Raw genomic sequence first — 229,624 nt, 5'->3', positions numbered from 1 at the left:
AGGTATCTCCGCAGGCTCTTCCGTAACGGTAGTCTCCGTTGATTGGATAGGCGATCAAGCCATCAACGTAATTTACCGAGACGCGAGCGGAGCCATCTCTGAGACGACCCTCTATAGAGACGATCAAAATCGGATTGATGTGGAGGCAAGGGGGCGCGCTTGGTCATTTGACGCTGACGGGGCTCTTCTTCGACTGGTGACAGAGGCCACCCGGATCAAGCTGGCTCACTACTTCGATCCATATCTTGCCATCCACACCAGCCTCGTTGATCCGCTGCCACATCAGCTTTCAGCTGTCTACGAAGAGATGCTTCCACGCCAACCGCTGAGGTTTCTTCTGGCTGACGATCCTGGCGCCGGTAAGACCATAATGGCCGGGCTCTTCATCAAAGAGCTGGTGGCGCGCAGTGATCTCGATCGTTGCCTCGTCGTCGCGCCGGGCAGTCTCGTGGAACAATGGCAGGACGAGCTCGGGGAGAAATTTGGCCTGGAGTTCGACATCCTCACTCGCGACATGATCGAGTCGTCCCGGTCGGGTAACGCGTTCAACGATCGAAATCTGTTGATCGCTCGCCTTGATGTCCTCGCACGGAACGAGGACCTGCAGCAAAAGCTGGCGAGCTCCGATGAGTGGGATCTCATCATCTGCGACGAGGCACACCGTATGTCCGCCACATACTTCGGCGGCGAGGTGAAGTTCACAAAGCGCTATCAGCTCGGGCAGCAACTCGGACAGATATGTCGCCACCTCCTCTTGATGTCGGCGACACCACACAACGGCAAAGAGGAAGACTTTCAGCTCTTCATGGCCTTGCTGGACGGCGATCGTTTCGAAGGTCGCTTTCGGGATGGTGTCCACTACGCGGATACCGCAGATATGATGCGGCGATTGACGAAAGAGGAGCTGCTGCGATTCGACGGCCGCCCGCTGTTTCCGGAGCGACGTGCCTATACCGTCAAGTATGACTTGTCGGCTGATGAGGCAGGCCTCTACAGCGCTGTCACCGAGTATGTCCGAAATGAGATGAACCGCGTTCAGCGCTTTGCTGAACAAGATGGCCGAAAGCGAAACACGGTCGGCTTCGCGCTCCAAATCCTTCAGCGGCGTTTGGCGTCCTCACCTGCGGCCATCTATCAGTCCCTCAAACGACGACGGGAGCGCCTAGAAAGCGAACTCGGGGAAGCCCGCCTCGGGAGCCGAGGTGGTGGGATGAGACTTTCCCGAGAGGAGGTCGCCGATGAGGTGCTCCGCAACATCGATGAGTACGGCCAGGAAGAGGTCGACGAACTCGAGGAAATCATTTCCACGGGCGCAACCACTGCGGAGACGATCGAACAGCTCGAGCTCGAAGTGCACACTCTGAGATCTCTCGAATCGATGGCTCTGGGTGTCCTCCGCTCAGGTCAGGACACTAAGTGGACGCAGCTCGATCGCATTCTCGATGACGAGCTGATGACCGACGCTGAAGGCAACCGCCGGAAACTTATCATTTTCACGGAGCCGAAGGACACACTTCAATACCTGGCAGGGAAGGTGCGGGCGCGGCTCGGTCGGCCAGATGCGGTCGAAGTGATCCACGGTGGCGTCACCCGCGAGGAGCGCCGGAAGGTGGTCGAGCGGTTCATGCAAGACCGCGAACTGCTGGTGCTGATCGCGAACGATGCCGCCGGCGAGGGCGTAAACCTTCAGCGCGGACACCTGATGGTCAATTACGATCTCCCTTGGAACCCGAATAAAATCGAGCAACGCTTCGGACGTATACATCGGATCGGGCAGACCGAAGTATGTCATCTTTGGAACCTCGTTGCCGCGGACACTCGTGAGGGCGAGGTTTACGCACGCCTCTTGGAGAAGCTGGAGGCTGCTCGAGAGGCGCTCGGAGGGCGCGTCTACGACGTCCTAGGTGAGCTTTTCGAAGGCACGGCCCTTAAGGATCTCCTCTTCCAAGCCATCCAGTACGGCGAACAGGATGACGTAAAGGCTAGGCTGTTTCAGGCCGTCGACGGGGCGGTCGATCAGGAGCATCTCCTGCGTCTTCTGCAACGCCGCGCCCTTACCAACGACTCCATGCCGCAGGCAAAGGTGCATGAGCTCCGCCTGGAGATGGAACGCGCCGAAGCGCAGCGCCTACAGCCACATCACATCCAGAGCTTCTTCATCGAGGCCTTCCAGCATCTCGGCGGTCAGATCAAGCAGCGTGAGGATGGTCGCTGGGAGATTACGCATGTGCCCTTAAGCCTGCGAGAGCGCGATCGGCAGATTGGCTCTGGAGCTGCCATCCAGAAGCGCTACGAGCGCATCTGCTTTGAGAAGGGCCATATCAATCAGCAGCCAGTAGCGACCTTCGTGTGCCCCGGCCATCCGCTTCTCGAGGCTGTGATCAGTGTCGTGCGGGAGCAGTACGACCATCTCATGCGGCGCGGCGCCGTGTTGGTGGATGAGACGGATGACGGAGAGGATATCGCTGCGCTGTTCCTGCTTGAACACAGTGTGCAAGACGGCCGCTCGACCGCAGCCGGCAAACCACACATCATCTCCGAAAAGCTTCAGTTTGCCGCCATCGACCAGCATGGTCAGGTCACTAACGCGGGCATCGCTCCGCATCTGAACCTGAGGCCCGCGCGGGCCGACGAAGTAGAATTGGTCGAGGACGCGCTCAATGCCGAATGGCTGCGTGAGGATCTTGAGAGATCGGTTATTCGCTTCGCCACCGTCGAACTGGCTCAAGCGCATGTGGCAGAGGTGAAGGCTCGTCGCCTTCCAGAGATCGACAAGGTCGAACAGGAGGTCCGCGCGCGGCTGAAGAAGGAGATCAACTACTGGGACTCGCGGGCGTTCGAACTCAAGGAAGAGGAACGCGCAGGAAAGAAGACGCGGCTCAACTGGCAGAATGCTCAGCGAAGGGCGGAGGATCTTGCCGACCGCTTGAAGCGTCGGCTCGCTATCCTCGACCAGGAACGGCTCATCTCCTCACAACCGCCGCGCATCCGCGGCGGCATGGTCGTGGTGCCGCGCGGATTGCTGGAAGCATGCAAGGAGGCTGCGGGCATCGCCTCGGCGCCATCAGGCTTTGCCGAGGATCCTGTGGCGCGGCGGGAGATCGAACTTGCCGCTATGGCGGCGGTGCTTGACGCGGAGCGTGCCCTCGGCAATGCCCCGAAAGATGTCTCGGCTCAGAAGGTCGGATATGACATCGTCTCTTATGACCCACGCATCGATCACCTCCGTTTTATCGAGGTAAAGGGCCGCGTCGACGGTGCGGATTCCGTCATGATAACCCGCCAAGAAGTCATCACGTCCCTCCACGAACCGCAGAAATTTATTCTGGCCATCGTAGAGGTCGACAATGGCTTTGCCCGCGAACCCCGCTACGTGCGCGGCGCCCTCGACAGCCGAGAACCGCCTTTCGAGCAAAGCGCCATCCAGTTCAAGATCAAGAACCTGCTGGAACGGGCAGAAGCGCCTCAATGAAGCTCAATTTCACCGAGTTTTCATATGGTTACGCATTCACTGAGAACCTGATCCGGTGGAGCTCTACTCGCCCAACGGCCGCTCCCGTTTTTCCCAATCTCGTTCAGGAGGCACAGCTCGGATACGACATTAAAATCAATTTTCCGGGGCTACCTCTATTCTTCCAGTTCAAGCTGCCGGAGCGGATGACGCGCCATACGGCGCGGGAAATTGCGGTTCTCGGAATTCCTGGTCTCTCAGTTCCCTTCTTTCGGATGCCGCTGATGCGGCGCGACCTGTCCGATCAGCATGCTCACCTGATCCGGCTGGAAAGCCGCTTTCCGGGTACTGTCTTCTATACGTCGCCTGGCGTTGACAAGGTTGAAAGCTTCAACCAAGCCTATCGCCGGGCTGAGGTCCACGTCCGATCCGTCTTTTTTCCCCCGCAGGATATTGGGCCGCTGCCGGATAGTGCAGCCCATTCTGTGGCCTATTCTCAAGATTTAAGCGTAGCGTGGTTTTGTTCAGAACCGAAGAGAGCCAAGCCGCTTCGCTTCGAGGATGTGACGCTTATCGCCAATCGCGCCTTGGCCCGAAGGTCGCGCTCCTCCCTTGATGATACAGTCGGCGAAATTCGAGAAGGTGTCTGGTCTCTCCTCCCGCCCGCAATTCGAAGCGCCGAAGGTGAGCTCCGTCAGCGGATCGAAGCACGTCGTCCGCCTGCGGATGGCGTGCCCAGTGATGACCGCGTGCGACGTATTTCCACTGAGCTGTTAGTCCTTCGGGAGCTCACCCGAGTGGGGCTAGGTGTCGATCTCTTGATCGCTCAGCCCTGAAGACAAAGCAGATAGAAGACGCAATCATGGCCGCCCAATACAAAAAGAAACTCATCGAAGTCGCCATCCCGCTCGAGGCGATCAACGCCGCCTCGGCGCGGGAGAAGTCGATCCGGCATGGGCATCCCTCGACCCTGCACCTGTGGTGGGCGCGGCGGCCGTTGGCGGCGTGTCGGGCGGTGCTGTTCGCGCAGCTGGTGGACGATCCCTCGTCGCGGGTGGACGAGCTAATGGCCGGCCCCAAGCTGCGGGCGCAGGCTGAGGCAGAGCTGCCTGCGCGGTTGGCGGCGTGGGAGAACAGCAAGGCCTCGGCTCAGGGAGCGGCGGCGAATGCGCCGGAGCCAACGCTGGAGGATGTGGTGGTCGAGATCGAGCGCAAGCGGCTCTTCGCCATCATCGAGGACCTAGTGAAGTGGGAGAACTCGACCAACGAAGAGGTGCTGGAGCGTGCGCGGGCCGAGATCCGGCGCAGCTGCGGCGGCGAGTTGCCCCCGGTCTACGACCCGTTCTCGGGCGGCGGCTCGATCCCGCTCGAGGCGCAGCGGCTGGGCCTGCCCGCCTATGGGTCCGACCTGAACCCGGTGGCGGTGATGATCGGCAAGGCGATGATCGAGATCCCGTCGAAGTTCAAGGACATGCCCCCCATCCACCCCGGCATCAAGGAGCGGTCCTTCTACCGCAACGCCGAAGGGCTGGCCGAGGATGTGAAATACTACGGCGAATGGATGCGCGAGAAGGCGTGGGAGCGCATCGGACATCTCTATCCGCAGGTGGACCTGCCGAAGGAGTACGGCGGCGGCAAGGCGACGGTGATCGCCTGGATCTGGGCGCGGACGGTGCCCAGCCCGGACCCGGCCTTTGCAAATGTGCAAGTTCCTCTGATCTCCAGCTTCATGCTGAGCTCGAAGAAGGGAAAAGAAACGTGGATCGAGCCCATCGCAGACCGGGGCACAAAAACCATTACCTACAGGGTGCGTAGAGGCGGCACGAAATCGGAGCTTGAGGCAGCGGCCCTCGGTACTACAGCAGGAAAGCGTCAGGCGTTTCGCTGCATCATGTCAGATGCTGCAATACCCTACGACCACATCCGAAGTGCTGGAAAGACTGGCAAAATGGGCCAAGAACTCATCGCGATTGTAGCTGAGAGAAAGGGCGGCCGCGCCTACTTGGCACCATCGGCAGATCACAAGAAAGCCGCGTTATCAGCGGTCCCCGACTGGAAGCCTGAGACTGAGCTTCCAGAGAACCCTCGGGACTTCAAGACGCCGAACTACGGCTTGAATACGTTCGGCGATCTATTCACGTCTCGCCAGTTAGTAGCGTTGAACACGTTCTGCGACCTGATCTCCGAAACCCGGGATCAAATAAAGGCCGATGCAGTAACAGCAAGAAGGATAGGAATTGGTGAGCCTCTGGCAGCGGGAGGGTCGGAGGCTCTCGCCTATGCAGAAGCTGTCAGCGTCTTCTTCGCTTTCGGCATCTCGAAAATGACAGACTATCACTCAACCATTACATCTTGGCATCATGGACGCGAAATCATTCGGAATGCCTTTGGCCGTCAAGCACTTCCAATGACATGGGATTTTACCGAAGCTAACCCGTTCTCACATTCCACAGGAAACTGGGGGAACTGTGTTGAATGGGGCTTCAAGACACTCGACCAGCTGCAATTGGCTGCGCCTGGGCGCATCGTGCAACAGGACGCTCAGTCAGCCAGTTATCCGGCGGGAACAGTGATCTCGACCGATCCGCCATACTACGACAACATCGGATATGCCGATCTCTCAGATTACTTCTACGCGTGGATGCGGAGGTCCCTGCGAAACACCTATCCGGAGCTATTCGGCGTACTGGCCACACCAAAATTCGAAGAACTGGTAGCGACACCATATCGTCACGGCACGAAAGAACGAGCCGAGGCGTTTTTCTTGGAAGGTATGGGGAAAGCCATTCAAGGGATGTCTGAGCAGTCATCTGCTGAGTTTCCCACAGCGATCTACTATGCTTTCAAGCAGAGCGAGATCGATCAGGAAGGCATCAGTTCGACGGGCTGGGCGACCTTCCTGCAAGCGGTGGTCGAAGCTGGGTATGCCGTCGTCGGCACTTGGCCAATGCGCACCGAAATGGCGAACCGCATGATCGCCTCGGGCACCAATGCCCTCGCCAACTCGGTCGTCCTCGTCTGCCGCAAGAAGGAGGCGTTTGCCGACACGATCACCCGCGCCGAGTTCATCCGCGCCCTGAAACGCGAACTGCCCCCGGCCATCGCCGAGCTTCAGGCCGCCAACATCGCCCCTGCCGACATGCCGCAATCGGCCATCGGCCCCGGCATGGGCGTCTTCTCGCGCTACAACGCGGTCCTCGAAGCCGACGACAGTCCGATGACGGTCAAGACCGCGCTGCAGCTCATAAACGCGGAGCTCGACGAATTTCTCGGCGGCATCCAGGGCGAGTTCGACGCCGACACGCGCTTCGCCATCACCTGGTTCGAGCAGAACGGCATGGGCAAGGGCGACTATGGCGTGGCCGACAACCTCGCTCGAGCCCGCGGCATCGCAGTCGAGAGCGTGAAGCACGCCGGGATCGTCGAAAGCGCGGCGGGCAAGGTGCGGCTCTTGAAACGCGACGAGCTCGACCCCGACTGGGCGCCCGAGGAGGACGGGCATCTGACCGTCTGGGAATGCCTGCAGCACCTCGTGCGCCTGCACGAGAAGGACGGCATCACCCACGATACGGCACTGCTGATGAGAAGAATCGACGACAAGGCCGACGCGGTGAAGGACCTCGCCTACTGCCTCTACGACATCTGCTCGAACAAGCGAAAGGATGCCAAAGAGGCCACACCCTACAATGCCTTGATCGCCGATTGGACGGAGCTGACACGGGAAGCCGCGACGATCGAGGACATCCGGGGCGACGGCCAAACGAGTATGAGTTTCTGAGGGGGCATAAATGGCCAAAACCACGCGCCAGTACGTCTTCGAGGGGATGGAGCTTCTGCCAGAGGCACTCATCCCGTTCGTGGAGAAGAGGCTGGAGAGCGCACTCACTGGACACTGGCAGGTGCAGGTCCTGGAACGTGTCCAGGGGCTGCGTCCGAACTCGGATGGCGCCGTTACCTGGGATCAGCAGGGCCTTCTGAGGGCAATGATGGCTTTCTGGAAGGAAGCCTTCGGCACGGTGCTGGGGCACTCCGAGCGTTCCTTCGTGTCGGAGCTGCTCGAGGTCCGCAACAGGCTCTCCCACAACGAGAACTTCACTTACGACGACGCCGAGCGCGCCCTCGACACGATGCGGCGTCTGATGGAAGCGGTGAGCGCCGGAGAGACTGCCGAGAAGCTCGAGAAGATGCGGGACACGATCCTGCGCACCAAGTTCACCGAGCTGCAGCGCAACGAAGAGCGTCGCAAGACGCAGCGCCTCGACATCTCGGTGGAGACGATCGGCGGACTGTTGCCCTGGCGCGAGGTGGTTGAGCCGCACCAGGACGTCGCCACCGGTGATTTTCAGCAGGCCGAGTTCGCCGCCGACCTCGCCAAGGTGCATCACGGCAGCGCTCCGTCCGAATATCGCAACGCGACCGAGTTCTTCGCCCGCACCTATCTCACAGAAGGGCTGAGCAGCCTGCTGACCACGGCGGCCAAGCGCCTTTGCGGAGCGGGTGGCGATCCCGTGGTCGAGCTGCAGACGAATTTCGGCGGCGGCAAGACGCACTCCATGCTGGCGCTCTACCACATGGCGGGCGAAACTCCTTCGCGTGACCTGACCGGGCTCGACCAGCTGCTGTCGCAGAAGGGGCTGGAGGTTCCGAAAGACATCAAGCGGGCCGTCTTGGTCGGCACGTCGCGCGGACCGCAGGACGTGATCAGCCTCCCGGGTGGTCGGCAGATCCGCACGAGCTGGGGTGAGCTCGCATGGCAGCTCGGAGGCGAGAGAGCCTTCGAAATGATTTCCGAGAACGACGCTCGCGGCATCGCGCCGGGCTCGAACGTCCTCGAGGAAATCTTCAAACTGTGTTCGCCTTGCCTGATCCTGATCGACGAGTGGGTGGCCTATCTTCGCCAGATCTACAAGGTCGACGGGCTGCCCTCCGGCTCCTTCGATGCGAACCTCACCTTCGTCCAATCGCTAACTGAGGCAGTGAAGGCGAGCCCGCAGACATTGCTTGTTGCCTCGTTGCCCGCTTCGCAGATCGAAGTGGGCGGCGAAGGTGGGCAGGAGGCGCTGACCCGCCTCAAGCAGACGTTCAGCCGCGTGGAATCCTCGTGGCGACCGGCGAGTCAGGAGGAGAGCTATGAGATTGTCCGGCGCCGTCTGTTCAAGGAAATCCCGGGCGACAAGTTTCACCACCGCGACAACACGCTGAAGCAATTCGCCAAGCTCTATCGCGATAATACCAACGATTTTCCGCAGGGCTGCGCCGACGAGGATTACCGGCGCAAGCTGGCGAAGGCCTATCCGATCCATCCCGACCTGTTCGACCAGCTCTATACAGCCTGGGGATCGCTCGAGAAGTTTCAGCGCACCCGAGGTGTGCTGCGTCTGATGGCGCAGGTCATCCATGAATTGTGGATGGGCAACGACCCCTCGGTGATGATCATGCCCGGTAGCGTGGCGATCAGCTCTGCGCGCGTGGAGCCGGAGCTCCTGCACTATCTCGACGACACGTGGCAGTCGATCATCGCAGGCGACGTCGATGGGGTGAACTCAACGCCTTACAAGATCGACCAATCCGCACCGAACCTGAACCGCTACTCCGCCACCAGACGCGTTGCGCGCGCCGTCTTCATGGGGACGGCGCCGACTTCCGGGCAGGAGAACAAGGGGCTCGACGACAAGCAGATCAATCTTGGCGTCGTGCAGCCCGGCGAGCGTCCTTCGATCTTCAGCGACGCGCTGCGGCGGCTGACGAACCAGGCCAAGTTCATGCACAGCGATCTCGGTCGCTACTGGTACTCCATGTCGGCGAGCCTCAACCGGATTGCCGCCGACCGGGCTGGACAGATCGAGGAAGCGCTGGTGCTTCTGGAAATCGACAAGGCGCTCGGCACCTATATTAACGGTCTGGCCGATCGCGGCCACTTCGATGCGGTCCAGGTCGCGCCCGGAGGCTCGGCCGACGTTCCGGATGAGCCAGGCGGCGTCCGCGCAGTCGTGCTCGGCGTCGCCCACCCGCATACAGGCCGCGATGGATCCGAAGCCTACGCCGAGGCCAAGGACATCCTGATGCAGCGGGGCAGCACGCCTCGCGTCTATCGCAACATGCTGGTGTTCCTGGCCGCGGAGCAGCGTCAGCTCGACAGCCTGAAGCAGGCGATGCGCTCGGCACTCGCTTGGACGCAGATCGTCAAGGATCGGGAACGGCTCAACCTTACGCAGAGCGATGCCAAGCATGCGGAGTCGAAGGTCACCGAGGCGAACGACACCCTAAAGACGCGCATGAAGGAGGTCTGGTGCTACCTGCTCTATCCGGTTCAGGAGAGCGCCCAGAGCGGGGTCGAGTGGACAACGAGCAAGGTTCCCGCGCAGGACGGACTGCTCGCCCGCGCCAGCAAGAAGCTGGTGAGCGAGGAAGGACTGCTGCCTGAGCTCGGCCCGGCGCGGCTTGACCGCGAATTGCAGAAGTACATCTGGAACGGCAAGGATCACCTCTTTCTGAAGGACCTCTGGGAGTATCTCAACCGATACACCTACCTTCCCAGGCTCAAGGACCGAAACGTGCTGGTGCGATCCGTCCAATCGGCAGTTTCAGGCATGTTGCCCGGGCCCTTCGCCTACGCCGAACGGTGGGATGAAGGACGTCAATCCTATGCCGGACTTGCCATCTCCGGCTGCGGCAATATCGCTGTGGTGGTGGACAGCGACTCGATCATCGTCAAGCCTGACGTGGCGGAGGCCTATCGGGCCAAGATCGAGGCAGCTGTCTCCGAGTCTCAGGGCGAAAGCGCCACAGGACCTTCGGGAGGCTTCGAGGAGCCGCTGTCCGGCTCTGGTGGCGGTGGACATGGGACTGCCTCGAAACCCGAGGAGGAGAGAAATCCAACCCGGTTCATCGGGACTATCATGATTTCGCCCGACCGCCCGGCGCGGGAGATTCACCAGATTGTCGAGGGTATCGTTGAACAGCTCACGACTCTTCCGGGCAGCGAAGTGACGTTGAAGCTTGAGATCGACGCAGAGGTTCCTTCCGGCCTCGACCGCGGGAAAGTGCGCACCCTGACTGAAAACGCGACGACGCTCGGCTTCCTGGAGAAGATCATCCGGTGAGCTGCGTGACGTTGCCACCATTACTCCCTGAAACGGCGTTACGGGTCTTGTGCATCGGCATGCGGCGCAATTCTCTCGGCGATCTCAATGCAGGAGGCGGAGATGTTAGACGGAGCGTTCGAGAGCAGGCGCCATTGTTGAACAGATTGGAAGGCGATCAACCATCAGTCTGCATTATGTGGGCACTCCCACATGCCCGCTTCGGACACATGCGAGGAGCTGCCGGAACTCCTCATCATCACTGTCGCCCTTCCAGAAATTGACGAACTGACAGACGACTTGGAGGTTGCCGAGTTCGTAATGTCCGTTGCTGTCGATCCGGTCGAGCGATGGAAGAAAATTCTTGTCACCATCGGGCTCATGCAGATTGAGCCTGATGCCTGTCAATGCGCATCGGTTTTGCTGACGGGCCAGAAGAACCCGGATATGAGCCTCCAGTTCATTGGCGCTCATCCGGAGCTCCTTGTTCTTCAACGTTCTCAGCACCTTCTGCCCATTGGCGTTCCGGACGGTGCTTTCGACATTAATGCGCATCGTGAGGACGGCCTTCTCGACGCCGCCGACGACCCGTCCCTCGTGCTTTCTTGGGCTTGTGGAAGCTCCGCCCGTTTCCATCTCCTCCTTCAGTAGTGTCGAGAATATCCAGCAGAACGAGTGTGCATCGATGAGCCGGACGTTTTTGATGTCCGCAGCTTTGGCGATCATTGGGCGCAGTATGTTCAGGACTGAATTGAATGTCGTGTAATTCTCCCAGCTGCAGTGGCGGAGCGTCGTGAAGTCGATGTTCAGTGCCGCGAAGGCGCGATCAAACCCTGTTGGCTGAATCGGCATGAAGCGATCGTCATCCTTCAGAAAGAAGAGATAAGCGAGGAGAGGATACCGGCCGTGGACGAGATGATTGAGAGCTTCGAAAAGTGTGCCTTCGTCCTCGTTGCCACGGTAGAGGCCGAAAAGAAGCCGCTCAACCTTTTGGCGGAGACCGGCGTCCTGTTGCGCCTCAAGCAGAACTCGATGTTCCCGATTGGCGTGTCCGAAGCGGTTCTGCCAGAAGACGAGATTGTTGGTGAGGTTGAGGTGGCTGTCCTGAATCTCGATTGCCTCTATCGTTCTCGAGACGATCGTGCCGGACCCGATTTCCGATTCTTCCCATGTTTCCAGTTCCAGCTTGCCGCGCGCATGGTCTCGCAGGCGAGGTTTGTAGTTCTCCCAGACGGCGGCCAGCCCCTCATGAAAACCGTGGAAGGGATGTCCAGACCGGCTCTCGATCAGCTCCTGAAAACGAGCAAAACCTGCCCGGAAACTCTCGTTGTCGATCTGTGGCGCCACCGCTCTTCTCCTGCCGCGTTTGAACAAGCCGCCGGGAATTGTCGGGAAGACCTGCGGCAGTCGCTGCTCCTGCAACGCGGCAGCATCAGACACAAGAGGACATGCGCACGCAGGCCGATTAGTTTCAGGGGTTGAATAAGTCTCTGCCCGGGAGGTTCAGAGGCTGTCATATTCAGAGGTAAGATAAGAAAAACCTCCGAGAAAATCGTGCGATCTGGCGAAGTCAGGCACAATCATCAGTGGCGATGACATATCGCTTTCGTGCGCGAACTGGCATGCGACTGCGACTTTTGGGGAGATGTCCTTCTGGCGACTTCATGGCACAGAAAGAATCAAGCCAATCCGGAGGGCGGCATGGGGCAGGAAACGGAAGAGTCGTCGCTTGTGGTCGTCTCGGTTGGTGATCTCGATACGCTCCAATGCGCATGGTGGCTCAAAGCGTTAAAGGAGAGAGGCGTCGATTTCGCGTGGTTTGTTATCCAGCAGGGGGAGAGCCCTGCAACGGAGATGCGAAAGGATATCCGTTCCAAGCTGGCGAATTCGCTTGGACGATCGTCGAGAGAAACGAAGCCCGCGTCGCTTCTGTCTTCCATGTCTGTTTATTTAGTTGGCGATTTTGCTCCTGCGGTGCCTCAGTATCTCGAAGCCCTCGGGGGGCGCTGCGAGAGGCTCTGCTGGACGGATCACCCATCGCGCCTTGAGGCTCTGGCCGAATGGCTGAAGGCGCATGGGCTTGCAGGGAAGGGCTTCTGTCCCAGCGAGAACGCGCTGCTCATGGCTCGCGCCGCCCATTGTGACCGCGACGGCTGGCTGACTGCGAAAAGAGATTTTCGTAAATACCGGTCCGCTCGCGAGCTTGATGCGGCGATCCGTCAAACTGTCGCGGGTCTCCCCGAACTACTCCACCGTCTCGCGGAGAAGATCTGCACGCCGGTGAACGGGAAGGAGGATGCAAAACATGAGGACTTCTGCAACAGTCTCCGCGTCCTTCTCCATGAGGCATCCGCTAAGGGACAAAATCGCCTGGGTGATGCTCTCAAGTATGCCAAGTTGACGGTCGTCAGTCCGCTCCCTGTCCGTCTGACGACGCGGCGCAGCGCCGCTGCGGGAACTTTCGGTCCGGTGCTTGATCTCGGCATCGTTAAGGTCGGCCACCTGCCATGGGTGCTTGACGCCTGGGAAATTGAAAAAGCGGACAGCGGACCCTCTGCGGCCATGGCTCCTTTCGACCCGAAGCTCAAGATCGAGCGTTCGGTGTTGATCCTTGGCATCGAGGCCGAGCGGTATCCTCGCCTGATCAACAATGGGTCTCTCAGGGCCGTTCGAAAGCTCGCCTTCTACGGCCCGCGGACGCTGGTCGAAGAGGTCCGGGTTCTCGCGGAGGGGGCTGGCCTCGTCGTGGAGGAAGACGCGCGCAGGCAGCGTGCTGCCATGCCCGGCATCTTCATTTCGGCGGAAGCCGATCGGCCCTTTGCGTCCGCCTTTTCGGCGTCTGCCGGTGAGACCGACAGGCTCAGCGCATTTGCGGACCAGATCATCGACAGCGTGCTTTCCGGCAACAGGCCCGTGGAGCGCTTGCGGACGCATTTCTTCGCCGCCTTCGACGATCCGGAGAGAGACTGTATTCGTCTTACGAGGCGACACTGGTATTTCCCGGGCTGGCCGCGGGTCTCGCCGGATCGAAGAGAGCAGACGCTCGCCAATTCCACCAACGAAGAGCGCGCGTATTTTCTGCCGGAACTTCGAGGCAGGCTCTTCGGAGATGCTGATCCTTCCCCGCTCGCGGTGCGCTCGTTTGAGATTCCTCTGGGAGCGGATCTCCGGCTCGTTCTCGACCACGGCAATTATGATGTGCCGATTGATTTTTCGCTCGCAGGCGCATGGCTGCATTTCTGCGGTGGGGTCGTCCTTCTCGAATGGGTTGTCGAGCACGAGGCTGAAAGGTCTTGTGAGCAGGAGCGGCAGGCGGATGTCACGGCGCAGTTCGAGGCGATAACGAAGCAGCCTGAAGAATGGCATGAAGGCGATCCTGTCTCCACCATGGAGCGCTCATCCCGCAGCCTCTGGACCCAGCTTCTCAACCGGGAAACCCCTTCACTCACGCTCGCCCAGGCAATCGACTTCAACGCCGAAAGTCGGTTCACGCACCATACTTATCCGCGCCTTGCGACCGACCGGGGCGGCAGGATGAAGAGCGCCGTCCTCTCGCTCGCCGCAAAGGGTGAGGAGAAGGCCAGGCTCGTTTTCTCAGCACCTGCGAGCGGCCCTGGCGGGACGATGACCGTTGAGAAAAGAAAGCCTGTTGTCGCCTGGCTCCTCTCCCGGGCCCTCGGTGCTGGTGGACGGCGACTTCTCTCCAGCCAGCTCAGCGACGACCGTGCCCGTGTGCTCACGTCGCTCGTTCTTTTCGGCAATCCCGGCAAGGCCCCCTCGGCCAGGGACGCACAAGAGATCGCGCTGTCTCTCGTCAGTGTGGTCGACCCCTACGGGACAGGCTTTCCTTATGACGAGGGGGTGAGCCGGGAGGAGCTGCGGGCGAGCCTTTATCGCCGCTTTGCCAGTCTTGGCTCCAACATCCTCGTGACCGAGCATTCGATGAGCTTCATCTCCTGGCGGGGCGGAAACCGGCCTCCTTCCGACTGGCCGGGCCACGCGGAGGCCGCTCCGGCGCGGTTTGGTTTTGCCGAGCATTTTATCCATCCCGATCACATGAACGGGGTGTACCGGCGCATGTTCATGCACTTCCTTTTTCTGGAGGCGGAACTCCGGTCCATCAGCCGCCAGCTGGTCGAGCTGGAGAACGCCCGTGGCGATGAACGGCGTGCCATCGGGCATGCCACCCGCAGCGCCGTTGCCGACCTTCGTCAGCGCATGACCCTCGCCGCCTCGAGTCTGCGCCAGACCATGCTTTCGACGCAGCTTCAGGGGCGCGAGCTGACAGAGAAGCTGGCAGAGCGCTTTCGCCTCGATCGTGAATGGGATGCGCTCGATCGAAAGGTGGGCGCGCTGGAGAGGATGGTGGAAGACGAATATGCCCGCACGGACACGATGCGGCTCGGCGTGCTCTACTATCTCGGAATTCCGTTCATCATCGCCGGTTTTATTGCGACGGCGCACCCAGGAAAGCCTGCGGACACAGAAAGCGCGCTTGCGGCCCTTTACTGGCCTGTCGCCTGGATCGCTTCCGTGCTTCCTGCAGGCATGGGCAGCGAAGTCAGAGAAGCGATCGCCTTTTTTGCCGTTGTCGCGGGAGTGTCGGCCGCCGTGTTCGTCTTTGCCAATCGGATTTCATGTCATCTGCGTGGCCTCACGAGATCTTCCGGGCGCTTCTGGGATTGGCTGTTGCGTCGTTTCGAATGAATTTCGGTGCGAGGCAGCTTGTATCCCCGCGGACGAAGGCTAAATATATGTAAATGCATAGTGATTTGGATTTCAGCCGTCAATTTTTACAGTCTCTTATGCCAAATTTTCCGACCCCCGCGGAGTTGCGGCAATATTCCTGGTTTTTCGGAGATGCTTGCGTGGGGTAGGCTCACAGCTGAGCTGCGGAGACGCCGCTCACGCGACCGAGGGTAGAGACTTTTTAAGTCGGTTGGAGCGGCAGAGCTCACAGCCGAGCTGCGGAGACGCCGCTCACGCGACATTTTGGTAACCGAAGGTTACCCATGAGCTTTAGCTCGCAGCTGAGCTGCGGGGGCGCTGCTCACAGGAGGGGTCACGTGCGCTGACCTTGTTCGTATGTCTCGGGCCCGTCGGCCGTGCCGACTCCGGTCGCGAATGTCTTCGTCTGCCGCATGGGTCAGGTCGCCCGCGCCGTCGTGGTCGCTTCCATGGGTGTCTCTGATGCCGTTTGCTGCGCTGCCTCGATCGAGCGGCCGCAGAAGCTTGTACCCCCCCCGCGGAGGTGATTTAACTCATTTGACTGTAAGACAAATTCGGAGTTTGAGGCTTCAATTTATTGAAGCTTGCTGGTTTAATGCGCATCCCCCGCGGAAATGTCTCCAGATCTTCGATTTGTCAGAGGTCTTTGGAAGGTATAGGTCAGCCGAGAGCTGCGGAGACGCCGCTCACGCGACTCGGTTCATAAAACGGCATGGGGTTCTCCGAGATAGGGTCAGCCGAGAGCTGCGGAGACGCTGCTCACGTAGGTCGCTCCTTGATGTTTATGGATGCGGTCGTGAAGGCTGATGGGGCAGTGGCTTGTCTGCCAGCATTCCAGCCGTGGTCGCCGCTGGCGCGCGGGTGTTTCGGAGATCGTGCCGTCGGGTGGTTCCGGCGGCGGTGAGGGGCTGATTTCTTCGCGCGGTCTTGTCGCGATCATCCTTGGACGCAATTACCTCGGCGACGGAGTTTCACGCCATTTTGCTCAATGACGGTTTCCTGACGCCTGCGGCACCGACATCGGCGTTGCTGTGGGGGAGACGACGATGCCAGCCGAACCTTCGAACATTATGCCTGGCCGTTGACCCCCGCGGAAATGCATTAAACAGCTCAACTTGCTGGTATAACTGGCGTGTCTGTTTCCAAAGTATGCCTATGGGTCGATGTCGGATCCTATCCCCGCGGAGTTGCGGCAATATTCCTGGTTTTGCAGAGATGCTTGCGTGGGGTAGGCTCACAGCCGAGCTGCGGAGACGCCGCTCACGCGACACCTCTTCTCCGGCGCGGCCGGGGGATGGGGGCGAAATCCTCACAGCTGAGCTGCGGAGACGCCGCTCACGCGACTCAGGCATCAGTTTCTCCCTGTTTGCCTAGGTTTTAAGTCAGCAGAGAGCTGCGGAGATGCTGCTCGCGTAGTCGCTCCTTGATGTTTATGGGTGCGATCGTGAAGGCTGATGGGGCAGTGGCATGTCTGCCAGCATTCCAGCCGTGGTCGCCGCTGGCGCGCGGGTGTTTCGGAGATCGTGCCGTCGGGTGGTTCCGGTGGCGGTGAGGGACTGATTTCGTCGCGCGGTCTTGTCGCGATCGTCCTTGGACGCAATTACCTCGGCGACGGAGTTCCACGCCATTTTGCCCAATGACGGTTTCCGGATGCCTGTGGCACCGACATCGGCGTTGCTGTGGGGGAGACGACGAAGCCAGCCGGATCTTCGAACGTGAAGCATGGCCTTTGACTCCCGCGGAAATGCATTAAACAGCTCAACTTGCTGGTATAACTGGCGTGTCTGTTTCCAAAGTATGTCTTCGGGCCGATGTCAGACCCTGTCCCCGCGGAGTTGCGGCAATATTCCTGGTTTTGCAGAGGTGTTTGCGTGGGGTAGGCTCACAGCCGAGCTGCGGAGACGCCGCTCACGCGACCTCTCTCGGCTCAGGCGATCCATTTCGAGCCAGACTCACAGCCGAGCTGCGGAGACGCCGCTCACGCGACCTTGCTTCCGCCGATACCGGCGGATTTCCATCTTGGCTCACAGCCGAGCTGCGGAGACGCCGCTCACGCGGCTTCTGCCTGTCACGCCCCGGTGATATCTCCGGTTGGCTCACAGCTGAGCTGCGGGGGCGCTGCTCGCAGGAGGGGTCACGTGCGCTGACCTTGTTCGTATGTCTCGGGCTCGTCGGCTGTGCCGACCCCGATCGCGAATGTCTTCGTCTGCCGCATGGGTCAGGTCGCCCGCGCCGTCGTGGTCGTTTCCATGGCTGTCTCGGATGCCGTTTGCTGCGCCGCCTTGATCGAGCGGCCGCAGAAGCTTGTACCCCCGCGGAGATGATTTAACTCATTTGACTGTAAGACAAATTTGGAGTTCCAGGCTTCGATTTGTTGAAGCTTACTGGTTGGTGCGCTTACCCCCGCGGAAATATCTCCAGATCTTCGATTTGTCAGAGATCTTTGGAAGGTATAGAGTCAGCAGCGAGCTGCGGAGACGCCGCTCACGCGACTATACTGTGGCGGGCCGCAGGTTTTTCCATGCCGTCAGCAGCGAGCTGCGGAGACGCCGCTCACGCGACATAAGGGTACGCATGACACTTCTCCCTAATCGTCAGCAGCGAGCTGCGGAGACGCCGCTCACGCGCCTCCATCGTCACCTCCTGGGTTGGCCGCGAAACTCACAGCTGAGCTGCGGAGACGCCGCTCACGGCGACTGCCGGGTTGTTCCTTCTAGAAGGACTTTTCTAGTGGACTCACAGCCGAGCTGCGGAGATGTCCTCCGTCCGTGACGTCACGAAGCCGTCGATATCTCTTCGCTCGAGGGCGAGAAGGTGTCCGGACCTCCTGTCCTTCAGAAAGAAGTCCGTGACATCTGGCCCAGGCGGTCTCGAGATCTGCCGCCATCACCTGCGGCTTTCTGCGCTTTGCGTGTTCGCGGACGCTCGTTATTGTTTTGTCGAATAAAGAGACTGCCATCGGGGGAGGCGGTTCAGTATGACGCGACTGGTCCTCAGAATCGCGGGCGTCAATCTCGAGAATACGGCATTTGATACGGATGATCTGGCGACGGTCCGCGGTTCAAGCTGGGCGCTTCTGTCGGCTGCGACCTGTTTTGGCTCTGTCTTCCGCGAGTATTTCGCTGCGACCGGGTCGGATGACGTGGACGTTGATGAGATTTATGCTGGAGCATCTGCCGCTCTCTTTCGCATCCGCGCGCCGCTCTCCTGTGAGGACGTCGTCGAGGCCGCGTCGCAGCTCCTGCGAGCTCAGGGCGACGCAAAGGAGCGGTGGCCCAAAGAGCTGCAGCCTGTCCTGCGGCATCTGACCTTCACGGTCGTTGCCGAGGAGGACGATGGCAGGGACTTTGCCGATCTCGTGCGCGGCCTGGAGAACAGCGCGGCGCGTGAACAATACCGTCAGCTCGACGTCGATCTGCCGGAGCTGCTTTCCACCTCCGAGAGAGTGGATCGATTGGCGCATGGGAAGACCGACGATGCCTGGCGACTGGACCCGTCCTTCCCCTGCGCCATCGACAATGTGCGGCCGCGGGCGGAATTCGGCTGGCGCTCCGTGCTGCGGCCGGAAGACGGAGAGAGGAGGGCTGTGCAGGACGTGCCGGTCTCCGCCTCGGTTGCGGCGCGCAAGCATTTCGGACGGACGGGAAGACGGAACATCTTCTACGAGGAACATGCAGGGCTCGACAGGGCGCCGGGTTTTGGCTTCTCCGACGATTTCGAAGAGATTGCAGCGGAAGACGTGCCCTCAAGTATTCCGGGACGCCTCGCGCGGCGCATGGCCGTTCTTTACATGGACGGAAACAGGTTCGGGCGCTTGCGGAAAGCCTTCGTGGGGCAGGATCCTGTCGGTGCCGAGAAACGGACTGGAGAGTTCTCCTCCTGCATCATCGCGCCGCATCGCAGAGCGCTTCTGAAGGGGCTGGTCGAGGCGTGCAAAGCCGACGATGCCCTCCTTCTGCAAGAGCCGAGAAAGAGGAGGCTGGATGGGGAGAAGGAAGAGCGCCAGATGCCGGTGCTCCGTTTCGAGACGCTGCTATGGGGTGGAGACGAGGCCTGTTTCGTCTTCCCAGCCTGGGGGCTGCTGACGGTCCTGCGTTTTCTGGCGAGGTTCCTGAGGGATGCCGCGCCGGTGCCTTTGCCTGACGGGCGGAGCGTGCCTCTCACCTATGCGATCGGCGTTGCGATCTGTCGTCACAAGACGCCGATCCGTCTGGTGCGGAAGCTGGCGATGGATCTCTCCGACAACGCCAAGGAGCGTGCGATCAGAGATGATGAACGTGAGCTCGATCTCGCCCGCCTCGCCTCCTTTGTCGATATCACCACGCTGGCAGGCTACGAAGTGCCGCTTAATGGTATTGGCCTCGACCGCGAGCATACGGAAAACATCGCGAAGGAGGACCAGCCGAAATTCTATCCGCTTCCGCTATCAGATCTGGAAACAATTCTGGATGTGCTTGGCGATATCCGGGGGATCTCCGGCGAGGAGGCCAGGGGCATCCCACGCGCCCGCCTCGTCGATCTGTTCGAAGACATCAGAGAGTGTGGCGACCTCGCGGGGAGCTATCTGGCGAGTGCGAAAGAGGTGCAGCCGGTCCGTGAATTGTTCGCCAAGGCGAAATATCTGCGCCGCAATGACGAGCCGTTTGGGAGCGAGTATTTCGAAGAAGAGATTGTGCAACGGCTTCCAGCCGCGCCGCTCTCATTCCTGCACCATGTCCTGGCTCTTTGGGATCACCTTGGTGCGGACGAGGGGGAAGAGGCGGCATGAAAATGAAGCGGCACAGCTGGTCCCTGAAGATTGCGGTTACGGCGCCCTTTCTGACCGGCGGTAACGAGAGCCTCCTGGCCGGTGTCGACAACACGCTCTACCGCGACGAGGAAGGGCGGATCGCACTGTCTGGCGCCCAGATTGCGGGCCATTTCCGTCATTTCCTTTTCCAGGTTGCCGCGGCGGAGAAAGCGGCGAATGAACAGCGAAGGCAGGACGGCAAGCCTGATGTCGAGCCGCTGGTACCATCCGCCCTCCGCTTCAAATGGCTCGGCAGGCCGGGCAGGCAGCTTCGCAACCCTGAGGAAATGGAGGATCTTGGAGTTTATGAGGGCGAAGCCGAGATCGCGGCTCCTGACTGGAGCGCCGACAGCGAGCGGGCGCGCCTGACATTTCGCGATTTGCCGCTCAAAAAAGAGGATAAAACCCCGGGCAAACATACTCGCACGCGTATTCGGCTCGGGGAGATGACGGGCGCCGTCGCTCCAGGCGCCTGGCAGATTCTAGAGCTGTCCCATCTTCCTGGTGCGGCGGCCGTCTTCGAACACGACGAGCCCACCGTAGAGCTCTATGGCACGGACGAGGAAGCGAAGGCTTTCAAGATAGCTTTCGAGCCTTTCCGGCATGCGCTCGTCGCAATTGGCGCAAACAAGGGCCAGGGGTTCGGTCGGGTTGAGGCGGATGGCATTTGCCTGGAAAAGCGCGAGACAAAGGACCTCTCAATTCCGGCTTGTGCACATGCAGGCCCGGATGACTGGTCGGTGAGCTTCGAGCTCTCTCACCCGCTTCTCGTCTCGCCAAAGCTCTATTCCGGCAATCTCTATCATGGCAGTGCCACCATCCCCGGTTCTGTGATCAAGGCTGCGATCGCCGAGTTCGGTGCGCTTGCCTGTCCGGGCTTTCAGAAGGAGTTCGGTGCGGCGCTCGCCAGAATGCATGTCAGCCACTTCCGGCCCGCGGAGGCCTATGGTGACCTGCCGGGAAGAGAACGAGGTTTTGATATCGTCAAAGTCCCTAAAGTTGGTGAAGCAGATCGCCCGTGTCACATCCACGAGGCAGAAAAAAAGGGCGGCCGGAACATATTCGAGGTGGACTGGAAAGATCCGCCGAAGGGCAGGTGGGAGCCGAAATGGGTGACGCGCACGCGCACAGCTGTCACTCTCGGCGAATTCACTGCCGATGAGCATCGCCTCTTCAACTACCAGTGCGTCAGCCAAATCCACACCCGCTGGTACGGCCGTATTGTGCTGCCGCAGAAAGGTGAGCAGGAAGAAACGGCAGAGCATGAGGCGCTGAAAGAAAAAGCGCGCCAGCTCCTCGCTTTCCTGAAGAGTGATGTGATCCAGATCGGAAAGCTGCGGTCAGGCGTCATCAGCGTCGATCTGAAAGAGAGTAATCCGCCTGGCGCCGTGCCAATGAATGATGGGAGCTGGCGCATCGTCCTGCAGACGCCCGCCCATCTGCTGGACATCCCGCAAATCCGTCGATTGCAGAACGGGGAGAGGCTTCAAGACGTCTACGCCGACCTGCTTCGCGATGTGCTCGAGCCGACAGCCGCGACCGCTGTCGACTGGGAAAAGCTTGAAATCTTCGCGCGGCACGAATGGGCCGGAGGACGCCAGGCGGTGCGCTACGATCGCGAGATCGGCGGAGAGCCCTCCTACTATCCCTATCTGCTGACGAAGCCCGGGACGGTATTCATCCTGCCTGTGGCCGAGGCCGATGCGAAGGCCCAAGACGCTCTGTCGGGTTCGATCGCGGAGATTGCACGCCTGGGGCTGCCTTCGACAGATCGCATTCGCGGTTGGGAAAGGGCGCCGTTCCTGCGCGAGTGCGGTTTCGGTGATGTTGTCGTCGGCCCGCCAGAGCCTCTGTCATAGGCACTGAAGATGCTGGAATACTGCACATTTTCCTTCCGTATTCTCCTCCTCTCGGACACCCATGTTGGTGACGGATCCGAGGCACCACTCAAAGATCTCTGCGATGGCGATCGGAAGGCGGCGTACGAGCGCTTCGAGGCCGCCACGAAAGGTGAAGGTGTCGACGGGACGACCGCTCTTTTCGCTCGGGGAGACCGCGGTCTCCCGGTGATCGCGTCGACGGGGTTGCGTGGTGCGTTGCGCAGGCTCCTGGCCGAACAGGACAAAAAGCTCGCGGAAGAGCTTTTTGGTCCCGCACTCCTGGCGGACGGTGCGACGGTCGAGTCCGGTCACGCTGCGCTTCTGTGGCTCTGCGGTGGGCTGGCCGACCCCGCAGTCATACCCAGCGGCTGTGAGGAGCTGCCATTCTGGGACCCGGCGAAACTCACGTACATTCTGCCAGGCAATGCGCGGGACCGCGACACTGGTGCTGTGGAGCGCTACAAGCTCTACAACACGGAATACGTCCCGGCTGGTGCTGAATTCTGTTTTGACGCTGTGTTTCGCGGAAGCGAAGATACCGTTGGATCGAAGGTCGAGCCGCTTCTAACGCTGATGGCGTGCCCAGACGGCTTCAAACTGGGGGCGGCACGAGGTTATGAGTACGGCTTGGCGCGTCTCGCCGGTGCGCTGCGCAAGCCTCGCCATCACAAGTATTCCGTCGTCGGCCGCAGTTTCGCCGCTCCGACCCCTTTCGAACTCGGGCCGGGACGATCGAATGGCCGCAACTACAGAGAGTTTCGGATTTCCTGTCCAAAGCCGTTCTTCATCCAGGATCCGATCCGACACCGCACAGACGAGAACCTCGACTGGCAGGCCCTGCAACGGGAGCCCAATTACTCCGTCATCACAGGCAAGGCTTTTCTTCAGTGTCTGCGCATGGTGGCCGCCAGGCTGGAGCTTGAGGAGGCGCTGTCTGAGGATGGTAGTCATCCATTTGCGTATGAGGCCAATGATCTCCCGGTCGACGATCCCGGAGGACATCTCCGATCCCTTGATCGTCTTGCAAATCTGACCAGGACGCAGCGCCTGTTCGGTGTTCCTGGCTGGGCAAAAATCGTCAATGTTCACCGTGTGTTGGTCGATCCGGAGCCCCCGGGCGTCTACCGCGCCCAGACGATCAAGCTCGACACATTCACGCAGGGTCCGATCGACAATGCCCTTGTCGAAATGAAGGTGCCGGTCGGGGTCGGGGCAACGATCTGGCTCGACGTGCAGCAGAGGCGTTACCCGCAGAACTTTGCCGAGGAAGAGCAGGACCTTGCATTTCTGGAACGCGTTCTTGAGCGGGCGCGAATGGAGGATGCAATTATACTGGGCCACGCCTCGGGTGCAGGCTTCGGCTGGTTCCGGCTGGAGGAGGCTGCGGCATGACCGATGACGGTCCCTACTACGAGATTGAGTATCTGCAGCGAGATAAGAAGAAGAATATCACGGGCCGAGCTCGGATGGGCTCCGAGTATCAGTTTGTGCCGACAGCGCCGCTCGTCGAAGCTGCTCCTCTCGCCAGGTCGGGGCGGGGCGACGAGACGACACCCGAGCTTAGTCATTTGCGGCCAGTGCCCGGCGGCCTTTCTGGGGTCATCTGTGTAGATTTCATCGCCGAAACACCAGTGCTTTTTGGCATGGCGCAGGAGGAAATGCATCGCGTCAAACCTGACCCAGAGAAACCTCATGTCGTAGAGAAGAGCGTTGCCGTCACCCGCCCGACCTCACTTCCGCTCAACGGCAGAAATGTCTTCTGCATGCCGGGCCGCGCGGCGCGAGGCATGATCAAATCCGTTTACCGCATTGCTACTGCCTCCGCTCTGGAGCCGGTCAACAAGCATCATCATTTCGGCAGTCGTTTTTTCGAGTATCGGCAGTTGCGAGGCTTTTCCGGGGGGAAAGGTAAGCCGCCGATTCCTTCGCTTGGGCGCGGCTGGCTCGTGCCCCGTCAGATCAAGGCAGGGATGTCAGATGAGACGACGTGGGAGTGGACGCTGTTTCCGGCCGGAGCACAAGGCGCGTCTTCCGATATGTCGTTTGCGGATCTGGCGGGTTTTCTTTCTCAAGAGAAGCAAAAGCGGTTTCAAGAGGACTGGAGAAACTACGACCTGGGACGACGGCGACAGCAGGCACGTCAAGAACTGTTTCAGAAGAATTTGAGGGATCGCCTTAGTGACGGCGAATACCTGGTGATCACCGGATCGTTCGGGACGAAACGAAAGGAGGCGGTATTCGCGGCCAAGAGCAAAGGCGCTGAGCCGATCCTTACCGAAACACCCGGCTTTCATTCCCGCCCCGGACCCATCGAACTCTTTCTGAAGATCAATTCGGACTACCACAAGCAAGGTGGGGTTTTCCCCGATGGAAGCACGCGCAGCGTCACCGGAAACCTCCAGTTCTTTCTTGCCGACTATGCGCAGTATTTGCGTTCTCAGGGCCGCGGAGGTGCAGAAGAGCTCCTTCGTGATATGGGCCTGCCCAGTTACTGGGGGAATCCGGACAGCAACGGAGAGAGCGACCGGCCGAACCAGCATGCTGTTGCGGAGCAGGGCTTTCCGGGCATCCCGGTCTATTACATTGACTTTTCGATTCGGAGTCAGGCGTCCGGCGCTTCGGAAAAGACGGGTCCGAACAGTGACCAGATCTTTCTTGGCACGGCGCAGGTTTTCAAAATTCCGCATCGCTTCGGCGTGGGGGATGTGCATAGCCGACAGCCGAAAATCTGCTTTGACCGGAAGCGTTTCACCGACTGGACCGATGCCCTTTTCGGCTCCGAGGATGCCTGGGGCGAGAGTTCCGAACCGTCGACGCTGCGAGGGAGAGATCGTGAGCAGACCCCGCTCGCTTCGCGTCTCCGGTTTTCTTTTGCGCCCGCGGACGACGCGCAGCCAATGGAAAGCATCTACAAGGTTACACAGGGCGCGCCAAAGGCGTCGTTCGATCCCTATTATCTATGGGAAACTGATCCTGACCGGGTGGGCCCCCCGCCGCGGAGCCTGAAGGGCACCTGGGACAGCGAGACCGTGGTGCTCGCCGGGCACAAACGCTATCCTGCGTGCCGCCCTTTTGATGAGAGCTTCGGTGACCCCTGGGCGGAGGAGATGGCGCTCGGCAAGGTCGAAAGCCTCGTACAACCGCTCAAAGCAGGTGCCAAGTTCCGGTTGGAAATCCGCTTTGAAAATCTGCATCCGCTGGAGCTCGGGGGGCTCTTGTGGAGCCTTTCGTTTGGCGACCGCAGGGTGTTTTTCGAGGACGGTGTGAGCGACTACCGCCATGTGGGGGGACGGCTTCGCAACAAGGGGCTCGGACGGCTGCGGCCCGCTCATGCCCGTTTGAAGTCTTTGCGGCAGAACCCCATGCCGTCAGGTCTGTGCCTGAGTGATCTCGGTGACCGGAACATTCAGATCGACGCGCTTTTGCTTGCGTTTGAGAGCCAGATGGGGCGTCGCTTTCGCGCCCAGTATTCGAAGGAGAACGATTCCGTCGCAGCCGGCTATTCGGACATGAAAGCGTTTTATATGGCGCCGCCGATTCGAACACTGATCAATCTAAGTAAAAGTGATTGGGTGGACGAAGAGCGAAGAGCGGGTGGCGACTCGCCGATTCACGATCTTCCTGTCGGTCCGGCTGGAAATAAATTGAAGAATACGAAATATTTCCTGCCATTTGTTGAATTGCGCAAGGCGCTCTACCTGAAAACCGCTTACCCAGATCCGTCGCCTTACGTGAAGAGGCCGATCGAGGCGCTGCTGGACGCCTTCTTCGAGCCGGAAGCTAAGATTCCGGATGAGGCGCTACTTAGGGAAAGGCGCGAGCTTGCAATCCTGGAAGCGCTGCGCGATCCGCTCGCTGCCCTGCGGAAATGGCGACAGACGGACTGATCCACGCGCGCGAGCTCTTCAGCCGCTCTGAGAGGCTGTGCCAGGACCTGGCCGTGGTGTGGTGCTCAAGACAGATGTTCAGCAGATGCGGCTGCTGCGCAATCTGATCCGTCTTCGACCATTTCGTTGATTCTTGCTTGTTGCCGATGACCCGCCATGCTTCGGGCCGTCCGGTCTCGGAAGCGCGGCGATATCCGCGCGGCGGCCGTTTCGGATCTCGCGAGCTCTTCACTCAGTCTGGTCCCCCCGCGGAAACCCGTCCTTCGACGGAACGGGCAGTTTCGATTGAACTCAGGGGACCCGCTCCAAAAAAAGCAGATCGAGACTGAGGGCCGCTGCGTCCCCAGGCGCTACCGCGCTCGCCGCGATCGCGTGAGCGCTCCGAAAGCAGCTCAAGGCTGACCCCCGAGGTCCTCGGCCTGCCCCCACCTTCTTACGATTGGTAGATGGGCAACCCAGTCGCGTGAGCGCTCCGAAAGCAGCTCAAGGCTGACGCGACCTTGTCGATAGCATGCCCCCCTGGTGGGGCCTGTCGCGTGAGCGCTCCGAAAGCAGCTCAAGGCTGACCCCGGCCCTGTAACCAACAGGGCCCGAGAGCAAAAGTCGCGTGAGCGCTCCGAAAGCAGCTCAAGGCTGACTTCCGGTACAGCAGCGCTGGGTGGCCAAGGCCGTCGCGTGAGCGCTCCGAAAGCAGCTCAAGGCTGACCCTAGCTCGGGCAAGAGATTGTTGCAAATCGGAAATTTCTGCCATTCTCCGCGGGGGGTTGGTAATTTGATCCTTATCGTAGGACGAATGCTCCCGGTCAGGTCTAGAATCTCTTTTCTATCCGGAATTTAAGATTAATCCGCGGGGGTGCCAGCCTTTGAATGTTGCGGACAGCAGGGAGACTGTCCTGGGTGTGGGTGCGACTGGCGTCAAAAAAAGGCCCTTCTGCCGTCATGTGAAGCCTTTCGGGAAAGAGTCCATTTTCTCGTGCCGCTTTTGGTGCGGGGCTGACCCCGCAGGTCCGCAAAGAGCAGCGGCTGCGTCATTCGCAGAGAGGCGTGACCTCCTTACACGCGAACCTCTCCTTACTCTCCAACGGTATCTTCCCGCTGATGATGGAGCTCTGCGTTCAGGGAGGCCCTTGATGCTGCGCGACCGCCAGGGGGACGAAATGGGCTCAGGTGTCCACCGAGAGCGCCTTCCCGAGAGCGCGCACGATCATCGTCAAGTCGATGGCAAAAAGCGCTGTGGAAGCAGCTCAATGCTGAGCATAGGCCGGCGCCTGGCCGGCCTACGTGGTGAGGCGTCTCGAGTTCGAGGTCGCGTGAGCGCTGTGGAAGCAGCTCAATGCTGAGGTGCCCGGTGTGCCGAGCTGCTGGGTGCCGCAGGCATGGTCGCGTGAGCGCTGTGGAAGCAGCTCAATGCTGAGTCTGCTTTCACCTTTCTTTGTTCTACCCCCAAAGTCGCGTGAGCGCTGTGGAAGCAGCTCAATGCTGAGCCTATGCCTGGCAAGCCTTTGATGCAAGTTGAGAAATTTTACGTATTTCCGCGGGGATTTTGCCGCAGAGCAATGGAATTTCTAAGTTGCCTGGCTTCTGATAGAAATTAGCTTTGATATACATATAGATAGGCAGAATCCGCGGGGGTTCAGTGTCTGTTCGACTTGCGCGTCGCCAGAAAGGCGGTCATCGCGACTTCTCGGTGTTCGAGGAATCAAGCTCTCTTGCCATGCTGCACCGGGCCTTCCACCGCGTGGCGGCGAACAGGGGGGCTGCCGGGGGGGACCGCGTCACCATCGGTGCCTTTGAGAGGGGGCTCGATTTCCGCCTGAAGAGCCTCGCCCATCGATTGCGCACGGGTGCGTACGAGCCAGGTCCGGTGGCGACTGTTGATATTGCCAAACGCAGCGGGGGTGTCCGGACCCTGCGCATCCCATGTGTTGCCGACCGGGTGGCTCAGACAGCCGCCCATCTCGTGCTGCAGCCTCTTCTGGAGCCGGAATTCGAGGAGCACTCCTATGGCTACCGGCCCGGCCGTTCTGTGCCACAGGCGCTTGAGGCGGTGCGGGCCTTCCACGCGGCCGGATTCACGCATGTCGTCGATGCCGATATCTCAGCCTATTTCGACAATGTCCCGCATGTGCCGCTCGTGTCTGTCCTTGCCGATTATGTTCCTGAGCCCGCTTTCGTCAGTCTTGTTCTGAAGTGGCTGGGGCTTTCGGCAGAGCCAGGGCGAGGGTTGCCGCAGGGGGCGCCGATCTCACCCATTCTGGCGAATCTTTATCTCGACCACGTGGATGAGGAGGTGGCGAAGGCGGGGTTTCGCATGGTGCGCTACGCCGACGATTTCGTCGTTCTGTGCCGAAGCCGCCAGCGCGCCGAGAAGGCTTTGCAGTTCGTGGCGAGGCGGCTCGAAGAGCTGCATCTTTCGCTGCATCCGGAGAAAACGAGAATCCGTTCCCTCGACGAGGGATATGTCTTTCTCGGCGCACGACTGACGGGAACAGGTCTTGCCGCGCAGGTCGAGGCTCTTGCGGATCTGCCGGACGAGCCGGAGAACGACGGGTCTCCGGCTTCAGGCGCGCTGCGGGGTCAGCTTGCGACAGCGCCTGCGCGTCGGGTGGCAGGGCGTGAACTTAAACCACGGAAGGTTGGCTCATCGCGCCTGCCGAGCCCTGCGTCCTCTGAGACGGTTGCTGAGGATCTTGCGGTCTATCTTGCCGAAGGTGACGAGCCTGCGTGTCCGGGCGCAGCGCACGAGGCCGCGGACCCCTCGCGCTACGCTCCTTTTGTGCGGCCCGCCTACCTTCTGCAGAAGGGGCGGGAGCTCAAACCCTATGATGCTGGCTTCGGGGTTTACGACGAGGGTGACCTTCTCGCGGTGATCGCGCCGAGAACCATCGACAGGATCGATGTCTTTCCGGGAGCGGCGATCGATAGCGATGCCATCCGCCGGGCCGCCGAGCTGCGGATCTGCGTCTTCTTCGTCGATGGCCGCGGACGTGTCGTCAGTTCACTCGCCGATGAGCGGCCGTGGCGGTCTCGTCTCCACCTTGCCCAGGCAAGGCATGCTTTCGATGAGAGCCTGGCCCTTGATCTCGCCCGCCGTTACGTGGCTGGACGAATCTTCAATGCGCGGCGGCTGATCCAGCAACTTCGCCAGCGTCTGGACGAGAAAGAACGGGCAGAACGTTCCGACCTTGAACGTGTGATCGGGCGGCTCGACCAGCATCGCAGACGTGCGGAGGCATTTCCCGGGTATACAAATGTCGACGCGGTACGTGGAGAGGAGGGGGCTGCAGCAAGGCTCTACTGGCCTGCTCTTTCGAGTCTCGTCAAACGCGGCTTTGGGGAGGAGCGTTTCCTCCGTTCGCGCCTGCCGCCGGAAACGGCTTTCAACACCGTTCTCAACTTCACTGCCCATCTGCTGCGGCGCGACGTGGAGACGCTCATCATGCGGCGCGGCATCCACGCCGGTTTCGGTGTGCTGCATCGGCCGGACCGGGCGCGGCATGGATGCGTCTTTGATCTCATGGAGGAGTTCCGCGCACCGATTGCCGAAGCCCTTTCCGTCCAGCTTCTTTCTTCCGGAGAGCTTGGGCCAAAGCATTTCTCCGAGATGATGCTCGACGGAAAAAAGGCTGTTCACATCGTCGAGGAGGGGCCGGGGAAGCTCATCCGCGCCTATGAGCGGCATGTCGATCACGTAATCAACCATCCGGAGGGGGGCAAGACGACCTGGAGGGGCGTTATCGATCATCAGGTGACGCGCTATGTCCGACACGTCCTCGGCGAGGAGCCTTACGAGCCATTCAGGAAGGATCTTTAGGATGAGCGGGCGGCGCCTCTACGTCTTTGCTTATGACATTGCGGACGATCGGCGGCGCGGCCGGGTGGCGAGCCTTCTCGAAAGCCGCGGACTGCGTGTCCAGGAAAGTGTTTTTGAGCTCCGAGAGACGCAGCGCGGTGCCGTGGCGCTGGCTGCCCAGCTGAAGAAGCGGATGCGGCCGCCGGACAATCTGCGGGTCTATCCGGTGCCCGGCTCGGTGCTTGCAGATTGTATCGCGATCGGTGGTGCGCCTGTCGCGGAAGATGGCGACTTCCTGATTTTTTGAGAAACGCGATGGCAGCCGACCGGAAGCCCGAGCCTCATCCACGGATCGATGATTTTCTTGATACGCCGATCGTGGAGCTCTCGCTTGAGGAGCTTCCCTTCTTCTGGCGCACCACGCGTGTCACTATCGATTTCGACAGGCCTGCTGATCTCGAAGGCGGCATGCGCCTCCCCGCCGCAATCCGTGGGGCGCTGGGCGAACCATTGCGGGCGATAGCCGAAAGGGACACGGGCCACCCTCTTGGCTCGCTTTTTCATGTGATGTTCGCCGACCATTGCATGTTTGCGGAAAGACGGCATGTGCCCAAACCCTTCGTCATATGGGTGAGGGAGGGGGCAGAGCAGATACGTGTCGAGATTTCGCTTTTTGGCGAAGCGGGCTGCTTTCGAGAACAGCTGATCGAGGCCGTTCTGCGCGTGATGACGCCTGTTGCGAAGGGTGGTGAAGGCGGGATCTCGCTTATGAACGGGCGGCGAACAAGGCGCATCTGGCCGCTGCGTGATCTCTTCTGGCAGGAAAGCGGACAATACCTTCCTCCGCCGCTCAGGCGGCGCTTTATGCTCTCTTCGCTAACGCCGTTCGGGCTGAGTAACCAGCAAACTGTCCGCCATAGTCAGACGCAGCTGATTGCATCGATTTTCAAGCGCATTGCGGGGCTTGCGCGCTGGCATCGGGTTCAGATGGAACGTGATCTCTCGTTCTCACGGATTGACGAGCTCGTGTGCGAAATTGAGGTCTATCCTGTGCTGGAACCCAACCTGTCTTTGGTGTCGAGACGCTCGCGTTCCTTCCAGACCAAAGAGCGCGTGCAGACGGGTTTTTCCACGAGCCTTAAAGTGGATGCCTTCCCGCCTGAGCTCTGGCCGGGCTTCGTACTCGGTACACTAACGCATGCGGGCTACGACGTTCCTCAGGGATATGGGCGTTACGAGATCAGCGCTTTCTAGGGACATTCGGCGTGCGAACATCGACCCATACCGGGTCGAGAGCTTCTACGTTTAGAAAAGCACACCGTCGGCGCAAGGTGGGAGGGCGGTAGGAGGCAGTTGGATGATGCCAGCTGCAGCCTCGTTCGTGCCTCAGCTCCGCGAGTGATGAATCCGACAGTGCGAGTCCTAGAGGCGGCAGAAGGCGCATGCACTCTCTGACGAGATAGGCCAACCGGCAGAAATCACCTCTGCGCCGCCCAGATCTTGCCGACGCTGCCGAAATTTCGTATCCATTTGCGATCGCAGGCGGCCTAAAAATACGAAAAATCGAGCTGTTTATTAGTGGCTTAAGGGTGTTATGGGTTCGAGTCCCCTAGGGAGTACCAGCGCCTAAGTTTTTGATGCGAGCATTCGGTTGGTTTCCCTCCGGACATCAGGCGTTGACCGTAAGCTCCGGTATGCGGGCTTCTGGGATTCTCTCTCTCTCTCGGCATCCACACCTCTTCGGACCGGACCTTTTGCTGGGGTACGGCGCGGGCGGTGCTTCGAGTGGTGTTTGAGAGCGGCATCGTCTTTCTGGGACGGTCTCCTGTGCCTTCGGACAAGGCTCCTTGCTCCGGAAAGCTCCTTGCTCCGTAAATCTCACCGCCCCGTCACGACGAGTTTCGGGCAGGCGCTGGCTCGAAAATGCGGCCTGAGCTTGTGCGCGCCGGCGTCTTTGAGGCGGATTGGCTGATTTTGCGGCTGGGCGGCGGCAATCCGTTCAACAATCGAGCGACGACTGTTTGAAAGAGTGACGTGGAAACGTCTTCCGAGGCTCCGCCTTCACAAATCTTGCGGCTCGGAATCCCGGGGTTTCTACGGGGTTTTGCCCCTATCGGCGGCCCGCTCTGTTGGAAAGTTTCGTAAAATCCGGCTTCAAAAAGTCATTAGGGTCTCAGGAGTGAAACGAACTCCATGAAGGGTGAGACCTCGGATGAACGAGCAAGTCCCGATTGAAGGCCGCGCCTCGGCTACAGCGTCGACGGCGGCCGCAGAAAAAGGTGGCATCCCCGGCTGGTGGATCACCATTTTCCTCTTCTGGCTCGGTTGGGTGTTCATGTACGCCGACCGAACCGTCCTCAGCCCAGTGATGCAGGACATACAAACCGAATTCGGCCTGAATGGGACCGAATTGGGGCTGATCAGCTCTCTGTTCTTTTTGGCTTATGCCGCGCTGCAAATCCCGGCCGGCATCCTCGGCGACCGCATCGGCCGCAAGAAGGTTCTCGTACCGGGCTTCCTGCTTTTCGGCGTCTTCACCGCCGTCAGCGGTATGGTCAAGACGTTCCCGCAGCTCATCGCTGCGCGCATCGTCACCGGGGTGGGCGAGGGCACCTATTACGGCCCGCAATACGGCATCTCGTCTGAACAGATCCCGCAGAAATATCGCTCCCTCGGCAGCGCCATCATCAATTCCGGCATGGCCTTCGGCATTGCGCTCGGACTGATGATGTCGAGCTGGGTGGCCTACACGCTCGATCTCGGCTGGCGCATGCCGTTCTATGTGCTCGCCGTTTTGACCATGATCACGGGTCTGTTGATCTGGGTTCTGGTCAAGGAGCATCCGCGCGCCAAAAGCGCCGAGGGCACGTCGCAAGGCTCGTCCTTCAAGTCGCTCATCAAGAACCGCAACCTGCTCCTTACCTATCTGATGGTGTTCTGCTCGCTGTTCGGGTTCTTCATGATCCTGACCTGGCTGCCTTACTATCTGCAGACAGAGCGCGGCATTCCGGCTGAAAACATCGGCAACATCGCCTCGCTCGTGGCCTGGGTCTCGATTCCCGGCGGGCTGCTCTTCGCCCACATTTCCGACCGGCTCGGCAAGCGCCGTCCGCTGGTTCTGGTCCTCGTCCCGATCGCGGCCATCAGCCTCGTCTCGATCGCCTTCCTCGACGACGTGAACCAGATGATCGCGGCGATCTGCGTCTACGGCTTCTTCGGCAAGCTGGCACTCGATCCGGTGCTGATCGCCAACGTCGCCGACAACGCCTCGAAGGAATCCTACGGCACCGCCTTCGGCATCTTCAACTTCGTCGGAATGTCGTCCTCGATCCTCGCTCCGACGATCGCCGGCATGATCGCCGACGCCACCGGCAGCCTCGCCGCCAACTTCTATCTCTCCGCCGTCATCCTGATCGTGGGCATGCTCGGCATGATGTTCATGAAAGACGTCCGCAAGTCTGCGGTCGAAAAGGAAAGTTGAGATGCTCAGTGCTCGACTGATCAAAGGAAACTTCCAGGATTCCGTGACCTTGATGGTTCTCTCCAGGGATCTCTCGTCCCTTCCCGAGGTGAACCGGGTCTCAGTGATGATGGGAACCTCCGCCAACAAGGACGTCTTCCGCGAAACCGGCATGTGGCACGACGATCTGGATGACGCCACGCCGAACGATCTGTGCATCGTCATCGATGCGGAAGGCGAGGATGCGGGCGTCGCCGACAAGGTCGCCGCCCAGGTGGAAGAGCGGCTTGCCGCCATGGCCAAGGGCGGGTCGAAGGCCCGCTATCCGGTGGCACGAAGCTTCCGGCGCGCCTGCGACCAGCTTCCGAAAGCCGATCTCGCGCTCATCTCCGTGGCGGGGCAGTACGCCCACGGTCTGGCGAAAGAGGCGCTCGATGCCGGCCTCAACGTGATGATCTTCTCCGACAATGTCAGCGTCGAAGAAGAGCGTGACCTCAAGGAGCAGGCGCGGGAGCGCGGGCTTCTGGTCATGGGGCCGGATTGCGGCACGGCGATCGTCGGCAAGGCGCCTCTCGCCTTCGCCAACCGCATCCCGCAGGGCCCGATCGCCGTGGTCGGTGCTTCCGGCACCGGCCTCCAGGAAGTCACGTGCCAAATCGCCCGTGGCGGCATGGGCATCAGCCATGCCCTCGGCCTTGGTGGTCGCGACCTGTCGGAGAAAATCGGCGGGACCTCCGCCGAAACCGCGCTTGATTTCGTGGCGGCCGACGAGGCGTCGAAGGTCGTGGTCTTTGTTTCCAAACCCCCCGCGGCGGCCGTGCGGGCCAAGCTCCTCGACAAGCTGAAGCAGCTTGGCAAGCCGGCCGTCGCCCTCTTCCTGGGCGATCATCCCGACCGTCGGGATTACGGCGATCTGCACCTGACACGCACGCTCGACGAGGCGGCAGCCTTGGCCGTCGATCTCGCAAGGGTCGAGGAGCAGGCGGCGAGCGTGCCGGCCGTCACGGCGAAGGGTATTCGCGGTCTTTATACCGGCGGCACGCTCGCCGGAGAGGCCGCACAGCTTCTCGCCGAGGCTCTCGATCTGTCGCCGGATGCCGCCCATGACGAAGGCTTCATGCTGCGCACGGCGGAGCATCGCATCATCGATCTCGGCGATGATCTCTACACCAGAGGTCGGCCGCATCCGATGATCGACCCCTTCGGGCGCAACGAGATGATCCACGCGCTCGCCGAGGATGCCGATGCGGGCATCCTGCTGGTCGACGTCGTGCTCGGCTTCGGCAGCCATGCCGATCCTGCCGGTGAACTTGCCCGGGCGGTGGAAGAGATGCGGGCGGCGCGCGGCGACAAGGCGCCGATCACCGTCATCGCCAATCTTACCGGCGTGAGCGAGGACCCACAGGATTACGCCGCGCAGGCGAAGACGCTCGAGGATGCCGGCATCCTCATCGCAGACAGCGTGCGCATGGCCGTCCTCCTGGCGCTTCGGCTGATCACGCCGGCGAGGGCCGAAACGGCGAAAGCGTCTCCGCTTCTGAGCGAGCCGCCTGCCGTCATCAACATCGGACTTCGCGGCTTTGCCGACGATCTCGCCAGCAACGACGTCGATGTCGTCCACCTCAAATGGGAACCGGTCTCCGACAAGACCGAGAAGCTGCGCCGCATGGCCGCGTCCCTGATCTGAATCTGGAGTTTTCAAAAATGTACGCAACGATCAACGAAGCCAATGCGGCCGTTCTCGACGAAATGCGCAGCGCGCGGCCTTATCTCGTCGATGTCCGCCCGGCGCATGAATGCATTCCGGCGCTCGCCGAAGGGCATGTCCTGATGCACGCCGGCCCGCCCATCGAATGGGCGGCGATGACCGGTCCGATGAAGGGGGCCGTCCTTGGTGCCTGTCTCTATGAGGGCTGGGCGAAGACGACCGAAGAGGCCGAAGCGTTTGCGCAAAAGAGCGTCCGTTTCGTGCCCTGCCACGATCAGTCGGCGGTCGGGCCGATGGGCGGCATCACGTCCGCCAATATGCCGGTCCTCGTCGTTCGCAACGCCAATCAGGGGAACTTTGCCTATTGCAACCTCAACGAGGGCATCGGCAAGGTGATGCGCTTCGGTGCGTTCGAGGGTGAAGTGCAGACGCGTCTTGCGTGGATGCGCGACGTGCTGGCCCCGGTCCTGTCTGAGGCTCTGAAGCGCAATTCCGACGGGCTCGAGCTCTCCGCGATCATGTCGCAGGCCATCACGATGGGCGACGAGTTCCACCAGCGCAACATCGCCGCCTCGGCCCTTCTGTTGAAGGCGCTCGCCGCCGACATCGCCATCGGCAGTGCGTCGGCCGCCGACAAGGAAGAGGTTCTGCGCTTCCTGGAGCGGACCGACCAGTTCTTCCTCAACGTGGCCATGGCCTATTGCAAATGCGTCATGGATGCCGGGCACGCCGTGGGCGAGGGCAGCATCGTCACGGCGATGACCCGCAACGGCCGAGATTTCGGCATCCGCGTCTCCGGGCTCGGCAAGCAATGGTTCACGGCGCCGGTCAATACGCCGGTCGGCCTGTTCTTCACCGGCTATTCGCAGGATGACGCCAATCCCGATATCGGCGACAGCGCGATCACCGAGACGTTCGGTGTCGGCGGGGCGGCGATGGTTGCGGCACCCGGTGTCACCCGCTTCGTCGGCTCGGGCGGCTTCAACGATGCGTTGGAGACGTCTGAAGAGATGCGCGAGATCTATGTGGAAGCCAACACGACGCTGCAGATCCCAACCTGGGATTTCCAGGGCGCCTGCATGGGCCTCGATGTGCGGCGTGTGGTGGAAAGCGGCATCACGCCGGTGATCAACACCGGTATCGCGCACCGCGAGCCGGGCATCGGCCAGGTCGGCGCCGGTGTCGTGCGCCCGCCGCTCGAATGCTTCGAACAGGCGTTCGAGGCCCTCGTGGAAGCGCGTTCCAAGACCGCCTAAGCCGGATCGGCTGAGACGGGGCGGGCGCTATAAAGCCCCGCCCCCTTTCTTTTTCGAACCGCTTTTTGATCGGGTTTTCCCCTCGACCGCTGTCGCGGCCGGGAACGGGCCCCGATTGTCTCAAGTCCAAGCAAATCTTCACACAACCAGGAGGTCGAGATGACCGAGGGTATCCCTCCGCGCCTGCTGATTGCCATTGGTGGAAACGCCACCCATCCCGAAGGTATTCGCGGCACTCCGGCGGAACAGTTCGAGGTGGGGGCGCGTCTGGCGACAACGCTCCTGCCTTTGATGGAGCTCAACACCGAACTCGTCCTCACCCATGGCAACGGCCCGGTGGCGGGAAAAATCCTGATGCGCAACGCGATCGCGCGCGACCGCGTCACGCCGATGTCGCTCGACGTCTGCGGCGGCCACAGCCAGGGCGGTATCGGTTATGTCCTGATGCAGTCATTCGAGAATGCGCTCAGGCGCGCCGGTGTTGCGCGCGAAGTCGTCTATATGCTGACGCAGGTGGTGGTCGATGCCGATGATCCCGCCTTCGACAACCCGACAAAGCCGATCGGCTATTTCTACGATGAGGAAGAAGCGCGGGCTCTGACCCAGGAAATGGGTTGGGAGATGCGCGAGGATTCCGGGCGTGGCTGGCGCCATGTCGTGCCGTCGCCCGAGCCTCGCCATATCGTGGAGACGGCGATGATCGGCACGGCGGCGGCGGCCGGTGCCGTCGTGATCGCCGGCGGCGGCGGTGGCATCCCCGTGGTGCGGGACGCGGAAGGCGATCTCCACGGCGTGGAGGCGGTGATCGACAAGGATCGGACGTCCGTCCTCATGGCGAACCTCCTGGGCATCGACGATTTGATGATCCTGACGCCGGTGCCGCGGGTCGCGGTCGATTTCGGCAAGCCGACACAGCGGCCTCTCGAGCAGGTCACTCTCTCGGAGATCCGCCGCCACCGCGCGGATGGGCAGTTTCCCCCGGGCAGCATGGGGCCGAAGATCGATGCGGCCATCACGTTCCTGGAAAATGGCGGCAAGCGTGTCCTTATCGGACGCATTGAAGACGCGGTCGCGATGCTGAAGGGTGAGGCTGGAACGTCCGTCACGGCGGACGATCTCGCCTAGGAAAGGAGCCGGCGGTGATACGTCTCTTTCCGGTCACGATGGCGGGTGCCGGGGCTGCTCGTGTTCTCCCAGCGGGCGGCGAGGGACGGATCATCGCCGTGTTCCGTCGCAGCTTCTATGCGTCTTTCGAGAAGGGCCTCATCTGCGTCGGCCCGCCGGTCTTTGGGCCGGGACCTTTGCATCTGCTCGCTCCGATGGCCGGCATCGCGTCGTGGCAGTCATGGCTTGATGTTGGAGAGAGGGCGGTGGCCGAGGCGGGGAGGCTCTTCGTCGACGATCTCTGCTTCGATGCGCGGAGCGTCCGGCCGTGGCGGGCTTCTCCGCCTTTGCTCACCTGCGCGGACAGTCTTGCCCGCGGTCTCGGCCGGCTGGCAGCCGAGGCGGAGGACGCTCGTCCGGCAGGCCTCGGCAAACTGATTATCTCTTTGGATGGTCATGTCCCGGCAGACCACCTCGCTTCAGAGGATCCCGTCCTTGCCAAGGCTCTGCCGATCATCGACGCTTTGATGGGGTGGGCAGGCCGTGCAGAGGTCGCCAGAGACGCGCCTCTGCCTTCCGTGAAAGGGATGCTCGGCCTCGGGCCGGGCCTGACGCCCTCCGGCGACGATTTCCTCGCGGGCTTTCTGGTTGCCTTGCAGCGCCTCGGTGCGCCACACCTCGCCGATCGGCTGGCCTCCTCGGTTCTGCCGCTCGCCGCGACGGAAACCAACGCGATCAGCGCCGCCTATCTTGCCTGGGCCGCAAAGGGTGAGGCTGCGGCCAGTCTGATCGACGCTTTTACCGAAATCTCTGACGGCGGCGCAGACCTCAGACCGCATTTTGAACGCATCGCAGAGATCGGTCACAGTTCTGGATGGGATTGTCTGGCGGGAATGGCGTTCGCCGCCCGGGCAATGCTGCCGGCATTGGTTTGCCGCGACCAAAGCGTTGCGGAGGCATTTGGTCGCTACGCGGGTGCCCTTTAAGCATTCCCGAGCTATTCTTTTTGCCGCTTGCGTTATGGATCGCTACAGTCTTCTGAGATTGTTCTTTCCTCCGCGCTTTGTGCAAAGAGATGCTGCCACCATGAACTCTGGTCTGCCCAATCTCGATCTCGAGGCGATTCGCACATTCGTGGCGGTGGCCCGGCTGAAGAGCTTTTCGGCCGCGGCTCAGCATCTTCATCGCACGACGTCTGCGATCAGCTACCGGATCAAGGCGCTGGAAGACCGCGTCGGCACGCCGCTTTTCGTGCGCACCACCCGTCAGGTGACGTTGACGTCGGCCGGGATGGTTCTCCTGGAGAAAGCCACCCAGATTTTCGAGTGGCTCGAGGAATTGCCGGACGAGCTGCGCCAGGTCGGCGACAATGTCGAGCCGCATTTTAAGCTCGTCATCAACAACCTTCTTTACGATGCCGGTGCGGCTGCGGAGCTGCTCGACAATTTGAGCCGGGCCTTCCCCTATACGGAATTCGAGCTGCGGCTCGCCGTCTATATGGGGGTGTGGGACGAGCTGTTGCACAATGGCGGGCATATGGCTCTGGGTGCGCCTGGCTTTCACACGATCAACGACGATTTCCGCACGCATGCGCTGGGCACGATTCATTGGGTTTTCGTGGTCTCGCCAGAGCACCCGCTCACCCAGGTTCCCGAGCCGCTGAGCGATGACGATTTGCGGCGTTTTCCCGCGATCAATGTCCAGGACACGGCGATCCGGCTGGTGAAGCGGGTCGCCTGGAAATTGTCGGGTCAGAAGGAACTGCTCGTGCCCGATCTCCAGACCAAGCTTCTTGGCCACCTGACCGGCGCCGGCATCGGCTTTCTGCCCGAGGTGATGGTGCGTGAGCATCTGCGGGCCGGGCGGCTGGTGGCGCGCCGCGTGGTCCATCCGCGGTCATCCTCGCCCCTGTCGCTGGTGTGGCGGCAGGGAACCACCGGCCGCGTGTGTTCGCACCTGCAGGAGCTTTTCGTGCGCAAGGCCGATGTCGTCGCCCCCATGCTGAGAAACGTGGATGCCGAAGACACCGTCGAAGCCGGGCAGCCGTCTGCCCAGAGCTTTCGCCGCGCCACCGATTTCAATTGAGGCGTGAGAGCGCTCCCGCGCGCTTCATTCGGGTCGTGAACCCTGGTGCAGTCGTGGAACCTGGGGCAGATGCCCCGGAGGTTTTGAGTAAACCTCCGGGGCTGATCCTCATGGGAAGAAGTTGATGTGGACGATGCCGGGTTGGACGCCTGTGGTCATCGGTGCGGCGATGATCTGGCCGCCTTTATGGGGAACCGCGTAGCCGCCTTCTCCGTAATCGGCGAAGGGCTCGACGGAGGAGGCGTTCGCGCCTGTCTTGCCGGCAAAATGGTCCGCCAACGCCTTGCTCAGGGCCATGCCGTCTCCCGAGCCCATTACGATGATGCTGCAATGGTCGGCGATGCTCGAGAAGCCGATTTTGACCGAGGCATTGATGCCGTCGGGGCCGGTGAAGCTCGCATATGTGATCGATCCGGCGTTCGTTCCGGATTGATTGCCGAAGGTTTTGGAGCCCGCAAGAGCGGCGATCGCTTTCGTGAGGTTTCCGCCGTTGGCGAGGCAGTATTGCTCGAAATAGGAGGCGGCTTGAGCGGGGCGGCCGTTCAACTCGGCGGGACCTGCATTCGCGGAAGAGATCGTTCCAGCCAGGAAGAGGCCCGCCAGTCCCAAGGCGATCTTTTGCATCATAACGTCATTTCCAATCGGGCTGAGTGTGGTGATTTGAGCGCTGCCGTTCGGGGGACCGGCAGGCTGTTGGGAGGTGGCGGTGAAGGGCGTCATTGACCCGCCTTCGCCGCGAGAGGTGTCGCGCCGTCCGGCGTGGGCGGCCGAACATTTGGCGCAAACGGTGGCTCTCGGGTGAGGGCTCACCTTGGAGCGGGACTAAACTGCGCGCCCGCCTCCGGGCAAGGGAGAGACGTCGTCGGAACATATTTTGCCGGCAAATCCTTGTGGAAATCCCGGCCTCTCGCGCCGGTTTTTCCGTGTGGCGTTGGCGGCTATGCAGGTCACGCGGCTTGACGTCAGGGAAATGTTCGGCAAACCCTTCGGCCCACATCCGAAATCGGCTTCGGCCGCTTGCCCAGCGTTTCCTCCCCTCAAGGCTCCCGGTGCCTTTCATGCGTTCCTCTCTGACCCGCTCCCTGATCATCGTCGCCGTCTTCTCGCTTTTGTCCTTTCTTCTCGGTTTCGTGAAATTCGGCGGTGCGAGCTCCATCGCCCTCGACGCGTTTCCCTCGTATTTCGTCGCCGGCTTCTATGGCCCGCTTCTCGGCGCGCCGGTCGCCGCCGTCGCGCATCTTCTCTCAGCCGTTTCGGGCGGCTTTCCGTTTTCGGTTCCGGTGCATCTCTTCATTGCGGCGGAACAGGCGCTCTGGGCATCTCTCTTCGGCGCCATCCTGCGGTATTCGAACGATGTGTGGTTCCTGGTCGTTGCCATTCCGGCCGGTATCGTGTGCAACGGCTATCTCGGGCCGAAGCTGATCGGCTGGGTCTTTCCAGCCCTCGAGGCGCCGGTGAGCGGGCTCATTCCGGTCCTGCTCGTGGCGAGTGCGGTCAATGTGGCGCTCGCGGCCGCCGCGATCCTGGCGCTGCGCAAGACGCCGCTCGGTCATACCTGACCCATATGTGATGTCGTCGGGGATGCATCTTCGTGTCGAAGCCGGCACGGCCGAGATTGCCGGTCATGCCTTCACGGTGCCGCAACGCGTCGACTGGGAGGCGGGCGATATCGTCTATCTCGATGCCGCTTCGAGTGAGCGTCCCTCTTTGTTTCTCGAGCTCGTGTCGGGGCTCGCGCGTTTTTCCAGGTATTTGCAGCCCGTCGAGGGGCGCGCGATGGTGCGGCGGCCTTTCCCGGTGCGCGGGCTCGACCTCTTTTCTTTCCGGCTCCCTGACGGTTCGTCGTTCAAGCTCACCCTGCCGGATGAAGAGTGTCCGGCAGGTCTCGATTTCCGTCTTCACCGCGCACAGACGATCGGCTTCGTATTCGGCGAGCCGAAGCAGTATAGCGTCGGGCGCAACGTCGCCGAGGAGATCCGCTATTCCTTCGCCGCCCTCGGACGGGAGGTGCCTTCGGATCTTTCCGCTTTCGAGAAATACGGTCTGACGAAGATCCTGGCGCATCCGACGCAGTCCCTCTCCGGGGGAGAGAGCCACCGCCTCAATATCGCCTGCGTGGTGGAAACCGGATCGCCCTTCCTGATCCTGGATTTGAGCGCCGCCAATCTCGACCGCGATTTCAAGACGTTCCTGAAGGAGCTGTTGAACGAGATCCGGGAGACCCGCATCGTTCTCATCTATGACGGGGGACGGGGAGATTTCGCCGATCTGTGTCGTCGCGCGGTGACGATTTCGGCCGGGCGTGTCGCAACGGTCGAGGTGGCGAGCGTGCGGGAGGCATGCGCCTCGCGAGCGCCGCTTCTCCTCACCGACCCGGCGCGTGAGGACGCCGAGCCCATCCTCGTTGCCGAGGGGTTTGGTCATGCAGGCCTGGCGCGGCCTTTTTCTGCCGTTTTGCGGGAGGGAGAGCATGCGCTCTTCCTGGCCCCGAACGGAACGGGCAAGACGTCACTCGCCCGCGGTCTCGTCGGCATCGATGCGCGCCATGATGGCCGGCTGTGGCGGCGGGATGGGAGCCGGATCGCCGCCATCTTCCAGTATCCCGATCGTCTGCCGGTGCATTTGACGGTGGGTGAACTCGATCGGGGCGGCGCCTTTCGCGACCATTTTCCCGAGGTGGGGCGCGACGTGCGGGTCGCGGAACTCTCGCTGTCTCGCAAAAAGCTCCTCTATGTCCTCGCCTTCCTGGCGATGCCGCTCGACATTCTCGTTCTCGATGAGCCCTTCGCCGGGCTCGACCGGCCGGAGATGGAAATCCTGCTTGCGCAGATCAACGCGGCAACCGGGCTGTCGGCGATGATCTTCAGCCATGAGGCAGAGATCGACGCCGAGACGGTGCGCCATCTCATATGATCTTCTTCCTTGCACTTGCCTTCGCCTGCGGGGCGGCCGGCAGCCTTGGCGACTTCGTCGTGCCGGCGCTCGGCGTGGTCGCGCGAAGCCTCTATCTGCGCAAGAGTTTCAGACTGCCGGTCTATGCGCTTCTGCTCCCGGCGATCTCGGCCTGCGTCCTCGTTGTCTCCGCCTTCGGCGTGGCGATTGTGCGCGGCGCCACGCCCGAGGCCGCCTTCGAGATGCTCGCCGGCGACTTCCTCTTTCTCCGCATCCCCTGCGCGATGTTTCTTCTCCTCGTCTTCGTGCACAACAACCGCGCCGAACTCGTCGATTTTCTCGGCCGCGTGCCGGTCGTCAATTACGTCGTGCATTTCATGGAGCGGGCGCAGGACGTGCTGGCGGAAGCCATGCGAGAAACGCGCTACACCGCCGATGCGCTCGAGGCGGCCACACCTGCGGCAAGCGGGCGGGGGCCAGTCTCGGCGTTGCGGCGCCTGTCACGGCGGGTCGATACGCTCATGGTGTTCCTCGTGATCTACGTGGAGCGGGTGACGACGGTGATCGAGGCGCGGGGCGTGCTGCCGCCGATGCGCCGCTGGCGCGACTATCGAGGCAGTGCCGAAATCGTTGCCGACGTCCTCGTCTGCGGGGCCTATCTCATCTGGATCTGGGGGCCAGCTGTGGTCCGGCACATGGCCGGAGCGGGCGGCGTCGCCGGCTGAAGGCGCGCTGTCCCGATCCTTTGCACCGCAATCTCAGAAGATGGAGCGTCCGCGATGCGAAGCTGAGGTCCGTGAGGTGTCGGCGATCCAGGCATTTGGCTTGCGATCGAGCGCGGAGAGGGGCGAGCGGTCTATGTCCAGCCATCCTCGATCAATCGCGAAGCGGACGATATCGGCCCGGCTTTGCAGAGAGAGCTTCTGAGCGGCGCGACGCTTGTAGGTCTCGACGGATTTCGGGCTGACACAGAGCTTTCCGGCGATCTCCTTGATGCTGAAGCCGAAAGCGGTGAGCTTCAAAGTCTCTTCTTCCCGCCGGGTGATCTCCGTCTCCTCGCTGTCATTCTCGCCTTCATTGACACAGGGCAGCAGTTGCGTGGCGAGGCAGGGGTCGATGTAGCGCCTGCCGGAGAGAACGAGACGCAACGCGTCGATGAGGTGGCGTGCCTCGGAGCTCTTGAGCACGTATCCGGTGACGCCCAGCGCAAACACACGCTGAAGAATGCGTGTGTCCGCATGCATCGTGTAGGCGAGGATCGGAAGAGACGGCGCTCTTGCGATCGCCTCCGGCAGCCAGGCGCCTTCCGCTGCACCAGGGAGGCTCAGGTCGGCGACGAGCGCATCGAGGGTGCCGCTTTCCGCGAGCGCCAAAGCCTGTTCGGCGGTGCGCGCCTCGCCGGAAAATTCGAACCCCTCTTCATATTCCAACGCAGCACGGATGCCTGCGATTACGCAGGGATGATCATCCACGACGCCTATGCGATACGCTTTCGAAGCTGCTTGCATCGTCTTTTGCCTCCAGGGAGATGGAGAACCGAGCATTCTGCCCATTCGAGGGTCGGATCTCGACTCTGAGTGGTGAGAATTCTTCTCTTGTCTTCTGTATGGCGGTCGAAAAAACGAAGTCTTCTAACGAACCTTCAGGATTTCCCCATCCATCTTTAAAATTTGCTTCAATATGCGCTACAACTGTAAATCGGTCCACAGCCGAAAGGCTGACTGCGACAAAAGCATCATCGTGCCGGAGACAGCGTGCGGCGGCGATGATTCGTTCGATTGCGCAGGCGACCACGAGGCAGAAACGCAGGCTGAAAAAGCCGGCGTTTTCTTTCGAAGAAAGAAGGTAGATCTGCAAATGATGGCGGGCTGCAACGACCGGAGCCATCGCGCGCACGAATTCGTCGAGAGAAATTGAGCAGGTGTGGGAAAGCTGTGTGGCCGAATAGATGCGATGGATGAGAGGAGAGATCTGGTCGACGTCGCGACCAATATCTCTGATGAGCTCGTCGTCGGCATATTTTCGTGTCAGCTGAAGAAGCTTGAGATTAAGCGAACTCAGAGACGCGCCGACGATGTCGTGTAGCAGCGATATCTCCTTGCACAGCGCGCATTCCTGTTCCGCTTGCATGCTTCCCCCTGAGCAGAGGCACGTTCTGCGTGTGCCTTGGGTGCTCCGTAAGCAGAGGTTATTCTAATTAAAAATTAGAATCTATATGTTTTTTCGAGTTTATTTGTGTCTTCGGGCGTTTTGTATTGTCATCGGTCAGGGGAGGGAAGGGGCCCGCCGGAGTTTTTCTCTGTGTTTGCCCGCAGATGGCGTTCGAGCTCAGGGAGGAATTGCCAGAGGTCGCGGTTGAGTTCGGTCATCTCGTGCGCCGCTTCGTTCATCTCGTCGAGGCGCTGGTCATCGAGCGGACGCTCACGTCCGAAATAGATACGGCCCCGCTTCTCCTCGATCCGCATCAGGTTTGTGTGCGTGATCTCGCCGAGCTGGTCGACCGCAAACATGGAATGGTTGAGCTCGTTGCGCAGCTTCGTCGCCGCCTCGAAACGTTTCACGAGAAGCTTCAATTTCTTGGCAATGACGTCATCGCGGAGCTTTGCCTTCGCCAGCCTGTTGACGAGATCGAGCCGCGCCCGCGTGGTGTTGAGCGTTCCGAAGACGATGACCGAGGTCGGGTGGTCGGTTTCCATCAGCAGCATGAGGACGTGGACGAACAGGCTCTCGTTGTTCGACCAGTTGAGCACCAGGTTGCCGATGGTGGCGAAGATGCGCATCCGCCGCTCCTGCAAACCGCGCGGCGGAGCGGAGAACGTCTGGAAGGTGGGTGGCTCCGGAAGGCGCGAATCGGCTGCGGCGTCGTCTGCCGGATAGGTCTCGTCCACCGATGAACCTCTTTGAGTTTATCTCGCGGAGGCTAAGGTCGCGGGCATCCAGATTCAAAGTCAATGCAGCAAAAGTAGCGCCGTGTCAGTTTATTCCTGACACGATTTAGGGTAATACCTGTTATATTTATAGGATTAACTCTGTCGTGTCAGGATTTTTTACGCGGAAACGGGGAATTTCCTGAGAGACAATTTGCCTCTACGTCGCTCACCATTGGTGCAGTTGCTGGATGTTCTGGCAACCGGGCCCAGCAGGGCTCCGACCAATGCGAGAGGCTGTTGAAGCCGTTCAATCCGCGTAGATGACGGGTTGCGGTCCCCGGCGGTCTCTCGACCAGAGGGAAGTGAAAATGGCTACTGACCGTAACAATCTGGCATTCGCCAATGCCGGCGTCGCCGGCGCATTCCAGGACAGCTGGGGGAACGGCGTCGATGCGTCTGTGACGAACCAGGATTTCGACGTTCTCAGCAACAACGACGCGAGCGACGACGACAATCTTGATCTCGACGATCAGGACCTGGTCGACATCGACGACAACGACGGTGGCGACGACATCGACGTCGCGGTTCTCGGTTCCGGCAATTCGAGCACGACCGATATCGATACCGACGAATCCTACTTCAGCGGGAATGAATCGACCTATACGTCGGACACGTCCGTCGACGTCTCCAATGTCGGCAACGAGACGTTCTCCTCCGACTTCAGTTCGGACGTCTCCTCGACCAACACGTTCAACTACTCCGACGATGACGTGAACACGACCGGCAGCAACAACACTGCCAGCGTCGGCGTCACCGACAGCTTCAACGAGAAGATCGACAACGTCGGCAATTGGTCGGACACCGATATCCATACCAAGATGGAGTCTATCGGCGACGGCGACCTCGTCGACGTCGATGGCCTTTGCGGCGATATCGACGACCTTTTGTCGCTCGGTGGGGACGGCAACGTCTTCTCGCTCGATCAGGTCCAGACGATGATGGACAGCGATTTCATCGCCAATCCGACCGTCACCAACAACGGCTATCTGGGCCAGTCCGCCTATAACATCGATGGCGGTTACGCAGATGCGACCTCCGGCGTCGGGAACGTCGACGGTGCCAGCGATGTCGGCGGCAACGCCAATGCCGGCGCGGACGCTCTCGCGGACCTCAGCGGCTTCGACCAGAGCATCAGCATGGGCGGCAACATCCAGTACGCCAGCATGAATCTCGATGTGGTCGGCGGCAGCGCGGACTCCGACATCATGGGCGACGACACCTGATCGCATGCGCACGGCTTCGGCCGGATACGCATTCTTTCAACACCCGCTTGCGGGCATCGCCCTAAACGCTCCGGCTGTGCCTGCGCGAGCGACGACTTTCAAAGGAAAACGCTATGTTTAACTTCAATCCGGCTCCTCCGGCGCCCGAAGAAAACAACACCGGCAGCACCAGCGCCGGCGTTGTGGGCGCATTCCAGGACAGCAGCCACAACTTCGTCGACGGCTCCGAGAGCAATCTGAACTCGTCCTTCATGAGCGGCAACGATCTTTCGGATGACGACAACCAGGACATCGACGATCAGGACGGCCTCGATATCGACGACAACGATGCCGGTGACGATATCGACATGGCGGTGGTCGATTCCCTCAACACGTCCTCGTTCTCGGTCGACAAGGACGTTTCTGTCGGCAGCGACAACACCAACACGGTGTCGAAGACGGTCGACATCGATGTGGAGGATTCCGGCAATTCCTCGGTCACTATCGAGAAGTCTTTGGACTTCACCGAGGAAAACACGACCAATTGGTCGGATGACGATGTGAACACGACGAACAGCGGCAACACGCTCGGCGTCAACGTGGACAATGTCGGCAATCACACGCTGACCGATTCCTTCAATGCCAGCTCCTACACCGATATCACCAACGATTACTGCCTCGAAGACAATGATCTCGTCGATCTCGACGGGCTCCAGGGCCGTATCGACGATATCTTGAGCGTCGGCGGAGACGGTAACGTCCTCAGTGGCCTGCAGGATCAGCTCCTCACCGACAATGATCTGGTGATGAGCCCGTCTGTGTCGAACAGCGGTTGGGCTTCCGTCAGCCAGGATGCCGGGTGCATCGATGGTGGTTGGGCCGATTCTGACGCGAATGTCGGAAATGTCGGCGGTGACAGCGACGTCGGTGCCAATGCGACGGCCTCTGCGGATGCCGCGGCCAATCTCTCTGCGTTCGGCCAGACGATCGAGACCGGCCTCAACACGCAGTATGCCCGCATCGACACGAGCGTCGTGGGTGGTTCCGACGACGGCGATATCGCCGGCGACGACGCCTGATCAGCCGAGCCAGCTGAACGGTGTTCGAAGGCTGAGGAGACTCGAACTTCGAGCGACACTGACACTGAGAGCCGCGCCATGTCGCGGCTCTCTCTGCCTCAACTCGGTCAGAATCTCGGAGCCGCGCCGTGCGTGCCAATGCCGTCGCAGAAGCCATATCCAGATTCATGGGGTTCTTCGAACCGGTCGATGAGACCGCGAAGTTCCGCATCGAGCATCCCGATTTCGATTTCGGGCGTCGCCCGGTTGAGCTGAACCCGGATGCGCCGGGAACGCTTGTCAATGTGTCCCCGGATAATGGACCTGCGGGCGGGGACGGCGTTTCGCTGCGGCTTGGCGGATATCCGTCCGTGTTTGTGGATCCGGCGGGACATCATCCGGCGCCCGTGCCATCGGGCCATGGGTATGAGCCGGTTTTTCTGAGCGATCGCGGCCCGGTTTTCATGCGCCCTGGCGAACCGGCCAGCGTCAGCGCCCCCGGCGCCTTTGTCGAGCCAGATGTGCGGGCGGTCTACAACGAGACCGTCGATTCAAGCTTCGGCGTGGTCCGTCAGCACGCTGTACTCGACGACAGCGATCAGCTCTCGCTGGTCGATGGGGTGGACCCTGTCTCTCTCGTCCCCGATGCGGGCGAGGACCTCCAGACGATGATCGATGCCGCGCAGATCTGGCGGGAAGAGATCTGGCGCGCCGAAACATCGGGCGGAGACGTCTCTGAGGAGAACTGGAACGGCGAGACCGGCGGGCTACACAATCCTGCAGAGATCCGCGAAGCGCTTCTCCCCTCGGCCTATCACAATCCGGAAAGTGCCGGGCCAGTGACTGGCCATGACGGCGCTTATGTGAACGGGCAGCCGTCCCCCGATTACCCGACGGTCGACGAGATTTTCGACCGGCTCGGTCTCGGCGAAGACGAGGCCGATGAAGCTCCGAAAGACCCCCTCGATGTGGCGGTGACGGCCGAGATCGACCTCGGCCACAACACCGTCGTCAACGAGGCGACGGTCCTGCAGGCCGATACTTTTGCCCGCACGACGATCGTCACGGGCGACTATTACGAAACGAATGCGATCAATCAGCTGACCGTGCATCTCGATGTCGACGAGCGTCCGGCCGGGGCTGGTTTCGATGGCGCCGGCAGCTCTTACACAGATGCCTACAACGTCGCCGTTTTCGAGCGCAGCGAAGGTGTGACACCCGGGCCCGCCGATCCCGCCGGCTACTTCGTGCCTTACGACTACGAGGTCGATGTCATCGACGGCGATCTCGTCACCTCCCGTTTCATCGAACAGATCCGTGTCGTCCTGGATAACGATCAGGTCGTTCTCACCTCGGTCAGCGAGGATACTGTGATCGAGATGGGAGGGAATGTCTCATATGGCTCCGTCGATTTTGCGGCTCTCCAGGATTTCTACGACGTCATCATCTTCGGCGGCAGCGTTTATGAAGGAAACTACATCGACCAGGTGAGCATCCTTCTCGACAATGATTACATCGCGCCCGGGGCGGCGGCCGGCGGCAGCATCGCGAGCTCCGGAAATCTTCTCTACAACTTTGCTTCCATCCAGAATATCGGCGGAACCGATTTCCGGCCTGTGTCTGAGACGATGTCGGATCTCGTCTCCGCGTTCGGTCGTGGGGAGGAGACCTTCGACCGCTCCCTCGGCGAGCCGCTCGATTTTCTCGGCAGCTCGCATCTGCGCATCCTCTACGTGACCGGCGACCGGGTCGAGCTCACGCATCTCAAACAGACGACCATCCTCTCGGACGCGGACACCGTCGATTATGCGCGGCAGACGGCGGCCGAGCTCGTCAATAAATCCGGGACGGACGTGCCCTGGCATATCGAGACCGGCGGCAACGCGGTCGTCAATGCAGGCCAGATCATCGACTACGACACGGCCGGTTCCGTGCGCTTCCTCGGCGGCGACTACTATTCCGATTCCATTCTCGCGCAGGCGGACCTCGTTCCGAGAGGAAACATGTCCGTTTTCGATACGGCGAAGCTTGCGCCGGAAGTGATCGCCTTCACGAGCCCTGACATCGACGTGCCTGACGAGGAGGGCGGTTTTGCAATCCACTCATACGACATGCCTGGCGATGGCCTGGCGAGCTTTTTCGGGTGAACCATGAAGTTGATGTCCACGGAAATGTCAGGTGGGGGCGGCACCGGCGATGTCGTCGAGGATGTTACGAGCGCACGCAAGCGCGCTTCTGTGCAACGGGCGCCGGCTGCAGCGCCTGCCTCGTCTGACGCCTCAAAATCCCGCAGCCTCCAGATGACGCCTGCGGCCCAAGCGGCGATCGCCCGCATGGAGGAGGACATTCTTCGCGTGGTCGCGGTGGCCGCACGGACGCCCCGGCTGCATGGGAAGACGAAAGAGGCGAGAGCTTCGTGGCAGGGTCTTCCGAGGGCGGTGCAGCTCGACGATCTCGCTTTGGTGTCCACCGCGAAAGCCGCCCCACAGCGTCCTCGTGGAGAGGCCGCTCAGGCAATGCCTTCGTCGGCGCCGCCAATGCAGGCGCGGGAGGGCCGCGGCACCGGAAAGCTCGACGATGTCAATCCGGCGAAGTTCCGGGAGCCGGAACCTGCAAAGGCGAAATCTCCCCCCTTTGCGCCTGTGATCGAGATCGAGAAGAACGAGCGCACCGAGCTGCCCGTGCAAAAAGGGGGCGGCGGCAAGCCGCCGCCGTCTTCCGGCGGCAGCGGCGGGGGAGGCGGCGGTTCCGATGGCCGGCCGAAGATGCAGGAGCGCGTCTCGCAGCCGAATTTTCGCCAGGCGCTCGCGCTGACGGTCGCGAAAGTGAAGACGAACATGCTGGTCGTTTTCGTCTTTACGATCGCGATGAACGTTCTCGTGCTCGCCGTGCCGATCTATCTTTTCCAGATCGCCGACCGGGTTCTCACCAGCCGCTCGGTCGATACGCTCGTCATGCTGACGCTGATCACGGCGGGTGCGATCGTGGGGCAGGTGCTTCTCGACGTTTTCCGCCGGCGCATTTTGATGCGCACCGCCTCGGAGATCGAGACGCGGCTGAGTTCGCCCATTTTGAGTGCGGCGGCGCGCTCGGCGCTTGGGGGAAGCGGTCGCGATTATCAGGTGCTGGGGGATCTCCAGCATATCCGCAACTTCGTCACCGGCGGCACGCTTCTGGCGATGCTCGATGCGCCGCTTGCGCCGATTTTCATCCTGGCGGTTTTCCTCGTCCACCCGCATCTCGGTTTCATCGTCTGCACGTCGATCCTGCTCTTGATGATCGTTGCGTTCATCAACCGTCAGATCACGGCGAAACCCTTCGCGGAAGCCAATGCGCATCTGACGATGGCCAACCTCAACCTGGAATCCCTGTCGCGCAATTCGCAGATCATCAATGCGCTCGGCATGATCCCGGAGGCCGTGCGCATGTGGGGGCGTGCGAATGCCAACTCGCTCCGCCACCAGGTGACGGCGCAGGATCGCAACGTCTTCTTCACCGGCGTGTCCAAGGGGGTGCGCCTCTTTGCCCAGATCGCCATGCTCGGCTGGGGCGCGCATCTGGCACTCGACGGGCGGCTGACGGGCGGCATGGTGATCGCCTCCTCAATCATTGCGAGCCGCGCGCTCGCACCGGTCGAAGGCACGATCGAGGGATGGCGCACCTATATCCAGTCCCGCGCGGCCTATGACCGGATCGCCACCTTGCTGCGGACCTCGCCGCTCAATGTGGAACGCCTCAGGCTGCCGCAACCGACGGGCCGTCTCGACGTGGAGCGCGTGCTCTTCGTGCCGCCGCCCAACAAGCGGGTCATTCTGAACGGCGTCACCTTCAGCCTGGAACCCGGTGAGACCCTGGCGATCATCGGGGATTCCGGCGCCGGCAAGTCGACTTTGGGCAAAATGCTGGTCGGATCGATCGTGCCGACGGCCGGAAGCGTGCGGCTCGATCTCATGGAACTGAAGAACTGGGACCCGCGGCAGCTCGGTGAGAACATCGGCTATCTTCCGCAGGACATTCAGCTCTTTCCCGCCTCCATCAAGGCGAACATCGCCCGTATGCGCGAGGACGTGACGGACGAGATGATCTTCGAGGCCGCCTCTCTCGCCGGGGTGCACAAGCTGATCGCATCGCTGCCGCAGGGCTATGAGACCATGATCGCGGGCGATGGTGCGCCGCTCTCCGGCGGCCAGAAGCAGCGGATCGGCCTGGCCCGCGCCTTCTTCGGCAATCCGCGTCTCGTCATCCTCGACGAGCCGAACTCCAATCTCGACACGGCCGGCGAGCAGGCGCTCGCCCAGGCGATCGAAAAGGCGAAGACGGTCGGCACGACGGTTATCGCCATCACCCAGCGCACGGCACTTCTGAGGTGCGTCGACAAGATCATGGTCATGAAGGACGGCACCGTTCAGGCGATCGGTGAGCGGCAGGCGATGCTGCAAGCTCTTGCCGGTCCGAAAAAGCCCGGGCCCGGGGGTGCGCCCGGCGGAGAGGCGAGGGGAGATCAGGCATGAGCAAGAAAGCTGGCGGAGACTACCCGCTGGAGGAATGGTATGCGCCCGTTCCCCGCTCCATCGCCTCGGCCTCTCTTGCCGGCGCCCTTGTGATCGGGCTCGCGTTTGCAGGCTTCGGGGGCTGGGCGGCGACGGCACCGCTTGCCGCGGCGGTCGTGGCGAGCGGCACCTTCGTGTCTACCGGCCAGAACAAGCTGGTGCAGCATCTCGAAGGCGGGATCATCCGCGAAATCCGGGCGCGGGAGGGCGACCGGGTCGATGCCGGCCAGACCCTGCTCGTTCTCGATTCCGTTGCTCCGCGGGCCAATGCGCGGCGCCTGTCGATCCGGCTGGCGCGTCTGCAGGCGGCGAGCGACCGGCTCTCGGCACAGGCGGCCGGGCGCGAGGCGCTGGTTTTCCGCGATGTCCGTTTGAACGACGCGGATGGCGAAGAGATCGAGCAGATCCAGGATATGCAGAGACGCCTATTCGATGCCGCTTTGGCGCAGCTGAAGGGCAATGAGCACATCGTCGAAGGCAGCATTCAGGCGCTGCGCGAAAGGCTGAAGGGTGTGGAAGCCCAGAAGGCCGCCGTTTCCGAGCAGCTCCGTCTCATCCTCAAAGAGCGCGAAGGCAAGGCCACGCTTCAGGAGAAAGGCCTGTTGCCGCTGAGCCGTCTGTTCGAAATGGACCGGGTGATCGCCGAAGCGCGGGGCATGGTCGGCAAACTCGAGGGGGACGAAGGCGATCTCAAGAGCCAGATTGCCCGCCATGAGGCGGAAATCGCCCAGCTTCGCCAGGAAACGCGGCAGCGGGCCGGCGACGAATTGCAGACCGTCAACAGCGACCTCGACGATATCCGCGAACAGCTGGCCGCAGCCTCGGACGTGCTCGGGCGCGTCGAGATCCGCTCGCCGGTCGCCGGCATCATCGTCAAGTTCAACTACAATACCATCGGCGGCGTCATCGAAAGCGGCAAAGACATTCTGGAGATCCTGCCGGAGAACGAGGATCTCATCATCGAAGCGCCGGTGAAGCCGTCGGACATCGACGATGTGGCGCTCGGGCAAGCCGCGACCGTCAACCTGACGAGCTTCAACCGCAGGACGACGCCGGCGTTCACCGGCACGGTGATCTATGTCTCCGCCGATACGATCCGCGGCAAAGATCGCGACAATCCCAAGGACGTTTATCTTGTCCGCGTTCTGCTCGACGACAAGCATCTGGCACAGGCGCAGGAGTTGCATATCACGCCGGGCATGCCAGCCGAGATTTTCATCGAGACGGCGTCGCGCACCTTCCTCGATTACATCACGAAGCCGGTGAGAGACAGTATGGGCCGCGCCTTCCGGGAAAGCTGAGCCCGGGAAAGCCGAGCCGCCGCCGGGCGGGCTGAGCCGGCGGTTCCTTTCGCAAGCGTCGTCTCAAGGGGGGATCGGGCGCGAGCGTTTCGGGATGATGGCTGGCAGGCGCGAGTGTCCTCCCGGCGGTTTGCCGCCGGGAGGACACGCTTTCAGGCTTGGGTCGGTCGCTCGGCGGCCGGTTTTTGGGGCGAATGCGCCTCGTGGCGCTCATCCTCTTCCATAAGTTCGAACCACATGGCGTTGAGGACGGCGAAGGCGGCTGCCAGCGGCAGGCCGAGAAGCCAGGCGAAATACCACATCTCAATCTCCTCCTGTCGCTTAGTAGGCGTGGCTCTTGCCACCGCTGATCTCGTCCTCGTCGACCTTGCCCCACAGCACCCGGTAGACCCAGGCGGTATAGACAAGGATGATCGGCACGAAGATCGCTGTGACGACGAGCATGATGAAGAGCGTGAGGTGGCTCGACGAGGCATCCCAGACGGTGAGGCTCGCCTTCGGCATGAGCGACGACGGCAGGATGAAGGGAAACATCGACGCGCCCACGGTCGAAATGATGCCGACGATCGAAAGGCCGCTGACGATCACGGTGAGACCTTCCAGGCGGATCCTGAGCAGGATGAACGCCAGGAACGCTGCGACGATGCCGAGGATCGGCGCCGCCATCATCCAGGGATAGGTCTCGTAATTGCCGAGCCAGATCCCTTCTCCCATCTCGACCGATTTCACGAGCGGGTTTGAAGGCCCGACCGGGTCGATCGAGCCGACGATCCGGTAGCCGTCGACGAAAGCCCAGATATAGGCGCCCGCAAGGACGAAGAGGGCGATCGTCGCGATGGCGGCGATGCTTCCATAGTTGCGGGCGCGCTCACGCACGTCACCTTGCGTCTTCAAGACGAGCCAGGCGCCGCCATGCATGATGAGCATCGAGACGGAGACGAGACCGCACAAAAGCGCGAAGGGATTGAGCAGCCCGAAAAACGTGCCGTCGTAGAAGATGCGCAGATCGCTGTTGAAGCGGAAGGGAACGCCCTGGAGGACGTTGCCGACGGCGACGCCGAAGATGAGCGCCGGCACGAACGAGCCGATGAAGAGAGCCCAATCCCAGTTCCGACGCCATGTGGGGCTCTCGCGTTTGGAGCGGTATTTGAAGCCGACCGGCCGCAAGATGAGCGCGAACAGGATCGCGAACATGGCGAGATAGAAGCCGGAGAAGGACACCGCATAAAGCGGCGGCCAGGCGGCGAAGATCGCGCCGCCTCCGAGGATCAGCCAGACCTGGTTGCCTTCCCAGACCGGGCCGACGGAGTTGATGACGACACGTCGTTCCAGATCGTTCCTGGCGACGAAAGGCAGCAACGTGCCCGTGCCGAGATCGAAGCCGTCGGTGACGGCAAAGCCGATCAACAGAATGCCGAGGAGCCCCCACCAGATCAGGCGAAGGACATCGTAGGAGATAAGGTCGTGAAGGATCATAGCTGTCACTCCGCCGGTACGACGTGGGAGGAGATGGCCGGGCTTCCAGGCTCTTCCTCGGGATCGGGCCCTTTGCGGATCGCCGCCACCATCAGGCCCATCTCGATGATGAAGAGGGTCGTGTAGATGAGGACGAAGCCGATGATGGTCATTAAGACCGTGCCGGCACCGAGGTCCGAGACGGCTGCGGCGGTCGGCAATACGCCTTCGATGATCCAAGGCTGACGTCCGAATTCGGCGACGAACCAGCCGCTTTCGGCCGCAATCCATGGCAGGGGGATGGAAAAGACCGCCACCCAGAGGAGCCAGCGGCGCTTCTCCAGCGTGTGCTGGGCCGACAAGACGAAGAAGACGCCCATCAACAGGATGAAGAAGAAGCCGAGGCCTACCATGATGCGGAAGGTCCAGAAGAGCGGCAAGACGCCTGGGACCGTGTCCCATGCCGCCTTGGTGATCTCCTCTTCGCTGGCATTGCGCGGGTCGTCGACGTAGCGCTTCAGAAGAAGCGCATAGCCGAGCTCGTGACCGTTGTCTTCGAAGGTCTTGCGGAGGTTGCCCGGAACCGTGTCACCCGGTGGGAGACTGCGGATCTGCTGCAAGGCGTCGAAGGCCGTAATGCCTTGCCGGATGCGCACTTTTGCGAGTTCGACGAGCTCCTCGATGCCGGGAATCTCGGTGTTGATCGAGCGCGTGCCGATGAGGCCCATCACCCATGGAATATGCACCGCGTAGTGTGTTTCGCGGTCTTCCTGGTCGGGGATGCCGACGACGGTGAAGGCCGCGGGAGCGGGCTCGGTGTGCCACATGGCCTCGATCGCGGCGAGCTTCATCTTTTGATGCTCGGTCGAGAGGTAGCCGCTCTCGTCACCCAGAACGACGACAGAGAGGGCGGAAGCGAGGCCGAAGGAGGCCGCGACCGCCATGGAGCGCTTGGCCAGCGCGATGTGGCGCCCCTTCAAGAGATACCAGGCGGAAACACCGAGTACGAAGACGGCGGCCGTCACATAGCCAGCGGAGACCGTGTGTACGAATTTCGCCTGCGCCACAGGGTTGAAGAGAACCGCGGCGAAATCCGTCACCTCCATGCGCATCGTGTCGAAGTTGAAGGCCGAACCGACGGGGTTCTGCATCCAGCCGTTGGCGATCAGGATCCACAAGGCGGAGAGGTTGGAGCCGATGGCCACCGCCCAGGTTGCGGTGAGGTGGCCGCGCTTCGACATCTTGTCCCAGCCGAAGAAGAAAAGGCCGACGAAGGTCGCTTCCAGGAAGAAGGCCATCAGACCTTCAATGGCGAGAGGCGCGCCAAAAATGTCGCCGACATAGTGGCTGTAATAGCTCCAGTTCATGCCGAACTGGAATTCCATGACGATGCCGGTCGCGACCCCGACGACGAAGTTGATGCCGAAGAGCACGCCCCAGAACTTCGTCATCTGTCGCCAGATCGGGCGGTCGGTCATGACGTAGACCGTCTCCATGATGGCAAGCATGATGGAGAGGCCGAGGGTCAGAGGCACGAAAAGGAAGTGGTAAAGCGCCGTCAACGCAAATTGCAGGCGCGATAGATCTACAATGTCGAGTTCCATCGGCGGTAACCGGTTTGCCCGGTCTCCTTTCTCTGCCGGCCCCCATCGGGTGCGAGGCCGGCGGTTGATCCCGCGTCGCTCCTAATCGGGACGGAGGGCTTCGAGCGCCTGCTCGAAACCCGGTTCGTTGCGCCGCGGGGCCGCAACGATCTGCCCCTGTTCCAGGATGACGAGACGGTCGGCGATCTCCGCCTCCCGCCGCAAATGTGTGCTGATGACGAGGCTGCGGCCGCGTCTCTGGCCCTTAAGGCGTCGCATGATTTCGCGCGCGGTCGGGCCATCGAGGCCTTCGGTCGGCTCGTCGAGAAGCCAAAGAGGCGTGTCGCGCAGGAAAAGACGCGCCAGCGAGAGGCGTCGTGCCTGGCCGCCGGAAAGGCCGAGCCCGCCTTCACCGAGCCGGGTTTCGAGACCAGCAGAGAGAGCTTCGACATCCGCTCGAAGGCCGGCGGCCTCAAGCGCGCGCCAGAGCCTCGCCTCGTTCGCGTCAGGATCGGCGATCTGAAGATTGCCGGCGAGTGTGTCCTGAAAAAGCTCGGTGCGCTGGGTCAAAAGCGTGGCGGGAAGATGCGCGATGTCGCCCGCCTCGGGTGTGGCTTCGTCGGCCAGGAGCGCGAGCAACGTCGATTTGCCGGCGCCGCTCGGCCCCACGATCGCCAGGGTCTCGCCTTCCGCGAGGGTGAGCGAGATGTCGCTCAGGCAAAGCCTTTTCGCACCAGGGTAACGGAAACCGACGGACTTCAGGCGCGCCGCTTCCCCGTTTGGCGGCATAGAAGGCGATCGTGCCGGAGCCACAGGATCTGTCTCGAGGCGCGGAGCGAGACGGCGTGCCCCAAGCCTTGTGCGGCCGAGCTCGACGGCGCCGCGTTTGAGGGCGGCAAAAGGTTCGACGGCTGCAAAGACGACGAGGATCGCAAGCGCTGCCGCTGGCGCGCCGATCTCGTTCGCCTCGGCAAGGCGCGCCGCGACATAGAGCGTGCCGGCAAGAAGCAGGGCGCCGGCAATGCCGAACGCGGCGGAGGCCTTCGTCTCGATGCGGTTCAGACGCTCATCGGTGGCGACGAGGCGCGCATCTGTCCGTTCGATCACACGGCGCTCTGCCGTGAGACGGGCGGCCATTGCAAGTTCCGTCTGGCCGGCGATGAGATCGATGGTGCGCGCTCGCAGAGCTTCCGTGAGATGCGCACGTTGCAGCCCAGGAGGGAGCGCGGCTGCGGCCGTTTTGAGGGGAATGGCAAGGCCGAGGACGGCAAGCCAGAGAAAGGCGGCGAGGCCGAGCCAGGGGTTGAGCGCGGCGAGAACGAGGCCGGAGGCAGCCGCCGCGGCGAATGCCGCCAGGAACGGTACCAGAATTCGCAGATAAACGGAATCGAGCGCATCGATGTCGACCGTCAGGCGGAAAAGAAGTCGTGCCGGGCGCTCCAAAAGATGCCGCGCCGCGCCGGCCGGGGCCCAGCCGCGGAACAGCCTTTCGCGCAAGGCGGCGAGCGCGCTCAGGGTCGCTTCATGTGTCGTCAGCCGCTCACCGTAGCGGCCGGCCGTGCGGGCGATCGCCAGGAAGCGGATGGCGGCGGCGGGGGCGAAGACATCGAAAGCGAGGGCTGTGGCCGTCGAGAGGCCGGCGATCGCCGTTGCCGTGATGAACCAGCCGGAAAGGCCGAGAAGGCCGACGCCGGCGAGAACCGTCACCGCGGCAAGGGCAGCGCCCGCCGCCAGCATGGGCCGGCGCTCGGCGAGGAGCACCGCGAGAACGGGACGAAGATCGGTCCAGGCCGCTCTCATGCCACGACCTTCATGCCACGGCCCTCATGGCCTGTTTCGGCAGATAGACGATGCGGTCCATGCGGTGCGCCAGAAGCGGGTCGTGGGTCGCCACGATCAGGGTGCGGCCTTTGGCGAAGGCGAGGAGATGGTCGGCGATGTCTTCGGCGGTTTCGTTGTCGAGATGGGCGGTCGGCTCATCGGCGAGAACGAGCGAGATGCCGGGATCGGCCGTCAGCCTTGCCAGCGCCACACGCAGGGCTTCTCCGCCGGAGAGGCCTGAGCCGCCTTCGCCAAGATGGCCATCGCGGCCGTCAAGGATGTGGGAGAGGCCGGCCGCCGCGAGGGCCTGTCGCGCCTCGTTGCCACCGATCCAGGGACGGTGAAGCGTGACATTGGAGACGAGGTTGCCGCCGAAAATGTGCGGTGTCTGGCCGATCCAGGCGATCTGACGGCGCAGCGATCCGGCGTTGGTCTTGTCCAGAGGTCGCTCTGCGATGCGGACGCAGCCGCCATCCGCGGGTGCAAGCCCGGCGATCAGAGCAAGAAGTGTCGACTTGCCGGAGCCGCTCGGCCCGAAGAGGGCGATCTTTTCGCCCGCCGCAACAGAGAGAGAGAAGTCCTCGATCGCCGCCTGCTCCGCTCCGGCATGGGCGAAGGAGAGATTTTCAAGCCGCACGGCCGGTGCGGGTGTGCGCGCGCCGTCTCGCTGGTCGCCGTCTGCGTCATCGGTGCCCGCATCCAGGAGGGCTAAGTCCATTGCGGAGAGATCGTCGAGCGCCTTCAGGGCGGCTTCGCCCGCAGCCCGGTCGTGCCAGATGCTGGACAGATCCCGCAAAGGCTCAAAGAAGGCGGGAGCCAGAAGGAGGACGAAGAGCCCCTCGCCGAGGCTGAGCCGGCCGCCCCAGGCGCCGAAGGGGAGCTGGCCGAGCAGATGGAAGCCGATATAGACCGCCACCATGGCGACGCCGAGCGCGGCGAAGAGCTCCAGAACGGCGGAGGAAAGAAAAGCGATCCTGAGAACCGCCATGGTGCGCGCCCGCAGGGTTTCCGCTTCCTGGCGCAGGCGTCTGGCCGTGGCATCGACTGCGCCCATCGCGCGGATGGTTGCAAGGCCGCGCAGACGGTCGAGGAGAAAGCCGTTCATGTCGCCGAGCCCGGCAAGCTGCGCTTCGCTCGCGGCCTGGGCGCGCCAGCCGATCAACGCCATGAAGACCGGGATGAGAGGGGCTGCGATCAGAAGAACGATCGCAGCCGCCCATGAGACCGGGAAGACGGCGAGAACGATCGCGAGCGGCACGATCACGGCTTTGAGGCGTGCGGGACGATAGCGGGAGAGGTAAGGCACGATCGCCTCGCCCTGTTCGCCGAGAATGCTGGCTGCCACGCCTGAGGCGGGACGCCCGGAATCGAGTGGCGAGCGTGCGGCGAGGGCTTTTGCGGCCTTGGCCCGCCGCTCGGAGAGGATCTGGCGGGCGCGCCGGAAGCAGAGGCGGCCGGCATAGCCGTCGAGAAGTGCCCGGACGATACCGAGTGTGGCGACGGCCAAAGCGGCCGTTGCGACGTTGAGCCCGAAATCCTCAGGCGCGGGGCCCTGACCGGCCAGATCGCCGATAACGAGGGCGATCAACGCGGCCTGCGGGAGCCAAAGAAGAGCAGCGAGCACTTGCAAGCCCGCACCCAGGCGCATGGGCGGCAGAGGTTCGGTCCGCGCCTTGCGGCGGCGGGAACGTGGGCTTCTTGCGACCGAGCTCTCTCGCATCTGCGGGCTTTCGTATGTCGCCTGGCGGATCACGTCTTCCGGCCATTCCTTTTAGAGGAGCCGAGGGCGACAATCTTGTCCTTGGTCTCCAACAATTTCGTGACCCGGGCGCCGAGCGCGAGCAACGTTGCGAGACGCTCCGTTTCGAGCGTCTTCACGTCGTCGTACCAGCCGGTGAGCTGCTCGATGAGGGCATGCATGTCGCGCATTTTCGCCTGGGCATGCGCTTCCGCCTCGTTGGCGGGCGGCTCCATCAATGCCTCGCGCAGAAAGGTCAGGGTGGGATCGATTTCCCGCCGCTTGCGGCCTTCGGCTAGGGTTCTGAGGATCTCCCAGACATCGTCGGGCGTCGTGAAGAAATCGCGCCGGTCGTCCGGCAGATGGCGCAGCAGGACGAGGTTCCAGCTCTGCAATTCGCGCAGGCTCATGGAGACGTTGGAGCGTGAAACGCCGAGAGCATCGACGATGTCGTCGGCGCAGAGCGGTCGTGGCGAGATGTAGAGAAGCGCGTAGATCTGCCCGACCGTCCGGTTGATACCCCACCGGCTGCCCATCTCGCCAAAATGCAGGATGAAGGACTGGACCGGGGGCGGAAGATCTGGGCGCAAGAGTGATTTCTCCAGTTAGTTCAGAAATCTTTGAAATTCATAAAGACGAATTCGTTCGGGGGCAACGCGGGCAGAACGAAGGGGATATGGGGATCATTGGGCGCGTGCCCGGCCGATCAAGCCCCGGGCAGACGGAAAGCTGCAAATATTAGAACGGCTTCAGCTTATCGCGCGGGCTGCGCGAGAGCCGTCCTGGAAGAGCTATGCGAAAAGCTATGGGCTGATATGAGGCGGCAAACGAAATGCGGTGGCTTCTGCCGGCGTCTCAAGTCCTGGTGGACGATGCGGGATGCGGGCGCGCCTGACCTGCCCGCCAGGCGGCCAGGCGGTTTTCCTGCGGTGAGGCGACCGCATCGGCGAGCCGCCGAACGAGATTCGACACCGGCCGATCACGCGGCAGGCAGATAACGAGATCGCGCTGCGACCAGTCGTCGGAGATGGCGATGACTTTGGCACCCTTTTCCAAGGTTTCCGCCGGGATGACGCTCGCCGGCACGATCGACACGCCGGCGCCGGCGGCCACCATGCGGCAGACGCTGCCGAAGCTTCTGACCCGGATGCGGATGGTCAATTCGCGGCCGAGCCGGTGCGCGTGCTTTTTCAGATGTGCGGAAATCGCCGAGCGGGTGTCGAGCGTGATGAAGCTCTCGTCGAGGAGATCCGTGAAGGTGACGGCGCTGCGCTGCGCCAGCGGATGCCCGGCCGGGGCGATGAAGACAAGGCGGTCGGAGAGGATCGGAATGGTCTCGATGCCGTCGAGCTGGGCATTTTCCGCCGCAATGCCGATGTCGGCCTCGCCGGAGCGCACGGCGGTGGCGATCTCATCGGAGGTGTCTTCCTCCAGATCGACGATCACGTCCGGGTGGCGGGCGAGAAAGCTCGCCAGCACGTCGGGAAGAAAGCTGGTGATGGCATTGGAATTGGCGCGCAGCTTGATGAGACCGCTTTCGCGCTGCTTCCAGGCCTCCACCGCACCATCGAGGCGCTCCGCCTGCAAGAGGACGGCTCGGGCATGGCCCGCGACCATGAGGCCCGCGCGCGTCGGCTTGGAGCCTCGGGCGGTGCGCTCCAGCAAAGGCACGCCGGCGCGGCTTTCCAGGATCTTCATGCGCTCGTGCAAGGCGGAGACGGAGATGTGATGGAGACGTGCCGCCTCCGCCATGCTGCCGAGCTCGCTCACCGCCACGAAGAGCCTGAGATCGGTCAGGTCGAAATGCATCCGGCTTTCTCCATTGCCGAAAGCAGCATCCAGAGAATACGACTGGTCCGCAAGCTCTTTCCTGTCGTAGGCGGCATGGATCGTCTTCGAAGCCCGCCGCAGAATGCGGGCCCGTAGCGAACCCGCGAGGAGAGAGGAAAGCGAACCATGAGAGGCTGCGTATGAGAGGCGAGGCGACGCCGTGACGAGGCCTCTCGATGGAATTCTCGTCGTCAGCATCGAGCAGGCGATCGCCGCCCCCTATGCGACGCGGCTTCTGGCCGATCTCGGCGCGCGCGTCATCAAGGTGGAGCGGCCGGATGGTGGCGATTTCGCGCGCGAATACGACAAGCGGGCGCGCGACATGGCGAGCCATTTCGTCTGGACGAACCGTTCCAAGGAAAGCCTCACGCTCGATCTGAAGCGCGAGGAGGGCGTCGCGATCCTGAAGCGGCTTTTGAAGAAGGCCGACGTCTTCGTGCAGAATCTCGCGCCGGGTGCCGCCGAGAGGCTCGGACTCGGAGAGAAGACGCTGCGGGCGGAGAACGAAAAGCTGATCACGTGCGCGATTTCGGGCTACGGCGAGGGCGGGCCTTACGGCACAAAGAAGGCCTATGATCTTCTGATCCAGGCCGAAGCCGGCTTCGTTTCGGTGACGGGTTCGCCCGGCCAGCCGGCCAAGGCCGGGATCTCGATCGCCGACATCGCCGCCGGCGTCTCCGCCTACAACACCATCCTCGCCGCGCTTCTCAACCGCCACAAAACGGCGAGGGGCGACCATATCGAGATCTCCATGCTGGAGGCGATGGCCGAATGGATGGGCTATCCGATGTATTTCGCGACCGATGGGGCGCCGCCGCCGCCGCTTGCCGGCGCGGGACACGCCACGATCTTCCCTTATGGGCCCTATCGCACGGCCGACGGCACGGTGATTTTCGGCCTGCAGAACGATCGCGAATGGGCGGCCTTCTGCCGAACGGTTCTGGAACGGGAAGATCTCGCGACCGACGCCCGCTTCAAAGGCAATGCCGGGCGCGCGGCGCATATGGATGAGATCAATGAGGCCATCAACCGCGTCCTTTCAACGCTGACCACTGCCGAGGCGATGGCGCGGCTCGAGAAAGCCAATATCGGCACGGCGAGCCTGAACGACATGGCGGCGCTCTGGGCGCATCCGCAGCTTGCTGCCCGCAATCGCTGGCAGGAAATCGCCATTCCGACGGGGACGATTCCGGCCCTTCGTCCGATCTCCGGTGCCGCCTGGCAGCCACGGCTCGATCCCGTGCCGGCGCTCGGCGAGCACACACGCGCCATCCTGGACGAACTTGAGATCACGCAAGAGGAGGCTGCGGCGCTCGCAGCTTCCGGAAAAGACGAGTGACATGATTGCAGACGAGGAAGACCACCGCGATCTCCGCGACGCGCTTCGCGCGCTGTGCGCCGAATTCCCGGCCGAATACCACCGCAAGCACGGGGCTGCGGAAACCTACCCGGAAGAGTTCATCACGGCTCTGACGGAGGCGGGCTGGCTCGCCGCCATGATCCCTGAGGAATATGGCGGATCAGGACTTGGCCTGACGGAGGCCTCCATCATCATGGAGGAGATCAACCGCTCGGGCGGCAATGCCGGCCATTGCCACGGCCAGATGTACAATATGGGCACGCTGTTGCGGCACGGTTCGGAGGCGCAGAAGAAAGAGTTTCTGCCGAAGATCGCGTCGGGCGAGCTCCGCCTGCAGTCGATGGGCGTGACGGAGCCGACGACGGGCACCGACACGACGAAACTGAAGACGACGGCGGTCAAGAAAGGCGACCGTTATGTCGTCAACGGCCAGAAGGTCTGGATCTCGCGCATCCAGCATTCCGACCTGATGATCCTGCTCGCCCGCACCACGCCGCTTGCCGACGTGCAGCGGAAATCGCAGGGGTTGTCGATCTTCCTGGTCGATCTCAAGGAGGCGATCGGCAACGGCCTCTCGGTGACGCCCATCCGCAACATGGTGGGCCACGAGACCAACGAGCTCTTCTTCGACGATCTGGAAATTCCGGCTGAAAGCCTCATCGGCGAAGAGGGCCGGGGTTTCAAATATATCCTCGACGGGCTCAACGCCGAGCGCACGCTGATCGCCGCCGAATGCATCGGCGACGGCTATTGGTTCGTCGACAAGATGGTCGCCTATGCCAATGAGCGCACCGTCTTCGAACGCCCGATCGGTCAGAACCAGGGGGTGCAGTTTCCGATCGCGCGCGCCTATGTCGATATCGAGGCGGCCAATCTCATGCGCTTCAAGGCGGCGCGGAAGTTCGATGCACATGCAGATTGCGGCGCAGAGGCGAATATGGCGAAACTCCTCGCCGCCGACGCCTCCTGGAAGGCTGCGAATGTCTGCCTGCAGACGTTTGGTGGCTTCGGCTTCGCCGAGGAATACGACGTGGAGCGCAAGTTCCGGGAGACGCGGCTTTACCAGGTGGCGCCGATCTCCACCAATTTCATCCTCTCCTATGTCGCCGAGCATGTTCTCGGCCTGCCGCGCTCATTCTGAGGTTCCGTATGGCTGATGCCGGACAGCGCAACCCGCTTTTGATGCAGGCGACAGGCCGGGAAAGCGCCGAGCTCGCGGCCTTCGCTGCCGGCCTCGATCTCGACGCCGTGCCCGAAGAGGTGGTGGCGCGGGCCGTCGACTTCTTCGTCGACTGGGCGGGCTCGGTTCTCTCCGGGCGCGGGCATCGCGCCATCGGCGTTCTGGAGCGCTATGCCGAGACGATGGGCCCCGCCGATGGGGGGGCTGAAATCCTCACCAATCGACGCGCCACCTCGCCGCTCTTCGCCGCGATCGTGAATGCGGCGGCGAGCCATATCTCCGAGCAGGACGACGTTCACAACGGCTCCGTCTTCCACCCCGCGACCGTCGTCTTTTCGCCGGCGCTGGCCGTGGCGCAGATGATCGGCGCCTCAGGCCGCGATTTCCTGGCGGCTTCGATCGCCGGCTATGAGGTCGGTATCCGGGTCGGTGAATTTCTCGGCCGCTCGCATTACACGGTCTTTCACACGACCGGCACGGCGGGGACGTTTGCGGCGGCAGCGGCCGTCGGTCGTCTTCTCGGGCTTTCCGCCGGAGAGATGGGCGAGGCCTTCGGTTCCGCCGGCACGCAATCGGCCGGGCTTTGGGAATTCCTGCGCGATGCCGCCGATTCCAAGCAACTGCATACGGCCAAAGCGGCGGAGAACGGTCTGATGGCTGCCTATCTGGCGCGCGATGGCTTCACCGGGGCAAAACGGATCCTGGAAGGAAAGCAGGGGCTAGCTGCCGGGACATCATCAGATGCCGATCCGGCAAAGCTTGTCGACCGGCTTGGTGAGCGCTGGGCGCTCGCCGAGACGTCGTTCAAGTTTCACGCCTCGTGCCGGCACACGCATCCGGCGGCCGACGCGCTCCTGAAGGTGGTGATGGAGCACGATCTTGCCGCAAGCGATATCGCCGCCGTCACAACCCATGTGCATCAGGGCGCGATCGATGTTCTGGGCGCCGTCACACAGCCGCAGAGCGTGCATCAGGCAAAGTTTTCCATGGGCGCCACGCTCGGCCTCGTCGCCGCACATCGCAAAGCGGGTCTTTCGGAGTTTGCCGGCGTGCTCGACGATCGCGTCGCGCTGTCCTTCATCGACAAGGTGGACATGGCGCTCGATGCGGAAGTCGATCAGGCCTATCCGGCACGCTGGATCGGCAAGGTCACGGTGATGACCGGCGATGGGCGGCGGCTCGAAGGGCGTGTCGACGTGCCGAAAGGCGACCCCGGCAACACGCTGAGCCGGGCTGAGATTATCGAGAAGGCGCGGGCGCTGGCATTGTCGTCCGGTGCGGTTGAGCCAACCGAGCTAGATGCGCTGATGGACCGGCTTTGGTCCATCTCTGAGGCCGAGAAGATCGGTTTTCTTCTGCCTCGAAGGGGAAGCGATGATGGGTGACACGCGTTTTCCGTTCCTGCCGCTCTTCGTGCCGGCCGACCGGCCGGAGCGTTTCGGCAAGGCTGCCGCGTCCGGCGCCGACGCCGCCATCATCGATCTCGAAGATGCCGTCGCACCCCCCGCCAAGGAGACGGCGCGAGAGGGGCTCGGGCAGGGCCTTGAGGGACTCAAGCCGGGCGAGACGGAGATCTATGTTCGCCTCAATGGCGCCGATACGGGATATTTCGCCGACGACCTGGAAGCTGTCGCGACTTTGCCTCTGACGGGCATCGTTCTGCCAAAAGCGGAAGATCCCGCCATTCTGCGGATTGCCCGAGAAACGCTCGGGGCGAACGGCCGCGTCATTGCCCTTGTCGAAACGCCCCTCGGCATCGTGCGCGCCCGTGAGCTTGCGCAGGTTGCCGACCGTCTCGCCTTTGGCTCGCTCGACTATGCCGTCGCCATAGGGGCGCGTCATGTCCGGCACGCGCTCGATGCGGCCCGTCAGGAACTCGTCCTCGCCTCCGCCTGCGCGGAGCTGCCTGGCCCGATCGACGGGGTGACCACGACCTACCGCGACGAGCAGGCGGTCGTTGATGACGCCGCCTATGCGGCCGATCTCGGCTTCGGCGGCAAGCTTCTCATCCATCCGGCACAGATCGCCCCCGCCATTCGCGGCTTTTCGCCGACGGGTGAAGAAGTTGCCCGCGCGGAGAAGATCCTGTCGGCTCTCACGGAGAGGGAGGGGGGCGCTGTGTCTCTCGATGGAGCGATGGTGGATGCTCCCGTCGTGAAATGGGCGCAGACCGTCAAATCGCGGACGCTCCGGCTTCAGGTTTTGCAGACGGACGGCGAAGCGGGCGCTGCGGCACGGGCTCGAGCGTGAAATCGCCCTGATGCCGAAAAGGGCGGAGCCTTCGCCCCGCCCTTCGTTCTCTGATGCAGACTGGCGTCAGGTCAGGCCTGAACCGGCTGGCCATTCGAGGCCGACACACCGCCATCGACCGGCACATTGGCGCCGGTCATGAAGCTCGCGTCGTCGCTTGCGAGGAAGGCGATGACGGCAGCCACCTCCTCCGGTTCGCAGGGGCGGCCGAGGGGAATGCGGCGGCGAAAGGCGTCGACGAGTTCCTTATCGTCCAGCATGTCCTCGGTCAGGCCGGTCTTGGTGAAGCTCGGGCAGACGGAATTGACGCGGATGCCGCGCTTGCCGAGATCGAGTGCAAGCGCTCGTGTGTAGTTCACGATCGCGCCCTTCGCGGCGTTGTAGGGGCTCATGCCCCAATCGCCCCCGGTTCCGGAGACGGATGCCGTGTTGATGATCGACCCCTTGGTCTTCTCCAGCTCCGGAATGGCGGCGCGGCTACCATAAAAGACCCCGTCCACATCCGTCTTCATGACCTTGTGCCACTGCTCGTCCGTGATGTCTTCGGGGTTGCCGTTTTCCAGGACGCCCGCATTGTTGACGAGGATGTCGAGCCGGCCGAACTGATCGATCGTCTTGCGGACGGCGGCGTCGACCTCCTCGCGCTTCGAAACGTCGGCGCGGATCGACAGGGTCCGTTCGGTCGGCAGGCTGCCGGCCACTTCTTCGAGCCTGTCGGAGAGGTCGACCAGCGCCACATTGGCGCCCTCGCTGGAAAAGCGCCGGGCTGTCGCCTCACCCATGCCGGAGGCGGCGCCGGTTACGAGAACGACCTTGTTGTTAAAGCGGTGCATGGAACAACTCCTTCCGGGCAGACGCGAGGCGCCTGCCAATCTTCATTGTGTGCGGATTGTATGAAGGAGCAACGCGGCAACCGCCCGGACGATCCTCGGTTTTTGCCGAAGGGGGCTTTTGGAACGTGTCGGGACTTGGGCGTCGCCGCAAGTGCCGGGTCTGGCTTGCTCCGAAACCCTGTGGATGAGGAGAGTCGTTTTCCGCAGGACGCCCGGAGAGAACGTCAGCTCTTCAGGCGCCAACCGGTTTTGAAGATCCACCAGATCGCCGCAAGGCAAATGATGAGGAAGAGCGCGGTCATGATCAGGCTGACGGTGACCGAGACGTCGGCCAGACCGTAAAAACTCCAGCGGAAGCCTGAGATCAGATAGACGACGGGGTTGAACAGCGTCACCTTCTGCCAGAAGGGCGGCAGCATATCGATCGAATAGAAGCTGCCGCCGAGGAAGGTCAGAGGCGTGATGATGAGAAGCGGCACGATCTGCAGCTTCTCGAAACCATCGGCCCAGATGCCGATGATGAAGCCGAACATCGAGAAGGTGACGGCGGTCAGCACCAGGAACGTCACCATCCACAGCGGATGTTCGATCCTGAGCGGCACGAAAAGCGTGGCGGTCGCGAGAATGATGACCCCCAGGATGACCGATTTCGTGGCCGCAGCACCGACATAGGCAATGACGATCTCGAGGAAGGAGACCGGCGCGGACAGGTGCTCGAAGATCGTTCCGGTGAACTTCGGAAAATAGATGCCGAAGGCGGCGTTCGTCACGCTCTGCGTCAGAAGCGAGAGCATGACGAGGCCGGGGACGATGAAAGCGCCGTAGCTGACGCCCCCCACTTCGTCGATGCGCGAGCCGATGGCGGAGCCGAAGACGACGAAATAGAGCGTCGTCGACAAGACTGGCGCCAGAATGCTCTGCATCAGCGTGCGGGCGGTGCGGGCCATCTCGAATTTGTAGATGGCGCGAATGGCGTAAATGTTCATGCCGCCTCGTGAACCAGACTGACGAAGATTTCTTCGAGCGTGCTCTCGCGTGTCTCAATATCGCTGAAACGGATGCCTGCCTCGGTCAGATCGTGCAGAAGGGAGGTGATCCCCTTGCGGTTCTGCGCCGTTTCGTAGGTGTAGGTGAGATAGGTGCCGTCTTCGGAAAGCTCCAGCTCGTACGATGCGAGCGATTCCGGCACAGCGTGGAGAGGTTGCTGGAGGCACAGGCGGAGCTGCTTGCGGCCAAGTTTGCGCATCAGCTCTTTCTTTTCCTCCACGAGAACGATCTCGCCGTGATTGATGACGCCCACCCGATCGGCCATCTCCTCGGCCTCTTCAATGTAGTGCGTCGTCAAGATGACGGTGACGCCCGTCTCCCTCAAGGAGCTGATCAGCCGCCACATATCGCGCCGCAGCTCCACGTCGACGCCAGCCGTCGGCTCGTCGAGAAAGAGGATTTCAGGCTCATGTGAGAGCGCCTTGGCGATCAGAACCCGCCGCTTCATACCGCCCGAGAGCGTGATGATCTTGGAATCGCGCTTCTCCCAGAGAGACAGATCGCGCAGCACGCTCTCCAGATGGGCCGGGTTCGGCTTCTTTCCGAAAAGGCCGCGCGAGAACGAGACAGTTGCCCAGACAGTTTCGAAGGCGTCCGTCGAAAGCTCCTGCGGCACGAGCCCGATCTTGGAGCGGGCGGCGCGGTAATCGGAGATGATGTCGTGACCGTCCACGGTCACGGTGCCCGTGGTTGGATTGACGATGCCGCAAATGATACCGATGAGCGTCGTCTTGCCAGCGCCGTTGGGACCGAGGAGCGCGAACAGCTCTCCCTTTTCGATCTCAAGATCGATGTTTTTCAGCGCCTGAAAGCCGCTCTCATAGGTTTTGGACAGGCCGGAAACTGAAAGGACGTTCGACATGGGGTGCGGGCGACATCCGGAAAGGAAGGAATGGTAAGCCGGCATTTAGGCCGCCGGCAAAAAAGGGCCAGAGCAGAAAGTGGCGGTGCGTGACAATCCACCCCGCGCCATGGGGCGTCCGAGACGAAACGCTGCCTCAGGCGACGGCCTTGCGCAGTTCGTCCGGTCGTTGCTGAAATTCGACCGCATGCCCGTCCATGGCGAGTTCCTCCAGCATGCTGAGCAGCATTTCCATCCTCTCTTCGCCGAAGATTGTCTCGATGCGCTTGTAAACGTCTTCGATGGCAGGCGAGGCGAGGCGGATGAGACTGCGGCCATTCTCCGTAATGTCGATCTTCAGGCGACGGCTGTCCTGGCCGTCCTGACCGCGTGTGATGAGGCCCCGCTCTTCCAGGGCTTTCAGGATGCGCGTCATGGAGGGGGTGAGAAGACACGCCCGGGCCGACAGCGCCGTGGCATCGGAAGGACCGGCTTCGTCCAAGATGCGGAGAACGCGCCATTGCTGTTCGGTGCAGCCATATTCGGCGATGATCGGCCGCAGATGCATCATGAAGGCTTCGCGGGCGCGCAGAAGCGCCACCGGTACTGAACGACCTGTCTGGCGTAGGGTCATGATGGCGACGTCTCCCGGCGATCCTGTCAGGCATTGTAGCGGGAAGTCGTCCTCGACCAAAGACGCGGCCTTCCCAGGCTTCTGCCGGTGGCAAGGCGCCCGGGCACCGGACGGTTCCGCCGAGATACTATCAGATTGTTCGCTTCTGCGGCTGCGACGCGTCAGCGTTCGCCCGAGCCCGCTTTGAGGGCTTGCCCGGGCTGGATCGCTGCACCGCGTGATCTGCCGCCGGCGACCCTCCAGAATCGTCCCCTGAAGGGTCGGTGCAGATCCGCAGAGGCGTCGCTGGAGGCGCTCTCAGGCCTGCGCGGTCGCCTTGCGATGAGCCTGGGTGAACGCACGAAGATCGAAATCGGGATCTTCGACCTGATGGGCGCGGATTTCGACACCGAGTTTCATCAAGGTCCGCACCGCCATGTGGTCGGCCGGCCGGTTGACGGATTCCACCGCGATCAGGCGTCCTTCCTTGAAACAGAAGACAGAAAAAGTCTCCGCTTCCGGATCTCCGCGCAGGATCGTCTGATCCGTGCCAAAGGGAAGTCCGACCATCTGCAGCTTCAGGTTCGACTGATCGCTCCAGAACCAGGGAACGTCGCAATAGGCGGTCGGTTTGCCCACGAGGCGCGCGGCGAGGCAGCGGGCCTGGTCGACGGCGTTTTGCACCGATTCAAGCCGCATCGACTTGCCTGCCTGGACGTTCGGGTGATTGGCCACGTCGCCGATCGCCGAGATGGCCGGATCGGACGTGGCGAGAAACTCGTCGACCACGATGCCGTCCTTGACCTCCAGGCCAGCGGCTTCGGCGAGCTCGGAATTGGCGAGAACGCCAATGCCATAGAGAACGAGATCGGCGGCGACGTTGCGCCCATCGGCGAGCACCACGCCCGTGACGTGATCGTTTTCCCCTTCGAGCCGCTGCACGCGTGCATCTGTGATGATGTGGACGCCGCGGCGACGATGGGCATTTTCGAAGAATTCCGACATCTTCGGCGTCACGACGCGCGCCATGACACGCGGCGCCAGTTCCACAACGGTCACGGTCTTGCCGAGCTTGGCGGCAACTGCGGCAAGCTCCAGGCCGATGAACCCGCCACCGACGACGACGAGGCTGGACGCCGCCTCGATGCGTTCACGCAGCCGGTTGGAATCGGCGAGCCCACGGACGGCGAAGACGCCGTCGAGCTCGGCGCCCGGCACCGGCAGCGGACGATTGCGGACGCCGAGCGCCAACGTCAGATGATCGTAGCGCAGGCGACGTCCCGACTGCAGCTCGACCTCGCGGGCCGCCCGGTCGATGGTCGTGACCGCTTCGCCGAGAATGAGCTCGATGTTGCGGTCCTCATAGAATTTCTCGCCGCGGAGAAGCAGCCCTTCGGCGCTGACGGTGCCGATCAGATAGCCTTTCGACAGGGGGGGGCGCTGATAGGGCAGATCAGTTTCTTCGCCGATCAGAACGATGCGCCCGGTGAAGCCAAGCTCGCGCAGCGATGCGGCGAGCTGCACGCCCGCATGGCCGGTACCAACGATGATCTGGGTTTCTTCGGACATTTCGAACATTCCTTTCGGCGCTGCTTTTGGCGCACCGTCTGGCGAAGCGCAACGATGCCGTTCTCGTCTCGTCTCAGTTAGAGAGGGCTGAGAGGCAATCGCCGGCCATAAGGCCGATCGGCGGCAGGGGGAACCGATACGGTGTCGCGGGCGATGGCGCGCATCGCTTCCTCAAGGCACACTCTGATGCGCTTTTGCAGAAAGGCGATGCGGAAGAAGGGGGCGAAACTGCCGGTTCTGTTGCAAGAAGCTGCCGACATGATCGGCCGTGAAGGGCCCCGCTTTCGCCATCTTCGCTCGGCTTTCCTACAAATAGTCTGGAATTTCGCAGCCGAAGCCTCCGGTGGCGCAAGGCGAGAGCTTGCTGGTCCGGTTGTGTTTGTGCCATCTCCCTTGCGGGATCGGCTCCGGATCGCATGATGGATTTGGGAGCCCGCGGATCTTGCCGCGGCAGCCTGGCGGCCGAAGGGGGCCTTGATTGCAAAGAAAACGTGTCCTCGCCGCGAACCTCCCTTCGATCGCTTCCTTTATCGGTCTTGCTCTCGCTTTCGTCTTCGTGCCGTTCATCACCTTTCTGTCGACGCGGTCAGCGCCGGCGGTGTTGAGCTTTGCGACGCTGTTTCTGCTCCTTGGCGCCTATTGGCGAGCGGAGACGTGGCGGGATTTCGCAGCACGCTTCACCGAAGTGGCCCGGCAGCCCTTGGCGATCGCGATCGCCTCGTTCGTGCTTGCAGCCTTTGCGAGCGTCTCATGGTCGGTCGAGCCTTTGATGAGCCTGCAATATTCGTTTCGCCTGTTGGGGAACTGCCTGCTCGGCTTCGCCTTCGTCGTCGTCATCGCTGGGGAGCACCGACGACACATCATGAAATTCCTGGTGGTCGGGCTCGTGATCACCCTGCCGCTTCTGGCAAACGAGCTGCACGGGCCGTTCCAGCTCAGACAACCCTTCTCCGATACGCTCGGCTCAGAATCTCTCAACCGGGCGGTTCTCGTGACGAGCATCCTGGCTGCACTCTTTCTGGCCCTCGCTTGTGCCGAGAAATGGCTGTCCTGGCTGGCGCTTTTTCTCTCGGTTGTCGCTGCCGTCGTTGCGGTCCTCTCCTCCTCGCAGTCCTCCGTCCTCTTTTGGGGTGTGGTGGTGATCGCCTGGCCGCTTGCCGTCTACGCTCCGAGGGCGACGGCCCGCGCCGTGACCGCGACAGCCTTTGCGTGCCTCGTCCTCTTTCCATTCTTCGCCATGCTCTACACGCCCTGGATGCGCCAGCTGCTCGGTGGCGTTCCGGAGGATGTCGTGCACGCGACGAGCGCGCAGATTCGCCTTTCCATCTGGGAGAATTTTGCCGAGCTCATCCCGCACGAGCCTCTCCTCGGCTGGGGCTATTATGCCGAACGCGCCATGAGCAAGGGGCTCGCCGGCCCCGCCGCATCCGCGGTGATCGGCAGCGCCCATCCGCATGATGTCGCGATCCAATTGTGGGTCGATTTCGGTCTTCTGGGCGTCTTCGTGGCGGGTCTCATCGGCTTTGCCTGGCTGCGGCGTCTCTTGCAGGCGGAGACGGCCGTTCTGACGGCCGCAAGCGCGATCACCGCAGGTGTCTTTGCGGTCTGGATGGTGAGCCACGGTGCCTGGCAGGAATGGTGGCTGGCGATGATGTCGCTGGTCTTCGCGACGCTTCTGCGTAGCACGCCGGGCGGCCAGGCTATTTCCTTCTGGCGGAAAGCCGAAACGCGAGCGCATCCACCATTCCATGGCGCAACGCCACCCAAAACGTGAGCGAACTCACATAGGCCGCCACGACAGCCGCGTAGGGGGCTCGCGTCGAGATCACGGCAAGCGCGATGCAGAAGATGCTGTTGAGGGTGAGCGCGCGCACCACCTGATCGTGCTTCCAGCCCCGCCGCACGGCTTTCTGGTAAGCATGTTCGCTATGGGCGAGCCAGATGCGCTCGCCACGGCGCGCACGAATGAGAAGGGTGAGGCCGGTGTCGGTGAGATAATAGGCCGGCAGAATGAGCGCGGCAGCAATCTCTCCCTTAAGAGCGAGCGCGACCAGAAGAGAACCGACACAAAAGCCCACGAAAACGCTGCCGGCATCGCCCAGAAAAATCCGCGCCGGGTGCCAGTTGTGGAGGAGAAAGCCGAGGCTCGCCGCGATGAGAAGGCAGGGCAGGAGCGGCAGGTCGCCCAAGGGAGTGGCGACAAGCAGAACGCCGATCGCGATGGCAATCGTCGTCACGCCGGTGATGCCGTCGATGCCGTCCATGAAGTTGTAGGCATTGACGAAGCCGAGCAGGAAGAACCACAGGACGAAGCGTTCAACAAGGAAGGGCAGTGCGAGGCTGAAGCTCAGCGAGAGTGGCAGGGACGCGACAGCCACCGCCACAAGGCCCGCCTGGGCAGCGAAGCGGGTGGCGGCCCTCAGGCCGAGGAGATCGTCGAAGGCGGAGACGAGTGCAAGCGCCACGGCGATCGCGAGGAATGAAATCTCGCTTGCTGCCGGCAGGCCGGTCGGGACCCCAAGCACGAGGCCGATCACGAGGCAGAGCGTGATGACCGGCACGAGCGCAAACCCGGCGCCGCGGGGTACGGGTGTTTCATGATTGCGACGTGCGTCCGGCAGGTCGAGAAGCGCGCGGCGGGTGAGTACGGGGATGAGGCTGCGAATGCCAACCCACGTGACAGCGAAGGCTGCAACCGACAGCCACAAGGCATTGACCTGATCCATCACGCGGCTCAGCCGGGGGCTCTGTCCATCAAAGAGCGCACATTGTTGGTCGGTCGCGCGCAGAGCTCGGTGATGCCGCTGCGCAAGAGGCCGACGCAGGCGGCGTTGTCGCCGTGCATCGCGGCGGTGTGGAGATCAGTCAAATAGACGTCGAGGCGCTCGGGCAGGATCGCGGGCGCGCTGGCGAGAAGGACCCCCGCGACGGGCGTATGCGTGACCGTCTCGTTCTCGCTGACGAGATCTTCATGCAGCTTCTCTCCCGGGCGCAGGCCGGTGAACACCACCGGCACGTCAACGTCCGGCTTCCGTCCGGCAAGACGAATGAGATTTCGGGCCAGATCGGCGATGCGTACAGGTTCGCCCATGTCGAGGAGGTAGATCTTGCCGCCGCCTTCGGGATGGGCGACGCCATAGGCCGACGCCTGCAGAACGAGCTGTGCCGCTTCGCTCGGCGTCATGAAATAGCGCGTGACATCGGCATGGGTGACCGTCAAAGGCCCGCCGTTCTTGAGCTGCTCTTCGAAGAGCGGCAGGACGGAGCCCCGCGAGCCCAGAACGTTGCCGAAGCGCACGATCATGAAGCGGGTGCCTTTCTGCTCGCGGTCGAGCTTCTGGCAGTAGCGTTCGGCAAGTCCCTTGGTCAGACCGAGGACGTTCTTGGCGTTGGCGGCCTTGTCGGTCGAGATCATGATGAAGGCGCTGGCGCCGGATGCGCAGGCGGCGTCGGCGACGTTCTTGGTGCCGAAGACGTTGGAAAGAACCGCCTCGACGGGGTTTCTCTCCACGATCGGCACGTGCTTCAGCGCCGCGGCGTGGAAGACGAGTTCCGGCCGTTCGCGCATGAACAGCGCCTTCAGTGCTTCGCGGTCGCGGATGTCGCAGAGGATCGGCACCACCTGCGCCTGGATGCTCGGATTTTTCCGGATACGGCGATCGATCTCATAGAGATTGTGCTCGCTGTTCTCCAGCAGGATGAGGCGTGAAGCACCGAAGCGCACGACCTGCTTGACGATTTCGGAGCCGACCGAACCACCGGCACCCGTGATGAGGACGCTGCGCCCGGCGATCAGGCGGTTGATGCCTTCCTCGTCGAGCACCACGGGCTGGCGGCCGAGCAGGTCTTCGATCTTGACCGCTTCGGGCTCCACGTTCTGCTGCGAGGCCTGCAGATCCTGAATGTTCGGCAGCCGGTTCACGGTCAGCCCAACCTGCGAGGCGGCATCGACCAGCTCGTTCAGGACATCGCGCGGCGTGTTCACACGCGCGACAATGATCTGGGTCGGCGGCGTCGACGTGCGCCTCAGCTGCGTCACCTGCCGCGCCATGCCCTCGATCGTGCTCAAGACCGGAACGCCGTGAAGCTGGCGCCCGACGTGTCTCGGGTTCGTTTCGATGATGCCGACGATGAGAAAGCGCGATTTGCGGTCGCGTTTGACGGCGCGGATGAAGACATCGGCCTCGTCATTGAAGCCGAAAAGCAGCACCGGCTCGAGCGGGTTGCGCGGATCGTGGCTGGAGCGGCCGATGAGGCTGTCGCGATAAAGCCGGTAGGCCATACGCGGCGCGCCCAGCATGACGGTCAGAACGAACCATTCGATAACAAGAACCGAACGGGGCAGGGCGCCGCCGCGCTGGATGAGGAAAATGACGAGCAGAAAGATGAAGATGGAGGCGGTGACCGCCTTCGAGATCGCGTAGATATCGCGCACCGACGCGTAGCGCCAGGAGCCGCTGTGCAGCCGGAAGATCGGAAAGACGAGCACGCAGACGAGCGTGAAAATGCCAATGAGGCTCACGACCTCGCCGGGGGCGAAGGTCGGTTCCGTCCCCGTGCGCAGGTAATAGGAAAGGCCGAGGGAGATCGCTGCGGCCGAAAAATCGTAGCCGTAGATAATCCAGCTGCGCATGCGCCGGGAGATGCGTCTGACCACCTGATCGATCACGTCCGGCTCCCGATTTGATGCTGAGGTGCAAAAAGCGATCGCAGGCTAAAGCCGCTGCCCTGTCGCGCGTTCCCATGCCAGGTCTCGCTCAGGCGATCCAACCTCGCAGCTATGTCAAAGCTATGGCAGAAGCGCATACGGTTTCTTGCCGCCCCCTCTCGGAAAGCTACTCGGCCGGGGTCTTGGTCGAGTGCTGTTTCAACTGGCGGATATCGGCAAGGGCTTGAAAGAAACGGTCTTCGGCCCCCCTCGGCTTGTCCTGTGCGGGCCCGTTCGAGGCATCTGAAGAAGCCTCTTCGCCGGCCGAGGCGTGACCGTTCTTCGCCTCGGTGTTGCCGTCCGTCTGTGTACCGTTCTTGTTTGTGAAGCCGTTGGCGCCGGCGGGCTGCATCGGCCGGTCGGCCGACATGCGGCGGATGTCTTCGCTGATGCGCGCGATTTCCTCCGGACCGATCGGCTCTGCGTCTTTGGCCGTGTCTCTGGCAGTGTGATTGCGGGAAAGATGGCGGGCGGCCTGCGTGCGGTGGCCGGGCGCGCGCCGCGCCTCGCTGCGCCGCGGGGCGCCTTTCGCGTCTTTCCGGCTGGACCTTTTGCCTTCTTCCGAAGCCCCGGCCTTCTCCGGCGCCGGGTCGTGTTTGACGGCCTCCGGATCCTCCTCGGAGGCGGCGCTCCCCATGACGGAGCGGAGGTAGTCGATTTCCGCGCGCATGCCGATCAGGTCGACGCGGCGGTCCTCCGCCAGGCTCTTCAGGTCCTGGATCTCATCTTGCAGGGCAAGCCGGCGTTCCATCTCCGCTTCGAGCGCGTTGCGGCCGGCGCGCAATGCCGTGCCGGTTTCAGCCAGACGCTTCTTGGTTTCGATGAGTTCGGCGTTGGTTTGTTCGAGGCGGGTGCCGAGCTCGCCGATCTCTTCGTCTCGGGACGCGAGATCGCTGCGCAATGCGGCAATCTCCTGCGTCTTGAGATCGGAATCGAGGCGATAGGCGGTGACGCGGTCGCGAAAAGTGCTCGCATCACGCTCCAGCCGGCGTATGGCCATCGCATTGCGGGCGCGCATCTCGTCGCGCTCCGTATCGAAATCGGCTCTCGTTATCGCCAGGCTCGCCTTCAGACGCTGTTCCGTCACGCGCCGGATGCGGCGAGCAAGGACCGTGAAAAACGCAAGACAGAACAATCCGCTCGCAAATGCGCCAAGGGCGAACAGCATAGCCGCTTGTATCATCACCGGCTCCGTCCGCGGCAGGCCTTTAGAAATAGAGGCAGGTTGCGCAGACGGCAACAAGAGCTTGGCCGGAGCGTGCGCGTGTCCGCGACACTATCGCAAAAATGTCACGGCTTGTTCAAGCTTTGCGTGGGCTTGCTCAGAACGGATTCCAGGTCGGTCTGGAAGTGAACTTGAGATAGCCGAGATTGACGCCCAGCCGGGCACCGACGCCGGTGCGGATCGGCACGACATAGATCGGGTCGTGCACGCCGGTGTGCGAGAGCACGGTCATGCCGAGGCCGCCGACCATATAAGCGGAGCCGTTCACGCCGGCGAAGCGCTGGTAGATGGAATTGTAGCTCGGCAGGTTATAGACGAGCATCATCGTGCGATTGCCATCGCCGCCGAAATCCCACCCGACCGAAGGGCCCTGCCAGAAGATGTGGCTGGGCGGTGCGAGCTTGGTATAGATCGTGCCTTCGCCGTAGCGCAGGCCGCCGATGAGGGCGCCGGAGCCCTCCTGGCCGATGATGTAGCCGTTGGGAAGGCCGTAACGCTGGATGGCCTTTTCCACGAGCGTGGCCAAGCCCCCGGATGCGGCTCCAAAGACGTGATGGCCCGCTTCGACGACCTCCGCCGCCGTGTAGTTGAGGCTACCGGGTTCACCGGCCTGGGCCGAAGCCGGCTGGACCGCACCCGCCTGAGTGGCGAAGGCGGCCGGAGCGACCGCGATCTGGACTGCCAGCGCGCCGGCAGCAAGAAGTCTGGCTATGGGCATGGGCCCTCCTGCGACGGCTTTTTAATGACCTCGATTGGTCCACAGGAAACGGCAGAATGGTAAATGTCGGGTAAACCCCCGAGAAATGGGGCGCTCCGGCTGGTCCGCGGCAGGCGCGCTCGATACGATGGGTCAACCATGAGCGACGAATCGCTTTCTGTCCCAATTTCGGATTTCAGCCGATGACCAGCCTTAAAATCGCGCCAGTCGACCTTGCCGCCTTGATCGCGAGCCGGGTCTGTCATGACGTCATCAGCCCTGTCGGCGCCATTGCCAACGGACTCGAAGTCCTCGATGAGGAAACCGATCCGAGCATGCGCGACTTCGCGATGGATCTCATTCGCAAGAGCGCCCGTCAGGCCTCCGTGAAATTGCAGTTTTCGCGTTTGGCCTTCGGCGCGTCCGGCGGGGCGGGCGCGCAAATCGATATGGCCGATGCAGGCCGGTGCGCGGGCGAGTTCCTGGAGCGCGAGAAGGCCAATCTCGACTGGCAGGTCGACGCGCAGATGCTGCCGAAAGCAGAGGCGAAGATCCTGCTCAACCTCCTGCTTCTCGGTGCCAACACGATCGCCCGGGGCGGCACTCTGACGGTCGGCGCCACGCAGGGCGAGAACGGGGTGACGATCAGCGTGGTGGCGGTCGGCGACCGCGCCCGCCTTTCCGACAGCGTCCGCACGGTGCTTCTTTCGGGCGAAGTCCCCGAACAGCTCGATGCGCATTCGGTCCAGCCGCTTTATGCGGTCATGCTCGCCGAAGAGGTCGGCCTCGGCTTCGAGATCGCCGAAGAGGAGGGGAAGGTCTCTTTCCTCGCCCGCCCGAAAGCCTGAGCCGCGCCCAGCCCCACGCTCCGAGACGGGCGCGCGTTGCGCCCAAAACGAAAAGCCCCGCGACCTTGCGGTGCGGGGCTATCGAAGGGGATTGAAGAGAGGCTTCAGGCGCTTTCGCGGAACTCTTCCTGATCGGGCTCGCGCAGCACGTAGCCGCGACCCCAGACCGTCTCGATATAATTCTCGCCGTCGGTCGCAGCCGCGAGCTTCTTTCTGAGCTTGCAGATGAACACGTCGATGATTTTGAGCTCAGGCTCGTCCATGCCGCCGTAGAGATGGTTGAGGAACATCTCCTTCGTCAGCGTCGTGCCCTTTCTGAGGGAGAGGAGCTCCAGCATCTGGTACTCCTTGCCGGTCAGATGTACGCGCTGGCCGGCCACTTCGACGGTTTTGGTGTCGAGATTGACCCGGAGATTGCCGGTCTGGATGACCGATTCCGCGTGTCCCTTGGACCGACGGACGACCGCGTTGATGCGCGCGACCAGCTCATCCTTGTGGAAGGGCTTGGTCATATAATCGTCGGCGCCGAAGCCCAGGCCGCGGACCTTGTCTTCGATGCCGCCCAAGCCTGAAAGGATCAGGATCGGCGTCTTCACCTTGGCGACACGCAGCTGCTTCAAGACATCGTAGCCGGTCATATCCGGCAAGTTGAGGTCGAGAAGGATAATGTCGTAGTCGTAGAGCTTGCCGAGGTCGACACCTTCCTCACCGAGGTCGGTCGTATAGACGTTGAAGCTTTCCGACTTCAGCATCAATTCGATCGACTGTGCGGTGGCGCTGTCGTCCTCGATCAGAAGAACACGCATGCCAATCCCCTCCTAGCCCTTTTCGTGCCGCTCGAGTGATGTGTGGCTCGAGCCGACTGAACAGGCAAAACCGCAGCCACATTTACGTCGGAATGGTTAACAGACTCTAACTCCCGGCAGCAAGCCCATAACGTCAGCTGCTTAAAATAGAGTCTTGATTCCATTCCGATTCCGCTGGGTCACCTGCGTCGAGAAACGTTGTGGTACCGATGCGGCTGGACGCCTTCGCGCCGGCGCCGGACCGGCCAACTCAAAGCAAACGGCATCAAGCGATTTACCGTGCCTTAAGTCCTCGTCCCTATCATTAACGCCAGTCGTAAACGAACGGTTACCGCCGCCCGTTGCCGGTGTCATGTGGAGCGGGTGGACCCTCGGGGCTGGGGAGTATTGAGTATGAAGTCGCGAGACGCATCCCTCCGGCAAAAACGCTTTAAAGTTGAAGATTGCGAGCGGCGGCTCGGCCAGATCGACGCCATGATCGAAGAATTCAGCCGGATGGCGGCCGATCTAGAACACGAGATAGCGGCTGAAAAGCGGCGGACGGGGATCGAAGACGAAAAGCATTTCGCCTATTCGACCTTCGCACGTGCAGCCGGCCAGAGGCGCGAGAACCTGCTCGCTTCGGTTGATGATTTAAATCGGCAGCGCGAAGCCGCCCAGGCGGCGCTTGAAACCGCGCGCGCCGAGCTTCAGCGCGAAGAAGGGCGGCTCGGCCGGGAAAACCCCGGGACAGCTCCGTCCGGCCACGGTCGTCTGGCAAGCTGAGATATCGTTCCGCGCCCTCGGTCAGGCCGGGGGCGCCGATCAAAAGTGCGATCAGGGCGTGAGCTTGTGTCGGGCGAGTTGCTCGTAGAGCGGCAATGCCTCGGCCGCCACTTCCTTGAGCCCGTCATCTTCCAACTCCGGCAGCGGCGCCGGCGGCTGAAAGCCCGTCGAGCGATGCACTGCATCGTACCAATGCGCGGCCCAAACGCCGTCGCTGTCGCGGGGACCGGCCGGCCAGGCGAGCATTGCCGGAGAAAAATCGATCTCGAGAGCCCCGCAAAGGGCACGCAGCATCGCTTCCGGATTTGCGAGAAGATCGTCGGCGTCGACGACCGGAGGGATCCTTCTGCCCAATTCCGCCGCCAGGCGAAAGAGCTCATCCTGCTCGACGAATCCGATATCTGAAAGGCTCGGGCCGGCGCGCTTGCGGGCATAGGAAGCGAGCACGCGCGCCGGATGACGGATCAGGAACGCGTGGCGACAGCTGCGCATCCAATCGCGGCCGATCTCCGCGATCATGTGGTGCGTCATGTGCTTCTGGTAGAAGATACGGCTGCCGAAGGGCGGCGCGCCCGCGAGGCGCTCCGCCACCTTTTGCCAATCGGCTTCATGGGCGGCACAGATTTCCTCGCGCATCGGATGGTCGATGCCGGTCACCTTCAGCCATGCCGCATAGAACGGCTCGTCCCATACTTCGGTGTCGGGACGGTTTTCGAAGGCACGCATCATCGCGGTCGAGATGTTGCGCGGGCCGGACCACATGGCGATGCGGATCGTCTCGTCGCTCTTCGCGGGCGAGGGTCTCTCAAACGCCATCACGGCACCTGGAATGCTGGGAAGATGGAGACCTGACCGCGGACTCGAACCGCAGATATTTGACGCTGCACCGCCAACGGGTACCCGTTCCCCCATCAGGTCGATGAGAGATTAGGCGAACACGAATGCGTGAGAAAACCATCACGTGCCAATGTGGTTAAAATCTTAGTCTTTGCCTTAGAGAGGGCTCAAGACAAGGGTGTGGCGAAGGCGTGGATGCGCTCGCGGTAGAGCTGCGTCAGCCGCGGCAAGAGCTTCGGCCTGTCGGGATGAAGCGTGCCGATCATCCGTCCGTCGACGGAGCGGACCGGGACCAGCCCGGCGAACGTGCCTGTGATAAAGGCCTCGTCGGCCCCATAGACGTCGGTCAGCGAAAAGCGCCTTTCATGTGCCGGGATGCCGGCCTCTCGGGCGGCTTTCAGCACCTGTCCGCGGGTGACTCCGCCGAGGCAGTAATCGCCCGTCGAGGTCCAGACCTCGCCGTTGCGGACGATGAAGAAATGCGTGGAATTGCAGGTGGCGACAAAGCCTGCCGGGTCGAGCATCAGCCCTTCATCCGCGCCGGCCTTGGCGGCTTGAATGCATGCAAGGATGCAGTTGAGCTTGGAATGGGAATTGATCTTCTGGTCCTGCTCGGCAGGCCCCGTGCGCCGCACATGAACGGTGAAAAGCGTGACGCCTTCGCCTGCGATTTCAGGCTTCGGGTTTTTGTATTCGGGAATGACGACGATCGTGGGCGCGCCGATCGTCATGCGCGGATCCTGATAAGGGGTGCGCTTCACGCCGCGCGTGATCATCAGGCGAACATGCACGCCGTCGCGCATGTCGTTGGCGGCGAGGCATTCCATCACCCGGGCGATGAGGCCGGCGCGATCGAGCCCGATATCCATGTCGAGCGCCGCAGCGCCCTCAAACAGGCGGTCGAGATGCTCGTCGAGGAAGGCGATGCCCCCGTCGGTGACGCGCAGGCCTTCCCAGACGCCGTCGCCCAGGATGAAACCGGAATCGAAGACGGAGACGACCGCCTTGTCTCGCGGCAAGAGTTCGCCGTTGACCGAGATCAGGATCTCGGCGTTGCGCGGATCGTCTTCGTATTCGTGGGTGCCTGTCGCCATTTCGCCGCCCGATCACTGGAGATTTCAATGAAACCATTCCGGCAAAGCCGGGGTGCGGGCGGCTGTCAAGGGCAAGTGGGGGCGAAGCCCCGCTAGAGGCGGGACATCAATTGCGGTATTGCTGAATTCGGGTCGTGCGCAGCCCAGCAAGGCCGTGAGACTCGATCGACATCTGCCAGGAGAGAAACTCCTCGACTGTCAGCGTATAGCGCGAGCAAGCTTCATCGAGGCTCAATAAGCCGCCGCGGACGGCGGCAACAACCTCAGCCTTGCGGCGGATCACCCAGCGCTTGGTATTGGGGGGTGGAAGATCAGCAATCGTGAGCGGGCTTCCATCCGGTCCGATAACGTATTTCACTCTCGGTCGGACATGCTCGGCCATGGCAGACTCTTATACAAACTCACCAACTGAGCTCGTTATAAGGTGGCACGGCTTAACAAGCGTCTAACCATCCGTAACGGAAATCTTAAGCGCAACCGGGGCATTTTTTTAGAAACCGCGGGCGCTTGACAGAACGTCGCAAGCACTGCAACCAAAGCCCATGCTGGACATCGATCTTGAGCTGCCAGGTCCGCGCAGCAAAGCCCGCGTCCTCGTCGCTATGTCCGGCGGGGTCGATTCCTCCGTTGCTGCCGCGCTCGTCAATGCGGCGGGCTACGAAACCATTGGCGTGACCCTGCAACTCTATGATCATGGGGCGGCGATCCATCGCTCCGGAGCCTGCTGTGCGGGGCAGGACATTCACGACGCCAAACGTGTCGCCCAGGCGCTCGGCATCGCTCATTATGTTCTCGATTATGAAAGCCGTTTCCGCGAGGCGGTGATCGAGCCTTTTGCGGCGAGCTATCTGTCGGGCGAGACGCCGGTGCCCTGCGTCGCCTGTAATCAGTCGGTGAAATTCTCCGATCTCCTCGATACGGCCCGCCAACTTGGGGCGGCTGCCATGGTGACCGGCCATTATGTGCGCACGCGCTCCGTTGGAGGCCGGCGTGCGCTTTTCCGGCCTGTCGATGCGGACCGCGACCAGAGCTACTTCCTTTATGCGACGACGGCCGAGCAGCTCGACTTCCTGCGCTTCCCCCTCGGCGATTTCACCAAGCCGGAGGTGCGGGCGCTGGCGGCCGAGATCGGTTTGAGCGTCGCGGAGAAGAGCGACAGCCAGGATATCTGCTTCGTGCCGCAGGGACGCTATAGCGACGTCATCGAAAAGCTGAAGCCCAACGCGGCCGACGAGGGCGATATCGTGCATCTCGACGGGCGGGTGCTCGGTCGCCATCGGGGCATCATGCATTACACCGTCGGCCAGCGGCGCGGGCTCGGGATTTCGGCGGCCGAGCCGCTCTTCGTCGTGCGGTTGGATGCCGCGGCAAAGCGCGTGATTGTCGGTCCGCGCGAGGCTTTGGCGACCCGCCGTTTCCGGCTGCGCGATCTGAACTGGCTCGGGGATGGCGATCCCTCCGCCTGGACGGAAGGGCAGGAGGTCTATGCTCGCGTGCGCTCGACGCGCCCCCCGGTCAAAGCATCCGTTTCCGTGCAAGCCGGTGAAGCGTCTGTCATTCTCGAGGATAGCGAGATGGGCGTGGCGCCGGGGCAGGCCTGCGTCTTCTACGATCGAGATGCGTCCGATGCGCGTGTTCTGGGCGGTGGCGTGATCGCTCAGGAGACCACGAGCGAACAAGCCTGCGCCGCCTGAGCAGTCGCACGGCGGCTCAAAGCTGGTCGAACAGGTTTGCCACACCGGCAAAACCCCCGTCTTTGCTTGGAACTCCGCTCGCAGCGCCACGTTACCTGAGCGACCCAGCCAATCGATAGAAGGAGGCATCCCATGGCAGAGACGAATGTGCCCGGCGGCAAGAGCGAGACGGAACGCAAGGCCGATGAGACCAAGCGCAAGGCCGAAGACGTTCGCCACGACCTCAACGCCGAGTTCGAGATTCTGAAGGCGGATGTCGCCGAACTCAGCACCCGGATCTCAGACCTTTTGCGCACCGGCGCCCGCGAAGGAAAAGACATGCTGAACGAACGTGCCGATTATTACCGCCGCGAAGGCCGCAGGCGCGCCGACGCAGCCATGTCCGAAGCCGAGGCTCTGTCCGATGATCTGAGCCAGTCGATCAGTCGCAATCCCTTCACTGCCGTTCTCGTGGCGTTGGGGCTGGGCTTCCTCGTCGGCGCCATTTCCCGGCGCTAGTCTTCATGCTCAGGCTGCTTTCTTCGATCAGCTTTGCCTACGGCGCCGCAAATCTGCGGCGCCGTATCCGCGTCATGGCGCGGCAGGCCATTCTCATGGCGATCGGCGCCGTCATTCTGCTTTACGCGCTCGGTTTCGGGCTCGTGACGCTTCATATCTGGCTCTCCAGCCTGTGGGGATCGCTGGCATCTGCGGGCGTGATCGGTGCCGTGCTTTTCGTCATTGGGCTTATCGTCCTGCTTCTGGCTCTGAGGCCTCACCGCGAGCAGGCACGTTCCGTCGAGCAGCCTCTCAGCGAGATGAGTTCCACCGCGCACGACACCTATGACCGGATGCAGCGCTCGCTTCGCCAAAGCGGTTCGCCTCTTGCCAATCCGGTCGTGCAGGCGGCGGGCATCGCTCTCATCATCGGCGTCCTTCTCGGTCGCCGCTGATCGTCCCGGGATCGCCTCGGCATGTGCCGAGCCGCGGAGACATGTTCCGGCCGCTCGTCTCTTTTCGAGGCGGGCGGTCTTTTTGTTCGTGCGTCGGCGCCAGGGCTTCGGGAGCGGTGTGGCCTCGCGACAAGATCGCCGAGGTCTGAAAGCTCATCCGCCAAGGCTAGGGGCCTCAGGCCGCCCAGAAAAATGCTTTCCGATCTCTTGCCAGCTCCGAGATAGCCGGGGTCGGTGCGGTAACGTTCCTCTCATTTTCTCCGACTATAGTTCTCTGGCAGGCCGTGCTCAGTCCGGCCCGGAGGGGATACGATGCTTCACTCGAAGGCGCTGCCTGGCAGCGCGTCCGATGTGCCAATCGCAGACAATCCAGCCGATGCCCGGCCGGAAGGATCCCGCTTTGGGCGGCACACCCAATTGCAGCGGGAGGATGGTGCGCCGCGCGACACGGAGGCCCGTGCCGCGGAGACGCCCAATGCCGTTGCCGACAAGGTGACAGATCTTCTCGACTTTCGCCGTCGTGGCGCGGTGCGGCTGCAGACGGCGATCGACGCCCATCTGGTGGTTACGGAAAACAGCATCTCACGCTGCATCATCCGCGACCTGTCCACCGCCGGCGCGCAGCTCGAGGTCGAGGAGGGCATCACGCCGGAGCGCGAGATGATCCTCGCCGTGCCTCAGGTGAATATCGCGATCGTTTGCGAGCTCGCGTGGCGGCGCGGCAAACGCATGGGCGTTCAGTTCTGCCGTGGGCGGATTCCAGCCGATAAGATCGCTGAGATGATGAAGCTCTGACGAGGACGCGTGCGGAGCACGCGTTCGCCCGTCAGGCAAGAGAGCCGCCGGTTGCGTCCCCACCGTCCACAGAGCGGCGGCCGCGGCCGGGAACCGTCCATCATTTCCCCATCAGGCTTGCGCGCGTTCGGCTTCGCTAAAGTGGCGCACAGCGGCGTCTGATCTCTCTCCGTCATGCTTTCGGTGAGGTGATCGTCCCTCCAGACGATCGCATGCTCACGCTCATGCGGCGGTGCGGGGAAGCGCGCTGCGCCGCCGAAGGCCTTTGAAATCGGAGTCTTATTGTCTACTTTATGTCCGTTCAAAAGTGCGATCCTATTGTCAGGCGCTTGCGCAGAGAGGTTTCATGGCACTGAGGCATGGACAGGGTAGCGAAGCCGCGGAGGTGATTTCCTCCGACCAGGGGGCGAATGTTGTCGCCTTTCCCGCCTGCGAAGCCTTCGGCCCGAGGGCCTCGGATGCACGCGGTTTGACGCAAGCGGAAGAGATCGAGCTCAACCGTCTGCGCTGGTTTGTCCTCAAAAGTCTTTTGTCCTCTCAAACCGATCTCGAACGCGCCTGTTTCGTGCTGGCCGCCGATCCGGACGCGTCGCTCGAACGCTTCGCGATCGCTTTTTTTCGGGCCATGTCGTCCAAGGCACGACGACAGCTCGTTTTCTACCGGCCGGGTACGCGCAATTTTTCCACGGACGAGGCCTGGCTTCTGCGACTAATGGAGGCATGGCGCTCAGGCGACGAAATGAGCGTTCGCGCGTTAATCGCCTGGAGGGTCAAGCCCGAGGGGCACCGCTGGCTGCGTTTCTTGTCGCGCGGGCTGGCATTTGCTCTCGTTGCGGAAACCCCTTGAAGCCGGAACGTGTCTGGCATAGTTTAGAGATATTCTAATTTAGGCAGATGCCGAATCGCACCGATGGAGGGCACAATGGGTCTGGTGGCAGCAAAAATTGAACCGAGCGCGAAACAGGACATCGTCGCGGGTCTCACGCAGAGTCTCGCGGAGACGGCTGTGGAAATGACGAAGGCGCAGAATTTCCACTGGAACGTCACAGGCATGGCTTTCGGCCCGCTGCACGAGCTGTTCCAGAAAATGTACGAAGATCACTTCGAGGCGATGGACGTGCTCGCCGAGCGGGTCAAGGCGCTCGATGAGCATGCGGAAGGCCGCTATTCGAAGTATCTGGAGCGCAGCGCCGTGGAAGAGCATGACGGGCATGCGACCGATCGCGAGATGGTTGCCGCGCTCCTGGCCGACCAGGAGACGCTGTCGTCCACGCTCTCGGCTCTGTGCAGCGTGTCGGAAAAGCACGGCGATTGGGCAACCAATGATCTCGCCACCGAGCGGGTGGCCGCGCACGACAAGTTCGCGTGGATGCTGCGGGCTCATCTCGGCGAAAACGCCTGATCGGTTTCGAAGAGGGAGCCTTTACGGCTCCTCATACGCCGATTTTCGTCAGGGGCTGGTGCGAACGCGCCGGCCCCTGATGCGTTGTAGTCCCGTGATGTATGCGAAGGAGTGTTCGCATGAGCAGTCAAGGGATTCATGGACATGCCGGCCGGCCAACATCCGAAGCGGGCAAGACGACGCGAGAGAGCGATGCGGACCGGCTCGCCGCGGAAAGGCTCGCCGCGGAAAGGCTCGCCGCGGAAAGGCTCGCGGCGGAAAAGCTTGATCGCGAGCTCGACGAAGGGCTTGAGGAATCATTCCCCGCAAGTGACCCGCCGGCTCCGACGCAGCCGCACAAAGAGGTCGACGAGGATTGATTTCGACGACGCGGACGAGGGTTTAGGACGAGGCGATCGAACGCCGCGCCCTTCCTTCATGCGTCTACTGTGAGCTTGTCGAGCGGGCAGGGAACGCCCTGCTTTTCGCATTTCCGACGGTAGGCGGTCGCCCAAAAGGGAAGGCCGCCCTGTTCCCTCAGTCTCTCCACCAAGGCTTTCAGGAAGGCCTTCTTGTCTTCCTTGCTGTCGAGCCGCTTGAACGAGGCTTTGTCCTCTCGCGACATGCTGCAGCCGATGCAGCGGCCTTTGCGCTTGAATTTGCACACGTCAATGCACGGCGAGGGTGCATTCTTCCAAGTCTTGGTCATGCGGTTCTGGCGGTCTCGGTCAGTCAATGAGGGACGTCTCGCAATCCTGCGAGCAATCTGAAACATTTGTCGAACGACCGACGACGTCAAGTGGGGAAAGTTGTCCCGCACAACCCGTTTCATCCGGCTGGCATGGCGCCTGCCGATCATTTCTGCCTCCGGCCGTTCCTCCTCTGAGCTGGAGGAGGCCTATCGTCACGACCAAATGATCGGGGGTCGTCTCGAAGCCTTATGAAGGTCATGCCCTGGCCGCAAAGCTCTCCGAGCCAGGTGTCGCAGTGCGCCCGGCGCACCCGTCTGACAGAAATTTAAGTCGCTCTTCCTGTGTGCGGCGCGGTAACATGCCATCTCTTGATGTGCCCGGTCGGCCCCCGCGTCGGCTGCTGAAAGGTCGCGACAGCGGAGCGCCTCTTTGTCCCTTGTGAAGCAGGTCATTTTCGTCGCTTTGATCGGAGCGGCTGCGTTGGCGGGCTATGCCGCCTTCGACACGTGGTTCAACGGGAGCCGCGGCAGCGAGGAGGCGCGGGCCGCGCGCGGCCCTGCGGCGATCGCCGTCGAGGTGGCACGTGCCAAGGCTGAGACGATCGAGCGTAGCTTCGATGCGGTGGGCTCCACGCGTGCCCGCCGTTCCGTCGAGATCGTTCCCCTCGCGTCAGGACGGATCACCGAGCTTTTCTTCGAAGCCGGCCAGAAGATCGAGTCTGGCGCGCCGCTGTTGACGCTCGACGACGATATCGAGGCGGCGGACGTCAAAGAGGCGGAAGCGAAACTGCGTGAGGCCGAGCTCGCATTGGAGCGGGCTCGCTCTCTGCATCAGTCGAACACGGTCACGGCCGCCACCGTCGAAACTCTGACGGCGGCGCGGGTCACCGCGGAGGCCGAGCTGGAGCGGGCCCGCCGCCGGTTTGCGGATCGCACCGTGCGGGCTCCGTTCTCCGGCATTGCCGGATTGCGCCGGATCGACCTTGGTGCGCGTGCCGACGACCAGACGGTGATCACCACGCTCGATGATCTCTCGTCCGTCGAAGTGGAATTCGCCCTGCCGGAAACTGCGTTCGGCGAGATCGAGGCCGGGATGCCGATCTTTGCGCGCAGCGCGGCTTTCCCCGACAAGACCTTCTCCGGGAAGATCATCGCCATCGACAGCCGTATCGATCCGGCTTCGCGCGCCTTCAAGGTCCGGGCGTCCATCCCCAATGAAGATTTCGTTCTGCCGGCCGGCATGTTCATGACGCTCTCGGTGGTCCTCGATCGTCGCACCGGGGTGATGGTGCCCGAAGAAGCGGTGATGGTGGAGGGGGACGGCGCCTATCTGTTCGTGGCGGATGGCGAGACGGCGCGGCGCCGCGCCGTCGAATTGGGCCAGCGGCAAAGAGGGGCGGTCGAAATCTCCAAGGGGCTTGAGGACGGTGAAGCCGTCATCGTGCGCGGCGTGCAACGCCTGCGCGACCGATCACAAATCCGCATCGTCGAAGATGCGGAGAACGGCAAGGCGGCGGCGGACGCTGACGGCATCGGATGATTCTCTCCGATATCAGCATCAAGCGGCCGGTTCTCGCCGCAGTCGCCTCGATCCTGATCGTGGTCTTCGGGCTGGCGGCGATTTTGAGCATTCCGATCCGGGAACTGCCCGACGTCGATACCGCTGTCGTCACCGTCACTACGTCCTACGCTGGGGCGGCGCCCGAAATCGTCGATACGGATATCACCGAGACGATCGAAGGGGCCGTCGCCGGCATCAGCGGCGTCAAGTCGATCAGCTCCGAAAGCCGGCGCGGCCGCAGCCGCACCACCATCGAATTCGTCATCGGCCGCGACATCGACGAGGCAGCGAACGATGTCCGGAGCGCGGTGGGGCGCGTGCGGGGCGATCTGCCGGATGATGTCGACGAACCGCAGGTGGTCAAGAACGACGCCGATGCCGATCCCGTCATCCGCCTTGCGGTGACCGACCCCCATATGTCTTCGGCGCAGATCACCGACTATCTGCAACGCTATCTCGTGGACAGGCTGGCGACGCTCGACGGGGTCGCCAATGTCGAGATTTTCGGCGAGCGCAGCTATGCGATCCGCATCTGGCTCAACCGCGAAGCGATGGCGGCGCGCAATCTCACCGTTGCCGACGTGGAAGATGCGATCCGCCGCAACAACGTCGAATTGCCGGCCGGAGATCTGGAATCCTCGCGTCGCCAGCTCGCCGTGCGGGTCGACAGTCGCGTCGCCGGCGTGGACGCCTTCTCGAACATCGTCGTCGATCGCATTGCCGGTTTCCCGGTTCGGCTGAAGGACATCGCGAAAGTCGAGCTCGGCGTGGAAGATGACACGACGCTCGTGCGCCTCAACGGCGTGGAGGCGGTCGGTCTCGGCATTTCGCGTCAATCCCAGGCCAATACGATCGCCATCTCGCGGGCCGTGGCCGCCGAGCTGGAGCGCATCCGCCCGACGCTGCCGGAGGGGATGGAGATCACCGTCGGGTCCGACGATGCCGTCTTCATTCAGGCGTCGATCCGCGAGGTTCTGATCGCGCTCGTGATCTCTCTCGTCCTCGTCGTGCTGGTCATTCTGGCATTCCTCTTGTCGGTACGCGCGACGCTGGTGCCGGCCGTCACCATCCCGGTGTCGTTGATCGGCTGCTTCATTCTCATTTCGGCGCTCGGCTTTTCCATCAACGTCTTGACGCTGCTCGCCCTCATTCTCGCGATCGGGCTCGTCGTCGACGACGCGATCGTGGTTTTGGAAAATATCCAGCGGCGTATCGACGAGGGCGAGACGCCGATGGTGGCGGCGTTTCTGGGCTCAAGGCAGGTGACGTTTGCCGTTCTCGCGACGTCGCTCACGTTGATCGCCGTTTTCATCCCCATCTCCTTTCTGCAGGGGCAGGCGGGACGGCTCTTCACCGAATTCGGCTTCGTCATGGCGAGTGCCGTGGCAATCTCCACCTTTGTTGCTTTGACACTGTGTCCCGTCCTTGCCTCGCGGCTCCTGAAGCGACATCGGCATCCGGCGGGCCAGGATGACAGCGGTCGGCCTTCGAGGTTCAGGCGTGGCTATGAAGGTCTGCTGCGGCGGGCGCTCGGCATGCCGCTCGTCGTGATCTCCGTCGCTCTCGTCGTCGCGGGAGGAGGCATCTTTCTCTATCAGGAGCTGCCGCGAGAGCTGACACCCAAAGAGGATCGCGGCGTCATCTTCGTTCCGCTGACCACGCCGCAGGGGTCCACCACCGCCTATACCGACGGCGAAGTGCGCGTTTTGGAGCGGAAGCTCGAGCCGCTTCTTCAAGGCGCAGACGTGCGCTCGGTCTATTCGATCGTCGGGTCCTGGGGCCGTCCGTATCGTGCGTTCGTGCTGGTGCGTCTGGCGCCCTGGGAGGAGCGTGAGCGCGGCCAGGCGGAGGTGCAGCGCGACATCATTCCGGCCGTCGGCAAGGTGATCGGAGCGACCGGATTTCCGGTGACGCCCGCGGGCCTCGGTCTTCGCGGCAGCAGCACGCCGCTGCGCGTGGTCGTGGGTGGCCCCGACTTCGAGAGCGTGAAGGAATGGGCCAATACGCTTCTGGACAAGGCGCGGCAGAACGAGGGGCTGCGCAATCCCGAGCTCGATTTCGAAGAAAATCAGCCCCAGGCCGACATTCGCATCGACCGCGAGCGCCTGGATGATCTCGGCGTCAGCGTTCAGACGGTCGCGCAGACGCTGCAGACCATGTTCGCCTCGCGCGAAATCTCCGACTGGGTCGACCGTGGCCGCGAATATCCCGTGATCCTGCAGGCGCGCGAGGAAGATCGACGCGTGCCTTCCGATATCGGCAACATCTTCATGCGCGCCGGGGACGGAGAGAATCTCTTCCCCTTGTCATCGGTCGTGACCGTCAAGGAAGCCGCGGCGGCGCCGGAGCTGCGCCGATACAATCGCCTGCCATCCATCACATTGGAGGCGGCGCTTGCAGAAAACTACGACCTCGGCTCCGCCATCGATTTCATCCGCGAGGCGGCCGCGGAAAGCCTGCCGCCGGAAGCCCAGATCGCGTTTGCCGGCCAGTCGCAGCAATATCTCGAAACATCGAGCGGCGTGGCCGTCACCTTCGGTCTCGCGATCCTCATCGTGTTTCTGGTTTTGGCGGCGCAGTTCGAGAGCTTCGTCCACCCGCTCGTGATCATGCTCTCGGTGCCGCTCGCCTTCGCCGGGGCGATCTACGCGCTCTATTTCGCTGGGCTCTCGCTCAATATCTACAGCCAGATCGGCATCATTCTGCTGGTCGGCTTGATGGCGAAGAACGGGATTCTGATCGTCGAGTTCGCCAATCAGCTGCGCGACGAGGGAATGGAGGTGCGCGAGGCGGTGATCGAAGCGTCGATCCTGCGCTTTCGCCCGATCATCATGACCGTGATTTCAACCGTGCTGGGGGCCGTACCGCTGGTGCTGGCATCCGGCGCCGGAGCCGAAAGCCGCAGCGCGATCGGCGTCGTCATCGTCGGGGGGCTGATGCTCGCGTCGCTTCTGACGCTCGTCGTGACGCCCGTGCTCTACGATCTTCTGGCGCGGTTCACCGAGCCGAGGGGCGCGGTCGAGAAGCGGCTCGCGGCGGAGTTACCGTCAGGCGGGCGCCGCACGTAACGCCCGCTCGCAGTCGTTCATCCAGAGAGGTGAAGGGTCTAGGTCGACAGCATCCCGGGGATATCGACACCCATCGTCAAACGATCGATCTCGTCACCTGCGTCGCCGCTGTGCCCTGGATTGCGCACCATCAGGTCTTCGAGCGTGTGCTGGTCGAGAACTTCCGTAAAGGCTCCGAGCGCCTGGCTGAAGATCCGGTTGACCGGCGACAGCGGTCGGATCGAGCAGTCAATCGTTTCGCCGAAGCAATCGGCCTCGACACTCGTCGCCTCCGTGAGGCGCACGACATCGCCGAGATGGATCTCAGCGGGCGTGCAGGCGAGACGCACGCCGCCTGTGCGGCCGCGCATGGTCTTCAAGAACCCGCCCTGCACCAGGAGCGCGACGAGCTTGGCGACATTGTGCTCCGTGATGAGCGTCGCGCGCGCGATCTCTCCGGCATTCGTCTGGCGTCCGAGACGCGCGCAGTGCAGCAGAATCCGCAGCGCCTGACTGGTCTGTTTCGTGAGCCGCATGGAATTGCGCTCCTAGATGTTTGGCACGTCCGGATTCGGTACGGACATGCTCCTGCCTGCAATATGCCTTCGGCCCGAAGAGCGTCAACGGGTGCGTCAAAATACCGTGCCGATAAGTTGTGAAAACAGCGTGCTTTAACGCAGACGGTGCAGCGCCGTGGCGAGGTTCTCTTCCATCTGTCCCAGAACGGCGGCGGCGCTGTTGAGAGCTTCCGGCGAGAAGTCGCGCGTGGCGATCTCCGCGAGCCGTTTCCAGACGGCATCGATGGTGCTGAGCGTCGCTTCGCCGTCGCGGCTCAGGCGCACAACGCTTCTCCGGTGATCGGAACGGTGGTTGTCGCGCTCGATGAGGCCGCCCGCTTCGAGCCGCTCGAGCATCTTGCTGACCGTCGGCGGACGAACACGTAAATCCCTGGACAGGGAGGAGGGGGAGTGTTCGCCATTCCCATACAAAGCGCGCAGAAGCTGGTCCTGGCCGGGATGAATGCCGATCTCAGCCAGTTCGATGCCGAGAAGAGCGCGGCAGAGTTTGGCGGCTTCGACGAGCCTCAAGACCGCTTCAAGGCGAAGGTTGTCGGGGCCAGGGGCGGCGCTGGAATTCGATGCCGTCTCTGGAGGACGGTCGTCATGATCGGATGCTTGCATTCACGCTTGGAATTGTCGGGTGCCGCGTCATCCTCGGTGATGTCGTGGCGGTCCGCAGCGTGCATTAAAGTGCTTTAATTCCCATCTACGGTCACGCGGCTAACGGCTCGGGAACCAGCTCGTGTCGATCTCGTAATAGTGGTCCGCGAAATCGGTCAGCTCCGTCGCACGCTCTTCGTTGGGAAACGAGATGCGATGTCCGTCGCGGGCGACGAGCCCATCCTCATTGAGTTGCTTCAGCGCGTTGCTGACGGAAATGTTGCTGAGGCCAACCATGTCGCCGATGACCTCCTGCTGCAGAGGCAACTCGAAGCCACCGGCGGAGGAGGGCTCCATGATCCGCAGGCGCGCCCGGCATTGCAGAAGAACGAGAAGCACCCGCGAGGCCGCTGGCATGCGACCGGTGGCTCGCAGGCGGTCGAGAACTGCCGCATGGTCGATCATGGCGAACGTGTAGAAGAGCGCCGTGAGCTTCGGAGAATTCGAGAAGACCCCATGGAGGCCTGATTTCGGGAACGGGCAGATGGTGGCATCCGTCGCGGCTGCGATGCCGTAGGTGCTCTCAGCGAACGCGACTTGGTTGGTGCCGACGACGTCGCCCGGAAAATGCAGGTCGAGGATCTGACGGCGGCCGTCTGGCGTGTGGACGAAGGTGTAGACCCAGCCAGAGTCCAGAACGAAAAGACGGTTCGTCTCGCCTTCGTCCACCAGTGTCTCGTGCCGCCGGACCGTGCGGCTTTCTCGCTCCAATTCACTGAGCAGACGTCTCTCGGCATCGCTCAGGGGGATGTAATGCGATATCTTGCGGACCAGACAGCTTTCGTCCCCGTGCACGATCCTTATTCCCTTCTACCGGCCAGGCTGTTGAGGCGAGGCAGCGCCCGTTAGGCTTGCCGTTCACATGAACTTGGTCATGTTGCCCTTGTCTGCGGAGCTGTGCGTGCTTCAAAGACGCGAACAAACAACCTAGATCTATTCGATGGTCGATTCTTCTAGCACGGTTTGATGTTCGCCACTCAGTCGTACAATTCTCGGCGGATCTCCTTCTTCATGCCCCGCCCGTTCGATAGGTGACGCCAGCGTGCCGCTTTCCAGGCTTCTTTATGAATCTCCGGCTTCCCAGGAACCGTCCCCATCCCCGCCGAGCCCTTCTCTGGCTCGCACCGCCGCGCTCGTCGGTGTGCTTGGCGCCTTCATCGTGCTCGCTGCGGTCGCGTCGATCTCCTACCTGCAGTGGCGCGATTTAACGGAGAACACGCGCAGTGCCACGGCGAGCTCCGCGTTTTTTCTGGCCGATCACGCCGCCAGGCTTTTTGAGGTTTCCGATCTTGCGCTGAGGAAGGCCGTCGATGCCATCGGCGAGCGCAATTGGGACGAGATCGAAGCCTCGCGGCCGCTTTTCGAAGAGCTGACCGAGCTGCGTGCCGATCTGCCCTATGTCGATGAATTGTGGGTCAATGACAGCACGGGCGACCTGCGCCTCACCACCTTTGGTTTTCCGGCTCCGCAGGCCAATCTCTCTGACCGTGATGTGTTTCAGGCCCACCAGGCGGAGGACGCCGGTCTCTTCGTCGGCCAGCCGATCATCGGACGCGTAACGGACAGGCCGACCTTCCTCGTCAGTCGCCGGCTCGGCGGGGATGAATTCAAAGGCATCGTGTCGGCGAGCCTCGCGCTCGACTATTTCAACACCTTCTGGAAACGCATCCCGCTGCCGCCCGATGCCCGCGTCGCGCTCTTCCGTAAGAGCGATCAGGCGGTCCTGGCACGTTTTCCGCAAGCTCCGGCTGAGACCGCGCCGCTCCCCTTCAACGCGGCACTCGAAGAGATGCTTGCGGAAAACCCGGAGGAGGGGAGCTACACCAACCTGGCGCAGGAAAAGGACGTCAGGTTCGGCTCCTATCACCAGGTCGGCAATCTGCCGATTTACGTTCGTGTCAGCGTGCCGCGGGAGGCACTCTCCTCATTGTGGTTGGAGCAGGCTCAGCCGAACGCGTTCTTCGCGCTTGCGGCAATTCTGTCGCTAATCGCTCTGACCGCCTTCGCCCGCCATCAGGCCCGGCGCGAGGACGCAAGCAGAGCCTTCCTGAAAGACGAGGTGGCGCGGCAAACGGTGGCGCTGCGGGAAGAAACCCAGGCGCTCGAGGCGCTCAACGGCGCGAGCCGGATCCTTTCCGCTGAGCTCGATCCTGGCCGCGCAATCCGCACCATCGTGCAGGCGAGCGTCGTGATGAGCGGGGCGCGTGCGGGCGCCTTTCTGCCGGCTGATCAGAGGCGGGTGGACAGAAACGAGAGCGATCGTATCGTTGTCCGTAGCGAGGACTTTCGCCCCGGTTTTCTGAGCTTTGTCTCCGAACATCGGGGCGAGCTTCTGCGTTCCGGTCACAATATCCTGCGGGTCGACGAAACCGCTGAGTGGACGCAGGAGCGTGAAGTATCCGGCGTCGGCAGCTTCCTTGCCGTGCCGATCATCTCCCGCTCGGGCGAAGTGCATGGCGAGCTGTTTTTGGCCCATTCGAACCCGCATGCGTTCGGGACGCGGGCGGAACGGTTGTCTGTGGGGCTCGCCGCCCAGGCCGCAATTGCGATCGACAACGCCAATCTCTTCGAGGCCGCGCAGAAGGAAATCGCGGCCCGCAAGGAAACCCAGGTCAAGCAGGAGCTCTTGATCCGCGAGCTCCATCACCGGGTGAAGAACACTCTGGCGGTCGTCCAGGCAATCGCCGGTATGACGGCACGTTCGGCCGAGGATATGAGTGCCTTCAACGATGCCTTCGCGGGGCGCTTGTCGTCTCTCGCCTCCACACATACCCTTTTGACAGAATTTGCCTGGCAGAAAGTGCCTCTCGGGGATCTCATCCGCGGGCAGCTCGAGCCATATCCGGAGCGCGTTCACCTCGAAGGGCCGAATCTTGAGCTGGCGGCAGCACAAGCCGTCCCGATCGGCATGGCTATCCACGAGCTCGCCACCAACGCGGTCAAATATGGCGCGCTTTCAAAGGCCGAGGGTCATCTGTCCGTCGTCTGGCGGGTCGAGGAGGACAAAAGCGGAGACACGCGCGGAACTTTGTTCCTGGAATGGCGCGAAAGCGGGGGGCCTCCCGCCGTCTCTCCGGCGCGGCGCGGCTTCGGCTCGCGGCTGTTGAGCGATGTCTTAAGGGTGCAGCTTCGTGCCCGCACGGAGACCCGCTTCGAACCGGAAGGTCTCGTGTTCGACCTTGAAGTTCCCATTGCGCCGCTCGTCGTGTCCGACTACCCTGGCTCAGCCGTCGAGGAGAGCGCTCAGGCGTGACCCGTCCCGTTGCGACAGGAATAAAGGACGGTTTTCCAAAAAATGTCTTCTCGCCGGAACCACTTTCGTTCCGTCGCGTTAAATCCGAGCTGCGTATTGCCGTTTGCCAGCAGAAGACGTTTTTGCAGGAGAAATAGCTCGTATGCCCGCCACTTGTGCAGGAGAGAAAGCGGCACCTCTCCGCGATTGTCAGATCCTACTGGTAGAAGACGAAGCTTTGGTTGCGATGGACCTTGCCTACGAGCTCGAGAAGGCCGGGGCCGCGGTGACCTTTGCTTCCACGCTCGCGGAGGCGCTTGCCATTGCCAATAGCAACGATCCTCCCCACTCCGCGGCGGTTCTCGATATCAATCTGCGCGGTGAAGAGGTTTATCCGGCGGCCGAACGGCTCGCCCAAACTGGCGTGCCCTTCCTGTTTTGCACGGGGCACGGCAAGCTCGAGGACGTGGCGCCTCGCTTTCCGGATGCGCCGGTGCTGAACAAGCCGATCATCGGGCGCCAGCTCGTTTGCGCACTCGCTGCACTTCTTCCTTGAGGCATCCTTCGCTGAGGCGCCATTGAGGGGCAGACCTGCTAGCGCTTCTTCGCGGTTCCCCCACTCTCTTCACCTGGCCTTGCCTGCGTGTACCCGCCAAATGGCTCCGTTCGCTTCGTCCGTCAGGAGGTAGAGCGCGCCATCCGGCCCTTCGGCGACATCGCGGATGCGTTGGGAACGTTCGTGCAGGAGACGTTCCTCGTGGGCCACTTTCTCGCCGTCCAGCTCCAGGCGAACGAGGGCTTGTGAGGCGAGGCCCCCGACGAAAATGTCCCCTTGCCATTCGGGAAACATGTCTCCCTCGTAAAAGATCATGCCGGAGGGGGCTATCACCGGTGTCCATTGATAAAGCGGATCGACCATGCCTTCCGCCTGCGCCTTGCCGGAGCCGACGGGTGTGCCGTTGTAATTGACGCCATAGGAGATGACGGGCCAGCCGTAATTCTCGCCTGGGCGGGCAATGTTGAGCTCGTCGCCGCCCTTCGGGCCGTGCTCGATCTCCCAAAGCTCGCCCGTCTCCTGATTGAGCGCGGCCGCCTGGACGTTGCGATGCCCGTAGGACCAGATCTCCGGGCGCGCATCATCGCGGCCGACATAAGGGTTGTCGTCCGGAATCGAGCCGTCCGGGTTGAGGCGCACGATCTTGCCGAGATCGGAATCGAGCTCCTGCGCCTGGCCGCGGAACGCCCTCGAAAAGCGCTCTCCAAGTGTCACGAAGAGATGGCCTTCGCGGTCGAAGACGAGGCGCGAGCCATAATGGGCGGAGCTTGCGACTTTGGGCTCTTGCGAGAAGATCACCTCGACATTCTGCATCTCCGTCCTGTCGTCGGAGAGTTCGCCGCGGGCAACGGCCGTCGAGGTCGTGCCGCCGTCACCGGGTTCCGCATAGCTCCAATAGACGAGGCGGTTCTCTTCAAATTCGGGATCGAGGGTGACGTCGAGAAGTCCGCCCTGGCTGCGATTGTCGACCTCGGGCAGGCCAGAAATCGGCTCCGATACGTCTCCGGCGGGCGTGACATGACGCAGGTTTCCGGAGCGTTCTGTCACCAGCATCGAACCATCGGGCAGGAAAGCGAGCCCCCAGGGATGGGACAGGCTCTCCGTCACGGTTTCTACGGCAATGTTCGGTCCCTCCGTCGAAAGCGCCTCCTGGGCAAGGCTGGTGCTGGCGAGGAGCGTCGCTGCGAGAATTCCGCCTGTCCCCAAGAACATGCCTCTGGTCATGATGATCCTCCGAAAGCTGCGCCGGCGGGCTTAGACCCGGCTCTGCGAACCAATCGGCAGTGGGAAACTCAGTTCCCGTTGCGGGGCGAGGACGGGATAACGTTCGCTTGAAAATTCAGAGAGAAGCGCTGCGCTTTGCGATGAAGCGCTGAGCTTCGCGATTTTGCGGGCGCCTGTCTCTCGAAAAACTGCCGCGATGCGCAAAGACGTCGCGGATTGGTCGGCGTCTCTCACTCTCTCGCATCATCCCGGCGCCCGCAGCGCCCGCGTTCGCCGCGGAGGGCTTTGGAGCCCGGCGTATCCCCCGTGGAACACAAAAGAATTTCCGACCGGCTCGGGTGAATTTCGAGCGCTCCTGCGACATGATCGGAAGGCATTCTGGGCGGACGATCCGACAAGAGGATCGACGCCTGAAGGAAGACGGTCGGGCGAGGCTTCCTCGCTGGGTTTTTGACCTTTGCGCCAGGTTCTCTAAAACCAGAGGCAACGTTTCATTCTTATTCCTCAACCAGCAGAGAAAATTTCATGTGCGGCATTTGCGGCGAAGTGAGCTTCACCGGCTCGCAGGCCGATCCTTCAGCGATCGGACGTATGCTCGACGTCCTCTCCGCCCGCGGTCCCGATTCCTCCGGGGCCGTCATTCGAGGCCGTGTCGGCCTCGGGCATCGCCGGCTCCAAATCATCGATCTGTCGGCACGCTCCGAACAGCCACTCGTCGATTCCGATCTCGGTCTGTCGATCGTCTTCAACGGCTGCATCTACAATTACCAGGAGCTGCGCACCGAGCTTCAGGCGAAGGGCTATCGGTTCTTCTCCTCCGGTGACACGGAAGTGATCCTCAAGGCCTGGCATGCCTGGGGCGAGGGCTGCGTCAACCGCTTCCACGGCATGTTCGCCTTCGCCATTCATGAGCGCGAAAGCGGCCGGGTGGTGCTGGCGCGCGACCGTTTCGGCATCAAGCCGCTCTATCTTTCGGAGACGAACGGCACGCTGCGTTTCGCCTCGTCGCTGCCGGCGCTCGTCAAGGCGGGTGGTGTCGACACCACGATCGATCCCGTGGCGCTGCAATTCTACATGTCGTTCCATGCGGTCGTGCCCGCCCCCTACACCATCCTCAAGGGCGTGCGGAAACTCGCGCCCGCCACGATCCGCGTGATCGAGGCTGACGGGACGAGCCGTGAGAAGGTCTATTGGGATCCGCGCTACGAACGCTCCAGCGAAGAGGTGACCCGCTCCTTCGGCGAATGGCAGGAGATGGTGCTCGATGCGCTGCGGACGGCCGTCGACCGCCGCATGGTCGCCGACGTGCCTGTCGGCGTGCTGCTTTCGGGTGGCGTCGATTCCTCGCTGATCGTCGGGCTTCTCGCCGAGGCCGGGCAGAAGGATCTGATGACCTTCTCGATCGGCTTTGAGGAGGCGCACGGCGAGAAGGGCGACGAATTCGTCTATTCCGACATCATCGCCAAGCATTTCAACACCGACCATCACAAGCTCTTCGTGCCGTCTTCCGACCTGTTGAAAGAGCTGCCGGGCGCGATTTCGGCGATGTCGGAACCGATGGTCTCCTACGACAACATCGGCTTCTATCTCCTGTCGCGGGAGGTCGCGAAGCACATCAAGGTCGTGCAATCCGGACAGGGCGCCGACGAGATCTTTGGCGGCTATCACTGGTACCCGCCGCTCGCGCATTCGAACAATCCGGCCGCCGATTACGCCAAGGTCTTCTTCGACCGCGACCACGACAAGCTCGGCCAGCATCTTTCGCCGGATTGGATGGCTGCCAAGGACGAGGCGCGTGCCTTTGTTGAGGCGCATTTCAACAAGGCCGGGGCGGAAGATCCCGTCGACAAGGCGCTTCGGCTCGATTCCACCATCATGCTCGTCGACGATCCGGTGAAGCGGGTCGACAACATGACGATGGCTTGGGGGCTGGAGGCTCGCGTCCCCTTCCTCGATCATGAGCTTGCCGAGCTCGCCGCGCGGATTCCGCCGGAGCACAAGCTTGCCGATGGCGGCAAAGGCATCCTCAAGGCGGTGGCACGCGAGGTCGTGCCGAAAGAGGTGGTGGATCGCGAAAAGGGCTATTTCCCGGTTCCGGCGCTCAAATATATCGCCGGCGATACGCTCGACATGGTGCGCGACACGCTGACGAGCCAAGCCGCCCGTGAGCGTGGTCTTTTCCGCAGCGATTATCTCAACGCGCTCTTCGATGATCCGAGTGCCCATATCACGCCGCTCCGTGGGTCGGAGCTCTGGCAGGTGGGGCTCCTGGAGCTCTGGCTGCAGAACCACGAGCTTTAACAGGGGGCTGTCATGTCACGCCGACCGGACAAGAAGGGCCAGGGCAAACGCGCCAATGTCGTTGGCCACAGGCTGTTGCGCATGCGCGAGCAGGGCACGCGGCCGCATCTCGAGCAGGATAGCGAGCGGCCGCATCCCAATGCGGTGATCGATTGTGGCTGGGGACGCATCCTCTTTACGCAGACATTCGAGACGAGTGAGGCGATGATCGACCAGCTCGGGGCGGAAGGCCCCGACCGGCGCGATATCGCCTTTTATGTGCGCGACCCGCATGTCGTGCTCGCGGCGGCTCCGAACGAGCTCTTCCTCGATCCCTCGCACACGTACCGGCTCGATCTCACCACCTACCGGGCGAAATGGCGCAAGCTGCCCGGTTTTTTCGTGCGGCGGCTGACTTCTCTGGCCGATGCGGAGACGGTCAACCGCATCTATGCGAGCCGCAACATGGTGCAGGTGAATCCGGAGTTTTTCTGGTCGAACCGAGACAGCCGCGCGCTCACCTATTTCGTCGCGGAGGACGAGGCGACGGGCGAGGTGATCGCCACCGTCACCGGCGTCGATCACCAGCGGGCCTTCAACGATCCCGAGCGTGGCTCCTCGCTTTGGTGTCTCGCCGTAGATCCGCAGGCGCCTTACCCGGGCATCGGCGAGGCGATGGTGCGCCGGCTCGCGGAGCATTATCAGGCACGCGGGGCGGCCTTCATGGATCTCTCCGTCCTGCACGACAACGACAAGGCGATCAATCTCTACGACAAGCTCGGCTTCCGGCGCATCCCGATCTTTGCGGTGAAGCGCAAAAACCCGATCAACGAGAAGCTCTTTTCCGGCCCCGACCCGGCCGAGAACCTCAACCCCTATGCCCGGATCATCGTCGATGAAGCGCGGCGGAGGGGCATCGATGTCGAGGTGATCGACGATCAGGCGGGCTTCTTCCGGCTCTCGTCCGGCGGACGGTCCGTGCGTTGCCGCGAGAGCCTGTCAGAGCTCACGAGCGCGGTCGCCATGTCGCTTTGCGATGACAAGTCGGCGACTCGTCGTATCGTGGAAAAAGCCGGGGTGAAGGTGCCCGCCCAGATGGAAGCCGGTGAGGAGAAGGAGCTCGAAGCCTTCCTCGCCGAGCACAAGAGCGTCGTCGTCAAGCCGGCGCGCGGTGAACAGGGGCGGGGCGTCGCCGTCGATCTCGACACGCTCGATGACGTCAAGGCCGCGATCGAAGAGGCAAAGAAATCCGCCGACCGGGTGGTGCTGGAATCTTACTTCTCCGGCACCGATCTCCGGCTGATCGTCATCAATTTCCGGCTCGTCGCCGCAGCAATCCGCGTTCCTGCGCAGGTGGTGGGCGACGGCAAGAGCAGCGTGCGCGACCTGATCGTCAAGCAGAGCCGACGGCGTGAAGCGGCGACCGGCGGAGAATCGAAGATCCCGCTCGACGGAGAGACGGAACGCTGCATCGCCCGCAATGGCTTTTCTCTCGATTCCGTCCTGCCGGAGGGCGAGACGCTGCAGGTGCGGAAATCCGCCAATCTGCACACCGGAGGTACCATTCACGACGTGACGGCGGCCGTGCATCCGACGCTCGTCGAGGCCGCGATTTCGGCCGCCCGTGCCATCGACATTCCTGTGGTCGGCATCGATCTGATGGTGACGGCGCCGCATCTGCCGGAATATGTCTTCATCGAGGCGAATGAGCGACCGGGCCTTGCCAATCACGAACCGCAGCCGACCGCGCAGCGCTTCGTCGATCTTCTGTTTCCGCTCTCGATGCCCGCCTCCGTCAGAATGGCGCAGGAAAGGAAGGGATGATGACGCGGCTCGCGATCGATACGGACTACCTGGCCGATTGGCTGGCGCGGCTTTTAGCGACGCCGAGCCCGACCGGATACACCGACACGATCGTGCGCGATTGCTGTGCGGAGCTGGAGAGGCTCGGCGTCGGCTACGAGATCACGCGCCGGGGCGCCATTCGTGCCATCTATCAGGGCTCCCGCCGCAAGGCGGCCCGCGCCATCGTCGCCCATCTCGATACGCTCGGCGCCCAGGTGAAGGGGCTCAAGGAGAACGGTCGTCTGGAACTCGTGCCCGTTGGCCATTGGTCGGCGCGGTTTGCGGAAGGGGCGCGGGCGACGATTTTTACCGATCACGGTTCCTATCGCGGCACGATTTTGCCGCTGAAAGCCTCGGGGCATACCTTCGCCGATGAGGTCGACACCCTGCCGGTCGGTTGGGATTACGTGGAGCTTCGCATCGACGCGCCGGCGACCGACAAGCCGTCGCTTGAAAAACTCGGTGTGGAGGTCGGCGATATGGTGGCGATCGATCCGCAACCCGAATTCGTCGAAAACGGCTTCATCGTTTCGCGCCATCTCGACAACAAGGCGGGCGTTGCAGTCATGTTTGCGGCACTCGAAGCGATGGTGAAGGAAGATGCGATCACGCCGGTCGACATCCACTTCCTCTTGACCATCGCCGAAGAGGTAGGCGTGGGCGCCTCTGCCATCCTCTCCCACGACGTCGCCTCGATGGTGGCGGTCGACAACGGCACGACGGCTCCCGGCCAGAACTCTTCGGAATTCGGCGTCACTGTCGCCATGGCCGACCAGACCGGCCCGTTCGACTACCATCTGACGCGCAAGCTCGCGCGTCTCTGCCTGGAAAACGACATCCGCTACCAGAAGGACGTTTTCCGCCATTACCGCTCCGATTCGGCCTCTGCGATCGAATCCGGCGCCGATGTGCGTACGGCGCTCATCACCTTCGGCGTCGATGCGAGCCACGGCTACGAGCGCATCCACATGCATGCGTTGCGGTCTCTCGCAGAACTCATCACAGCCTATGTGACGAGCCCCGTCGAGATCCAGCGCGACAGCAAAGAGCTCGGCAGCCTCCAGGGCTTCACGACCCAGCCGACCGAAGACGAGGCCGCCGAGGAGGCGAAGGACGAACCTGTCGTGCTGTGACACTTTGCGCCGGCAGGCGGCTTCGTCGATCGTCCCGTGGCGCTTGACCCGCTTCCCTGTGAAGGCGCGATATCGCGTTCTTTAGGAAGGGATGCGACATGACAGAGAAATCTCATCAAGCGGAGGCTGCAGCGGATCGCTGCTGCCAGGACCAGGCCGCCGGTGAGCATGAAGGCTGCGGCTGTGGTGGCAAAGGCCACGGCAAGCACAAGCACGGGGAGCACGGGGAGCACGGGGAGCACGGGGAGCACAAGCACGGCTCGTGCGGCTGTGGCGGCCACGGCCATAAGCACGCGCATGGGGCGGGCGAGGGCGGTTGCGGCTGCGATCATTAAGACCGGCTTTTATCGCTTGGCGCGGAGCTTGGCCGGGGTGAGGACGCTGCATTTTGAAGCGGCGTCCTAAAGGCGATTGAAAAGGCGGGCGCCGGTTCTTGTGCCGGCTGCCCGCTCCTCAGACGCCCCGCACAAGCGGGGCGCGCCCTCAACCTCGTAGATTCAGTGCGACATCAAAATCGGAACCGTCATCTGGTCGATGATCGATTGCGTGGCGCCGCCGAAAACGGTCTCGCGCAGGCGCGAATGGCCGTAGCAGCCCATGACGATCAGATCCGCGCCGAGGTCGGTCGCGCGGTTCAGGATTTCTCCGCCGACCGAGGTGCGGTCCGGCCGTGCCGTCATGTTCTCGACGTCGAGACCGTGGCGCGACAGCGTGCGTGCAAGCGCATCGCCCGGCACCAATCCCTTGCCCGGCTCATTGTGGCCGGCCTCGACACAGAGGATGTAGACCTTGGCACCCTTCTGGATGAGCGGAAGGGCGTCGAAAGCCGCACGGGCCGCCTCGCGGCTGCCGTTCCAGGCGATGAGGACCGTATGGCCGACATCGGTGTACTCGCCCGATGTTGGAACCACCAGGACGGGCCGCCCAGCACCGAGCACGAGATCCTCCGGACGATAGTAGGAGGGGAGCTCTTCGGCCGCCTGCGCCGTCACCACGAGATCTGCATTGCGGCAGGTGCGGCAGGCGAGCTGGGTCGCGTTGACGTCGCGCGCATCGAGCTGAAGCCATGAATTCGCGATCGTTTCCGCCGCGGCTGCGCGATTGAAGGCCGCTCCGATCTCTTCCGCCAGCTGATTGTCGCGCTCCATCTGCATGGACAACCATTCTCCGCCGAGCGGGTCGACGACGTCCGGCGGAATGCGCGGGATTAAATGCAGGCCGACGATGTGAGCAGAATGATCGCGCGCAATCGGCACCGCGACATTCATGAGGCGCGGGATAACATCCACCGTCGGAAGGTGGATCATAATCGTTCCGAGAGGATAACGGCTGCTCACGGCTCTTTCCTTTCAAACGCGTGGAGGAAGGCAGGGGCAGGGTTTAACCAACAGTCTATTATAGAACCTAGCGCCGAATTGCCGCGTTGATCAGGATCAAGCCCCCCTGGAATTGAGGCGTTTTCATCGCTAAGACTGCGGTATGATGAAGCTGGTGCCAATCGCCCCCCTTGAGACGGATCCCGTGCCCGATCTTTGCCGGGCATGCAAGGCTCGAAACAGGGGTATCTGCGGAGCGCTCAACGCATCGCAGCTGTCGGAGCTGACCCGCCGGGCCCACAGGCAGGTGGTCGAGCCGGGAAAGACCCTACTCGATGCCGAGCAGCCGACATCCAACTATTCCAATGTGCTCGCGGGTGTCGTGAAGCTGTCAAAAATGCTGCCGGATGGACGACAGCAGATCGTCGGTCTTCAGTTTGCGCCAGATTTCGTCGGCCGCCCGTTCTCGCCGGAGAGTTCGCTCAAGGCCGAAGCGGTGACCAGCACGGTTCTGTGCACTTTCCCGCGGCAGCTTCTGGAGCGGATGATCCGCGAATCACCGGAGCTGGAGCATAAGCTCTACCTTCAGGCGCTCGATGAACTCGATGATGCGCGCGATCTTCTCCTCACGCTCGGCCGCAAGACGGCGCGTGAGCGGGTTGCGACGTTCCTTCTGATGATTGCGCGCCATTCTCCGCATGCCGATGACAGCGAGGAAGGTGGTACCGGCTTCGAACTGCCGTTGACGCGCGCCGAAATCGCCGACTTTCTCGGGCTCACCATCGAAACCGTGAGCCGGCAATTGACCAAGTTGAAGGGCTCCGACGTGATCCGCGTGGAGCAGAACCGGCGCATCCGTGTCCCGGATATGGAGCTCCTGACAGCTGAAACGGGCGACTGAGCTCAGGCTTTCGTCAGTCTCGCTGCGTCCCCATAAACCGCATAAACCGCACTGGCCCGCTTCAAAGAGTGCCTTTGAGTGAGTCCCTGTGAGTGCTTTTTGGGGAGTGCCCTTTCTGGGCTCTTTCAGGACGCGCGCGGCCTTCTTCCGGGCAGGAGGAACCGTCCGTCAGCCGGCCTGCGCCTGACGCCCGTCCTTGCGAAGAGAATGTCTTCCGACGATCCGAACTTCGCTTGCCAATAGGATGGCGAGAGGCTGGCTGTCGCAGCGCATGCGGTGGCGCAGGAGCGCTGCTCCGAGATCCGCCCGTGCCGATGGCGAGAAGCAGGTGCGGGCCATGGGGAAAACCACCGTCTCCTCCCAGGCGATATGCCGGCGCTGCGATTCGAAGAACGCACGCAGGAGATAGCCGAGAGCCTCGGCTTCGCGGTAACCGCCTTCCTCGTCATGGGCATCCAAAGCGTCGGCCAGTTCCAGCGCTGCCTGTTCGTCGGCGTCATGTTCGGAGCGGGCGAGGGCAACCGCCTCCCGGATGCCGCGGTCGGCGCGGCAGGGCGCGGCGAGAGCCGGAAACAGGATGTCGTTTTCCAGCCGGATATGGGCGGGGAAGTAGAAGCGCAGCGTCAAAGCCGCAGCGCGCGCCGTCTCCTGGATGACGTCTCGGGGGAGGGCATCGGCGATCGCTTCCAGAAGATCGCACAGACGCTCCTGGAGGGCATGCTCGTAAGCGATCAGCTGGAAGGGGTCTTCCCGAATTATTTCTGCCGTGGGCGCGTCCGCCGCGCAGGCGAGCAGCGCCTCAAGATGGCGTCTCTGCGGCCGCATCTTGGGAAATCCTTCCCAATCGTTCCCCTTGATTTACTAAGTGTGCCGGAACTCCCCCCTTTCCAACTTGATCTGAATCAAGGATCAGTTTCCCCTAAAGTCGATAGCTACTTTGGAAGCCTTCTAGCGCGTCGCTTGGGCGCACTTGGCAAGTTTATAGGAGATGGCCATGGGGATGGCACAAGCCGGCATCTTGTTCCTGATCGCGCTGGTTGCCGTCATAGCCTCTGTGAAGGCTCATGACATGCAGTTCGCGGTCCATATGGGACTGGTTGCCTTGATCGCTCTTGGCGCTGCCATCTGGCGGCTGCGCACCATGGATGTTTCTGGGAAGAACATCCCGCTGCGCGAGCGTCCGGACGGCTACATGGACGACGTGATTCGCTATGGCGCCGTGGCGACAGTGGGTTGGGGCGTCGTCGGCTTCATGGTCGGCGTGTTGATCGCGTTCCAGCTCGCCTTTCCCCATCTTAATCTTGAGCCTTATTTCAACTTCGCGCGTTTGCGGCCGCTGCACACATCGGCAGTGATTTTCGCCTTCGGCGGCAATGCGCTCATCTGCACCTCTTTCTACGTCGTGCAGAGGACGACCGGTGCCCGCCTCTTCGGCGGAGGTCTGCCGTGGTTCGTCTTCTGGGGCTATCAGCTTTTCATCGTGCTTGCCGCCACCGGCTATCTCCTCGGTGTCACGCAGTCGAAGGAATATGCCGAGCCGGAATGGTACATCGACCTGTGGCTGACGATCGTCTGGGTCGCCTATCTCGTCGTCTTCGTCGGCACCATCGCCAAGCGCAAAGAACCCCACATCTACGTGGCGAACTGGTTCTATCTGGCGTTCATCGTGACGATCGCGATGCTGCACGTCATCAACAACCTCGCCGTGCCGGTCTCCTTCCTCGGCTCCAAGAGCTACTCGGCCTTCTCCGGCGTCCAGGATGCCCTGACGCAGTGGTGGTACGGCCATAACGCGGTCGGCTTCTTCCTGACCGCCGGCTTCCTCGGCATGATGTATTATTTCATTCCGAAGCAGGCCGAACGTCCGGTCTATTCCTACCGGCTTTCGATCGTCCATTTCTGGTCGCTGATCTTCCTCTACATCTGGGCCGGTCCGCACCACCTGCACTACACCGCGCTGCCCGACTGGGCGCAGACGCTCGGCATGGTCTTCTCGGTGATGCTGTGGATGCCGTCCTGGGGCGGCATGATCAACGGCCTGATGACGCTGTCGGGCGCCTGGGACAAGCTTCGGACCGATCCGATCATCCGCATGATGGTGATCGCGGTCGCCTTCTACGGCATGTCCACCTTCGAAGGACCGATGATGTCGGTGAAGGCGGTGAACTCGCTCAGCCACTACACGGACTGGACCATCGGTCACGTGCATTCCGGTGCGCTCGGCTGGGTCGGGATGATCTCCTTCGGCGCGATCTACTACCTGGTGCCGAAGCTGTGGTTCCGGCCGCGGCTCTACTCGGTGCGGCTCGTGTCCTGGCACTTCTGGCTCGCCACGATCGGCATCGTTCTCTACGCCGCCTCCATGTGGGTGTCGGGCATCATGCAGGGCCTGATGTGGCGTGAGTACAACCAGGAAGGCTTCCTCGTTTACTCCTTCGTGGAAACCGTTGCGGCCATGCATCCCTACTACATCATCCGCGCTCTCGGCGGCACGCTTTACCTCGCCGGCGGGCTGATCATGGCGTTCAACATCTACAAGACGATCCGTGGTGATCTCCGTCAGGAGACCCCGATCGGCGCTGCCGTCGAACCGGCCGAGTGATAGGAGGCACAACGTGCTCGACCCGTTTACGAAATTCATCCTGCGCAACCATGACAGGGTGGAACGGAACATCACCGTTCTCTTCGTGCTCTCCTTCATCGTCGTCGCGATCGGCGGCCTCGTCGAAATCGTGCCTCTGTTTTACGTACAGAACACGATCGAGAAGGTCGAAGGTATGCGGCCCTACACGCCGCTGGAGCTTGCTGGTCGCAACATCTACATCCGCGAGGGGTGCTATCTGTGCCACTCGCAGATGATCCGTCCGATGCGCGACGAAGTCGAGCGTTACGGCCATTACTCGCTTGCCGCGGAATCCATGTACGACCACCCCTTCCAATGGGGGTCGAAGCGGACGGGGCCCGATCTGGCGCGCGTCGGCGGGCGTTATTCCGATGCGTGGCACGTGGAGCATTTGACCGATCCGCGTTCCGTCGTCCCGGAATCGATCATGCCCACCTACAGCTTCCTCGCGAAAACGCCGCTCAAGGCCGACGACATCGCCGAGCATCTCAAAGTGAATGCTGTTGTCGGCGTGCCCTATTCTGAGGACATGATCACCAATGCGCAGGCGGATCTGCGGGCGCAGGTCGATCCCAACGGCGATCCGAGCGGGCTGGAAGAGCGCTACCCGAAGGTGAATGTGCGCGACTTCGACGGCAATCCGTCAGAGATCACGGAGATGGACGCTCTGGTGGCCTATCTTCAAATGCTCGGCACGCTGGTGGACTTCACCACCTACGAGCCGCTCGCCGAAGACAATCTCAGGTGAGGCGATGAGCACCTACGATACCCTGCGCCACTTCGCGGACAAATGGGGGCTTCTCTTCATGCTCCTGGTCTTCGCTGCGGCGGTTCTGTGGGTCTATCGTCCGGGCGCCCGTGCATCTTACCGCGCCCAAGGCGATATTCCCTTCAAACATGACGAGCGGCCGGCTCAAGAGCAGCCACCGCGTGACCAGACTCCTGGACGTGGAGAGTAATGATGGCCACCAAGAAAGATGGCGCTTCGAACGAGCCGCGAGGCCATGGCGTCGAGATCGACAAGGTCACCGGGACGGAAACGACCGGTCATGAATGGGACGGGATCAAGGAGCTCAACAATCCCCTGCCGCAGTGGTGGCTGTACATTTTCTACGGCTGCACGATCTTCGCTCTCGTCTATGTCGTGCTCTATCCGGCGATTCCGCTGATCAAAAGCGGCACCGACGGAATTCTCGGCTGGCATTCGCGCTCAGCGATTGCTCGTGAGTTGACCGCCGTGGAGGAAAGCCGCCAGGCGGTGATGAACCAGATCCGCGACACGCCGCTGGAAGAAATCCGCACCAACGACGAGTTGATGCAGGTTGCCTTCCGGGGCGGTGAATCGGCGTTCAAGGTCAATTGCGTGCAGTGCCACGGCTCCGGTGCCGAGGGCGGCTATGGCTATCCGAACCTCAATGACGATGCCTGGATATGGGGCGGAACGCTCGAAGATATCCACACCACGCTCCAGCACGGTGTCCGCTACGAACAGGACGATGAGACGCGGATCTCCGAGATGCCGGCCTTCGGTCGCGATGGTCTCCTGGATTCGAGCCAGATCGAGCAGGTGGCGAATTACGTTCGCTCGCTGTCCGGCCTCGAACATGACGGGGCTCTCGCCGAAGAGGGCGCACAGGTCTTCACCGACAATTGCGCGGTGTGCCATGGTGAGAACGGGCAGGGCCAGCACATGCTGGGAGCGCCCGCGCTCAACGACCAAGTGTGGCTCTACAGCCCGGATCTCGAGCAGATCGAATCGCAGGTGGACAACCCCAAGCACGGCGTTATGCCAGCCTGGTCGGGGCGCCTCAGTGAAGTGACCATCAAGCAGCTGGCGCTTTATGTCTGGTCGCTGGGTGGTGGTCAGAACGCGGATGCGACCGCTTCGAACTGAGATTTTCACACGACGGTATGGTTTAAGCGGGCGGCCACGGCTGCCCGTTTTTTTATATGCGAGGTCGCCGATGTCATTGCCGCTCGCCCACGGATTTCCTATCTGTTCGCTATCGGTAAAGATGCCGCTTTCTGGCACCGGGCGCCTGTCGTAATCACAACTTGTAATGCTGAGTGGGCGGATGTGGTGAGCGTTGATCCACAAGGCCGCGTTCGGATCTCTCGGCTTTATTGTCGCATGCGGCGAATGCGCTCAGTCTGCTCGGGCTGCCTGGATTGACCTGGGTCAAACGGATTAGACCGTTTCCAAGCTATCCACGGCGCATGCTGTCGCGGCAGCAATGGAATCTAAATGGCCAAGATGAATCAGGACACCTACGCGGGGGGCGGGGTTGTCGACCAGGTCGAGGCCGATCCGGTCAATAGCCGCAACGAACGGTCGCTTTATGCGGCGCGTCTCAAGATTTTTCCTCAGAAAGTCTCCGGTGCTTTCCGGCGGCTGAAATGGCTGATCATGTTCGTCACCCTGGGCATTTACTGGGTGACGCCTTGGATTCGCTGGGACCGGGGGCCGAATGCACCTGACCAGGCGGTGCTCGTCGACCTTGCCAGTCGCCGCTTCTATTTCTTCTCGATCGAAATCTGGCCGCAGGAATTCTACTATGTCGCCGGCCTCCTCATCATGGCGGGCCTCGGCCTCTTCCTGATCACGTCGGTCGTTGGCCGGGCCTGGTGCGGCTACACCTGTCCGCAGACGGTGTGGACCGACCTCTACATGGCGGTCGAACGACGGATCATCGGCGACCGAAACGCCCAGATGCGTCTCGACAAGGCGCCCTGGGGCTTCGCCAAGATCCGCAAGATCGCCACCGTGCATGCGATCTGGCTCCTCATCGCGATCGCGACCGGCGGTGCGTGGGTTTTCTATTTCGCGGACGCTCCGGGGCTCTCCGTCGATCTCGTGACGCTGAAGGCGCCTCCGGCCGCCTATGTGACGATCGCGGTCCTGACTTTTACCACCTATGTCTTCGCCGGCTTCATGCGCGAGCAGGTGTGCACCTATATGTGCCCGTGGCCGCGCATTCAGGGCGCCATGCTCGATGAAGATTCGCTCATCGTCACCTACAACGACTGGCGGGGCGAGCCGCGCTCGCGCCATCGCAAGAAGAGCGAGCAGCAGGGGCTGGACATCGGCGATTGCGTCGATTGCAACGCCTGCGTCGCGGTCTGCCCCATGGGCATCGACATTCGCGACGGTCAGCAGCTCGAATGCATCACCTGCGCTTTGTGCATCGATGCCTGCAACAACATCATGGACAAGGTGAACAAGCCGCGCGGGCTGATTTCCTATTCCACGTTGCAGGATTATCAGGTCCATGCCGCTGCCGCGGCGAGCAAAGGCCGCGAAGTGGCGAAGGAGGAGCAGCGCCGCTTTTCCGTGTCCCACATCGTGCGTCCGCGCACGGTCATCTACTTCACGCTATGGTCGCTCATCGGCGTTGCCATGCTCGTTACGCTCGCCATGCGCGATCGTCTCGACATCAACGTCCTGCATGAGCGCAATCCGCTTTTCGTGACGCTCTCCGACGGGGCGGTGCGCAACACCTATACGGTGAAGCTCCTCAACATGCTGCCGGAACTCAAGACGTTCTCGGTGACGCTCGACGGGCTGCCTGGGGCGGAGATGTGGTACGCTGGTGCGGAAGAGGAAAAGAGCCGGAACCTGATCGTCGAGGTGCAGCCGGATCGCGTACGCGATCTCAGGGTGTTCGTGGTGATGCCGGAAGGGGCCCGAGGGTCTCAGGATTTCGATTTTGTTGTTACCGATCCCGAGACGGGTCAGACTTCTTCGGCTGATGCGCAATTCCACGGGCCGACGCGATGAGACGGGTGATGAGTGCTTTCTGGCCAAGCGAGGAAAATCCCCTCAACGGCTGGCATTTCTTCGGCATCATCTCGCTGTTTTTCGGCACCATCATCATCGTGAATTTCACGATGGCCTTCTTCGCGACGTCGACCTTCCCGGGGCTCATCGTCGAGAACTCCTACGTCGCCAGCCAGAATTACAACAAATGGCTCGCGGCGAGCCGGGCGCAGGATGCGCGTGGCTGGGACGCGAAGTTCGACACGACCGACGGTATTCTGACCGTCGATCTGCGCGACAAGAGCGGGTCAGCGATCACGGGTCTCGATGTCTCCGCCATCATCGGGCGTGCGTCGGACTGGAACGAGGATCGTCTGGTGACGTTGCAGCAGGTCGCCGACGGCTACCGCGCCGATGAGCCGTTGGGGCCGGGACGCTGGATGGTGGAGCTCAAGGTCCGCTCCGGCGAGAATCTGGTCTTTCGCACGACCGAGCCGGTGATGGTCAACAGCGGACCAGCCTCATGAGTTGCTGCGGGGAAGGCGCCTCGCTTGCCGCGATCGAGCTTGCCCGATCGCAACCTGACCCTGTTGATGATCACGTCGATCCGGCCTTCCTGCGCGAAGCGAAGGACGGTGCGACCGAACTGACGCTGATCGTGCCGGGCATGCATTGTGCCGGCTGCCTCGCGAAGGTGGAGCGAGCCCTTCTCTCTGTGGCGGGCGTGTCGCGGGCGCGCGCCAATCTGACGGCCCACAAGGCGGTCGTCGGTTTCGATCCGCAGACGGCAGAAGCTGAAGAGCTGATCGCGGCCGTCCGCGGCGTTGGCTACGCGGCAAGGCCCGTTGATCCGGCCGTCTTCAGCAATGCCGCCGACGAAGAGGCGGGAGCGGAGCTGTTGCGCTCGCTCGCCGTGGCTGGATTTGCCGCCGGCAATGTCATGCTCTTGTCGGTTTCCGTCTGGTCTGGAGCCGACGAAGCGACGCGAAACCTCTTCCACTGGATTTCGGCGATGATCGCGCTGCCGGCGATCGCCTATGCCGGGCGGCCTTTCTTCCGCTCCGCGGCGCGTGCGCTTTCCGCCCGCAGCCTCAATATGGATGTGCCGATCTCACTTGCCGTCGTGCTGGCCGCCTTGATGAGCCTGCACGAGACCATCATCGGCGCGCGGCATGCCTGGTTCGATGCCTCGATCACGCTGCTCTTCTTTCTGCTGATCGGGCGGGTGCTCGATTTCCGCATGCGTGGGGTGGCGCGTGCCGCCGCGACGCGGCTCTTGTCGCTGTCGGCCGACAGCGCGCGGCTCGTTACCGAGGATGGCCGTGTCAGCCTCGTGCGCGCGGGCACGGTGAAACCTGGAGATGTCGTCGACGTGGCGGCCGGGGAGCGTGTGCCGCTCGACGGGACTGTCATTTCGGGCTGGAGCGACATCGACAAATCGCCGTTGACGGGCGAACCCTTGCCCGAGGCGGTTCGGGACGGCAGCGCCGTCTTCGCCGGCACGCTCAATGTCACAGGGCCGATCCGTCTCAAGGTGGAGAAGGGGGCGGGGGACAGTCTCCTCGCCGACATCATCCGTCTGATGGAAGGCGCGGAAGCGGGACGCGGCCGTTTTGTCGGGCTCGCCGACCGTGCTGCACGCATCTATGCGCCCGCCGTCCATATCCTGGCGGCTCTCGCCTTCGTCGGCTGGCTTCTCGCCGGCATCGGCTGGCACGATTCCTTGATGATCGCCGTTGCCGTTCTCATCATCACCTGCCCTTGTGCGCTCGGCCTTGCGGTGCCTGCGACACAGATCGTGGCGAGCGGGCGGCTCTTGAAGGAAGGCATCATCGTCAAGGACGGCGCGGCCCTCGAACGCCTTGCCGGCGTCGATACGGTCGTCTTCGACAAGACCGGGACCTTGACCGGCGGGGATCCCCGTCTTGCCGAGGAGCCGGAGGTGGACGACAGGAGCTGGGCTCTGGCCGCGGCGCTGGCCAATAAGAGCCGCCATCCGCTCGCCAGGGCTCTTGCCGCGGCGGCTCAAGACCGTGGGGTTTCGCCTCTCTCCGTGGAGGATGTGCGCGAAGAGCCTGGCGCGGGCATGGAAGCGCGCTTCGAAGGCCGTCGCGTGCGTCTTGGACGGCGGGAATGGGTTGCCGAGACAGAGCACGCCGAGAGCGGCGGGGCATTTTCGGAAATCTGGCTTGAGATCCCGGGGGCGGCGCCCAAGGCTTTCCGTTTCGTCGATCGGTTGCGGCCCGATGCGGCGCCGCTCGTCGCGCGTCTCAAGGAGATGGGGTTCGGCGTGCATCTTCTGTCGGGCGATCGGCCGGAGGCGGTCGCAGCAGCCGCTCGCGGCCTCGGCATTGCCGAATGGAAGGGCGGGGTGACGCCCGCCGACAAGGTCGCCGAAGTGGAGCGCTTGCAGAGAGAGGGCCGGCATGTCCTGATGGTCGGCGACGGCATCAACGATGCGCCGGCACTCGCGGCTGCGGCGGCTTCGATTTCGCCCGCGACCGGTTCCGACATTTCGCAGGTCGCGGCCGATTTCGTCCTCTCGTCCGGTGCGCTCGCACCGGTCGCGGAAGGCATCGTCGTCGCGCGCCGGGCAAGGCGCGTCATCCTGGAGAATTTCGCGATCGCGCTCGCCTACAATGCGATCGCCGTGCCGGTGGCGCTCGCCGGTTTTGCGACCCCGCTCATCGCCGCGGTCGCCATGTCGAGCTCCTCAATCCTGGTGACGGCGAATGCGCTTCGCCTGTCTCTCGGTGCCGGCAAGCGGACGACCGCAAAGCCGCAGCCGCGCAATGCGCTCGCCGATACCGGCCGGGAAGCAGCGGCGTGACCATCCTCGTCATTCTCATTCCGGCGGCGTTGTTTTTGGGCGCGCTTGGCCTTGCCGCGTTTCTATGGTCTCTAAAGAGCGGACAATACGACGACCTCGACGGTGCCGCCGCCCGCATTCTCCTCGACGATGAGCCTGCGGACGGGGGGCGCCGGAAAGAGGTGCGCGAGGAAGAGGACGCAGCCCAACATGTATGAAATTCTGCGCATGGCGCATCTGATCATGATCGCGATGGTCACCGGCATGGCCGTCTCGCATTACGTTATGCTGCGCGCCAGCGCCGGCCGTGAGGGCGAAGGCGGGCGGGCTCTGGCGCTCGCCCGGCGCACGCTCGGCAATTTCACCACCATGGTTCTCGCCTTCGTCTGGCTGACCGGCGTCCTGCTTCTGTGGAGCCATTACGGCATGACGGAGAGGGAGGTGAGCGCCTGGTTCTATGTGAAGATCCTCTTCGTCATCGTTTTGACCGGTGCCCATATCGCCCAGCGGGTCACCGCCGGCGGCATGCGCGGCATCACGGTAGAAGGTCGGCGGATCATCGAGCGCTATGTCTCGATCGTCTGGCTGGCCGCTCTTCTCTCCATATGCTTTGCGGTGATCTCCTTCACGCCGTCGCAATAACGCCTTCGAAGTAACGCCTCGAAGTTACCCGTCGCGTCTCGCGGCCTCCTCGCGGCGTTGCGTCCGGCTTCCTAGAAAATCGGAACGACGTTAACCTTCGCCGGCTTCCCAACGCGCCGGTTTTCGAGGGGGAACAATGACGCGAAGGCTTTTCGATTTGTGCGGGCGAGACCGCAATCTGCGCTTCAGCCCGTATTGCTGGCGCGCCAAAATGGCACTTGCCCATAAGGGTCTCGAATTCGAGACCGTGCCGACGCCGTTTCTCGGCGTCGCGGCGATCGAGCCCGACGTGGTGCGCACGGTGCCTGTGCTCGACGACCATGGTGTCAGGGTGCGCGATTCCTTCGACATCGCAGTGCATCTGGAACATGCCTATCCGGACCGGGCGCCGCTCTTTGCCGCCGCGGACGGGATCGCGGCCGCGCGTTTCATGGAGAGCGCCACGTTCGCGACGCTGCATCCGCCGATCCTGCGCATGATCGTGAAGGATATCCACGATCAGCTCGACGATGCCGATCAAGAGTATTTCCGCGAGAGCCGGGAGAGCCGTCTCGGCCTGCCTCTCGAAGAAGCGCAGCAGGATGTCGGGCTCGTCAGCCCCGAACTCGACAAGGCACTGGCGCCGCTCCGCCGGACGCTGGAATTCCATCCCTGGCTCGCCGGTGAGCAGCCGGGATTTGTCGATTACATTCCCTTTGGAACCCTGATGTGGCTTGCCGTCATCCATGGCGGGCTGCCGATCGACCCCGACGATGCCGTCGCCGACTGGTTCGGACGCTGCCTCGATCTCCATGATGGTCTGGCGCGCGGCGCACGCTTCGCCGCCTGAGGCAACGCGCGGACTTGCAGGGTGTCGCCCAAGGGAGTTGCATCGTCCCGGAAGAGGTCGAGCCCCTGCCGCGCGGGGGCGGGGAGGATGAGATGACCGCACCCTTGCAAGTCCCGCCGGGCTACCGCGCCCATGATCCGGAAAGCCTGCGCGGCTATCTCGCCGAGATTTCCGCCGTGCGTGACCGGCTCGGCGGCGATCCCGCCGCGTGGACGATCGAGGAGGTCGGAGACGGCAATCTCAATCTCGTCTTCAAGGTGCGCGGGCCGGCGATGGGTGTCGCGGTCAAACAGGCGCTGCCCTATCTCCGCCTCGTCGGCGAAGGCTGGCCGCTGCCGCTCGAACGGGCGCATTTTGAACATATGGCGCTGAGCCACGAAGCGAAGCATGCGCCGGGCCTCGTTCCGGAGATCTACCATTACGACGAGACGCTGGCGCTCATCGCCATGGAGCTTCTGGAGCCGCACATCATCATGCGGCACGGCATGATCGCCGGGACGGTCTATCCGAAATTCGCCGACGATCTCTCCACTTTCGCCGCCAATACGCTCTTCTTCACCTCCGACCTCGCGCTCAAGGCGGCGGAGAAGAAGGCGATGGTCGGCGCCTTCGCCGGCAACACCGAGCTCTGCAAGATTACCGAGGACCTCATTTTTACCGAGCCCTATATGGTGGCGGAAAGGAACCGCTGGACGGCGCCCTATCTCGATCCGCTCGCCGCCTCGATCCGCGAGAATGGCGACCTCAAGGTCGCGGTCTCACGCCTGAAGCTCAAGTTCATGTGCGATGCGCAGGCGATGCTGCATGGCGATCTCCACACCGGGTCCGTCATGCTGACGCCGGAGGAGACGCGCGTCATCGATCCGGAATTCGCCTTCATGGGGCCGATGGGCTTCGATACCGGCGCGGTGATCGCGAACCTTCTGATCGCCTATTTCTCGCAGGTGGGTCACGAGATCGAGCCGGGCGGTCGCGACGCCTATCGCGCCTGGGTGCTTCAGGCGACGACTGAGTTCTGGAACGGCTTTCGCGCCAAGTTCAAAAAACTCTGGGAGGAGAATGGCACGGGGGACGCCTATCCGGCGCCGCTCTTCGCCTCCGAGGCGGGGAAGAAGCGTCTCGCGGCGGAGCGTGAGGCCTATCTCGACCGGCTTTTCGCCGACACGCTCGGCTTTGCCGCCGCCAAGATGATCCGCCGCATTCTGGGCCTCGCCCACAACATCGATCTGGAAAAGATCGCGGACGAAAAGGTGCGTGCCACCGCCGAGGCTCGCTGCCTGCGGCTCGCCCGCGACATGATGGTGAATACGGGCGCCTACACCACGATCGAGGCGATCTGCGGCCACGCTGAGCGGCTCAACGGCTGGGAGCCGAAACTCGGCGGGTAAGGCATGTGTCGATGACGTGCGAGCACGCCAATTGGCTGTGCTCGCACGTCATTTCGAGAAGGCGCCAGATGAGCCAGTCTTCATGCCGATTGCGGTCCTCCGGTCGCCTTCTCATCAAAGGGCGGCTATTTGAAAATCGTCAGCGGACCGCAATTGTCGTCTGCAACAAAGATCGCCAACAGATCTGCTGCTTCCGTCGAACTGGCATTCTCCGCGAAAAGATGGACTGCACCTGGCGGCTCGAACCAAGTCTCGCCGGCGACGTAGGTGCCAGTTCTTTCGCCGGCCAGTTGGGAACGAATGGTGCCGTCAAGGACGTAGGCCGTGACCGAGCCGGGGTGCCGATGCTCCGGCGTGAAGGCGTCCGGGGGAAAGTGCACAAACGCTGTCGTGATCGACTTGCCCTCCACGTCCGGCAAAGGTGTGCAAGCCAAGATCCTCATCGATGTTTGGGGTCGTGCCGCCGCATCGGAACCGTCCGCGTCGCTCATTTCGTAAAATCTGGAGTGGAGCGGCGGATAGAGTGAGGCTGCGCCCGCAGCGGTGACCAGGAGTAGGGCCCAGCCCCAGCGCCGCAAAGTCGAGCGCTGCCATGGGCAGTGATGGGAGCGGAGCATCAGGCTCATTTCAGGGTTCTCCCATCCGCCAGTCGGCCGACCAGCCGAGGTCATATCTCGCCTTTTCGCTCAGAACCGCGCCGTCGTCCTCGGCGATGTTGTAGACGCCTGCTTTGCCGCTCTTGGCGGCGAGAAGAGCCGCATATGCCGCCGCGTCGACATGCACGGGCGCTGCCCCGGCCGCTTTGGCGAAGCCGGTTCCGGGGCCGTAAAGCCGTCCGTAGCGCAGGATCACACCTTCGAACGGAGCCGTGAGGACCTGCCTTTCCAAACTTGCCACGCCGTGCGCGGAAATGCCCACCCGGCCTGATGCCTCGATTGCGAGCGCATCGCCCTCCCGGTGCGGCAAAGGTCCATCTGCGTAGGCGAAGGCCACGCTTTGCGCGATGAAGCGCTGAACGTGTCCCGCCGTCGCGGCGGCGACGAGATTGCACGTGCCCTCGTCGCGGATACGGGCATTTCGTGCGGTCGCCTCTTCCATCTCCGCCGGATCGAGGCCGGGCGGAAGGTCGGTCAGTTGATGGATGACGATATCGGGCCTTGCGTGCGTAACGGCTTCTTCGAGGCATGCCGCGTCGAACACGTCGCCGACGACAGGCTCAGCCCCAAGTGCTGCAAGCTCTGCACATTTCTCTTTATGGCGTGTCAGACCAACGACCTGCCAAACTTGGGCTACGAGCATCGGAACCAGTCGGCGGCCGACCGCGCCGCTTGCTCCCGCCACAAAAACCTTTCCCGCCATACCGCACACCCTTTCGTGTCACCTGAACTTTGTTTATCATAGTTCTGATAATATATCAGGGTGCTGATAATGAGCAAGAGTGCCGATCAGACGAAATTGCCCGAGATTGGTGAGGGCAAACGCGGCGAGGGCGGATATCTTGGTTATCTGCTGCGACAGGCCGCTGCGGCCCATCGCCTGCGCATGGATCGCGCCCTGGCCGACCTTGAGGTCACGCCGCCACAATTTGCGGTGATGACGATGGTGAAAGCGTATCCGGGTCAGTCCAACGCCGACATCGCGCGTATGGCCCTCCTTACGCCCCAGACGACGAATGTGATCGTGGCGAACCTGGAGCGCGCCGGACATATCCAGCGCCGGCCGCACGAGGTGCATCGCAGGATTCTGCGGATCGACCTGACTCCATCTGGGAACGACCTACTGCAAGCTTGCCGTTCGCGCGTGCAGGCGGTGGAGGCGGAACTTGCTAAAGGCTTCAGCGAGGAAACCACAGCCGAAATCCGCCGCTGGTTGGTCGCCGTATCGCGGCTGAATGCGGGCTGACAGTGGGATCGCCGCTCAAGCCGCCACCCGCACCCTTTCCGGGAACGCTGCGGCGATTGCTTCGGGTGTCGGCTCGATGACGCCGCGTTCGGTCACGAGGCCGGTGACGAGGCGGGCGGGTGTCACGTCGAAGGCGTAATTGGCGACCGGTGAGCCGTCCGGCACGATTGTGACGGTTTCGATCTCTCCGGATGAAGTGCGGCCGGTGATTTTCGCCACTTCGTCGCCGGAGCGCTCTTCGATCGGGATTTCTTTGACGCCGTCATGGACGCGGAAATCGATCGTGGGCGAGGGCAGGCCGACATAAAACGGTACGGCATTGTCGCGGGCGGCGAGCGCCTTCAAATAGGTGCCGATCTTGTTGCAGACATCGCCGGAAGCCGTGGTGCGGTCGGTGCCGACGATCACCATGTCGACCAGCCCATGCTGCATGAGATGGCCGCCGGTGTTGTCGGCAATCACCGTATGCGGCACGCCGTGATGGCCGAGCTCCCAGGCGGTCAGCGAGGCGCCCTGGTTGCGGGGCCGCGTCTCGTCGACCCAGACATGGACGGGAATACCCGCCTCATGCGCCATATAAATCGGCGCGGTCGCGGTGCCCCAATCGACGGTCGCCAGCCAGCCGGCATTGCAATGGGTGAGGATGTTGACCGTCTCGCCCGGCCGCTTGCCGGCGCAGAGCGCCTCGATGATCGGAAGCCCCGCACGGCCGATGCCCCGGTTGATCTCCACGTCCTCGTCGGCGATCTCGGCGGCGCGCTCATAGGCGCGCGCCGGTCGCTCGCTCGGCGATAGCGGCGACAGGGCCTGCATCATCTCGTCGAGCGCCCAGCGGAGATTGATGGCCGTCGGGCGGGTGGCGTGAAGATGGTCGTAGGCGGCGAACAGGGCATCGTTGGAGGGATCGCTGCGGGCGGCGAGCGCCATGCCGTAGGCGGCGGTGGCGCCGATCAGGGGCGCACCGCGCACCAGCATGTCCTTGATGGCGGTTGCCGCGTCCTCCATCGTCTCAAGGCGTGCGATCTCGAAACGATGCGGCAGCTTCGTCTGGTCGATGATTTCGACGGTCTCGCCGTCGTCACTCAGCCAGATGGTGCGATAGGGCGTGCCATCGACCTGCATCTCGTCCTCCTGCAGAATGCTGAAAACATGGTCGGAGCGCCGCGCCGGCCTGTCAATGAGACGCAAAGGCCAGGTGCATCCCGGCGCGCCGCATGGCGGAACGTGCCGCTTCGTGATAGCGCCGAGACAGGAGGAAGTGCCATGAGCAAGACAGAGAAAGCGCTGAGGAAGGCGATCATTGCCGCCTGTCGCGAGATGAATTCAAGCGGCCTCAATCAGGGCACGGCGGGCAATATCTCCGCGCGCTACAAAGACCGGCTTTTGATCACGCCGAGCGGCATTCCCTATGACGAGCTGGAGCCGGAGATGATCGCGGCCCTGCCGCTCAATGGCGAATACGGCGCCTATGAGGGGCCGAACAAGCCGTCGAGCGAATGGCGGTTTCATCTCGACATTGCCAAGGCGCGGCCGGAGATCGGCGCCACCGTGCACACGCATGCACCCTATGCGACGACGCTCGCGATCGCGCGGCGCGACATCCCGGCCTGCCATTACATGGTGACGGCCTTCGGCGGAGCCGAGATCCGCTGCGCCCCCTATCGCAAATTCGGCTCCAAGGAATTGTCCGAGGTCGCGCTTGAAGCCCTTCAAGGGCGAAAAGGCTGCCTTCTCGCCAATCACGGCATGATCGCCATCGGCGCCGATCTGGAGCGGGCGATGTGGCTTGCCGTCGAGCTCGAAGCGCTCGCCCGGCATTATTACCAGGCTCTTCTGATCGGTGGCCCGGTGCTTTTGTCTGAACACGAGATTGCCGAAGCCGGCGAGCTCATGTCCGGCTACGGACTTGCCGTGGAGCTGGCGCGCGACGCGTAAGACGCCGCGCGCGTATTTTATTCACGGAACCGGCCCGGGCGGCACGCCTGGGGCCGGGAGGCTTAGGACGCCTCCGCCTCTTGCGTTGCAGCGGCCTCCTGTTCGGCCTCTCTGCGGGCCTCCTGGCTCATGAAGGCCGCCGCCATCAGCTCTTTCGTATAGTCCTTCTGCGGGCGGGCGAAGACGTCTTCCGTCAGCCCTTCTTCCACGACCTTGCCTTCCTTCATGACGATGACGGTGTCGGCCAGCGCCCGCACCACCGAGAGATCGTGGCTGATGAAGAGATAGGAGAGGTTGTGCTCGCGCTGCAATTTGCGCAACAGGTCGACGATCTCCTTCTGCACCGAGCGATCGAGTGCCGAGGTCGGCTCATCGAGGACGAGCACTTTCGGCTTCAAGATCATCGCACGGGCGATCGCGATCCTCTGCCGCTGGCCGCCTGAGAATTCGTGCGGATAGCGGTTGCGCATCGACGGATCGAGTTGCACCTCCTTGAGCGCCTCCACAGCACGGCGGTCGCGTTCTTTGCGGCCGAGCTCCGGCTCGTGGACGAGAAGCCCTTCGGTGATGATCTGCCCGACCGTGAGACGCGGCGACAGCGACCCGTAGGGATCCTGGAAGACGATCTGCAATTGCCGGCGCAGAGGGCGGTCGCGGCGAAGATCCGCACCGGTCAGATCCTGACCCTCGAAGATGATTTCGCCGCGGCTTGAAATGAGGCGCAACAGCGCGCGCCCGAGCGTCGATTTGCCGGAGCCCGATTCGCCCACGATGCCGATCGTCTGGCCTTGCCTCAGCGTCAAAGAGAGGTTGTCGACGGCTTTCAATTCGAAGGAATTCTTGCCGAAGAGCCCCTCTTTGATCTTGAAGGAGACGGAGACGCCGCGCCCCTGAAGGAGGACGGGCGCTGTCTCCGGGACCGGCTCCTTGTGTCCCTCCGGCTCGGCGGCCAGAAGCATCTTCGTATAGGGGTGCTGCGGACGCACGAAGATCTCGCTGACGGCACCCTGTTCCACCACTTCGCCGGCGCGCATGACATAGACGCGGTCCGCAAAACGGCGAACGATGCCGAGATCGTGGGTGATGAAGACGATCGCCATGCCGAGCCGGTCCTGGAGATCCTTCAGGAGCCTGAGGATTTCCGCCTGGATCGTCACGTCGAGGGCGGTCGTCGGTTCGTCGGCGATGAGAATGTCGGGATCATTGGCGAGCGCCATGGCGATCATGACGCGCTGGCGCTGGCCGCCTGACATCTCATGCGGATAGGCGTCGAGACGCCGCTCGGCATTGGGGATGCGCACGAGCTTCAGAAGTTCGAGCGCCTTTGCCCGCGCTGCCTTGGGGCTCAGCCCACCGTGATGGATCATCGGTTCGGCGATCTGCCGGCCGATCCTGTAGAGCGGGTCGAGCGAAGACATCGGCTCCTGAAAGATCATGGTGATCTTGTCGCCGCGGATGCGGTTGAGCCGACGCGGAGAGAGACGCAGAAGGTCCTCGCCGCGATAGAGCGCTTCGCCGCTGGCACGGCCGTTGGAGGCCAGAAGCCCCATCAGCGACATCACCGTCTGGCTCTTGCCGGAGCCGGATTCGCCGACGATGGCGACGGTTTCGCCGGAGGCGACATCGAAATTGACGCCGCGGACGGCATCGACCTGACCGTCGGCGAGCGTGAAGCTCACCTTGAGATCGCGCACGGACAGCACGTTTTCGGTGGTGCTCATGTCAGCGGTCCTTCGGATCGAGCGCGTCGCGCAGGCCATCGCCGATGAAGTTCAGCGAAAACAGGATGAGGGCGAGAGCGATGGAGGGATAAAGCAGGAGCCAGCTGGCCCCCTGCATGTTCTTGGCACCTTCAGAAATGAGCACGCCGAGGCTCGTCAGCGGTTCCTGAACGCCGAGGCCGAGGAAGGAGAGGAAACTCTCCAGGAGGATCACTTTCGGTACCAGAAGCGTCATGTAGACGGCGACCGGACCCAAAACGTTCGGAATGATGTGACGGCGCACGATCCCTGCGTTGGAGACGCCCAGCGCCTCCGCCGCCTCGACGAATTCACGCCGCTTCAAGCTCAAGGTTTGGCCACGCACGATACGCGCCATGTCGAGCCATTCGATCGCGCCGACGGCGATGAACATCAGCACGAAATTGCGCCCGAAGAAGACCACGAGCAGAATGACGAAGAAGATGAACGGCAGCGAATAAAGCACGTCGACGAGGCGCATCATGACGTTGTCGACGCGTCCACCCAGATATCCGGCAGTGGCGCCGTAGGCGACCCCGATCATCAGGGCGACGACCGTCGCCAGAAGTCCGATGGCGAGCGAGATGCGGATCGCCATGAAGATTCGCGCCAGGAGGTCGCGTCCGTTGCCGTCGGTGCCGGCTATGAAATAAAGCCGCGCGACATCCGCTTCGAGCACGGCAGAACGGCCATCGGCCGACGTCTCCGTGATCTTGGCGTTGGAGAAGAGGTCAGAGCGGTCGACATAGCGCGTGATACGCGGATCGACCTCGTCATCATCGGTGATCTCGGCGCGCACTTTATCGCCTTCGACCTCGACGGAGGCGACGTCGACATGGGCGCGTGAGAGCGAGCGTTCCATTTCCGGCACGATGCGCTCTTCATGCGGATAGGCCTCGAGGCTCGCCGGCACGCGCACATATTCCGAATAGACGCGGTCATAAGGATGCGGCCATACGAGAGGCCCGACGAGCGATGCGACAGCCATGACGACGAGAATGAACAGGCTGGTCATCGCCGCCTTGTTTCGGCGGAGGCGCACCAGCGCGTCCTGCCACAGCGAGCGGCCGGAGACCGTCGGCTCGTCGAGTGTGATGGGTTCTTCAGTGATCGACATGTTCGGGCTCAATCGTAGCGGACGCGCGGATCGAGCCACGCATAGACAAGGTCGACGATCATGTTGAACACGACCACGAAGATGGAGACGACCACGACCGTGCCCATGACGAGCGTGTAGTCGCGGTTGAGTGCCGCCTGGACGAAATAGCGACCGACGCCCGGAATGCCGAAGATCGTTTCAACGACAATCGAGCCGGTCAGAAGCGCCGCGGCGGCGGGGCCGAGATAGGAGACGACCGGCAGAATGGCCGCCCGCAGGGCATGCACCATGACGACGACGCGCGTCGGCAGGCCATAGGCGCGCACCGTGCGCACATGATCCGAGCGCAAGGCCTCGATCATGGCGCCGCGGATGAGGCGCGCGACGATGGCGATCTGCGGCAGGGCGAGCGTGACAATGGGCAGGATCTTGTTGGGAAAGGCGCCATTGCCCCAACCGCCGGCGGGAAGCCAGCCGAGCGACACGCCGAAAATCAAGGACAGCACCGGTGCTATGACGAAGGGGGGAATGGTGATGCCGAACGTGGCGACGCCGACCACGAGATAATCGATCGTGGAATTCTGCTTCAGCGCGGCGATCGAGCCCAAGACCGTGCCGATGATGAGGGCGAGTGTGAGCGCCGATGCGCCAAGCTGAATCGACACCGGCAGGCCAGCGGCGAAAAGATCGCCCACGGAGAAGTCACGGTAGACGAAGCTCGGTCCGAGATCGCCGTGCAGCAGGTTGCTCAGGTAGAGCAGATATTGTCGCCAGAGCGGTTCGTCGAGGTGATAGATGCGGTTCAAATTCTCCATCACCTTGGCTTCGAGGGGACGTTCCAGATTGAACGGTCCGCCCGGTGCCACGCGCATCAGGAAAAACGATATCGTTATGATGACAAAGAGCGTCGGAATGGCCGTCGCCATCCGGCGCAAAACATAGCTCAGCATCGCCGCTCCGTCGGTGGAAGGCGAAGCCTGCCCATCAGTTCAGGCAGCTTCTATGATTGCAGAAAAACCCAGACGAGGCTCAGGGTTCCCGCACATCCTGTGCGCGGGAACCTCTGCGTCAGCCCGATTACTGCTCGAGGGACATCCACCGCGTTCCGTGGACGTTGACGAGGTTGTCCTCCCAACCTTGCAGTTTGTCTGAAACCAGGCTGAGGGAGGAGTAATAGAGGATCGGGATGAAGGGCAGGTCGCGCATGAAGATCGTCTCGGCCTGCTTCAGGACTTCAGCGCGCTCGTCGAGGTCGCTGGTCTCTTCGGCCTTCTCCATCAGCGCATCATATTCCGGGTTGTTGTAGTTTGCGTAGTTGAAGCCCGGATTGTTGCTCTCCACCAGGAACAGGAAGTTCTGCGGGTCGGAATAATCGCCGATCCAGCCGGCACGCGCGATGTCGAAGTCGCCCTTGTCTCGCAGATAGGCGTAATGGGTGGCGCCATCCGCGGTCACGAAAGTCGTCTTCACACCGATATTCTTCCACATATCGGCGATCGCGGTCGCCGTGTTCTGGTGGTTCTCGCCGGTATTGTAGCGAATCTCGACGCTCAGCGGATTGTCTTTTCCGTAACCGGCCTCTTCGAGCAGCTCGATGGCTTTGTCTTCGCGGTCGAGCGGATCCATGTCCTTGTAATCGGCATAGGCTGGCTCGCCGTAATTGCCGATGCCCGGAGGAACCAGCGAATAGGCGGGCAGCATGGCGCCGGCCCAGATCTCGTCCGCGATGAATTCGCGGTCGATCGCCATCGACAGCGCCTGACGGACGCGCACGTCGGAAAGCTTCTCCTTGTCGGCCTTCACGGCATAATAATAGTTGCCGAGATACGGAACGATGTGGACTTCGTCGCCCAGGGTATCCTTCACATACTTCATCTGCTCGGTCGGAATGTCGGAGCAGGATTGCACTTCGCCGGCCTCGAAGCGCCGCAGGCAGGCTGAGCGATCCTCGAAGGGAATGTAGATCACCTTGTCGATGGCGACGTTGTCGGCATCATGGAAATTCTTGTTCTTGACGAGGACGATACGCGAATTCGGCGTGAATTCCTGGAGCGTATAGGCGCCGTTCGAGACCATGTTCTCCGGCTGCACGAAATCGGTGCCGAACTCCTTCACCGCCGGGGGATAGACGGGCAGGCTGGTCTGATGCGTCAGCAGCTCGAGGAAATACGGCGTCTGGTTTTCCAGTGTGAACTGGAGCGTGTGTTCGTCGAGCGCCTTGACGCCGATCTCTTCGGGCGGAACCTTACCGGAATTGGCCGCTTCGGCGTTTTTGATCGGATAGAGGATGTTGGCGTATTTGGCGCCGGTCTCCGGGTCGATGATCCTCTGATAAGAGAAGACGAAATCTTCCGCCGTCAGAGGTTCACCGTTCGACCATCTGGCATCGTCGCGCAGGTGGAAGGTCCAGGTCAGACCGTCATCCGATGTCTCCCAGCTCTCCGCAACGCCCGGGACGACTTTGGCTGAAGAGCTGTAGACGACGAGGCCTTCATAAAGGTCACGTAGGACATTCGCTTCCGAGATGGTCGACGTTTTGTGCTGATCGAGCGTCTCGGGGTCGGCGTCGTTGCCGCGTGTATAAGTGACCTCGGCGCTGGCGCTCGCGGCCATCAATGCTACCGCCGCTGCGCCCAGAACGAACCTGGACAACAATCTGCGCATTCCTGATCCTCCTTGAGAGGGCGGACTTCAAAAGCCCAGCCTAACGTGCGGGGACACTACGCGCGGAATCGATTGTATGGCAACTTGCCGCCACGGAAGCGTCGAAATCCTGTGCCGCGGTGTCCACAGGCCTGTCGCCGCACGCGCAAAGGAGGCGCCCTTATGAGCCCATCGCAGGAGAAGCCTGGTTTCGTCTTCCCGCCGCCGCCCACGGTCGGTGTGCCGATTGCGACAGACGCGGCGATTTTCCCGGTGCGGCGTATCTTCTGCGTCGGTCGCAATTATGCCGACCATGCGCGGGAAATGGGCGCCGAGGTCGATCGCGAGGCACCGTTCTATTTCACCAAGCCCGCCGATGCGGTCGCTTTGTCGGGAGCGACGATCGCCTATCCGCCGGGCACGCAGGATTGCCATTACGAAGGAGAGTTCGTGGTGGCGCTCGGCGGTCCTGCCTTTCAAGTTTCGCTGGATGAGGCGATGGGTTGCGTCTTCGGCTATGCCTCCGGCATCGATTTGACGCGGCGCGACCTGCAGGGCGCGGCAAAGGCCAAAGGGCGGCCGTGGGATCTCGGCAAGGCGTTCGAGAATTCCGCCCCGATCGCGCCGATCATGCCAGCGTCCGATTTCGGTGCGATCGGCGAGCAGACGCTCACAACGCGCGTCAATGGCGAGGTGCGGCAGCAGGCGAGACTGTCCGATATGGTCTGGAGCGTGCCGGAGCTGATCGCCCATCTGTCACGCTATTATCACCTGGAGCCCGGCGATCTCCTCTATACGGGCACGCCCGCCGGCGTCGGGGCGGTGAAGCCGGGCGACAAATTGTCCGTTCAGATCGAGGGGCTCGAGGAGCTCGCCATCGCGATCGGGCCGGCGGAATGACCACGCCGCTCAGGCTTGGCCGTAAAAATCCCGGTACCAGGCGATGAAACGGGCGATGCCTTCCTTGATCGGCGTCTTCGGCCGATAGCCGAGATCGTCGGCGAGGGCCTCGATATCGGCATAGGTGGTGGGCACATCGCCAGGCTGCATCGGCAGGAAGATCTTTTTCGCCTCGCGGCCGAGCGCTTCTTCGATGGCGGCGATGAAATCCATGAGCTCGACCGGCTGGTTGTTGCCGATGTTGTAGAGCCGGTAGGGCGCCGAGGAGGAGGCGGGGTTCGGCGCGGCGCTGTCCCATCGCCCGTCCGGCTCGGCCGCATGATCGAGCACCCGCACCACGCCTTCGACGATGTCGTCGATATAGGTGAAATCGCGGGAATGGTGGCCGTTGTTGAAGATCTCGATCGGTTCACCGGCGAGGATTTTTTGCGTGAACAGGAAAAGCGACATGTCCGGGCGGCCCCACGGGCCGTAGACGGTGAAGAAGCGTAACCCCGTTACCGGCAGGCGATAGAGATGCGCATAGGAATGCGCCATCAGTTCGTTCGCCTTCTTCGTCGCCGCATACAGGCTGAGCGGATGATCGACGTTCTGGGCGACGCTGAACGGCATCGCCGTGTTGGCGCCATAGACGGAGCTCGACGAGGCGAAGGCGAGATGGACGACGCCATTGTGGCGGCAACCTTCGAGGACGTTGAGGAAGCCGACGAGATTGGCGTCGGCATAGGCGTGCGGATTGGTGAGACCGTATCGCACGCCCGCCTGTGCCGCGAGATGGATGACGCGGTCCGGCCGTTCCTCGGCGAAAAGAGCGGCGCTGCCTTCGCGATCGGCGAGATCGAGGCGGTGAAATTGGAAGCCCGGTATGGATTGAAGGCGGGCAAGCCGCGCTTCTTTCAGGGTCACGTCGTAATAATCGTTGAGATTGTCGACGCCGATCACCGTGTCACCGCGAGCAAGAAGACGCTGCGCCGTGTGGAAGCCTATGAAGCCGGCGGCGCCCGTGACGAGAACTTTCATCGCGCGCGACCTCTCGTGACGGACGGGAGGGGCTGCGGAACTTTGACAGCGCGGCCTTGGGCCGTGGCACAGGAAAACATGGGACGGGTCTTCGATCGCGGGTGCCGGAGCCCCGGCTCCTAACACCGGGCGTGCGGCAGGCAAAGAGCTACGGCTTCCGAAGATGTCTCGATCCGCGGCGACTTACCGCAAGGATGCGGCGCTTCTGCCTCTCGCGCCGCCGCTGAAACAGTGTCAATTCCGCGCGACAGATACGTGCGACCACGTCCAGACCGACCTTCAAGTGGGTGCAAGAAAGCCCGCTCTGCGTGTCATTTGATCGACATCAAAGTGAAGTGTCACGCAGACCTTACAATGGAAACTGTCAAGCGACCTCTCCCGGAGACGGAATCGATGCGCATTCTCATGATTCATCCGAACTACCATTCTGGTGGCGCGGAGATCGCAGGTAACTGGCCACCCGCATGGGTTGCTTATCTGGCGGGCGCTCTGAAAACGGCCGGTTTTACCGATATCCGTTTCATTGATGCGATGACCGACCGTATCGAGGATGAGGAGCTCAGACGTATCATCCGCGAGGAGAAGCCGGACGTCGTCGGCGCCACCTCGATCACGCCGTCCATCTATAAGGCCGAGCGTGTCCTTCAGATCGCGAAGGAAGAGCATCCGAACGCGTTGACCATCATCGGCGGCGTGCATGCGAGCTTCATGTATCGCCAGGTCCTGACCGAGGCGCCGTGGATCGACGCCATCATCCGGGGCGAGGGCGAGGCCGTCATCGTCAATGTGATGAAGGCGCTTCAAAGCGGCGACTGGACCGAAGCGCGGTCGAAGGTTCTCGGCATCGCCTATAGCGACGGCGATCAGGTCGTCGCGACGCCGGCCGAGCCGCCGATCGCCGATGTCGACACGATCAAGCCGGACTGGAGCGTGCTCGACTGGGAAAAGTATATCTATATCCCGCTCAACACGCGCGTCGCCGTGCCGAACTTTGCGCGCGGCTGCCCCTTCACCTGCTCGTTCTGCTCGCAGTGGAAATTCTGGCGCAACTACCGTGTCCGCGACCCGCTCAAGGTCGTCGACGAGATCGAGGATCTGGTGCGCAACCACGGGGTCGGATTCTTCATCCTGGCCGACGAAGAGCCCACCATTCACCGCAAGAAGTTCATCCGCTTCTGCGAAGAGATGGTGAAGCGCGACCTGCCGGTTCTGTGGGGCATCAACACGCGCGTTACCGACGTCATCCGCGACGAGAAGCTTCTGCCGCTCTATCGCAAGGCCGGCCTCATCCACGTGTCGCTCGGCACGGAAGCCGCTGCGCAGCTGAAGCTCGATCTCTTCAACAAGGAGACGACGGTCGCACAGAACAAACGCGCCGTTCAGCTTCTCAAGAAGAACGGCATCATGGCGGAGGCGCAGTTCATCGTCGGTCTCGACAACGAGACGCCGGAGACGCTGGAAGAAACCTACCGCATGGTGATCGACTGGGGCGCGGAGATGGCCAACTGGTCCATGTACACGCCGTGGCCGTTTGCCGATCTTTTCCAGGAACTCGGCGATAAGGTCGAGATCTTCGACTACGAGAAGTACAACTTCGTCACGCCGATCGTGAAGCCGGCGGCGATGGATCGGGCGACCCTGCTCGATCGTGTCATGCACAATTACCGCCGCTTCTACATGCGCAAGATGCTGTTCCACTATCCGTGGATCCGCGACAAGACCTTGCGGCGTTACATGATGGGCTGCCTGAAGGCCTTCATGCGGTCGGGCATGCGGCGTGAGTTCTACGATCTCGGTCGTGTGAATTACTGGGGTCCGCAGTCGAAGAAGAAGGTCGATTTCGGTTTCGACGAGACCCGCACGCTCGATCGGCGCCAGCTTGCCGATCTGAAGAGCGCGCCGCCGCCGCGCAAACTGAAGAAGAAGCGGGTTCCTGCAGAGGTCGCCGCCAACGGTGTGAACGGCGCCAATGGTGCCAACGGTCATGCCGAGGAGATCGACGAGGGCGATCAGTACGACGAGGCGGTGATGACGCCGGCCGCCGTCAGCGCTTGCGGTGCTCCGAAGGGACTTCCGGAGGATGGAGACGATTACGATGAGGCGATCACCTCATCCAATCCCGCTCCGGCCGAGACGGAGAAGCCGCGGGCGACAGTGCATTAGGGCGCGGCTATGGCCGTGACCGACGAGCCGACGCGAGTCGGGGGGCGAGAGCGGGACGTGAGCGCGGTTTCGGCTGCGGATCACGTCCCGTCTCAACCGGCCGCGCGAATTGGACCCAATGCCATCATCCGCATGGATGAGGCGTTGAACGCCATTGTGGGGCGAGAGGCCTGCCAGAGCGTGTTCGCTCAGGCGGGCCTTTTGCATTATCTCGATGCTCCGCCGACCGAAATGGTCGATGAGCGGGAGGTGATGCGCCTCCATGATGCGGCGCTTGCCGTTCTGGCCCCGCAGGAGGCCGAGGACGCCGCCTTCCACGCCGGAGAATTGACCGCGACCTATCTCCTGGCGCGCCGCATTCCGAAGCCTTTCCAGCGTATCATGCCGTTTCTGCCGCCCTGGCTCAGGGCACGGCTATTCCTCGCGGCGATCCGGCGCCATGCGTGGACCTTCGTCGGCAGCGGTGCCGTCACCTTCGTGCCGAGCCATCCGGTCGTTGTGTCGATCGCAGGCGGGCCGGTCCGGGGAACGCCGACCGACGCCGTACTCCTTGCCTATTACAGCGGCTGTTTCCAGGAGCTTTTCCGCAGCCTCGTCCACCGCGGAACGCGGGCCGTCGTGCGGAATGAGGGGGAGGGCTTCCAGCCGCGGGTCGTCTTCGACTTGCGCTGGCGTTAAGCCGCCGAGATCGCCTCGGACGGAAAATCGGATCAGGCAAAATGAAAACGGGCGCCCTTCGAGGCGCCCGTTTCCGTTTGGTTTTGAAGTGCCGTTTATGACGGGATCAGCCGCGGGCGCTGCGATCCGACGGAGGCTTCCGCCTCTTCTTCGGAGGCAGGGGCCTCAAGATGGATGACCACATGGCGCAGGCCGTCGGCTTCGGGGCTCGAGACGGCGACGAAGCCAAGCTCTCGACACATCGACAGCATCGTGTGGTTTTCCGGCAGGATGACGCCGTAAAGCCGTTCGATGCCATCGGCCGCCGCATATTCGATGATCTGCTTCATCAACAGCCAGCCGATGCCGCGGCCCTTCATGTCGCTTCGGACGGTCACCGCATATTCGGCCTCGACATGATCGGGATCTGCGGCAAGTCGCGAAACGCCGAGAAGCTCGCCCGATTCCGGATCGAGTGCGACGAAGGCCATGTCGCGCGCATAGTCGATCTGGGTCAGCCGCGCGATCATCTCTTCCGGCAGCGTCTTCAGCGGTGCGAGGAAGCGCATGCGGATGTCCTCGGGCGACAATTTGCCGAGGAATTCCGGGTAGAGATGCACGTCCGTCGGCATCAGAGGCCGCAGGATCACGCTGGCACCGCTGGCGAGGTCCGCCGTGCTGTCCCAGCCGCTCGGATACGGACGGATCGCCATGTCGCGGTTCGGCCCGGATTTGTGCACCTGCTTGGGATCGAAAGCGACGCGCGCATCGAGCGCCACCACCCCGTCGCTTGAAGCGAGAAGCGGGTTGATGTCGAGCGACGTGATCGAAGGCAGGTCGACCGCCATCTGCGAGAGGCGGATGAGGCTCAGCTCCAGCGCATTCATGTCGGCGGGGGGAATGTCCCGGTAGCCGTCGAGAAGGCGCGAGATGCGGGTCTGCTCGATGAGATCGCGGGCAAGGTTGCGATCGAGCGGCGGCAGGCCCGTGGCGCTGTCGGCAATGACTTCGACGGCCGTTCCGCCGGCGCCGAAGACGATCGTCGGGCCGAACAACGGGTCGTTGCCGATGCCGACGATCAGCTCATGGGCCGCCGTGCGACGGATCATCGGCTGCACGGTGAAGCCCTCGATATGCGCGTCGGGCCGGCTGCGTTCGACCCGCTTGGTGATGATGCGCACAGCGTTGACGGCTTCTTCGGGCGTCGAAAGGTTGAGAACGACGCCGCCGACATCGGATTTGTGCGTGATCTCGGCAGACAGGAGTTTCACGACGACCGCCTTGTGGTCGCGCAAGAGCTCCCGCGCCGTCTCTTCGACCTCTTCGATCGTGCGAGCGATCACAGTCTTGACGATCGGAATGCCGAAGGCCGCGAGAACCTCCTTGGCTTCCGGCTCCGTCAGGACGCTGCGGCCTTCCTCCGCCGCCTTCACCATGACGGCCCGGGCGCGCTCCGCATCCCAGGTGAAATCATCCGGCAGGCTCGGTGGCGTGCGCATCAACAGGGCCTGAGCCTTGTGCCAGTCGGTCAGGTAGCCGACGCTGCGGATCGCGTCCGAGGGGCTGAGGAAGGTCGCGACACCTGCTGCGCGCAGCCTCTCGCGTGCCTTCATCACCGTCTCACCGCCGAGCCAGCAGGTCAGAACCGGCTTGGGGTAGGGATGGCGGGCACGGTCGGCTTTGACGGTCGAGATGACAGCTTCGGCGGCGCCATCTGCGGAAGAAAGTGCTGTCGGGCAATTGAGCACGAGAAGCGCATCGACGTTCGGGTCGGCAAGGGCCGCCTCCGTCGCCGCTACATAGCGCTCGGGCGGAGCGTCGCCGATCAGGTCCATCGGGTTGGTGCGCGACCAGGTCGGCGGCATCACCTTGTCGAGTTCTTCGATCGTCTCCGGGGACAGTTCGGCGAGGACGCCACCCTCATCCATCAGCTGGTCGACGGCGAGCACGCCCACGCCGCCACCATTGGTGACGATAGCGACGCGCCGGCTCTTGGTTGGTTTGAGGCGCGTCAGGGTTTCTGCGGCGTCGAAGAGTTGTTCGATCTGCCCGACCCGCAGAAGACCGGCGCGGCGGAAGGCGGCGTCGGCAACCGCATCGGCGCCGGAGATCGCTCCGGTGTGGGTGAGGGCAGCCTTGGCTGCGGCCGCGTGGCGGCCAGCCTTGACGACGACGATCGGCTTGGCGCGCGAGGCGGCGCGGGCGGCGGACATGAATTTCCGACCGTGCGGGACGGTCTCCAGATACATCAGGATCGCCGTCGTATCGCGGTCCGTCGCAAGCTGGTTGAGGCAGTCGCCGACATCGACGTCGCCCATATTGCCGAGCGTGATGATCTTCGAGAAGCCGATGGCGTGATTGCCCGCCCAGTCGATGATCGAGGAGGCGATGGCGCCTGATTGCGACAATAGAGCAAGGCGACCCGGACGCGGCGAAATGTGCGAGAAGCTCGCGTTGAGCCCGATATGCGGCAGGAAGATGCCGAAGCAGTTCGGGCCGATGATGCGCAGGGTGTAAGGCCGGGCGGCGTCGAGCATGGCCTGCATCAGGCCGTTGCCTTCCTCGATGCCGGCCGTCAGCACGACGGCGGCGCGGGTGCCCTTTTCTCCGAGCTCTTTGATCAGGCCGGGCACGGCTTCCGGCGGCGTGGCGATGATGGCGAGGTCGGGTGCGTCGGGCAGATCCTTGATCGAGGGGAAGCAGCGTTCGCCGTCGATCGAGGGATATTTCGGATTGACGGTCCAGATCGGGCCCTTGAACCCAGCGCTGTGGAGATTGGCGAGCACTTTGGCCCCGACGGAGCCAGGGCGGGGCGTTGCACCGATAAGAGCGACCGAAGTCGGTGCGAAGGCCTTGTCCAGGTTGCGGATGGTCATGGAAATGTTCCTTGCGGATGCGCTGCCGTTCTATGCTCCTAACGAGGCGCGGCTTTGACCGGCGTCAAGCCAGAGAGTGGCAACAACGTGAAATTTACCGCGGTGCAGCATTTTCCACCGGATGGCGGAGGGTGATCATGACGGCGACGATGCGCGCAATGGTTTTGGAGCGGCCCGGCGCTCTTCTCCTCTTAAAGGATCTTGCCCGCCCACGGCCAGGACCTGGCGAGGTGCTGATTGAGATTTCCGCCTGCGGGGTGTGCCGAACCGATCTGCATATGGTCGATGGGGAGCTCCAAAACCCCAAACTGCCGCTCATTCCCGGTCACGAAATCGTTGGCCGTGTGGCGGCGTGCGGCGGGAGTGTCAGCGGATTCAAAGAGGGCGATCGCGTCGGCGTTCCCTGGCTCGGCCACACCTGCGGAACTTGCAGCTATTGCCGTTCGGGACAGGAGAACCTCTGCGACCGTCCGGGCTTCACCGGCTACACGATCGATGGCGGTTATGCCGAGTTCTGCGTGGCCGATGCGCATTTCGTCTTTCCTCTCGGCGAGTGGGGAGCGGATGCGGAGATGGCGCCGCTTCTGTGCGCCGGGCTCATCGGTCATCGCTGCCTCAGGATGGCGGGAGAGGCCGAACGTCTCGGCCTTTATGGCTTTGGCGCTGCCGCGCATATCGTGGCGCAGGTGGCCCGCCACCAGGGACGCTCGGTCTATGCCTTCACCCGACGGGGGGACCTCAAAGCGCAGGCTTTTGCGCGAGAGCTCGGCGCCGTGTGGGCCGGTGATTCCTCCGATCAACCCCCGGACGAACTCGATGCGGCCATCATCTTCGCCCCGGTGGGCGCGCTCGTTCCTGCAGCCTTGAAGGCGGTGAAGAAAGGTGGAGTTGTCGTCTGCGGCGGCATCCATATGAGCGACATTCCGAGCTTTCCCTACGAACTCTTGTGGGGCGAGCGTGTCGTCCGCTCGGTCGCCAATCTCACACGCGCCGACGGCGATGAATTCCTGGCGCTGGCGCCCGAGGTGCCGGTGCGAACGACGACGGTTTCCTATCCGTTGGACAGAGCCAATGACGCTCTTACGGACTTACGATCGGGGGCACTCACCGGGGCCGCCGTCCTGATTCCTTGAGCGGCGCGTTATCGATCGGCGGAGAAGCCGAGAGTTTTCAGGGCTCGGGCAACGGAATCGTCCACGCTTCCTGTCACGGTGAGGCGCGGCCACGCGATCTCGCCGATCTCGTAGCCCGTCTGGCGGCGGACGATTTCGGCCGTGGCGTCGGATGCGTCGTTGCTGCGATGGCGCACGCGGTCGATCAGGGTCTCGATGGGTGCCTCGAGCCAAAGGCCCACGAAATCGGCGCCATTTTCCCTGGCGACGATCTCCACCTGTCGCCGCTCCTCCGGTGTCGCGTGGACGGCATCGACGATGACGCTCGCGCCGGCCTTCAAGGCACGCTCCGCCTTGTGCCAGAGCGTGTCGAAGACGCGGGAGGTGAAATCCGACGCATACGCGCTGTCCGGAAGACGTTCCGTCTCGCCGACTCCGGCGAGGCGCTTGCGCTCGATATCGCTTCGAAGATGCACCGCGCCCGGTGCGCGACCGAATTGCGGCGCGATACGCGCGGCAAGGGTCGTCTTGCCGGAGCCTGAAAGCCCGCCGATCGCCACGAGGCGTGGCCGTACCGGCTGAAGGAACGCTTCTGCGGCAGCAAAATACCGGCGGGCTTCGGCTGCCTTTGCCGTTTTTTCCTCCCCGTCGAGGTGAGGAAGCGCGGCGGCGATGACCTTGGAGCGGATGGTGGCACGGATGGAGAGAAACAAGGGCAGGGCCGCGAGCCCGTCGATCTCGGATGCATCGCTGCCCCACAGATAGCGGTTCATGACGATGTTCGCTTCGCGGTGGAGGCCGCGCTCCCACAAATCCATGAGGAGGAAGCCGAGGTCGTAGAGGACGTCGCCTGTTGCGATCGCTTCGTCGAATTCGACCGCGTCGAAGATCGTCGGTTTGTCCGCAATCAGGACGATGTTGCGCAGATGCAGATCGCCGTGACAGCGGCGCACGAAGCCGGCCTCTCCGCGCGCCTGGAGGAGCGGTGTGAGCGCGGCAAGGGCCGTTTCCGAGGCCTCGGTCAGAGCGGCAGCTCGGTCCTGTGGATAGAGCTCGGGATTTTCGGCGTAGGCCTCGCTGTTCTGCTCGAGATAGGAGGCGAGGGAGGCGATCGCCGGACCGGTGTCGCGCCTGGGCGCGCGCTGATGGGCGGCGAGGATTTCTTTGACGAGAGACTTCAACAGCTCCTGGGGAAGTCCCTGCTTTTCGGCGATGAGATCGAGGGTCTTTGTCTCGTCGAAGCGGCGCATATGGACCGCCCATTCGATGGGCTCGCCGTCGCCTCCGAGCGTCAGCGCGTCGCCATCACGGGTGATTGCCACGATACCGAGATAGATGTCCGGTGCGGCTTCCTTGTTGACGGCGATTTCCCGCTCGCAGGCAGTCTTGCGCAATGCGAGCGTGGAGTAATCCATGAAGGGAAATTTGACGGCGCGCTTCAGCTTGTAGACGTCCTCGCCGGCAAGGAAAACGACCGCACCATGCGTGTCGATGCGCTTGATCTCGTTTTCAAGGCCGTGGGTCGCGGGATCGGCAAGGAAGGCGAAGACGGCGCTTTGATCTTCCACGACATGTGCCGGCAAGTCGCTGTTCTGGTTCATTCCGTTCCCGTTCTTTGCATTCCAGCCGGCGCAGCCCGTCAGGTGCCGATCGTCCCGACCCCTCATATCGCGGGGCTTTCGCAGGGTCATCCTTTTCGCGTCCGACTTTGGTGAGGAAGCTATGGCCGTGCCTCGGTCCTGCTGCGGGTGTCGTCTCCTGCGACCATGCGCTATGTCCTCCAAGACAATTTGCGTGATGCTCCGCGCCGATGGGGTTTCTCAGGGGCACGCGTCGACTGGACACATGAGGGGAGAGGTGATGACGAGCGCAAGCTACCGGCCCGCGCCGAACCGCTACGAAGACATGACGTATAGCCGCTGTGGCAAGAGCGGGCTTCTGCTGCCGGCCCTGTCGCTCGGCCTTTGGCACAATTTCGGTGAAGACGCGCGCGAGGACGTAGCGCGGGCGATCTGCCGGACGGCCTTCGATCAGGGCATCACCCATTTCGACCTCGCCAACAATTACGGCCCGCCCCCGGGTGCTGCGGAAGTGTTCTTCGGGCGGATGCTGAAAAGCGATTTCGCCGCGCACCGCCACGAACTCGTCATCTCCACAAAGGCGGGCTACCGCATGTGGCCCGGGCCCTATGGCGAATGGGGAAGCCGCAAATACCTTCTGTCGAGCCTCGATCAGAGCCTGAAGCGTCTCGGGCTCGACTATGTCGATATCTTCTACTCGCACCGTTTCGATCCGGAGACGCCGCTCGAGGAGACGATGGGCGCGCTCGCCTCGGCCGTGCAGCAGGGCAAGGCGCTCTATGTCGGGCTGTCCTCTTACAATTCTGAGCGCACGCGCGAGGCGGTGGCCATCCTGCGCGAGATGCGCGTGCCCTGCCTCATCCATCAGCCGAGCTACTCGCTCATCAACCGCTGGATCGAGGAGGACGGACTTCTCGATACGCTGCAGGGAGAGGGCATGGGTACGATCGTCTTCTCGCCGCTCGCTCAGGGCATGCTGACCAACAAATATCTCGGCGGGGTGCCGAAGGAGAGCCGTGCCGCGCAAGACAAGACGCTCTCCTCCGACTTCTTGAGTGACGACAATCTGAGCCGTATCCGCGGCCTCAACGAGATCGCCCAGCGTCGCGGCCAGAGCCTGGCGCAGATGGCGATCTCCTGGGTTTTGCGCGACCCGCGGGTGACAACGGCGCTGATCGGCGCGAGCCGTCCCGAACAGGTGAGCGAGCTCGTCGATGCGCTCGAGAAACGCAAATTCTCTCAGCAGGAGCTTTCCGACATCGACCGCTATGCCGTCGAAGGCGGGGTCAATCTGTGGGCGCGCTCGGCGGAGAGGTGAGCGGCCGCGCTTACGAGCCGGCGACCGCCCGGCCCGAGGCGTTTTCCAGCCAGGCCGGATAATCGGAGACGAGGAGGTGCAACGGCTCCTCGTCCTCCTCGATCGTTGAAAAACGGCTGACGGGATCGCGGAAAATGTTGTCCGTCAGGTCGTCGTTGACGGTGGAGACTTCGCCGATGAGCGTGTCTTTGCCTTCCGCCCAGAAGGCGTGCCACATGCCTGGCCGCAAGGTGACGCTTTCTCCCGGTTGCAGCAGCAATGTTCCGCCCGCCGGCAGGCGGCGCCAGATCCCGTCGGTCGCGACCAGCACTTCGGCTTCCTGGTCGATGTTGCCGTCCGGATCGGAGGCAAACAGCTCGAGTGCCAGCGTGCCGCCGCCGCGGTTGATGATGTCTTCCGCCTTGATCACGTGGCGATGCATCGGAGAGATCTGATCGCGCCGCGAGATCATGATCTTTTCCGCATAGAGCATGCCGCAGCCGCGGGCGAGATCGGCCGTGTCGCCGTTTCTGACGGTGAAGAGGAAAAGCCCGAGCTTATCGAAATCGCCACCGCCGTAATCGGTGATGTCCCAGCCGAGGCGGCCGGAGACGATGCCTTCGATCTCGCTCAGCCGCGCCTGCATTTCCTTCGGGCGCCAATAGGCAAAGGGCGGCAGCAGAAAGCCGAAAGAGCGGATGAATTCGTCCGACTGCCTGATGATGGCGTTGATGTCTGAGCGTCGCATGGGTGCCTCTGAGGAGTGCTTAGGCTTAAATCACAGCGTGTGCTTTCCGGCACAGGGACGGCCGGTGCGCTGACGGAAGCCCGGGGTGGCGAGGGAGGTGAGGGTGTCCACCGGCGCTCCGCGCATGCGCGCGAGCAGGAAGCTTGCGAGTTCCTTGCCGGCGAGGACTAGGTCTTCGCAAAAGGAATCGATCGGCGGCCAGACGTTGTCGAGGAGATCCGAGGTTTCCTTGGCGACCACATCGACGTCGCGGCCGACGATGCGCCCCGCATCGTTGAGGCCCGCCATCAGCGCAACCGAGCGGGTTTCGCTGGCGCAGATGAAGCCGTCGAAGGGGTTTTCCGCCTCGCCAAGCCGCATCGCCGCCTTGCGGAATGCTTGCGACCTTGAATCGAGATCGAGCCCCGGCATCAGGTCATGCTGGACCCGGGCGCGATCTGCCGCTTCCCGGAAGCCTTTCAGCATGAACTCCGCATATGTGAATTCCGGGCGCGGCGTGACGAGCGCAAGCCGCTTGCGGCCGCGCGCGACGAGGTGCTCCACGGCGAGCCGGGCAAACGTCTCGTTGTCGAAATCATGGAAGGGATGCGGATGGCCGAGCCGAGTCCTGCCGTGCGTGACGAAAGGCATGCCGCGCTCCAAAAGGAGCTTCACGCGCGGATCCTGCGGCCGCGTATGGGTGAAGATCACGCCATCTGCGGCTGCCGTCTCCGCGATATAGGTGATCGGCTCCATCGGGTCGCTGCCCATCACCTGTGGAAAGACGACGAGATGGTAGGGCGTGTCGCGCAAAATCTCCGAAATGCCGAAGATCATGCGGCGGGCGAATTCGGCGATCGCGTCGCTTTGATCGAGGACGAGAGCGATGACGAGGGTCTTGCCGGTGCGCAGCCGAATCCCCGCCCGGTCGGGTCTATAGCCGATCTCCTCAGCAAGAGCGCGCACTCTTGCCTTCGTCTCAACCGAAAGTTCTGGAGCATCCTTCAGGGCGCGCGAAACCGTCGTGACACCAAGCCCTGTCAGTTCCGCCAAAGTGCGCAAAGTGGGGCGCGCAAAGCTGTCTTGTTTCTTGTTATCGCTGATCTTTCGGAACTCGGGCCGCTTTGGCGGCATGTCTTCGCCTCCTGATGGGGGTGGCATCCTATGCCGCGCATTCCCGCTTCTGCAAACGGCTTGTAGCGTTTGACTTGCGGCGATCTGTAACGTTACAGATTGGACTACCGCCGCGGTCGGTTCGAGCAATCGGCCGGAAGCCACACGACGGTGGATTATTCGGGAGGTTTTCCAACTCATGTACAAGAAATTCGTATCGACGTTCGCTGGCCTTGCCACTGGCGCGGCGTTGTTTGTGGGAAGTGCTGCGGCTCAAGAGACCGTGGAAGTGCTGCATTGGTGGACCGCCGGCGGTGAAGCTGCAGCGCTCAACGTTCTGAAGAAACAGCTCGAAGAAGAAGGCGTCACCTGGGAAGACATGCCTGTGGCCGGCGGCTCGGGCGTCCAGGCGATGACCGTGCTGCGCTCTCGCGTGACTTCAGGCAATGCGCCGACTGCCGTGCAGATGCTTGGCTACGACATCACCGAATGGGCCGACCAGGGCGTGGTCGCCGATCTTTCCGATCTCGCGTCGAAGGAAAACTGGGACAACGTCGTTCCGACCGCTCTGCAGAAATTCTCCAAGAACAGCGAAGGCCAGTGGATCGCCGCGCCGGTCGACGTGCATTCGACGAACTGGATGTGGGCCAACAAGAAGATCTTCGACGAGGTCGGTGTCGAAGGCGACATTAAGGACTGGGATCAGCTGATCCAGGTTCTCGATAAGATCAAGGAAGCTGGCTACACCCCGATCGCCTATGGCGGTCAGCCCTGGCAGGACGCGACCGTGTTTGAAGCCGTCGTGCTCGCCACGGGCGGTCCGGATTTCTACCAGAAAGCGCTCAACGATTTCGACGAAGAGGCGCTCGGCTCCGATACGATGAAGCAGGCCTTCGACCGGATGTCGAAGCTTCACGAATATGTCGATCCGAACTTCTCCGGCCGCGACTGGAACCTCGCCACCGCCATGGTCATCAATGGCAAGGCCGCGCTTCAGTTCATGGGTGACTGGGCGAAGGGTGAGTTCCTGCGCGCCGACATGAAGCCGGGCGAGGACTTTGTCTGCCAGCGCTTCCCCGGCACGGAAGGCTCGGTTCTCTTCAACTCCGACCAGTTCGTGATGTTCAAGGTGGGCGAAGACAAGCGCGACGCGCAGCTGAAGCTCGCTTCCGCCGTCATGTCGCCGGAATTCCAGATCGCCTTCAACAAGGTGAAGGGCTCCGTGCCGGCGCGGACCGACATTGCGCCGGACGAGTTCGATGCCTGCGGTCAGAAAGGCATGAAGCAGCTCGCCGAGGCCAATGACAACAACCATCTCTATGGTTCGCTCGCGCATGGCTATGGCGCGCCGTCTGCCGTGAAGAATGCCGTCTTCGACGTCGTCACGGCGCATTTCAACGGCGAGTACACGTCCGAGGAGGCCGTTCAGGCTCTCGTCGACGCCGTTGCGTCGGCCCGCTGACGCTTCTGATGATTTCGCCCCGGCCGCCTCAGGCCGGGGTTTCCCATCATCTTCAGCGTTGAGGGCGCCCCAGTGACTGCGACTTCCACCACCGCCACGGAGCCGCTTGTGCGTCCGCGCCGATCAGGCGCGTTCCGGCGCGGCCTGCAGGACTGGCTGCCGCGCATCGTTCTTGCGCCGAGCTTTGCCGTTATCGTCCTCTTCGTCTACGGCTTCATCATTTTCACCGTCTATCTGTCGATGACGAGCTCGACGCTTCTGCCGCGCTTCGACTTCATCGGCCTCGGCAATTACGTCAAACTCTTCGACCTGCCGAACTGGTGGATCGCACTCAAGAACCTCGCGATCTTCGGGTCTCTCTACATCGTCATCTGCTGCGTGCTCGGGCTGCTGCTCGCTATTCTTCTCGACCAGAAGATCCGCGGCGAAGGCGTCTTGCGGCCGATCTATCTCTACCCGATGGCGCTCTCCTTCATCGTCACGGGCACGGCGTGGAAATGGTTTCTCGATCCCGGCATCGGGCTCGACCACACCATGCATGCGCTCGGCTGGACGAGTTTCCATTTCGGCTGGATCAAGGACCGCGAAATGGCGATCTACACCGTCGTGATTGCGGCCGTCTGGCAGTCATCGGGCTTCGTCATGGCGATGTTTCTGGCAGGCCTTCGGGGGATCGACACGGAAATCATGCGTGCCGCCCAGATCGATGGGGCGGGGCCCTGGCAACTCTATCGGCGCATCATCATTCCGATGCTGCGGCCGGCCTTCCTGTCGGCCTTCGTCGTCCTCGCCCATATGGCGATCAAATCCTACGACCTCGTCGTGGCGCTCACCAATGGCGGGCCGGGGCGTGCGACCGAGGTCCCGGCGACGTTCATGTATTCCTACACCTTCACACGCAGCCAGATGGCCGTCGGTGCGGCCTCCGCGGTGGTGATGCTGATGATGGTCGCGTCGATCATCGTGCCTTACCTCTACAGCGAGCTGTCGACGGAGCGAGAGCAATGAGCACGGCAACCGAAGGCCCGCAGCTGGGGTCGGGCTCTGTCTTTGGACGGGCGATCCTCTACGCGGTGCTGATCGTCTTTGCGGTCTATTATCTCCTGCCGCTCGTCATCATGCTTTTGAATTCGGTCAAGCCGCTCGATGAGATCCGCTCCGGCAATCTCATTGCGCCGCCGCAGCACTGGACGCTTCAGCCATGGCTTTCGGCATGGAGCGAGGCGCAGGTGGGCGTGCAGGCGACCGGGCTCAAACCCTATTTCGTCAATTCGTTCCTGATGGTGATCCCGGCCGTTACCATCTCGATGGTTCTCGGTGCGATCAACGGCTACGTCTTGACCAAGTACCGGTTCAAGGGCGATTCCATCGTCTTCGGGCTGATACTTTTCTCCTGCTTCATCCCGTTCCAGATCGTGCTCATTCCGATGGCGAAGGTGCTCGGTACGCTCGGTATCGCCGGCACGGTTCCGGGCCTCGTCCTCGTGCATGTGGTCTACGGGCTCGGCTTCACGACGCTCTTCTTCCGCAATTATTACGCGGCGTTCCCAACGGAGCTCATCCGCTCCGCTCAGGTCGACGGGGCGGGCTTCTTCCGCATCTTCTGGCGCATTCTCCTGCCGAGTTCCGGGCCGATCATCGTCGTTACGATCATCTGGCAGTTCACCAATATCTGGAACGACTTCCTCTTCGGAGCCTCGTTCTCCGACTTCGATTCGCAACCGATGACGGTGGCGCTCAACAACCTCGTCAGCTCGTCCACCGGCGTGAAGGAATACAATGTTCACTTCGCCGGGGCCGTGCTGGCCGCTCTGCCGACGCTTGTCGTCTACATCGTGTCGGGGCGTTATTTCGTGCGCGGGCTGATGGCCGGCGCTGTGAAGGGCTGAACATGGCGTTTCTTGAAATCGACGGTCTCTATAAATCCTTCGGCCAGACCGACGTTCTGAAGGGCATCGATCTCGCCGTTGAGGAGGGGGACTTCCTCGTGCTTGTCGGTCCCTCCGGCTGCGGAAAGTCGACGCTCCTCAATACGATTGCGGGGCTAGAAAGCGTGACGAAGGGCGAGATCCGCATCGCCGGCGAGCGCGTCAACGAGCTCAAACCGTCGGAGCGGGACATCGCCATGGTGTTCCAGTCCTATGCGCTCTACCCGAACATGTCGGTGGCAAAAAACCTTGCCTTCGGCCTGGAAATGCGGGGCGTCCCCAAAGACGAGCGGGACCGGGCGATCCAGGAAGTGGCGGAGATGCTGCAGATCGAGAAGCTTCTCAATCGCCGTCCGGGCCAGCTTTCCGGCGGCCAGCGCCAGCGCGTCGCCATGGGGCGGGCGCTGGTGCGCAAACCGCAGGTCTTCCTGTTCGACGAGCCGCTGTCGAACCTCGACGCAAAGCTGCGCGTCGACATGCGCATGGAGATCAAACGGCTTCACGCGTCGCTCGGGACCACCATCGTCTATGTGACGCACGATCAGATCGAGGCGATGACGCTCGCGAGTACGATCGCGATCCTGAAAGATGGCGTGCTGCAGCAATTCGGCTCGCCGGAAGAGGTCTACAACAATCCGTCCAATCTCTTCGTGGCGGATTTTATGGGGTCGCCGGCGATGAACCTCGTGCCTGCCGAAGTGCAGAAGCAGGATGGGGCGATCGGTGTCTCGTTGAAACAGCGCTCAAACGGCGCGCTTTTCCTGCCCGTGCGGGAGGGTGTGGCTGATCAGCTCGGTGACTGGGTGGGCCGGACCATCACTTTCGGCATCCGTCCGGAAGCGGTGACGGATCCGGATGCTGCCGACCAGAAGGCCGGCCATCTCGTGGAGGCGAGCTGCCGAGCTGAGATGGTGGAGCCGACGGGTGCCGACACCTATGTCGTGACGCATCTCGGCGGCAAGGAATTCACGGCGCGGCTTCGAGCCAACAGCCCGATCGAGGAGGACGGGCAGGTGAAGCTCGCCTTCAATATGACGCGTTCCGTGTTCTTCGATCCGCAGGACGGTACGCGCATCGCCTGACAAGAGGTTGCTTGAGGCGCCGCGCGCCGAAACTCCGATTCATCGGAACTCCGCATGCGTATTGTCTGATCGAGCATTTGCGTCGATCATTGCGGCATGACCCTCGATCAATTGCGCGTCTTCGTTGCCGTCGCCGAGCGGCGGCACGTGACCCGAGCGGCAGCCGCTCTCGGCCTGACGCAGTCGGCCGCTTCTGCGGCTATCGCCGCGTTGGAAAAACGTTACGGCGCCCGCCTGTTCGACCGGGTGGGGCGGGGCATCGAACTGACGGAGACGGGCGAGCGCTTCCTGCCGGAGGCACGCGCCGTCCTCAAGCAGGTGGCCTCGGCGCAGAATGTCCTCGAGGACATCGCAGATCCGGCCCGCGGCAGCGTCGCCATCGCGGCCAGCCAGACGATCGCCAATTACTGGCTGCCGCGGCGCCTGGCCGCCTTTCACGAGACGTTTCCGGGCGTCGCTCTCGACGTCGTCATCGGCAATACCCGCCACGTGGAGGATGCCGTTGCCGAAGGGCGGGCGGATCTCGGTCTCGTCGAAGGACCCATCCGACATACGGAGCTCCTCCGCCGCCTCGTCGACCGCGACAGGCTGGTGCTCGTGGTGGCCGCGGGGCGCGTCCTGCCCGTTGCGAGCGAGGCTGGCGGGATCGATCTCACATCACTGTCCTGGGTCATCCGGGAGGCAGGGTCGGGAACGCGTGCCGTGCTTGAAGAACTCGCGTCGCGCGAGGGCATTAAAATCGATGATCTGGCGATCTCGCTCGTTCTGCCCAGCAACGAGGCCGTCCGAGAGGCCGTCGAGGCGGGTGCCGGCGCAACCATCATTTCCGAGCATGTGGTCGCAGCAGCGATTGCCTCCGGGCGGCTTCAATCCGTCCCCGTCGATCTGCCGCGCCGGGATTTTTCCGTGCTGCGCCATCCTGACCGTTATGCCAGCAGCGCGGCGCGGGCGCTGATTGGTCGATTGACCGATCAGAGCCGAGATGTTCTTTTGTCGCACGGTTGAGCAATTTCGTGTGAAAACGTGCGTCTGCCGCGGCGCTGGAGCGACAAACTAACCTTAAGGTCAGCCTCGCCCAAGCCAGATTGCATCAATTTCACCATCTGATACTTGAAATTTGATCAGAAGAATGGCTCATTCCTCCTCGCCTTTGCTGGTGGCTGGGCTTTGTGGCTGCCTTTGCAAAGGCGAATGTGCGTGCAGCCGGTCGTGCGAGACTGCATGAACGGCGCGATGATTGGCCTACGAGGTGCCGATTTCCTGCGGCACGTGTCGGGATTAAGAAGATGAGCGGTGTCACGGTGGATCAACCAAATGGCGACGAAAGTGCAGGAAATGCGCGCGCTTCGTCTGGATCTTCCATCCAGGTCCTGCATCGTTCGCTCGGCATCCTGGAAGTTCTGGCGGCGGCCGAGGGGCCGCTTTCTCTGACGGAAGTCAGTCGGAGCGTCGGTCTGCATAAAAGTACTGTTTTGCGCATTTTGCGCAGTTTGGCGGATGGCGGCTACGCGTTGTGGCGGCCGAAGACGCGCACCTGGAGCATCGGTCCGAGCCTCGCGCGTCTGCAGCCCGGTGCGCAATCACGCGGCGAGCTGACGAGCCTCGCGCGTCCTATCATGCGCGATTTATGCGCCACCATCGGTCAGACGGTCCAAATTGCGACACTGGTCGACGGCCAGATCTGCTATCTGGAAAAGGCGGAGCCGCAGGGTCGCCTTCCGTCTCACACGGTAAGCCATCGTCCCGCTCATTGCACGGCGCTCGGCAAGGTGCTCCTCGCCGGCTTGTCGCCGTCTGCCCTCGACGCGCTTCTGGCGCGTGTGGAAATCCGCTCCTTCACGGACAACACCATCACCGACGAGGCGAGATTGCGCCGTGAGATCGCTGCTGTCGCGGTGCAGGGCTATGCCGTCGACGACCGCGAATTTCGTCCGGCAACGGTGTGCACGGCCGCGCCGATCCGCGATGCGAGCGGCAATGTGCTTGGCGGGCTCGGCGTTTCGGTCGCCGGCATGGATGCACGCGGCGCCGCGTTCGCCGCCATCATCCAGCGCAACATGGCGGCTGCCCGGCAGATTTCGAGTCAGCTCGGCTGGAATTTGACGAGCGAGGCCGCCTGAGGGGCGCCGGTCAAAACCCAATTTCGATCGCACGCGTGCGGATCTTTTCACCTGTCATCGCCTTGCCATGGAGGCGTCATATCGCTTCTCCTCATTTGAGCGAGGGGCTTCTTCATGGGTATGCGGGCATTTCAGGCGCAGGGCCGTTTCTGGCGTGGCAATCTTCACACACATTCTAATCGCTCGGACGGGGGGCTTCCGCCTGAGGCGGTCTGTGCCCATTACCGCGATGCCGGCTACGATTTTCTCTGCCTGTCGGATCATTTTCTCAGCCGTTTCGATTTTCCGGTCACGGATACGCGGCCGTTTCGCCGCGGTGGTTTCACGACGCTTCTCGGTGCCGAACTTCATGCCGATGCAACCAGCCATGGTGAGCTGTGGCATATCTTGGCCGCCGGGTTGCCTGAAGATTTCGAGCCGACTGGCAAGGATGAAGACGGGCTCGCGCTCGCGAAGCGGGCCCGCGAGGCGGGCGCCTTCGTCGGGATCGCCCATCCGCAATGGTCCGGTCTCACGATCGAAGACGGCCGCGCGATGGCTGCACATGCCCATTCCGTCGAGATCTACAATTACACCTGCGATCTCGAAACCGCGCGTGCCGACGGGACCTATCTTCTCGATGAGCTTCTGAACGAAGGCTATGCGCTCTCCGCCTTTGCGTCCGACGATACGCATTTCAAATATGAGGAAGGGCTCGCAGCCTGGGTGATGGTGAAGGCTGCGGAGAACACGCCCGAAGCGCTCTTGGAGGCGCTCAAGGCCGGCCTTTTCTATTCCAGCCAGGGTCCAGTGATCGAAGGGTTTTCCATCGCCGATGGCGAGGTCGCGGTGGAATGCTCGCCCGCGGTCAATGTCGCCCTTGTCGGTCGCGGCGCGAAATCGGAGAACCAATGGGGGCGGGACCTGACGCGCGTACGCCTGTCGAGCGAGCGTTTCGAAGGTGATTGGTTCCGCCTCATCGTTGCCGATGCGGCCGGGCGTCTTGCGTGGTCAAACCCGGTCCGTCTCGACTGAGGCTCTCTGAGGCTCGGGCTCAATCTCCGGTGTAGCCGTTCGGGTTCTGACTTTGCCACCGCCAGTGATCGCGGCACATGGCGTCGAGATCGAGATCGGCCTGCCAGCCGAGAAGTTCGGCTGCGAGCTTCGGGTCGGCGTAGCAGGTGGCGATGTCGCCGGCGCGGCGCTCCACGATCTCGTAAGGGATCGACCGGTTGGTGGCTCGCCGCCAGGCCTTCACGGTGTCGAGGACGCTGTAGCCCCGGCCGGTGCCGAGATTGATCGGCCGGTGCGTGCCGGGCGCCACTCCGCCGGAAAGAAGCGCTTCCGTCGCCTTCACATGAGCCCGGGCGAGATCGACGACATGGATGTAATCGCGCACGCCGGTGCCGTCGTGGGTCGGATAATCGCCGCCGAAGACGCGCAGATGTTCCCGCCGCCCGACCGCGACCTGGGCGATATAGGGAAAGAGATTGTTCGGAATGCCCATCGGATCTTCGCCAATGAGTGCGCTCTCATGGGCGCCGACCGGATTGAAATAACGCAGGCTAATCGCCTGCCAGGCCATATCGGCGGCGACCGTATCGGTGATGATCTCCTCGATCATCATCTTGGTTCGACCATACGGGTTGGTGACCCCACCCACCGGAAAGCTCTCGTCGATGGGCACGGTCTGCGGTTCCCCATAGACGGTGGCCGAGGACGAAAAGACGAGCCGTGTCGCCGCGTGGCGGGCCATCGCCTCAAACAGCGAGACGGCACCGCCGACATTCACATCGTAGTAGGCGAGCGGCTTCTCCACGGATTCGCCCACGGCCTTGAGGCCCGCGAGATGGATGACGACGTCGATCGTGTTCTCGATGAAAACCCTGTCGAGAAAGGCGGCGTCGCGAATGTCACCGACGAGGAGCGGGATCTCCGCCTCGGCGATTTGGCCGACACGGCGCGCAGCCTCGGGATGCGAATTGGCGAGATTGTCGACGATGACGGGCCGATAGCCCGCCCGTGCCAGCTCGACCACGACATGGCTGCCGATGTAGCCGTTGCCGCCGGCAACCAGAACGGTGGCCTGCATGCGCCCTCCCTCAGAAGCGTGTTCTTACGGCGCTTTCTCTAGCAGCAAACGCTTAGAATTGTATTTCGTCTCTCAACGCTTGCCGTGCGCAGCGCGCCTAGTGGCCGCGTGTCGAAATCGGGCCTCGTGCGGCCGTCCGAGACCGGGCATAGCCGTTGATCGGCAGGAAGCGGTTGTCAGGCGGCCCCGTCACCGCCTCGACGAGAGCATCCGTCCGATGAACCAGCCGAGTGCTCCCGCGGCGGCGATGCCCGCCCCCTTGCCGATCGCCTCGCGGTGCTCCGTTGCCCAGAGGGCCGGTGCCGTGTTCTGGGCCTTGACGTCGAAGCGGCCATGCGCGGCATAGGAGCCGGCGACGGGCTCGAAGAGATTGTCCGGCCGCTCGATCTCTGCCTCGGCGGCCATCTGCCCGTCATAGGCCTTTTCAGCCATCATCTTGTCGAGAAGGCCGGGCGCCACCCTCTGGCCCAGGATCGCCTGATAGGCGGAGCGGCCGACCCAGAGTTCGCGGCGCGGATGATGGGCGGCGAAATAAATGCCGTCTGCGGCCACTTCCGGCTGGAAAATTGGCGGTAGCGGCTGCGCCCGACGCGGCATCTTGTTGCGCGCCCAGTCGAATTGCGGCGTGTTCAAACCGGGCAGATGCACGACAGTGAGCTTGATCGCGGAATTGTCGTGGATGAGCTCGCAGCGCAACGAATCCGTGAAGCCGACGATTGCGTGCTTGGCGGCGCAATAAGGCGCCTGCAATGGGATCGAGCGATAGGCGAGGGCAGAGCCCGTCTGGACGATGGTGCCGTAATTGCGGGGCTGCATGCGCTTCAAGGCCGCGAGCGTTCCGTGCACGCAGCCCAGATAGGTGACTTCGGTCACGCGGCGGAATTCTTCGGGTGTCGTCTTTGTGACCGGTCCCATGACCGTCACCATCGCCACGTTGATCCAGATGTCGATTGGACCAAAGCGCTGCTCGACCTCTTCGGCGGCGATGTCGACCTTCTCGGCATCCGCTACGTCGATTGGAAAGATCATCGCCTCGCCGCCGAGGACACGGACTTCTTCCGCAGTCTCTTCCAGCCGACGACGATCGCGCGCGATGAGCCCGAGCCGCGCGCCATCTCGTGCGAAACGCCGCGTCAGGGCGCGGCCGACACCCGCCGAGGCGCCCGTGATGACGACAGTCTTCTCGGTTCTGGCCAACTTTCTTTCCTCGTTGTCGTGATTGGTCCCGCACCTTCAACACGTCGCGAGAAAAAAGGTTCGACGCGGGAACTGGCCTCCGTTCCGGGTGATCTTCGTGACGGGGCGTGCCCGCACCGAAGAAATCCTCTTCTCGCGCCCCCAGAGTGACGGCGGGACGGATCACCGCGCAATGCGGGGCCGGAGCGCGCGACGTGGTCAAATAAAAAGGGGCTGTGCTTGATGCAGTCTGGGGGATCTTCCGCGACTTTCTTCAGCGCCTGCGCTTGCATTGTGTCTGCAGCCCGGGTCAGTCTGAGCTGATCCATGGCCCAGATTTTCCGCCGTCGCAGCAACGCCATCGTCAAGGTCGCGCTTGTCGCTGTCGTTTTCGTGCCTGTCGCCGCTCTTGTCTTTGCAGGGGTGATGGCACGCTCGCGCTATGCCGATGGTATCGGCCTCACCCCCGAACAGCCGGTTCCGTTCAGCCACCAGCATCATGTCGGCGGTCTCGGTCTCGATTGCCGCTACTGCCACACGGGGGTGGAAGAGGCGGCCTTCGCCGGCGTCCCGCCGACGCACACCTGCATGACCTGCCATTCGCAGCTGTGGACCAATGCCGAGATGCTGCGCCCCATCCGAGAGAGCCTCGCCAAGGATGAGCCGATTGCCTGGAACCGCGTCACCAACCTGCCGGACTACGTCTATTTCAACCATTCCGTTCATGTCGAAAACGGCGTCGGCTGCACCACCTGTCACGGCCCCGTCGACAAGATGCCGCTCATGCAGAAGGCCGAGCCGATGACCATGCAATGGTGCCTCGACTGCCACCGCGATCCGGCAAAGAACCTGCGCGCCCCCGAAGATGTCTTCGCCACCAATTGGAACTCCGCCGACGGCAAGATCCATGGCCATGAACGGCTGAAGCGCTACGGCATCGATCCTGCAAAACTGACCGATTGCTCGACATGTCATCGCTGAACCCGCCTCAAGATCCTGGATGTTGCGGCGGTAGCTGCGGGAGTGGCGGCGGGCCTGAGCGCTTGTGGCGCTCGCTCTCTGCGCGCGATCGCTCCTCGCCAGCGGGGGCGGCTAAAGAGCAGAGGTCTGGAGACCGGGCGGCGGAGACCACGAAAGAATTTCCGAACGGCATCCGTATGGGCCCGGTCAATCGGCGCACCGCCCTGAAGCTGATGGCGGCGAGCGCGGCCCTCTCGGCCGGTGCCTGCGGCCGTCAGCCGGAGACGATCGTTCCCTATGTGACCATGCCGGAGCGGCTGGTGCCGGGCGAGCCGCTCGCCTTTGCGACCGCTGTGACGCTTGCCGGCATTGCCCAGCCGGTGATCGGCCAGACATTTGACGGAAGGCCGACGAAGCTCGAGCCGAACGTCGACCATCCGGCCGCGGCGGGCAGCGACGCCTTCACCCAGGCCGCGATCCTGTCGCTTTATGATCCGGATCGCTCGAAGGCGGTGCGCAAGGGGGCCGACACCGCCTCGTGGGACGGATTTGCCGCCGAATTCCTGCCGCGCATCGAGGGCCATCGCGCCAAGCGGGGAAAGGGGCTCAGGATCCTGACCGGCCCCAGTACCTCGCCGACCTTTTTCGACCAGATCTCGACGCTGCTCGATCGCTTCCCGGAGGCGCGCTGGCATCAATGGGATCCGCTCGGCGAGGAGAATGTCCTGGCCGGGACCGAGCTCACCTTCGGGCGGCGCTTGAAACCCGTCTATCGCTTCGATCTCGCCCGGTGCATCCTGTCGCTCGATGCCGATTTTCTCGGCGCCGGGCCCGAACAGACGCTCAACGCGGCGCGCTTCGGCGCGGCGCGGCGGGTCTGGGCTGATAAGCCGGAGAGCTTCCTTCGGCTTCATGTCATCGAGCCGGTTCTGAGCCTCACTGGCTCCAATGCGGACCATCGGCTTGCCGTGCGACGCGGGCGGGTCGCAGAGCTTGCGCAGATGATCGCCGCGCGGTTTGGCGCGGACAACCTGCCGGAGGGCAGGGTCGATGAAAATGCCCGGGTCTTCGTCGAGCGCCTGGTGCGGGAGCTTTCGGCCCATCGTGGCCAGGCGCTCATCGTCGCCGGGGCTGCACAGCCGGCGGAGGTGCATGCGCTCGCCCATTGGCTCAACGCACAGCTCGGTGGCCTTGGCGAGACGGTGGAGTTTCTGCCTGTCGACAATGAGGCACCGTCTCATCTGGGCTTGCGTGAGCTTGTCGAAGAGATCGATGCGGGCAACGTCGAAACCCTCCTGATCTCCGGCACCAATCCCGTCTACAGCGCGCCTGGGGATTTCGATCTCGCCGACCTCCTCGGCAAGGTGCCGTTCTCGGTGCATCACGGGCTTTACCGCAACGAGACGGCGGCGCGCACGACCTGGCATCTGCCGGCGCTGCACGACCTCGAATCCTGGAGCGATGCGCGCGCCGCCGACGGCACCGTCACATTGCTCCAGCCGCTGATCACGCCGTTGTTTCGCGGTCGCTCGCTCTTCTCCGTGCTCGGCGCATTCTTCGGCGAACTCGATGCGGATGATCGCGAGGTGCTGCGCGCGCATTGGCGGCGCGCGGGCGGTGCCGGCGATTTCGAGACCTGGTGGCGAAAGAGCCTGCGCGCCGGCTTCGTGGAAGGCTCGGCGCCGCAGAGTGTGCGGCAGAGCGGTGCTGCTGTACCCAAACCTGTTGCACCGGCGGTGGAGGACGATGGTTATGAACTCGTCTTCCGCCCCGACACGAAACTCTGGGACGGCGATTTTGCCAACAATGCCTGGCTGCAGGAATTGCCCGATCCCGTGACCAAGCTCGTCTGGGGCAATGCGGCACTTGTCTCACCGCGCGATGCGCTCAATCTCGGGATTGAAGACGGAAATCTCTTGGACATCAGCCTTGGCGAAAGCCGGCTGATGCTGCCGGCGATGGTGGCCGTCGGCCAGGCGGAGGGGGCGATCGGGCTCGCGCTCGGCTACGGGCGGCCGGAGGCCGGGGTCATCGGTTCCGCGGTCGGCGTCGACGTCAATCCGCTGCGTCGCCTCGATGCGTTGTGGCATGCGACCGGGGCTGAGCTTCGCGCGATGAGCGATACGGGTCGTCTCATCCGCACACAGGAGCATTCCGATATGGAAGGGCGCGAGATCATCCGCGATCTCAGCTTCGCCGATTTCCTGCATGGCGCGGAGGAGAAAAACGAGGAGGTGCCGCCCTCGCTCTATCCCGATTGGGACTATCCCGATGCAGCCTGGGGCATGGTGATCGACCAGTCAGTGTGCATCGGCTGCAGCGCCTGCGTGACCGCCTGCCAATCGGAGAACAACATCCCCGTCGTCGGGCCGGAGGAGGTGGAGCGCGGCCGCGAGATGCACTGGATCAGGATCGATCGCTATTTCCGTGGTGAGCCGGACGCGGCGGAAGTCCTCTTCCAGCCGGTGCCGTGCATGCATTGCGAGAAGGCGCCCTGCGAGCCGGTCTGCCCGGTCGAGGCCTCGGTTCATGATCGCGAAGGCCTCAATGTCCAGGTCTACAATCGCTGCATCGGCACCCGCTTCTGCCAGGCCAACTGCCCCTACAAGGTTCGCCGTTTCAACTTCTATGGTTATGGCGATGAGCAGGCCTACGAGAACCTCGACGACCCGCTCTATCATGCGGCCGCCAATCCGGACGTGTCGGTCAGGAGCCGCGGCGTCATGGAAAAATGCACCTATTGCGTTCAGCGTATCAGCCGGGCGCAGCAGCGCGCCGACCGAGAGGGGCGGGAGCTCCAGGAAGGCGAGGTGCGCACCGCCTGCCAGAATGCCTGCCCGACGCAGGCGATCGTCTTCGGCGATATCAATCGCAAGGACAGTCTCGTCTCGCAGCTGAAGGGCGCCCGGCACGAATATGACCTTCTCGGCGAGCTCGGGACGAGGCCGCGCACCTCCTATCTGGCGCGCATCCGCGCCGAGGCGGCAAGCACCGGATCCGGGCGGGGAGAGGGCGCATGAGCGCCAGCGCCTCCACGAAGCCGGAGACGGCCGAAGCGCGGCCAAAGCCCTTGCGTGGCCCAGCGCAATACCTGCCGGAGCCGATGAGCTATGAGGCGATCACCAGCGAGGTCATGAACCCGCTGTTGATGACACGGGTCGGGCGCATCTGGTGGATCTCGCTCCTCGTCAGTCTGGCTCTGACCGTGATGATGGTCGTATCGATCCTCTGGCTCTTCGCCAACGGGATCGGGGTGTGGGGCCTCAACCAGTCGAACATCTGGGGCTTCGCGATCGCCAATTACGTCTGGTGGATCGGGATCGGCAATGCCGGCACGCTCATCTCCTCGATGTTGCTTCTGACGCGGCAACGATGGCGCGCCTCCGTCAACCGTTTCGCCGAGGCAATGACCTTGTTCGCCGCCGCTATTGCCGGGCTCTACCCGATCCTGCATCTCGGACGGCCGTGGTTCTTCTACTGGCTCATGCCCTATCCGAATACGATGGGCGTCTGGCCGCAATGGCGCAGCCCGCTCGTCTGGGACTTCTTCGCCATTGCGAGCTACCTGATCTTTTCGCTGCTCTTCTGGTACACCGGCCTCATCCCCGATCTCGCGACCGCGCGCGACAGGGCTGCTCCAGGGCTCCGGCGGGCGCTCTACGGCTTCATGTCCTTCGGCTGGACGGGCTCGGCCTCCGACTGGCTGCGGCTCGAGAGTTTTTACAAGACGGCGGCGGCGATGGCCGTGCCGCTCGTCTTCTCCGTCCATTCCGTCGTCGGGCTCGACTTCGCGGCCGGTCTCGCGCCCGGTTGGGCGGAGACGATCTTCCCGCCTTATTTCGTCTTTGGTGCGGCCTATTCAGGCTTTGCCATGGTGGTGACGCTCGCGATCCCGATCCGCTGGGCCTTCAACCTGCAGGGGCTCGTCACCCGAAGCCATCTCAACGTGATGGGCAAGATGCTGCTCTTCCTATCGCTCATCATGTCCATCTCCTACGCCACGGAATGGTTCATGGCCTGGTATGCGGGCTCGGAGGCGGAGCGCGATCTCATCCTCTTCAAGTTCTTCGGCGCCTACGCGCCCTATTACTGGCTGATGCTCGCCTGCAATTGCGTCATCCCGCTCGCCCTCTGGGTTCCCGCGGTGCGGCGCACGCCGAAGCTCATCCTGGCGGTGGCGCTCGCCATCAATCTCGGGATGTGGCTTGAACGCATTCTGATCACCACGACGACCCCCTCGCACGGGCATCTGCCGTCGAGCTGGCAAATCTACACGCCGACCATCTGGGACTGGACCTTGTGGTTCGGCACGCTCGGCTTCTTCACGCTTCTCTTCCTCATCTTCGTTCGGCTCGTTCCTTTCATCTCGCTGCATGAGGTGAAGCAGTTCGACTGGCAGAGGAGGCGCGCATGAGCGGGCATCACCTCCTGGCCGGTTTCGCCGAACCCGGCGAACTGATGGGGGCAATTGAGAAGGCGCGGGAGGCGGGCTTCTCTGATCTCGAGGCGTATTCGCCCTTTGCGATCGAGGGCGTTGCGGAAGCGATCGGCCATCGTCCGACGCGCATCCGCATTGTCATGGCCGTTGCCGGCGTGATCGGCGCTGCCTGCGGCTTCGGCCTGCAGGCGTGGAGCGCCATCATCGCTTATCCGATCAATTCCGGCGGCCGGCCGTTGTTCTCCTGGCCGGCCTTCATGCTTGTGACTTTCGAGCTCACAGTTCTGTTCGCGGTCGTTGCCGGCTTCGTGGCCTTCATCCTGCGCTCCGGGCTCATGAAGCTGCACCAGCCGCTCTTCGCGGCGCCGAATTTCCATCGTGCCTCGCATGATCTCTTCTTTCTGCGCGTGACGGTGGATGGCGACGCCAATGCGGCGCGCGAACTCCTTAAGGGGCTGTCGCCGATCGTCATCGACGAGGTGCCGGCATGAGGTGGCTCGCCATCCTCCCCGCTCTTCTCCTGCTTGCCGGCTGTCAGGAACAGGAGATGGCGAAGCAGCCGAAGCTGAAGACTTATGCCTTTGCCGAAGCCTTTGCGGGTCACAGCGCCGCCAGGCCGCTGCCGGAGGGCGTCGTGGCGCGCTCCGATCCGGTCGATGCGCAACAGGCTTTGGCGCCGCCGAAGCCGACGCTGGCGCTCGTTCAGCGCGGGCGCGAGCGCTTCGAGATTTTCTGCGCGCCCTGCCACGGCTATGGCGGCTATGGCGACGGCATGATCGTGGAACGCGGTTTCCCGCAGCCGCCATCATTTCATTCGGATCGGCTCCGGGCGACGTCGGCGCAGCACATCTTCGATGTCATCACCAATGGCTACGGCGTCATGTATTCCTATGGCGACCGCGTGCCGCCCAAGGATCGCTGGGCGATTGCGCTTTATCTGCGCGCCTTGCAGGTCTCGCAGATGCAGGAAGGAGGCGGGCCATGACAGCTCCCGCGCTCGCTCTGCGCCCGCAGGGTCGGCGGATGCCGCTTCTTCTCCTCGCGGTGATCGTGTTGGTGGCGCTCGTTGTCGCGGCCGTTTTCCTGACGCCGCCGGGGCTTTCAGGTGCCTGGCTTATTGCCTGGCTCTTCCTGCTCGGCTTTCCGGCCGGAAGTCTCGTCCTTCTTCTCGCGCACGGCCTGACGGGCGGTGATTGGGGATTTGTCGCGCGGCCCTTCCTGGCAGCGATGGCGCTTACGATGCCGCTCCTTGCCGTCGCCTTCGTGCCCATCGCACTGTCGCTGTCGGATATCTATGTCTGGGCCGGCCATGCGGAGGCCGTGCGGCACGAGGCGGTGGCAGAGTTTTATCTCAACGCTCCCGCCTTCCTCCTGCGCAGCATAGTCATTCTGGCGATCTGGTCGGTGCTTGGCGTCCTTGCGGCGCTCGTCCCGCTCGGGCCGGTTGTGTCAGCGGTCGGCATCCTCCTTTACGGCCTCAGCATCAGTTTCGGCAGCATCGACTGGCTGATGTCGCTCGACCCGAAATGGTTCTCCACCGCCTATCCGGCGCTCCTCAGCGTCTCGCAGATAGGATCGGCGCTCGCGCTTCTTGCGGTCCTGCGTGCGGTCTTCGGTCAGGAGGTTCGGAACGGCGATTTTGCCGGGCTTCTCATCGCGGCCATTCTCGGCGTCACCTACCTCGCTTTCATCCAGTATCTCGTCATGTGGTCCGGCAATCTGCCGGAGAAGGTCGGATGGTATGTGGCACGGCTTACGCCCTCCGGCACCGCGCTTGTCGCCGCCACCTTCATCGTCGGCTCGGTTCTGCCCTTTTCGATGCTTCTCTTCTCCGCGGTGCGGAAGAGTGCGCGCTGGACAGGGTTTGCCGCCCTTTTCTGCCTCGTCGGTCTTTATCTGCACCTGACCTGGCTCGTCGGGCTCGCGCCGGCAGTGGCGTGGCTTGCGCTTTTGCTGACGATCCTTCTCGGCGGCGCCTGGCTCGCCATCGTCGTGTCGCTCCTCGGCGCACGTCACGAAGGGGAGGAGCGCCATGCCTGAACAAAGCTGGCGTGCCCACGAAGCGGCCGAGGTCCCGGGGACGAGGGTGTTTCTGGCGGGCGCAGCGCTTCTCGGTCTCATGGTCTTCACGCTCGCGCTCGTCGCATTCCTCTTCACCTTCGTCGGCCAGCCGATCGAGCAGACCCTGCCGCGGCCGATGCGGCCGGCGGGGCCTGCTCTCCAGGTCGATCCGGTCGGGGATCTGCAGGCCTATCGGGTGCGCGAAGGAAAGCGCCTCAACGACGCCGTGGCGATGCCCATCGACGAGGCGATGAAGACCGTTGCCGCCCGACCCGACCCCTATGCGCCGCTCCTGCCGCCACAATCGGAGGAGGTCCGATGAGATCGCTCGTCCTTGCTCTTTTCCTGTGTTTCGCCGCCATGCCAGGCGTTGCTCTTGCGGGGCTCGCGAAATCCGAGATCGACACGGTCGGCGTCACCAAGCGCATCGGCGCGCCGCTCAAGGCCGATCATCTCGTCGATCTTGAAGGAGAGCCCGCGCCGCTGCCGGCTTCCGGCGACAAACCCGATCTCGTCCTCTTCGTCGATTTCACCTGCGAAACGTCCTGCGGTGTCTCTGCCGACGCGCTCCTGTCGCGGCTGTCGGGACTGACGCTGAAGCCTGGTGACGATTTCGATCTTTCCATCATCGGGCTCGACCCGAAGGACGGGCAGGTGGAGGCGAAGACCTTTGCCGAGGAGCATATCCCGAAGACGGAGCGCTGGCAGGCGGTGCGCGTTCTGCGCGGCGACAAGAGCGAGATCGCCCATCTCCTCGATACGGCCGGCATCCGTATTTCCTACGACAAGGAGCGTGATCAGTTCGCCCATCCGACCGCCGCCGTCCTGCTCGACAAATCCGGCGAGATCCGCCGTTATGTCGATCCATTCGCCTCGGAACCTCTCGATTTCCGTCTCGCCTTAACGGATGCCGGCGACGGCAGTGTCGGATCGCTCGGCGACCGGTTGTTCCTGCTCTGCTATGGCTGGAATCCTGCGACCGGCACCTATTCTCCGCTGATTGCGCGCATCCTGACGATCTCTGCCGCCTTGAGCGTGGCCGCGATCGCAGCGCTCGTCCTGACGCTTCTGTGGCGTGAGCGGCGTGGCAAGGGCCGGGAGAGCACGGCATGAGCGGTCTCTCCAGTTTTATCTCTGCGGCGTCGGAACGTGCGCGTCAGACCGATCTTCTCTTCTTCTCGGCGACCGCACTCTCCGGATTCATCATCCTTCTCGTCGCTGGCCTGATCATCGGGCTTTCGATCCGTTATCGGAAGAATTCCACCGCCGACCGATCGGAATTGCCATCGCTGCTGCAGCGGGAGTTCGAGACCGGCTGGACGCTCGCCACCGTGCTTCTCTTCGTGACGATCTTTGGCTGGGCGTCGGCACAAGGTTTTGGGGCCATGACGCCGGCGGGCGAGCCGCTGCAGATCAACGTCGTTGCCAAGCAATGGATGTGGAAGAGCGAACATCCAGGCGGCGAGCGCGAGATCAACGCGCTGCATGTGCCGGCGGACCGGGCGATCCTGCTGTCGATGAATTCGCAGGACGTGATCCACTCGTTTTTCGTGCCGGCCTTGCGCATCAAGCAGGATGTGGTGCCGGGCCACACGGAAGCCCTGTCCTTCATCGCCGACAAACCCGGGACCTATGCGCTTCTCTGCGCGGAATATTGCGGCACGCAGCATTCCAAGATGACCGGCAAAGTCATCGTCATGGAAGAAGAGGATTACGCTGACTGGCTTTCCCACCAGGAGGCCGACAATTCTCTCGCAGCCCAGGGCGAACGGCTGTTCACGACGCTCGGATGTTCGGGGTGTCACGGCAACAGCGCCAATGTCCGTGCCCCGCCCCTCGAATATGTCTATGGCTCTCCGGTGGCACTCGCCGACGGGCGGATCGTGGAGGCGGATGACGCTTATCTGCGCGATTCCATCCTGCAGCCGAAGCGCGATGTCGTCGCCGGTTTCAAGCCGATCATGCCGAGCTTTGCCGGCCGCGTCTCGGAGGCGAACCTTCTGGCGCTCCTCGCCTATTTGAAGAAGAAGCCACAGCAAGAGGCCCGCGATGACTGACACGACCGCACACAGCGGCGCCGTGGAGACGGCCGAAACGACGGATGAGGCGCTCGGGCGCTCCTATCTCAACGAATCCGGGTCGACGCTCTCCTCGTGGCTTTTCACCATAGATCACAAGCGGATCGCCATCCTCTATGCGATCTCGACGACCGTCTTCTTCTTCATCGGCGGGGCCGCAGCGACGCTTATCCGCTTGGAGCTTCTGACGCCGGCCGGCGATCTCGTCGCCGACGACACCTACAACAAGCTCTTTACCCTGCACGGGATCACCATGATCTGGTTCTTCCTCGTGCCGGTGATCCCGACGACGCTCGGCAATTTCCTCGTGCCCTTGATGCTCGGCGCGCGTGATCTCGCCTTTCCGCGCCTCAATCTCTTTTCCTGGTATCTCAATATCGGCGGCGGTGTTCTGGCGCTTGCAGCCATCATCCTCGGCGGTGTCGATACCGGCTGGACCTTCTACACGCCGTTCTCGAGCTTCTATTCCAATTCCTATGTCTCGATCGCCGCTATCGGTGTCTTCCTGACCGGCTTTTCCTCGATCGCGACCGGGCTCAATTTCATCGTCACCACGCATACGATGCGCTGCCCGGGGCTCACCTGGTTCCGTCTGCCGCTCTTCATCTGGGCGAATTATGCAACGAGCCTGATCATGCTGTTAGCGACGCCGGTTCTCGCCATGGCGCTTCTGCTGATCGTGGCGGAACGCTGGTTCGGGCTTGCCATCTTCGATCCGACGCGGGGCGGGGATCCGCTCCTCTTCCAGCATCTCTTCTGGTTCTATTCACATCCGGCCGTCTACATCATGATCCTGCCGGGCATGGGCGTCGTCTCGGAGATCATCACCTGCTTCGCGCGGCGTCGGGTCTTCGGCTACACGGCGATGGTCTTCGCGATCCTCGCGATCGCCGTCATCGGCTTCTTCGTCTGGGGCCACCACATGTTCGTTTCGGGCCAGTCGTCCTATGCGAACCTCGTCTTCTCGTTCCTCTCCTTCATGGTGGCGGTGCCCTCGGCGATCAAAGTCTTCAATTGGACCGCGACCTTGTTCCGCGGTCGCATCACCTTCGAAGCGCCGATGCTCTATGCGCTCGGCTTCGTCGGCCTCTTCACCATGGGCGGTCTGACCGGGCTCTTCCTCGCCTCCGTGCCGATCGATCTCCATGTGCACGACACCTACTTCGTCGTGGCCCACTTCCACTACATTATGGTGGGCGGGATGGTTTCGGCCTTCTTCGGAGGCTTGCATTTCTGGTGGCCGAAGATCACCGGCCGGCTTTATCCGGAACGCTGGGCGCAGGCGGCGGCGATCATGATGTTCGTCGGCTTCAACACCACTTTCTTCCCGCAATACATTCTCGGCTATCTCGGCATGCCGCGGCGCTACCATGCCTATGCGCCGGAGTTTCAGATGTTCCACGTCGCCTCGACGCTCGGCGCCGTGCTTCTGGCCGTCGCCTATCTGATGCCTCTCTTTTATCTCGGCTGGTCGCTTTTCTTCGGGCGCGTTGCCTCGGCCAATCCCTGGGAGGCGACTGGGCTCGAATGGACGACGGCTTCTCCGCCGCCCCAGCACAATTTCTTTTCGACGCCGGTCGTCCGCGAGGATCCCTACAATTACCACCTGGAGGGGACACCGAAAGATGCGTGAGATCAGCCCCTTCGCTGGGATAGTCGCCGAACAGTTCGACGACCGCGGCCAGCAGCGGCAGGCGGCCGAGTTCGGCATGTGGATCTTCCTCGGCACCGAGGTCTTGTTCTTCGGCGCGATCTTTCTCGGCTATACGCTTTATCGCATGGCCTATCCGGCCGCATTCGAGGAGGCCGGACGCGAGACGCTCGTCCTCATCGGTAGTGCCAATACCGCCATTCTCCTGATTTCGAGCCTGACGGCTGCGCTTGTCGTGAAGGCCGCGGAATTCGGCAGTTCGCGCCTCGTCGTCAGGCTGATTGCGGCGACGATTGCGCTCGGCCTCCTCTTTCTGGCGCTCAAGGGCTACGAATACCACCACGACATCAAGAGCCATTTCGTCCCGGGCGACCCTCTCTTCGACCTTTCGGAACACGCCGTGATCTTCGTCTCCTTCTACTGGGCGATGACCGGCATCCATGCCCTCCATATGGCGATCGGGCTCGGAGCCTGGGCGGTCGTCGCGATCCTCGTCCATCGCGGGCGCGTCGTGCCCGACAAGACCAACACGATCGAGGTCGTGGGTCTTTACTGGCACTTCGTCGATACGATCTGGATCTTTCTCTACCCGCTTCTCTATCTTGTGGGGCGGTCATGATGGCAGGGCGGAACGATCGGCGTGAGCCTGACCTGCGGCAGCTTCTCTTTCCCGAATTTTTCGTCTGGGCGGCGCTGATGGTGCTCTTCCTCGCCTCCTGGTGGGTCGCCTATTGGCCGATCGGCATCTGGAAGGTGGTCGTCAATCTTGCGGTCGCCGTCGTGATGGCGGGCCTTTCCTCAGTGGTCTTCATGCATCTCTCCAGATCCGGGGCGCTGTTGCGGCTTGCAGCCGGCGCCTCGGGCCTGTGGCTCGTCGCGCTCTTCGTTCTGACGTTCAGCGATTATCTCACGCGCTGACGCCGGGACGGTTCTTCCTTCGATGCTTCATGTTCCCGTCATCCGCGCGACATTCCGTGTTTGCGCCCCGCGTCTATGCGAGGTTTCGGCCCTGTGCCATCGCGTTTGCCATCGAGGAAGGTTTAGCCCATGAAGCACGTTCTCGTTCGTTCGGCCTTTGCCGCCGGCGCCCTTTTGGGTGTGGTCTGCGGCTTTGCAGCCGATGCGCTCGCCCAGGATTCCCTCCCGCAGGATAACCGTCCGCAGGCGCAGCTCGGCCCGCGGCCCTTCTATCTCGTCAACGACATGGACGAGGGCGAGCTCAAGGATGCGCTCAAGGCTTGCGAGACCGGACCGTTCTATCGCACGGCGTTTTCCATCGGCCATCGCGGCGCGCCGATGCAGTTTCCAGAACACACCCGCCAGTCCTATCAGGCGGCGGCCGTGATGGGGGCCGGCATCATCGAATGCGACGTCGCCTTCACCAGGGATCGCGAGCTCGTCTGCCGGCATTCGCAATGCGATCTCGCTACGACGACCGATATTCTCGCCCACGACGATCTCGCTGCGAAATGCACGACCCCGTTCAGCCCGGCCTCCGGCGACAAGAAGGCTGAGGTGAAGTGCTGCACGTCCGATCTGACGCTTGCGGAGTTCAAGTCGCTCAAGGGCAAGATGGATGCGGGCAATCCGGATGCGATGAGCGTTGCCGAATTCATGGATGCAACGCCGTCCTGGCGCACCGACCTCTACGCCACGAACGGCGAGTTGATGTCCCACAAGGAATCGATCGCGCTCTTCAAGGATCTCGGGGTCAAGTTCACGCCCGAGCTCAAGGAGCCGAGCGTGGAGATGCCGTTCGAAGGCGATTACACCCAGGACGATTACGCCCAGCAGATGATCGACGAATACAAGGAGGCGGGGGTCGATCCGAGCGACGTCTATCCGCAATCCTTCCAGCTCCGCGATGTCCTCTACTGGATCAAGAACGATCCGGAATTCGGCAAACAGGGCGTCTTCCTCGACGATCGCGACGAGACGCTAGAAGGCTTCGATGCCAACAATCCGGAGACGTTCGAGCCGTCGATGCAGGAGCTTGCCGACGAGGGCGTGAAGATCATCGCGCCGCCGAGCCATATGCTCCTCACCCTCGACGAGGCGGGAGAGATCGTGCCGTCGGCCTATGCGAAGGCTGCGAAGGAGGCGGGTCTCCAGATCATCACCTGGTCGCTTGAGCGCTCCGGCACGCTGACCGATGGCGGCGGCTACTACTATCAGTCGGTCGAGGATGCGATCTCGCATCCGGGCGACGAATACGAGGTGATCGACGTGCTCGCCAAGGATGTCGGCGTTATCGGCATGTTCTCCGACTGGCCGGCGACGGTCACCTATTACGCCAATTGCATGGGCCTGGAGTGATCCGACCTAGCCGCGCCGCGGCAGCCAGCTTCGGGCCACCCGACGAAGGCTGCTGCGGTGTGGTCCTGTGCCGCTGGCGGGACGTTGGGACGAGGATTTCCGCACGACGCATCCGTCCAATCGCCCGGCTGTAGCTGCTGGCGTGAAGCGCACGAACTCCAGGCGGGGAGGGAGAATGTGCTGCTGCAGGTACTCGGTCGTCATGAACATGAGCCCCCAATCCTCCGTGGTGGCACCTTCGAGCTTCCCGAGGTCGCCCTGCGTGCGCACGGTGGTGTAGGGCCGGAAGAAATGCCCGTCTCCGCGCAGGCCGGCGATGACGGCTTCCAGGAAAGACACCTTGTCCGGAAACTCGCCGTTGGAGATGTTCGGGTATCGTGGCCTTGGAAAGTCGAAGACGAGCCGGTTTGCCACGTCGTGCGGGCCATGGATCGTGAAGAAGAAATACCCGCCGGGTTTCAAGATCCGCGCGATCTCTTCCATCCATGCGCGTGCCGCCCTCGGCGAAAAGTGCGTCCAGATGCTCTTGGCGTAGGCGAGATCGAAGCTCGCCTCGTCATAGGGAAGGGGCGGCTCCTGCTGCGAGACGGCAAACTCGGCGCCCGGGACGTTCGCTTTCGCCCATTCGATCGATGAGGGGACCGGATCGGCTCCGAAGACCTTCAGGCGGTCCAGGCCGGCGCGCGTGATGACTGCAATATTGCGTCCGCTGCTGCAGCCGAAATCGAGGATGCTGCCTTGCAGTTCGGCGCCGGCAAGCTCCAATTCGGTGAGCGTTCTGTCGGTGTTGACGAAATCATAGAACAGATTGTCGCCGCCATCGACGAAGTGGACGCCTTGCGGGGGCGTGAGGCCGAGATTCGTGGCCAGCAGTTGATCCGTATCCGCCGTCTCAACGAAGGTTTTGAGGCGGGTGTAGGCGTCGAGAGCGCTTGTTACCTCCGTCTCGGGCTGGAGCGAGCGGAGAATGGGCAACGTCGTGATCGGCTTCCAATCCGGCCCGTCCATCGTCAGATGGCCGTTGCCGTCCAGTTGGATGTGATCGGTGAATTTCGAGATCAGCGCGACGAGCAATTGTCGCTCGGCATCAACTGCTTTCATTTATTCTCTCGGACGGTGCTCGTGCAGTATCAACGGTGGTCGACCGGCTCGATGCGAATGCGTCGGCAGTGCCGTGATTTCTAGATGATGCCCCAGCCTGGCACGTTCTTCCAGTGCGACTACGGGTCCGAGCCATCTCCTCGTTGATGTTGCCTGAGGCGCTCCCTAGGGCCTCCTAGATATCGCCAGATTCGATGACGATTTCCATGCGCTCCGCCGCAAAACTCGTCAGAGATAGATGCAGGGGCGTGCCGTCCGGTTCGACATTGAGCGATTCCGTTACGAGGACGGTCGCCCCGCGCGGCAGAGCGAGTTTCTCGTTTTCGGCGGGCTCTGCAGATCGCGCACGCACCTTGGTCCAGCGGCGGACATAATCCTCGACCCCGTGACGGGCGAGTGCCCGGGTGATCGATCCCGTTTCGGCATAGACCGCCACGAGATTGGGAAACCGTTCGGCGGAAAACCAGCTCCTTGCCGTTGAGATCGGTACTCCGTCGGCGACGCTCAGGGTTTCGAGGGTGATGAGCGGCGTGCCCTGCGCGAGCTTCAGATGGTCGGCGAGCCAGACGGGCGCGGGCTCGATACGGCTTGCGATCAGGCGGCCGCCGGGCGCGCGCGCCTGACGGCTGACGATTTCCGAAAAGCGGGTGCGCCGCGAGATCGGATAGGCGAGGCGCTCCGAGGTGACGAAGGTGCCGCGGCCCTGGTCGGAGCGCACCAGCCCTTCCGCAGCAAGCGCCGCGAGCGCGCGGCGCAGCGTGTGGCGGTTGACGCCAAAACGCTCCGACAAGGCGCTTTCGGAGGGCAGGGCCGTGTCGGCCGGCCAGCGCCCCGACAGTACCTCACCGCGCAACAGATCGGCGATCTGGCGCCACAACGAGACGCCGGCTCCGCGATGCACATTCTCCATCGTCGTTTTCGTCCCCCGAGCGTCGGACCGTCATCGTTGTGTCAAGCTTGTCAGCCTATTGTATGCTTGTATATAACAATAGACAAGTTGAAGCTCGAGGTTCCGACATGGCAGACACCGCCAGCGCAACTCGCGACCGGAACGCGGCCGCTCCCGAGGACTCGGACCTCGCGACGGAAACACTCAAGCGGCGCCGGGAGGTGCTTTCCGTCCTCGTGCGCGCCCGTGCCGATGAGCTCGCCGGGGCTTTGAGAGCGCTTAGCCCTTCGCCGGAATTCGAGGTGCTGAGGGCTCCGGAATTCGGTCTCGCCATGACGCGCGGGCGCATCGGCGGTGGTGGCGCTCCCTTCAATCTCGGCGAGGTGACGGTGACGCGGACGGTGGTTCGGCTTGCAAGCGGCGAGGTGGGCTACGGCCATATTTTCGGGCGCGACCGCGAGCGGGCGCATCTTGTCGCCGTCTTCGACGCGCTTTGGCAAAGCGAGGCGACGCGCGCCTTCGTGGAAGATCGCGTGGTGGCTCCGGTCGCGGCACGAGCCGCCGAGGAGGACCGTCAGGTGCGCGTGAAAACAGCGGCGACCCGGGTGAATTTCTTCACCATGGTGCGGGGAGAAGACTGATGGCAGACGCGCTTGGCGGTGGTTTCAAGGATCCGGTCTTCTCTTCGCAGGCGGTGTTTCGGCGGCTGCTCGATGCTCTGTCGCGACCTGGCCGTGTCGTCGACATGCCTCGGCTTGTGGCGCCTCCGCCTCCCCTGAAGCCGGCGGCGGCCGCCGTTCTCGCAGCCCTTGCCGATGCGGATACGCCGGTCTTTCTCGACAAGGCGTTGAACGCCAGCGGCGAGGTGCGTGGATGGGTCGGCTTTCACATCGGCGCGCCAATCGTGGTGGTGCCGGCGCGGGCGCTCTTTGCCGTGGTCGCCGATCCCGAAAAAATGCCGGCGCTGTTGGAGTTCGGGCTTGGGACCGAGCAATATCCCGATCGCTCCACAACGCTCATCGTGCAGGTCGCCGGCTTCTCACGTGGCCGCAATCTCTGGCTTTCCGGTCCGGGCATCGAGGACGTGGCGGGCGTGCAGGTCGAGGGCCTTCCGGAAAGGCTCGTCGAAGAATTCCGCTCCAACCGGACGCTCTTTCCTCGCGGCGTCGATCTCGTGCTTGCCGCCCCCTCGGCGATCCTCGGGCTGCCGCGCTCCACTCGGATCATGGGAGAGGCCTGATGTATGTCGCGGTAAAAGGCGGCGAGGCGGCGATCGCCAATGCGCATCGCCTTCTCGCAGAGAAGCGGCGCGGCGATCGGAGCGTCCCGTCGCTGACCGTCACGCAGATCCTGGAGCAGCTGTCGCTCGCCGTGGACCGGGTGATGAGCGAAGGCTCGCTCTATGACCGGCGGCTCGCGGCGCTCGCGATCAGGCAGGCGCGGGGCGATCTCGTCGAAGCGATCTTCCTGGTGCGCGCCTATCGCACGACTTTGCCGCGCTTCGGCGCGTCTCGGCCGATCGAAACGGGAGGGATGCTCGTCGAGCGGCGCATCTCGGCGACCTTCAAGGATCTGCCGGGCGGGCAGCTTCTCGGACCGACCTTCGACTACACGCATCGGCTTCTCGATCCCGCCCTCGAGGACGACGACGCGGTGGAGGCGGCGAGCGCCGAGGATCCAGGATCGGCGGCGATGCCGCGCGTCACCGATCTTCTCGGCCAGGCCGGGCTGATCGAGCCTGATCCGGAGGGCGAAGACGAGCCTGCCGATCTCACGCGCGAGCCCCTGTCGTTTCCGGCCGGCCGCGATCTCCGCCTGCAGGCGCTCGCCCGCGGCGACGAGGGTTTTCTCCTGGCGCTCGGCTATTCGACACAGCGGGGCTTTGCCCGCTCGCACCCTTTCGCGGCCGAAATCCGCATGGGTGAGGTCGATGTCGAGATCGAGGTACCGGGTCTCGATTTTCCGGTGCCTCTCGGGCGCATCAAGGTGACGGAGTGCCAGATGGTCAATCAGTTCAAGGGCAGTGCCGAGGCGCCGCCGCAATTCACGCGTGGCTACGGCCTCGTCTTTGGCCAAGCTGAGCGCAAGGCGATGGCGATGGCGCTTTGCGACCGGGCACTTCGGGCGCGCGAACTCGGCGAAGATCAGACGGCGGCGGCGCAGGACGAGGAATTCGTGCTGTCGCATGCCGACAACGTTCAGGCGACGGGCTTCGTGGAACATCTGAAGCTGCCGCATTACGTCGACTTCCAGGCCGAACTGGAGCTGATCCGGCGGCTGCGAGCGGAGTTTGAAGCCGGTCGTGGCCCGGCCAAAGACGGGCAGGAAGATCAGGAGGCGGCAGAATGAGAGCGCTCACGACAGTCTTGTCTGGCGCGGTTGCTGCCGCAGAGTCGACCTCACGTGCCCAAGCGTTGCAGCGGGCCACTGTTCTTCTCCCCGGTGGGGAGAAGGTGGCGCCGAAGGCGCCGGATGAGGGGTGGCGGAAACCCTCGATGTTTGCGTCCGCGGTCGTCTCCACCCCTCACCGCCCGCTGCGCGGGCACCTCTCCCCAGCGGGGAGAGGAAGCGAACAAGCCGCCGGAGCCGTGCGCCATCGGCAACTGCTAGGCAGGTGGGTGAGGGCGCGCCCGCCGTACCGAAGCGCCTCTTCGGAGGCCCAGCGATGAACACCTCGCAAGACAAGCCCGAAACTCCCTACAACTTCGCCTATCTCGACGAGCAGACGAAAAGGATGATCCGCCGCGCCATTTTGAAGGCGGTGGCGATCCCGGGCTATCAGGTGCCGTTTGCGAGCCGCGAAATGCCGATGCCCTACGGCTGGGGCACCGGCGGCGTGCAGGTGACGGCCTCGGTCCTCGGCCCCGACGATGTCTTGAAAGTCATCGACCAGGGTGCCGACGACACCACCAACGCCGTCTCCATCCGCGCCTTTTTCGCCAAGGTCGCGGGCGTCGCCACCACCACGCACACGGCCGAGGCGACCATCATCCAGACGCGCCACCGCGTTCCTGAAACGCCGCTCGAAGCCGGGCAGATCCTCGTCTTCCAGGTGCCGATCCCGGAACCGTTGCGCTTTCTCGAACCCCGCGAGACGGAAACGCGCGTCATGCATGCGCTGGAAGAATATGGCCTGATGCACGTCAAGCTCTACGAGGACATCGCCCGCCATGGCCATATCGCCACGACCTATGCCTATCCGGTGAAGGTGGAGGATCGCTATGTCATGGATCCGTCGCCCATTCCGAAATTCGATAATCCCAAGCTGACGAACTCGCCGGCCCTGCAGCTCTATGGCGCCGGGCGCGAGAAGCGCATCTATGCGATCCCGCCCTTCACCCGGGTCGAAAGCCTCGATTTCGAGGACCACCCCTTCGAGGTGCAGCATTTCTCCGAGCCCTGCGGACTGTGCGGTGCGGAAGGCGTCTATCTCGACGAGGTGATCTTGGACGACAAAGGCGGGCGCATGTTCGTCTGCTCCGACACCGATTTCTGTGAAGGCCGACGTGAAGAAGGGCATCGCGGTCACCTCGCGGCGGCCATGGAGGAGGGCGCATGAGCGCGCTGTTGGATGATGCGCCGCTTCTTTCCGTCGATGGGCTGACGCGCTTTTATGGGCCGCGCATCGGCTGCCGCGATGTCTCCTTCGACCTCTATCCGGGCGAGGTGCTCGCCGTCGTCGGCGAATCCGGCTCGGGCAAGACGACATTGTTGAACTGCGTTTCCGGCCGATTGCCGCTTTCATCAGGCCGCGTCTCTTACCGTATGCGCGACGGTGTCGTGCGCGATCTTGCTGCGCTCGGCGAGGCGGAGCGGCGTTTCCTGATGCGCACCGATTGGGGCTTCGTTCATCAGAACCCGGCCGACGGGCTCAGGATGAACGTCTCGGCGGGTGCCAATGTCGGCGAGCGGCTGATGGCGATCGGCGACCGGCATTACGGCAAGATCCGCGGTTCGGCGCTCTCCTGGCTTGAGCGCGTGGAGGTGCCTGCCGACCGCATCGACGACGATCCGCGCGGCTTTTCCGGCGGCATGCGCCAGCGCCTGCAGATCGCCCGCAACCTTGTGACCGCGCCCCGCCTCGTCTTTATGGACGAGCCGACGGGTGGGCTCGATGTCTCCGTGCAGGCGAGGCTCCTCGATCTCATCCGCGCGCTCGTCGCCGATCTCGACATGGCGGCCCTCGTCGTCACGCACGACCTCGCCGTCGCCCGGCTCCTCTCCCACCGCATCATGGTGATGAAGGCGGGCGAGGTGGTCGAGGAGGGGCTGACGGACCGTGTCCTCGACGATCCGCATGCGCCCTACACGCAGCTTCTTGTCTCTTCGATCCTGCAGGTGTGAGCGATGCAGCCCCGTCTTGAACTCGCCGATGTCGCCAAGAGCTTCACCATGCATCTGCGCGGCGGCATCCATATTCCGGTCGTCGAAAACGTCTCCTTCACGCTCATGCCCGGCGAATGCGTCGTGCTCGGTGGGCCATCCGGTGCCGGCAAGAGCTCGATCCTCAAGATGATCTATGGCAATTACTCTGCCGATCGCGGCGCGATCCGTGTCGCGGGCAAGGGGGATGTAATCGATATCGCCACGGCCGATCCCCGGCGTGTGCTGGCGGTTCGTCGCGACACGCTCGGCTATGTCAGCCAATTCCTGCGCGTCGTGCCGCGCGTCGCCTCGCGCGATCTCGTCGCCGAGCCGCTCGTGGAGCGGGGCTGTTCCCGCGAGGAGGCGCTCGCCAAGGCCAACGCGCTTCTTGCCCGCCTCAACCTGCCGGAACGGCTCTGGCACCTGCCGCCCGCTACCTTTTCCGGCGGTGAGCAGCAGCGCGTGAACATCGCTCGCGGCTTCATTGCCGGCCATCCGCTCCTGCTTCTCGACGAGCCGACGGCCTCGCTCGATGCCAAAAACCGGGATGTGGTGATTGCCTTGATCGAAGAGGGAAAAGCTGCGGGCCGCAGCTTCCTCGGGATCTTTCATGACGCGGAGATGCGCGCCGCCGTGGCCGACCGAGAGGTCGACGTGACCGCGTTTGCCCCTAAAGCCGCTGCATGACGAAGCTTTCGGAGACGCCGCTCGTTGCGCCGGACGCGGTGGTGACCGACAGCCGGCTCGGGCGCTATACGGCGATCGGCGCGCGCACGCAGCTCCAGAACTCGTCCCTTGGCGACTATTCCTACATCACCGAGGACGGCAACGTTGCGCGCACGACGACCGGCAAGTTCTGCTCAATTGCTCAGAACGTGCGGATCAACGCCTCCAACCATCCGATGTGGCGGGCGGGCCAGCACCATTTCACTTATCGCTCGAACGACTACTTCGACGATGCGGAAGCCGATGAGGGGCTTTTCGCCTGGCGCGAGGCGAACGCCGTCACGATCGGCAACGATGTCTGGATCGGCCATGGCGCAATCCTCTTGCCGGGCGTGACGGTTGGCGATGGGGCGGTCGTTGCGGCCGGCGCTGTTGTCTCCCGTTCTGTCGGCGCCTACGAGATCACCGGTGGCGTGCCGGCGCGGGTCATCAAGCGGCGATTTCCCGAAGAGATTGCGGAGCGCCTTCAGAAGCTTGCCTGGTGGGACTGGCCGCATGCCTGCCTTCGCGCGGCGCTGGCGGATTTCCGGGCGCTTTCGGTCGAGGAGTTTCTCGCAAAGTACGAAGAAAAGGCCGTCTGATCAGTTGCTTGCGTGACCTCTCCCGAGGCTTTTCCAGCGACTTCGAAATGTCATGAAAGCGAAATCGAAGCGATAAGGTCGGCTGTTAGGGAACGGTTATCGATAAGCCCGGCAGGCCGGGCAGGTGAGGCCGATGCCCGTAACCGCTCCTTCGAATGTTCCTGCAGTTCGTGTCGAAAAGCTGTCGAAGCGCTACGGCAAGACGCTCGCCTTGCGCAATGTCAGTGTCGATGTCGCGCCGGGCGAGATGGTGGCGCTGATCGGCGCCTCCGGCTCCGGCAAATCGACGCTCATCCGCCATATCGCCGGTCTGGAGCGTGGCAGCGGCGATGAATGCCGCGTGACGGTGCTCGACCGCATCATGCAGGTGGACGGCCGTCTGTCGCACGATGCGCGCCGTATCCGGCGTGAGATCGGCGTCATCTTTCAGCAGTTCAATCTGGTCGGGCGCCTGTCGGTCCTGACCAATGTGCTCGTCGGCTGCCTCGGCAGCGTGCCGTCCTGGCGTGGAACGCTCGGCCTTTTCACGCGGGGCGAGCAGGAGAAGGCGATGCAGGCGCTTTCCCGTGTCGGCATTGCCGAGACGGTGCGGCAACGCTCGTCGACGCTCTCCGGCGGGCAGCAGCAGCGTGCGGCGATCGCCCGAGCACTCGTTCAGGGCGCCAAGGTCATCCTCGCAGACGAGCCGATCGCCTCGCTCGACCCGTTATCCGCACGGCGGGTGATGGAAGCGCTCGGCGAGATCAACCGTGCCGACGGCATCACCGTCATCGTCTCCCTGCATCAGGTGGAATATGCGCGCCTTTATTGCCCGCGCACCCTGGCTTTGCGGGATGGCGAGGTCGCTTTCGATGGGCCGTCCGCGGCCCTGACCGACGATTTTCTTCGCGAGATCTACGGCGATGCGAGCGAGGAGCTCGTTCTTCCGGGCGCGCCGGCCGAGCAGCCGCAGCCAGTGAAACGCCCCGAGCCCGCCGTCGCCAAGATGGCCCGCGAATTGGCTGTGACTTGATCCGCCACGAGGCGGTGAACTCCCGCCCCCGCGGCGGAGCAATCGAGGAGTGAGACATGAACCGACTGACGAAAGGTATTGCCGCCGCCGCCCTCCTGGCTGCGTTCGGCACCTCCGGCGCCTTTGCGCAGGATCAGCAGGAACTGAACTTCGGCATCATCTCGACGGAATCGAGCCAGAACCTGAAGACGGTCTGGGATCCGTTCCTTGAGGAGATGTCCGAGCAGACGGGCCTCAAGGTGAACGCCTTCTTCGCCTCCGATTATGCCGGCGTCATCGAAGGCATGCGTTTCGGCAAGGTCGATGTCGCCTGGTACGGCAACAAGTCCGCGATGGAGGCCGTCGATCGCGCCAATGGCGAGATCTTCGCGCAGACCGTCGATGTGGAAGGCAATCCCGGCTACTGGTCGGTGCTGATCACGCAGGCCGACAACGACAAGATCAATTCGCTCGACGACGTCTTGAAATGCGACAAGTCGCTGGATTTCGGCATCGGCGATCCGAACTCCACCTCCGGCTTCCTCGTACCGACCACGTTCATCTTCGCCAAGAACAGCGTGACGCCGCAGGATTGCTTCAAGACGGTACGCAACGCCAATCATGAGGCGAACGCCATGGCGACGGCCAACGGTCAGGTCGACGTCGCCGCCAACAACACGGAAAACCTCCGCCGCCTGGAAGTGACGGCGCCGGAAGCGCGCAAGAAGATCAAAGTGATCTGGCAGTCGCCGCTGATCCCGTCCGACCCGCTCGTCTGGCGCAAGGATCTCGACGAGGAGACCAAGCGCAAAGTCTACACCTTCATCATGAGCTACGGCCGCCTCGGCACGCCCGAAGAGGTCGCCGGAGCGCGGGAAGTCCTCGAGGGTCTCGGCTGGGCGCCGTTCAAGCCGTCTTCCGATGCGCAGCTCTATCCGATCCGCATCATGGAAATCACCAAGCAGGAAGCGAAGATCGAAGCGGCCGACACGATGTCGGATGATGAGAAGAAGAGCGAACTCGAAAAGCTCGATTCCGAGAAGGCCGAGATCGAAAAGCTGATGGACAAGGTCCCGCAGGCCTGAGGCTGAAACCTTTGTTGATCTGGCGCCGGACCCTGGGTCCGGCGCTTTTCACTGGAGAGACGAATGGCGATAGCCACACAGGCTGAGAAGACGGTCTCGGTCCCCCCGCGCAGTTTCACCGACCGGCTCTACAGCTATCTCGTCTGGGGCGGCATCGCGCTGGTGCTGATCTGGAGCTGGGGGCCGGCCGAGATGGTGCGCTTCCTCAACCTCTTCACCGATGCCGGCAATATGGCCGACTACGCGGGCGGCTTTCTCTCACCGAACTTCCGTGACTGGCATTATTACGTCGAGGAGATGATCCTCACCGTGCAGATCGCTGTCTGGGGCACTGTGCTGGCGATCGTCTTCGGCATTCCCTTCGCGCTTCTGTCGTCCTCGAACATCGCGCCGATCTGGATCGTGCAGCCGGTGCGCCGTCTGATGGATGCGACCCGTGCGATCAACGAGCTCGTCTTCGCCGTCCTCTTCGTCACAGCGGTCGGGCTCGGCCCCTTTGCCGGGGTGATGGCGCTTTTCGTGCATAATACAGGTATTATCGCAAAGCTCTTCTCGGAGGCCGTGGAGGCCATCGATCCAAGGCCTGTCGAAGGCATCCGCGCCACCGGCGCGACACGCCTGCAGGAGATCGTCTTCGGCGTTGTTCCGCAAGTCGCCCCTTTGTGGATTTCGTTTTCGCTCTATCGCTTCGAGACGAATGTGCGCCAGGCGACGGTTCTCGGCATCGTCGGCGCGGGTGGTATCGGGCAGGTGCTGTTTGAATCGATCCGCTCTTTCCTCTACGCCGAGACAGCGGCGATCATCCTGATCGTCATCGTCACCGTCTCCATCGTGGACATCCTTTCGGCACAATTGCGCAAAGTGGTGATCTGAGGAGACACCAACGAAAGATCCCCATGCGCGTCGCCATCTATTTCACTCCAGCCGTCGACCATCCGATCACCCAGGCCGCCAATGACTGGATCGGCCGTGATCTTTCCGATGGTCCGGTCCAGCAAAAGGCTGTGGGTGCCTTGAGTGCCGAGGAAGTGCGCGCCATCACCGAGGCGCCGCGGCGTTACGGCTTCCACGCCACGTTGAAGCCACCGTTCGCCCTTGTCGACGGCGCGTCGGAGGAGGATGTGGATCAGGCGTTGCGCAACTTCTGCGCTGAGCATGGTGTCATCGAACTCGGGCCGCTCGAGATCCGCGCCATCGGGCCCTTCTTTGCGCTCGTGCCGCAGAATGACGTGCCCGAGGTTCGGGCGCTCGCGGACGCGGCGGTGGAGGCGTTTGAGCCGTTTCGCGCGCCCCTGAGCGATGAAGATCGTGCACGCCGCAGGCCGGAGGAGCTCACCGAACGCCAGCGCGACTATCTCGATCGCTGGGGCTATCCTTATGTCTTCGATGAATTCCGCTTCCACATGACACTGACTGGCCCGGTCTCAGGCGAGCGACGCTCGATCGTGGAGGGCGCGCTTCACCAGCATTTCGGTTCCGTCATCGAAACCTCGCTCGCGCTCGACGGCGTCTCGCTTCTCACCGAGCCGGAGCGTGGAGCCTTTTTTCAAGTTCACGCCCGCTGCAATCTGCGCGGGCCCAGCGAAAGAAAACCCAACACATGAGCGAAATCGTTTTTCGCAACGCCCGCATGGTCCTTGCCGATTCGGTTGAAGGCGGCGATCTCGTGGTCGCCGGAGAGATGATCCGCGAGGTCGCCGATCCTGGGACCGGGTCGGGTGGTATCGATCTTGAGGGTGACTGGCTGCTGCCGGGGCTTGTGGAGCTCCACACCGATCATCTCGAGGGCCATTTCGCACCGCGCCCTGGTGTCCGGTGGAATCCGGCCGTTGCCGTGCAGGCGCATGATGCACAGGTCGCGACCTCCGGTATCACGACGGTGCTCGATGCGCTTCGGGTCGGCGCCGACGAGGATGCGCGCGTCCAGGTCCAGGAAATGCGCGGGCTTGCCGATGCGATCGAGGAGAGCCAGGACAAGGGCCGGCTCAGAGCCGAGCATTTCGTGCATCTCAGATGCGAGGTCTCCGCCTCAGACGTGATGGACGGTTTCGCGCTTTTCGAGAACGATCCACGGCTCAAGCTCGTCTCGCTGATGGATCACACGCCCGGACAGCGGCAGTTTGCGAGCTTCGACGCTTACAAGATCTATTATCAGGGCAAGACCGGTATGGACGACGAAGCTTTTCAGAGTTTCGTCGATCGCCGTATGGCGGAGGGGGGACGCTGGTCTGCCCAACACCGCAAGCTCATTTCGGACCTTTGTCGTGAGCGCGGTATCCGGCTGGCGAGCCATGACGATGCGACCGAGGCGCATGTCGCCGAGGCTATCGAGTTCGGTGTGCATGTGGCGGAGTTTCCAACGACAGTCGCGGCGGCTCGCGCCTCCAAAGAGGCGGGCATGCAGGTTTTGATGGGGGCGCCCAACATCGTGCGCGGCGGTTCGCATTCCGGCAATGTCGCCGCAGCCGAACTCGCCGCGGAGAACCTCCTCGACGTGCTTTCTTCGGATTACGTGCCTTTCAGCCTCATCCAGGCGGTGTTCGCGATATCGGAGATCGTCGAGGGGGTGGATCTGCCGCAAGCCGTTGCCATGGTCTCGGCCAATCCGGCAAAAGCGGTCGGGCTCGATGACCGCGGCGTGATTGCGCCTGGCAAGCGCGCCGATTTCGTTCAGGTGCGTTTCGACGACGGCGTGCCGGTGGTGCGGTCGGTCTGGCGCCAGGGGCGTCGCGTCGCGTGAATGATCCACAGCCTTTTCGCACCGGCACCTTGGTGCTTGTCGTCGGTCCGAGCGGGGCCGGCAAGGACAGTCTGATCGACTATGCGCGGCAGAGGCTTTTGGATGTTCCTTACGTGGTTTTCCCGCGTCGCACGGTGACGCGGAGCGAAAGTGATTTTGAAGACAATCTCACTTTGAGCGAAACGGAGTTCTCCAAAGCGGCGGCTGCGGGGGCCTTTGCTCTCTCCTGGGAGGCGCATGGGCTCGCCTATGGCATCCCGAAGGCGATCGAGGCGGATCTCGCCGGCGGGTCCTCGGTCGTCGTCAACGTCTCGCGCATGGCGATTGAGCCGGCGCGCGCGAAATACCGGCCATTGCGCGTCGTCGTGGTGAGTGCGCGTCGGGATGTTCTTTTTGAAAGGCTCAATGCGCGCGGGCGCGAGAGCTTGGAGGAAATCGCGCGCCGTCTCGATCGGGCCGATCTCGTCTCGGTCACCGGCGAGGACGTCGCCGTCATCGACAATTCAGGTCCGATCGATGTGGCGGGGGAGGCGTTTGTGTCGCTCTTGCAAGGCTGTATCCGAGGCAGGCAAGAGCGTTAGACAAGTGTCACATGGCTCTGTTAGCCGGTGGCGGATTCTCCGCCTCTACCTCAAAAGGACGTCCAACATGATGAAGCCAATCCTCGGGCTTGCGGCTGCGGCCTTTGCCCTCGGCATGGCCGGCAGCGCTGCCGCAGAGCCCTCGGGCACGCTCACCGTCTACACCTCGCAGCCGAGCGAGCAGATGCAGAGCGTGATTGCGGCCTTCAACAAGGATTATCCGGACGTTCAGGTAGAGCTCTTCCGCTCCGGGACGACCGAGGTGATGAACAAGCTGCTCGCGGAGTTCGCCGCAGGTTCCTCGCCCGCCGATGTCGTGCTCATCGCCGATGCCGTCGCCATGACGCAGCTCAAAAATGACGGTCGGCTGATGACCTATGACGATGCGCCGATCGCCGATATTCCCGACGCGCTCATCGATCCCGACCACACCTTCTTCGGCACCAAGCTCATCACCACCGGCATCGTTTACAACACCAATCTCGTCGATAAGGCGCCGACCTCCTGGGCGGACCTGAAGGCCGAAGACGTCGCTTCCAAGACGACCATGCCGTCGCCGCTTTATTCAGGCGCCGCCGTCATCCATGTCGGCACCATGGTGCAGCAGCCCGAGTTCGGCTGGGACTATTACGAGGCGCTTGCCGACAACGGCGCCATCGCCGGGCAGGGCAATGGCTCCGTCATCGAGGCCGTCGCCCGCGGCGAGAAGGCCTATGGCATCATGATCGAATACATGGCCTTCAACGCCAAGAAGAAGGGCTCACCGGTCGAGTTCGTGTTTCCGCAAGAGGGCGTGACCGCGATCTCGCAACCCGTGGCGATCCTGAAGTCGACCGACAATGCGGAAGCCGCCAAAGCCTTCGTCGATTGGCAGCTTTCCAGGAAAGCGCAGGAACAGTCCGTGGCTCAGGGCTATTTCCCGATCTTCGACGATGTGACGCCGCCCGAAGGATATCCGAAGGTCGGCAGCCTCAAGATCCTGCCGACAGACGCCGAGACGCTTCTTGAAAACGACCAGGCCAACAAGGAGAATTTCGCTGAGCTCTTCGGCGGTTGATGTCGGTACGGCGGGCGCGGCCTCCTCGCGCCTGCCTCTCTTGCGCTTGCTTGAGCGCCATTTCCTCCTCGTTCTCGTTGCCCTCTATCTTGCGGCCTTCGCTTTGTGGCCGCTTGGACAACTCTTCGCCGAGGCACTGGCGCCCAACAAGGAGGGCGTGCTTTTTGGCACGTTCCTCGATCAATGGGAAAGCCGCTCCGCGATCCGCGCCCTGAGCCATACGCTCGAGGCGTCGTTTCTCTCCACGCTCGTCTCCGTCGTGATCGGGGCCGTTGCCGCCGTGCTCCTCGTCCTCACCGATATGCGGTGGAAGGGCGCGATCGTCTTCATGCTGCTTTTGCCGCTCCTGATCCCGTCGCAGATCATGGCACTCGCCTGGATCGAGCTCACCGGTCCGACGAGCCCGATCCTGGCGCCGCTCGGGCTTGCGCCCGAGCCCGGCATGACCAACCCGCTTTACTCCAAATGGGGCATCGTGATCGTCATGGGCGTCGAGCATGCGGCTCTCGTCTTTTTGACGGTGCGCGCGGCGCTTTCTTCATTGCCCATGGATATCGTCGAAGCGGCGCAGCTCGCCGGCGCCCGGCCTCTTCGTATCGTCATGCGCATCTTGATGCCTCTCGCCTTTCCCTCCGTCCTGAGTGGGGCTGCGCTCGCTTTCGTCGCTTCGATCGGCAATTTCGGCGTGCCGGCACTTCTCGGTATCCCGGGGCGCTACACGATGCTGACGACGCTCATCTATCAGCGCCTGCAAGGTTTTGGGCCGCAGGTGCTTGGTCAGGTCGCGGCCCTTGCCGTCATTCTGACTCTGATCGCCGCTGCTGGCCTTCTCATTCGCAGCCTCGTCGCGCGGCGTTTCGGAGCTGCCGTGGAACGCACCAGTGCGCCGCTCGTGCCGTTCCCGCTCGGCCGCGCGCGTTTGCCGGTCGAGGGTGTGTTTCTCGCCTTTCTGACCGTCATCGCCATCCTGCCGCTCTTCGCTCTCGTCGGCACGTCGCTGTTGCCGGCACTTGGCGTGCCACTGTCGCTCGAGACTCTGACGCTGGAGAATTACCGCTTCGTGCTTTTCGGCTACGAGGCCGCGCAGCGTGCCTTTATCAACAGTTTCGCTCTCGCGCTTTCGGCCGCGATGATCAGCGCTGCGGTGGCCCTGCCGCTCGCCTATCTTTCGGTGATCGAGCGGCGTCCGCTCGCGCGCCTTCTCGACCTTTTCGCCGATGCGCCCTATGCCATTCCCGGAACGGTGCTCGCCATCGCCATTATCGTCGTCTTCCTGCCGCCGCTTCCTGGTCTCGGCGTCAGCCTCTACAATACCGGCTGGATCATCTTGGTCGCCTATCTCGCCCGTTTTCTCGCCCTCGTTCTGCGCCCGACGGTCGCTGCCATGGAAAGCCTCGATCCGGGCATGGACGAGGCGGCGCGCGCTGCCGGTGCCGGCATGCTCACACGCCTCAAGGCCGTCGTCGCGCCGCTTCTCGCGCCGACGCTCGCGGCCGGCGGGCTTCTCATTTTCATGCAGGCTTTCAATGAGCTCACCGTCTCGGCGCTTTTGTGGTCGAGCGGCTGGGAGACACTCGGGGTCATGGTCTTCTTCCTGCATAGAGAAGGAAACACGACGGCGGCCGCGGCGCTTGCGACGCTCGCCTTGATCGCGGCACTCGGGCTTGCCGGCGTCGCGGCCCTCTTTGCGCGAAAGCTGCCTTCCGGAGTTGTGCCATGGCGGGGATGAGAGCCTCGGGTCTCGGCAAGCGTTTCGGCGAGACGGACGCCCTGCGTGCGGTCGACCTTGCCATCGAAAACGGAGAGTTCCTGGCGCTTCTCGGGCCTTCCGGTTGCGGCAAGACCACGCTTTTGCGCTTGATCGCCGGCTTTGAAGTGCCGGATGCGGGCGAATTGCATCTCGGTGACGCGGTGGTCGCCCGGGCGGGCTGGGCGTTGCCGCCGGAAGAGCGCAATGTCGGCATGGTGTTTCAATCCTATGCGCTCTGGCCGCACATGTCGGTCGCCGACAATGTCGGCTTCGCGCTCAAGGTACGCGGTCTTGACGCCAGCGAATGCCGCCGGCGGATCGAGGAGGCGCTCGAACTCGTGGGTCTTGCCGGCCTTTCCAGGCGCAAGCCGGCTGAGCTGTCGGGCGGACAGAAACAGCGTGTCGCGCTTGCCCGCTGTCTTGCCATGCAGCCCTCCGTCGTTCTTCTCGATGAGCCGCTCGCCAATCTCGACGCGCATCTGCGTGAGGCGATGCAGATCGAGTTTCGCCGCTTTCACCGTGAGATCGGTGCCACCTTCGTCTACGTGACGCATGACCAGAGCGAGGCGATGGCGCTTGCCGATCGGGTCGCGGTGATGGATCGCGGCGCTTTGCAACAGGTCGCGGCGCCGCGGGAGCTCTACGCGGAGCCCGCAACCGAGATGGTGGCACGTTTCGTCGGACGCGGCATGGTCCTGCCGGTGACGGTTCTCGGCCATGAGAACGGCTTCATCGTCGCGGAGGCTTTTGGTGCGCAGATGCGGGTGAGAGGGCAGGCGACGGCCGGTGAAGAGCGCCTTCTCTGCGTCCGACCTGCCGACCTCGCGCTGGATGGTGCCGGGATGGAAGCGCGCGTCACCGCGGCGGCTTTCCAAGGGGCGGCGACCATCGTGTCGGCGCAAATCGAACAAGGAGAACATGTTTTGAGGCTCGAATGCCATGGTCTGCCGCCTGAGGAAGGCGCGGCTGTCAGAATTTCCGTGCGCGATGGCTGGTTGCTGCCGGCGGGACGCGCGTGATGGCGTTGACGTTCAAGGCGCTGTCCGGGCTCGGCCCGAAACAGCCGGCGACCTTTCTCGTCGAGGCGGAGGGGCGGCGCATCATCTTCGATCTTGGAGAGGAGAAGGCGACCGGCCGACGTGCCGATCTTTCAAATCTCGGCAAAGTCGACGCCGTCGTCATCAGCCATGGGCATTTCGACCATATCGGTGCGCTCGATAGCCTGGAGACGCTCGGCCATCCGGCACTTTATGCGAGCGGATCGGTGCTTGCCCGTATCGACCGGCCGGCCAACGCGCGGGAACTCCCTGCGCAGGGCGAGACAGAAATCGCCGGCCTTCGCGCGAAGACAGGGCGCAACGGGCATGCGATCGGCGGGGTTTGGACCTTCCTCGATGTCGCCGGTGGATTTATCTATATGGGCGACCACACGGATGAATCGAACGTCTTCGCCTTCGATCCGCCGCCTGAAGCCGCGACCATCGTTCTCGATGCTTCCTACGGCGATGCGGACGAGCCGCGGTCGGCGCAAATCGGTGATGTTCTGCAGCTCACGGCAAGCGGACGTGTGCTCATCCCGGTCCCTCCGGATGGGCGCGGCATCGAGATGGCTCTGATTGCCGACGAGGCCGGGCGCAAGATTGCGATCGATGAGAACGTGCGAACATATCTTCGGCGCATCGCCGGTCCCGATCGCGCGTTTGCCGCGCCGGGCGTGGCGGAACGCGCCGGGCGCCTTGCCGAAAGCGCAGATGATGCAGCCGATCCCGGGGCCAAGGCTGACGTCTTTCTCGCCGCCGATGCCGATGGGGATTTCGGCGTGAGCGGGGAGATTATCGATCGCCAAATGCGCGACCTCTCCGTCGTCTTTACCGGTCATCTGCACAAATCGACGCGCGGGTACAAAATGGTGCAGGAAGGGAACGCCGTTTTCCGCCGCTACAACGTGCATCCGACATTGCCGCAGAACGTACGTCTGGCGCGTGCTGTGAACGCCTCAACGGTGGTTCCGGCCTTTGCCGATCCGGCGCATCTCAGCGCTTTCGAGACCGCTTTCGCACCCGCCCGTGTCGATCTCTCCGGTGCGTTTGCGATCGGCTGAAGCTCACGCCATTTCCGTGATCGTCTTGCGAAAGCGGGTCAGCGCCAGGGTGAAGAGGACCGCTCCGATCGCTGCGATTGCGAGGAATTGCGGCCACACGACACTGAAGCCTGCGCCGCGATAAAGGATCGCCTGCGCCAGCGAGACGAAATGCGTGTTCGGTGCCGCGAGCATGATCGTCTGGACGATATCGGGCATGCTTTCGCGCGGCGTCATGCCGCCTGAGAGCATCTCGAGCGGCAGAAGGACGAGGATCAGCAGAAGCCCGAATTGTGGCATCGATCGCGCCAGCGTTGCCAGGAAGATGCCGATCGATGTCGAGGCGAAGACATGCAGCGCTGCGCCCGCCAGGAAAAGCGCGATCGAGCCTTCGATCGGCACCGAAAGAAGCCCCTCGATGACGACGGTGAGCGACAGGAAGCAGGACACGACGACGACGAGGCCCATCGCCCAGATCTTTGCTGCCATGATCTCGAACGGCGTCACGGGCATGACGAGAAGATGCTCCACCGTGCCATGCTCGCGCTCGCGGATGAGGGCGGCTCCCGTCAGCACGATCGACAGGAGCGTGATGTTGTTGATCACCTCCATGATGGAGCCGAACCAGGCGCGATCGAGCATGGGATTGAAGCGGGCCCGCAGCTCCAATTCGACCGGGAGCTGATCGACGGCACGGTAGTGGCGGGCGAAATCCTCAACCTCTCCCAGAACGATCGACTGGATATAGCCTGATCCCGTGAAGGCCTGGGTGATGAGCGTCGCATCGACATTGAGCTGCAGAGCCGGGGTGCGCCCGGCCAGCATGTCGCGCTGGAAATCAGGCGGTATGACCAGCGCAAAGGTGTCGAGGCCGGCGTCCATCCGCTGGTCCATTTCCGAAGCGGTGATCATCTTCGGAGGCACGAAATAGGGTGGGTAGAAGTCTGAGACGATGCGCGTCGAGAGCGGTGATCGGTCCTCGTCGACGATGCCGATGGTGGCGCGGTTGAGGCTTTCCGGCATCGAGGTGGCCGCCGCATAGACGCCAAGCGTGAAGGCATAGACGATGAGGATGAGCATCATCGGATCGCGCACCAGGCTGCGCAGTTCCTTCACCCCGAGATTGCCGATATTGGCGAGCCGCATCTCACCGCTCCTGTTTTTTGAGGAGAAGGGCGGTGGCGGCAAGGAGCACCGGGGTCGCGAGCGCCAGCGGCAGGAAAGCTCCGCTCAACTCCGAGAATCCGAGGCTCTTTGAGAAGGTGCCGCGTGCGATCGTGAGAAAATGTGCCGTCGGATAGATCTCTCCGACCAATCTGCCGATACCTTCGAGCGCCGAAACCGGGTCGGTTAGGCCAGAAAAGTTGACGGCCGGAAGGATCGTCAGGATCGCAACGCCGAAAATCGAGGCGATCTGGCTTTTCATGAAAGTCGACATGAATAGGCCGAGAGCGGTTGCCGAGCACACGTAAAGGAAGGCCGCCGTCGCAAGCGCGAGAAAACTGCCTTTGAAGGGGACTGCGAAAACCGTCACGGCGAGTGCCGTCAGAAGCAAGAAGCTCAGCCAACCGAGAATGACATAGGGGATCTGCTTGCCGAGCAGAAATTCCAGCTTCGTCGTCGGCGTCACGTAGAAATTGACGATGGAGCCGAGCTCCTTTTCGCGCACGACGCTCAAAGCCGCCAGCATCGCGGGGATCAGCATCAAGAGGATCGGGATCACGGCAGGTACCATGGCGACGATGCTCTTCACGTCCGGATTGTAGCGGAAGCGGGTCTCTAGATCGACGAGACCGGCAAGGCCGGTCGAGCGGCCGGTTTCCTTCGCCTTGGCGAGCAGCCACTGGGTGTGCATCCCTTGCACATAGCTTTTGATCGTCTCCGCCCGTGTCGGCATGGCGCCATCGATCCAGGCGCCGATCTCGACATTGTCGCCGCGCGCGACATCGCGGGCGAAGCCCGGCGGGATTTCGATCGCCAGGCCGATTTCTCCGGCGCGCATGCGCTGGTCGAGATCTTCGTAACTCGTGATCGGCGGTTTCTCGATGAAGTAGCGTGAACCGGCGATGTTGAAGGCATAATCGTGCGACAGGCCGGTCTGGTCGCGGTCGAGGACGGCGAAGCTCAAATCCTCCACGTCGAGACTGATGCCGTAGCCCATGATGAACATCAAAATCACGCTGCCGACGATGGCGAGCGTCAGGCGGATCGGGTCGCGGCGGACCTCCTGGCTTTCGCGGCGCGAATAGCTCGCCATGCGCCGGAGATCGAAAAAGCGGCGTGCGGGTCGCGTCTCAGGCGCCGGATCCTGGGTGACGAGGGCCGTTGCCTTCGGCGCCTGTTCCTCATCTGCCCCCGCCTCTTCCAGATAGGAGATGAAGGCATCTTCGAGAGAGGCGGCTCCGCGCTTTTCGACCAGGTCTTTCGGCCTGTCGGTCACCAGCACCTTGCCGGCATGCATGAGCGAAATGCGGTCGCAGCGTGCCGCCTCGTTCATGAAGTGCGTCGAGATGAAGATTGTCACCCCGTCGCGTCGCGATAGCTCGACGATCATCCGCCAGAACGCGTCTCGCGCGACGAGATCGACGCCGGAGGTGGGCTCGTCGAGGATGAGCATCTCCGGCTTGTGGATCATGGCGACCGCGAGCGAGAGACGTTGACGGTGCCCCAGCGGCAGGGAATCGGGGAAATCGTCGAGGATTTCGGCGAGGTCGAAACGTTCCACCATCTCGCGGATGCGCGCCGGAATGTCTGCCTCCGGCACCCGAAAGAGACGGGCATGGAGCTCGAGATTCTGTTTCACCGACAGCTCGGTGTAGAGCGAGAAGGCTTGCGACATGTATCCCACCCGCTCTCGGGTGGTGAGGTCGCGCGGATCGACCTCTTCGCCGAAGAGAAAGGCCCGGCCTTCTGAGGGGGCGAGCAGGCCCGTCAGCATCTTCATCGTCGTGGTTTTGCCGCAGCCATTGGAGCCGAGGAAGCCGAAGATCTCGCCGCGCGGAATGCGAAAGCTCACATGGTCCACGGCGGTGAAGGCGCCGAAGCGCATGGTCAGCCCTTCCGCCTCAATGGCGGGGACGCCGTTGTCCTCTTGTGCCTGCGGCGGGATGACGACTGGCTGATAACCGGCCTGCTTTTCCTCGGGCAGAAGCGCGATGAAGGCAGCCTCGAGCGTCTGCGTTCCGGTTTCGGCCAGAAGCTCGTCCGCGGTTCCCGTCGCGAGCACCTGCCCGCCATCCATGGCGACGAGCCAGTCGAAACGTGCGGCCTCTTCCATATAGGCGGTGGCGACCACGACGCTCATGGTCGGGCGGTCGGCCCGGATCTGGTCGATCAGTTCCCAGAATTGACGGCGGGAGAGGGGATCGACGCCGGTCGTCGGCTCGTCGAGGAGAAGGAGGTCGGGGTCGTGAATGAGCGCGCAGCAAAGGCCGAGCTTCTGTTTCATGCCGCCTGATAGCTTTCCCGCCGGGCGCGTCAGAAAGGGTCCAAGGCCGGTGGCTTCGGTCAGCTCGTGGATGCGGCGTTCGCGCTCCGCCTTTCCGTGGCCAAAGAGGCGGGCAAAGAAATCGAGGTTTTCAGACACCGACAGCGTCGGATAGAGGTTCTTGCCGAGCCCTTGCGGCATATAGGCGATGCGCGGGCAGACGGCGGCGCGGTGGCCGGAATCCTTCATGCTGCCGCCGAGCACCTCAACCTCGCCCTTCTGGATGCGGCGGGCTCCGGAGACGAGGGAAAAGAGGCTCGATTTGCCGACGCCGTCGGGGCCGATGAGCGCCACGGCGCGCCCGGCCGGAATGTCGAGGGTGATATCGTCGAGCGCCTGCGTGGCACCAAAGCGCAGCCCCACATGCGCGAGGGTTGCGACGGGCGGGGGCGTCTCGCTGTCGGAAGGGACGGTCGGGAGGGGCGGCTTCATTCCGCGCCCGTCATCGCGCCCCCGGGCTCAGGCTCGGGCGCGCCCTTTTGCGGCAGATTGACCTTGAGGTTATCCGGCCACTCGGCGCTGCCGTCGATCTTCACATAGGCCATCCCCGGCAGCCCCGTTTTCACGTAGCGGATATGCTCCTTCAGAAGGTCGGTGGGGATTTGGGCCTTGATGCGGAACATCAGTTTCTGCCGCTCTTCGGCGGTTTCCACCGTCTTCGGCGTGAATTGAGCGACATCGGCGACGTAGGAAATGGTCGCCGGGATCACATATTGCGGGGCCGCGTCGAGCACGATGCGGGCTTCGGCACCGAGCGCCACGCGACCCGCCTGAAGTGTCGGCAGGAAGAACGTCATGTAGACATCCGACAGGTCGACGAGGTTCAAAATCGCGCTGCCGGCATTTACGACTTCGCCAGGCTCGGCGATGCGGTACTGCACGCGCCCGATCCGCGGCGATGTGAGGGTGCTGTCGTCGAGATCTGTCTTGATCCGCTCGACCGTGGCACGCATCGCGTCCACCTGTGCCTCCGCCGTCACGACGCCCGAGCGTGCATAGCCGAGAGCCGCATCGGCGGCCGCCACCTTTGCCTTTGCCGCGGCAAGGGCGGCCTTGGCGCCTTCGAAAGCGGCCTTGTCGTCGTCGTATTGCTGCACGGAACCGGTGCCGCGTTCCTGCAAGGTCTGGCTGCGGGTGAGGCGCTTTTCCGCGGCTTCGAGCGTCGCCTCTTGCTGTGCAACGGTGGCTTCGGCGGCGTCTTTTTCCGCCTGGCGCTGCGTGACCTGGCTGTTTGCCGTTTCGATGCCGATCTCGGCAGAGCGCAATTGTGCCTCGGCTTCGCGCAACTGCGCCTCAAGCGTAGCGGTATCCATCTTGGCGAGTTTTTCGCCGGCGGCGACATAGTCGCCTTCTCGCACATAGACGTCCTGCAGACGGCCGGCCGTCTTGCTTGCGATGTCGATCTCGACCGCTTCGATCCGGCCGTTGCTCGAGGCGAGGGCTGCATTCTCGTTCTCGCCGGTCACCATGGCCCTGATTTCGGGCCAATAGGAATAACCGACGCCGAGGATGAGAGCCGCGACGATGAGGACGAGGAGAAGCTTTCTTGTCATGGAGGCGGGCCGGTCTTCGCTGGCGGCGTGGGAGCCGCGGCAGGCGCCGCCACTTCGCTGCCGCTTCGCCTAAAAGGTACTCTGGCGGACCTATCCTGGCAAGCCGAAGCTTGAGCCTATCACGGGTCCCTCATGTTTATAGACCAGCCGATGCGCGGTGGCATGCCCGTGAAAGAAATAGCCGCTCCGCATGGGTGCGGAGCGGCTTTTGATCAGGCCGCGACGACGGCCGATTGGCTTGCCGCCAGCCCGTAGAGGTTGCGCTGCCCGGGGACGAGCGTGAACTTGCTGCTCACACCAACGACCGTCTCGGCGCCGCCGAGTACCAGATAGCCGTCCGGCCGCAAATTGCGGGAGACCCGATCGAGAATGTCACCCTTCGTGGCCGCGTCGAAGTAGATCAGCACATTACGGCAGAAGACGATGTCGAGCATGCCGAGGGTCGTGAAGGAGTGCAGCAGGTTGAGATTTCTGAATGTCACCATCCGTCGGATATCGTCGGAAATCTGCCAGTTTTCTCCACTCTTCTTGAAGTATTTGAGGAGGAGCTGGACCGGGAGGCCGCGCTGAACCTCAAACTGCGTGTAGATGCCGGCGCTCGCCCGTTTCAGCATGTCGTCGGAAATGTCGGTCGCGATGATTTCGACCTTGCGACCGCCGACCATCCCCACTTTCTCGCGAAGGATCATGGCGAGAGAGTAGGGCTCCTGGCCGGAGGAGGCTGCCGCGCACCAGATGCGCAACGGCTGCGTGACGGGGCGATTGCGCAACAATGTCGGCAGCATCACGTCGCTGAACAGGTCGAACGGTGTCTTGTCTCGAAAGAAGAAAGACTCGTTGGTCGTCATCGCATCGACGACGGCCTTGCCGATGTCCATGGAGCCCTGCCGCAACTTCGCGGCAAGTGCTGCGATGCTCGGCAGCCCGAAATGCGTCGCTACCGGAAGCAGACGGGACTCGAGCAGGTAGGTTTTCCCTTCCTGCAGCACGAGGCCCGATTGCGCCTTCAGATATCTCTGGAAGAACTCGTAGTCCGCAGGTGTGATCATGAGCGTCCCCCTGAGATTCGCCGAACCACGCGGGGTCCGATTTCCGTTATCGGTAGAATTTCGGAGCAGGCTCCGACCTCTGCGGTCGCGCCTGGCATGCCCCAGACCACGCTCGAAGCTTCGTCCTGCGCGATGACGGCGCCGCCGCCATCGGCGATGATGGTCGCGCCCTTGGCACCGTCGGAGCCCATGCCGGTGAGAACGAGTGCAAGGGTGGCGCTGCCATAGATGTCAGCGATCGATTGAAACATCGGATCCACTGCCGGCTTGCAGAAGTTGACGGGCGGTGCATCTGAGAGCTTGATCACCGTAGTGCCGTTCGATTTTACTACCAGCATGTGCTTGCCACCCGGAGCCACGTAGATGTGACCGGGACGCACGGGCTCGCCATCGATCCCTTCGGCGGCCGGACGACCCGACGCCTTAGCGATGTGCTCGGCCAGGATCGTGGTGAAGGTCGGCGGCATGTGCTGTGTCACGAACACCGGGATGGTTGTCAGCGCACTGCCGGCATCGGTGAAGAAGCGCGTCAGTGCCTGCGGACCGCCAGTAGAGCTGCCGATCGCCAGGGCACGCACCGCGCTCATTGATGCGGGGCGCAGACGGACCTTAGGCTTGGCCGTGGCGGGGATGACAGCCGCACGTGCGGCTGCCGGCGCCGATGTCCCCGGCGTCTGCCGGGCGGTGGCCGGAGCCGGCGTGCGGAAGCTCTTGCCGCGACGAACCCCGGCACCAAGGCTGCGTACCTTGGAAATCAGGTCGTGGCGGAAGTCGGCCGCGGCCAGCAGGCCGTTGGTGGAATCGGGTTTGGGGACGTAATCGGCTGCTCCCAAGGTCAGAGCACGAATGCTGACCTCGGCGCCACGGCGCGTGAGCGTCGAGGCCATGATGACGGCCGTGCCCGGTCGCTTTTCGAGAATGAGGGGCAGAGCCTGCAGCCCGTCCATCTCCGGCATCTCGATGTCGAGAATGGCGACATCGGGCTGGGACCGGACGACGTCATCCACCGCCCGCCGCCCGTTGGGATGGGAGGCGATGAGAGTGAGGTCCGGCTCCTCGGAGATCCAGCGGGAGAGGATGCCGCGAATGAACGCGGAATCATCGACCACCATGACACGGATAGGCTCGTCGCTCTTCGGGCGGACCGCAGCGGGGCGGGCGCCAGGCGGAGGTGCGGCGATCGCGTTCATGTTGCCCTCGCCAGAATGCCGACGGATTCCAGCTTCTCGCGCAGGATGTCGGCGTCATAGGGCTTCATGATGTATTCGTCGGCACCGTCCTCGATGGCGCGCGCGATGTGATCGAGATCATTCTCGGTCGTGCAGAAGATCACCCGCGGAGCCTCCCCGTCCGGCCGCTTGCGCAGAGCCCGGAGGAAATGCGGACCGTCGGTGACCGGCATGTTCCAATCCAGAAGGATCGCATCCGGCATTGCTTCCTGGCACCGCTCCATCGCGGTCTCGCCATTGTCGGCTTCGCGCACCTGGAAGCTCATCTCTTCCAGCATGCGTCGGGCCACCTTTCGAACAACGGAGGAATCATCCACCACAAGGCAGGTTTTCATCGCGGGCTCCTTGGAATGCTGCTTGTGTCAGGCAGCAAGAGCGACAGTTACGCGGGCGAGGGCTGCTTCGACGTCGAGGATCAACATCAATTCGCCCGAGACGTGATAGACACCCTTGACGATCTCCGCCCAGCGCGGGTCGAGGTTCGGGGGGCAGGGCTCGAGCGTCTCTTCCAGGTGCATGACCTCGCCGACCTCATCGATGATGAGGCCGAAAGATTCGCTCTTGTACTCGATGCCGACGGCCATCTTTTCTTTCGCATCGCTCGGCGGGAAGCCGAGCAACTGGCGAAGATCGATGGTGGTGACGATGCGTCCACGCAGATTAAGGACGCCTTCCACTTCTTTCGGAGCGAGAGGAACGCGCGTCACCTGTTCAGGGACGAACACCTCGTGGACCGCTGCGATCGGGAGGCCGAAGCGCTGGCCACCGATGCGGACGGTGACGTACTGATTGGCGGCCGACGTCCGCACGTCGTGGACGTTATGCTGGCTCATGCTGCTTCTCCATAGATCGGGGCGCATTGCTTGATCGCCGCGATGAGTTCGCTGCGATCGACCTTCGTTGCGATGCGATCGAAGCCAATGAGGTTTTCCTCACCCGGGCGCACCCGAGACTTGGGGCTGCCGAGTGCCATCAAGGGGACATGCTGCATGTCCGCCTGGCTGCGAACGGCGGCCGCGAAGGCGGCCGGGTCCATCGCCGGAGTGTCGAGGTCGGTGACCACGAGGTCGAAGCGGTGCCCTTCCGTAATCTGAGCAAGTGCATCTTCCGCGTTCGAGGCCAGCGACACCCGATATCCGGCACTGCGCAGGATCGGCTCCACCATGTTGCGGTAGAAGACGTTGCCGCCGACGAAGAGGAGCTTCTTGCCCTTGCGTTCGGCCTGTTCGGGCGCGTCGCGGAAGGCAATCTCGAGGAAGTGCGAAATGTCGACGATGTCCGTCGCCTTGCCGCCGAGCACAGCGCTGCCGAGAAGCCCCGGTGTCTCGGAGGGAAGCTCGATATTGAGCGGCTCCTGGACGATGTCGACGATTTCGTCGACCACGAGACCCATCGTGTTGCCGTTGTCGGAGAAGACGAGCATCGGCTGGGTTCCCGTCGTGCGCTGTTCCACCTCATGGTTGACGTAGACGAGCGGGATGAGCGCACCGCGGTAGTTGAGGATCGGCTGACCGCCAGCCCATTCGACTTTTTCGGTCTCGAATTCCTCAAGACGCGTGACGAGCGACAGCGGCACTGCTTTCGGCTCGCGACCGCCCGCCCGGAAGACGAGCATGGAAACGGCGTCGTTGGTTTCCTCCTGCTCTTCGGCGTCGGCGGTGGCCGCGGCGATCGTCTGATCGATGCTGCTTGCAGCCTGTTGGGCAACACCGTTCGGATCGACGATCATGATCACGCGTCCGTCGCCGAGGATCGTCGAGCCTGAGAACATGCCGATGTGGCGCAGCATGGACGACATCGGCTTCACCACGATTTCTTCGGTGTGGAAGACCGCGTCGACGATGACACCAAAGATCTGATTGCCGACCTGCATGACGGCAATGAAGCCGCTCTCCTGGTCTGCGACCTCGTCTTTGACGCTGCCGAGAAGCGCACCGAGATGAACGATCGGCAGGAGCTTGTCACGCAGCCGAAGGACGGGCGCGTCCTTGAGACGCTCGATCTTGTGCTCGGAATCCGGCTGGATACGGACGAGCTCGACCACGGCCAGCTGCGGCACCGCGAAACGTTCGCCGGCAACTTCCACGATCAGAGCCGGCACGATCGCCAGGGTGAGCGGGATCTTGATGACGAAGGTCGAGCCTTTGCCCTGCGTCGAGCGCACGTCGACATTGCCACCGATGATCTCGATGTTGGAACGCACGACGTCCATGCCGACGCCACGGCCCGACACGCTCGTCACCTTTTCCGCCGTCGAGAAGCCGGCGTGGAAGATAAAGCGATGGATCTGAGCATCCGACATCTTGGCGAGTTCGGCTTCCGTCGCCAGACGGTTTTCAAGCGCTTTCTCGCGGATGCGATCGGTGTTGAGGCCGCGACCGTCATCGGTGATTTCGATGATGATGTGGCCGCCCTCATGGAAGGCGGAAAGCCGCACCAGCCCCTTCTCGGGCTTGCCGGCGAGGCGGCGCTCTTCCGTCGTCTCCAGACCGTGGTCGGCGGAGTTGCGCACCATGTGGGTGAGCGGATCTTTGATCAGGTCGAGGACCTGGCGGTCGAGCTCGGTATCCGCGCCCACCATCTCCAGCTCGATCTGCTTGCCCAGATCCTGCGCAAGGTCGCGCACGATGCGGGGCAGCTTCTGCCACGCATGGCCAATCGGCTGCATGCGCGTGCGCATGACGCCTTCCTGAAGCTCGGCCGTCACCGTCGACAGACGCTGCAGCGAGACCTTGAAGTCGGAATCTTCCTGACGGCGCGCGATCTCCATGAGCTGATTGCGGGTCAGAACCAGCTCAGAGACCATCGTCATCAAATGCTCGAGGGCATCGAGATTGACGCGGATCGACTGTGAAGAGACGCTCGAGCTGTTGTTGTTCGCGGCAGGCTGCTCTTCACCCGGCTTTTTGGCCGGAGTTTCGGGTGCCTTGGCGACCGGTGCCTTCGTCTCGGGCTCTTCCTTCTTTGAAGGCGCAGCTGCGGGAGAAGCCTTTTCTTTGGCTTTGGCCGGAGCCTTCTTCGCCTTCGTTTTCCCCTTGGCAGCCGGGTTTTCAACTTCCGTCTCGCGGAAGATCCGCTCCAGTTCGTCGAGCGGAATTTCACCCGGCATCAGCGGACGTTCCAGCACCTGGTCGACGAGGGTGCCGACGGTCACCTCGGCCTCTTCGACGACCTCCTCTGAAACGGTTTCCCCCGCCGCCATCTTTTCCAGAAGTTCGATGAGGTCTGCGTCGCTTCCTTCAGGCTCCTGCCCGCCGTTCTCTTCGAGCTTCGCCAGGATGTCCTTGATCCTGTCGATGGTCTTGAGGACCAGGCTCACCGCTGCCGGCGTGACGGGCACGCCTTCGCGGAACTTGTCCATCAACGTCTCTGCGGCATGGGCAAGCTTCGCGAGGCGAGGCAGACCGATGAAACCGCAGGTGCCCTTGATGGTGTGCACGAGACGGAAGATGTTGTTGAGAATGGCGGCGTTGTTCGGTTCCTGTTCGAACTTCACGAGCTCGACGTCGGCGACGTCCAGGCTCTCGTTCGTCTCAGTCAGGAACTCGCGAAGCAGTTCATCCATTGCGGGGGCTCCGATTGGCTTTCGGGAGGGAGGGGCCTAAGCGGCCCGCACCCGTTCGATGAAGATGTCGACCTGCTGACGCAGGCTTGCGGCCTGGGTATCAAGGTCGGTGGCGGCGTGGACGATCTCGCTTGAGACGCGCCCGGTGTCGTTGGCGGCACTCGTCACGGCGACGATGTTGGAGGAAACCTCCTGAGTGCCCTGCGCGGCCTGCTGGACGTTCTGGGCGATCTCGCCGGTGGCAGAGCCCTGCTCCTCGACCGAGGAGGCGATCGTCGAAGAGATCTCGTCGATCTGCTTGATCGTGCCGGTGATCGATTCGATCGCCTTGACGACCTCGTTGGTGGCTTCCTGCACGGCCGTGATCTGCTGAGAGATCTCGCCAGTGGCCTTGGATGTCTGCTCGGCGAGCGTCTTCACTTCCATGGCGACGACTGCAAAACCCTTCCCGGCTTCACCGGCGCGGGCCGCTTCGATGGTGGCGTTCAGGGCCAGCAGATTGGTCTGCGAGGCGATGTCGGTGATCAAGTTGACGACCTGGCCGATGCGCTGGGCGCTGGCGGCAAGACCGCGGACCACTTCGCCGGTGTTCGACGCCTGACCGTTCGCCTGCCCGGCGACGTTGGCGGCCATCGACACCTGCTGACCGATTTCACGGACAGAGGCGGCAAGTTCCTCGGCTGCGGAGGCGACCGTCTGGACGTTGGTCGTCGCCTGTTCGGCGGCGGCCGCGACAACGGTCGACTGGCGATTGGTCTCCTCTGCGGATGAACTCATCGTGGAGGCCGACTGCTTCAGCTGGGTGACGGCGGAGACCACCGTGCGCACGATGCTCGAGACTTCCCGATCGAAATCGTCGGCGAGTGCGTGCATGGCCTTGCGCTTGTCTTCTTCGGCGCGCGCAGCGAGCTCTTCCTGTTCGCCGCGCAGACGCTCGGCCTCGGCGAGACCGTCGCGGAAGATCGCGATCGCCTTCGACATTTCGCCAATCTCGTTCTGCTTGTCGGCATACGGGATTTCGGTGTCGAGCTTGCCGGCGCTCAAATCGGTCATGACGCCGGTGATGCGGCCGATCGGGCGGATCACGCCGGTGGAGACGTAGACCATCGCGGCGCCGGCAATGATGACGCCGAAGGCAATGGCGATGAAGAGCTGCAGCCGCGCGGAATTGTAGGCCGAAACCGACTTCTCGTAGTCGCTTGCGGCGCCCTCGTTGTTGATCTGGACGGCGCTCATCAGGTCGTTGGAGAAGGAATCGAAGATCCGCTTCATCTGACCGCGAAGCAGGTCGTTGGCTTCCGCGGTCTGTCCGGCTGCGATGAGGCGGGCGACCTGCGGCTCGAGGCTGAGATACTCGGTGAACTTGGCGGAGAAATCCTGATAGAGCTTACGCTCTTCATCGGAGGAAATCAGCGGCTCGTACTTCGCGCGAAGCGTGGCGATTTCCCCGATATTTTCCGCGATTGCAGCTTTCAGAGTCTGCTGGTCCTGCGGGTCGGTGGCCAGGAGATTGGCAATCTGTGCGATGCGCAGGTCAGAGGTGGCGGTGTTGATCTTATTGATCGTGTCGATGCTCGGAACCCAGTTAAGGGCCTCGTTCTCGACGTTCGCCTGGATCTGAGCGAGTTTGCTTACGGACGTCCAGCCGAGGGCGACCATAAGGACGACCAGGACGCCGAAAATTGCCGTCAGCGTTGATTTCAAATTCAGCTTCATCACGTTCTCCGTTCCGAGCCTGCCCAGCATCTAGCTTTCAAAGCTTGCTCGTAGCTGGCAGTTGATGGCTCGCCTGCCGGGGTAGTTGTCTGCTGCACGTGCAGTGTCGGGTGTCAGATCGTCCGACATGCATTTGGACGGACCTGTCCGTCGTCTGCTCGCAGCCGACGGCTTGACGGACTGACGGACTGACCGGGCGGCCAAACAGGCCGCATTTCTTGTGCCTGTGGGATACGCCCTCCGATGCCCCGTGGCATTGCAGCGGTGATTTGCGTGCAAGTGAAGTGTGCTGAAGACGCTGAAATCTCAGACGATTCGCGGACCTCGTCTCGCCTCGCAGGCAGAACAAAACCACTCAAGACTTGCGTGTAGCTTGTCGAAAGATCTCTTTCTGGATGTATTTTGCGGGTGATTTTGGATGGGTCCGAGCGTCGTATTCTTTGGGCCACAGACGCAAACAGGCCCCCCTTTCGGAGGGCCTGTCGGAGCGTTAAATAGGTCGGTGATCCGGCTAAGCCGGTCCCGTAGTCTGCGAGTTAAGCGGCACGCACTCGGCCGATGAACGCGTCGACCTGCGCACGGAGATTCTCCGCCTGGCTGTCAAGATCGCCTGCCGCTTGCACGATCTCTCCGGAAACCCGCCCGGTTTCGTTGGCCGCACGCGACACAGAGACGATGCTCGTCGACACCTCCTGGGTGCCCTGAGCGGCCTGCTGGACGTTCTGAGCGATCTCGCCCGTTGCCGAGCCCTGCTCTTCCACCGAAGAGGCGATCGTCGAAGAAATCTCGTCGATCTGTTTGATCGTGCCGGTGATCGATTCGATGGCCTTGACGACCTCGTGGGTGGCTTCCTGCACGGCCGTGATCTGCTGCGAGATCTCGCCGGTTGCCTTGGACGTCTGTTCTGCGAGCGTCTTCACTTCCATGGCGACGACGGCAAAACCCTTGCCGGCCTCGCCGGCCCGTGCCGCCTCGATGGTGGCGTTGAGGGCCAACAGATTGGTCTGCGAGGCAATATCGGTGATCAGATTGACGACCTGGCCGATGCGCTGGGCGCTGGCGGCAAGACCGCGAACCACTTCACTGGTATTGGAGGCCTGACCGTTCGCCTGGTCGGCGACGCTCGCGGCCATCGACACCTGCTGACCGATCTCGCGGACCGAGGCGGCAAGCTCTTCGGCGGCCGATGCGACCGTCTGGACGTTGGTCGTCGCCTGTTCGGCGGCGGCCGCAACCACGGTCGACTGCTGGTTTGTTTCCTGCGCCGAGGCCCCCATGGTGGAGGCGGATTGCTTAAGCTGTGCTGCCGCCGAAACGACCGAGCGGACAACGCCTGAAACCTCGCGTTCGAAATCGTCGGCGAGCGCGTTCATCATCTGGCGCTTCTTCTCTTCCGCGTGCGCTCCCGCCTGCTGCTGTTCGGCGCGCAGCCGTTCGTTCTCGCGCAACTCCTGAAGGAAGTGCTCCGTGGTGCCCCACAGCTCTCCGATCTCATCGGAGGAACGGTTCTGCTCGATTGTCACGTCGAGATCGCCGGCCGCCATGCGCTTCAGCGTACCGCTGACGCGGGTGAGCGGGCGGCTGATCTGACGCGTACCGATCCACACGGCGATGGCCGCGCCGGCTGCGAGCCCGATCAGCATCGTTGCCACGATCAGTAGCGTCATGCGCTCTCCAAGGGTGGACATCTCGGCAAGGATCGGCTTCAGCTCGTGCTGGAGATCGGCTCTCACGGCGTCGACGTCGGTTTGCAGAGCCTTGCGGTTCGCCCGGTTTTCGTCGGTGTTGCCTTGTGCATTGGCTGCAGCTGGCGAGACCTCGAGGCCGAGGCGGACGGTCTCGGTGCGGTAGTCGCGAAACTCGGCGATTCCTGCGAGAACCCTGTCGAAGGCTTTGGCTCTCTCCGGCGTCCTGACGAAACTCCGCGCTTCGGCGGCAGCGGCGTCGAGTTCGTCGAGGCTCTGCATGAGGCCCGCGGCGAATGCCTTCGTCTTTTCCGGTGTTTTGCTCACATAGATGCCGCGTGAATCCATCACGACTTTGGAGATAAGACCGTTGACCCGTTCCATGCGGATCGTCATTTCCGCGTTACGCGCGTAGCGTTCGGCCAAATTCTCGCTACGCTTCAAAGCATAAAGACCCATTCCCCCGACAAAGATGCTTGCGACGCCTAGCACGCCCAGCATCATATATATTTTATGACTTATTTTCATTTTCCGAACTCCTGCAAGGGTCGCGCCGGCCCTACGGGCCGACGCAAGTCAAAAGACGAGCATTGTGATGCTCTGTTATTAGGCAGCCCGTACGCGGCCGATGAAGGCATCGACCTGGCTGCGTAAGTTCTCGGCCTGGCTGTCGAGGTCGCCGGCAGCCTGCACGATTTCGCTTGAGACGCGTCCGGTCTCGTTGGCTGCCCGCGACACCGAGACGATGCTCGTCGACACTTCCTGGGTCCCTTCGGCGGCCTGCTGGACGTTCTGGGCGATCTCGCCCGTTGCCGAGCCCTGCTCTTCCACCGAAGAGGCGATCGTCGAAGAAATCTCGTCGATCTGTTTGATCGTGCCGGTGATCGATTCGATCGCCTTGACGACCTCGTTGGTGGCTTCCTGCACGGCCGTGATCTGCTGCGAGATCTCGCCGGTTGCCTTGGAGGTCTGCTCGGCGAGCGTCTTCACTTCCATGGCGACGACCGCGAAGCCCTTGCCGGCTTCACCGGCGCGGGCTGCCTCGATCGTCGCGTTCAAAGCCAAGAGGTTCGTCTGGGCCGCGATGTCGGTGATCAAGTTGACGACCTGGCCGATGCGCTGGGCACTGGAGGCGAGGCCGCGCACCACTTCACCGGTGTTGGTGGCCTGGCTGTTGGCCTGGCCTGCGATGGTCGCCGACATTGCCACCTGCTGGCCGATCTCGCGGACGGAGGCGGCAAGTTCTTCAGCGGCCGAGGCAACCGTCTGAACATTCACAGTCGCCTGTTCGGCCGCGGCTGCGACCACCGTCGACTGATGGTTCGTCTCGTCAGCAGATGCGCCCATCGTCGAAGCCGACTGCTTCAGCTGCGTTGCGGCGGAAACGACCGAGCGCACGACGCTCGAGACTTCGTGTTCGAAATCGTCAGCGAGCGCGTTCATCATCTGGCGCTTGTCCGCCTCTGCACGCTCTTCAGCCTGCTGCTGCTGTTCGCGCAGCGTCTCCGTCTCCTTGAGCGCGACGAGGAAATGTTCCGTGGCTTCCCAGATTTCGCCGATCTCGTCGCCGGAGCGCTTCTGCTCGATAGAGACGTTGAGGTCGCCTCCGCCCATACGCTTCAACGTACCGGTGAGGCGGACGAGGGGACGGCTGATCTGGCGGGTGCCGATCCACATCGCGATGCCGACGCCGATGATCAGTCCGACGGCGATGACGGAACAGATCAGGATAAGCATGCTCTCGTTGAGCGACAGCATGTGGGAGCGAAGCGGATCGAGGCGCGCAGCGACATTCTCGACACCCGCCGCCAGGCTCGTCTGCAAACCTTTGCGCCCCCCGCGCACTTCGTCGCTGGTGCCGTAGGCGCGGGCTGCATCGGGGCTGATTTCTACACCCCGGCGCACCAATTCCGTGCGTTCTGCGCGATAATTTGCGAGGTTCTTGCCGAGCTCGTCGACGACGGGCATGTCTTCGGAAGGGGTGAGATCCACCAGCTGGGCAAAGGCGGTGTCGATTTCATCGAGCGCGGACATGACTTCTTTGCCGTATTTGGCGGCTTCGGCCGAGCCTTCGGCGAGGTAGACCCCGCTCGATGACTTGCTTGCCTGGATGACCTGGGTTCCGATCTGCTGCATCAAGAGTGCCCGCGAGGATGTTCTGTCGAACTCCTCGGCGGTGCTATGCATTGCATTGATCGCATAAATGGCGATGGCGCCGACACCTATGGTTACGATGCCGAGTATGGCCACGATGGCGTTGATCTTGCCGGTAATTCTCATGGGTCTCATTCCGTTTCCGGCCCTGGGGCCGACGTCAGTTGGGGGGAGGGGGCCCTGCGAGGGCGGCTTTCGATCAGGCGGCTCGCACCCGTTCGATGAAAATATCGACTTGCTTGCGCAGGCCTGCCGCTCGGTTGTCGAGGTCGTTTGCGGCGTGCACGATCTCGCTCGAGACGCGTCCGGTGTCGTCGGAAGCGGCTGTAACGGCCATGATGTTTGAGGAGACTTCCTGCGTGCCCTGAGCGGCCTGCTGAACGTTCTGGGCGATTTCGCCTGTCGCCGAACCTTGTTCTTCCACCGAGGATGCGATCGTCGACGCGATTTCGTCGATCTGCTGGATCGTGGTGCTGATCGACCCGATCGCGGCGACGACTTCGTTGGTCGCGTCCTGCACGGCCGTGATCTGCTGCGAAATCTCGCCGGTTGCTTTGGACGTCTGCTCGGCGAGCGTCTTCACTTCCATCGCGACGACCGCAAAACCTTTTCCGGCCTCGCCGGCGCGCGCAGCTTCGATGGTGGCGTTCAAGGCGAGGAGGTTCGTCTGCGCGGCGATGTCGGTGATCAGGTTGACGACCTGCCCGATGCGCTGGGCACTGGATGCGAGACTGCGAACGATCTCTGTGGTGTTAACTGCCTGACCGTTCGCCTGCCCGGCAATTTGCGCCGACAACTCGACTTGCTGACCGATCTCGCGGATGGATGCCGCCAGTTCCTCGGCCGCCGAGGCAACCGTCTGGACATTGTGCGTCGCCTCCTCGGCTGCGGACGCGACAACGGTCGCCTGATGGTTCGTCTTCTCCGCCGAGGAGCTCATTGTTGACGCCGACTGCTTGAGCTGGGTGACGGCGGACACGACGGATCGCACCACACTCGAAACCTCCAGCTCGAACTCGTCCGCCAGAGCGTGCATGGCCTTGCGCTTGTCTTCTTCCGCCCTCGCGGCAAGTTCAGCCTGTTCTCTGCGAAGGCGGTCAGTTTCGCGAAGCTCGGCGAGAAAACGTTCCGTCGTCGCCCAGATCTCGCCGATCTCGTCCTTGGACCGGCGGGTTTCGATCTCCACGTCGAGTTCGCCCGCCGCCATGCGCTTCAGAACATCGGTCACACGAATGAGAGGCCGGCTGATCTTGCGGGTGCCTATGAAGATCGCGATCGCCGCGCCGATGAGAAGGCCGGCTGCCGCGACAGCGATGATTGTCGTCATCATCCGACGATCGGCGGTTGCGATCTCTTGTTTGATTCCTTCCACCTGCGCGCGTCGGGCATCGATGAACCCATCGATGTCGGCCTGTAGGGCGATCCGATTGGCCGTATTCACTTCGTTGTTTCCAACGGTTTTGGCCGTCATCGGCGAGATGCGGGTGGCGAGCTGCACAAGGCTCATACGGAAGTCTTCGAAAACCTCGAACTCTTCCTTGAGGTTGTCGAGTTGTTCGAGGCTTTCTGGGTCGAGGAGCAGCGGCCGCGTCTCGGCGAGGAGGAGGTCGAGATCGTTGAGGCTCTGCGTGATCGCCTGACCGAAGGTTTCCACCGCGGCGTCGTTATCTGCAGAGTAGATTCCGCGCGAATCCATGACGACCGCAGTGATCAGCCGGTTCATCCTCTGGCCGTTGATCGCGGCTTCCGCGAGGCGCTCCAGGTCGGCCGTTCGCTCCGCGCTCTGTTTCAGCGCGTAAGTCGCCATGGCTGCCACGAGGATGGTGGCGAGGCCGAGCACCGCCACGATCGCATAGATCTTCCCGCTGATCTTCATTGTATTCCCTTTGTAGCCTCCAGCCATAAATTCCGTGAGGCCCTAGGATTGACCCATGCTTCGTCTGTCGACGTAATTGATTTCTTCTACGAGGACGTCTTGAATGAAGTCAGGACCCAGTCTCTTGTTGGTATTATCTTTAATGTTTTTGAGCAGGCGATCGAGGTTGTACTTCGCCAGACGCCCGAACTCGACTTTGCCGTTGTTGTAGAATTCACGAAATGCTTCGTCGGTGACGAAGGGGGCGGGGTCCATAGAGAGCTTGCTCATCGCGCCGGCATCGGCGGTGAAGACGAGACGGGCGAGGATGTAGCCCTTTAAAGCGCCGTCTTGAATGACGGGCACGGTCATCGGTTCGAGCTTGCGATGCTCCAGTCCGACGAGGGCCGGGCCCTGATCGGGAGCGGGCTTCACATCCGCCTTCCATTGCGCCGCAAAGAAGCTTGCAAGCAGCGCGACGAGGCACGCCCACATGCCGATGCCGAGGGTCTTGACCATCAGACGCGCGCTCCGAGCGGTGCTGAATACGTGCCGTCCGACTCAGCATCCGACATCGCCTTCGCGATCAGCCCGGCCACTGTCTGTACGGCGCTGATATGGGTCTTGAGCATGGACTGATTGCGCTGAAGCTTCTCGCGCAGGCGGATGATGCCGATCCGGGCGTCAGTGCTGATGTTCTCGGAAGGAACTGCGCGTGCCATGCGCGACAGCTCCAGAAGTGCGCGGCTCTTGCGGTGATTGAATTCCTGAAGGTCGATCGGCTGATTTCGGCTCAGTGCCTCGGTTTCCTGGTCAACAAGCTCCTCGAGACGTCCGATGCAGGTCGTCAGGGCGCGGCTTGCGGCCGGGTTGGCCGAACGTGACATCGCATTCATGGCTGGCTCCTCTCTAGATCAGGCCATTCGCGTTTTCGGGTAAGTCGGGGGTCGTCTCGGCGGTGCGCACGGTCTCGGCGATGCCGATCCCGCCGGCCTGGGCCATCTGCGTGGCGATCTGCTGGGCAAGCATCGAGCGCCACATCTCACCAGCCTGGCCGCCACCGAACATCGAATCCGAGCTCGCCGGGAGCATCGTTTGAACGAAGGTCGACAGGAACATCGCCTCAAAGCCGGTCATGGGGTCGTTGCCGGCCTTGGGCGACGACAGGCTGGAATGGGCGAGGGATGTGCTCGTCTTCAATCGCGACAAGACTTGCGCGGAATCGAAGGGCATCTGGATGACCGGGGAAATCGGCCGTTCAGCCGCCTTCGTGGTTTCCTCTGGCCCCGTCGCGCCAGGCTTCGTGACCTGGCCGAAAACGTCTTCAAAGGCGTCGTTGGCCGCGGTGTAGGCGGCCGGCGTCGTGCCGGAGGAGGGAGAAAGGCGCGTCAGCCGTGCCGCGGCCTCTTGATAGCGGGTCGGGCTTGCGGCGCGGGCAACGTCCAGAACGATGTCGGACGGTGGGCTGATCGACATAAGTCACCTGCGACAGATTAAGTCTTCGCAGGCTTATTGCGGTTTTCCCTTACGCGGGGCTTGCATCCGTCGGACGTGCGAAAGCCTCTAAAAGCAGCTGAAAACTGCGTCGTTCTTCCGCCTTGCGGGCCTCGCGCTCAAGCTTGCCGGAGAGCCTTTCGGTGGTCTTCAGGCGCCGCGCCTGAGCGAGTACCTGAGCGGTCTGCTCGGCCTGGCGACGGGCGAGCTGATCGGCTTCGCTGCTGAGGCGTGACAGACGTTTGACCTTGGCGTCGACGAACAGTCCGTGGAAGGTGTCGTCGTCGTTCAAGGCTTCGATCAGCGCCTTACGTTCCTGATCGAGTGCGCTGCCTTGCCGGGAGATATCGGCGAGCTCCCATTCTGCCGCTTCGTGCATTTTCTTTTGCACTTGCAGAATGCGCTCGATCTTCTTGCTACGGTCTTTCACTGGATTAACCTCCCACCAGCCAGATGCCGAAGGCATTGATGAAATTCGCCAGAAATTCGTGCGCAACCGTCATCAGGAGGATGAGGCCGCCTGCCGTTACGAACGGCATGGAAATGAAATACACCGGGATCTGCGGGCTCAGCTTGTTGGTGATGCCGATCGCGAGATTGATGACGATTGAGTAGACGAGAAACGGGCTGCCGATGCGCAAGACGAGGAAGAAAACCGCCGAAAGCTGATCGGTCAGGTTGATGAGTGCGCCTTGCGCGTCGAAGCCCTGCGCCGCCGGCAAGGTCTGGTACGAATCGATCAGCCCCGACAGCAACAGCCAGTGCTGGTCGGTGATGAACATGATGGTGATGGCCGTCAGCGAAAAGAGCGATGCGACGGTCGGCAGCTGGGTATCTTCTTCTACCGCAATCCCCGGCATGGCCGAGAGGCCGATCGACTGGCTGACCGCCACGGCGATCGTCTGCAGCCCAAGGAAGAAGACGCGGCCGACGAGCCCGATCAGGACACCGATCAGAAGCTCCGAGACGATCGCCTGCAGCATGGCCGAGGGCGCGCCGTCGCCCACCAACGGACGGGTGTATCCGATCAGCATCGGCGACAGTGTCAGCGTGATCGCCACTGCGATAAACAGGCGAAACTGCACCGGTATGCGCGAACTCGAAAAGCCCGGCATCAGCATCAGACAGCCGCCAATTCGGCAGAAAATGAGGAAGACGGCGAGGACCGTCTCCGAAGCGAGCTCGCTCACGAAATCGATCCGAGCGACTTGATCTCGATGCCACGGGCGATCTCCAGATGAGAGAGAACCGCAAGTGAAGGAAACATGCGTTCGATAATCATGCGCACGTAGATCCGTGCTTCCGGCGCCGTCACCAGTACGATGCTCTCGTTTTCCGCAAGGCGCGCACGCAGAACCTCGGATGCTTCTGTGGCGAACTCCTCTACCAGGCGCGGATCAATGTCGAACTCGATGACCTCGCCTTTGGCATCGCGCTTCAGGCTCTGGTGGAAGGCGAGGTCCCAGCGATTGCCGAGACGCAGCACGTTCAGCACGCCGCCCTGGGCAAGGTCGCCGCAGATCTGCTGCGCCATGCGCATGCGCACATGCTCAGCGATCTGTTCGGAGCGGCGCGCATGCGGCACGATCTCCGCCAGCGCTTCCAGAATGAGATGCAGGTTGCGGATGGAGACGCGCTCGGTAAGCAGGAGCTTCAAGACTGCCTGAAGTCCGGAATAGGTGATGTGGCTCGGGCAGATGTCGTCGACCAGGCGCTTGTACTCCGGCTCCAGCCGGTCGAGCAGCATGCGCACGTCCTTGTAGGACAGGAGCTGCGCCAGGTTGTTGCGGATGACTTCGCTCACATGAGTGAGCACGACGGAGAGATTGTCGATCGGCGTATAGCCTTCGCGGCGAACCTCCGTGGCGAAGGCGTCGGAGATCCACATCGCCTTCATGCCGAAAGCGGGTTCGCGAACCGCGTCGCCAGGCACGTCCGGTATCGCATTGTCGCCGGTGACGACGAGCAGCTCGCCGATGCGCATCTCGCAGGTTGCAAAGACCGTGCCGTGGATGCGGATCTCGTAACTCTTAGACGGGACGTTGAGGCTTTCCGTCAGTTTGATTTCGGGCACCACGAAACCGTATTGCTGCGCGAACTTGCGCCGCATGCGGCTGACGCGATGAGCGATCTCGGGCATGTTGGAGAGGATCTGTGTTGCGAGCTGCTTGCCGATGCACAGCTCGATCTCACAGGTGCGCAGCGATTCCTTTACGGAATTGCGCGCTTCCACTTCGGCCGCTTCCTTCTTCTTTTTTTCCTTCGTCTCCGCTTCCTGGCGTTTTGCCTCCTGCTGACGGGGAATGGTGTAGGCAACGAAAGCAAGGAACCCGCCGAGCGCCCCAAAAGGCAGGAGCGGCAGGCCTGGCATCAAGGCGAAGACGAACATGAGAGCCGAGGCGACGCCGAGCGCTTTCGGATAGGCTCCGAGCTGGCCGAACACGGCCTTTTCTGCCGAACCGCGCGTGCCGCCCTTGGAAACGAGGAGGCCTGCGGCGAGGGAGACGACAAGAGCCGGGATCTGAGCCACCAGACCGTCGCCGACCGACAGGCGCGTGAAGACATCAGCCGCTTCGTCGAGCGGCATGCCGTAACGGGTCGTGGCGATGATGATACCGCCGAAGATGTTGACGGCGATGGTGATGAGGCTGGCGATCGCCTCACCGCGAACGAACTTTGATGCACCGTCCATGGAGCCGAAGAAGGAGCTTTCCTCCTCCAGTTCGCGGCGGCGCAGCTGAGCTTCTTTGTCGTCGATGAGGCCAGCATTGAGATCGGCGTCGATCGCCATCTGCTTGCCGGGAATGGCATCGAGGGTAAACCGCGCGCCGACTTCGGCGATACGCGTCGCACCCTTGGTGATGACGAGGAAGTTCACCGTGACGAGAATGAGGAAGACGACGATGCCGATGACAAAGTCGCCGCCCATGACGAACATGGAAAAGCCGTTGATGATGTTGCCCGCGGCCGTCACGCCTTCATTGCCGTGGGCGAGGATGAGCCGTGTCGTTGCCACGCCGAGCGCGAGGCGCAGCACGGTCGCGATCAAAAGCACCGTCGGGAAAGAGGAGAATTCGAGAGGCTTCTCAATCCACAGCGCCACCATCAGGATCAGCACCGAGAAGGCGATCGACAAAGCGAGACCGAAATCGATCAGGAAGGTGGGGATCGGCAGGAACAGGATGACCAGCATGCCGATGATCAAGGTTGCGAAGCCGATATCCCGCTTCGACTTCTTTTCGAGCGCGTCGCCCGCAGTGAGCAGCATCTCCGACATGATCAATTCTTCCCCGGATATGGTCCGTCGTGAGAACGCGCGCTAAAAGCCGGTGGCAATGCGCCCGTAAACTTCGTTGGTGAAGGCGAAAATCTGAGCGCCGATGAAGGGCGCGCTGATCGCGGTCATGAGCAGGATGACAATGATCTTCGGAATGAAGGTCAGGGTGACTTCCTGAATCTGTGTGAGCGCCTGGAAAAGCGCGATGCCAATGCCAACAAGCATGGCCGCACCGACCGCCGGCCCTGCGGCGATGATGATCGTCCAGATCGCCTGGCGGACGACCTCAAAGGCGTCGGCTTCGTTCATCTCAGGCGACTGTCACGCCGGCGCCGATCAGCATCTGCGTGCCGTCATCCAGGTTGGCGATGAGGCCGTTGGAGGTGATGCGCACGGAGGCGACGGTGCCTGTGGTGCTGCCGTCAGGCGAGGTCACGGTGTGTCCGATGAGTTCGTTGGCCTGGCCGATGGCCGAAGAGGTCAAGATCTCGTCGAGCTTGTTGTTGGTCTGAATCGTCTGCTCGACCTGCGAGAAGCTTGCGAGCTGCGCCATGTACTGGGTGGTTTCCATGGGCGAGGTCGGGTCCTGGTTCTTCAGCTGGGTGACCAGGAGCTTCAGGAAGGTGTCGTAGTCGACCGTGGAGCCGGGGTTGTTCGTATTGCTGTTTGCGGCCGCAGTCGTGCCTGCGCCCACGCCAGAGGTGGAAGTCATGTCAGATCTCCAGATGTTCGCTGGGCCCCGCTGAAAGGCGGGACTGCTCTCGCTCGTGCGGGCCGTCTCAGGCGGCGCGGGCTGACTGCTCGGAGCTCTCCAGGATGCGGCTTTCCACTTCGAAAAGATTGCGCAGTGTGCGCAGTGCCTCGAAGCAGCGACCGCCTTTGACGAGCCCTGCAACTCCTTCCAGATCCTTCAAGATTGCATCGTTCTTGAAGGTCGTCTTCAAGCGCGTATGCATGTCACCGAAGAGGCGGCGGGCTGCCGCTGCTCCGTCAGGATCGATCAGCATCGTCTGGATCACAAAATAGAGCTGCCGCAGCGGCGTCGTCGTCTCGTGAGCCTGAAGAATGTGGTTATCGAGCAGGAAGGTCGCGTCATTGAGGAGCGTAAACGTGACCTTGCGGTCGACGCGGATCACAGCTCCATTCAAGAACAATCTCTGCCCGGGTCGGAGCGAGATCCGCATGGTCATTTGAGCCCGTCCCGGATCGTCTGGTTGACCTCGATGAGGGCGGCGAAGTTGCGCGAAGGGTCGACGAGGACGTTTTCCGCCTCGCGGATGACCCAAAGTCCCACGGAGATGAGATCCCGGCGAAGCTCCTGGCCGAGGCCGTTTTGAGGGCTGGCGAGATCGCGGATCATGAAGTTCCAGAGCTTGTTGACATAGCCAAGAGCCTCGGCGGCTTCGGGGCTGCCCGCGCCGCGTATCTCCGCAACGTGCAGAAGCTCCAGCGCGTGATCGAGCGCCATCTGCTCGCGAGCGCGTGATTCCCCGCCGGAATCGTCGAGGATCTCCGCGTAAGAGAATTTGTACATTTGAACCTCCACCCACGCCTGAATCAGGCGTACTTCAAAATGCTCAAGTTCATGATCTGAGTTGTCAGTGCGTAGGACATCTCGATCTGTGTCGTGAGCGTATCGAAGCGAACTTTCGCTTCGGCCGGATCGACATTCTCCAGTGACTGAATGCCCTTGGAGATGAGATCCTTTTCGGCTGTCATCCTCTCGGTCGCCGCGGTCACACGCTGCTGCGTGAAGCCAACCGCGCTTTGCATATCGGTGAGCTGAGGCAGAGCGCCGCCGATCAGCTCACGGGCCTTGTCGACGACGACCTGGATGGTTTCCGGTCCAAGTTCTGTCGTTCCGAGCTCGGCTACCATCGTATAGGCCATGGCGAGGTTGCGCAGAGCTTGCGTGTTGCCGTTCACGGAGGTGGTCAGCTCCTCGTGGGGAGAGATCCGGCTCGTGATGTTGGTGTTGGAGGCGTTCGACCAGACGGTCCCCCATGACGGGTCGTCGAAAAGTGCCGCGAAGTCACCGTCGAGGAAGGTCTCCATGTCGCTTGCGGTGATATTCGCAACCGCGGGATCGCTCTGCGAAAAGCCGAAGAAGGTGGCGAAAGCGCCATCGACCGCGGCCTTCGGCCCTCCGGCATCATAATCGTTGAAAGGTGCCGTGCCGGTGTTGATCCCGGAAAAGAGATACTGCCCGTCGGCAGCCGTGTTGCCGAGCGAAATGAGTCCGGAGAGTGCGGCTTTCGCTGAGGCCTGAAACTCTTCGGAGGCAACATAAGGATCTGACACCGAGACGAAGACCGCGAGGGTCTTGTTCGCCGTGTCCGCGATCCCATCCATTGAGATCTGGGTGCGTTGCAGCTGAGAGGAGAGAAGGCCGTTGGTTGCGATGAAGGATTCCGCCTGCGTAAAATCGTGGCGGAACGACAGCGTTCGTGTTGTCGAATAACCGAGCGTCAGCCCGACATCGGCGTGCCGGCTCGTTGCCATCTCGACGCCCGCCTTTGCGAGCTCGGACTGCATGCGCGGAACGCTCGAGCGCAGGTTGTTGGCGAGAGCGTACGTGGAGACGAAGGTCGTTTTCATGGCGTCAGCGCGCGTTCATGAGCAGAGTGTCAAAAAGCTCGTTAATCACCGACAGGACCTTGGCGGATGCGGCGTAGCTTTGTTCCAGCTGCAGCTGCAGTGCATATTCGTCGTCGAGATTGACGCCCGTCGCGTTGGAAAGCGCGTCGGAACTGTGAGCAACGAGGGTGTTTTGGTATTCCACCTCGGCGGTTGCCGCCTGGCGCCTGCCCTCCAGCCAGCCGGAGGAGGATGTGGTGAAATCGATCAGGCTCTGGCTGTCCTCGAGCTGCGTTGTGGGATCGAAGCTGCGTGCCGTTCCCATACCGGTGACGAGCGCGTCGAGCCGGTCGGAGAAGGCGGCCGCCCCGGTTGAATTGTAGGCGTAGGCCGCCCCGTTGACGCCACCGTCGCGCAACCGCGAAAGTGTTCCGCCCTGCAGGGGATCGATGGCCGCGTTGACGGTAATCGAAGCAGCGAGACCAGCTATTGCCGTGCCACCTGCCGGAACTGCCGGGCCACCAGGATAGGTGAAAAGCCCCGCCTGATCGGGGGCGCCGCCAGCCGTTTGGTCGGATTCCGCAAAGACCTCGATGAGGCCGCGGGCAACTTCGTCTAGCTGGTTTTGATAGGTGAGGGCGACGTCGTCGCGCAGTGTCGTCAGACCGACGAGCGCGCCGCCGTGAAGCGGCATAGTGGCGTTCGGACCAGTCACCGGAACGCCGTCGACGAAGACCGCATTGCCGGGCGCGCCAGCCGTCAGGGCAGGCGAGGCGGCAAAGGTGACGCTTCGGGCCGTCGTTTCGAACAAGGTGGCGCCGCTATCGGTATAGAGCACCATGTCGTTGTTGGCGCGCGTGACGGCCGAGACGCCCATCTGCTCGGAGATCTGGGCGAGCACGGCATCGCGTTTGTCGAGCGGATCGGTGACGTCGGCCCCTGCGAAGGAGCCCTGGACGACCAGTTTGTTCAGCGTCTCGAACTTGTCGAGAAGGCTATTCAGGTTGCTGACCGCGTTGGCGATATCGACATCGGCGTCCTGACGGACCTCGGCGATCGTCTCCGCGGACGAATGGAGTTTCGTTGTCAGCGCGTTGGCACGGGTCACCACATTCTGCGAGAGAATGGAATCGTCCGGTCGGTTGGCATATTCCTGCAGAGTGATCTGCAGCTGGCTGAGCTGCGCTGCCGGCGAGTACTCCGATTTTGGATCACCGATCGTAGCCGACAGCCGGTTGAGGCCGGCAACGAGAGCATCTTCGCTCGCGGCGCGCGATGTCGCGCCGAGCATGGTCGTATAGAGAGCGCGGTCTGTGGCGCGGGTTGTGGTGACGACGCGCACGGCGCCGTCTGGCGTCGTTATCGACGGCGCCAGCTTGCGTGAATAGGTCGGGTCGCCCGCCCCGGAGACATTCTTGGCAGAGACGGAAATCTGTGCCGCGGTTGCCTGCAAGGAGGAACGCGCCGTCGTCAGCGCGGCCTGAAGGCTCATGGCTAAACTGCCCTTTCAGTGGGAGAGGACGTGATTAACGCTTCAGGTTCATGAGGACGTCCAGAAGCTCTGAGCCTGTCTGGAAGACCTTGGAATTGGCCGAATAATCTCGCTGGGCAACGATCATGTCGGTGAGCTCCGAGGCCATATCGACATTCGATTGCTCAAGAGCTCCTGAGACGATTGCGCCGCGTGATCCTTCCGTTGGGAAGCCGACCTCGACCGCACCCGATTCCAGCGTCACCGAAAAGACGTTGCCGGACAGGGCTTCGAGCTTGTCGGGGCTCGGCACATCGGCGAGTGGCAGGCGGAAGGCCGGGGTCATCGCGCCATTGGTGTAATTGGCGTAGACTGTCCCATCCTCGGAGATCGTCACATCCTTGATCGTCGCCGGCGCGTTGCCGTTCACGACGGCCGTCATCGGCGTGTATTCGGCGGCAAGATGCGTCGTGCCGGTGAGATCGAGCGTGATCGCTTCACCGCCCGGCACTGTCAGTGCGATTTCGGCAGGTGTGCTCGTCAGGGCCCCGGCGTCATCGAAGGTCACCGTCTGGGTCGACAACGCGGCTGATGCGTAAGGAAAGCCACCGTCGGTGGCGCCGGCGTGATCGTAGACCGTGTATTCCCATTCCGCCGGGCTGTCGCTCGTCTTCGACATGTAGATGTCGAGCGTCACTTCGTTGCCGACCTTGTCGAAGACGGTGATGGACGACTTGGCGGTATAGGCTGAATCCGCCGCGTTGGCGGACGGCAGGTTGCCTGTCACGACCTCTGCACTGTCGGGCAGATTGACCTTGAAGACGCCGCTGGTGGTCGGATTGGCGGTCATGTTCATGCCGCCGAAATTGACCGGCTGAAGTCCCGTCAGACCGTTCAGGACAACACCCGGATCGCCGCCGCTGATATCGTAGCCCATCAGTGTGAAGCCGGCCGTGTTGACGAGATTACCGGTGTTGCCGTCGAGTGTGAAGGCGCCTGCCCGGGTCAGATACGGATTGCCGTTCGGGTCGTTGACCACGAAGAAACCGTTGCCCTGGACGGCGAGGTCGGTGTTCGACGTCGTATAGGTCAGCGGTCCGCGATCGCTGATGGCATGACGGATATCCGTCTTCACCGCACCCGGATTGTAACTGCCTTTGCCGCTGTTCAGGAGCAGCGATGAGAACTGGGTGTCAGCGCGCTTGTAACCGATCGTCCCGCTGTTGGCGATGTTGTCGGAGACCGTGCCAAGCAGGTTCGACTGGGCGTTCATGCCCGAAACGCCGGTGCGGAGCATCCCATAGAGGCTCATCAGCTTAATCCTTTTCCTCAACCCTTGTGTGGCCTGTTTGGCCCGGTGAGCTTGCGTGAAGCTGTCGGTGGCGCCTACTGACGCAACAAGACAGCGAGGTCTGCGAAGGCGTCCTGGGCGAGTGGGCTCGAGGGGTCCTGGCGCAGCGCATCATAGACGCGCGGCACGAGCTGAACGGCCCGGTCGAGCTCAGCATCGGCACCCTGGTGGTAGCCGCCCATGAGCCTCAAATCGCGTGTATCTTCGAAACGAGAGATCAAGGTGCGGAGCTTGCGCACCAACTCGCGCTGATCAGACGTCCAAACGATCTGCGCCAGTCGCGAAATCGATCCTAGAACGTTGATGGCCGGGTAGCGTCCCTGATCGGCGATGTTGCGATCGAGAACGATATGGCCGTCCAGCGTGCCGCGGATGGCATCGGCAACGGGATCGTTATGGTCGTCACCGTCGATCAGGACGGCGAAGATGCCGGTGATCGATCCCGCTCCTTCCTCGCCGGGGCCTGCGCGCTCCAAAAGCTTCGGCAGATCGGAAAAGACGCTGGGCGCATAACCGCGCGCCACCGCTGGCTCACCCGCTGCGAGAGCGATGTCGCGTGCTGCATGCGCGTAACGTGTGACGGAATCGACGATGAGCAGAACGGAATCGCCCTGGTCGCGGAAATATTCGGCGATCGCCATGGCGGAGAGCGGGGCGAGACGGCGCATCATGGGGCCTTCGTCGCCGGTCGCTACGACCGTGACGGCGCGGGCACGATTGCCGTTGAGGGCGCCTTCGATGAATTCCCGCACTTCTCGGCCACGTTCACCGACCAACGCCACGACGACCGTGTCGAAACCTTGCGAATGCGCGATCATCGACAGAAGCGTGGACTTGCCGACGCCGGAGCCGGCGAAAATGCCGATGCGTTGTCCTTCGCAAATCGGTGTGAAGATGTCGATCGCGCGCACGCCCGTCGTCAGGGGGCGGTGCAAGCGCGCGCGGGTCATTGCGGGCGGGGGCTCGGCGTCGACATTCATCATGCGCTGGCCGTGGGCGAGGGGACCGAGCCCGTCGACCGGTTCGCCCATGGCGTTGATGACGCGGCCTTTCCATTCGTCGCGTGGGGCCAGGCCGATCGCTCCGATACGATGCGCCTCGGTGCCTATGCCGAAGGGCATGCGCGTCTCGAAAGGTTTGACGATCACGTCACGCCCGTCGATGCGCACAACTTCGCCAAGCGCGTTCATCTTGTCCCAAGAGAAACGCACCCGCTCGCCGAGGCGCACGAACGGGGAAAGACCGGCGACGCGACAGTAAGTCGGCGCAACCTCCGTCACGAGGCCGCCCACACGCACGGGCGGGATTTCGACCGCTGCACTGTCGATCACGGATTTGAGACGCGCGAGAGCGGTCATTCAGCCATCCCCTGATGTCGGATCTTCTATTTCCTGACGGATTAGGACGGGCCGAGCGAGCGGATCGCCTCTTGCTGCGTGGATTCGCTCTTCTCCACGGCCGAAGCCGCACTGTCGAACGCGCGTTGTAGCATGATCAGCTTACTGATCTCGGAGATTGGATTGACGTTGGCGCCTTCGACGTAGCCCTGACGCAGGCCGTTGACGGTCATATCCTCGACGGGCTGGGCGGCTTCGCTCGGGATCACGCCCGAGTTTTCATAGCGGCTGAGCTTGGCAGTTTCGGGGATCGAGAACAGTCCGATCGCGCCCACTTGGTTGCCGCCTTGCGAAATGGTGCCATCCGCCGCGATGGAGACCTCGCCGCCGCGCGGATCGAGAAGAATGCCCGCTTCGCCCGGATCAAGAACGGGATAGCCGGCGGTGCTCAAGAGCTCGCCGGTTGCGGTCATCTGCAGACGGCCGTCGCGCGTGTAGACCGTGCCGTCTGGGGTCGAAAGCGCAAGCCACCCATCTCCCTGCACGGCAACGTCGAGAGGATTGCCCGTGTAGGAGACGGAGCCGGGACTGCGTGAAATATAGGTGTCGCCAGGTGACGCGAAGGCGACCTTCTCGGGACCTGTCCGCGTCATTACAGCGTCGAACTTCACCTCTTCGGCGCGAAAGCCCGCCGTGTTCATGTTGGCGACGTTGTTGGCGATTGTCGTCAGGCGGCGGTCGAGTGCCACCTGTGCGGAGAGTGCGACGTAGGTGCTTGTCGGCATGTCTCAGGTTCCGCCGTGCTTCAACTGGTTCAAGGTCAGGAGGAGGTCGGCGCTGACCGAGGTCGAGCGGCTGTTGGAAAAGAGATTGAGGATCGGATCCGCTGTCACGTTTTGCGTTGCGTCCCACATGATGGTGAAACGCTGGATGAGCTTTGCGAGTTTTTCCGGATCCTTCAGGTCAGCGATGTCCATCCGCTGCTCGACGGCCTTGGCCTGTTTGTCGATATCGGCGTTCGCCATTTCGGCGGGAAAGCCGAAGGTCGTTTTGATCACGGCCCACAGCGCATCATCAGCGAGGAGGCCGTAGGCCGACTTCACTTCGGGAGCAGCACGCTCGAAATACAACGCGAGCCGGACGCCTTCATTGTCGTCACCGGCCTTCTCTTCGAGTGTCTGGCGGGTGTAGAGATCGACGACGCCCTGCTGCGCCTCTTTCGCTGCGGTGGTCTTTTCGCCGTTCTCCGAAAAGTTGAAAACGGTTGCCAATTCCACGAAGCGATCGTCCGACATGCGATTGGCGAAGCTCTTCGGATCGCTCACCCCTTCTTCCAGGACCTTGCGAATTAAGCCCTTGGCATACGCCATATCTTCGAGGCCGAAGGCCTTCATCGCGTATTTGTAAACGCGATCGTTGTCGAAGAACTCGTCGAGCGATTTGATCGAGCCGATATTGGCGAGATAGTAATTGGTTTCGCGCGTCACGATCCGGTCGCTGGAGACTCGGCTCAGAGACTTGTCCATGTCGCCGGAGATGCGCTGATAGCTGATAGATGTCGAGATCATTGCGGCCTCACAATCGAGATGAGGCTCTAGGTCGCCAAGCTTGCGCGAAACTGGCTTCTTCTACGTTTCTGACTTCCTTGCGATGCGGCCGACGCTGCCGGGTGCTCCAGCTTCACGCAAGCCAAATCGAACAGTGAGGGCTGCGAACGAAACCATTTCATGGAGCGGGCTCTTGGCTATCCTACTCGGCTTGGTGATCGGCATCGGCTCGATGCTCGGCGGCTTCATGGCCATGGGCGGCCATGTGGGGGTCATCTGGCAGCCCTTCGAATACGTGATCATTGTCGGAATCGCGCTTGGCACTTTCATCATCGCCAACCCGATGGCGATCATCAAAGATGCCGGGGCCGGTATCTTCGAGGCGATGAAGGGCACGGCCCCGAAGCGGAGCGATTATCTCAGTATTCTGAGTCTGCTTTTTGCCTTGATGCGAGATCTCAGAACCCGTCCTCGCAACGAGGTCGAAGCGCATATCGACGATCCGGCTAATTCGGTGCTCTTTCAGCACTTTCCGACGATTCTGAAGGACAAAGAGCTCACCGCTTATATCTGTGACTACGTTCGCCTGATCATCATAGGCAATGCGCGCTCGCACGAGATCGAGGGGCTGATGGAGCAGGAGATCTCGACGATCAAGAAACACAAGCTGAAGTCTGCTGGCGCATTGGGGACGGTTGCTGAAGCGCTTCCGGCGATCGGTATTTGCGCCGCGGTCTTGGGGATTGTGAAGGCGATGGGCGCTATCGATCAGTCACCGGAGATTCTCGGTCACTACATCGCCTCGGCGCTAATCGGCACGTTCATCGGTATCTTCCTGTCCTACGCAGTGCTTTCTCCTCTGGCGGGCAAGATCAAGATTCTGCGTGAAAAGCAGTGCCAGCCTTTTGTCATCGTCAAGCAGACGCTCATTGCCTTCATGAATGGTGCGTTGCCCCAGGTCGCGCTCGAGCATGGCCGCAAGACGATTTCTTCCAAAGAGCGCCCGACCATCGACGAGGTGGAAAACGAGGCGATTTCCAACACCCCGAGCTCATCGGCAGCTCCTATGCAGCAGGCGGCCTGATCCATGTCCGAACCACAAAAAGGCACTGATATCCGTGACATGCTGCTCGATGCAGCAGGTCTGTCGGTCGACAAGCTGCCGATGCTGCAGATTATTTTCGACCGCATGGCGACATTCTGTGCCGATAGTCTGCGCACACTGGCTGCATCTCAGGCCTATTACTCTCTGAGCCATGTGGAGAGCGGGCGTATCGGTGACATCCTGGAGATGTATGAGGCCAATGCTGTCGCCGGCATCTTTCATGCGCCGACCTGGGACAACCACATCATCGTTGGCTTCGATCGCGATTTCATTTTCTCGATGGTCGAAGTTCTGTTTGGGGCCGATGGCTCGGAGCCGCCTTTCGACGACGAGCGGAATTTCTCCACGATCGAAAACCGCATTGCACAGATGCTGTTCGAGCAGGCGGGCAAGGCCTTGCAGGCCTCTTTTGCCCTCGTCTCAGACACGCCGTTCAAATTTGAACGTCAGGAAACCCGTATGGACTTCGCCGTCATCGGGCGGCGCAATAACATGGCGGTGGCGGCAAAGTTTCTGCTGCAGGCGCTCGGACGCGGCGGCGAGATGTTCGTGATTATTCCGCAATCGGCGCTGACGCCGATGCGGCAGGTGTTGTCACGCGTGATCTCCGGCGAATCGAATGCCGGTGATCCAAATTGGTCGCGCCAAATTCGCACTGAGGTGAAGAAGGCGAGTGTGCCTCTCCGCGCCGTGCTCGAAGAGCGCAGCATCATGCTCGACGAAGTCGCCCACTTTAAAGTGGGCCAGGTTTTGGAGTTGCAGGCGACGCCTGCAAGCCGCGTCAAGCTCGAGGCGAATGAGCAACCGCTTTTCTGGTGTCAGCTTGGCCAGACGGAAGGCTCGTACAAGCTCCGTGTGGAAGAGGTCTTTGATCCCGAGAAGGAGTTCATCAATGACCTTCTTTCTAACTGACCTGGCCATCCTGGCTGCTTTTGCTGGAGTGAGCGCGGCTGCCGTTGCTTTGCAGCTTCGCAATCGACGTGAAGAAGCTGTGGCCAGGGTGAAAGGCTCACGCACCAGGGAACTGGAGCGCCGACGCTAAAGGGGGCTGGCCCAACGCCGCATGCGTGAGGGCCTGCAGGATTGAATCGAGAGGAGCGTTTTCATGTCTGGAGATCCTTTGAAGGATATGCAGGAAAAGCTGAACGAGACTTCCACGCACGAGGATGATTTCACTGTGGAGGTGTCGGCAGGGCAGGGCGAGACGTTTGGCACCGGCCGCAATCTGGAATCCGTCATGCGGATTCCCGTGCTGATGCAGGTCGTGCTCGGCTCCGCACGTATGCCCGTTGCCAATCTCATGAAGCTTGGTCGAGGAGCCATCGTGCCGCTCGATCACCGCGTCGGCGAACCTGTCGAAGTGGTCGTCAATGGTCGCGTCATTGCGCGCGGCGAAGTGGTGGTCGTCGAAGACGACAATTCCCGCTTTGGTGTGTCGCTGACCGAGATTGTTGGTCCGGCTGGCGCCGAGCTGACGAACTAAGCAGGGCGAGATGGCAGCCACCGCAAACAAGCCGCCTGCGCCGCGTCCTCTTCAGGGGCCGGACCGGGTCGCCGCGCTACTCATGGCGATGGGCAAGCCCGCGGCTGCCCGCGTGATGAAGCATTTTGATCCGGAGGAGATCAAAATCATCACGCGCTCCGTGGCGACGCTGAAATCTGTTCCGCCTCAGCAGATCGAACAGCTGATCGAGGAGTTCGCCTCGAACTTCCTGAACGGCGCGCAGCTCGTGGGTACGACGGGGGAAGTAGAAAAGCTTCTGGAAGGTGTTCTGCCTCCCGATCAGATCGGCGAGATCATGGCCGACGTCATGGGCAATGCCAGTCGCTCCATCTGGGATCGCATGTCCAATGTCTCGGAAAACCTGATCGCTGCCTACATTCTGAAGGAGCATCCCCAGACGGCGGCACTTATCCTCTCGAAGGTGAAGCCGACTTGCGCGGCGAAGGTCATGGGGCATTTGCCGCCGGATCGCCGAAATGAAGTCATGCGTCGCATGCTCGGCTTTAAGCCGATGGTGGACGAGACGATGCGTATCATTGAGCGCGTCGTGCACGAAGACTTCATGACCAATCTGTCCCGAAATCAGGGTGCGGATCCGCACGCCAAGATGGCCGATATCGTCAATAAGATGGAGCGCGATCACATGGAAGACGTGCTCAACAGCCTATCGGAATCGCGGCCGAAATCTGCGGAGATCTTGAAAAGCCTGTTGTTCACTTTCGACGATATCTCGAAGCTCACGCCGAAGGCGCGGACTGCTCTCTTCGACCGCGCACCGACCGACAAGGTGGTGATGTCGCTCAAGGGCACCGATGCGGAATTCCGTGAGATCATTCTCTCCTCCTTGTCCTCGCGCGTGCGGCGCATGGTCGAGCAGGAGCTTAGCAGCAGTGAACCGGCCCCGCATCGTGAGGTCACGGATGCTCGCCGTGTAATTACCGACATGGCTCTCGATATGGCAGGAAAGGGTGAGATCGACCTCAATTCCGACAACGAGGAAGACGCCTACGTCATGTAGGCGCACTCGCTATGTCGGAGAAGCCGGACAAGGACAGCCAAACCGAGGAGCCGACAGAGAAGAAAATCTCGGATGCGGTGGAGAAGGGCAATACGCCGCATTCTCGTGAAGCGGCGATCTTTACCTCGATACTTGCGATCCTCATCATCATGACGCTGCTGATCCAGGGCGCAGCCCGCGATCTCAGCGCTATCTTGATGCACTTCATCGACAATCCGGGAGGCTTTTCTCTTTCGAACGGGACAGAGGCGACGCTCTTTCTTTGGCGCGTCGCCTGGGATTGCGGGCGCCTCATCCTGCCGGCCATCTTCGTTCTGGCGCTCTTCGGTATCGCTGCTTCACTCTTTCAGAACGTGCCGAGCCTCGTTCTGGAGCGCATCCGCCCGCAATGGTCGCGGATATCGCCTGCTGCTGGATGGAAGAAGATTTTCGGCAAACAGGGCGCCGTCGAGTTCCTGAAAGCGCTTTTCAAAGTCACGGCTGTGGGCATCACGTGCCTGCTCGTCATCAACGCGGACCAGAACGCCCTCATGAGCGCCATGTACAGCGACCCGACCCTGGTTCCGCAATTGATCCTTTCGATCTCCGTGCGCCTTGTTTCCACCATTTGTGTGGCCACTATTGTGCTCGTGGGCGCCGATATCGTCTGGTCGCGCGTGCGCTGGCGCAACGATCTCAGAATGACACGTCAGGAGCTCAAGGAGGAATTCAAGCAGGCGGAAGGGGACCCGATCGTGAAGGGGCGCTTGCGGGCGATCGCACGTGAACGCGCCAAGCGACGGATGATGGCGGAAGTGCCACGTGCCACGCTCATCATCGCCAATCCGACCCATTTCGCCATTGCTATACGCTATGAGCGTGCCGAGGGCGGAGCCCCTTTGGTCATCGCAAAGGGAGCCGATTTGGTGGCGCTAAAGATCCGCGAAATCGCGACCGAGCACAATGTTCCGATCATCGAGGACAAACCATTGGCCCGCGCAATGTACGATGCTGTGGAAGTCGACCAGTTCATTCCGTCGGAGTTTTATGTCGCCGTCGCGAAACTCCTCCATTATATCTATTCGCGTGAGAGTAATGCACATCACCACTCAGCGTAGAGTGATCGAACGGTGCCCGGAGAACGAGCAGGACTTCCTATCCTGCGAGAAAGCTCTCGCGGAGGCGTTGAAGCCGTTCATGGCGGAATTCTACCTCATCAACGCCGGCGTGATGGCCTACTACATCTACGCGGAGCGTGAGGCGAATATCCGTGATATCGTCGATTCCTCGGCTGAAATGCTGCGGCGCCCAGAGCTTTTGCGCTACGCGCGGCAGGCTGCCGTGCAGTTCGATTGGCACAATGCTTTCGCCATCGCCATCCGGATGGAATTCGTCCACGACAAGGTCACGGCCTTGTTCGATCTTGTTTTCAACACCGATTATGTCGGCCTCGACATCCTCTCCATCGTTTTTCACGGAGAAGGGGATGAGAATTTCTGTGAGCGTTTCCGTCAGGCTGTCGCCGACCTGACCCGCAACGACGCCTGACGAAAGGCGGCACCCGCCGCCATTCCCTTTCGCTTCCCACGCCAGCTTCGGGCAAGGCTCGATGTCTAGCTAGGTCGCGTAGAGCGAAAGGGAGGTTCCTCTTGCAGCCCGTTCATTTATTTGATCTCGCTGCCCGTCAGGCGCAATGGGCGTCGGTCCGGCAGTCGCTGATCGCTGGCAATATTGCCAATGCCAATACACCGGGATACGTCGCCAGGGATATCGAGCCTTTCTCCAAGATCTTGGATTCCACGCATCTTGAGATGACGCGCACCGCGTCGGGCCACGTCGATACCTCTGGTACGTCTCTTGAGACCGGCAAGATCAAGCCTGAGGATAGCTGGGATGTCAGCTTCTCGGGCAATTCCGTGAGCATTGATCAGGAACTGATCAAGGCGGGCGGGACCGAGCGCGCCTTCCAGCTCAATGCCAGCCTGGTGAAGGCCTTCCATCGCATGTTCCTGATGAGCGTGAGGTCGAGCTGATGATCGATCCACTCGCCAGCGCCTCCCAGATCGCGGCCTCGGGGCTCAGAGCCCAGTCGACCCGTCTCAGGATCGTCGCCGAAAACCTCGCCAATGCGCAATCGACCGGTACGACACCCGGCGCCGATCCCTACATGCGCAAGACCGTTTCTTTCGAGAGCGTGCTCGATCGCACCATCGATGCTGCCAGCGTCAAGGTGAAAGCGCTCGGTGTCGATAACGCGCCGTTCCGGCTGGAGCATGATCCGAGCCACCCGGCGGCCGATGAAGACGGCAACGTCAAGATGCCGAACGTCAATCCGATCATCGAGATGGCCGACCTTCGCGAGACGACAAGGTCTTACGAAGCGAACCTGCAGGTGATTAAGCGCGTGCGCAACATGTTCTCCACCACGATCGATCTTTTGAGGAATAGTTGATGGTTTCTCCGGTTCAGTCGCTGTCCTTTATGGTCGACAGCGCGGCCTCTTTGAGCGGCGCCCGCTCGACAGCCGCTACGCCCTCGGTCGCTGGTGCGGCGGGGGGAGCTGATTTCGGCAGCGTCCTCGCCAACATCTCGGGCGATGCGCTCAATACTTTAAAGGCCGGCGAAGCCGCGGCCATCACTGGTATCAACGGCGGCATGCCTGTCCAGGATGTAGTTCAGGCCGTGATGGCGGCCGAGCAAACCCTGCAGGCGTCTCTGGCAATCCGCGACAAGGTCGTTGCGGCTTACCAGGAAATCAGCCGGATGCAGATCTAAGGAGATTGAGATGAGAGCGCTCGCAATCGCAGCGACCGGCATGGCTGCTCAGCAGATGAATGTCGAAGTCATCGCCAACAACGTCGCCAACATCAACACCACCTCCTTCAAGCGCGCCCGCGCCGAATTCTCCGATCTTCTCTATCAGACGGAGCGGACTGCGGGCGTTCCCAATGCAGGCGGTGGCAATCCCGTTCCGGAAGGTACCCGTATCGGGCTTGGTACGCGTACGATCGGTGTGCGGAATCTCCATATTCAGGGTCCGCTCGGCCAGACCGGTAATCCGCTGGATCTCGCCATCAACGGCGGCGGCTGGTTTCAGATTACCAACCCGGCAGGCGAGACGCTTTACACGCGTGCCGGCTCCTTCAACAAAGGTCCGAACGGCGAGCTCGTGACGATCGACGGTTACACCGTCGAGCCGGCCATGACTTTTCCTGCTGATACAGTCGATATCACCGTGAACGAGTCTGGCGAAGTCTACGCGACTGTCGCAGGACAGGCCGATCCGCAGCTTCTGGGTCAGCTGACGCTCGTCAATTTCGCAAATGATGCTGGGCTTGAGCCTCTCGGCAGCAATCTCTACCGCGAGACGACCGCTTCGGGTCAGCCGACCACCGGCGTTGCGACCGACCCGGGATTTGGCAAGATCAATCAGGGATATCTTGAAGGTTCCAACGTTGATCCGGTGAAAGAGATAACGGAACTGATCGCGGCCCAGCGTGCCTATGAGATGAACTCCAAGGTGATCCAGGCAGCCGACGACATGTCGGGCACGGTCTCCAAGGGCATTCGCTGAGCAAGCCGATGATGGGGAGGAACTTCATCGGCCTTCGGCGTAAGGCAACGAATGCGCTCGCGCGTGTCGTTTCCGGCCGGCGCATTCTCGCTGCCTGCGCGTTTGTGTTCGCGGCGAGCGTTTCGGCTGCCGCTCAACAGCAGGCTCAGCCCTACGATCTCCTGCCTGTTCCCTCCGTCACCGTTTATCCGGGGGACGTGATCGATCGGGACATGCTGAAGGAGATGAACTTTCTGCCGAATACGCGTTCGCGATATCCGGTGGTCGACAATATCGACGCCCTCGTCGGCAAAGTGGCGCGCCGTACTCTCGTGCCGGAACGGCTCATCCCGTCCAACGCGGTGGAGGAGCCGGAAATCATCGCACGCGGCTCGCTCACGCGGGCGGTCTATCAATCCGGTGGGCTGTCGATGACGGCAGGCGTGCTCGCTCTCGAAGCAGGCTCTCTCGGAGATGTCATTCGCGTCCGCAATGTCGATTCCGGCCAGGTGATTGCCGGTGTCGTCCAGGCGGACGGAAGCGTGAAGGTGGGACAATGAAAAGGCTTGCCGCCGTCCTTTGCGCTGTGGCGCTCGTTGCCGCCGACACAGTCTGGGCTGCAGATCTCGTCGGAAATGTGCCGATCGGCGATCCCAATCAGATTGCTGGTATCGATCCGTCCTCCGGAGCCCGCATCAAGGACATCACTACGGTTCAAGGCGTGCGGGAGAACCAGCTGATTGGCTACGGCCTTGTCATCGGCCTGCAAGGTACGGGCGACTCCATGCGCAATTCGCCCTTCACCGGCCAGGCACTGGAATCGATGCTCGATCGTCTTGGCATCAATGTGAGCGGCGCGGCCCTTCGTGCGCGCAACGTCGCCGGTGTGACCGTGACCGCCAATCTGCCGGCCTTCGCTGGGCGCGGCGGTGAGATCGACGTGAACGTCGCGTCTATTGGTGATGCAACCTCACTTAAAGGCGGTACCTTGTTGATGACGCCACTCTCAGCAGGCGATGGTGAGATTTACGCCGTCGCGCAGGGGCCTGTTGCGGTCTCCGGCATCAGCGTGGGCGGAGAGGCTGAGACTGTGACGCAGGGTGTTCCGACGGTCGGTCGGATTCCGAACGGAGCGATCGTGGAGCGTGAAGTTCTGGGCTCGATGGAAGACCTCGGCGAGCTCGTTCTCGTGCTCAACAATCCGGACTTTAAGACCGCTGCGATGATGGCCGATGCGGTCAATGCCTATACGAGCCGTCAATTCGGGCGCCCGTTAGCCGTCGAACGCGATTTGAGGAGTGTCGCCGTCCGCAGGCCCGCTGGCGTCACCTCTGCTCGCTTCATGGCCGCGATCGGGCAGCTGCGAGTTGCTCCGGATACCCCCGCGCGCGTCGTCGTCGATCAGCGCACCGGCACGGTCGTCATCGGCTCTAATGTTCAGATCTCACAGGTTGCCCTGACTCATGGCAATCTCACTGTGCGGGTTACCGAGATGCCTCAGGTGTCGCAGCCGGAGCCCTTCAGCGACGGACAGACGGTAGTGACGCCGTTGACCCAGGTCGACGCCACCGAAGAGGAAGGTCATCTCGCAATCATCGGCGGGACTGATCTGAAGACTCTGGTGCATGGGCTCAACCAGATCGGGCTGAAACCGAGCGATATCATCGCGATCCTTCAAGCGATCAAAACTTCTGGTGCGCTTCAGGGCGAACTCATCGTCCAGTAGCACAGATTGTCGGGCACCCAGCCGGACCCGGCTCTTGAGAAAAATCTGGAGAAAGGCAGCCGAAGATGAGCACGCCTGTCCGAGAATTGCGTAAGTCGATTGCCTGTCTGCTGGCAACGAGCGCCTTGATCTTGGTTCCCGCTTTCGCCAAGGCGCAGATGTCGGATGCTGCGCAACAGGCGCAGGATATAGCCAATGTCCTGCCCATTCCGCTGGATGCGGAACCACCTGCGACCGGGGCGGTCGCAGGGGATGCCAATGCGGCTTCCGTTCTACAGACTGAGCCGGAACCTGCGCCTGCGCAGACCACGGCAGCTGTGCAGTCTGAAAATGCGCGGCAGTATTGCAGCAACATCACCGACGAGGCCACGGATGCGCGCTATGCGCGCCAGGTCGCTGCTCTGAAGAAGATCGAGGAAGACGTCAATGGACGTATCGAAGCTCTCGAAAAGAAGCGTGCGGAATATGAGGAATGGCTGAAACGCCGCGAGGACTTCCTACGCAAGGCTGAGGAAAGCGTCGTCGCGATATTCACGCAAATGCGCCCCGATGCAGCGTCTCAGCAGATGGCTGTGATGGCGCCGGCCGCTGCGGCCGCGATATTGGTCAAGCTCAAGCCTCGCAGCGCGAGCGCGATCTTGAACGAGATGGAGCCAATCAAGGCGGCGCAGCTCACGACTACAATGGCAGGGCTCGCAAGAGCGAGTGATGAGGCGAAAAATCCGGGATGAAAAAGATCTGCACAATCGCGGTGCTGCTCGTCATGGGCGGCTGCGCTGCACGTGACAACATCATCACCGGTCCCGAGCTAAGCCCGGTGGGCGAGGGGATCGTTGTGAACCGCCAGCCTCTGCCCGTCAGTTTCGTCGAGCCGGAGCCGAAGACGTTCCAGTCGCTTTGGAGTGGAAAAAAACAAGTCCTCTTCACTGATCGTAAGGCACGGCAGGTGGGCGATGTCATCACGGTCAATATTCAGATCAACGACAAGGCCCAATTTGACAACCAAAGTGACCGGTCGCGAGATTCGAAGTCCGATCTGAGCTTTGGCGGATTCCTCGGCTTCGGCGGCTTCAACGTCGAAAATGAATCCGGTGAGGCCTCCGGTGGTCTCAATGTTGCGTCAAAGACGTCGACCAAGGGTGAGGGCTCAATCGATCGCTCGGAAAAGCTGCGTTTGTCGATCGCAGCGCTGGTCACCGAGGAATTGCCGAACGGCAATCTGATGATCAGCGGTTCACAGGAGGTGAAAGTCAACAACGAGGTCCGCGTGCTCAACATCGCCGGCATCGTCAGACTTTCCGACATCTCCACGGATAATTCTGTCTCCTACGACAAGATCGCGGAGGCACGTATCTCGTATGGCGGGCGCGGCCGAATTTCCGACATGCAGCAGCCGGCCTGGGGCCAGCGGATTTACGACAAAGTGGTGCCTTTCTGATGAGCGACGCATCCATGGCTTTGGCCGACGATGTCGGTGAGGAGGTGGCGCCCAAGAAAAAGGGCTCCTTCCTGATGGGCCTTCTTGGCGTGCTTGCTGTGACGCTGCTTGCCGGCGGAGCTGGCGGGGGCCTAGGGATCTATCTGGCTGGCGCTATCGAAGCGACGGTTGCCGAGAAGCTCAAGGACAAGCCGGAAGACGAGCCGCAGCTGCTCTATTCCGGAGACATGGTGTTGCAGCCGGTCGGTCCGGTCGTCGTGAACGTGGCCGATCCTGCGGATGTCTGGATTCGCCTTGAGACCGCGATCGTGTTTCCAAACGGCGCTCTTGAAAATCCCGAAGTCACAGCCGGGGAGATCCGCGAGGACATCATGGCCCTTGTGCGAACCATGCCTCTGTCGCAGCTCCAAGGCCCGAGTGCATTGCAGCACTTACGCGATGATCTCAACGATCGTGCCGCCGTAAGGACCGACGGTAAGGTGAGTGAGCTGATCATCGAGACGATGGTCGTTCAATAAACACCAATGGCGGTTTTCCGCCTTGTGAGACAGTTTCGATGAAGCGCTTGTTCTTCGCTCTTTTGCTGGTGCCCTTCCTGGGGGTTGCGGCCCATGCACAAGTACCCGACCTGGAGAGCCTCATCCCTTCTGGCGATGCGGCGGCGACCGGCCGCATCGTGCAGCTCGTCGCTATTTTGACAGTTCTCTCGATTGCGCCGGGCCTCCTCATCATGGTGACGAGCTTCACGCGCTTCATCATCGCTTTGTCATTTCTGCGCTCCGGCCTAGGCCTGCAGGGCACGCCAGGCAATCTCGTCTTGATCAGCCTGTCGCTGTTCATGACCTTCTATGTGATGGGGCCGACTCTCGATCGGGCCTGGACCGAGGGCCTTCAGCCGCTCACAAACAATGAAATCACCGAACAAGAAGCGTTCGAACGGATCACCGATCCATTCCACGATTTCATGCTGACGCAGGTCCGACCGAAAGATCTTCAACTTTTCGCCGATCTGTCCGCTAGCAAGCCTGGGGCGGAAGAGGGAGCGGAGCTGGCGCTTCCGGAGACGGGAGCGGACGCGACACGAGCGGAATCCGTGCCGTTGCGTGTTCTCATTCCCGCTTTCATGATCTCTGAGCTACGGCGTGGCTTTGAAATCGGTTTCTTGATCGTTCTGCCATTCTTGGTGATCGACATGATCGTCGCCACGCTCGTCATGTCCATGGGCATGATGATGATGCCGCCGGCGGTCATCGCTTTGCCCTTTAAGATCCTGTTTTTCGTTCTGATCGATGGCTGGAATCTGTTGGTCGGAGGGCTGGTTCGTTCGTTCTTCTGACCTTGAGACATCGAATTCGTTTCGAAATGCTCAGAAAATTAACCGCGACTTCGATCAAACCGATCTGACGCTTCCGTGAACGTCAGTGGAAGTCTGACGCAAGCCCGGTGCAAGCTGACTGAAGCCTTGTGTGCTGACGCAACGTCAATAGGGGGCACACTCAATGAAAAAAGGGCTTCGTCTTAGGCTTGGACATAAGATTTATGCGGTCCTTGCTGTCGGCTTTATAGGCTTTTCCGCCATCTCGGGTTTCCAGCTGCTTGAGCTGGGTCATGCGCTCGAAGATCAAAAGAGCCGCGAGCTTTCGCATCTGACAGAGCTTGCACTCGACATAGCCAAGGAAGAAGAGGCCGCGGTCGCGACTGGCGCTCGCTCGCTTCAAGACGCTCAGGCGGATGCAGCTCGCCGTATCGGGGCGCTACGTTATGGTGACAATGAGTATTTCTGGATCAAGGATCGCAACGCCCGCATGGTGATGCATCCGATCAAGCCGGAGCTCATTGGCACGGATCTGACCTCGATCACGGATCCCTCCGGCAAGCACCTCTTCGTTGAGATGCTCGATCTGGTGGCCAAAGAAGGCAGGGGCTTTGTTCGCTATGAATGGCCCAAGCCCGGCTCAGCAGAGCCGCAGCCCAAGCTCTCCTATGTCGACGAGTTCGCTCCCTGGGGCTGGGTAATCGGTACCGGCGTCTACATTGATGATTTGCGCGCGCAGACCTGGGCAACGGCGAAGACCGTTCTCATGATTGGCGGCCTCGTGCTCCTCGTCGTCGCGGCAATTTGCGGTTTCGTTGCCAGACGTATCTCACAGGCAATGCATGCCACGACCGCGGCCATGAACGAACTCGCCGGTGGTAACTTCGAGATTGTCCTGCCAGGCCTCGACCGCGGTGACGAGGTCGGTGAGATCGCTCGCGCCGTCGAGATGTTCAAGCAGAAGGCCATTGAGAAGGCGCGACTCGAAGCCGAAGAGCGCGAAAGCAAGTCCCGCCAGGCTGAGGCGGAGCGACGCCAGGAAATGCAGCGCCTGGCGGATATGTTCGAAAATGCGGTCGGCGAGGTTACCGAGGGCGTGTCGTCTGCGGCAACGGAACTTGAAGCGGCCGCTGGCTCGATGACAGAAACGGCGGAACGCACCGAAAACCTGTCGAGCACGGTTGTCAGCATCTCCGGTCAGACTTCGTCCAACGTCCAGTCCGTGGCGTCTGCGTCAGAGGAACTTGGTGCATCGGTTGGAGAGATCAGCCGCCGCGTTCAGGAGAGTGCCAAGATCGCTGGTGAAGCGGTTGAACAGGCCGGCAGCGCCAATCGCCGGGTCGTCGATCTCGCCGACGCGGCCCGTCGCGTGGGTGCGGTCGTGAACTTGATCACGGCGATTGCCGAGCAGACCAATCTGCTTGCGCTCAATGCGACCATAGAGGCAGCCCGCGCCGGCGATGCCGGCAAGGGCTTTGCAGTCGTGGCGATGGAAGTGAAAACGCTTGCTGCTCAGACGGCGAAGGCGACGGAAGAAATTGTCGGCCAGATCACCTCCATGCAGCAGGCGACCGATGAGGCGGAGAGTTCGATCCGTTCCATCACGGAGACCATTGCACGCATGTCTGAAATATCTGCGGCGGTCGCCGATGCCGCGGAGCAGCAGTATGAGGCTACACGCGAAATCGCCGAGAACATTCAAGAAGCGGCGCATGGCACGGCGCAGGTCGCGACCAATATCCTTGATGTGCAGGAGGGTGCAGGCGCGACGGGTGCTGCCTCTTCGCAGGTTCTGGCTTCGGCGCGCTCTCTGTCTCAGGAGAGCCATCGCCTCAAGCAGGAAGTGCAGAGCTTCCTGGCAACGGTGCGTGCCGCCTGAGGGCGCGACAACCCTTTTTTGACGCTCTGCGGCGGGGGCTTCCCCGCCGTTTTTGTTTTGAGAACCAGCGCGACCAGAGAATTTTTGCGCAGCCGTTCGAAAAACCGGCGTGTCTGCAAGCTTCACGCAAGCTTGCGCTGCTATCCCTTCATGCATGGCAGGTTGGTTGCTCGACACGGGCAGCAGTTACGGAAGCCGAGTGCTCCGTCCCACCAAAGGCATGATGCCGCCCTGCCATGCCGGTGAAAGCCCGGCATGTCCCCATCAATATCTCTGACACTTAGTCTGAAGGGACATCAATTATGTCTAGCCTTATCACCAACACCTCCGCAATGGTCGCCCTGCAGACCCTGCGTTCGATCAACTCCAACCTGGACGAGACGAACAACCGGGTTTCCACCGGCCTGCGGGTGAATACCGCTTCCGACAACGCCGCCTACTGGTCCATCGCCACGACCATGCGCTCCGACAATCAGGCCATGTCGGCCGTGAAGGACGCTCTTGGCATGGGCTCGGCCACCGTCGATGCGGCTTATACCGGCCTCTCCAAGGCTGAAGAAGTCCTGACCAAAATCAAGGCGAGCCTTGGTGCTGCGACGGGCGAAGGTGTCGACCGGGCGAAGGTTCAGGAGCAGATTTCGGCTTATCAGGACCAGCTGAAGACGATCGCGGAATCCGCGTCGTTCTCCGGCCAGAACTGGCTGAGCACGGGCTCCAGCACGGCCTTCAACAAGGAGATCGTGTCGTCGCTGTCGCGTGATGCCAACAACAAGCTTGCGATTGGCACCATCGACGTCGATATCACCAACACCCGTCTTTATGGCGATGGTACCGCTCAGTTCGGTATCCTCGACAAGACGATCGACCTGAACACCTACACCTCTAACTCGGGTCAGGCGGCAAGCGTCGAGACGGCTGCGGTGGCCTTTGCTGCGGCGGATGACAAGATCAGCTTCAGCGTGTCGCAGAACGGCGCTCCGGCCAAGACGGTCGAGATCACTCAGCAGACCCTGGCGGATGCCGGCCTGTCTGACACCTCGATCCGCTCGAATGCCGATCTTGCGGCGGTCTACACTCAGGCCCTGAAGGATGCCGGTATTGAGGGCATCGACGTGGTTCTGGACGGCACTGACCAGGTTGAGTTCTCGTCTACCGATGACTTCAGCATCTCCGGTGCCACGACTGCCGGCGCGACCGGTATCACTGTCGCTTCGCTCGGCCTGTCGGCCACCGACGTGACGACTTCGGCGGCTGCGGCTGGTGCTGCCTCCGTTGCCACGATCGACATCTCGTCGGCTTCTGGCACCGAAGTGCAGAACTTCATGAAGGTCGTCGACGAGGCGCTTGGTCAGGTGACCTCGGCTGCGTCTTCTCTCGGTACGGTTCAGACCCGCATCGACATGCAGACGGAGTTCGTGAAGACCCTGATGAGCACGATCGACACGGGCGTTGGCGCCCTGGTCGACGCGGACATGGAAGAGGAATCCACGAAGCTGAAGGCTCTCCAGACCCAGCAGCAGCTGGCTGTGCAGTCGCTCAGCATCGCCAACTCCTCGAGCCAGAACATCCTGTCGCTCTTCCGTTAAGCGAGGTGAAGATAGCGAGGTAAGAACCTTCCAAGGTTTCGCCTCACGCTCCTCCCCCGTGCAGGCGGACCAAGAGAGCCACGCTCCGAAAGGAGCGTGGCTTTTTTCGTATGCAACGCTGAGGCAAGCTTATCACGTCAAATCCCCATGAGACGCAATGCAAGACTGTATGGCGTGGGGAGACTTGATGAACGCGCGCGAGCAGATGGATAAGCTGTGGGCCAATCTCGCTGGGCTCGGCGGCCGGCGGCTTGCTGCCCTGGGAATTGTGGGCGCGACCGTGCTCCTGGCGATCGGTCTCGGTGCCTTCTACCTGAGCAAGCCGGAGCGAGAGATCCTCTATAGTGGTCTCAGCCGCGAAGATGTCGGCCAAATTGGATCGGTCCTGAAAGACAACGGAATTGGCTTCGACGTAGCTCCCGATGGCACGTCGGTTCTCGTCGGTCATGCCGATACGGCACGTGCCAGGATGCTTCTCGCAGAAAAAGGCCTCCCGCAGAGCACCCATTCCGGCTACGAGCTGTTTAACGAGCTCGGCTCCTTCGGCCTCACCTCTTTCATGCAGGATGTCACGCGTGTACGCGCCCTCGAAGGCGAGCTTGCGCGCACCATTCAGACGATGGACGGAATCAAGGCTGCACGCGTCCACATCGTGCTGCCCGACCGCGCCTCATTCCGGCGCGACCAGCAGAAGGCCTCAGCCTCAGTTGTCATCCGTACGCGCCTTCCCGATGATGCGACGGCCGCCAACGCTATCCGTCATCTCGTTGCCGCCTCCCTTCCCGGCATGGACACGAACAACGTCACCGTCCTCAACACCGAGGGGGTTGTCCTTGTCTCTGGTGACGATCCTTCCGCCTCTGGTGGCGGCCTCATGGACGATCTCAAGCGGCGCGTCGACCGTGAGCTGGAAGAGAAGATCCGGCGCACGCTGACGCCTTATCTCGGCTACGACAACTTTCAGATCAGCGTTTCCACTCGTCTCAACACTGACCGGAAGCAGGTGAGCG

The 229,624-nt window shown here is 62.3% G+C and carries 200 protein-coding genes and 1 CRISPR repeat array (2 of these 201 cut by a window edge); of the genes, 124 read left to right on the top strand and 76 right to left on the bottom strand.

Going from position 1 to position 229,624, the window contains the following annotated elements:
- The 4 genes in view from NYQ83_RS12140 to NYQ83_RS12125 are tightly spaced (at most 26 nt apart) and all read left to right on the top strand, a layout consistent with a single transcriptional unit that may run on beyond the window.
- On the top strand, positions 1-3,472 hold the 3' portion of the coding sequence (locus tag NYQ83_RS12140; protein ID WP_261214942.1) for a helicase-related protein. Its footprint begins 41 nt before the window's first position; 3,472 of the gene's 3,513 nt are visible here — the last part of the coding sequence; its start codon lies beyond the left edge, outside the window; the stop codon is at positions 3,470-3,472.
- Positions 3,469-4,287, top strand: a complete 819-nt coding sequence (locus NYQ83_RS12135; RefSeq protein WP_261214940.1) for a hypothetical protein — start codon at positions 3,469-3,471, stop codon at positions 4,285-4,287. Before NYQ83_RS12140 ends, NYQ83_RS12135 begins: the two co-directional genes overlap by 4 nt.
- Before the next feature lie 26 nt (positions 4,288-4,313).
- Positions 4,314-7,229, top strand: coding sequence for a DUF1156 domain-containing protein (locus NYQ83_RS12130; protein ID WP_261214938.1), 2,916 nt, complete (start codon positions 4,314-4,316; stop codon positions 7,227-7,229).
- A 10-nt stretch (positions 7,230-7,239) separates the two neighbouring features.
- The gene (locus tag NYQ83_RS12125; protein WP_261214936.1) at positions 7,240-10,554 is read left to right on the top strand and encodes a DUF499 domain-containing protein; all 3,315 of its coding nucleotides are present in this window, start codon (positions 7,240-7,242) and stop codon (positions 10,552-10,554) included.
- Positions 10,555-10,728: 174 nt separating this feature from the next.
- Here the strand turns inward: NYQ83_RS12125 and NYQ83_RS12120 are convergent, their stop codons facing one another.
- Positions 10,729-11,973, bottom strand: a complete 1,245-nt coding sequence (locus NYQ83_RS12120; protein ID WP_261214935.1) for a hypothetical protein — start codon at positions 11,971-11,973, stop codon at positions 10,729-10,731.
- A gap of 1,122 nt (positions 11,974-13,095) precedes the next feature.
- On the opposite strand from NYQ83_RS12120, the gene NYQ83_RS12115 reads away from it, so the two are divergent.
- The 16 genes from NYQ83_RS12115 (at position 13,096) to allS (ending at position 39,223) form a co-directional block, all read left to right on the top strand.
- The gene (locus NYQ83_RS12115) at positions 13,096-15,240 is read left to right on the top strand and encodes a hypothetical protein (protein WP_261214933.1); all 2,145 of its coding nucleotides are present in this window, start codon (positions 13,096-13,098) and stop codon (positions 15,238-15,240) included.
- A gap of 827 nt (positions 15,241-16,067) precedes the next feature.
- A complete protein-coding gene (locus tag NYQ83_RS12110) occupies positions 16,068-16,253 on the top strand; it encodes a hypothetical protein (RefSeq protein WP_261214932.1) in 186 nt (61 codons plus the stop codon).
- A 462-nt stretch (positions 16,254-16,715) separates the two neighbouring features.
- Positions 16,716-16,901, top strand: coding sequence for a hypothetical protein (locus tag NYQ83_RS12105; RefSeq protein ID WP_261214930.1), 186 nt, complete (start codon positions 16,716-16,718; stop codon positions 16,899-16,901).
- Between the two features lie 1,337 nt (positions 16,902-18,238).
- Positions 18,239-20,029 (top strand): hypothetical protein, encoded by a 1,791-nt coding sequence (locus NYQ83_RS12100; protein ID WP_261214928.1) that lies wholly within the window; start codon positions 18,239-18,241, stop codon positions 20,027-20,029.
- Positions 20,026-21,909 carry an RAMP superfamily CRISPR-associated protein gene (locus NYQ83_RS12095; protein WP_261214927.1) on the top strand — a complete coding sequence of 628 codons (1,884 nt, stop codon included), beginning with the start codon at positions 20,026-20,028 and terminating at the stop codon, positions 21,907-21,909. Before NYQ83_RS12100 ends, NYQ83_RS12095 begins: the two co-directional genes overlap by 4 nt.
- A 9-nt stretch (positions 21,910-21,918) precedes the next feature.
- Complete coding sequence (locus NYQ83_RS12090; protein ID WP_261214925.1) at positions 21,919-23,322, top strand: RAMP superfamily CRISPR-associated protein; 1,404 nt, start codon at positions 21,919-21,921, stop codon at positions 23,320-23,322.
- Positions 23,319-25,817: a hypothetical protein gene (locus NYQ83_RS12085; protein ID WP_261214923.1), complete on the top strand. Its 2,499-nt coding sequence runs from the start codon at positions 23,319-23,321 to the stop codon at positions 25,815-25,817. Before NYQ83_RS12090 ends, NYQ83_RS12085 begins: the two co-directional genes overlap by 4 nt.
- A 367-nt stretch (positions 25,818-26,184) precedes the next feature.
- Positions 26,185-26,523: direct repeats of the CRISPR family, unit length 36 nt; unit sequence GTCGCGTGAGCGCTCCGAAAGCAGCTCAAGGCTGAC.
- A gap of 930 nt (positions 26,524-27,453) precedes the next feature.
- A complete protein-coding gene (gene cas1 / locus NYQ83_RS12080) occupies positions 27,454-29,631 on the top strand; it encodes a CRISPR-associated endonuclease Cas1 (RefSeq protein WP_261214921.1) in 2,178 nt (725 codons plus the stop codon).
- Between the two features lies 1 nt (position 29,632).
- Entirely contained in the window at positions 29,633-29,917 is a 285-nt protein-coding gene (cas2, locus tag NYQ83_RS12075) for a CRISPR-associated endonuclease Cas2 (protein ID WP_234628948.1), read from the top strand.
- An 8-nt stretch (positions 29,918-29,925) separates the two neighbouring features.
- Positions 29,926-30,864: a hypothetical protein gene (locus tag NYQ83_RS12070; protein WP_261214920.1), complete on the top strand. Its 939-nt coding sequence runs from the start codon at positions 29,926-29,928 to the stop codon at positions 30,862-30,864.
- 958 nt (positions 30,865-31,822) lie between these two features.
- A complete protein-coding gene (locus tag NYQ83_RS12065; protein ID WP_261214918.1) occupies positions 31,823-33,091 on the top strand; it encodes an MFS transporter in 1,269 nt (422 codons plus the stop codon).
- A 1-nt stretch (position 33,092) separates the two neighbouring features.
- Positions 33,093-34,757: an acyl-CoA synthetase FdrA gene (gene fdrA, locus NYQ83_RS12060; RefSeq protein ID WP_261214916.1), complete on the top strand. Its 1,665-nt coding sequence runs from the start codon at positions 33,093-33,095 to the stop codon at positions 34,755-34,757.
- 17 nt (positions 34,758-34,774) lie between these two features.
- Positions 34,775-36,034, top strand: coding sequence for a DUF1116 domain-containing protein (locus NYQ83_RS12055; RefSeq protein WP_128291069.1), 1,260 nt, complete (start codon positions 34,775-34,777; stop codon positions 36,032-36,034).
- A 159-nt stretch (positions 36,035-36,193) separates the two neighbouring features.
- Complete coding sequence (locus NYQ83_RS12050; RefSeq protein WP_261214914.1) at positions 36,194-37,159, top strand: carbamate kinase; 966 nt, start codon at positions 36,194-36,196, stop codon at positions 37,157-37,159.
- Positions 37,160-37,173: 14 nt separating this feature from the next.
- Positions 37,174-38,124 carry a DUF2877 domain-containing protein gene (locus tag NYQ83_RS12045; protein ID WP_261214913.1) on the top strand — a complete coding sequence of 317 codons (951 nt, stop codon included), beginning with the start codon at positions 37,174-37,176 and terminating at the stop codon, positions 38,122-38,124.
- Between the two features lie 100 nt (positions 38,125-38,224).
- Positions 38,225-39,223 carry an HTH-type transcriptional activator AllS gene (gene allS / locus NYQ83_RS12040; RefSeq protein WP_128291072.1) on the top strand — a complete coding sequence of 333 codons (999 nt, stop codon included), beginning with the start codon at positions 38,225-38,227 and terminating at the stop codon, positions 39,221-39,223.
- 108 nt (positions 39,224-39,331) lie between these two features.
- On the opposite strand, the gene NYQ83_RS12035 is transcribed toward allS, so the two are convergent.
- Entirely contained in the window at positions 39,332-39,850 is a 519-nt protein-coding gene (locus NYQ83_RS12035) for a hypothetical protein (protein ID WP_261214911.1), read from the bottom strand.
- 431 nt (positions 39,851-40,281) lie between these two features.
- Here NYQ83_RS12035 and NYQ83_RS12030 point away from each other — a divergent pair, with 431 nt between their 5' ends.
- From NYQ83_RS12030 to NYQ83_RS12020, 3 genes are read left to right on the top strand one after another with little or no spacing between them, the layout of a single operon-like run.
- Positions 40,282-40,782 carry an ECF transporter S component gene (locus tag NYQ83_RS12030; RefSeq protein WP_261214910.1) on the top strand — a complete coding sequence of 167 codons (501 nt, stop codon included), beginning with the start codon at positions 40,282-40,284 and terminating at the stop codon, positions 40,780-40,782.
- A 22-nt stretch (positions 40,783-40,804) separates the two neighbouring features.
- The gene (locus tag NYQ83_RS12025) at positions 40,805-42,136 is read left to right on the top strand and encodes an ATP-binding cassette domain-containing protein (protein ID WP_261214909.1); all 1,332 of its coding nucleotides are present in this window, start codon (positions 40,805-40,807) and stop codon (positions 42,134-42,136) included.
- Positions 42,133-42,840, top strand: coding sequence for a hypothetical protein (locus NYQ83_RS12020; RefSeq protein WP_261214908.1), 708 nt, complete (start codon positions 42,133-42,135; stop codon positions 42,838-42,840). Before NYQ83_RS12025 ends, NYQ83_RS12020 begins: the two co-directional genes overlap by 4 nt.
- A 33-nt stretch (positions 42,841-42,873) precedes the next feature.
- Here NYQ83_RS12020 and NYQ83_RS12015 read toward each other — a convergent pair whose 3' ends face one another.
- From NYQ83_RS12015 to NYQ83_RS12005, 3 genes are all read right to left on the bottom strand, one after another.
- Entirely contained in the window at positions 42,874-43,623 is a 750-nt protein-coding gene (locus tag NYQ83_RS12015; protein ID WP_261214907.1) for a response regulator transcription factor, read from the bottom strand.
- Complete coding sequence (locus NYQ83_RS12010) at positions 43,580-44,245, bottom strand: hypothetical protein (protein ID WP_261214906.1); 666 nt, start codon at positions 44,243-44,245, stop codon at positions 43,580-43,582. Before NYQ83_RS12010 ends, NYQ83_RS12015 begins: the two co-directional genes overlap by 44 nt.
- 128 nt (positions 44,246-44,373) lie before the next feature.
- A complete protein-coding gene (locus NYQ83_RS12005) occupies positions 44,374-45,003 on the bottom strand; it encodes a hypothetical protein (protein WP_261214905.1) in 630 nt (209 codons plus the stop codon).
- 350 nt (positions 45,004-45,353) lie between these two features.
- On the opposite strand from NYQ83_RS12005, the gene NYQ83_RS12000 reads away from it, so the two are divergent.
- The 5 genes from NYQ83_RS12000 (at position 45,354) to NYQ83_RS11980 (ending at position 53,156) form a co-directional block, all read left to right on the top strand.
- On the top strand, positions 45,354-46,268 hold the full coding sequence (locus tag NYQ83_RS12000; protein ID WP_261214904.1) for a hypothetical protein: 915 nt from the start codon (positions 45,354-45,356) through the stop codon (positions 46,266-46,268).
- Positions 46,269-46,381: 113 nt separating this feature from the next.
- Positions 46,382-47,326: a hypothetical protein gene (locus tag NYQ83_RS11995; protein WP_261214902.1), complete on the top strand. Its 945-nt coding sequence runs from the start codon at positions 46,382-46,384 to the stop codon at positions 47,324-47,326.
- A 167-nt stretch (positions 47,327-47,493) separates the two neighbouring features.
- Positions 47,494-49,452, top strand: a complete 1,959-nt coding sequence (locus NYQ83_RS11990; RefSeq protein ID WP_261214900.1) for a hypothetical protein — start codon at positions 47,494-47,496, stop codon at positions 49,450-49,452.
- Between the two features lie 369 nt (positions 49,453-49,821).
- The gene (locus NYQ83_RS11985; RefSeq protein ID WP_409977000.1) at positions 49,822-51,816 is read left to right on the top strand and encodes a type I secretion system permease/ATPase; all 1,995 of its coding nucleotides are present in this window, start codon (positions 49,822-49,824) and stop codon (positions 51,814-51,816) included.
- Positions 51,813-53,156, top strand: coding sequence for an HlyD family type I secretion periplasmic adaptor subunit (locus NYQ83_RS11980; RefSeq protein ID WP_261214897.1), 1,344 nt, complete (start codon positions 51,813-51,815; stop codon positions 53,154-53,156). The genes NYQ83_RS11985 and NYQ83_RS11980 overlap by 4 nt, the downstream gene beginning before the upstream one ends.
- Positions 53,157-53,308: 152 nt before the next feature.
- Here the strand turns inward: NYQ83_RS11980 and cydX are convergent, their stop codons facing one another.
- The 7 genes from cydX to NYQ83_RS11945 all read right to left on the bottom strand — a co-directional run bounded on the left by cydX (position 53,309) and on the right by NYQ83_RS11945 (position 61,562).
- Positions 53,309-53,458 carry a cytochrome bd-I oxidase subunit CydX gene (gene cydX / locus NYQ83_RS11975; RefSeq protein WP_234628919.1) on the bottom strand — a complete coding sequence of 50 codons (150 nt, stop codon included), beginning with the start codon at positions 53,456-53,458 and terminating at the stop codon, positions 53,309-53,311.
- A 19-nt stretch (positions 53,459-53,477) separates the two neighbouring features.
- On the bottom strand, positions 53,478-54,632 hold the full coding sequence (gene cydB / locus NYQ83_RS11970; RefSeq protein ID WP_261214896.1) for a cytochrome d ubiquinol oxidase subunit II: 1,155 nt from the start codon (positions 54,630-54,632) through the stop codon (positions 53,478-53,480).
- Between the two features lie 5 nt (positions 54,633-54,637).
- On the bottom strand, positions 54,638-56,215 hold the full coding sequence (locus NYQ83_RS11965; protein WP_261214894.1) for a cytochrome ubiquinol oxidase subunit I: 1,578 nt from the start codon (positions 56,213-56,215) through the stop codon (positions 54,638-54,640).
- 81 nt (positions 56,216-56,296) lie between these two features.
- A complete protein-coding gene (locus tag NYQ83_RS11960) occupies positions 56,297-57,994 on the bottom strand; it encodes an amino acid ABC transporter ATP-binding/permease protein (RefSeq protein ID WP_128291086.1) in 1,698 nt (565 codons plus the stop codon).
- Between the two features lie 10 nt (positions 57,995-58,004).
- Positions 58,005-59,735 (bottom strand): thiol reductant ABC exporter subunit CydD, encoded by a 1,731-nt coding sequence (gene cydD / locus NYQ83_RS11955; RefSeq protein WP_261214891.1) that lies wholly within the window; start codon positions 59,733-59,735, stop codon positions 58,005-58,007.
- A 29-nt stretch (positions 59,736-59,764) separates the two neighbouring features.
- Complete coding sequence (locus NYQ83_RS11950; protein ID WP_128291818.1) at positions 59,765-60,289, bottom strand: GbsR/MarR family transcriptional regulator; 525 nt, start codon at positions 60,287-60,289, stop codon at positions 59,765-59,767.
- Between the two features lie 319 nt (positions 60,290-60,608).
- Positions 60,609-61,562, bottom strand: a complete 954-nt coding sequence (locus tag NYQ83_RS11945) for a LysR substrate-binding domain-containing protein (protein WP_261214889.1) — start codon at positions 61,560-61,562, stop codon at positions 60,609-60,611.
- 181 nt (positions 61,563-61,743) lie between these two features.
- Between NYQ83_RS11945 and NYQ83_RS11940 the strand changes: the two genes are divergently transcribed.
- The 4 genes from NYQ83_RS11940 to NYQ83_RS11925 are packed head-to-tail and all read left to right on the top strand — an operon-like array spanning position 61,744 to position 66,373.
- Positions 61,744-62,922 (top strand): CaiB/BaiF CoA transferase family protein, encoded by a 1,179-nt coding sequence (locus NYQ83_RS11940; protein WP_261214887.1) that lies wholly within the window; start codon positions 61,744-61,746, stop codon positions 62,920-62,922.
- 1 nt (position 62,923) lies between these two features.
- Positions 62,924-64,084 carry an acyl-CoA dehydrogenase family protein gene (locus tag NYQ83_RS11935; RefSeq protein ID WP_261214885.1) on the top strand — a complete coding sequence of 387 codons (1,161 nt, stop codon included), beginning with the start codon at positions 62,924-62,926 and terminating at the stop codon, positions 64,082-64,084.
- A gap of 8 nt (positions 64,085-64,092) precedes the next feature.
- Positions 64,093-65,508 (top strand): MmgE/PrpD family protein, encoded by a 1,416-nt coding sequence (locus NYQ83_RS11930; protein ID WP_261214883.1) that lies wholly within the window; start codon positions 64,093-64,095, stop codon positions 65,506-65,508.
- Entirely contained in the window at positions 65,501-66,373 is an 873-nt protein-coding gene (locus NYQ83_RS11925) for an HpcH/HpaI aldolase/citrate lyase family protein (protein WP_261214881.1), read from the top strand. Before NYQ83_RS11930 ends, NYQ83_RS11925 begins: the two co-directional genes overlap by 8 nt.
- Positions 66,374-66,444: 71 nt before the next feature.
- Here NYQ83_RS11925 and NYQ83_RS11920 read toward each other — a convergent pair whose 3' ends face one another.
- The 5 genes from NYQ83_RS11920 to NYQ83_RS11900 all read right to left on the bottom strand — a co-directional run bounded on the left by NYQ83_RS11920 (position 66,445) and on the right by NYQ83_RS11900 (position 71,276).
- Complete coding sequence (locus NYQ83_RS11920) at positions 66,445-67,206, bottom strand: SDR family NAD(P)-dependent oxidoreductase (protein ID WP_261214880.1); 762 nt, start codon at positions 67,204-67,206, stop codon at positions 66,445-66,447.
- A gap of 224 nt (positions 67,207-67,430) precedes the next feature.
- Positions 67,431-68,192, bottom strand: a complete 762-nt coding sequence (locus NYQ83_RS11915) for an ABC transporter permease (RefSeq protein ID WP_128291093.1) — start codon at positions 68,190-68,192, stop codon at positions 67,431-67,433.
- Complete coding sequence (locus NYQ83_RS11910; RefSeq protein ID WP_261214877.1) at positions 68,189-69,115, bottom strand: ABC transporter ATP-binding protein; 927 nt, start codon at positions 69,113-69,115, stop codon at positions 68,189-68,191. Before NYQ83_RS11910 ends, NYQ83_RS11915 begins: the two co-directional genes overlap by 4 nt.
- 136 nt (positions 69,116-69,251) lie before the next feature.
- Positions 69,252-69,728: a homoprotocatechuate degradation operon regulator HpaR gene (gene hpaR, locus NYQ83_RS11905; protein ID WP_234628908.1), complete on the bottom strand. Its 477-nt coding sequence runs from the start codon at positions 69,726-69,728 to the stop codon at positions 69,252-69,254.
- 297 nt (positions 69,729-70,025) lie between these two features.
- Complete coding sequence (locus NYQ83_RS11900; protein WP_261214874.1) at positions 70,026-71,276, bottom strand: NAD(P)/FAD-dependent oxidoreductase; 1,251 nt, start codon at positions 71,274-71,276, stop codon at positions 70,026-70,028.
- Between the two features lie 478 nt (positions 71,277-71,754).
- Here NYQ83_RS11900 and NYQ83_RS11895 point away from each other — a divergent pair, with 478 nt between their 5' ends.
- Positions 71,755-73,050, top strand: a complete 1,296-nt coding sequence (locus NYQ83_RS11895) for an O-antigen ligase family protein (protein WP_261214872.1) — start codon at positions 71,755-71,757, stop codon at positions 73,048-73,050.
- On the opposite strand, the gene NYQ83_RS11890 is transcribed toward NYQ83_RS11895, so the two are convergent.
- From NYQ83_RS11890 to NYQ83_RS11875, 4 genes are all read right to left on the bottom strand, one after another.
- A complete protein-coding gene (locus NYQ83_RS11890; RefSeq protein ID WP_261214870.1) occupies positions 72,977-74,002 on the bottom strand; it encodes an MraY family glycosyltransferase in 1,026 nt (341 codons plus the stop codon). The two genes, NYQ83_RS11895 and NYQ83_RS11890, sit on opposite strands and share 74 nt — an antisense overlap.
- 8 nt (positions 74,003-74,010) lie before the next feature.
- Positions 74,011-75,945 (bottom strand): polysaccharide biosynthesis protein, encoded by a 1,935-nt coding sequence (locus NYQ83_RS11885; protein ID WP_128291099.1) that lies wholly within the window; start codon positions 75,943-75,945, stop codon positions 74,011-74,013.
- Positions 75,946-76,111: 166 nt separating this feature from the next.
- On the bottom strand, positions 76,112-77,167 hold the full coding sequence (locus tag NYQ83_RS11880) for a hypothetical protein (RefSeq protein ID WP_261214867.1): 1,056 nt from the start codon (positions 77,165-77,167) through the stop codon (positions 76,112-76,114).
- 139 nt (positions 77,168-77,306) lie between these two features.
- Positions 77,307-77,927 (bottom strand): DUF1134 domain-containing protein, encoded by a 621-nt coding sequence (locus NYQ83_RS11875; RefSeq protein WP_128291101.1) that lies wholly within the window; start codon positions 77,925-77,927, stop codon positions 77,307-77,309.
- Between the two features lie 182 nt (positions 77,928-78,109).
- On the opposite strand from NYQ83_RS11875, the gene chpT reads away from it, so the two are divergent.
- Positions 78,110-78,754 (top strand): histidine phosphotransferase ChpT, encoded by a 645-nt coding sequence (gene chpT, locus NYQ83_RS11870; RefSeq protein WP_261214866.1) that lies wholly within the window; start codon positions 78,110-78,112, stop codon positions 78,752-78,754.
- 104 nt (positions 78,755-78,858) lie between these two features.
- Here chpT and ctrA read toward each other — a convergent pair whose 3' ends face one another.
- Positions 78,859-79,560, bottom strand: coding sequence for a response regulator transcription factor CtrA (gene ctrA / locus NYQ83_RS11865; RefSeq protein ID WP_092815812.1), 702 nt, complete (start codon positions 79,558-79,560; stop codon positions 78,859-78,861).
- 354 nt (positions 79,561-79,914) lie between these two features.
- On the opposite strand from ctrA, the gene NYQ83_RS11860 reads away from it, so the two are divergent.
- Positions 79,915-80,325, top strand: a complete 411-nt coding sequence (locus NYQ83_RS11860) for a flagellar export protein FliJ (protein WP_261214865.1) — start codon at positions 79,915-79,917, stop codon at positions 80,323-80,325.
- A 51-nt stretch (positions 80,326-80,376) separates the two neighbouring features.
- Here NYQ83_RS11860 and NYQ83_RS11855 read toward each other — a convergent pair whose 3' ends face one another.
- From NYQ83_RS11855 to NYQ83_RS11845, 3 genes are all read right to left on the bottom strand, one after another.
- On the bottom strand, positions 80,377-81,141 hold the full coding sequence (locus tag NYQ83_RS11855; protein WP_261214864.1) for a hypothetical protein: 765 nt from the start codon (positions 81,139-81,141) through the stop codon (positions 80,377-80,379).
- 188 nt (positions 81,142-81,329) lie between these two features.
- The gene (locus NYQ83_RS11850; RefSeq protein WP_261214863.1) at positions 81,330-82,256 is read right to left on the bottom strand and encodes an aminotransferase class IV; all 927 of its coding nucleotides are present in this window, start codon (positions 82,254-82,256) and stop codon (positions 81,330-81,332) included.
- A gap of 106 nt (positions 82,257-82,362) precedes the next feature.
- Positions 82,363-82,638, bottom strand: coding sequence for a DUF1153 domain-containing protein (locus NYQ83_RS11845; protein ID WP_092815821.1), 276 nt, complete (start codon positions 82,636-82,638; stop codon positions 82,363-82,365).
- A 160-nt stretch (positions 82,639-82,798) separates the two neighbouring features.
- Here NYQ83_RS11845 and mnmA point away from each other — a divergent pair, with 160 nt between their 5' ends.
- The 7 genes from mnmA to NYQ83_RS11810 all read left to right on the top strand — a co-directional run bounded on the left by mnmA (position 82,799) and on the right by NYQ83_RS11810 (position 87,438).
- Complete coding sequence (gene mnmA, locus NYQ83_RS11840) at positions 82,799-83,950, top strand: tRNA 2-thiouridine(34) synthase MnmA (RefSeq protein WP_261214861.1); 1,152 nt, start codon at positions 82,799-82,801, stop codon at positions 83,948-83,950.
- Positions 83,951-84,082: 132 nt separating this feature from the next.
- A complete protein-coding gene (locus NYQ83_RS11835; protein WP_128291105.1) occupies positions 84,083-84,448 on the top strand; it encodes a YqjD family protein in 366 nt (121 codons plus the stop codon).
- 5 nt (positions 84,449-84,453) lie between these two features.
- Positions 84,454-84,882 (top strand): phage holin family protein, encoded by a 429-nt coding sequence (locus tag NYQ83_RS11830; protein WP_261214858.1) that lies wholly within the window; start codon positions 84,454-84,456, stop codon positions 84,880-84,882.
- Positions 84,883-85,194: 312 nt separating this feature from the next.
- A complete protein-coding gene (locus tag NYQ83_RS11825) occupies positions 85,195-85,677 on the top strand; it encodes a PilZ domain-containing protein (RefSeq protein WP_261214857.1) in 483 nt (160 codons plus the stop codon).
- Between the two features lie 346 nt (positions 85,678-86,023).
- Positions 86,024-86,524 carry a hypothetical protein gene (locus NYQ83_RS11820; protein ID WP_261214856.1) on the top strand — a complete coding sequence of 167 codons (501 nt, stop codon included), beginning with the start codon at positions 86,024-86,026 and terminating at the stop codon, positions 86,522-86,524.
- 75 nt (positions 86,525-86,599) lie between these two features.
- A complete protein-coding gene (locus NYQ83_RS11815; RefSeq protein ID WP_128291109.1) occupies positions 86,600-87,079 on the top strand; it encodes a Dps family protein in 480 nt (159 codons plus the stop codon).
- 119 nt (positions 87,080-87,198) lie between these two features.
- Positions 87,199-87,438 carry a hypothetical protein gene (locus NYQ83_RS11810; RefSeq protein WP_261214855.1) on the top strand — a complete coding sequence of 80 codons (240 nt, stop codon included), beginning with the start codon at positions 87,199-87,201 and terminating at the stop codon, positions 87,436-87,438.
- A 56-nt stretch (positions 87,439-87,494) separates the two neighbouring features.
- Here NYQ83_RS11810 and NYQ83_RS11805 read toward each other — a convergent pair whose 3' ends face one another.
- Positions 87,495-87,917, bottom strand: a complete 423-nt coding sequence (locus NYQ83_RS11805; protein ID WP_261214854.1) for a DUF1289 domain-containing protein — start codon at positions 87,915-87,917, stop codon at positions 87,495-87,497.
- Positions 87,918-88,188: 271 nt separating this feature from the next.
- Between NYQ83_RS11805 and NYQ83_RS11800 the strand changes: the two genes are divergently transcribed.
- Entirely contained in the window at positions 88,189-89,289 is a 1,101-nt protein-coding gene (locus NYQ83_RS11800; protein ID WP_261215193.1) for an efflux RND transporter periplasmic adaptor subunit, read from the top strand.
- Positions 89,286-92,378 carry an efflux RND transporter permease subunit gene (locus NYQ83_RS11795; RefSeq protein ID WP_261214853.1) on the top strand — a complete coding sequence of 1,031 codons (3,093 nt, stop codon included), beginning with the start codon at positions 89,286-89,288 and terminating at the stop codon, positions 92,376-92,378. The genes NYQ83_RS11800 and NYQ83_RS11795 overlap by 4 nt, the downstream gene beginning before the upstream one ends.
- 38 nt (positions 92,379-92,416) lie before the next feature.
- On the opposite strand, the gene NYQ83_RS11790 is transcribed toward NYQ83_RS11795, so the two are convergent.
- From NYQ83_RS11790 to NYQ83_RS11780, 3 genes are all read right to left on the bottom strand, one after another.
- Entirely contained in the window at positions 92,417-92,893 is a 477-nt protein-coding gene (locus NYQ83_RS11790; protein WP_261214852.1) for an RrF2 family transcriptional regulator, read from the bottom strand.
- Between the two features lie 135 nt (positions 92,894-93,028).
- Positions 93,029-93,538, bottom strand: a complete 510-nt coding sequence (locus NYQ83_RS11785; protein WP_261214851.1) for a MarR family winged helix-turn-helix transcriptional regulator — start codon at positions 93,536-93,538, stop codon at positions 93,029-93,031.
- Between the two features lie 99 nt (positions 93,539-93,637).
- Positions 93,638-94,372, bottom strand: a complete 735-nt coding sequence (locus tag NYQ83_RS11780; protein ID WP_261214850.1) for a Crp/Fnr family transcriptional regulator — start codon at positions 94,370-94,372, stop codon at positions 93,638-93,640.
- Positions 94,373-94,619: 247 nt separating this feature from the next.
- Between NYQ83_RS11780 and NYQ83_RS11775 the strand changes: the two genes are divergently transcribed.
- Together NYQ83_RS11775 and NYQ83_RS11770 are read left to right on the top strand one after the other, a co-directional pair.
- A complete protein-coding gene (locus tag NYQ83_RS11775) occupies positions 94,620-96,830 on the top strand; it encodes a sensor histidine kinase (RefSeq protein WP_261214848.1) in 2,211 nt (736 codons plus the stop codon).
- A gap of 142 nt (positions 96,831-96,972) precedes the next feature.
- Positions 96,973-97,365, top strand: a complete 393-nt coding sequence (locus NYQ83_RS11770; RefSeq protein WP_261214846.1) for a response regulator — start codon at positions 96,973-96,975, stop codon at positions 97,363-97,365.
- 69 nt (positions 97,366-97,434) lie between these two features.
- Here NYQ83_RS11770 and NYQ83_RS11765 read toward each other — a convergent pair whose 3' ends face one another.
- Positions 97,435-98,589 (bottom strand): PQQ-dependent sugar dehydrogenase, encoded by a 1,155-nt coding sequence (locus NYQ83_RS11765; RefSeq protein ID WP_128291118.1) that lies wholly within the window; start codon positions 98,587-98,589, stop codon positions 97,435-97,437.
- 525 nt (positions 98,590-99,114) lie between these two features.
- Between NYQ83_RS11765 and NYQ83_RS11760 the strand changes: the two genes are divergently transcribed.
- Genes NYQ83_RS11760 through NYQ83_RS11750 form a run of 3 tightly spaced genes read left to right on the top strand, consistent with a single transcriptional unit; the run spans position 99,115 to position 103,847 of the window.
- Positions 99,115-100,890 carry an N-acetylglutaminylglutamine amidotransferase gene (locus NYQ83_RS11760; protein WP_261214843.1) on the top strand — a complete coding sequence of 592 codons (1,776 nt, stop codon included), beginning with the start codon at positions 99,115-99,117 and terminating at the stop codon, positions 100,888-100,890.
- Between the two features lie 12 nt (positions 100,891-100,902).
- Complete coding sequence (gene ngg, locus NYQ83_RS11755) at positions 100,903-102,693, top strand: N-acetylglutaminylglutamine synthetase (protein WP_261214842.1); 1,791 nt, start codon at positions 100,903-100,905, stop codon at positions 102,691-102,693.
- Positions 102,693-103,847: an osmoprotectant NAGGN system M42 family peptidase gene (locus NYQ83_RS11750; RefSeq protein WP_128291823.1), complete on the top strand. Its 1,155-nt coding sequence runs from the start codon at positions 102,693-102,695 to the stop codon at positions 103,845-103,847. Before ngg ends, NYQ83_RS11750 begins: the two co-directional genes overlap by 1 nt.
- A gap of 497 nt (positions 103,848-104,344) precedes the next feature.
- On the opposite strand, the gene NYQ83_RS11745 is transcribed toward NYQ83_RS11750, so the two are convergent.
- Positions 104,345-105,154 carry a universal stress protein gene (locus NYQ83_RS11745; RefSeq protein WP_261214840.1) on the bottom strand — a complete coding sequence of 270 codons (810 nt, stop codon included), beginning with the start codon at positions 105,152-105,154 and terminating at the stop codon, positions 104,345-104,347.
- A 172-nt stretch (positions 105,155-105,326) separates the two neighbouring features.
- On the opposite strand from NYQ83_RS11745, the gene NYQ83_RS11740 reads away from it, so the two are divergent.
- Positions 105,327-106,064 carry a Crp/Fnr family transcriptional regulator gene (locus NYQ83_RS11740; protein WP_314733303.1) on the top strand — a complete coding sequence of 246 codons (738 nt, stop codon included), beginning with the start codon at positions 105,327-105,329 and terminating at the stop codon, positions 106,062-106,064.
- A 168-nt stretch (positions 106,065-106,232) separates the two neighbouring features.
- On the opposite strand, the gene NYQ83_RS11735 is transcribed toward NYQ83_RS11740, so the two are convergent.
- Positions 106,233-106,889 (bottom strand): hemerythrin domain-containing protein, encoded by a 657-nt coding sequence (locus tag NYQ83_RS11735; protein WP_128291123.1) that lies wholly within the window; start codon positions 106,887-106,889, stop codon positions 106,233-106,235.
- Between the two features lie 175 nt (positions 106,890-107,064).
- Here NYQ83_RS11735 and ccoN point away from each other — a divergent pair, with 175 nt between their 5' ends.
- The 11 genes from ccoN (at position 107,065) to mtnK (ending at position 118,112) form a co-directional block, all read left to right on the top strand.
- Entirely contained in the window at positions 107,065-108,666 is a 1,602-nt protein-coding gene (ccoN, locus tag NYQ83_RS11730; RefSeq protein WP_261215191.1) for a cytochrome-c oxidase, cbb3-type subunit I, read from the top strand.
- A gap of 37 nt (positions 108,667-108,703) precedes the next feature.
- Entirely contained in the window at positions 108,704-109,435 is a 732-nt protein-coding gene (gene ccoO, locus NYQ83_RS11725) for a cytochrome-c oxidase, cbb3-type subunit II (protein WP_261215190.1), read from the top strand.
- Positions 109,436-109,439: 4 nt separating this feature from the next.
- A complete protein-coding gene (locus tag NYQ83_RS11720) occupies positions 109,440-109,646 on the top strand; it encodes a cbb3-type cytochrome c oxidase subunit 3 (RefSeq protein WP_128291124.1) in 207 nt (68 codons plus the stop codon).
- A gap of 2 nt (positions 109,647-109,648) precedes the next feature.
- Positions 109,649-110,581, top strand: a complete 933-nt coding sequence (gene ccoP, locus NYQ83_RS11715) for a cytochrome-c oxidase, cbb3-type subunit III (RefSeq protein ID WP_261214837.1) — start codon at positions 109,649-109,651, stop codon at positions 110,579-110,581.
- Between the two features lie 351 nt (positions 110,582-110,932).
- Positions 110,933-112,465, top strand: a complete 1,533-nt coding sequence (ccoG, locus tag NYQ83_RS11710; protein ID WP_261214836.1) for a cytochrome c oxidase accessory protein CcoG — start codon at positions 110,933-110,935, stop codon at positions 112,463-112,465.
- Positions 112,466-112,473: 8 nt separating this feature from the next.
- On the top strand, positions 112,474-112,971 hold the full coding sequence (locus NYQ83_RS11705) for a FixH family protein (protein WP_261214834.1): 498 nt from the start codon (positions 112,474-112,476) through the stop codon (positions 112,969-112,971).
- On the top strand, positions 112,968-115,274 hold the full coding sequence (locus NYQ83_RS11700) for a heavy metal translocating P-type ATPase (RefSeq protein WP_261214833.1): 2,307 nt from the start codon (positions 112,968-112,970) through the stop codon (positions 115,272-115,274). Before NYQ83_RS11705 ends, NYQ83_RS11700 begins: the two co-directional genes overlap by 4 nt.
- A complete protein-coding gene (ccoS, locus tag NYQ83_RS11695) occupies positions 115,271-115,471 on the top strand; it encodes a cbb3-type cytochrome oxidase assembly protein CcoS (protein WP_261214831.1) in 201 nt (66 codons plus the stop codon). Before NYQ83_RS11700 ends, ccoS begins: the two co-directional genes overlap by 4 nt.
- Positions 115,464-115,895 carry a hypothetical protein gene (locus tag NYQ83_RS11690; protein WP_261214829.1) on the top strand — a complete coding sequence of 144 codons (432 nt, stop codon included), beginning with the start codon at positions 115,464-115,466 and terminating at the stop codon, positions 115,893-115,895. The genes ccoS and NYQ83_RS11690 overlap by 8 nt, the downstream gene beginning before the upstream one ends.
- A gap of 136 nt (positions 115,896-116,031) precedes the next feature.
- A complete protein-coding gene (locus NYQ83_RS11685) occupies positions 116,032-116,724 on the top strand; it encodes a glutathione S-transferase N-terminal domain-containing protein (protein ID WP_261214828.1) in 693 nt (230 codons plus the stop codon).
- Between the two features lie 92 nt (positions 116,725-116,816).
- Positions 116,817-118,112 (top strand): S-methyl-5-thioribose kinase, encoded by a 1,296-nt coding sequence (mtnK, locus tag NYQ83_RS11680; protein WP_261214826.1) that lies wholly within the window; start codon positions 116,817-116,819, stop codon positions 118,110-118,112.
- Positions 118,113-118,237: 125 nt separating this feature from the next.
- Here the strand turns inward: mtnK and NYQ83_RS11675 are convergent, their stop codons facing one another.
- A complete protein-coding gene (locus tag NYQ83_RS11675) occupies positions 118,238-118,738 on the bottom strand; it encodes a cupin domain-containing protein (protein ID WP_261214825.1) in 501 nt (166 codons plus the stop codon).
- Between the two features lies 1 nt (position 118,739).
- Positions 118,740-119,471, bottom strand: coding sequence for an NAD-dependent epimerase/dehydratase family protein (locus NYQ83_RS11670; RefSeq protein ID WP_261214824.1), 732 nt, complete (start codon positions 119,469-119,471; stop codon positions 118,740-118,742).
- A gap of 69 nt (positions 119,472-119,540) precedes the next feature.
- Between NYQ83_RS11670 and NYQ83_RS11665 the strand changes: the two genes are divergently transcribed.
- Positions 119,541-120,014, top strand: coding sequence for a MarR family winged helix-turn-helix transcriptional regulator (locus NYQ83_RS11665; protein ID WP_261214823.1), 474 nt, complete (start codon positions 119,541-119,543; stop codon positions 120,012-120,014).
- A gap of 15 nt (positions 120,015-120,029) precedes the next feature.
- On the opposite strand, the gene mtnA is transcribed toward NYQ83_RS11665, so the two are convergent.
- Positions 120,030-121,136: an S-methyl-5-thioribose-1-phosphate isomerase gene (gene mtnA / locus NYQ83_RS11660; RefSeq protein WP_261214821.1), complete on the bottom strand. Its 1,107-nt coding sequence runs from the start codon at positions 121,134-121,136 to the stop codon at positions 120,030-120,032.
- Between the two features lie 141 nt (positions 121,137-121,277).
- Here mtnA and NYQ83_RS11655 point away from each other — a divergent pair, with 141 nt between their 5' ends.
- Positions 121,278-121,949: a class II aldolase/adducin family protein gene (locus NYQ83_RS11655; protein ID WP_261214819.1), complete on the top strand. Its 672-nt coding sequence runs from the start codon at positions 121,278-121,280 to the stop codon at positions 121,947-121,949.
- A gap of 62 nt (positions 121,950-122,011) precedes the next feature.
- On the opposite strand, the gene NYQ83_RS11650 is transcribed toward NYQ83_RS11655, so the two are convergent.
- The 4 genes from NYQ83_RS11650 to NYQ83_RS11635 form a co-directional block, all read right to left on the bottom strand.
- Positions 122,012-123,670 carry an ABC transporter ATP-binding protein gene (locus tag NYQ83_RS11650; RefSeq protein ID WP_261214817.1) on the bottom strand — a complete coding sequence of 553 codons (1,659 nt, stop codon included), beginning with the start codon at positions 123,668-123,670 and terminating at the stop codon, positions 122,012-122,014.
- A gap of 1 nt (position 123,671) precedes the next feature.
- Positions 123,672-124,805: an ABC transporter permease gene (locus tag NYQ83_RS11645; protein ID WP_261214816.1), complete on the bottom strand. Its 1,134-nt coding sequence runs from the start codon at positions 124,803-124,805 to the stop codon at positions 123,672-123,674.
- A gap of 8 nt (positions 124,806-124,813) precedes the next feature.
- Entirely contained in the window at positions 124,814-125,737 is a 924-nt protein-coding gene (gene oppB / locus NYQ83_RS11640) for an oligopeptide ABC transporter permease OppB (RefSeq protein ID WP_261214814.1), read from the bottom strand.
- Positions 125,738-125,864: 127 nt separating this feature from the next.
- Positions 125,865-127,451: a peptide ABC transporter substrate-binding protein gene (locus NYQ83_RS11635; RefSeq protein ID WP_261214813.1), complete on the bottom strand. Its 1,587-nt coding sequence runs from the start codon at positions 127,449-127,451 to the stop codon at positions 125,865-125,867.
- A gap of 162 nt (positions 127,452-127,613) precedes the next feature.
- On the opposite strand from NYQ83_RS11635, the gene NYQ83_RS11630 reads away from it, so the two are divergent.
- Positions 127,614-128,330, top strand: coding sequence for a fumarylacetoacetate hydrolase family protein (locus NYQ83_RS11630; RefSeq protein ID WP_261214812.1), 717 nt, complete (start codon positions 127,614-127,616; stop codon positions 128,328-128,330).
- A 9-nt stretch (positions 128,331-128,339) separates the two neighbouring features.
- Here NYQ83_RS11630 and NYQ83_RS11625 read toward each other — a convergent pair whose 3' ends face one another.
- Positions 128,340-129,350: an NAD-dependent epimerase gene (locus NYQ83_RS11625; protein WP_261214811.1), complete on the bottom strand. Its 1,011-nt coding sequence runs from the start codon at positions 129,348-129,350 to the stop codon at positions 128,340-128,342.
- Positions 129,351-129,743: 393 nt separating this feature from the next.
- Here NYQ83_RS11625 and bchE point away from each other — a divergent pair, with 393 nt between their 5' ends.
- Both bchE and bchJ read left to right on the top strand, forming a co-directional pair.
- The gene (bchE, locus tag NYQ83_RS11620) at positions 129,744-131,513 is read left to right on the top strand and encodes a magnesium-protoporphyrin IX monomethyl ester anaerobic oxidative cyclase (RefSeq protein WP_261214810.1); all 1,770 of its coding nucleotides are present in this window, start codon (positions 129,744-129,746) and stop codon (positions 131,511-131,513) included.
- Between the two features lie 57 nt (positions 131,514-131,570).
- Positions 131,571-132,191, top strand: a complete 621-nt coding sequence (gene bchJ, locus NYQ83_RS11615; RefSeq protein WP_261214809.1) for a bacteriochlorophyll 4-vinyl reductase — start codon at positions 131,571-131,573, stop codon at positions 132,189-132,191.
- A gap of 95 nt (positions 132,192-132,286) precedes the next feature.
- Here the strand turns inward: bchJ and NYQ83_RS11610 are convergent, their stop codons facing one another.
- Positions 132,287-135,046, bottom strand: coding sequence for a bifunctional acetate--CoA ligase family protein/GNAT family N-acetyltransferase (locus NYQ83_RS11610; RefSeq protein ID WP_261214808.1), 2,760 nt, complete (start codon positions 135,044-135,046; stop codon positions 132,287-132,289).
- Between the two features lie 149 nt (positions 135,047-135,195).
- Here NYQ83_RS11610 and NYQ83_RS11605 point away from each other — a divergent pair, with 149 nt between their 5' ends.
- Positions 135,196-136,179 (top strand): zinc-dependent alcohol dehydrogenase family protein, encoded by a 984-nt coding sequence (locus NYQ83_RS11605; protein WP_261215189.1) that lies wholly within the window; start codon positions 135,196-135,198, stop codon positions 136,177-136,179.
- Between the two features lie 8 nt (positions 136,180-136,187).
- Here the strand turns inward: NYQ83_RS11605 and NYQ83_RS11600 are convergent, their stop codons facing one another.
- Positions 136,188-137,759: an AAA family ATPase gene (locus tag NYQ83_RS11600; protein WP_261214806.1), complete on the bottom strand. Its 1,572-nt coding sequence runs from the start codon at positions 137,757-137,759 to the stop codon at positions 136,188-136,190.
- A 259-nt stretch (positions 137,760-138,018) separates the two neighbouring features.
- On the opposite strand from NYQ83_RS11600, the gene mgrA reads away from it, so the two are divergent.
- Positions 138,019-139,056: an L-glyceraldehyde 3-phosphate reductase gene (gene mgrA, locus NYQ83_RS11595; RefSeq protein WP_261214804.1), complete on the top strand. Its 1,038-nt coding sequence runs from the start codon at positions 138,019-138,021 to the stop codon at positions 139,054-139,056.
- 10 nt (positions 139,057-139,066) lie between these two features.
- Here the strand turns inward: mgrA and NYQ83_RS11590 are convergent, their stop codons facing one another.
- Positions 139,067-139,783, bottom strand: coding sequence for a D-lyxose/D-mannose family sugar isomerase (locus tag NYQ83_RS11590; protein ID WP_261214802.1), 717 nt, complete (start codon positions 139,781-139,783; stop codon positions 139,067-139,069).
- Between the two features lie 30 nt (positions 139,784-139,813).
- Complete coding sequence (locus NYQ83_RS11585) at positions 139,814-140,896, bottom strand: LacI family transcriptional regulator (RefSeq protein WP_164879559.1); 1,083 nt, start codon at positions 140,894-140,896, stop codon at positions 139,814-139,816.
- Positions 140,897-141,074: 178 nt separating this feature from the next.
- On the opposite strand from NYQ83_RS11585, the gene NYQ83_RS11580 reads away from it, so the two are divergent.
- The 7 genes from NYQ83_RS11580 to NYQ83_RS11550 all read left to right on the top strand — a co-directional run bounded on the left by NYQ83_RS11580 (position 141,075) and on the right by NYQ83_RS11550 (position 148,481).
- On the top strand, positions 141,075-142,337 hold the full coding sequence (locus NYQ83_RS11580) for an ABC transporter substrate-binding protein (protein ID WP_261214799.1): 1,263 nt from the start codon (positions 141,075-141,077) through the stop codon (positions 142,335-142,337).
- Between the two features lie 108 nt (positions 142,338-142,445).
- Positions 142,446-143,345, top strand: a complete 900-nt coding sequence (locus NYQ83_RS11575; protein WP_261215188.1) for a carbohydrate ABC transporter permease — start codon at positions 142,446-142,448, stop codon at positions 143,343-143,345.
- Positions 143,342-144,226 (top strand): carbohydrate ABC transporter permease, encoded by an 885-nt coding sequence (locus NYQ83_RS11570; protein ID WP_092810207.1) that lies wholly within the window; start codon positions 143,342-143,344, stop codon positions 144,224-144,226. The genes NYQ83_RS11575 and NYQ83_RS11570 overlap by 4 nt, the downstream gene beginning before the upstream one ends.
- A gap of 2 nt (positions 144,227-144,228) precedes the next feature.
- Positions 144,229-145,347, top strand: coding sequence for an ABC transporter ATP-binding protein (locus NYQ83_RS11565; protein ID WP_261214798.1), 1,119 nt, complete (start codon positions 144,229-144,231; stop codon positions 145,345-145,347).
- A gap of 96 nt (positions 145,348-145,443) precedes the next feature.
- Positions 145,444-146,352 carry a LysR family transcriptional regulator gene (locus NYQ83_RS11560; protein WP_261214796.1) on the top strand — a complete coding sequence of 303 codons (909 nt, stop codon included), beginning with the start codon at positions 145,444-145,446 and terminating at the stop codon, positions 146,350-146,352.
- Between the two features lie 296 nt (positions 146,353-146,648).
- Positions 146,649-147,467 (top strand): IclR family transcriptional regulator, encoded by an 819-nt coding sequence (locus NYQ83_RS11555; RefSeq protein WP_261214795.1) that lies wholly within the window; start codon positions 146,649-146,651, stop codon positions 147,465-147,467.
- A gap of 114 nt (positions 147,468-147,581) precedes the next feature.
- Positions 147,582-148,481: a CehA/McbA family metallohydrolase gene (locus NYQ83_RS11550; RefSeq protein WP_261214794.1), complete on the top strand. Its 900-nt coding sequence runs from the start codon at positions 147,582-147,584 to the stop codon at positions 148,479-148,481.
- A gap of 19 nt (positions 148,482-148,500) precedes the next feature.
- On the opposite strand, the gene galE is transcribed toward NYQ83_RS11550, so the two are convergent.
- Both galE and NYQ83_RS11540 read right to left on the bottom strand, forming a co-directional pair.
- Positions 148,501-149,538: a UDP-glucose 4-epimerase GalE gene (gene galE / locus NYQ83_RS11545; protein WP_261214793.1), complete on the bottom strand. Its 1,038-nt coding sequence runs from the start codon at positions 149,536-149,538 to the stop codon at positions 148,501-148,503.
- Positions 149,539-149,727: 189 nt separating this feature from the next.
- Entirely contained in the window at positions 149,728-150,735 is a 1,008-nt protein-coding gene (locus tag NYQ83_RS11540) for an SDR family oxidoreductase (RefSeq protein WP_261214792.1), read from the bottom strand.
- A 306-nt stretch (positions 150,736-151,041) separates the two neighbouring features.
- Between NYQ83_RS11540 and NYQ83_RS11535 the strand changes: the two genes are divergently transcribed.
- From NYQ83_RS11535 to NYQ83_RS11475, 13 genes are all read left to right on the top strand, one after another.
- Positions 151,042-151,695 carry a cytochrome c3 family protein gene (locus NYQ83_RS11535; protein WP_261214791.1) on the top strand — a complete coding sequence of 218 codons (654 nt, stop codon included), beginning with the start codon at positions 151,042-151,044 and terminating at the stop codon, positions 151,693-151,695.
- 176 nt (positions 151,696-151,871) lie between these two features.
- Complete coding sequence (locus tag NYQ83_RS11530) at positions 151,872-154,694, top strand: 4Fe-4S dicluster domain-containing protein (RefSeq protein ID WP_261214790.1); 2,823 nt, start codon at positions 151,872-151,874, stop codon at positions 154,692-154,694.
- An 83-nt stretch (positions 154,695-154,777) separates the two neighbouring features.
- The gene (nrfD, locus tag NYQ83_RS11525) at positions 154,778-156,088 is read left to right on the top strand and encodes an NrfD/PsrC family molybdoenzyme membrane anchor subunit (RefSeq protein WP_128291829.1); all 1,311 of its coding nucleotides are present in this window, start codon (positions 154,778-154,780) and stop codon (positions 156,086-156,088) included.
- Positions 156,085-156,603, top strand: a complete 519-nt coding sequence (locus NYQ83_RS11520) for a DUF3341 domain-containing protein (RefSeq protein WP_261214789.1) — start codon at positions 156,085-156,087, stop codon at positions 156,601-156,603. Before nrfD ends, NYQ83_RS11520 begins: the two co-directional genes overlap by 4 nt.
- On the top strand, positions 156,600-157,097 hold the full coding sequence (locus NYQ83_RS11515; protein WP_261214787.1) for a c-type cytochrome: 498 nt from the start codon (positions 156,600-156,602) through the stop codon (positions 157,095-157,097). Before NYQ83_RS11520 ends, NYQ83_RS11515 begins: the two co-directional genes overlap by 4 nt.
- Positions 157,094-158,152, top strand: a complete 1,059-nt coding sequence (locus tag NYQ83_RS11510) for a hypothetical protein (protein ID WP_261214785.1) — start codon at positions 157,094-157,096, stop codon at positions 158,150-158,152. Before NYQ83_RS11515 ends, NYQ83_RS11510 begins: the two co-directional genes overlap by 4 nt.
- A complete protein-coding gene (locus tag NYQ83_RS11505) occupies positions 158,145-158,495 on the top strand; it encodes a hypothetical protein (protein ID WP_128291159.1) in 351 nt (116 codons plus the stop codon). The genes NYQ83_RS11510 and NYQ83_RS11505 overlap by 8 nt, the downstream gene beginning before the upstream one ends.
- The gene (locus NYQ83_RS11500) at positions 158,492-159,286 is read left to right on the top strand and encodes a hypothetical protein (RefSeq protein ID WP_261214783.1); all 795 of its coding nucleotides are present in this window, start codon (positions 158,492-158,494) and stop codon (positions 159,284-159,286) included. The genes NYQ83_RS11505 and NYQ83_RS11500 overlap by 4 nt, the downstream gene beginning before the upstream one ends.
- A complete protein-coding gene (gene coxB, locus NYQ83_RS11495; protein ID WP_261214781.1) occupies positions 159,283-160,230 on the top strand; it encodes a cytochrome c oxidase subunit II in 948 nt (315 codons plus the stop codon). Before NYQ83_RS11500 ends, coxB begins: the two co-directional genes overlap by 4 nt.
- Positions 160,223-161,884 carry a cytochrome c oxidase subunit I gene (gene ctaD, locus NYQ83_RS11490; RefSeq protein WP_261214779.1) on the top strand — a complete coding sequence of 554 codons (1,662 nt, stop codon included), beginning with the start codon at positions 160,223-160,225 and terminating at the stop codon, positions 161,882-161,884. The genes coxB and ctaD overlap by 8 nt, the downstream gene beginning before the upstream one ends.
- Entirely contained in the window at positions 161,877-162,521 is a 645-nt protein-coding gene (locus NYQ83_RS11485) for a cytochrome c oxidase subunit 3 (protein ID WP_261214777.1), read from the top strand. Before ctaD ends, NYQ83_RS11485 begins: the two co-directional genes overlap by 8 nt.
- Positions 162,521-162,820: a cytochrome C oxidase subunit IV family protein gene (locus NYQ83_RS11480; protein WP_261214776.1), complete on the top strand. Its 300-nt coding sequence runs from the start codon at positions 162,521-162,523 to the stop codon at positions 162,818-162,820. Before NYQ83_RS11485 ends, NYQ83_RS11480 begins: the two co-directional genes overlap by 1 nt.
- Before the next feature lie 129 nt (positions 162,821-162,949).
- Positions 162,950-164,218 (top strand): glycerophosphodiester phosphodiesterase family protein, encoded by a 1,269-nt coding sequence (locus NYQ83_RS11475; RefSeq protein WP_261214774.1) that lies wholly within the window; start codon positions 162,950-162,952, stop codon positions 164,216-164,218.
- A 6-nt stretch (positions 164,219-164,224) separates the two neighbouring features.
- Here the strand turns inward: NYQ83_RS11475 and NYQ83_RS11470 are convergent, their stop codons facing one another.
- Both NYQ83_RS11470 and phnF read right to left on the bottom strand, forming a co-directional pair.
- On the bottom strand, positions 164,225-165,319 hold the full coding sequence (locus tag NYQ83_RS11470; RefSeq protein ID WP_261214772.1) for a class I SAM-dependent methyltransferase: 1,095 nt from the start codon (positions 165,317-165,319) through the stop codon (positions 164,225-164,227).
- Positions 165,320-165,494: 175 nt separating this feature from the next.
- The gene (gene phnF, locus NYQ83_RS11465; RefSeq protein ID WP_261214770.1) at positions 165,495-166,229 is read right to left on the bottom strand and encodes a phosphonate metabolism transcriptional regulator PhnF; all 735 of its coding nucleotides are present in this window, start codon (positions 166,227-166,229) and stop codon (positions 165,495-165,497) included.
- A gap of 107 nt (positions 166,230-166,336) precedes the next feature.
- Here phnF and phnG point away from each other — a divergent pair, with 107 nt between their 5' ends.
- The 17 genes from phnG (at position 166,337) to NYQ83_RS11380 (ending at position 182,185) form a co-directional block, all read left to right on the top strand.
- Positions 166,337-166,849 (top strand): phosphonate C-P lyase system protein PhnG, encoded by a 513-nt coding sequence (gene phnG, locus NYQ83_RS11460; RefSeq protein WP_261214768.1) that lies wholly within the window; start codon positions 166,337-166,339, stop codon positions 166,847-166,849.
- Entirely contained in the window at positions 166,849-167,448 is a 600-nt protein-coding gene (gene phnH, locus NYQ83_RS11455) for a phosphonate C-P lyase system protein PhnH (protein WP_261214767.1), read from the top strand. Before phnG ends, phnH begins: the two co-directional genes overlap by 1 nt.
- Positions 167,448-168,557, top strand: a complete 1,110-nt coding sequence (locus tag NYQ83_RS11450) for a carbon-phosphorus lyase complex subunit PhnI (protein ID WP_261214765.1) — start codon at positions 167,448-167,450, stop codon at positions 168,555-168,557. Before phnH ends, NYQ83_RS11450 begins: the two co-directional genes overlap by 1 nt.
- 316 nt (positions 168,558-168,873) lie before the next feature.
- Positions 168,874-169,767: an alpha-D-ribose 1-methylphosphonate 5-phosphate C-P-lyase PhnJ gene (locus NYQ83_RS11445; protein ID WP_261214763.1), complete on the top strand. Its 894-nt coding sequence runs from the start codon at positions 168,874-168,876 to the stop codon at positions 169,765-169,767.
- A gap of 8 nt (positions 169,768-169,775) precedes the next feature.
- Complete coding sequence (gene phnK / locus NYQ83_RS11440) at positions 169,776-170,552, top strand: phosphonate C-P lyase system protein PhnK (protein ID WP_261215186.1); 777 nt, start codon at positions 169,776-169,778, stop codon at positions 170,550-170,552.
- A gap of 3 nt (positions 170,553-170,555) precedes the next feature.
- Positions 170,556-171,260 (top strand): phosphonate C-P lyase system protein PhnL, encoded by a 705-nt coding sequence (gene phnL, locus NYQ83_RS11435; protein WP_261214761.1) that lies wholly within the window; start codon positions 170,556-170,558, stop codon positions 171,258-171,260.
- Positions 171,257-171,880: a DapH/DapD/GlmU-related protein gene (locus NYQ83_RS11430; protein WP_261214759.1), complete on the top strand. Its 624-nt coding sequence runs from the start codon at positions 171,257-171,259 to the stop codon at positions 171,878-171,880. Before phnL ends, NYQ83_RS11430 begins: the two co-directional genes overlap by 4 nt.
- 133 nt (positions 171,881-172,013) lie before the next feature.
- Positions 172,014-172,892 (top strand): phosphonate ABC transporter ATP-binding protein, encoded by an 879-nt coding sequence (gene phnC, locus NYQ83_RS11425; RefSeq protein ID WP_261214757.1) that lies wholly within the window; start codon positions 172,014-172,016, stop codon positions 172,890-172,892.
- Positions 172,893-172,948: 56 nt separating this feature from the next.
- Positions 172,949-173,956 carry a phosphonate ABC transporter substrate-binding protein gene (phnD, locus tag NYQ83_RS11420; RefSeq protein WP_261214755.1) on the top strand — a complete coding sequence of 336 codons (1,008 nt, stop codon included), beginning with the start codon at positions 172,949-172,951 and terminating at the stop codon, positions 173,954-173,956.
- A gap of 63 nt (positions 173,957-174,019) precedes the next feature.
- Positions 174,020-174,829: a phosphonate ABC transporter, permease protein PhnE gene (gene phnE / locus NYQ83_RS11415; RefSeq protein WP_128291175.1), complete on the top strand. Its 810-nt coding sequence runs from the start codon at positions 174,020-174,022 to the stop codon at positions 174,827-174,829.
- A gap of 23 nt (positions 174,830-174,852) precedes the next feature.
- Positions 174,853-175,560, top strand: coding sequence for a DUF1045 domain-containing protein (locus NYQ83_RS11410; RefSeq protein ID WP_128291176.1), 708 nt, complete (start codon positions 174,853-174,855; stop codon positions 175,558-175,560).
- Positions 175,557-176,696 carry an alpha-D-ribose 1-methylphosphonate 5-triphosphate diphosphatase gene (locus NYQ83_RS11405; protein WP_261214751.1) on the top strand — a complete coding sequence of 380 codons (1,140 nt, stop codon included), beginning with the start codon at positions 175,557-175,559 and terminating at the stop codon, positions 176,694-176,696. Before NYQ83_RS11410 ends, NYQ83_RS11405 begins: the two co-directional genes overlap by 4 nt.
- Positions 176,693-177,277: a phosphonate metabolism protein/1,5-bisphosphokinase (PRPP-forming) PhnN gene (gene phnN / locus NYQ83_RS11400; protein WP_261214750.1), complete on the top strand. Its 585-nt coding sequence runs from the start codon at positions 176,693-176,695 to the stop codon at positions 177,275-177,277. The genes NYQ83_RS11405 and phnN overlap by 4 nt, the downstream gene beginning before the upstream one ends.
- 67 nt (positions 177,278-177,344) lie before the next feature.
- Positions 177,345-178,334: an ABC transporter substrate-binding protein gene (locus tag NYQ83_RS11395; protein ID WP_234628824.1), complete on the top strand. Its 990-nt coding sequence runs from the start codon at positions 177,345-177,347 to the stop codon at positions 178,332-178,334.
- 40 nt (positions 178,335-178,374) lie between these two features.
- Positions 178,375-180,063 (top strand): ABC transporter permease, encoded by a 1,689-nt coding sequence (locus tag NYQ83_RS11390; protein ID WP_261214747.1) that lies wholly within the window; start codon positions 178,375-178,377, stop codon positions 180,061-180,063.
- Complete coding sequence (locus tag NYQ83_RS11385) at positions 180,051-181,103, top strand: ABC transporter ATP-binding protein (RefSeq protein ID WP_261214745.1); 1,053 nt, start codon at positions 180,051-180,053, stop codon at positions 181,101-181,103. The genes NYQ83_RS11390 and NYQ83_RS11385 overlap by 13 nt, the downstream gene beginning before the upstream one ends.
- Positions 181,103-182,185 (top strand): MBL fold metallo-hydrolase, encoded by a 1,083-nt coding sequence (locus NYQ83_RS11380; protein ID WP_261214742.1) that lies wholly within the window; start codon positions 181,103-181,105, stop codon positions 182,183-182,185. The genes NYQ83_RS11385 and NYQ83_RS11380 overlap by 1 nt, the downstream gene beginning before the upstream one ends.
- Before the next feature lie 3 nt (positions 182,186-182,188).
- Here NYQ83_RS11380 and NYQ83_RS11375 read toward each other — a convergent pair whose 3' ends face one another.
- The 28 genes from NYQ83_RS11375 to NYQ83_RS11240 all read right to left on the bottom strand — a co-directional run bounded on the left by NYQ83_RS11375 (position 182,189) and on the right by NYQ83_RS11240 (position 213,532).
- Positions 182,189-183,310 carry an ABC transporter permease gene (locus NYQ83_RS11375; protein WP_261214740.1) on the bottom strand — a complete coding sequence of 374 codons (1,122 nt, stop codon included), beginning with the start codon at positions 183,308-183,310 and terminating at the stop codon, positions 182,189-182,191.
- A gap of 1 nt (position 183,311) precedes the next feature.
- Positions 183,312-186,083: a ribosome-associated ATPase/putative transporter RbbA gene (rbbA, locus tag NYQ83_RS11370; protein ID WP_261214738.1), complete on the bottom strand. Its 2,772-nt coding sequence runs from the start codon at positions 186,081-186,083 to the stop codon at positions 183,312-183,314.
- Positions 186,080-187,204 (bottom strand): HlyD family secretion protein, encoded by a 1,125-nt coding sequence (locus NYQ83_RS11365; protein WP_261214736.1) that lies wholly within the window; start codon positions 187,202-187,204, stop codon positions 186,080-186,082. Before NYQ83_RS11365 ends, rbbA begins: the two co-directional genes overlap by 4 nt.
- Positions 187,205-187,416: 212 nt before the next feature.
- Positions 187,417-188,253 (bottom strand): CheR family methyltransferase, encoded by an 837-nt coding sequence (locus NYQ83_RS11360; protein WP_261214734.1) that lies wholly within the window; start codon positions 188,251-188,253, stop codon positions 187,417-187,419.
- Positions 188,250-189,365 carry a chemotaxis response regulator protein-glutamate methylesterase gene (locus tag NYQ83_RS11355; RefSeq protein WP_261215184.1) on the bottom strand — a complete coding sequence of 372 codons (1,116 nt, stop codon included), beginning with the start codon at positions 189,363-189,365 and terminating at the stop codon, positions 188,250-188,252. Before NYQ83_RS11355 ends, NYQ83_RS11360 begins: the two co-directional genes overlap by 4 nt.
- Before the next feature lie 74 nt (positions 189,366-189,439).
- Positions 189,440-189,817, bottom strand: a complete 378-nt coding sequence (locus NYQ83_RS11350; protein WP_261214733.1) for a response regulator — start codon at positions 189,815-189,817, stop codon at positions 189,440-189,442.
- 27 nt (positions 189,818-189,844) lie between these two features.
- On the bottom strand, positions 189,845-190,315 hold the full coding sequence (locus tag NYQ83_RS11345) for a chemotaxis protein CheW (RefSeq protein ID WP_234628815.1): 471 nt from the start codon (positions 190,313-190,315) through the stop codon (positions 189,845-189,847).
- Positions 190,312-193,047, bottom strand: a complete 2,736-nt coding sequence (locus NYQ83_RS11340) for a chemotaxis protein CheW (protein WP_261214732.1) — start codon at positions 193,045-193,047, stop codon at positions 190,312-190,314. The genes NYQ83_RS11345 and NYQ83_RS11340 overlap by 4 nt, the downstream gene beginning before the upstream one ends.
- Positions 193,048-193,083: 36 nt before the next feature.
- Entirely contained in the window at positions 193,084-194,763 is a 1,680-nt protein-coding gene (locus NYQ83_RS11335) for a methyl-accepting chemotaxis protein (protein WP_261214731.1), read from the bottom strand.
- Positions 194,764-195,299: 536 nt separating this feature from the next.
- Positions 195,300-196,976, bottom strand: a complete 1,677-nt coding sequence (locus tag NYQ83_RS11330) for a methyl-accepting chemotaxis protein (protein WP_261214730.1) — start codon at positions 196,974-196,976, stop codon at positions 195,300-195,302.
- Between the two features lie 78 nt (positions 196,977-197,054).
- Positions 197,055-198,737, bottom strand: a complete 1,683-nt coding sequence (locus NYQ83_RS11325) for a methyl-accepting chemotaxis protein (protein WP_261214728.1) — start codon at positions 198,735-198,737, stop codon at positions 197,055-197,057.
- Positions 198,738-198,801: 64 nt separating this feature from the next.
- The gene (locus tag NYQ83_RS11320) at positions 198,802-200,478 is read right to left on the bottom strand and encodes a methyl-accepting chemotaxis protein (protein ID WP_261214726.1); all 1,677 of its coding nucleotides are present in this window, start codon (positions 200,476-200,478) and stop codon (positions 198,802-198,804) included.
- Positions 200,479-200,520: 42 nt separating this feature from the next.
- Positions 200,521-200,976, bottom strand: a complete 456-nt coding sequence (locus NYQ83_RS11315; RefSeq protein ID WP_128291190.1) for a hypothetical protein — start codon at positions 200,974-200,976, stop codon at positions 200,521-200,523.
- Complete coding sequence (locus NYQ83_RS11310; RefSeq protein WP_261214720.1) at positions 200,976-201,353, bottom strand: flagellar protein FlgN; 378 nt, start codon at positions 201,351-201,353, stop codon at positions 200,976-200,978. The genes NYQ83_RS11315 and NYQ83_RS11310 overlap by 1 nt, the downstream gene beginning before the upstream one ends.
- 13 nt (positions 201,354-201,366) lie before the next feature.
- Complete coding sequence (locus tag NYQ83_RS11305; protein WP_261214719.1) at positions 201,367-201,933, bottom strand: rod-binding protein; 567 nt, start codon at positions 201,931-201,933, stop codon at positions 201,367-201,369.
- A 49-nt stretch (positions 201,934-201,982) separates the two neighbouring features.
- The gene (locus NYQ83_RS11300) at positions 201,983-202,381 is read right to left on the bottom strand and encodes a hypothetical protein (RefSeq protein ID WP_261214718.1); all 399 of its coding nucleotides are present in this window, start codon (positions 202,379-202,381) and stop codon (positions 201,983-201,985) included.
- A gap of 4 nt (positions 202,382-202,385) precedes the next feature.
- A complete protein-coding gene (fliR, locus tag NYQ83_RS11295) occupies positions 202,386-203,141 on the bottom strand; it encodes a flagellar biosynthesis protein FliR (protein WP_164879561.1) in 756 nt (251 codons plus the stop codon).
- Positions 203,138-205,228: a flagellar biosynthesis protein FlhA gene (gene flhA, locus NYQ83_RS11290; protein ID WP_128291195.1), complete on the bottom strand. Its 2,091-nt coding sequence runs from the start codon at positions 205,226-205,228 to the stop codon at positions 203,138-203,140. Before flhA ends, fliR begins: the two co-directional genes overlap by 4 nt.
- Before the next feature lie 42 nt (positions 205,229-205,270).
- A complete protein-coding gene (fliQ, locus tag NYQ83_RS11285) occupies positions 205,271-205,537 on the bottom strand; it encodes a flagellar biosynthesis protein FliQ (RefSeq protein ID WP_128291196.1) in 267 nt (88 codons plus the stop codon).
- A gap of 1 nt (position 205,538) precedes the next feature.
- On the bottom strand, positions 205,539-205,940 hold the full coding sequence (flgD, locus tag NYQ83_RS11280; protein ID WP_128291197.1) for a flagellar hook assembly protein FlgD: 402 nt from the start codon (positions 205,938-205,940) through the stop codon (positions 205,539-205,541).
- 67 nt (positions 205,941-206,007) lie between these two features.
- Complete coding sequence (flbT, locus tag NYQ83_RS11275; protein ID WP_409976992.1) at positions 206,008-206,418, bottom strand: flagellar biosynthesis repressor FlbT; 411 nt, start codon at positions 206,416-206,418, stop codon at positions 206,008-206,010.
- The gene (gene flaF / locus NYQ83_RS11270; protein ID WP_128291198.1) at positions 206,415-206,762 is read right to left on the bottom strand and encodes a flagellar biosynthesis regulator FlaF; all 348 of its coding nucleotides are present in this window, start codon (positions 206,760-206,762) and stop codon (positions 206,415-206,417) included. Before flaF ends, flbT begins: the two co-directional genes overlap by 4 nt.
- 23 nt (positions 206,763-206,785) lie before the next feature.
- Entirely contained in the window at positions 206,786-207,826 is a 1,041-nt protein-coding gene (locus tag NYQ83_RS11265; protein WP_261214712.1) for a flagellar hook-associated family protein, read from the bottom strand.
- A 4-nt stretch (positions 207,827-207,830) separates the two neighbouring features.
- Entirely contained in the window at positions 207,831-209,297 is a 1,467-nt protein-coding gene (flgK, locus tag NYQ83_RS11260) for a flagellar hook-associated protein FlgK (RefSeq protein WP_261214710.1), read from the bottom strand.
- A 34-nt stretch (positions 209,298-209,331) separates the two neighbouring features.
- Positions 209,332-210,588 (bottom strand): flagellar hook protein FlgE, encoded by a 1,257-nt coding sequence (locus tag NYQ83_RS11255; RefSeq protein WP_261214708.1) that lies wholly within the window; start codon positions 210,586-210,588, stop codon positions 209,332-209,334.
- A 74-nt stretch (positions 210,589-210,662) separates the two neighbouring features.
- Positions 210,663-211,985, bottom strand: coding sequence for a flagellar protein export ATPase FliI (gene fliI / locus NYQ83_RS11250; protein WP_261214706.1), 1,323 nt, complete (start codon positions 211,983-211,985; stop codon positions 210,663-210,665).
- A 41-nt stretch (positions 211,986-212,026) separates the two neighbouring features.
- A complete protein-coding gene (flgF, locus tag NYQ83_RS11245) occupies positions 212,027-212,749 on the bottom strand; it encodes a flagellar basal-body rod protein FlgF (RefSeq protein WP_261214704.1) in 723 nt (240 codons plus the stop codon).
- A 3-nt stretch (positions 212,750-212,752) separates the two neighbouring features.
- Positions 212,753-213,532 carry a DUF1217 domain-containing protein gene (locus NYQ83_RS11240; RefSeq protein ID WP_261214703.1) on the bottom strand — a complete coding sequence of 260 codons (780 nt, stop codon included), beginning with the start codon at positions 213,530-213,532 and terminating at the stop codon, positions 212,753-212,755.
- Positions 213,533-213,704: 172 nt separating this feature from the next.
- On the opposite strand from NYQ83_RS11240, the gene motA reads away from it, so the two are divergent.
- The 19 genes from motA to fliF form a co-directional block, all read left to right on the top strand.
- Positions 213,705-214,595 (top strand): flagellar motor stator protein MotA, encoded by an 891-nt coding sequence (gene motA, locus NYQ83_RS11235; RefSeq protein ID WP_128291836.1) that lies wholly within the window; start codon positions 213,705-213,707, stop codon positions 214,593-214,595.
- A 3-nt stretch (positions 214,596-214,598) separates the two neighbouring features.
- On the top strand, positions 214,599-215,528 hold the full coding sequence (locus NYQ83_RS11230) for a flagellar motor switch protein FliM (protein ID WP_128291205.1): 930 nt from the start codon (positions 214,599-214,601) through the stop codon (positions 215,526-215,528).
- A gap of 265 nt (positions 215,529-215,793) precedes the next feature.
- Entirely contained in the window at positions 215,794-216,099 is a 306-nt protein-coding gene (gene fliN / locus NYQ83_RS11225) for a flagellar motor switch protein FliN (protein ID WP_370642383.1), read from the top strand.
- A 10-nt stretch (positions 216,100-216,109) separates the two neighbouring features.
- A complete protein-coding gene (locus NYQ83_RS11220; RefSeq protein ID WP_128291207.1) occupies positions 216,110-217,138 on the top strand; it encodes a flagellar motor switch protein FliG in 1,029 nt (342 codons plus the stop codon).
- A gap of 11 nt (positions 217,139-217,149) precedes the next feature.
- Positions 217,150-218,235 carry a flagellar biosynthesis protein FlhB gene (gene flhB, locus NYQ83_RS11215; protein WP_128291208.1) on the top strand — a complete coding sequence of 362 codons (1,086 nt, stop codon included), beginning with the start codon at positions 217,150-217,152 and terminating at the stop codon, positions 218,233-218,235.
- On the top strand, positions 218,213-218,665 hold the full coding sequence (locus NYQ83_RS11210) for a hypothetical protein (protein ID WP_261214702.1): 453 nt from the start codon (positions 218,213-218,215) through the stop codon (positions 218,663-218,665). Before flhB ends, NYQ83_RS11210 begins: the two co-directional genes overlap by 23 nt.
- A 101-nt stretch (positions 218,666-218,766) precedes the next feature.
- Positions 218,767-219,150: a flagellar basal body rod protein FlgB gene (gene flgB / locus NYQ83_RS11205; RefSeq protein ID WP_128291210.1), complete on the top strand. Its 384-nt coding sequence runs from the start codon at positions 218,767-218,769 to the stop codon at positions 219,148-219,150.
- Positions 219,150-219,569: a flagellar basal body rod protein FlgC gene (gene flgC, locus NYQ83_RS11200; protein ID WP_261214701.1), complete on the top strand. Its 420-nt coding sequence runs from the start codon at positions 219,150-219,152 to the stop codon at positions 219,567-219,569. Before flgB ends, flgC begins: the two co-directional genes overlap by 1 nt.
- Positions 219,569-219,892: a flagellar hook-basal body complex protein FliE gene (locus NYQ83_RS11195; RefSeq protein ID WP_261214700.1), complete on the top strand. Its 324-nt coding sequence runs from the start codon at positions 219,569-219,571 to the stop codon at positions 219,890-219,892. The genes flgC and NYQ83_RS11195 overlap by 1 nt, the downstream gene beginning before the upstream one ends.
- Positions 219,893-219,902: 10 nt before the next feature.
- Positions 219,903-220,691: a flagellar basal-body rod protein FlgG gene (gene flgG / locus NYQ83_RS11190; protein ID WP_128291213.1), complete on the top strand. Its 789-nt coding sequence runs from the start codon at positions 219,903-219,905 to the stop codon at positions 220,689-220,691.
- Positions 220,692-220,699: 8 nt separating this feature from the next.
- On the top strand, positions 220,700-221,230 hold the full coding sequence (gene flgA / locus NYQ83_RS11185; RefSeq protein WP_261214697.1) for a flagellar basal body P-ring formation chaperone FlgA: 531 nt from the start codon (positions 220,700-220,702) through the stop codon (positions 221,228-221,230).
- Positions 221,227-222,396 carry a flagellar basal body P-ring protein FlgI gene (gene flgI / locus NYQ83_RS11180; protein ID WP_261214695.1) on the top strand — a complete coding sequence of 390 codons (1,170 nt, stop codon included), beginning with the start codon at positions 221,227-221,229 and terminating at the stop codon, positions 222,394-222,396. Before flgA ends, flgI begins: the two co-directional genes overlap by 4 nt.
- A gap of 65 nt (positions 222,397-222,461) precedes the next feature.
- Positions 222,462-223,127, top strand: coding sequence for a MotE family protein (locus tag NYQ83_RS11175; RefSeq protein ID WP_261214693.1), 666 nt, complete (start codon positions 222,462-222,464; stop codon positions 223,125-223,127).
- On the top strand, positions 223,124-223,834 hold the full coding sequence (flgH, locus tag NYQ83_RS11170; RefSeq protein WP_128291217.1) for a flagellar basal body L-ring protein FlgH: 711 nt from the start codon (positions 223,124-223,126) through the stop codon (positions 223,832-223,834). The genes NYQ83_RS11175 and flgH overlap by 4 nt, the downstream gene beginning before the upstream one ends.
- Positions 223,834-224,352: a flagellar basal body-associated FliL family protein gene (locus NYQ83_RS11165; RefSeq protein WP_246008366.1), complete on the top strand. Its 519-nt coding sequence runs from the start codon at positions 223,834-223,836 to the stop codon at positions 224,350-224,352. The genes flgH and NYQ83_RS11165 overlap by 1 nt, the downstream gene beginning before the upstream one ends.
- A 38-nt stretch (positions 224,353-224,390) precedes the next feature.
- Positions 224,391-225,170 carry a flagellar type III secretion system pore protein FliP gene (gene fliP, locus NYQ83_RS11160; RefSeq protein ID WP_261214689.1) on the top strand — a complete coding sequence of 260 codons (780 nt, stop codon included), beginning with the start codon at positions 224,391-224,393 and terminating at the stop codon, positions 225,168-225,170.
- A 163-nt stretch (positions 225,171-225,333) separates the two neighbouring features.
- On the top strand, positions 225,334-227,028 hold the full coding sequence (locus tag NYQ83_RS11155; RefSeq protein WP_261214687.1) for a methyl-accepting chemotaxis protein: 1,695 nt from the start codon (positions 225,334-225,336) through the stop codon (positions 227,026-227,028).
- Between the two features lie 302 nt (positions 227,029-227,330).
- Positions 227,331-228,614 (top strand): flagellin, encoded by a 1,284-nt coding sequence (locus tag NYQ83_RS17790; protein WP_092810367.1) that lies wholly within the window; start codon positions 227,331-227,333, stop codon positions 228,612-228,614.
- 187 nt (positions 228,615-228,801) lie between these two features.
- A protein-coding gene (gene fliF, locus NYQ83_RS11140) for a flagellar basal-body MS-ring/collar protein FliF (RefSeq protein WP_261214685.1) crosses the window boundary here: on the top strand, positions 228,802-229,624 show its 5' end (the start). It continues 830 nt past the right edge of the window; the window shows 823 of its 1,653 coding nt (coding positions 1-823); the start codon lies at positions 228,802-228,804; its stop codon lies beyond the right edge, outside the window.

The sequence above is a fragment of the Afifella sp. JA880 genome (assembly GCF_025379905.1).
Classification (GTDB): Bacteria; Pseudomonadota; Alphaproteobacteria; order Rhizobiales; family Afifellaceae; genus Afifella; species Afifella aestuarii.
This window is presented reverse-complemented; position numbering and strand designations above follow the sequence as displayed.

Coding starts and splice junctions, on each gene's coding strand:
- NYQ83_RS12135 (WP_261214940.1), top strand. CDS start 3,469: ATGAAGCTCAATTTCACCGAGTTTTCATATGGTTACGCATTCACTGAG.
- NYQ83_RS12130 (WP_261214938.1), top strand. CDS start 4,314: ATGGCCGCCCAATACAAAAAGAAACTCATCGAAGTCGCCATCCCGCTC.
- NYQ83_RS12125 (WP_261214936.1), top strand. CDS start 7,240: ATGGCCAAAACCACGCGCCAGTACGTCTTCGAGGGGATGGAGCTTCTG.
- NYQ83_RS12115 (WP_261214933.1), top strand. CDS start 13,096: ATGGCTCCTTTCGACCCGAAGCTCAAGATCGAGCGTTCGGTGTTGATC.
- NYQ83_RS12110 (WP_261214932.1), top strand. CDS start 16,068: ATGGGGCAGTGGCTTGTCTGCCAGCATTCCAGCCGTGGTCGCCGCTGG.
- NYQ83_RS12105 (WP_261214930.1), top strand. CDS start 16,716: ATGGGGCAGTGGCATGTCTGCCAGCATTCCAGCCGTGGTCGCCGCTGG.
- NYQ83_RS12100 (WP_261214928.1), top strand. CDS start 18,239: ATGACGCGACTGGTCCTCAGAATCGCGGGCGTCAATCTCGAGAATACG.
- NYQ83_RS12095 (WP_261214927.1), top strand. CDS start 20,026: ATGAAAATGAAGCGGCACAGCTGGTCCCTGAAGATTGCGGTTACGGCG.
- NYQ83_RS12090 (WP_261214925.1), top strand. CDS start 21,919: ATGCTGGAATACTGCACATTTTCCTTCCGTATTCTCCTCCTCTCGGAC.
- NYQ83_RS12085 (WP_261214923.1), top strand. CDS start 23,319: ATGACCGATGACGGTCCCTACTACGAGATTGAGTATCTGCAGCGAGAT.
- cas2 (WP_234628948.1), top strand. CDS start 29,633: ATGAGCGGGCGGCGCCTCTACGTCTTTGCTTATGACATTGCGGACGAT.
- NYQ83_RS12070 (WP_261214920.1), top strand. CDS start 29,926: ATGGCAGCCGACCGGAAGCCCGAGCCTCATCCACGGATCGATGATTTT.
- NYQ83_RS12065 (WP_261214918.1), top strand. CDS start 31,823: ATGAACGAGCAAGTCCCGATTGAAGGCCGCGCCTCGGCTACAGCGTCG.
- fdrA (WP_261214916.1), top strand. CDS start 33,093: ATGCTCAGTGCTCGACTGATCAAAGGAAACTTCCAGGATTCCGTGACC.
- NYQ83_RS12055 (WP_128291069.1), top strand. CDS start 34,775: ATGTACGCAACGATCAACGAAGCCAATGCGGCCGTTCTCGACGAAATG.
- NYQ83_RS12050 (WP_261214914.1), top strand. CDS start 36,194: ATGACCGAGGGTATCCCTCCGCGCCTGCTGATTGCCATTGGTGGAAAC.
- allS (WP_128291072.1), top strand. CDS start 38,225: ATGAACTCTGGTCTGCCCAATCTCGATCTCGAGGCGATTCGCACATTC.
- NYQ83_RS12035 (WP_261214911.1), bottom strand. CDS start 39,850: ATGATGCAAAAGATCGCCTTGGGACTGGCGGGCCTCTTCCTGGCTGGA.
- NYQ83_RS12030 (WP_261214910.1), top strand. CDS start 40,282: ATGCGTTCCTCTCTGACCCGCTCCCTGATCATCGTCGCCGTCTTCTCG.
- NYQ83_RS12025 (WP_261214909.1), top strand. CDS start 40,805: ATGCATCTTCGTGTCGAAGCCGGCACGGCCGAGATTGCCGGTCATGCC.
- NYQ83_RS12020 (WP_261214908.1), top strand. CDS start 42,133: ATGATCTTCTTCCTTGCACTTGCCTTCGCCTGCGGGGCGGCCGGCAGC.
- NYQ83_RS12015 (WP_261214907.1), bottom strand. CDS start 43,623: ATGCAAGCAGCTTCGAAAGCGTATCGCATAGGCGTCGTGGATGATCAT.
- NYQ83_RS12010 (WP_261214906.1), bottom strand. CDS start 44,245: ATGCAAGCGGAACAGGAATGCGCGCTGTGCAAGGAGATATCGCTGCTA.
- NYQ83_RS12000 (WP_261214904.1), top strand. CDS start 45,354: ATGGCTACTGACCGTAACAATCTGGCATTCGCCAATGCCGGCGTCGCC.
- NYQ83_RS11995 (WP_261214902.1), top strand. CDS start 46,382: ATGTTTAACTTCAATCCGGCTCCTCCGGCGCCCGAAGAAAACAACACC.
- NYQ83_RS11990 (WP_261214900.1), top strand. CDS start 47,494: ATGGGGTTCTTCGAACCGGTCGATGAGACCGCGAAGTTCCGCATCGAG.
- NYQ83_RS11985 (WP_409977000.1), top strand. CDS start 49,822: ATGCCTTCGTCGGCGCCGCCAATGCAGGCGCGGGAGGGCCGCGGCACC.
- NYQ83_RS11980 (WP_261214897.1), top strand. CDS start 51,813: ATGAGCAAGAAAGCTGGCGGAGACTACCCGCTGGAGGAATGGTATGCG.
- cydX (WP_234628919.1), bottom strand. CDS start 53,458: ATGTGGTATTTCGCCTGGCTTCTCGGCCTGCCGCTGGCAGCCGCCTTC.
- cydB (WP_261214896.1), bottom strand. CDS start 54,632: ATGATCCTTCACGACCTTATCTCCTACGATGTCCTTCGCCTGATCTGG.
- NYQ83_RS11965 (WP_261214894.1), bottom strand. CDS start 56,215: ATGGAACTCGACATTGTAGATCTATCGCGCCTGCAATTTGCGTTGACG.
- NYQ83_RS11960 (WP_128291086.1), bottom strand. CDS start 57,994: ATGAGAGCGGCCTGGACCGATCTTCGTCCCGTTCTCGCGGTGCTCCTC.
- cydD (WP_261214891.1), bottom strand. CDS start 59,735: ATGCGAGAGAGCTCGGTCGCAAGAAGCCCACGTTCCCGCCGCCGCAAG.
- NYQ83_RS11950 (WP_128291818.1), bottom strand. CDS start 60,289: ATGGGCAGCCGGTGGGGTATCAACCGGACGGTCGGGCAGATCTACGCG.
- NYQ83_RS11945 (WP_261214889.1), bottom strand. CDS start 61,562: ATGCATTTCGACCTGACCGATCTCAGGCTCTTCGTGGCGGTGAGCGAG.
- NYQ83_RS11935 (WP_261214885.1), top strand. CDS start 62,924: ATGATTGCAGACGAGGAAGACCACCGCGATCTCCGCGACGCGCTTCGC.
- NYQ83_RS11930 (WP_261214883.1), top strand. CDS start 64,093: ATGGCTGATGCCGGACAGCGCAACCCGCTTTTGATGCAGGCGACAGGC.
- NYQ83_RS11925 (WP_261214881.1), top strand. CDS start 65,501: ATGGGTGACACGCGTTTTCCGTTCCTGCCGCTCTTCGTGCCGGCCGAC.
- NYQ83_RS11920 (WP_261214880.1), bottom strand. CDS start 67,206: ATGCACCGCTTTAACAACAAGGTCGTTCTCGTAACCGGCGCCGCCTCC.
- NYQ83_RS11915 (WP_128291093.1), bottom strand. CDS start 68,192: ATGAACATTTACGCCATTCGCGCCATCTACAAATTCGAGATGGCCCGC.
- NYQ83_RS11910 (WP_261214877.1), bottom strand. CDS start 69,115: ATGTCGAACGTCCTTTCAGTTTCCGGCCTGTCCAAAACCTATGAGAGC.
- hpaR (WP_234628908.1), bottom strand. CDS start 69,728: ATGACCCTACGCCAGACAGGTCGTTCAGTACCGGTGGCGCTTCTGCGC.
- NYQ83_RS11900 (WP_261214874.1), bottom strand. CDS start 71,276: ATGTCCGAAGAAACCCAGATCATCGTTGGTACCGGCCATGCGGGCGTG.
- NYQ83_RS11890 (WP_261214870.1), bottom strand. CDS start 74,002: ATGGATCAGGTCAATGCCTTGTGGCTGTCGGTTGCAGCCTTCGCTGTC.
- NYQ83_RS11880 (WP_261214867.1), bottom strand. CDS start 77,167: ATGATACAAGCGGCTATGCTGTTCGCCCTTGGCGCATTTGCGAGCGGA.
- NYQ83_RS11875 (WP_128291101.1), bottom strand. CDS start 77,927: ATGCCCATAGCCAGACTTCTTGCTGCCGGCGCGCTGGCAGTCCAGATC.
- chpT (WP_261214866.1), top strand. CDS start 78,110: ATGACCAGCCTTAAAATCGCGCCAGTCGACCTTGCCGCCTTGATCGCG.
- ctrA (WP_092815812.1), bottom strand. CDS start 79,560: ATGCGTGTTCTTCTGATCGAGGACGACAGCGCCACCGCACAGTCGATC.
- NYQ83_RS11855 (WP_261214864.1), bottom strand. CDS start 81,141: ATGGCGTTTGAGAGACCCTCGCCCGCGAAGAGCGACGAGACGATCCGC.
- NYQ83_RS11850 (WP_261214863.1), bottom strand. CDS start 82,256: ATGGCGACAGGCACCCACGAATACGAAGACGATCCGCGCAACGCCGAG.
- NYQ83_RS11845 (WP_092815821.1), bottom strand. CDS start 82,638: ATGGCCGAGCATGTCCGACCGAGAGTGAAATACGTTATCGGACCGGAT.
- mnmA (WP_261214861.1), top strand. CDS start 82,799: ATGCTGGACATCGATCTTGAGCTGCCAGGTCCGCGCAGCAAAGCCCGC.
- NYQ83_RS11835 (WP_128291105.1), top strand. CDS start 84,083: ATGGCAGAGACGAATGTGCCCGGCGGCAAGAGCGAGACGGAACGCAAG.
- NYQ83_RS11830 (WP_261214858.1), top strand. CDS start 84,454: ATGCTCAGGCTGCTTTCTTCGATCAGCTTTGCCTACGGCGCCGCAAAT.
- NYQ83_RS11825 (WP_261214857.1), top strand. CDS start 85,195: ATGCTTCACTCGAAGGCGCTGCCTGGCAGCGCGTCCGATGTGCCAATC.
- NYQ83_RS11820 (WP_261214856.1), top strand. CDS start 86,024: ATGGCACTGAGGCATGGACAGGGTAGCGAAGCCGCGGAGGTGATTTCC.
- NYQ83_RS11815 (WP_128291109.1), top strand. CDS start 86,600: ATGGGTCTGGTGGCAGCAAAAATTGAACCGAGCGCGAAACAGGACATC.
- NYQ83_RS11810 (WP_261214855.1), top strand. CDS start 87,199: ATGAGCAGTCAAGGGATTCATGGACATGCCGGCCGGCCAACATCCGAA.
- NYQ83_RS11805 (WP_261214854.1), bottom strand. CDS start 87,917: ATGATCGGCAGGCGCCATGCCAGCCGGATGAAACGGGTTGTGCGGGAC.
- NYQ83_RS11795 (WP_261214853.1), top strand. CDS start 89,286: ATGATTCTCTCCGATATCAGCATCAAGCGGCCGGTTCTCGCCGCAGTC.
- NYQ83_RS11790 (WP_261214852.1), bottom strand. CDS start 92,893: ATGCGGCTCACGAAACAGACCAGTCAGGCGCTGCGGATTCTGCTGCAC.
- NYQ83_RS11785 (WP_261214851.1), bottom strand. CDS start 93,538: ATGCAAGCATCCGATCATGACGACCGTCCTCCAGAGACGGCATCGAAT.
- NYQ83_RS11770 (WP_261214846.1), top strand. CDS start 96,973: ATGCCCGCCACTTGTGCAGGAGAGAAAGCGGCACCTCTCCGCGATTGT.
- NYQ83_RS11765 (WP_128291118.1), bottom strand. CDS start 98,589: ATGACCAGAGGCATGTTCTTGGGGACAGGCGGAATTCTCGCAGCGACG.
- NYQ83_RS11760 (WP_261214843.1), top strand. CDS start 99,115: ATGTGCGGCATTTGCGGCGAAGTGAGCTTCACCGGCTCGCAGGCCGAT.
- ngg (WP_261214842.1), top strand. CDS start 100,903: ATGTCACGCCGACCGGACAAGAAGGGCCAGGGCAAACGCGCCAATGTC.
- NYQ83_RS11750 (WP_128291823.1), top strand. CDS start 102,693: ATGACGCGGCTCGCGATCGATACGGACTACCTGGCCGATTGGCTGGCG.
- NYQ83_RS11745 (WP_261214840.1), bottom strand. CDS start 105,154: ATGATCCACCTTCCGACGGTGGATGTTATCCCGCGCCTCATGAATGTC.
- NYQ83_RS11740 (WP_314733303.1), top strand. CDS start 105,327: ATGATGAAGCTGGTGCCAATCGCCCCCCTTGAGACGGATCCCGTGCCC.
- NYQ83_RS11735 (WP_128291123.1), bottom strand. CDS start 106,889: ATGCGGCCGCAGAGACGCCATCTTGAGGCGCTGCTCGCCTGCGCGGCG.
- ccoN (WP_261215191.1), top strand. CDS start 107,065: ATGGCACAAGCCGGCATCTTGTTCCTGATCGCGCTGGTTGCCGTCATA.
- NYQ83_RS11720 (WP_128291124.1), top strand. CDS start 109,440: ATGAGCACCTACGATACCCTGCGCCACTTCGCGGACAAATGGGGGCTT.
- ccoP (WP_261214837.1), top strand. CDS start 109,649: ATGGCCACCAAGAAAGATGGCGCTTCGAACGAGCCGCGAGGCCATGGC.
- ccoG (WP_261214836.1), top strand. CDS start 110,933: ATGGCCAAGATGAATCAGGACACCTACGCGGGGGGCGGGGTTGTCGAC.
- NYQ83_RS11705 (WP_261214834.1), top strand. CDS start 112,474: ATGAGTGCTTTCTGGCCAAGCGAGGAAAATCCCCTCAACGGCTGGCAT.
- NYQ83_RS11700 (WP_261214833.1), top strand. CDS start 112,968: ATGAGTTGCTGCGGGGAAGGCGCCTCGCTTGCCGCGATCGAGCTTGCC.
- NYQ83_RS11690 (WP_261214829.1), top strand. CDS start 115,464: ATGTATGAAATTCTGCGCATGGCGCATCTGATCATGATCGCGATGGTC.
- NYQ83_RS11685 (WP_261214828.1), top strand. CDS start 116,032: ATGACGCGAAGGCTTTTCGATTTGTGCGGGCGAGACCGCAATCTGCGC.
- mtnK (WP_261214826.1), top strand. CDS start 116,817: ATGACCGCACCCTTGCAAGTCCCGCCGGGCTACCGCGCCCATGATCCG.
- NYQ83_RS11675 (WP_261214825.1), bottom strand. CDS start 118,738: ATGAGCCTGATGCTCCGCTCCCATCACTGCCCATGGCAGCGCTCGACT.
- NYQ83_RS11670 (WP_261214824.1), bottom strand. CDS start 119,471: ATGGCGGGAAAGGTTTTTGTGGCGGGAGCAAGCGGCGCGGTCGGCCGC.
- NYQ83_RS11665 (WP_261214823.1), top strand. CDS start 119,541: ATGAGCAAGAGTGCCGATCAGACGAAATTGCCCGAGATTGGTGAGGGC.
- mtnA (WP_261214821.1), bottom strand. CDS start 121,136: ATGCAGGTCGATGGCACGCCCTATCGCACCATCTGGCTGAGTGACGAC.
- NYQ83_RS11655 (WP_261214819.1), top strand. CDS start 121,278: ATGAGCAAGACAGAGAAAGCGCTGAGGAAGGCGATCATTGCCGCCTGT.
- NYQ83_RS11650 (WP_261214817.1), bottom strand. CDS start 123,670: ATGAGCACCACCGAAAACGTGCTGTCCGTGCGCGATCTCAAGGTGAGC.
- NYQ83_RS11645 (WP_261214816.1), bottom strand. CDS start 124,805: ATGTCGATCACTGAAGAACCCATCACACTCGACGAGCCGACGGTCTCC.
- oppB (WP_261214814.1), bottom strand. CDS start 125,737: ATGCTGAGCTATGTTTTGCGCCGGATGGCGACGGCCATTCCGACGCTC.
- NYQ83_RS11635 (WP_261214813.1), bottom strand. CDS start 127,451: ATGCGCAGATTGTTGTCCAGGTTCGTTCTGGGCGCAGCGGCGGTAGCA.
- NYQ83_RS11630 (WP_261214812.1), top strand. CDS start 127,614: ATGAGCCCATCGCAGGAGAAGCCTGGTTTCGTCTTCCCGCCGCCGCCC.
- NYQ83_RS11625 (WP_261214811.1), bottom strand. CDS start 129,350: ATGAAAGTTCTCGTCACGGGCGCCGCCGGCTTCATAGGCTTCCACACG.
- bchE (WP_261214810.1), top strand. CDS start 129,744: ATGCGCATTCTCATGATTCATCCGAACTACCATTCTGGTGGCGCGGAG.
- NYQ83_RS11610 (WP_261214808.1), bottom strand. CDS start 135,046: ATGACCATCCGCAACCTGGACAAGGCCTTCGCACCGACTTCGGTCGCT.
- NYQ83_RS11605 (WP_261215189.1), top strand. CDS start 135,196: ATGCGCGCAATGGTTTTGGAGCGGCCCGGCGCTCTTCTCCTCTTAAAG.
- NYQ83_RS11600 (WP_261214806.1), bottom strand. CDS start 137,759: ATGAACCAGAACAGCGACTTGCCGGCACATGTCGTGGAAGATCAAAGC.
- mgrA (WP_261214804.1), top strand. CDS start 138,019: ATGACGAGCGCAAGCTACCGGCCCGCGCCGAACCGCTACGAAGACATG.
- NYQ83_RS11590 (WP_261214802.1), bottom strand. CDS start 139,783: ATGCGACGCTCAGACATCAACGCCATCATCAGGCAGTCGGACGAATTC.
- NYQ83_RS11585 (WP_164879559.1), bottom strand. CDS start 140,896: ATGCCGCCAAAGCGGCCCGAGTTCCGAAAGATCAGCGATAACAAGAAA.
- NYQ83_RS11580 (WP_261214799.1), top strand. CDS start 141,075: ATGTACAAGAAATTCGTATCGACGTTCGCTGGCCTTGCCACTGGCGCG.
- NYQ83_RS11570 (WP_092810207.1), top strand. CDS start 143,342: ATGAGCACGGCAACCGAAGGCCCGCAGCTGGGGTCGGGCTCTGTCTTT.
- NYQ83_RS11565 (WP_261214798.1), top strand. CDS start 144,229: ATGGCGTTTCTTGAAATCGACGGTCTCTATAAATCCTTCGGCCAGACC.
- NYQ83_RS11560 (WP_261214796.1), top strand. CDS start 145,444: ATGACCCTCGATCAATTGCGCGTCTTCGTTGCCGTCGCCGAGCGGCGG.
- NYQ83_RS11550 (WP_261214794.1), top strand. CDS start 147,582: ATGGGTATGCGGGCATTTCAGGCGCAGGGCCGTTTCTGGCGTGGCAAT.
- galE (WP_261214793.1), bottom strand. CDS start 149,538: ATGCAGGCCACCGTTCTGGTTGCCGGCGGCAACGGCTACATCGGCAGC.
- NYQ83_RS11535 (WP_261214791.1), top strand. CDS start 151,042: ATGGCCCAGATTTTCCGCCGTCGCAGCAACGCCATCGTCAAGGTCGCG.
- NYQ83_RS11530 (WP_261214790.1), top strand. CDS start 151,872: ATGGGCCCGGTCAATCGGCGCACCGCCCTGAAGCTGATGGCGGCGAGC.
- nrfD (WP_128291829.1), top strand. CDS start 154,778: ATGAGCTATGAGGCGATCACCAGCGAGGTCATGAACCCGCTGTTGATG.
- NYQ83_RS11520 (WP_261214789.1), top strand. CDS start 156,085: ATGAGCGGGCATCACCTCCTGGCCGGTTTCGCCGAACCCGGCGAACTG.
- NYQ83_RS11515 (WP_261214787.1), top strand. CDS start 156,600: ATGAGGTGGCTCGCCATCCTCCCCGCTCTTCTCCTGCTTGCCGGCTGT.
- NYQ83_RS11510 (WP_261214785.1), top strand. CDS start 157,094: ATGACAGCTCCCGCGCTCGCTCTGCGCCCGCAGGGTCGGCGGATGCCG.
- NYQ83_RS11505 (WP_128291159.1), top strand. CDS start 158,145: ATGCCTGAACAAAGCTGGCGTGCCCACGAAGCGGCCGAGGTCCCGGGG.
- NYQ83_RS11500 (WP_261214783.1), top strand. CDS start 158,492: ATGAGATCGCTCGTCCTTGCTCTTTTCCTGTGTTTCGCCGCCATGCCA.
- coxB (WP_261214781.1), top strand. CDS start 159,283: ATGAGCGGTCTCTCCAGTTTTATCTCTGCGGCGTCGGAACGTGCGCGT.
- ctaD (WP_261214779.1), top strand. CDS start 160,223: ATGACTGACACGACCGCACACAGCGGCGCCGTGGAGACGGCCGAAACG.
- NYQ83_RS11485 (WP_261214777.1), top strand. CDS start 161,877: ATGCGTGAGATCAGCCCCTTCGCTGGGATAGTCGCCGAACAGTTCGAC.
- NYQ83_RS11480 (WP_261214776.1), top strand. CDS start 162,521: ATGGCAGGGCGGAACGATCGGCGTGAGCCTGACCTGCGGCAGCTTCTC.
- NYQ83_RS11475 (WP_261214774.1), top strand. CDS start 162,950: ATGAAGCACGTTCTCGTTCGTTCGGCCTTTGCCGCCGGCGCCCTTTTG.
- NYQ83_RS11470 (WP_261214772.1), bottom strand. CDS start 165,319: ATGAAAGCAGTTGATGCCGAGCGACAATTGCTCGTCGCGCTGATCTCG.
- phnF (WP_261214770.1), bottom strand. CDS start 166,229: ATGGAGAATGTGCATCGCGGAGCCGGCGTCTCGTTGTGGCGCCAGATC.
- phnG (WP_261214768.1), top strand. CDS start 166,337: ATGGCAGACACCGCCAGCGCAACTCGCGACCGGAACGCGGCCGCTCCC.
- phnH (WP_261214767.1), top strand. CDS start 166,849: ATGGCAGACGCGCTTGGCGGTGGTTTCAAGGATCCGGTCTTCTCTTCG.
- NYQ83_RS11450 (WP_261214765.1), top strand. CDS start 167,448: ATGTATGTCGCGGTAAAAGGCGGCGAGGCGGCGATCGCCAATGCGCAT.
- NYQ83_RS11445 (WP_261214763.1), top strand. CDS start 168,874: ATGAACACCTCGCAAGACAAGCCCGAAACTCCCTACAACTTCGCCTAT.
- phnL (WP_261214761.1), top strand. CDS start 170,556: ATGCAGCCCCGTCTTGAACTCGCCGATGTCGCCAAGAGCTTCACCATG.
- NYQ83_RS11430 (WP_261214759.1), top strand. CDS start 171,257: ATGACGAAGCTTTCGGAGACGCCGCTCGTTGCGCCGGACGCGGTGGTG.
- phnC (WP_261214757.1), top strand. CDS start 172,014: ATGCCCGTAACCGCTCCTTCGAATGTTCCTGCAGTTCGTGTCGAAAAG.
- phnD (WP_261214755.1), top strand. CDS start 172,949: ATGAACCGACTGACGAAAGGTATTGCCGCCGCCGCCCTCCTGGCTGCG.
- phnE (WP_128291175.1), top strand. CDS start 174,020: ATGGCGATAGCCACACAGGCTGAGAAGACGGTCTCGGTCCCCCCGCGC.
- NYQ83_RS11410 (WP_128291176.1), top strand. CDS start 174,853: ATGCGCGTCGCCATCTATTTCACTCCAGCCGTCGACCATCCGATCACC.
- NYQ83_RS11405 (WP_261214751.1), top strand. CDS start 175,557: ATGAGCGAAATCGTTTTTCGCAACGCCCGCATGGTCCTTGCCGATTCG.
- NYQ83_RS11395 (WP_234628824.1), top strand. CDS start 177,345: ATGATGAAGCCAATCCTCGGGCTTGCGGCTGCGGCCTTTGCCCTCGGC.
- NYQ83_RS11385 (WP_261214745.1), top strand. CDS start 180,051: ATGGCGGGGATGAGAGCCTCGGGTCTCGGCAAGCGTTTCGGCGAGACG.
- NYQ83_RS11380 (WP_261214742.1), top strand. CDS start 181,103: ATGGCGTTGACGTTCAAGGCGCTGTCCGGGCTCGGCCCGAAACAGCCG.
- NYQ83_RS11375 (WP_261214740.1), bottom strand. CDS start 183,310: ATGCGGCTCGCCAATATCGGCAATCTCGGGGTGAAGGAACTGCGCAGC.
- rbbA (WP_261214738.1), bottom strand. CDS start 186,083: ATGAAGCCGCCCCTCCCGACCGTCCCTTCCGACAGCGAGACGCCCCCG.
- NYQ83_RS11365 (WP_261214736.1), bottom strand. CDS start 187,204: ATGACAAGAAAGCTTCTCCTCGTCCTCATCGTCGCGGCTCTCATCCTC.
- NYQ83_RS11360 (WP_261214734.1), bottom strand. CDS start 188,253: ATGATCACACCTGCGGACTACGAGTTCTTCCAGAGATATCTGAAGGCG.
- NYQ83_RS11355 (WP_261215184.1), bottom strand. CDS start 189,365: ATGGTGGTCGATGATTCCGCGTTCATTCGCGGCATCCTCTCCCGCTGG.
- NYQ83_RS11350 (WP_261214733.1), bottom strand. CDS start 189,817: ATGAAAACCTGCCTTGTGGTGGATGATTCCTCCGTTGTTCGAAAGGTG.
- NYQ83_RS11345 (WP_234628815.1), bottom strand. CDS start 190,315: ATGAGCCAGCATAACGTCCACGACGTGCGGACGTCGGCCGCCAATCAG.
- NYQ83_RS11340 (WP_261214732.1), bottom strand. CDS start 193,047: ATGGATGAACTGCTTCGCGAGTTCCTGACTGAGACGAACGAGAGCCTG.
- NYQ83_RS11335 (WP_261214731.1), bottom strand. CDS start 194,763: ATGAAGCTGAATTTGAAATCAACGCTGACGGCAATTTTCGGCGTCCTG.
- NYQ83_RS11330 (WP_261214730.1), bottom strand. CDS start 196,976: ATGAAAATAAGTCATAAAATATATATGATGCTGGGCGTGCTAGGCGTC.
- NYQ83_RS11325 (WP_261214728.1), bottom strand. CDS start 198,737: ATGAGACCCATGAGAATTACCGGCAAGATCAACGCCATCGTGGCCATA.
- NYQ83_RS11320 (WP_261214726.1), bottom strand. CDS start 200,478: ATGAAGATCAGCGGGAAGATCTATGCGATCGTGGCGGTGCTCGGCCTC.
- NYQ83_RS11315 (WP_128291190.1), bottom strand. CDS start 200,976: ATGGTCAAGACCCTCGGCATCGGCATGTGGGCGTGCCTCGTCGCGCTG.
- NYQ83_RS11310 (WP_261214720.1), bottom strand. CDS start 201,353: ATGAATGCGATGTCACGTTCGGCCAACCCGGCCGCAAGCCGCGCCCTG.
- NYQ83_RS11305 (WP_261214719.1), bottom strand. CDS start 201,933: ATGTCGATCAGCCCACCGTCCGACATCGTTCTGGACGTTGCCCGCGCC.
- flhA (WP_128291195.1), bottom strand. CDS start 205,228: ATGTCGGAGATGCTGCTCACTGCGGGCGACGCGCTCGAAAAGAAGTCG.
- fliQ (WP_128291196.1), bottom strand. CDS start 205,537: ATGAACGAAGCCGACGCCTTTGAGGTCGTCCGCCAGGCGATCTGGACG.
- flgD (WP_128291197.1), bottom strand. CDS start 205,940: ATGACTTCCACCTCTGGCGTGGGCGCAGGCACGACTGCGGCCGCAAAC.
- flbT (WP_409976992.1), bottom strand. CDS start 206,418: ATGACCATGCGGATCTCGCTCCGACCCGGGCAGAGATTGTTCTTGAAT.
- flaF (WP_128291198.1), bottom strand. CDS start 206,762: ATGTACAAATTCTCTTACGCGGAGATCCTCGACGATTCCGGCGGGGAA.
- NYQ83_RS11265 (WP_261214712.1), bottom strand. CDS start 207,826: ATGAAAACGACCTTCGTCTCCACGTACGCTCTCGCCAACAACCTGCGC.
- flgK (WP_261214710.1), bottom strand. CDS start 209,297: ATGAGCCTTCAGGCCGCGCTGACGACGGCGCGTTCCTCCTTGCAGGCA.
- NYQ83_RS11255 (WP_261214708.1), bottom strand. CDS start 210,588: ATGAGCCTCTATGGGATGCTCCGCACCGGCGTTTCGGGCATGAACGCC.
- fliI (WP_261214706.1), bottom strand. CDS start 211,985: ATGACCGCTCTCGCGCGTCTCAAATCCGTGATCGACAGTGCAGCGGTC.
- flgF (WP_261214704.1), bottom strand. CDS start 212,749: ATGCCGACAAGCACCTACGTCGCACTCTCCGCACAGGTGGCACTCGAC.
- NYQ83_RS11240 (WP_261214703.1), bottom strand. CDS start 213,532: ATGATCTCGACATCTATCAGCTATCAGCGCATCTCCGGCGACATGGAC.
- NYQ83_RS11230 (WP_128291205.1), top strand. CDS start 214,599: ATGTCCGAACCACAAAAAGGCACTGATATCCGTGACATGCTGCTCGAT.
- NYQ83_RS11220 (WP_128291207.1), top strand. CDS start 216,110: ATGGCAGCCACCGCAAACAAGCCGCCTGCGCCGCGTCCTCTTCAGGGG.
- flhB (WP_128291208.1), top strand. CDS start 217,150: ATGTCGGAGAAGCCGGACAAGGACAGCCAAACCGAGGAGCCGACAGAG.
- NYQ83_RS11210 (WP_261214702.1), top strand. CDS start 218,213: ATGCACATCACCACTCAGCGTAGAGTGATCGAACGGTGCCCGGAGAAC.
- flgC (WP_261214701.1), top strand. CDS start 219,150: ATGATCGATCCACTCGCCAGCGCCTCCCAGATCGCGGCCTCGGGGCTC.
- NYQ83_RS11195 (WP_261214700.1), top strand. CDS start 219,569: ATGGTTTCTCCGGTTCAGTCGCTGTCCTTTATGGTCGACAGCGCGGCC.
- flgG (WP_128291213.1), top strand. CDS start 219,903: ATGAGAGCGCTCGCAATCGCAGCGACCGGCATGGCTGCTCAGCAGATG.
- flgA (WP_261214697.1), top strand. CDS start 220,700: ATGATGGGGAGGAACTTCATCGGCCTTCGGCGTAAGGCAACGAATGCG.
- flgI (WP_261214695.1), top strand. CDS start 221,227: ATGAAAAGGCTTGCCGCCGTCCTTTGCGCTGTGGCGCTCGTTGCCGCC.
- NYQ83_RS11175 (WP_261214693.1), top strand. CDS start 222,462: ATGAGCACGCCTGTCCGAGAATTGCGTAAGTCGATTGCCTGTCTGCTG.
- flgH (WP_128291217.1), top strand. CDS start 223,124: ATGAAAAAGATCTGCACAATCGCGGTGCTGCTCGTCATGGGCGGCTGC.
- NYQ83_RS11165 (WP_246008366.1), top strand. CDS start 223,834: ATGAGCGACGCATCCATGGCTTTGGCCGACGATGTCGGTGAGGAGGTG.
- fliP (WP_261214689.1), top strand. CDS start 224,391: ATGAAGCGCTTGTTCTTCGCTCTTTTGCTGGTGCCCTTCCTGGGGGTT.
- NYQ83_RS11155 (WP_261214687.1), top strand. CDS start 225,334: ATGAAAAAAGGGCTTCGTCTTAGGCTTGGACATAAGATTTATGCGGTC.
- NYQ83_RS17790 (WP_092810367.1), top strand. CDS start 227,331: ATGTCTAGCCTTATCACCAACACCTCCGCAATGGTCGCCCTGCAGACC.